Annotated in this window: 194 protein-coding genes (1 of these 194 cut by a window edge); 121 read left to right on the top strand and 73 right to left on the bottom strand. The window is 44.7% G+C overall.

Annotated features, from left to right (window positions below; all coding sequences use genetic code 11):
- Nucleotides 1–173: the 3' end of an AraC family transcriptional regulator gene (locus CW749_RS08980; protein ID WP_101111688.1), read on the top strand. The gene continues 670 nt to the left of window position 1, outside the view; 173 of the gene's 843 nt are visible here — the last part of the coding sequence; its start codon lies off the left edge, out of view; its stop codon occupies nucleotides 171–173.
- The gene (gene rbsK / locus CW749_RS08975; protein ID WP_101111687.1) at nucleotides 170–1,093 is read left to right on the top strand and encodes a ribokinase; all 924 of its coding nucleotides are present in this window, start codon (nucleotides 170–172) and stop codon (nucleotides 1,091–1,093) included. The genes CW749_RS08980 and rbsK overlap by 4 nt, the downstream gene beginning before the upstream one ends.
- A 28-nt stretch (nucleotides 1,094–1,121) precedes the next feature.
- Here the strand turns inward: rbsK and CW749_RS08970 are convergent, their stop codons facing one another.
- The 8 genes from CW749_RS08970 to CW749_RS08935 form a co-directional block, all read right to left on the bottom strand.
- The gene (locus CW749_RS08970; RefSeq protein WP_101111686.1) at nucleotides 1,122–1,880 is read right to left on the bottom strand and encodes a DeoR/GlpR family transcriptional regulator; all 759 of its coding nucleotides are present in this window, start codon (nucleotides 1,878–1,880) and stop codon (nucleotides 1,122–1,124) included.
- Nucleotides 1,881–1,961: 81 nt separating this feature from the next.
- Nucleotides 1,962–2,381: a GNAT family N-acetyltransferase gene (locus CW749_RS08965; protein WP_101111685.1), complete on the bottom strand. Its 420-nt coding sequence runs from the start codon at nucleotides 2,379–2,381 to the stop codon at nucleotides 1,962–1,964.
- Nucleotides 2,382–2,591: 210 nt separating this feature from the next.
- Nucleotides 2,592–3,254 (bottom strand): HAD family phosphatase, encoded by a 663-nt coding sequence (locus CW749_RS08960; RefSeq protein ID WP_101111684.1) that lies wholly within the window; start codon nucleotides 3,252–3,254, stop codon nucleotides 2,592–2,594.
- A 222-nt stretch (nucleotides 3,255–3,476) separates the two neighbouring features.
- Complete coding sequence (locus CW749_RS08955) at nucleotides 3,477–5,066, bottom strand: FGGY family carbohydrate kinase (protein ID WP_101111683.1); 1,590 nt, start codon at nucleotides 5,064–5,066, stop codon at nucleotides 3,477–3,479.
- Nucleotides 5,067–5,180: 114 nt separating this feature from the next.
- Entirely contained in the window at nucleotides 5,181–6,272 is a 1,092-nt protein-coding gene (gene ugpC / locus CW749_RS08950) for a sn-glycerol-3-phosphate ABC transporter ATP-binding protein UgpC (protein WP_101111682.1), read from the bottom strand.
- 75 nt (nucleotides 6,273–6,347) lie between these two features.
- Entirely contained in the window at nucleotides 6,348–7,817 is a 1,470-nt protein-coding gene (locus tag CW749_RS08945) for an extracellular solute-binding protein (RefSeq protein WP_101111681.1), read from the bottom strand.
- 121 nt (nucleotides 7,818–7,938) lie between these two features.
- Entirely contained in the window at nucleotides 7,939–9,075 is a 1,137-nt protein-coding gene (locus tag CW749_RS08940) for a carbohydrate ABC transporter permease (RefSeq protein ID WP_101111680.1), read from the bottom strand.
- Nucleotides 9,072–9,968: a sugar ABC transporter permease gene (locus tag CW749_RS08935; protein WP_101111679.1), complete on the bottom strand. Its 897-nt coding sequence runs from the start codon at nucleotides 9,966–9,968 to the stop codon at nucleotides 9,072–9,074. Before CW749_RS08935 ends, CW749_RS08940 begins: the two co-directional genes overlap by 4 nt.
- Before the next feature lie 318 nt (nucleotides 9,969–10,286).
- On the opposite strand from CW749_RS08935, the gene CW749_RS08930 reads away from it, so the two are divergent.
- The 6 genes from CW749_RS08930 to CW749_RS08905 all read left to right on the top strand — a co-directional run bounded on the left by CW749_RS08930 (nucleotide 10,287) and on the right by CW749_RS08905 (nucleotide 16,921).
- Nucleotides 10,287–10,916 carry a glucose-6-phosphate isomerase gene (locus tag CW749_RS08930; protein ID WP_101111678.1) on the top strand — a complete coding sequence of 210 codons (630 nt, stop codon included), beginning with the start codon at nucleotides 10,287–10,289 and terminating at the stop codon, nucleotides 10,914–10,916.
- Entirely contained in the window at nucleotides 10,913–11,878 is a 966-nt protein-coding gene (locus CW749_RS08925) for a shikimate dehydrogenase (protein WP_101111677.1), read from the top strand. Before CW749_RS08930 ends, CW749_RS08925 begins: the two co-directional genes overlap by 4 nt.
- Nucleotides 11,879–11,882: 4 nt before the next feature.
- A complete protein-coding gene (locus tag CW749_RS08920; RefSeq protein ID WP_101111992.1) occupies nucleotides 11,883–12,824 on the top strand; it encodes a phosphoglycerate dehydrogenase in 942 nt (313 codons plus the stop codon).
- Nucleotides 12,824–13,786 carry an MBL fold metallo-hydrolase gene (locus tag CW749_RS08915; protein WP_101111676.1) on the top strand — a complete coding sequence of 321 codons (963 nt, stop codon included), beginning with the start codon at nucleotides 12,824–12,826 and terminating at the stop codon, nucleotides 13,784–13,786. Before CW749_RS08920 ends, CW749_RS08915 begins: the two co-directional genes overlap by 1 nt.
- A gap of 2 nt (nucleotides 13,787–13,788) precedes the next feature.
- A complete protein-coding gene (locus CW749_RS08910) occupies nucleotides 13,789–14,661 on the top strand; it encodes a MurR/RpiR family transcriptional regulator (RefSeq protein ID WP_101111675.1) in 873 nt (290 codons plus the stop codon).
- 196 nt (nucleotides 14,662–14,857) lie between these two features.
- Nucleotides 14,858–16,921, top strand: coding sequence for a prolyl oligopeptidase family serine peptidase (locus CW749_RS08905; RefSeq protein ID WP_101111674.1), 2,064 nt, complete (start codon nucleotides 14,858–14,860; stop codon nucleotides 16,919–16,921).
- 40 nt (nucleotides 16,922–16,961) lie between these two features.
- Here CW749_RS08905 and CW749_RS08900 read toward each other — a convergent pair whose 3' ends face one another.
- The 3 genes from CW749_RS08900 to CW749_RS08890 are packed head-to-tail and all read right to left on the bottom strand — an operon-like array spanning nucleotide 16,962 to nucleotide 18,947.
- Entirely contained in the window at nucleotides 16,962–17,717 is a 756-nt protein-coding gene (locus CW749_RS08900) for a hypothetical protein (RefSeq protein ID WP_101111673.1), read from the bottom strand.
- Nucleotides 17,702–18,223 carry an RNA polymerase sigma factor gene (locus tag CW749_RS08895; RefSeq protein ID WP_101111672.1) on the bottom strand — a complete coding sequence of 174 codons (522 nt, stop codon included), beginning with the start codon at nucleotides 18,221–18,223 and terminating at the stop codon, nucleotides 17,702–17,704. Before CW749_RS08895 ends, CW749_RS08900 begins: the two co-directional genes overlap by 16 nt.
- Nucleotides 18,224–18,230: 7 nt before the next feature.
- Nucleotides 18,231–18,947: a hypothetical protein gene (locus CW749_RS08890; RefSeq protein ID WP_101111671.1), complete on the bottom strand. Its 717-nt coding sequence runs from the start codon at nucleotides 18,945–18,947 to the stop codon at nucleotides 18,231–18,233.
- Nucleotides 18,948–19,440: 493 nt separating this feature from the next.
- On the opposite strand from CW749_RS08890, the gene CW749_RS08885 reads away from it, so the two are divergent.
- The 3 genes from CW749_RS08885 (at nucleotide 19,441) to CW749_RS28380 (ending at nucleotide 24,412) form a co-directional block, all read left to right on the top strand.
- The gene (locus CW749_RS08885) at nucleotides 19,441–21,453 is read left to right on the top strand and encodes a methyl-accepting chemotaxis protein (RefSeq protein WP_101111670.1); all 2,013 of its coding nucleotides are present in this window, start codon (nucleotides 19,441–19,443) and stop codon (nucleotides 21,451–21,453) included.
- A gap of 174 nt (nucleotides 21,454–21,627) precedes the next feature.
- Complete coding sequence (locus CW749_RS08880) at nucleotides 21,628–23,403, top strand: NAD(P)-binding protein (protein WP_101111669.1); 1,776 nt, start codon at nucleotides 21,628–21,630, stop codon at nucleotides 23,401–23,403.
- 307 nt (nucleotides 23,404–23,710) lie between these two features.
- Nucleotides 23,711–24,412 (top strand): hypothetical protein, encoded by a 702-nt coding sequence (locus tag CW749_RS28380; RefSeq protein WP_237322383.1) that lies wholly within the window; start codon nucleotides 23,711–23,713, stop codon nucleotides 24,410–24,412.
- A gap of 84 nt (nucleotides 24,413–24,496) precedes the next feature.
- On the opposite strand, the gene CW749_RS08870 is transcribed toward CW749_RS28380, so the two are convergent.
- The 5 genes from CW749_RS08870 to CW749_RS08850 all read right to left on the bottom strand — a co-directional run bounded on the left by CW749_RS08870 (nucleotide 24,497) and on the right by CW749_RS08850 (nucleotide 34,023).
- Entirely contained in the window at nucleotides 24,497–27,658 is a 3,162-nt protein-coding gene (locus tag CW749_RS08870; protein WP_101111668.1) for an AAA family ATPase, read from the bottom strand.
- A gap of 446 nt (nucleotides 27,659–28,104) precedes the next feature.
- Nucleotides 28,105–29,472: a YjiH family protein gene (locus CW749_RS08865; protein WP_101111667.1), complete on the bottom strand. Its 1,368-nt coding sequence runs from the start codon at nucleotides 29,470–29,472 to the stop codon at nucleotides 28,105–28,107.
- Nucleotides 29,473–29,721: 249 nt separating this feature from the next.
- Complete coding sequence (locus CW749_RS08860) at nucleotides 29,722–30,111, bottom strand: DUF393 domain-containing protein (RefSeq protein WP_180958361.1); 390 nt, start codon at nucleotides 30,109–30,111, stop codon at nucleotides 29,722–29,724.
- A 152-nt stretch (nucleotides 30,112–30,263) separates the two neighbouring features.
- Nucleotides 30,264–31,562, bottom strand: coding sequence for a phosphatase PAP2 family protein (locus CW749_RS08855; RefSeq protein WP_201796999.1), 1,299 nt, complete (start codon nucleotides 31,560–31,562; stop codon nucleotides 30,264–30,266).
- Nucleotides 31,563–31,863: 301 nt separating this feature from the next.
- Nucleotides 31,864–34,023: a prolyl oligopeptidase family serine peptidase gene (locus tag CW749_RS08850; RefSeq protein WP_101111665.1), complete on the bottom strand. Its 2,160-nt coding sequence runs from the start codon at nucleotides 34,021–34,023 to the stop codon at nucleotides 31,864–31,866.
- Nucleotides 34,024–34,261: 238 nt separating this feature from the next.
- On the opposite strand from CW749_RS08850, the gene CW749_RS08845 reads away from it, so the two are divergent.
- Nucleotides 34,262–35,179: a cation transporter gene (locus tag CW749_RS08845; RefSeq protein ID WP_101111664.1), complete on the top strand. Its 918-nt coding sequence runs from the start codon at nucleotides 34,262–34,264 to the stop codon at nucleotides 35,177–35,179.
- A gap of 67 nt (nucleotides 35,180–35,246) precedes the next feature.
- Here the strand turns inward: CW749_RS08845 and CW749_RS08840 are convergent, their stop codons facing one another.
- From CW749_RS08840 to CW749_RS08800, 8 genes are all read right to left on the bottom strand, one after another.
- On the bottom strand, nucleotides 35,247–36,164 hold the full coding sequence (locus CW749_RS08840) for a nickel/cobalt transporter (RefSeq protein ID WP_101111663.1): 918 nt from the start codon (nucleotides 36,162–36,164) through the stop codon (nucleotides 35,247–35,249).
- Nucleotides 36,165–36,171: 7 nt separating this feature from the next.
- The gene (locus CW749_RS08835) at nucleotides 36,172–36,819 is read right to left on the bottom strand and encodes a DUF1007 family protein (protein WP_101111990.1); all 648 of its coding nucleotides are present in this window, start codon (nucleotides 36,817–36,819) and stop codon (nucleotides 36,172–36,174) included.
- A gap of 86 nt (nucleotides 36,820–36,905) precedes the next feature.
- Nucleotides 36,906–37,214 carry a ribbon-helix-helix domain-containing protein gene (locus tag CW749_RS08830; RefSeq protein ID WP_101111662.1) on the bottom strand — a complete coding sequence of 103 codons (309 nt, stop codon included), beginning with the start codon at nucleotides 37,212–37,214 and terminating at the stop codon, nucleotides 36,906–36,908.
- A 372-nt stretch (nucleotides 37,215–37,586) separates the two neighbouring features.
- The gene (locus CW749_RS08820; RefSeq protein WP_101111660.1) at nucleotides 37,587–38,144 is read right to left on the bottom strand and encodes a DJ-1/PfpI family protein; all 558 of its coding nucleotides are present in this window, start codon (nucleotides 38,142–38,144) and stop codon (nucleotides 37,587–37,589) included.
- A 332-nt stretch (nucleotides 38,145–38,476) separates the two neighbouring features.
- Nucleotides 38,477–40,024, bottom strand: a complete 1,548-nt coding sequence (locus tag CW749_RS08815) for a sensor domain-containing diguanylate cyclase (RefSeq protein WP_101111659.1) — start codon at nucleotides 40,022–40,024, stop codon at nucleotides 38,477–38,479.
- Between the two features lie 112 nt (nucleotides 40,025–40,136).
- Nucleotides 40,137–41,663, bottom strand: coding sequence for a sensor domain-containing diguanylate cyclase (locus CW749_RS08810; protein WP_101111658.1), 1,527 nt, complete (start codon nucleotides 41,661–41,663; stop codon nucleotides 40,137–40,139).
- Nucleotides 41,664–42,303: 640 nt separating this feature from the next.
- On the bottom strand, nucleotides 42,304–43,434 hold the full coding sequence (locus tag CW749_RS08805) for an HlyD family secretion protein (protein WP_101111657.1): 1,131 nt from the start codon (nucleotides 43,432–43,434) through the stop codon (nucleotides 42,304–42,306).
- Complete coding sequence (locus tag CW749_RS08800) at nucleotides 43,434–43,811, bottom strand: DUF3302 domain-containing protein (RefSeq protein WP_101111656.1); 378 nt, start codon at nucleotides 43,809–43,811, stop codon at nucleotides 43,434–43,436. Before CW749_RS08800 ends, CW749_RS08805 begins: the two co-directional genes overlap by 1 nt.
- A 213-nt stretch (nucleotides 43,812–44,024) precedes the next feature.
- Here CW749_RS08800 and CW749_RS08795 point away from each other — a divergent pair, with 213 nt between their 5' ends.
- Nucleotides 44,025–44,918 (top strand): DMT family transporter, encoded by an 894-nt coding sequence (locus tag CW749_RS08795; protein ID WP_101111655.1) that lies wholly within the window; start codon nucleotides 44,025–44,027, stop codon nucleotides 44,916–44,918.
- 114 nt (nucleotides 44,919–45,032) lie between these two features.
- Here the strand turns inward: CW749_RS08795 and CW749_RS08790 are convergent, their stop codons facing one another.
- The 4 genes from CW749_RS08790 to deoD all read right to left on the bottom strand — a co-directional run bounded on the left by CW749_RS08790 (nucleotide 45,033) and on the right by deoD (nucleotide 50,500).
- Nucleotides 45,033–46,616 (bottom strand): diguanylate cyclase, encoded by a 1,584-nt coding sequence (locus tag CW749_RS08790; protein ID WP_101111654.1) that lies wholly within the window; start codon nucleotides 46,614–46,616, stop codon nucleotides 45,033–45,035.
- Nucleotides 46,588–48,087: a hypothetical protein gene (locus CW749_RS08785; RefSeq protein ID WP_101111653.1), complete on the bottom strand. Its 1,500-nt coding sequence runs from the start codon at nucleotides 48,085–48,087 to the stop codon at nucleotides 46,588–46,590. The genes CW749_RS08790 and CW749_RS08785 overlap by 29 nt, the downstream gene beginning before the upstream one ends.
- 180 nt (nucleotides 48,088–48,267) lie before the next feature.
- Complete coding sequence (locus CW749_RS08780) at nucleotides 48,268–49,737, bottom strand: lactate dehydrogenase (protein WP_101111652.1); 1,470 nt, start codon at nucleotides 49,735–49,737, stop codon at nucleotides 48,268–48,270.
- A 52-nt stretch (nucleotides 49,738–49,789) separates the two neighbouring features.
- Nucleotides 49,790–50,500 carry a purine-nucleoside phosphorylase gene (gene deoD / locus CW749_RS08775; protein WP_101111651.1) on the bottom strand — a complete coding sequence of 237 codons (711 nt, stop codon included), beginning with the start codon at nucleotides 50,498–50,500 and terminating at the stop codon, nucleotides 49,790–49,792.
- 414 nt (nucleotides 50,501–50,914) lie between these two features.
- Between deoD and CW749_RS08770 the strand changes: the two genes are divergently transcribed.
- The 10 genes from CW749_RS08770 (at nucleotide 50,915) to CW749_RS08725 (ending at nucleotide 62,842) form a co-directional block, all read left to right on the top strand.
- Entirely contained in the window at nucleotides 50,915–51,946 is a 1,032-nt protein-coding gene (locus tag CW749_RS08770; protein WP_101111650.1) for a LacI family DNA-binding transcriptional regulator, read from the top strand.
- A gap of 378 nt (nucleotides 51,947–52,324) precedes the next feature.
- Nucleotides 52,325–53,410, top strand: a complete 1,086-nt coding sequence (locus CW749_RS08765; RefSeq protein ID WP_101111649.1) for a sugar ABC transporter substrate-binding protein — start codon at nucleotides 52,325–52,327, stop codon at nucleotides 53,408–53,410.
- Between the two features lie 243 nt (nucleotides 53,411–53,653).
- A complete protein-coding gene (locus CW749_RS08760) occupies nucleotides 53,654–54,514 on the top strand; it encodes an ATP-binding cassette domain-containing protein (RefSeq protein ID WP_101111648.1) in 861 nt (286 codons plus the stop codon).
- Entirely contained in the window at nucleotides 54,511–55,770 is a 1,260-nt protein-coding gene (locus CW749_RS08755) for an ABC transporter permease (RefSeq protein ID WP_101111647.1), read from the top strand. The genes CW749_RS08760 and CW749_RS08755 overlap by 4 nt, the downstream gene beginning before the upstream one ends.
- Nucleotides 55,771–55,825: 55 nt before the next feature.
- The gene (locus CW749_RS08750) at nucleotides 55,826–56,557 is read left to right on the top strand and encodes an SDR family oxidoreductase (protein WP_101111646.1); all 732 of its coding nucleotides are present in this window, start codon (nucleotides 55,826–55,828) and stop codon (nucleotides 56,555–56,557) included.
- 71 nt (nucleotides 56,558–56,628) lie between these two features.
- Nucleotides 56,629–58,257 carry an FGGY-family carbohydrate kinase gene (locus CW749_RS08745; RefSeq protein WP_201796998.1) on the top strand — a complete coding sequence of 543 codons (1,629 nt, stop codon included), beginning with the start codon at nucleotides 56,629–56,631 and terminating at the stop codon, nucleotides 58,255–58,257.
- Between the two features lie 231 nt (nucleotides 58,258–58,488).
- Entirely contained in the window at nucleotides 58,489–59,442 is a 954-nt protein-coding gene (locus CW749_RS08740; protein ID WP_101111644.1) for a DUF523 and DUF1722 domain-containing protein, read from the top strand.
- 27 nt (nucleotides 59,443–59,469) lie between these two features.
- Nucleotides 59,470–60,288, top strand: a complete 819-nt coding sequence (locus CW749_RS08735; RefSeq protein ID WP_101111643.1) for a MerR family transcriptional regulator — start codon at nucleotides 59,470–59,472, stop codon at nucleotides 60,286–60,288.
- Between the two features lie 7 nt (nucleotides 60,289–60,295).
- Nucleotides 60,296–61,798 carry an FAD-binding domain-containing protein gene (locus tag CW749_RS08730; RefSeq protein ID WP_101111642.1) on the top strand — a complete coding sequence of 501 codons (1,503 nt, stop codon included), beginning with the start codon at nucleotides 60,296–60,298 and terminating at the stop codon, nucleotides 61,796–61,798.
- Nucleotides 61,799–61,942: 144 nt separating this feature from the next.
- On the top strand, nucleotides 61,943–62,842 hold the full coding sequence (locus CW749_RS08725; RefSeq protein WP_101111641.1) for a L,D-transpeptidase family protein: 900 nt from the start codon (nucleotides 61,943–61,945) through the stop codon (nucleotides 62,840–62,842).
- 114 nt (nucleotides 62,843–62,956) lie between these two features.
- Here CW749_RS08725 and CW749_RS08720 read toward each other — a convergent pair whose 3' ends face one another.
- Nucleotides 62,957–63,247: an Lpp/OprI family alanine-zipper lipoprotein gene (locus CW749_RS08720; RefSeq protein WP_101111640.1), complete on the bottom strand. Its 291-nt coding sequence runs from the start codon at nucleotides 63,245–63,247 to the stop codon at nucleotides 62,957–62,959.
- A 359-nt stretch (nucleotides 63,248–63,606) separates the two neighbouring features.
- On the opposite strand from CW749_RS08720, the gene CW749_RS08715 reads away from it, so the two are divergent.
- Nucleotides 63,607–64,953: a DEAD/DEAH box helicase gene (locus tag CW749_RS08715; RefSeq protein ID WP_101111639.1), complete on the top strand. Its 1,347-nt coding sequence runs from the start codon at nucleotides 63,607–63,609 to the stop codon at nucleotides 64,951–64,953.
- 136 nt (nucleotides 64,954–65,089) lie between these two features.
- Here CW749_RS08715 and CW749_RS08710 read toward each other — a convergent pair whose 3' ends face one another.
- The 8 genes from CW749_RS08710 to CW749_RS08675 all read right to left on the bottom strand — a co-directional run bounded on the left by CW749_RS08710 (nucleotide 65,090) and on the right by CW749_RS08675 (nucleotide 73,304).
- The gene (locus CW749_RS08710) at nucleotides 65,090–65,575 is read right to left on the bottom strand and encodes a YbaK/EbsC family protein (RefSeq protein WP_101111638.1); all 486 of its coding nucleotides are present in this window, start codon (nucleotides 65,573–65,575) and stop codon (nucleotides 65,090–65,092) included.
- 18 nt (nucleotides 65,576–65,593) lie between these two features.
- The gene (locus CW749_RS08705; RefSeq protein WP_101111637.1) at nucleotides 65,594–66,532 is read right to left on the bottom strand and encodes a prolyl oligopeptidase family serine peptidase; all 939 of its coding nucleotides are present in this window, start codon (nucleotides 66,530–66,532) and stop codon (nucleotides 65,594–65,596) included.
- A 93-nt stretch (nucleotides 66,533–66,625) separates the two neighbouring features.
- Nucleotides 66,626–67,639: a substrate-binding domain-containing protein gene (locus CW749_RS08700; protein WP_101111636.1), complete on the bottom strand. Its 1,014-nt coding sequence runs from the start codon at nucleotides 67,637–67,639 to the stop codon at nucleotides 66,626–66,628.
- A 22-nt stretch (nucleotides 67,640–67,661) separates the two neighbouring features.
- A complete protein-coding gene (ugpC, locus tag CW749_RS08695) occupies nucleotides 67,662–68,753 on the bottom strand; it encodes a sn-glycerol-3-phosphate ABC transporter ATP-binding protein UgpC (RefSeq protein ID WP_101111635.1) in 1,092 nt (363 codons plus the stop codon).
- Nucleotides 68,753–70,102 carry a GH1 family beta-glucosidase gene (locus CW749_RS08690; protein ID WP_101111634.1) on the bottom strand — a complete coding sequence of 450 codons (1,350 nt, stop codon included), beginning with the start codon at nucleotides 70,100–70,102 and terminating at the stop codon, nucleotides 68,753–68,755. The genes ugpC (CW749_RS08695) and CW749_RS08690 overlap by 1 nt, the downstream gene beginning before the upstream one ends.
- 6 nt (nucleotides 70,103–70,108) lie before the next feature.
- Nucleotides 70,109–70,975 carry a carbohydrate ABC transporter permease gene (locus CW749_RS08685; protein WP_101111633.1) on the bottom strand — a complete coding sequence of 289 codons (867 nt, stop codon included), beginning with the start codon at nucleotides 70,973–70,975 and terminating at the stop codon, nucleotides 70,109–70,111.
- A 1-nt stretch (nucleotide 70,976) separates the two neighbouring features.
- Complete coding sequence (locus CW749_RS08680) at nucleotides 70,977–71,900, bottom strand: sugar ABC transporter permease (protein ID WP_237322405.1); 924 nt, start codon at nucleotides 71,898–71,900, stop codon at nucleotides 70,977–70,979.
- Between the two features lie 159 nt (nucleotides 71,901–72,059).
- Nucleotides 72,060–73,304: an extracellular solute-binding protein gene (locus CW749_RS08675; protein ID WP_101111631.1), complete on the bottom strand. Its 1,245-nt coding sequence runs from the start codon at nucleotides 73,302–73,304 to the stop codon at nucleotides 72,060–72,062.
- Nucleotides 73,305–73,860: 556 nt separating this feature from the next.
- Here CW749_RS08675 and CW749_RS08670 point away from each other — a divergent pair.
- The 10 genes from CW749_RS08670 (at nucleotide 73,861) to CW749_RS08630 (ending at nucleotide 88,386) form a co-directional block, all read left to right on the top strand.
- Complete coding sequence (locus tag CW749_RS08670) at nucleotides 73,861–75,867, top strand: prolyl oligopeptidase family serine peptidase (RefSeq protein WP_101111630.1); 2,007 nt, start codon at nucleotides 73,861–73,863, stop codon at nucleotides 75,865–75,867.
- Between the two features lie 3 nt (nucleotides 75,868–75,870).
- A complete protein-coding gene (locus tag CW749_RS08665) occupies nucleotides 75,871–78,024 on the top strand; it encodes a TonB-dependent hemoglobin/transferrin/lactoferrin family receptor (protein ID WP_101111629.1) in 2,154 nt (717 codons plus the stop codon).
- Between the two features lie 9 nt (nucleotides 78,025–78,033).
- Nucleotides 78,034–80,292, top strand: a complete 2,259-nt coding sequence (locus CW749_RS08660; protein ID WP_180958360.1) for a proprotein convertase P-domain-containing protein — start codon at nucleotides 78,034–78,036, stop codon at nucleotides 80,290–80,292.
- A gap of 9 nt (nucleotides 80,293–80,301) precedes the next feature.
- Nucleotides 80,302–81,843: a DUF1566 domain-containing protein gene (locus CW749_RS08655; RefSeq protein ID WP_101111627.1), complete on the top strand. Its 1,542-nt coding sequence runs from the start codon at nucleotides 80,302–80,304 to the stop codon at nucleotides 81,841–81,843.
- Nucleotides 81,843–82,406, top strand: coding sequence for a DUF1566 domain-containing protein (locus CW749_RS08650; RefSeq protein WP_101111626.1), 564 nt, complete (start codon nucleotides 81,843–81,845; stop codon nucleotides 82,404–82,406). Before CW749_RS08655 ends, CW749_RS08650 begins: the two co-directional genes overlap by 1 nt.
- Nucleotides 82,403–83,203, top strand: coding sequence for a hypothetical protein (locus CW749_RS08645; protein ID WP_145997841.1), 801 nt, complete (start codon nucleotides 82,403–82,405; stop codon nucleotides 83,201–83,203). The genes CW749_RS08650 and CW749_RS08645 overlap by 4 nt, the downstream gene beginning before the upstream one ends.
- A gap of 446 nt (nucleotides 83,204–83,649) precedes the next feature.
- On the top strand, nucleotides 83,650–84,810 hold the full coding sequence (locus CW749_RS08640) for a DUF3369 domain-containing protein (protein WP_237322381.1): 1,161 nt from the start codon (nucleotides 83,650–83,652) through the stop codon (nucleotides 84,808–84,810).
- A gap of 6 nt (nucleotides 84,811–84,816) precedes the next feature.
- Entirely contained in the window at nucleotides 84,817–85,164 is a 348-nt protein-coding gene (locus CW749_RS28375) for an HD domain-containing phosphohydrolase (RefSeq protein WP_237322379.1), read from the top strand.
- Between the two features lie 11 nt (nucleotides 85,165–85,175).
- Nucleotides 85,176–86,882: an ABC transporter substrate-binding protein gene (locus CW749_RS08635; protein ID WP_101111989.1), complete on the top strand. Its 1,707-nt coding sequence runs from the start codon at nucleotides 85,176–85,178 to the stop codon at nucleotides 86,880–86,882.
- 1 nt (nucleotide 86,883) lies between these two features.
- On the top strand, nucleotides 86,884–88,386 hold the full coding sequence (locus tag CW749_RS08630; RefSeq protein WP_101111624.1) for an ATP-binding protein: 1,503 nt from the start codon (nucleotides 86,884–86,886) through the stop codon (nucleotides 88,384–88,386).
- On the opposite strand, the gene CW749_RS08625 is transcribed toward CW749_RS08630, so the two are convergent.
- A complete protein-coding gene (locus tag CW749_RS08625; RefSeq protein WP_237322377.1) occupies nucleotides 88,372–88,740 on the bottom strand; it encodes a hypothetical protein in 369 nt (122 codons plus the stop codon). The genes CW749_RS08630 and CW749_RS08625 overlap by 15 nt on opposite strands.
- Before the next feature lie 468 nt (nucleotides 88,741–89,208).
- Here CW749_RS08625 and CW749_RS08620 point away from each other — a divergent pair, with 468 nt between their 5' ends.
- Nucleotides 89,209–90,915, top strand: coding sequence for a glutamate decarboxylase (locus tag CW749_RS08620; RefSeq protein ID WP_101111622.1), 1,707 nt, complete (start codon nucleotides 89,209–89,211; stop codon nucleotides 90,913–90,915).
- Nucleotides 90,916–91,101: 186 nt separating this feature from the next.
- A complete protein-coding gene (locus tag CW749_RS08615; RefSeq protein ID WP_101111621.1) occupies nucleotides 91,102–91,569 on the top strand; it encodes a hypothetical protein in 468 nt (155 codons plus the stop codon).
- A gap of 65 nt (nucleotides 91,570–91,634) precedes the next feature.
- Here CW749_RS08615 and CW749_RS08610 read toward each other — a convergent pair whose 3' ends face one another.
- Together CW749_RS08610 and CW749_RS08605 are read right to left on the bottom strand one after the other, a co-directional pair.
- Nucleotides 91,635–91,958, bottom strand: coding sequence for a hypothetical protein (locus tag CW749_RS08610; RefSeq protein WP_101111620.1), 324 nt, complete (start codon nucleotides 91,956–91,958; stop codon nucleotides 91,635–91,637).
- A 42-nt stretch (nucleotides 91,959–92,000) separates the two neighbouring features.
- Nucleotides 92,001–92,348 (bottom strand): hypothetical protein, encoded by a 348-nt coding sequence (locus CW749_RS08605; protein WP_101111619.1) that lies wholly within the window; start codon nucleotides 92,346–92,348, stop codon nucleotides 92,001–92,003.
- Between the two features lie 403 nt (nucleotides 92,349–92,751).
- On the opposite strand from CW749_RS08605, the gene CW749_RS08600 reads away from it, so the two are divergent.
- The 10 genes from CW749_RS08600 to CW749_RS08555 all read left to right on the top strand — a co-directional run bounded on the left by CW749_RS08600 (nucleotide 92,752) and on the right by CW749_RS08555 (nucleotide 103,630).
- Nucleotides 92,752–93,591: a hypothetical protein gene (locus tag CW749_RS08600; protein ID WP_101111618.1), complete on the top strand. Its 840-nt coding sequence runs from the start codon at nucleotides 92,752–92,754 to the stop codon at nucleotides 93,589–93,591.
- A 159-nt stretch (nucleotides 93,592–93,750) separates the two neighbouring features.
- Nucleotides 93,751–93,945 carry a hypothetical protein gene (locus CW749_RS08595; RefSeq protein ID WP_101111617.1) on the top strand — a complete coding sequence of 65 codons (195 nt, stop codon included), beginning with the start codon at nucleotides 93,751–93,753 and terminating at the stop codon, nucleotides 93,943–93,945.
- 65 nt (nucleotides 93,946–94,010) lie between these two features.
- Complete coding sequence (locus tag CW749_RS08590) at nucleotides 94,011–94,217, top strand: hypothetical protein (protein WP_101111616.1); 207 nt, start codon at nucleotides 94,011–94,013, stop codon at nucleotides 94,215–94,217.
- A 286-nt stretch (nucleotides 94,218–94,503) separates the two neighbouring features.
- Nucleotides 94,504–95,829 carry a TcdA/TcdB catalytic glycosyltransferase domain-containing protein gene (locus tag CW749_RS08585; RefSeq protein WP_101111615.1) on the top strand — a complete coding sequence of 442 codons (1,326 nt, stop codon included), beginning with the start codon at nucleotides 94,504–94,506 and terminating at the stop codon, nucleotides 95,827–95,829.
- Nucleotides 95,820–97,478 (top strand): peptidase domain-containing ABC transporter, encoded by a 1,659-nt coding sequence (locus CW749_RS08580; protein ID WP_101111614.1) that lies wholly within the window; start codon nucleotides 95,820–95,822, stop codon nucleotides 97,476–97,478. Before CW749_RS08585 ends, CW749_RS08580 begins: the two co-directional genes overlap by 10 nt.
- Nucleotides 97,479–97,483: 5 nt before the next feature.
- Nucleotides 97,484–98,785 carry an HlyD family efflux transporter periplasmic adaptor subunit gene (locus CW749_RS08575; protein WP_180958359.1) on the top strand — a complete coding sequence of 434 codons (1,302 nt, stop codon included), beginning with the start codon at nucleotides 97,484–97,486 and terminating at the stop codon, nucleotides 98,783–98,785.
- A 15-nt stretch (nucleotides 98,786–98,800) separates the two neighbouring features.
- A complete protein-coding gene (locus CW749_RS08570; protein ID WP_101111612.1) occupies nucleotides 98,801–99,970 on the top strand; it encodes a glycosyltransferase family 2 protein in 1,170 nt (389 codons plus the stop codon).
- 13 nt (nucleotides 99,971–99,983) lie between these two features.
- Complete coding sequence (locus CW749_RS08565) at nucleotides 99,984–101,429, top strand: protein adenylyltransferase SelO family protein (protein ID WP_145997840.1); 1,446 nt, start codon at nucleotides 99,984–99,986, stop codon at nucleotides 101,427–101,429.
- Entirely contained in the window at nucleotides 101,422–101,898 is a 477-nt protein-coding gene (locus tag CW749_RS08560) for a toxin-activating lysine-acyltransferase (RefSeq protein WP_180958358.1), read from the top strand. The genes CW749_RS08565 and CW749_RS08560 overlap by 8 nt, the downstream gene beginning before the upstream one ends.
- Complete coding sequence (locus tag CW749_RS08555) at nucleotides 101,888–103,630, top strand: toxin-activating lysine-acyltransferase (protein ID WP_101111609.1); 1,743 nt, start codon at nucleotides 101,888–101,890, stop codon at nucleotides 103,628–103,630. The genes CW749_RS08560 and CW749_RS08555 overlap by 11 nt, the downstream gene beginning before the upstream one ends.
- Nucleotides 103,631–103,750: 120 nt before the next feature.
- On the opposite strand, the gene CW749_RS08550 is transcribed toward CW749_RS08555, so the two are convergent.
- From CW749_RS08550 to CW749_RS08525, 6 genes are all read right to left on the bottom strand, one after another.
- A complete protein-coding gene (locus CW749_RS08550) occupies nucleotides 103,751–105,472 on the bottom strand; it encodes an ABC transporter substrate-binding protein (protein ID WP_101111608.1) in 1,722 nt (573 codons plus the stop codon).
- Between the two features lie 80 nt (nucleotides 105,473–105,552).
- Nucleotides 105,553–105,825 carry a DUF2160 domain-containing protein gene (locus tag CW749_RS08545; RefSeq protein ID WP_101111607.1) on the bottom strand — a complete coding sequence of 91 codons (273 nt, stop codon included), beginning with the start codon at nucleotides 105,823–105,825 and terminating at the stop codon, nucleotides 105,553–105,555.
- 11 nt (nucleotides 105,826–105,836) lie between these two features.
- Nucleotides 105,837–106,637 (bottom strand): carbohydrate ABC transporter permease, encoded by an 801-nt coding sequence (locus CW749_RS08540; protein ID WP_101111606.1) that lies wholly within the window; start codon nucleotides 106,635–106,637, stop codon nucleotides 105,837–105,839.
- 11 nt (nucleotides 106,638–106,648) lie between these two features.
- Nucleotides 106,649–107,512 (bottom strand): sugar ABC transporter permease, encoded by an 864-nt coding sequence (locus CW749_RS08535; RefSeq protein WP_101111605.1) that lies wholly within the window; start codon nucleotides 107,510–107,512, stop codon nucleotides 106,649–106,651.
- On the bottom strand, nucleotides 107,509–108,612 hold the full coding sequence (locus CW749_RS08530) for an ABC transporter ATP-binding protein (RefSeq protein ID WP_101111604.1): 1,104 nt from the start codon (nucleotides 108,610–108,612) through the stop codon (nucleotides 107,509–107,511). Before CW749_RS08530 ends, CW749_RS08535 begins: the two co-directional genes overlap by 4 nt.
- Nucleotides 108,613–108,617: 5 nt before the next feature.
- Nucleotides 108,618–109,706 carry an ABC transporter ATP-binding protein gene (locus CW749_RS08525; protein ID WP_101111603.1) on the bottom strand — a complete coding sequence of 363 codons (1,089 nt, stop codon included), beginning with the start codon at nucleotides 109,704–109,706 and terminating at the stop codon, nucleotides 108,618–108,620.
- A gap of 346 nt (nucleotides 109,707–110,052) precedes the next feature.
- On the opposite strand from CW749_RS08525, the gene CW749_RS08520 reads away from it, so the two are divergent.
- From CW749_RS08520 to CW749_RS08510, 3 genes are all read left to right on the top strand, one after another.
- Complete coding sequence (locus CW749_RS08520; protein WP_101111602.1) at nucleotides 110,053–111,948, top strand: sigma-54-dependent Fis family transcriptional regulator; 1,896 nt, start codon at nucleotides 110,053–110,055, stop codon at nucleotides 111,946–111,948.
- A gap of 415 nt (nucleotides 111,949–112,363) precedes the next feature.
- On the top strand, nucleotides 112,364–114,181 hold the full coding sequence (locus CW749_RS08515; RefSeq protein ID WP_237322401.1) for a S8 family serine peptidase: 1,818 nt from the start codon (nucleotides 112,364–112,366) through the stop codon (nucleotides 114,179–114,181).
- 66 nt (nucleotides 114,182–114,247) lie between these two features.
- The gene (locus tag CW749_RS08510) at nucleotides 114,248–114,613 is read left to right on the top strand and encodes a hypothetical protein (RefSeq protein WP_145997839.1); all 366 of its coding nucleotides are present in this window, start codon (nucleotides 114,248–114,250) and stop codon (nucleotides 114,611–114,613) included.
- 96 nt (nucleotides 114,614–114,709) lie between these two features.
- Here the strand turns inward: CW749_RS08510 and CW749_RS08505 are convergent, their stop codons facing one another.
- From CW749_RS08505 to tssI, 3 genes are read right to left on the bottom strand one after another with little or no spacing between them, the layout of a single operon-like run.
- Complete coding sequence (locus tag CW749_RS08505; protein ID WP_101111599.1) at nucleotides 114,710–115,006, bottom strand: PAAR domain-containing protein; 297 nt, start codon at nucleotides 115,004–115,006, stop codon at nucleotides 114,710–114,712.
- A gap of 11 nt (nucleotides 115,007–115,017) precedes the next feature.
- Nucleotides 115,018–115,581: a Twin-arginine translocation pathway signal gene (locus CW749_RS08500; protein WP_101111598.1), complete on the bottom strand. Its 564-nt coding sequence runs from the start codon at nucleotides 115,579–115,581 to the stop codon at nucleotides 115,018–115,020.
- The gene (gene tssI, locus CW749_RS08495; RefSeq protein WP_180958357.1) at nucleotides 115,581–117,572 is read right to left on the bottom strand and encodes a type VI secretion system tip protein TssI/VgrG; all 1,992 of its coding nucleotides are present in this window, start codon (nucleotides 117,570–117,572) and stop codon (nucleotides 115,581–115,583) included. The genes CW749_RS08500 and tssI overlap by 1 nt, the downstream gene beginning before the upstream one ends.
- A 668-nt stretch (nucleotides 117,573–118,240) precedes the next feature.
- Between tssI and CW749_RS08490 the strand changes: the two genes are divergently transcribed.
- The 20 genes from CW749_RS08490 to CW749_RS08395 all read left to right on the top strand — a co-directional run bounded on the left by CW749_RS08490 (nucleotide 118,241) and on the right by CW749_RS08395 (nucleotide 144,756).
- Nucleotides 118,241–119,632: a type VI secretion system ImpA family N-terminal domain-containing protein gene (locus CW749_RS08490; RefSeq protein WP_101111596.1), complete on the top strand. Its 1,392-nt coding sequence runs from the start codon at nucleotides 118,241–118,243 to the stop codon at nucleotides 119,630–119,632.
- A gap of 26 nt (nucleotides 119,633–119,658) precedes the next feature.
- Complete coding sequence (locus CW749_RS08485) at nucleotides 119,659–120,192, top strand: type VI secretion system tube protein Hcp (protein ID WP_101111595.1); 534 nt, start codon at nucleotides 119,659–119,661, stop codon at nucleotides 120,190–120,192.
- A 74-nt stretch (nucleotides 120,193–120,266) separates the two neighbouring features.
- A complete protein-coding gene (tssB, locus tag CW749_RS08480) occupies nucleotides 120,267–120,776 on the top strand; it encodes a type VI secretion system contractile sheath small subunit (protein ID WP_101111594.1) in 510 nt (169 codons plus the stop codon).
- Nucleotides 120,776–122,254: a type VI secretion system contractile sheath large subunit gene (gene tssC / locus CW749_RS08475; protein ID WP_101111593.1), complete on the top strand. Its 1,479-nt coding sequence runs from the start codon at nucleotides 120,776–120,778 to the stop codon at nucleotides 122,252–122,254. Before tssB ends, tssC begins: the two co-directional genes overlap by 1 nt.
- Before the next feature lie 46 nt (nucleotides 122,255–122,300).
- Entirely contained in the window at nucleotides 122,301–123,656 is a 1,356-nt protein-coding gene (locus tag CW749_RS08470) for a type VI secretion system contractile sheath large subunit (RefSeq protein ID WP_101111592.1), read from the top strand.
- On the top strand, nucleotides 123,653–124,069 hold the full coding sequence (gene tssE / locus CW749_RS08465; protein WP_101111591.1) for a type VI secretion system baseplate subunit TssE: 417 nt from the start codon (nucleotides 123,653–123,655) through the stop codon (nucleotides 124,067–124,069). The genes CW749_RS08470 and tssE overlap by 4 nt, the downstream gene beginning before the upstream one ends.
- Entirely contained in the window at nucleotides 124,062–125,843 is a 1,782-nt protein-coding gene (tssF, locus tag CW749_RS08460; RefSeq protein WP_101111590.1) for a type VI secretion system baseplate subunit TssF, read from the top strand. Before tssE ends, tssF begins: the two co-directional genes overlap by 8 nt.
- Entirely contained in the window at nucleotides 125,825–126,808 is a 984-nt protein-coding gene (gene tssG / locus CW749_RS08455) for a type VI secretion system baseplate subunit TssG (RefSeq protein WP_101111589.1), read from the top strand. Before tssF ends, tssG begins: the two co-directional genes overlap by 19 nt.
- 8 nt (nucleotides 126,809–126,816) lie before the next feature.
- The gene (tssH, locus tag CW749_RS08450) at nucleotides 126,817–129,423 is read left to right on the top strand and encodes a type VI secretion system ATPase TssH (protein WP_101111588.1); all 2,607 of its coding nucleotides are present in this window, start codon (nucleotides 126,817–126,819) and stop codon (nucleotides 129,421–129,423) included.
- 165 nt (nucleotides 129,424–129,588) lie between these two features.
- Nucleotides 129,589–130,743, top strand: a complete 1,155-nt coding sequence (locus CW749_RS08445) for an ATP-grasp domain-containing protein (RefSeq protein WP_101111587.1) — start codon at nucleotides 129,589–129,591, stop codon at nucleotides 130,741–130,743.
- Nucleotides 130,744–130,752: 9 nt separating this feature from the next.
- The gene (locus CW749_RS08440) at nucleotides 130,753–132,951 is read left to right on the top strand and encodes an MFS transporter (RefSeq protein WP_101111586.1); all 2,199 of its coding nucleotides are present in this window, start codon (nucleotides 130,753–130,755) and stop codon (nucleotides 132,949–132,951) included.
- Nucleotides 132,948–134,087, top strand: a complete 1,140-nt coding sequence (locus CW749_RS08435) for an ABC transporter substrate binding protein (RefSeq protein ID WP_101111585.1) — start codon at nucleotides 132,948–132,950, stop codon at nucleotides 134,085–134,087. Before CW749_RS08440 ends, CW749_RS08435 begins: the two co-directional genes overlap by 4 nt.
- A complete protein-coding gene (locus CW749_RS08430) occupies nucleotides 134,084–134,779 on the top strand; it encodes a transporter substrate-binding domain-containing protein (protein WP_101111584.1) in 696 nt (231 codons plus the stop codon). Before CW749_RS08435 ends, CW749_RS08430 begins: the two co-directional genes overlap by 4 nt.
- Before the next feature lie 33 nt (nucleotides 134,780–134,812).
- Nucleotides 134,813–135,766 (top strand): FHA domain-containing protein, encoded by a 954-nt coding sequence (locus CW749_RS08425; RefSeq protein ID WP_101111583.1) that lies wholly within the window; start codon nucleotides 134,813–134,815, stop codon nucleotides 135,764–135,766.
- On the top strand, nucleotides 135,766–136,236 hold the full coding sequence (tssJ, locus tag CW749_RS08420; protein WP_101111582.1) for a type VI secretion system lipoprotein TssJ: 471 nt from the start codon (nucleotides 135,766–135,768) through the stop codon (nucleotides 136,234–136,236). The genes CW749_RS08425 and tssJ overlap by 1 nt, the downstream gene beginning before the upstream one ends.
- On the top strand, nucleotides 136,236–137,552 hold the full coding sequence (tssK, locus tag CW749_RS08415; protein ID WP_101111581.1) for a type VI secretion system baseplate subunit TssK: 1,317 nt from the start codon (nucleotides 136,236–136,238) through the stop codon (nucleotides 137,550–137,552). The genes tssJ and tssK overlap by 1 nt, the downstream gene beginning before the upstream one ends.
- A 7-nt stretch (nucleotides 137,553–137,559) precedes the next feature.
- Nucleotides 137,560–138,702: a type IVB secretion system protein IcmH/DotU gene (icmH, locus tag CW749_RS08410; protein WP_101111580.1), complete on the top strand. Its 1,143-nt coding sequence runs from the start codon at nucleotides 137,560–137,562 to the stop codon at nucleotides 138,700–138,702.
- 1 nt (nucleotide 138,703) lies between these two features.
- Nucleotides 138,704–142,162: a type VI secretion system membrane subunit TssM gene (gene tssM / locus CW749_RS08405; protein ID WP_101111579.1), complete on the top strand. Its 3,459-nt coding sequence runs from the start codon at nucleotides 138,704–138,706 to the stop codon at nucleotides 142,160–142,162.
- Between the two features lie 8 nt (nucleotides 142,163–142,170).
- Entirely contained in the window at nucleotides 142,171–142,812 is a 642-nt protein-coding gene (locus CW749_RS08400) for a protein kinase (protein WP_237322375.1), read from the top strand.
- 15 nt (nucleotides 142,813–142,827) lie between these two features.
- Nucleotides 142,828–144,756: a hypothetical protein gene (locus CW749_RS08395; RefSeq protein WP_237322373.1), complete on the top strand. Its 1,929-nt coding sequence runs from the start codon at nucleotides 142,828–142,830 to the stop codon at nucleotides 144,754–144,756.
- A 33-nt stretch (nucleotides 144,757–144,789) separates the two neighbouring features.
- Here the strand turns inward: CW749_RS08395 and CW749_RS08390 are convergent, their stop codons facing one another.
- Both CW749_RS08390 and glpD read right to left on the bottom strand, forming a co-directional pair.
- Complete coding sequence (locus CW749_RS08390; RefSeq protein ID WP_101111578.1) at nucleotides 144,790–145,755, bottom strand: helix-turn-helix domain-containing protein; 966 nt, start codon at nucleotides 145,753–145,755, stop codon at nucleotides 144,790–144,792.
- Between the two features lie 347 nt (nucleotides 145,756–146,102).
- Complete coding sequence (gene glpD / locus CW749_RS08385) at nucleotides 146,103–147,659, bottom strand: glycerol-3-phosphate dehydrogenase (RefSeq protein ID WP_101111577.1); 1,557 nt, start codon at nucleotides 147,657–147,659, stop codon at nucleotides 146,103–146,105.
- A gap of 293 nt (nucleotides 147,660–147,952) precedes the next feature.
- Between glpD and glpK the strand changes: the two genes are divergently transcribed.
- Nucleotides 147,953–149,443: a glycerol kinase GlpK gene (gene glpK, locus CW749_RS08380; protein ID WP_101111576.1), complete on the top strand. Its 1,491-nt coding sequence runs from the start codon at nucleotides 147,953–147,955 to the stop codon at nucleotides 149,441–149,443.
- Between the two features lie 113 nt (nucleotides 149,444–149,556).
- On the opposite strand, the gene CW749_RS08375 is transcribed toward glpK, so the two are convergent.
- The gene (locus CW749_RS08375; RefSeq protein ID WP_101111575.1) at nucleotides 149,557–150,789 is read right to left on the bottom strand and encodes an aspartyl protease family protein; all 1,233 of its coding nucleotides are present in this window, start codon (nucleotides 150,787–150,789) and stop codon (nucleotides 149,557–149,559) included.
- Nucleotides 150,790–151,161: 372 nt separating this feature from the next.
- Between CW749_RS08375 and CW749_RS08370 the strand changes: the two genes are divergently transcribed.
- The 4 genes from CW749_RS08370 (at nucleotide 151,162) to kdgR (ending at nucleotide 156,484) form a co-directional block, all read left to right on the top strand.
- Entirely contained in the window at nucleotides 151,162–152,169 is a 1,008-nt protein-coding gene (locus CW749_RS08370; RefSeq protein ID WP_101111574.1) for an ABC transporter permease, read from the top strand.
- Nucleotides 152,170–152,171: 2 nt separating this feature from the next.
- Nucleotides 152,172–153,335 (top strand): ABC transporter permease, encoded by a 1,164-nt coding sequence (locus CW749_RS08365; protein WP_101111573.1) that lies wholly within the window; start codon nucleotides 152,172–152,174, stop codon nucleotides 153,333–153,335.
- On the top strand, nucleotides 153,335–155,029 hold the full coding sequence (locus CW749_RS08360) for an ABC transporter ATP-binding protein (protein WP_101111572.1): 1,695 nt from the start codon (nucleotides 153,335–153,337) through the stop codon (nucleotides 155,027–155,029). Before CW749_RS08365 ends, CW749_RS08360 begins: the two co-directional genes overlap by 1 nt.
- A 666-nt stretch (nucleotides 155,030–155,695) precedes the next feature.
- The gene (kdgR, locus tag CW749_RS08355) at nucleotides 155,696–156,484 is read left to right on the top strand and encodes a DNA-binding transcriptional regulator KdgR (RefSeq protein ID WP_101111571.1); all 789 of its coding nucleotides are present in this window, start codon (nucleotides 155,696–155,698) and stop codon (nucleotides 156,482–156,484) included.
- Between the two features lie 174 nt (nucleotides 156,485–156,658).
- On the opposite strand, the gene CW749_RS08350 is transcribed toward kdgR, so the two are convergent.
- The gene (locus CW749_RS08350) at nucleotides 156,659–157,573 is read right to left on the bottom strand and encodes a LysR substrate-binding domain-containing protein (RefSeq protein ID WP_101111570.1); all 915 of its coding nucleotides are present in this window, start codon (nucleotides 157,571–157,573) and stop codon (nucleotides 156,659–156,661) included.
- 91 nt (nucleotides 157,574–157,664) lie between these two features.
- Here CW749_RS08350 and CW749_RS08345 point away from each other — a divergent pair, with 91 nt between their 5' ends.
- A complete protein-coding gene (locus CW749_RS08345; protein ID WP_101111569.1) occupies nucleotides 157,665–158,807 on the top strand; it encodes an alanine racemase in 1,143 nt (380 codons plus the stop codon).
- Nucleotides 158,808–159,737, top strand: a complete 930-nt coding sequence (locus tag CW749_RS08340; RefSeq protein WP_101111568.1) for an ornithine cyclodeaminase family protein — start codon at nucleotides 158,808–158,810, stop codon at nucleotides 159,735–159,737. It abuts the gene before it with no gap.
- Between the two features lie 674 nt (nucleotides 159,738–160,411).
- Here the strand turns inward: CW749_RS08340 and CW749_RS08335 are convergent.
- Nucleotides 160,412–161,308, bottom strand: coding sequence for a LysR substrate-binding domain-containing protein (locus CW749_RS08335; protein ID WP_101111567.1), 897 nt, complete (start codon nucleotides 161,306–161,308; stop codon nucleotides 160,412–160,414).
- A gap of 584 nt (nucleotides 161,309–161,892) precedes the next feature.
- On the opposite strand from CW749_RS08335, the gene CW749_RS08330 reads away from it, so the two are divergent.
- Nucleotides 161,893–162,972: an AraC family transcriptional regulator gene (locus CW749_RS08330; RefSeq protein WP_180958356.1), complete on the top strand. Its 1,080-nt coding sequence runs from the start codon at nucleotides 161,893–161,895 to the stop codon at nucleotides 162,970–162,972.
- Between the two features lie 49 nt (nucleotides 162,973–163,021).
- Here the strand turns inward: CW749_RS08330 and CW749_RS08325 are convergent, their stop codons facing one another.
- The 6 genes from CW749_RS08325 to CW749_RS08300 form a co-directional block, all read right to left on the bottom strand.
- Nucleotides 163,022–164,044, bottom strand: a complete 1,023-nt coding sequence (locus CW749_RS08325) for an alpha/beta hydrolase (protein ID WP_101111565.1) — start codon at nucleotides 164,042–164,044, stop codon at nucleotides 163,022–163,024.
- Nucleotides 164,045–164,156: 112 nt separating this feature from the next.
- On the bottom strand, nucleotides 164,157–164,741 hold the full coding sequence (locus CW749_RS08320) for an NAD(P)H-dependent oxidoreductase (RefSeq protein ID WP_101111564.1): 585 nt from the start codon (nucleotides 164,739–164,741) through the stop codon (nucleotides 164,157–164,159).
- Nucleotides 164,742–164,792: 51 nt separating this feature from the next.
- On the bottom strand, nucleotides 164,793–165,326 hold the full coding sequence (locus CW749_RS08315; RefSeq protein ID WP_101111563.1) for a cysteine hydrolase family protein: 534 nt from the start codon (nucleotides 165,324–165,326) through the stop codon (nucleotides 164,793–164,795).
- A gap of 14 nt (nucleotides 165,327–165,340) precedes the next feature.
- Nucleotides 165,341–165,754 (bottom strand): GFA family protein, encoded by a 414-nt coding sequence (locus tag CW749_RS08310; RefSeq protein ID WP_101111562.1) that lies wholly within the window; start codon nucleotides 165,752–165,754, stop codon nucleotides 165,341–165,343.
- Between the two features lie 17 nt (nucleotides 165,755–165,771).
- Nucleotides 165,772–166,374, bottom strand: a complete 603-nt coding sequence (locus CW749_RS08305; RefSeq protein ID WP_101111561.1) for a LysE/ArgO family amino acid transporter — start codon at nucleotides 166,372–166,374, stop codon at nucleotides 165,772–165,774.
- Nucleotides 166,375–166,576: 202 nt separating this feature from the next.
- Nucleotides 166,577–167,764: an MFS transporter gene (locus CW749_RS08300; RefSeq protein ID WP_101111560.1), complete on the bottom strand. Its 1,188-nt coding sequence runs from the start codon at nucleotides 167,762–167,764 to the stop codon at nucleotides 166,577–166,579.
- Nucleotides 167,765–167,967: 203 nt separating this feature from the next.
- Between CW749_RS08300 and CW749_RS08295 the strand changes: the two genes are divergently transcribed.
- A complete protein-coding gene (locus CW749_RS08295) occupies nucleotides 167,968–168,849 on the top strand; it encodes a LysR family transcriptional regulator (RefSeq protein WP_101111559.1) in 882 nt (293 codons plus the stop codon).
- 30 nt (nucleotides 168,850–168,879) lie between these two features.
- On the opposite strand, the gene CW749_RS08290 is transcribed toward CW749_RS08295, so the two are convergent.
- A complete protein-coding gene (locus tag CW749_RS08290; RefSeq protein WP_101111558.1) occupies nucleotides 168,880–169,575 on the bottom strand; it encodes a YafY family protein in 696 nt (231 codons plus the stop codon).
- Nucleotides 169,576–170,012: 437 nt separating this feature from the next.
- Between CW749_RS08290 and CW749_RS08285 the strand changes: the two genes are divergently transcribed.
- From CW749_RS08285 to CW749_RS08240, 10 genes are all read left to right on the top strand, one after another.
- Nucleotides 170,013–170,408, top strand: a complete 396-nt coding sequence (locus CW749_RS08285) for a RidA family protein (protein ID WP_101111557.1) — start codon at nucleotides 170,013–170,015, stop codon at nucleotides 170,406–170,408.
- 145 nt (nucleotides 170,409–170,553) lie between these two features.
- Nucleotides 170,554–170,688 carry an entericidin EcnAB gene (locus CW749_RS08280; RefSeq protein WP_101111556.1) on the top strand — a complete coding sequence of 45 codons (135 nt, stop codon included), beginning with the start codon at nucleotides 170,554–170,556 and terminating at the stop codon, nucleotides 170,686–170,688.
- A gap of 176 nt (nucleotides 170,689–170,864) precedes the next feature.
- Complete coding sequence (locus CW749_RS08275; RefSeq protein WP_101111555.1) at nucleotides 170,865–171,869, top strand: Gfo/Idh/MocA family oxidoreductase; 1,005 nt, start codon at nucleotides 170,865–170,867, stop codon at nucleotides 171,867–171,869.
- Between the two features lie 27 nt (nucleotides 171,870–171,896).
- Nucleotides 171,897–173,396, top strand: coding sequence for an SgrR family transcriptional regulator (locus CW749_RS08270; protein ID WP_101111554.1), 1,500 nt, complete (start codon nucleotides 171,897–171,899; stop codon nucleotides 173,394–173,396).
- A gap of 64 nt (nucleotides 173,397–173,460) precedes the next feature.
- Nucleotides 173,461–174,048, top strand: coding sequence for a Crp/Fnr family transcriptional regulator (locus CW749_RS08265; RefSeq protein WP_101111553.1), 588 nt, complete (start codon nucleotides 173,461–173,463; stop codon nucleotides 174,046–174,048).
- A gap of 65 nt (nucleotides 174,049–174,113) precedes the next feature.
- Nucleotides 174,114–174,560, top strand: coding sequence for an isoprenylcysteine carboxylmethyltransferase family protein (locus CW749_RS08260; protein WP_101111552.1), 447 nt, complete (start codon nucleotides 174,114–174,116; stop codon nucleotides 174,558–174,560).
- A gap of 176 nt (nucleotides 174,561–174,736) precedes the next feature.
- A complete protein-coding gene (locus CW749_RS08255; RefSeq protein ID WP_101111551.1) occupies nucleotides 174,737–175,246 on the top strand; it encodes a GNAT family N-acetyltransferase in 510 nt (169 codons plus the stop codon).
- Nucleotides 175,247–175,356: 110 nt separating this feature from the next.
- Complete coding sequence (locus tag CW749_RS08250) at nucleotides 175,357–175,629, top strand: helix-turn-helix transcriptional regulator (RefSeq protein WP_101111550.1); 273 nt, start codon at nucleotides 175,357–175,359, stop codon at nucleotides 175,627–175,629.
- Nucleotides 175,630–175,690: 61 nt separating this feature from the next.
- Complete coding sequence (locus tag CW749_RS08245) at nucleotides 175,691–176,074, top strand: hypothetical protein (protein ID WP_145997837.1); 384 nt, start codon at nucleotides 175,691–175,693, stop codon at nucleotides 176,072–176,074.
- Between the two features lie 377 nt (nucleotides 176,075–176,451).
- The gene (locus CW749_RS08240) at nucleotides 176,452–177,462 is read left to right on the top strand and encodes an acyltransferase (RefSeq protein ID WP_101111548.1); all 1,011 of its coding nucleotides are present in this window, start codon (nucleotides 176,452–176,454) and stop codon (nucleotides 177,460–177,462) included.
- Nucleotides 177,463–177,579: 117 nt separating this feature from the next.
- Here CW749_RS08240 and CW749_RS08235 read toward each other — a convergent pair whose 3' ends face one another.
- Nucleotides 177,580–178,212 carry an SDR family NAD(P)-dependent oxidoreductase gene (locus CW749_RS08235; protein WP_101111547.1) on the bottom strand — a complete coding sequence of 211 codons (633 nt, stop codon included), beginning with the start codon at nucleotides 178,210–178,212 and terminating at the stop codon, nucleotides 177,580–177,582.
- Nucleotides 178,213–178,483: 271 nt separating this feature from the next.
- On the opposite strand from CW749_RS08235, the gene CW749_RS08230 reads away from it, so the two are divergent.
- The 19 genes from CW749_RS08230 to CW749_RS08140 all read left to right on the top strand — a co-directional run bounded on the left by CW749_RS08230 (nucleotide 178,484) and on the right by CW749_RS08140 (nucleotide 199,505).
- A complete protein-coding gene (locus CW749_RS08230; RefSeq protein ID WP_101111987.1) occupies nucleotides 178,484–178,918 on the top strand; it encodes a hypothetical protein in 435 nt (144 codons plus the stop codon).
- Between the two features lie 123 nt (nucleotides 178,919–179,041).
- Nucleotides 179,042–179,785: a sporulation protein gene (locus CW749_RS08225; protein ID WP_101111546.1), complete on the top strand. Its 744-nt coding sequence runs from the start codon at nucleotides 179,042–179,044 to the stop codon at nucleotides 179,783–179,785.
- 114 nt (nucleotides 179,786–179,899) lie between these two features.
- Nucleotides 179,900–180,289, top strand: a complete 390-nt coding sequence (locus CW749_RS08220) for a VOC family protein (protein ID WP_101111545.1) — start codon at nucleotides 179,900–179,902, stop codon at nucleotides 180,287–180,289.
- Between the two features lie 102 nt (nucleotides 180,290–180,391).
- Nucleotides 180,392–180,961: a hypothetical protein gene (locus CW749_RS08215; RefSeq protein WP_145997836.1), complete on the top strand. Its 570-nt coding sequence runs from the start codon at nucleotides 180,392–180,394 to the stop codon at nucleotides 180,959–180,961.
- A gap of 35 nt (nucleotides 180,962–180,996) precedes the next feature.
- Entirely contained in the window at nucleotides 180,997–181,461 is a 465-nt protein-coding gene (locus CW749_RS08210) for a GNAT family N-acetyltransferase (protein ID WP_101111543.1), read from the top strand.
- Between the two features lie 451 nt (nucleotides 181,462–181,912).
- The gene (locus CW749_RS08205; RefSeq protein WP_101111542.1) at nucleotides 181,913–183,037 is read left to right on the top strand and encodes a transporter substrate-binding protein; all 1,125 of its coding nucleotides are present in this window, start codon (nucleotides 181,913–181,915) and stop codon (nucleotides 183,035–183,037) included.
- Nucleotides 183,034–183,615, top strand: a complete 582-nt coding sequence (locus tag CW749_RS08200) for an ANTAR domain-containing protein (protein ID WP_101111541.1) — start codon at nucleotides 183,034–183,036, stop codon at nucleotides 183,613–183,615. Before CW749_RS08205 ends, CW749_RS08200 begins: the two co-directional genes overlap by 4 nt.
- Nucleotides 183,615–184,463: an ABC transporter permease gene (locus tag CW749_RS08195; protein ID WP_101111540.1), complete on the top strand. Its 849-nt coding sequence runs from the start codon at nucleotides 183,615–183,617 to the stop codon at nucleotides 184,461–184,463. The genes CW749_RS08200 and CW749_RS08195 overlap by 1 nt, the downstream gene beginning before the upstream one ends.
- Nucleotides 184,460–185,386 carry an ABC transporter permease gene (locus tag CW749_RS08190; RefSeq protein WP_101111539.1) on the top strand — a complete coding sequence of 309 codons (927 nt, stop codon included), beginning with the start codon at nucleotides 184,460–184,462 and terminating at the stop codon, nucleotides 185,384–185,386. Before CW749_RS08195 ends, CW749_RS08190 begins: the two co-directional genes overlap by 4 nt.
- 14 nt (nucleotides 185,387–185,400) lie before the next feature.
- Nucleotides 185,401–187,014, top strand: a complete 1,614-nt coding sequence (locus CW749_RS08185) for an ABC transporter substrate-binding protein (protein ID WP_101111538.1) — start codon at nucleotides 185,401–185,403, stop codon at nucleotides 187,012–187,014.
- Nucleotides 187,004–187,951 (top strand): acetamidase/formamidase family protein, encoded by a 948-nt coding sequence (locus CW749_RS08180; RefSeq protein ID WP_101111537.1) that lies wholly within the window; start codon nucleotides 187,004–187,006, stop codon nucleotides 187,949–187,951. Before CW749_RS08185 ends, CW749_RS08180 begins: the two co-directional genes overlap by 11 nt.
- A gap of 10 nt (nucleotides 187,952–187,961) precedes the next feature.
- Entirely contained in the window at nucleotides 187,962–189,701 is a 1,740-nt protein-coding gene (locus tag CW749_RS08175) for an ABC transporter ATP-binding protein (protein WP_101111536.1), read from the top strand.
- Between the two features lie 247 nt (nucleotides 189,702–189,948).
- Nucleotides 189,949–190,968, top strand: a complete 1,020-nt coding sequence (locus CW749_RS08170; RefSeq protein ID WP_101111535.1) for an amino acid ABC transporter substrate-binding protein — start codon at nucleotides 189,949–189,951, stop codon at nucleotides 190,966–190,968.
- 59 nt (nucleotides 190,969–191,027) lie between these two features.
- Entirely contained in the window at nucleotides 191,028–192,197 is a 1,170-nt protein-coding gene (locus tag CW749_RS08165; protein WP_101111534.1) for an ABC transporter permease subunit, read from the top strand.
- Between the two features lie 12 nt (nucleotides 192,198–192,209).
- Nucleotides 192,210–193,340 (top strand): amino acid ABC transporter permease, encoded by a 1,131-nt coding sequence (locus tag CW749_RS08160; RefSeq protein ID WP_101111533.1) that lies wholly within the window; start codon nucleotides 192,210–192,212, stop codon nucleotides 193,338–193,340.
- Between the two features lie 11 nt (nucleotides 193,341–193,351).
- Nucleotides 193,352–194,092, top strand: a complete 741-nt coding sequence (locus CW749_RS08155) for an amino acid ABC transporter ATP-binding protein (protein WP_101111532.1) — start codon at nucleotides 193,352–193,354, stop codon at nucleotides 194,090–194,092.
- 18 nt (nucleotides 194,093–194,110) lie between these two features.
- Nucleotides 194,111–195,745 carry a Na/Pi cotransporter family protein gene (locus CW749_RS08150; RefSeq protein WP_101111531.1) on the top strand — a complete coding sequence of 545 codons (1,635 nt, stop codon included), beginning with the start codon at nucleotides 194,111–194,113 and terminating at the stop codon, nucleotides 195,743–195,745.
- Nucleotides 195,746–195,791: 46 nt separating this feature from the next.
- Nucleotides 195,792–196,826 carry an amino acid ABC transporter substrate-binding protein gene (locus CW749_RS08145; protein ID WP_180958355.1) on the top strand — a complete coding sequence of 345 codons (1,035 nt, stop codon included), beginning with the start codon at nucleotides 195,792–195,794 and terminating at the stop codon, nucleotides 196,824–196,826.
- Between the two features lie 6 nt (nucleotides 196,827–196,832).
- On the top strand, nucleotides 196,833–199,505 hold the full coding sequence (locus CW749_RS08140) for an ATP-binding protein (RefSeq protein WP_101111529.1): 2,673 nt from the start codon (nucleotides 196,833–196,835) through the stop codon (nucleotides 199,503–199,505).
- A 160-nt stretch (nucleotides 199,506–199,665) separates the two neighbouring features.
- On the opposite strand, the gene CW749_RS08135 is transcribed toward CW749_RS08140, so the two are convergent.
- A complete protein-coding gene (locus tag CW749_RS08135) occupies nucleotides 199,666–200,013 on the bottom strand; it encodes a hypothetical protein (RefSeq protein WP_101111528.1) in 348 nt (115 codons plus the stop codon).
- 13 nt (nucleotides 200,014–200,026) lie between these two features.
- Complete coding sequence (locus tag CW749_RS08130; RefSeq protein ID WP_180958354.1) at nucleotides 200,027–202,309, bottom strand: lipoxygenase family protein; 2,283 nt, start codon at nucleotides 202,307–202,309, stop codon at nucleotides 200,027–200,029.
- A gap of 602 nt (nucleotides 202,310–202,911) precedes the next feature.
- Between CW749_RS08130 and CW749_RS08125 the strand changes: the two genes are divergently transcribed.
- Nucleotides 202,912–204,027: an AraC family transcriptional regulator gene (locus tag CW749_RS08125; protein ID WP_101111986.1), complete on the top strand. Its 1,116-nt coding sequence runs from the start codon at nucleotides 202,912–202,914 to the stop codon at nucleotides 204,025–204,027.
- 224 nt (nucleotides 204,028–204,251) lie between these two features.
- Here the strand turns inward: CW749_RS08125 and CW749_RS08120 are convergent, their stop codons facing one another.
- The 3 genes from CW749_RS08120 to CW749_RS08110 all read right to left on the bottom strand — a co-directional run bounded on the left by CW749_RS08120 (nucleotide 204,252) and on the right by CW749_RS08110 (nucleotide 208,233).
- Nucleotides 204,252–205,778, bottom strand: coding sequence for an AMP-binding protein (locus tag CW749_RS08120; RefSeq protein WP_101111526.1), 1,527 nt, complete (start codon nucleotides 205,776–205,778; stop codon nucleotides 204,252–204,254).
- A 23-nt stretch (nucleotides 205,779–205,801) separates the two neighbouring features.
- Nucleotides 205,802–207,220, bottom strand: coding sequence for a coniferyl aldehyde dehydrogenase (locus CW749_RS08115; RefSeq protein ID WP_101111525.1), 1,419 nt, complete (start codon nucleotides 207,218–207,220; stop codon nucleotides 205,802–205,804).
- Nucleotides 207,221–207,594: 374 nt separating this feature from the next.
- A complete protein-coding gene (locus tag CW749_RS08110; protein WP_180958353.1) occupies nucleotides 207,595–208,233 on the bottom strand; it encodes a response regulator transcription factor in 639 nt (212 codons plus the stop codon).
- A 351-nt stretch (nucleotides 208,234–208,584) separates the two neighbouring features.
- Here CW749_RS08110 and serB point away from each other — a divergent pair, with 351 nt between their 5' ends.
- Nucleotides 208,585–209,493: a phosphoserine phosphatase SerB gene (gene serB / locus CW749_RS08105; RefSeq protein ID WP_101111523.1), complete on the top strand. Its 909-nt coding sequence runs from the start codon at nucleotides 208,585–208,587 to the stop codon at nucleotides 209,491–209,493.
- Nucleotides 209,494–209,532: 39 nt separating this feature from the next.
- Here serB and CW749_RS08100 read toward each other — a convergent pair whose 3' ends face one another.
- Both CW749_RS08100 and CW749_RS08095 read right to left on the bottom strand, forming a co-directional pair.
- On the bottom strand, nucleotides 209,533–210,279 hold the full coding sequence (locus CW749_RS08100) for a transporter substrate-binding domain-containing protein (RefSeq protein ID WP_101111522.1): 747 nt from the start codon (nucleotides 210,277–210,279) through the stop codon (nucleotides 209,533–209,535).
- Between the two features lie 236 nt (nucleotides 210,280–210,515).
- The gene (locus CW749_RS08095; protein ID WP_101111521.1) at nucleotides 210,516–212,228 is read right to left on the bottom strand and encodes a phospho-sugar mutase; all 1,713 of its coding nucleotides are present in this window, start codon (nucleotides 212,226–212,228) and stop codon (nucleotides 210,516–210,518) included.
- A 502-nt stretch (nucleotides 212,229–212,730) separates the two neighbouring features.
- Between CW749_RS08095 and coxB the strand changes: the two genes are divergently transcribed.
- From coxB to CW749_RS08075, 4 genes are read left to right on the top strand one after another with little or no spacing between them, the layout of a single operon-like run.
- Nucleotides 212,731–213,846, top strand: a complete 1,116-nt coding sequence (gene coxB / locus CW749_RS08090; protein ID WP_237322399.1) for a cytochrome c oxidase subunit II — start codon at nucleotides 212,731–212,733, stop codon at nucleotides 213,844–213,846.
- Complete coding sequence (gene ctaD, locus CW749_RS08085) at nucleotides 213,843–215,438, top strand: cytochrome c oxidase subunit I (protein WP_101111520.1); 1,596 nt, start codon at nucleotides 213,843–213,845, stop codon at nucleotides 215,436–215,438. Before coxB ends, ctaD begins: the two co-directional genes overlap by 4 nt.
- Nucleotides 215,439–215,452: 14 nt before the next feature.
- Complete coding sequence (locus tag CW749_RS08080; RefSeq protein ID WP_101111519.1) at nucleotides 215,453–216,046, top strand: cytochrome c oxidase assembly protein; 594 nt, start codon at nucleotides 215,453–215,455, stop codon at nucleotides 216,044–216,046.
- Nucleotides 216,043–216,918 carry a cytochrome c oxidase subunit 3 gene (locus CW749_RS08075; RefSeq protein ID WP_101111518.1) on the top strand — a complete coding sequence of 292 codons (876 nt, stop codon included), beginning with the start codon at nucleotides 216,043–216,045 and terminating at the stop codon, nucleotides 216,916–216,918. The genes CW749_RS08080 and CW749_RS08075 overlap by 4 nt, the downstream gene beginning before the upstream one ends.
- Nucleotides 216,919–216,948: 30 nt before the next feature.
- Here the strand turns inward: CW749_RS08075 and CW749_RS08070 are convergent, their stop codons facing one another.
- Nucleotides 216,949–217,164 carry a DUF2909 domain-containing protein gene (locus tag CW749_RS08070; protein WP_101111517.1) on the bottom strand — a complete coding sequence of 72 codons (216 nt, stop codon included), beginning with the start codon at nucleotides 217,162–217,164 and terminating at the stop codon, nucleotides 216,949–216,951.
- Here CW749_RS08070 and CW749_RS08065 point away from each other — a divergent pair.
- From CW749_RS08065 to CW749_RS08045, 5 genes are all read left to right on the top strand, one after another.
- Complete coding sequence (locus CW749_RS08065; protein ID WP_101111516.1) at nucleotides 217,163–217,993, top strand: SURF1 family protein; 831 nt, start codon at nucleotides 217,163–217,165, stop codon at nucleotides 217,991–217,993. The genes CW749_RS08070 and CW749_RS08065 overlap by 2 nt on opposite strands.
- Nucleotides 217,971–218,543 carry a hypothetical protein gene (locus CW749_RS08060; protein ID WP_101111515.1) on the top strand — a complete coding sequence of 191 codons (573 nt, stop codon included), beginning with the start codon at nucleotides 217,971–217,973 and terminating at the stop codon, nucleotides 218,541–218,543. Before CW749_RS08065 ends, CW749_RS08060 begins: the two co-directional genes overlap by 23 nt.
- 20 nt (nucleotides 218,544–218,563) lie before the next feature.
- Nucleotides 218,564–219,646, top strand: coding sequence for a COX15/CtaA family protein (locus CW749_RS08055; RefSeq protein ID WP_101111514.1), 1,083 nt, complete (start codon nucleotides 218,564–218,566; stop codon nucleotides 219,644–219,646).
- 2 nt (nucleotides 219,647–219,648) lie between these two features.
- Nucleotides 219,649–220,542, top strand: coding sequence for a heme o synthase (gene cyoE, locus CW749_RS08050; RefSeq protein WP_101111513.1), 894 nt, complete (start codon nucleotides 219,649–219,651; stop codon nucleotides 220,540–220,542).
- Between the two features lie 269 nt (nucleotides 220,543–220,811).
- The gene (locus tag CW749_RS08045) at nucleotides 220,812–222,698 is read left to right on the top strand and encodes a methyl-accepting chemotaxis protein (protein WP_101111512.1); all 1,887 of its coding nucleotides are present in this window, start codon (nucleotides 220,812–220,814) and stop codon (nucleotides 222,696–222,698) included.
- 300 nt (nucleotides 222,699–222,998) lie between these two features.
- On the opposite strand, the gene CW749_RS08040 is transcribed toward CW749_RS08045, so the two are convergent.
- Together CW749_RS08040 and CW749_RS08035 are read right to left on the bottom strand one after the other, a co-directional pair.
- Nucleotides 222,999–224,003: an adenosine deaminase gene (locus tag CW749_RS08040; protein WP_101111511.1), complete on the bottom strand. Its 1,005-nt coding sequence runs from the start codon at nucleotides 224,001–224,003 to the stop codon at nucleotides 222,999–223,001.
- A 189-nt stretch (nucleotides 224,004–224,192) separates the two neighbouring features.
- Complete coding sequence (locus CW749_RS08035) at nucleotides 224,193–225,713, bottom strand: HD domain-containing phosphohydrolase (protein ID WP_237322371.1); 1,521 nt, start codon at nucleotides 225,711–225,713, stop codon at nucleotides 224,193–224,195.
- 392 nt (nucleotides 225,714–226,105) lie between these two features.
- On the opposite strand from CW749_RS08035, the gene CW749_RS08030 reads away from it, so the two are divergent.
- From CW749_RS08030 to CW749_RS08020, 3 genes are all read left to right on the top strand, one after another.
- Nucleotides 226,106–228,130 carry an ATP-binding protein gene (locus CW749_RS08030; protein WP_101111510.1) on the top strand — a complete coding sequence of 675 codons (2,025 nt, stop codon included), beginning with the start codon at nucleotides 226,106–226,108 and terminating at the stop codon, nucleotides 228,128–228,130.
- A gap of 315 nt (nucleotides 228,131–228,445) precedes the next feature.
- A complete protein-coding gene (locus tag CW749_RS08025) occupies nucleotides 228,446–229,117 on the top strand; it encodes a response regulator transcription factor (protein ID WP_101111509.1) in 672 nt (223 codons plus the stop codon).
- Nucleotides 229,114–230,373: a HAMP domain-containing sensor histidine kinase gene (locus CW749_RS08020; RefSeq protein WP_101111508.1), complete on the top strand. Its 1,260-nt coding sequence runs from the start codon at nucleotides 229,114–229,116 to the stop codon at nucleotides 230,371–230,373. Before CW749_RS08025 ends, CW749_RS08020 begins: the two co-directional genes overlap by 4 nt.
- 106 nt (nucleotides 230,374–230,479) lie before the next feature.
- Here the strand turns inward: CW749_RS08020 and CW749_RS28370 are convergent.
- The coding region (locus CW749_RS28370; protein ID WP_237322369.1) for a hypothetical protein at nucleotides 230,480–230,686 on the bottom strand (207 nt) is incomplete at its 5' end.

Raw genomic sequence — 230,686 nt, 5'->3', positions numbered from 1 at the left:
GTATTGGGGCTGCGCAATCGCTCATTTTACAAGGAAAGCCGATGCATTGGGTGCTGGATCACGTGGGGTACGAGAGTTACTCCGGTTTCAGTAAGGTGTTTCGGAAAATTACAGGTGTGTCTCCACGCCAATGGATGGCATTAAAAAAAGAGGCTGACGAAAGAGAGTTATGAACGGAATTGTCGTGTTAGGGAGCATCAACGCTGATCACGTATTGCAAGTTCCTGAGTTTCCGCGCCCCGGTGAAACCTTAAAAGGTCGGAATTATCGGATAATTGCTGGTGGAAAAGGGGCGAATCAAGCGGTGGCGTCTACACGGCTGGGTGCTGAGACCCATTTTATTGGGTGTGTTGGGGACGACCCTTTTGGATTAGGCATTCGAAAGCAGTATGAGTCGGATGGGATTGATGTCTCAGGAATCAAGGTGGAGCCCGATTGCGCAACGGGTATTGCGATGATTCAAGTGGCGGAAAGCGGCGAAAACAACATTTGCATTTCAGCGGAGGCAAATGATCGTCTCACGGCGAAAGTGGTCTCGGGTTTTGCGGAAATTATAGAGCAGGGCGACTACTTGCTTGTTCAGCTAGAAACGCCCATTTCAGGGGTTGAGAAGGCGATTGATATTGCGTACAGCGCTAACAAAAAAGTTGTGCTCAACCCTGCGCCAGCCATTGTACTTCCAGATAGCCTACTTTCAAAAGTTGACATACTCACCCCCAATGAAACTGAAGCGCAGATTCTAACGGGAATCGAAGTGACGGATCATTTATCTGCCTCGAAAGCAGCCCAATATCTTCATCAGAAAGGCGTGCTTATGGTGCTTATTACTTTGGGTTCAAAAGGGGTATGGGTCAGTCAGGATGGGATCGGCTATTTGATTCCTGCTTTTACAGTCGAAGCCGTAGACACGACAGCCGCTGGCGATACGTTTAATGGGGCGTTAATTGCGGGACTGACTAAAGGAAAATCTCTTGAAGAGGCGGTGGTGTTTGCACACGCTGCTGCCGCCATTTCAGTGACACGCTTTGGCGCGCAAACGTCCATTCCATTCATTGCTGAAGTAGAAGCCTTCCTAAAGAATCAGGGAAAATAAGTGAGGGCTAAGGCTTCCCTCAAGGTGATCAGCACACCACCAATTCAACGTCGTGTTGCTTGATAACATCAACTAAGTTCGATGCTGGGACTTCATCGGTAAACAGTGAATCTACCTGAGAAATATGACCAAGATTCACCATGGCGCCGCGGTTGAATTTACTGCTGTCGGCAGCCAATAGTGTTTGGCGTGAACTGGCAATAATGGCTTGCGCTATCTTCACTTCAGAATAATCAAAATCGAGCATGCTGCCATCGGAATCAATGCCCGAGATGCCTATGATGCCGAAATCCATTCGAAACTGTTCGATAAACTCTCGTGTGGCTTCCCCAATAATACCGCCGTCTTTGTTGCGGATCTGACCGCCCGCGATGATGACGGTAAAATCCTCTTTCGGCATCAAAATACTGGCAACATTGATGTTATTGGTGACAACCTTAAGATCTTTATGATTCAACAACGCGGTGGCTACGGCTTCAGTCGTTGTCCCAATATCAATAAACATGGATGCGCCATTAGGAATTTTCTTGACCAGCTCGGTCGCGATTCGAGCCTTTTCTTCCTGATGGCTGATTTTTCGGGTGGAATAGGCTTCATTTTCCGTACTGGAGTAGAGCGATGCCCCACCATGATGGCGGCTGATAAGCCCTTGCTGGGCGAGTTCGTTCAGATCGCGTCGAATCGTTTGGGGGCTGACGTTAAACGTATCAACAAAAGCTTCAGTGGAAAGGAATCCTTGCTCGTCCAGTAAAGCGAGTATTTCATGATGACGTTGCGTTTGTTTCACGGTTAACTCCAGATGGTCATAGAGGTTACTTCAGGCGATCTCCTCAGGATATTAGGGTAGATCACCTTGGGTTTCCGTCCATCATATCAAAGTCTTCCGATAAAATATTTTATCTGTGCCATCTTGAGGGTAACCCTCATAGCGACCCACTTCGTGAAAGCCATGTCTTTGGTAAAAATCTGGAGCCTGAAAATTGTAAGTGTCCAAAAATACTTTCTTAACTTGCATTTTCCGAGCTTCTTTTTCAGCCGTTTTTAGCAATTTAGTGCCTACCCCTTTTCGACGATAGACTTCGTTAACCCAAATACGATGAATGTGGAGAGAATCATAGAATAGGTGTGCCGCAATACCACCAATGATTTGATGGTGTTGGTCCCGAATAAATAGAGCCAATACTTTTTCATCCAACCCAGGGAAAAAGGGTTCATTAAATTCTCTTAAAGCCTGATAAATCGACTCCAAATCGTGTTTGCTAGGATGATAAGTCACTTCGATGATCATGTAGCCTACCTGAATATAAAAACGGTGATCTCAAGGTGAGGTTACTTGGGTATAACGGTATCAACTTGAGTTATTAGGGTTTTTAAAAAGTATATACCAGCTCAAAGAAGATGCTGTGTTCGAAACCAAATTTTTTGATGCATATTGAAAGAGTTAAATAAACTTATCGCCACTAGCGTGTACTCTGATTGAAGCAGCAAGGCTTACCCATTAGCTTTTTGAAAGGGCGTCAATCAGCGAATGTGCGTCTTTAACAAGGGTGACGTCGCTAGAGAATTTGTGACGATTTTCCTCTATAGGAACACCGATCACTTGCATTCCGGCAAGCAGACCTGCTTTTGCGCCTAATACGCTGTCTTCAATCACCGCAAGCTTACTCGGCTCAACATCAATAAGGTAAGCGGCGCGCAAGTATCCTTCCGGTGAAGGTTTTCCTAGTCTAAGGTCGTTTCGGGCAACAACCGCCAAACCCGGTATTTCAAGTTGGAGAGCGGCGAGGCTGGCATTGACTAATATGCGGTCGGAATTCGTGACAATAGCTTGCGGTACACCGAGTGCACGGAGTGATTTGAAAACCTCACACCCATAGAGTGGGGTCACTTCGTTACTGTGGGCACAAAAGTACTGGTAATTGGAGGCTTGATAATCTTCAAACGATACGGTGAGATCGTACGTTGTTTGAAAGTATTCAAAGGTTTTGCTCCCTTCTGTTCCTAGTACGTTTTGCATGTCGTCGTGTGTTGGGTCTACCCCATATTTGTTAAGCGTATGGCGAATGGCTCGTTCGTGAATCGGTTCGCTATCGGCAATGGTGCCGTCCATGTCCCAGAGCACACCATCAAACTTGAGCTGTTCTTTATCTATTTTTAACATGAATATACCTTTCTGAGCCGACCGAATATTTGAAGACTTGAACCTTGGTTGGAATAGGATCACCTTTCCCGTTTTAAACGAAAAAGGGGCAAATGAACCAAGATCTAAATGAGTAAGTGTTGTTCAATATATACACAAATATGTTTCAATTTTAGGGCTCAGCGTCTTAACTTTGCTTATGATCAAATAAAAGACAGGCCGGAGATCACTGAATTAGAAGCGCTAGGTGTTCGGTAAAATAGTTTCTTCTAGCTTATCGAGTTCGCTGTAGAGATCGCTTGTTGCAGCCTTGATTTTATTGAACATTGGGTACATGCGATCGTACGTGTCTTTCCATTCTGGGTTCGGTTGAATCTCTTTTTCGTACTGAACAAGATGTCGCGTAGCATCAGACAATGAATTGAAATGACCCGTTGCAGTTGCAGCTATGGCTGTCGCACCAATCACACCGCATTCCGCTTCTTTAGGAACCAGTATGGGTGTGTTGTACATGCTGGCTTTGATTTGCAGCCAGAGTAGAGATTTCGCCCCTCCACTGGCCGCAATGATGCGTTCTACTTTAGCACCGGTATCGGTCTTGGTATCAAAAGCACTATTGGTATCAAAAGCACTATTGGTATCAGAAGTGCTCTTGATATCTGAGCCGCTCATCTGTTCTATTTGTCTGCGAACAGCAAACGCGACCCCCTCTAATACACTTCGGTGCAGATCGGCAAGGCTATGACTACTATTTAACCCAAAGAATTGCGCTCGCGAGTTGCGGGTTGCTCCTAGCCGCTCTCCGGTCAGGTAGGGCAAGAAGAAAAGGTGTCGGCTGCCTGCGGGAGATTCGGCGGCTTTTGTTGTCGCGGCTTCGTATGAAAGCGTATTTTCGTTCATTGCTCGCCTAGCCCAACGCACCGCATCGCCTCCGGCATCCAACAATGAAAATGCACCCCAATGATTGCCGGGAATCAATACATTGCAGACTTCTTCGTGCCTCACTGGCTCGCGATTTGCGATAGTGATTATTGAAGATGTACCCGTCACATCGGAACCCATTCCGGGCTCGGTAACGCCCGAACCAACCAAAGTTACGGGGAAATCACCCCCACCGACCACGACAGGAAGCCCCTCTGGCAATCCGGTTTCTTGTGCGGCTTTGAATGAAATGGAGCCAAGTACATCTAACGCGTCACGCAATGGAGGCAGTAAACGACGAGGCACTCCCAATTGTGACAGCATGGTTTGCGACCATTCTTTGGTGTCTGCGTCCATTAAAAAGCTGGCGGACGCTTCTGTTGTATCAAAGGCAAATTTGCCGGTTAGCCGAAAGTTAATGAAATCTTTCGGCATCAGTACTTTCCAGCTTTTTTCCAATAGTTCTGGTTCGTTGTCTGCAAACCATTGAAGTTTGAAGCCTGGCCAAGCAGGTGTTGGTGGGTTAGCGGTATGGGTTAAACAGCTTTCCAGCCCGAAGTTATCTTGGTATTGATTTACATGGTTTATGGTGCGTTTATCATTCCATAACGGTACGTATTCACGAGTGGGTTGCCCTGACTCATCAATAAGAACGGTGCCATGCATTTGGCCGCAGCACGATACGGCAACGATATCCGATTTTCGCTGCCCAATTTGACGGACAACTGCGTTAATGGACTCACATGCACCTTGCCACCAGTCTATCGGGCGTTGTTCGCACCAGCCATATTTGGGAACATGCTGATCGTGCTCCTTGGCAGAAAAAGCGAGCATTTCCCCGTTTTTGTTCACGGCAGCCGCTCTCACCGAGCCTGTTCCTACATCAATAACCAAAAATATGGGGGTTGCCATAATGACCTCTCTGCTTTGTTTTTAAGAGCCTTGTTTGTAACAGCCTTGCTTATCAGAGCATTGTTTATCAGGAGCTTGCTTATCCGCGCCTAATTAATCAGTACTTAGAACAACTTAGTTTTCTATTCGTAATTCACTGTTGATATCAAAATAGTGCGCTTTAGACATGTCAATTTGAATGCAGCACAACTGGTCTAGCCCTGCTGGAAAGTGACTGTCTATTTGAGCCGTAAATGGCGAGCCTCCTAAGTCGGAAATCACCAGCGTATGCGAGCCAAGTGGTTCTATCGCCCGTGGGTGAATGTTGACGATGTTACTTACATTTTGAGTGTCGGAATCCTGAGTGTGTTCTGGGCGGATACCCAATACCACTTTAGATCCACGGTATGGGGTAAGTGCAGCTTGGTGAGCAGCCGAAATTTCAAGAATTTCGCCCGTTTCTAAGGTAACAAACGTTGCATCAGATCCGACCGTTACTTTCGTGAAATTCATACTCGGGGTGCCGATGAATTCTGCCACAAAGCGGTTCGCGGGTTTTTCGTAGATCTCTATTGGTGATGCAAATTGTTCAATGTGCCCATTTTGCATCACGACAACACGGTCGGCCATGGTCATGGCTTCTACTTGGTCATGCGTAACATACACCGCAGTTGTACCAAGTTTGCGTTGCAATTGTTTGATTTCGGTACGCATTTCCACACGCAGTTTTGCGTCTAAATTGGATAGTGGTTCATCGAATAAAAAGAGATCGGGGTGCCTAACGATGGCGCGCCCTATGGCGACTCGCTGGCGTTGACCACCTGAAAGATGGCGCGGCTTTCTCTCTAACAGAGCATTAATGCCAAGCAATTCGCTTGCATCGGAGACTCTTTTTTTGATGACATCTTGAGGTTCTTTTCTCACTTTCATGCCATACGCGATGTTGTCGTACACCGTCATGTGTGGGTATAACGCGTAGTTTTGAAACACCATTGCACAGTTGCGTGTGCCGGGTTGTTCGTAGGTTACGTCTCGCTCTGAAATGGCGATCTGCCCATCTGTGACAGACTCTAAACCTGCGATCATTCGCAATGTGGTGGTTTTCCCACATCCTGATGGACCCACAAGAACGACAAACTCGCCTTGTTCAATGTCGAGATTCAGATCGGGTAGCACACTGATCTCGCCATAAGATTTACTGATGTTGGTTAAGCTAACGTGTGTCACGGTGACGACTCCCTGTCTGTTTGGGAACACGCTGCCAGCGATTAAGCTGGCAGCTTGTAAAGCGTTATTTGGCCTCTATTTTTTCTCAGGTAACCCCATTGCACTGCGATAGGCTTTAAGCTGAGATTCACGTCCGAAATCATCCGTTAATTGGTTCCATTGTTTAGCAATGCTGTCCAATGCTTCTTGTTCTGTCACTTTCCCTGCCAAGGCGCGAGAAAGCTCTATTTCAAGAATTTCGGTGTAAGCGAAGAAACCCGGAATACGTAAATCCAGAGCCACATTGGGTGCGTCTAGAGATGCGCGTTGCGCTGCTAGGTAAGACTCCGCCTCGGGTTTGGAGAAAATTGCCAACCAGTTATCGATGTTGTCGTAGTGGCTTAATCGATATGGGTTTACCCCAGTATTTGCCGTAACAATGGCTTTCGATGAATGTTCCTGACTGGTAACAGTTTGAACAAAGTTCCACGCAGCTGCCTTGTTTCTGGAAGACTGAGGAACCGCAAGCTGCCAGCCACCAAAGGCTAGAAAAGGTGACGCGACCACTTCATTGTATTCATTCCATTTGCCTTCTTTAGCGTTCCACATGGATTTAGACCCAGGTAGCATCGCAGTACGAACATTGCCTACAATGCGCGATTCTTTCGGGTTCGCCCCTAATACGCCGGAGTCTGCCCAGTCGATATTCATCGCGACTTTACCCCCTGCGTATAAAGGCCTTACGTCACCGGAACCGTTGTTCAACGCGCCCGGTGGGTTGTAGTCCAAGCCTCGTTTGTAGTCTTTCAGTGCTTTTAACCAGCCTGCGTTGTCAATTTGTGCATTCATGGTGTCGGGGTCAAAGAACATTGAGCCCGGGTTTTTCGGATCGTTGGTGTAGCTGGCTGCGTGCGAGAAGAAGTACCAGAATTGCTGTCCACCACGCTTATAGGCTTCAGCCGTTCCGTATAACCCTTGGTCTGGGCGGTGGAAGAATTCGGCAATATCGTAGTACTGATCCCATGTAACAGGAGCTGCCAATGCATAGCCATACTTCGCTTTGAACGCCGCTTGCTCTTTCGGGTCATTGAAGAGGTCGGCACGGTAATTCAGCATATGCATGTCGCCATCCATGGTGGCGGACTTCACTTTACCATCCCAAAGCATCAAGCGTTCACGGTATACGGGGTGAATGTCGTTCCAGTATTCTCCTTCCTGCATGCTTTGAGGCATTTCAGACAAGAAGATATTAAAGTCGGGTAACCAAGCAGGGATGTAAGAAATAACATCGATCTCACTTGATCCTGTTTGCATCCCCGTCAAAAACTTAGGGAAAAGTTCACCAAAAGGGAATTCCACAATCTTTACTTTACCGCAAGTCTGGGCTTCCCAAGCGGTGCCTGCAGTGCGAAGCGCCGAGGCAATAAAAGGGCCGTTTTGCGAGCCGACGGTCACGGTGACACCGGAGTAATCGGGTTCGCATACTGCCAGTGCATTGGTCGATATCGCGGTTGCGCCTAAACAAAGTGCGACAGCCAGCGCGGAGGTGCGTATTTTCCTTTCCATGTTTAATTCCTTCTAATTTTGCCCTAGCACAAAGGCTGGGCATCCATGGGTAGAGTCAAAAGGTCTTAAGTGTCGTTAAAAGACCCAAAGAGTCGTCAACAGATCTTAAGTCTCATTGGTACTATTTAATCGATCCAGAGAGCAGTCCGGATCTCATCAGCCGACCGAGCAGGGTGACAACGATGATCATTGGTATAATGGATATCAATGTCGCGACGGATATCGCCCACCATTCATCGCCTCGGCTTGAATTTTGTCCTGCTAATACAACAGGCAAGGTTTGCCAACGTGAAGACGTAAGTAAAAGTGCAAAAAGAAATTCGTTCCATATGAACGACAATGTGATCATCGATGTCGCGATAAGCCCTGGTTTGGACATAGGCAGAACGATGTCGAAAAAGATGCGAAGTCTCGGCACATTATCAACCATTGCGGCTTCTTCAACTTCGACAGGAATGGTCCGGAAGAAATCGCGCATCAGCCATACGGCGAGTGGTAGCCCAAATGCGGTATAGGCGACAACCATGCCAGAAAAGCTATCGAGCAATTGTACGCCTTGTTTTCCAAGCTCTGCGTAAAACAGGTATAGGGCAAACGCAGATACGATAGGTGGAAACATGCGCTGAGAAACAAACCAAAAAGTGACGTCGTCGTTCCCAAGTACGGGACCGGGTAGAGGCAGTTTGTTAATAAAGAATGACGAGGTAAATGCGCATACCAGTGAGATAATAATGGCTTGAGGAATCGCAAACCCCATGACCTCATTCAGCAATAAGAACCCACCAATTCCGACAATAGCAAACGTGAATCCAGAGAGTAATCGGATACGAAACTCAAACCGAGCAATGCCATAGGCAGCCATTGACCCAAGCAACACCGATAATGCGGTGGAAACCAATGCGATCAAAGATGAGTGCCAGAAGGGACCGACGAAATCGCCGCGAATGCCAGACATAACCTCTCTAAATGCATCCAACGTAGGCGCAAAGTCGATAAAGGGTAAATAAGTAGCCCCGCCATTTACCGCTTGAGGCGGTTTGAATGCGGTTACTGTTACCCAATAAAAAGGGGCGAGCAAAAACAACAACCAAACGAAACACCCAATAATAGCTATCCATTGACCAGTCGACAGTGAACGGCGCTGTTTGGCTAGATGCTGTTTGCCTGATTGCGTATTACTGTTGATGCTTGGCTTTTGCATGGTACGGCTCGCTTGCGTAGTGGATGCGGATAATTTATCGGTAGCAAAATCGCTCATGATCGCTTCTCCACTACAGGCTTAACAGCAGCAAGGTAAACGCTACCAAGAACAACAATCACGATTAGGAATAAAAAGCTCAGTGCGGACGCTTCCCCTAAGTTAAAAGTTTTAAAACCTTGGTTGTAGGCAAACAGGGTGAGGGTTTCGGTAGAGGTACCGGGGCCTCCTCCCGTTAAAATGTAGACGGTATCAATGATTTTGAAACCTTCAACGATGCGGATGAACACCACGACAACGGAGAGTGGTAATAGCATTGGAAAAGTGATGTCCCAAAATTGTCGCCATGGTGGCACATTTTCAAGAGACGCCGCTTCGTACACGTCTCTAGGCAAGCCCTGCAACCCTGCTAGCATCAAAAGCGTGACGAAAGGTGTCCATTGCCAAACTTCTACAGTGACTAATACGCCCAGCGCCCAAGAGGTTTCTGTTAGAAAGGGCAGATTTTCAAATCCGAGCATACTAAAGAAATCATTCACAGGGCCGAGTGCTGAGTGAAACATCATTCGTGCAACGAGAGCGACCGCAATTGGAGCCATAAACATCGGCAGTAGAAAGATAACCCGAAACAGTTTCTCGCCAGGTACTTTTATGTACAGCGCCATTGCAAGCAAAAAGCCCACAACGTATTGAATTAACACCGAAGTAAAGACAATAAAAATAGTCGTAAAGACAGACTGCCAAAAGCGAGACGACTCCAGCAGGGTTTGGTAGTTGTCGAAGCCAACAAATTTTACCGGCAAAGGCGGTATTAAACGCACGGATTGAAAGCTGACCGTTAGCGCATAAATCAGTGGAAACAGCGTCACCAGCAGTACTACGAATAATGCAGGCCAGACAAATAAATATTTGATGGAATCTGTCTGTTTTGGATTCAGTGTCCCTATCGACATTCACAACTCCTTTGTATGAAACTGCCATTTGGTAGTTTTACTTTCCAATTCTTCTTCATGAAGTCGGCATAAATGTATTTTTAATACATAAAACCGCAATGTCAATCTAAAATCTCACAGTTCTTCAACTTAATTTGATTAAATTAGCGTCTATTTTCGGATTAAAACCATTTGATCTTTTATTTTTCTGTAGTATTAATACTAAAAGCGTCGATTCTTTAAGTCACACACTGCCGTTTAAGTCACATTCGACAGGCTAAAAACTGGAGTGCTCTGAACAAAGAGTAGGCAATCTAAATGGATAGTGAGGGAACAACTATGTCACTTATGGATCCAGTGAGCTGCGAGATTGATGTGTTATCAGGCAGCCTGGCAGGGACAAGCCGACATTACGAAAAACGCTTTCATGATTTGAATGGGCTGTACTTGGACACGGAAGCATTTGAAGCGCTAAACAAAGAAATGGGAGAAGAAGTCGTTTATGAAGTAACGGACTATCACCCGGGGAATCGGGTTCAGGATATGATTTTTGGTGTGACCAAAATGCAGCCCGGTAAGGTTGGTAGCGAGTATTTCATGACTCGAGGGCATATCCACGCGATTGCTGACCGGCCAGAAGTTTACATCGGAAAGAAAGGAAAAGGGTTGATGTTGCTTGAGTCACCTGAGGGGGAAACCAAAGTGGTGGAAATCACTCCTAACACGGTATGTTATGTCCCTCCTTTTTGGATCCACCGAAGCGTAAACACGGGGAATAAAGAGTTTGTTATGTTCTTTTGCTACCCCGGAGACAGTGGGCAAGTTTACGACATCATTGAGCGTTCTGGTGGTATGCGTCATCGCGTTCTGGCTGAAGGAGATAGTGGCTGGAAACTCGAAGAAAATGCGCATTATCAACCTCGCAGCCAAGCGGACGTTAATCGTCTATATAAAGGGGAGTCGGAATGAACCTTGTACCAGCCCAAAAGCCGACATTTTACTTTATAGGGGTGTCTACGTTGCAAAGCTCTATCATGAAAGTTTTCCCTGCTTGGGCTGAGTTTCTTGGTTTGGGTGACGTTCAAATTCGTGGAATCGATTTACCGCTCAATGCGCCAAATGAACAGTATCGACAGGTAACGTCATTTATCAAACACGATTCCCTATCGCTTGGTGCACTTGTCACCACGCACAAAATCAATCTTTACCAAGCGTGTATTGATATGTTTGATGAGATTGATCCACATGCGACAAAAATGAACGAAACCAGCTGTCTTTATAAAAGGCAATCCACATTCTGTTGCAGTGCGAAAGATCCGATTACCTCTGGATTTGCTTTGGAATACATATTACCTCCTCATTTTTTTGCGACGCATCGAGGTAATGTGTTTGTTATGGGAGCGGGTGGTAGCGCGACAGCCATTGTTTGGTATCTAACTCAAGCGGCAAAACAAAACGATCGCCCAACTAAGATTGTGGTTTCAGATGTTTCTCAGCATCGGCTGGATGAGTTGGACCAAGTACTCAAAATATACGGGATAAATGTCGACTGCGAGTATGTATTGGTTGAATCGGATACAACCAATGATGAAGTATTGGCCACACTGCCTCCTTATTCGCTGGTAATAAATGCAACAGGGTTAGGAAAAGATGGCCCCGGTTCGCCATTATCGAACAACGCTCAATTTCCAGTGCATGGCATCGTGTGGGAACTCAATTATCGAGGGGAGCTGGAATTTTACCGACAAGCAAAGGCGCAAGAGTCGTCCGCTCATCTATCGATTCATGATGGCTGGGTGTATTTCATCTACGGCTGGACAAGAGTGATTGCGGACGTATTCGATGTAGACATTCCGGTGAATGGCGAACGCTTTGAAGAGATTTCACGTATTGCCGCCCGTTCTGGCAAGCAGTTAAGCCATGAGAGTTAATGCTATGAATAAAGGTAAGATTTTAGTGACGCCTCGTTCCTTGTCTTTAAATGGGCACCCTGCTTTTGAATCTCTTAAAAAGCTGGGGTATGAAATGGTGTTTTGTCAGCCCGGTAAGTCACCTACAGAAGAGGAGCTGCTTGCTGTTATACCCGAATGCGTAGGGTGGATTGCTGGCGTTGAACCCGTATCTGAAAAGGTGATTGCTTCTGCCAAGCAGCTTAAAGTGATCAGCCGAAATGGCACGGGGGTCGACAACTTGCCATTAGCCTGCATTGAGAAGTCGGGCATCGAGGTGTGTCGGGCGGAAGGGGCGAACGCTCGAGGTGTCGCTGAATTGGCCATTGCCATGATGCTGTCTGGGCTGCGTCATATACCAGAAACAGCAGAAGGGCTTAAATCTGGTCAGTGGACTCGTGCTTTAGGCCAAGAAATTCAAGGGAAGTTAGTGGGCGTTATTGGTATGGGCGCAATCGGTAGGCAAGTGGCGCAAATGGCATTGGGGTTGGGCACTCAGGTGATCGCGTTTGACCCGATACTAAAAGGTCAATTGGTCCTGAACGACGATTTTAAATTTACCGAAGTCAGCCAACTACTCAAGCTGGCAGATATTATTACGTTTCATTGTCCGGCTCCGTTGGATGGCCGACCGATAATCAGCGCAAGTACACTCGAATCAATGAAAGACGGTGTTGTTATCATCAATACAGCCCGAGCGTCGCTGGTGGATCACGATGTAATCTACGATGGTTTGTGCAGTGGAAAAGTCTCGGTGTATGCGGTGGATGTGTATGACACAGAACCTCCAGCTAGCCACCCGCTTTGGCAACATGAACGATGCATAGCGACCAGCCACATTGGCGGATACACCCAAGAAAGTGTTGATAAAGCAACCATTGCCGCCGTCAGTAACTTGCTGTCGGTGCTAGAGGACGACAAAGCCTAATGAACGGTTCTTCATCACGCCAAATATTGCCAAGATCTTGCGTAACCAGTGCCGTATTCAACGGACAGTTGGCTCAGCGGATTTCATCGCTGCCACCGCCAACTGATGAAGTGTTGCTTTACTGGCTGGGGCAGGCTGGCTTTTTGATTCGAACAAAACAGGCAAGTTGGCTCATCGACCCTTATTTGTCGGATTCACTTGCCGAGAAGTATAAAGGTAAGCACTACCCACATATTCGTATGATGCCAGCGCCAATTAGGGTTCAAGATCTCACGAATGTGGATGGTGTTCTTTGTACTCATAAGCACACTGATCATATGGATGCTGGAACACTGATTCCTCTTTTCCAACACCATTTAGGCAACCGAGCTTTCATGCTGGCTCCACGCGCTGAAAAAAAAGAAGCGCTGACTCGAAGCGGATTGCCTTCAGATCGAATTCGTTGGATTTCAGATGGTGAAGAGCTTGTACTGTCTGAATCGCTTTCTGTTCACGCGACACTCGCAGCACACGAGAGTATTGAACGTGATAATCAAGGAAACAGCCGCTTTCTGGGGTATATTCTTAAAATAAGCGTGAATGAAAATACTCAAGTAAAGCACGAGAGCACCGATGAAAAGAAGGATACGCTCACCATTTGGCATTCTGGCGATTGCGTTCCTTATGAAGGGCTAATTGATACTCTGAAATTGCACCAGCCTGATGTGGCATTGTTGCCAGTCAATGGACGGGATGAACGACGATCCAGTCGGGGTATTCCGGGGAATTTTCATTTAGAAGAAGCGTTGTCTTTGTGTAAGCAGGTCGGAATTAAGAACCTGATCGCACACCATTTTGATTTATTTGAGTTTAATACCATCGATCCGCAAAAAATTCTTCTAGCGGCTCAGCAAAACGCTGATAGTATTTCTATCTTCCCGGCACAGTTAAATGTCGAATATCGTTTGAGGTTAAGGAGTTAGCATTGCAACAGAAGCAACCTAATGTCATTGAGATGATCACCCGTTCACTGGATAAGCTCCGTAAGTCTGATCGAAAGGTCGCGGAATGGGTATTATCCGACCCTCAAAAAGCAATCAACAGTACATTGGTGGAAACGGCGAAAGCCGCAGGAGTCAGTGAACCGACCGTTATGCGTTTCTCGACAGCGGTGGGTTGCAGTGGCTTTCAAGACTTAAAAATTCGTTTGGCGCAAAGTATTGCGTTAGGGGTTACGCCGACCCACGCAGCTCTTCAAGATGGTGATAGCACTCAGGTAATTTCTCGTAAGCTGTTTGATTTTACATTAACCAGTTTGGATTGGGCTCGTCAGCATGCCGATATTGAAAAGATGGATGCGGCAGTAGATGTACTTTCCCACGCCCGACAAATCGATTTTTATGGGTTTGGTGCCTCTGGCATTGTGGCGCTGGATGCGCAGCAGAAATTCCCTCTGTTTGGTGTGCCCTGTAATGCACACACAGACGCGCATCAACAATTTATTGCGTCGTCCATGATGAGTGAGGGCAATGTGGTTGTGGCGATTTCTAACAATGGTGAAACCATCGACCTCATTGAAACGGTCAGAGAAGCCAAAAGCCACGGCGCGACTGTGATAGCGATAACGGGTCGGCGCGGCTGTTCACTCAGCAAAGAGTGCGATTTAAGCCTTGTTGTCGAGACCTTGGAAAACACTGATCGCTACACCCCTACGATTTCTAGAATCGCAGCGCTAGTAGTCGTGGATATTCTTGCTACGAGCGTGTCGTTGAAAAAGGAAGAAACGCACCGAGATCGGATAACCTCAATGAAGGAACGTTTGTCTCGCTTCCGTTCTAACCATTTTGATAATGGCTAATTGAACACGCTGGATCCTCTGCTCTAAACCAGATTGCCTTTTAAAGTATCAAGATCTGGTAGAGGTAGGTCTATAAGATGAGCATTGTGTAACTATACTCCTTACTTAATGAATTTGTGCGATGATACCTGTGCCCAATTGGCTTCAAACCGAAGCCAATTGTGGGCAGACGTAAAATTTAAGTAAGGAGTGCAAAGTGCATAAATACCCAGAAACAAAACAATCGGATGTTGTTGATACCTACTTTTCTACGGAAGTGTCCGATCCGTATCGCTGGTTAGAAGACGATCGCAGCGAAGAAACCGCTGACTGGGTAACTCGCCAGAACGACGTAACCTTTGCACACCTCAATCAAATCGCTTTTCGTGACGCCATTCGAAAGAAACTCGAAACCGCCAATAATTTCGAAAAAGTCTCTCTGCCTTTTAAGCATGGCGATTATACCTATTTCTACAAAAATGATGGTATTCAAAACCAAGCGGTTCTTTATCGTCAGAAAGAAAACGACCAAAAAGAACTAGGCGAAGCGCAAATTTTCCTTGATCCGAATACGTTTAGCGAAGAAGGCACTACCTCGCTAGACAGCGTGTCTTTCTCTAAATCAGATACGGTTATTGCGTATTCTGTATCGGAAGGAGGCAGCGACTGGCGCACCATTTATGTGATTGATGCTGAAACTGGTGAAGAGCTTGAAGCCCCAATTCTAAACGCCAAATTTACCGGGATTTCGTGGTTTGGCGACGAAGGCTTCTATTACGCCAGTTACGACAAACCTGAAGGCAGCGAGCTATCGGCTCGTACTGAACAACACAAGTTGTACTTCCACCGCTTGAACACACCACAAAGCGAAGACGTATTGGTATTTGGTGGTTCAGATTCGGAAAAATACCGATATGTATCAGGTTATACAACGGAAGACGATGCTTTCCTTGTCGTATCTGGTGCTCAGTCCACATCGGGTAACGAGCTTTATGTGCGTGATTTACGCCAACAATACGCGCCGTTAACGCTTGTAACGGATAAAAGCCAAGCCGACAGCTACGTTGTCGAGCACAGCGAAGGCGATTTGCTGATTTACACCAACTTGGATGCGCCATTAGGTCGTGTAGTAAAAGTGAATGCACAGCAGCCGTCGGATGATAATTGGGTCGATCTGATTCCAGAGCAAGAGCAGCAGTTAGACATTGAAACAGGTGCAGGCTATTTGTTTGCCTCTTACCTAGTAGATGTGAATACCAAAGTGGTTCAGTACCGCTATAACGGTGAAAAAGTGCGTGACGTTGAGCTTCCGGGGTTAGGTTGTGTGTCTGGTTTTGGCGGGCGTTTCGACTCAAAAGAACTTTATTACAGCTTCACTAACCTTATCGTGGCATCTTCAGGGTATCGATTCGATCCAGAGACGGGTGTAACGGAATTGCATCACCGCTCTCAATGCCAGATCGACAGCGATCTATTGGAATCTAAGCAGGTGTTTTATACCTCCAAAGATGGCACGCGCGTTCCTGTAACGATCTGCTACCGCAAGGGCTTGGAGTTGAATGGGAACAACCCCACTATGCTGTATGGCTACGGTGGTTTTAACGTTAGCCTAGAACCAAGATTCAGCCCACTTGTTGCTACGTGGATTGAAATGGGGGGTGTTTATGCCGTTGCGAACCTACGTGGTGGTGGTGAATACGGTAAAGCGTGGCACATTGCCGGAACCAAACTGCAAAAGCAAAATGTGTTCGATGACTTTATTTCAGCGGCAGAATACCTGATTGAAGAAGGGTACACATCACCAGAAAAGCTCGCGATTCATGGTGGCTCAAACGGTGGCTTGTTGGTTGGCGCTTGTATGACACAACGTCCAGAACTGTTTAAAGTGGCGATTCCTGCAGTTGGCGTATTGGATATGTTGCGTTACCACACGTTTACCTCTGGTGAAGGTTGGGCTTACGACTACGGCACGTCTGAGCAAAATGAAGAAATGTTCAGCTACTTGAAACAATACTCTCCTGTTCATAACGTTACAGAAGGGACGCACTACCCAGCGACACTTGTGACTACGGCGGACCACGATGACCGTGTTGTGCCAGCGCACTCGTTTAAGTTTATTGCCGAGCTTCAAGCGAAACATGAAGGTGAGAACCCTGTATTGATCCGAGTGGATACTAATGCAGGTCATGGTGCTGGTATGCCTATGAGCAAGGTATTGGATTTGTATGCCGATATGTATGCATTTAGCTTCCACCATATGGCATTTGAACCAAAACTGTAGCCACAGACTGTTTTTGAAAGACCTCCTAGGAGGTCTTTTTTTACATCAAAATATTATGACCAAGCTCTATGCAATCGCCTCGATACAATAGTGTGCTGTTTGGGTCTAGATTTGCAGTAACCAATAACTCGGAGCTGTTTTTTAACAACTTCCACTCTGTTGGTGACATATAGCGAATGTTACTGATGTTTTGTAGGCTATCTATTAATGCTAATTCTCCCGTCGTTTTGTCTCTCATCCAAACCACTGCTTTACCAAACTCTACCTCTTCCATGCCTAGATTAAGTTGCAATCGAATACTGGATTGACCCGGTTTTTTGCCTTGATATGCAACAAGAGCGAAATGGTTCTGCTGTGACTCGGATGACATCATGGCCAGGTAATTAACTGGGCGAATTTGAGAAACACTTAAGGGCTGATGAATGGGGACAAGCACAGGCTGTATAAGAACACCTACCACGAGAGACATCGCCATTCCCATTGGCAACCACCACCAACGCAGACCTTTTCTTTGTTGAGTGAGATTAAACGTGCCGTTGGCTATTTGCCGCCAAACGCGTTTGGGTGGCTGTCTTAAATGCGTCGTATCCATAGACAGATCGCTGGTGGGGTTTAGACCTGAAAGATGGTTTTGCCACTGCTCGATATGTTCCCACCAACTTGGATCCGATTGAATCAGGGTTTCCAATCGACGCCGAACACGAAGTGTTTGTGTTCCCAGAACGTATTCGCTTGCCAGCTTATTGCGCAGATCGGAGTTTTGGTAGCGGCGACCTTTTGTTACTCGATTAGGCATCGTTTTAACTCCTGCAATCCGCGACGAATTTGGGATTTCACTGTCCCTAAGGGGGCTTTCATGTGTCGCATTATTTCTTGATGGCTCAATCCGTGTTGATACGCGAGGACGATGGCACTTCGTTTATCTTCGTTGAGCTGCTTTAAGCATTGGGATAGGCCGTGATTGATATCGAATCCCACGCCAGCGCCTAAATCATCATACGATGTGTCTAACGGTTCTTCCTTTCGCCTTCCACGTTTTCGAACTTCATCAATCGCGAGGTTTCTCATGCTTTGGCAGAGCCATGCCCACGGGTAGTCGACAGGGTAACGATTGTCGCTATACCACAACTTAACGAAGCCCTCTTGAAGAAGATCCGCGGCAATTTGCTCGTCTTTAACGACGGAATAAATGACAGCAAAGAGCCGAACGCTGGCTAATTGATAGAGCGCTTCGAACGCTTTTTGATCCCGAAGCGCTATCTTAGAGAGCAGTAAACCTACCTGTTGTTTATCAATACTCACTGTTTCCTCATTGAATGATCAAGTGCCAGACTTTTTTCACGCCATCGCCACTGGCGTCACCGGGCTGTTGGTCTTTAAACCAGCGATATAGTGGCTTATCTTTAAATGTCCATTGATAGCTGTTGTCTTTACGTTGTGTCACCCCAAACCCGCCAGACAAAGTGAGATTTCCTATCCCCTCTTTTAGCAGCATAGGATCTACATACGCGGGTGGCCATTTAGTTTGGCATTCGTTGTAGCACACAGACTGATTGGGCTTATCTTTGTCAAAAGTATACAAAGCAAGGTTGTTACTATCGACCAAATAACGACGACTGCCATCGTTGTATAGCTTTACCGAGACTTGGTCTGCTCTTGCCAAAGGCCAAACACCTTTTATTCCAGCACCCTTAATATCACCCGGCTTACTGTCTTTAAACCAACGATATAGAGGCTTCCCATTTAAAGCCCACTGCTTTTTGCCATCATTTCGTGCAATGGTGCTAAACCCTTCTTGACCATAGAAGAGCGGCTTTTCACTTCCCTCAGCCAATAATGGTGGCCATTTTCCAGCGCATCCACCATTACATACCGACTGACCTTCTGGATCCTTGGAAAAGGTGTACAAACTCATGCCCGTGCTATCGACGTATACGTTTCCTAATTCGGTGTTCATTGTCGTTTTTGATGCAGTAGCACAGCCAATAGGAACGAACGCAAGTGCAGTAAGCAGTAATGTTTTCATCATAGTAATCCTTATTAGGGTCTGTTGACCTTTCGAGATGATTTTTTCAGCTATTTGTGGGTACTTTATTCAAGGCTGTGCTTATTCGGTGTAGTGCTCTACACCAGTAAACGATAACCCAGTAAAAAGGAGCCACAAACGTTGCCCAAACAGTTTTAAATAGATTGTTTGTAGATAGGAGACGATAGAAAAATGGATTTGGATGCACAGTTGCGAAAAATTTTTCAGGAAACAGTGCGAGGGACTATGAGAATGAAAGGAGGAATAGGAATGACATGAGTCGTTTACAAGCTGTGTATTGAGGTTGTACAAAAGCATTTTCATATTGGAGATAGTATGCAAATTTCTCATTATTTTGGGATGTTTGTTCATTCTTAAATTTTTGTTCATTGAAACCCTTCAATCCGAGTCCATACTCGCCTGCGGTTTACCGTTTCTTTTATCAACAACCCAAGATTTATCACCATCCCAAAAGAAGTGCTTTGGTATCAACATGAACTTAAAACTCACTCAAATGCTGTATGCGGGGTTCTCCTTCATACTTCTCACTACGCTTGTACTTACCTATATCGTATGGTCGGCAGTCCAAGACTCAGCAAAACTCGCAGAAAAAATCGAGTCAGACAATGTGCCGGGAGTACTTGCGTATTTGAACGTAAACGACAAAGTGGCAGATTTACAAACCTATGCGTTGGAATACCTAGGCGGAGAGCAAAGTGAAGCCGGTCATTTTAGAAAGACCGTAACGCAATTTGAAAACTATTACAGAATACTCTACTCACTGGAATCAACCACTCAGGCTGAAAGAGACAAAATGGCTAACATCAGAAAATTAGCCGATCAATATATTCGTTCAATTGAAAATGAGGTATTTGCCAAATATTCCCCAGCGACAGAGATGGAAGCTAGGCTTTGGGTTCAAAATCTAATACGCGAAGTTGGTAACCCGCTTGAAGATCTTCTCGATAAAATGAAAGAAGAAGAGTTTGCTGATGCCTACACAACAACGAACCTGAGTGAATCTCTTAATGACGATCTACCTGGTGTTCGGTACTACCTTGAAATGATTGATGAAGCTGGAGATATGATTGCTTCTCTTAACGCATACATGATGGGTGATCTTACTGCACGAGAGTCATTTGAAGGGGATTCAAAATCGTTTAAGAGCTACCTTGATAAGCTGAAGCCTTTAGAGAGACGAGCTGAAGAGGTGAAAGCCATATCGCAAATTGAAACCTACTACGCTGAAATTCTAAACACAGCTAATAAAGTGTTTTCAAGCTATGATCCTGCCGCTAAAGAGGCTGCTATTACGCTCGTCGATGAACTTGAAGATATCGTGGTATTGCCGTTAGAAGAAATATTGGACCGCTCTTCGAAGGAAGAAAAAAGTGATGTGACCCAAGATATTGCGTCGGTGAATGACAAAATGAACCAGATTGTCATGTGGCTCTCTGTTAATGCGTTAGTTGTGGTCACTGTTGGCACCGCGGTTGCGGTTATGATTACCCGTGTGATTAACCGACGTATTCACGCTATATCGGAAAAGGCGAATCAAATTGCTGAAGGCAATCTCACCTCTCCTGCGATCAACGAAACCATAGAAGATGAAATCGGCTTACTCGCAAAATCGATTGATGGTATGCAGGCCTCGCTAAAGGATTTGGTTTCAGGCATTTCGGGTGTGGCAAGCGAAGTAACATCCAACACCAAACAAGTGGATAGTATCAGTAACCAGGTAGCCAGCGATATCCAATTGCAAGCGGATAAAGCGGCATTAATTGCCAGCGCCGTTGAGGAAATGAGTGGCACCGTACGTGAAGTCGCCATGCAATCGTCTGATGCAGCGCAAAGCTCCCAAGAGGCTGGTAATGTTGCTAGTGAAGGGGGCAAGCTCATGCAAGAGACGGTGCATGGAATGCAAAGAATCGCAGATGTGGTTAACGAATCCGCTGCTACGGTTGATAGCCTAGGTAGGAAAGGGGAAGAGATTGGTGATGTGATTAAAGTCATTAATGATATTGCTGAACAAACTAACCTCCTTGCTCTGAATGCGGCGATAGAAGCGGCGCGCGCTGGAGAGCTTGGTAGAGGATTTGCCGTTGTTGCGGATGAAGTTCGAGGCTTGGCAGAGCGAACCTCTAAAGCAACAGAGGAAGTAAGTAGCCTCATCACCTCAATTCAAAGTGAAACTCGTACTGCGGTAGAAAGAATGGGCGAGGGCACTCAACTGGTTACGGAAGGGGTGCAATTGTCGAATTCCGCCGGTGATGCGTTAGAACAAATTGTTGAACGTGCCAATGATGTGAACAACATGATTCATTCAATTGCCACCGCAGGAGAAGAGCAATCGACAGCGACCCAAGAGATGGCACATGACATCGCACAAGTTAGCCAAATCGCATACTCTTCAGTGGAGAAAACGCAACAAAGCTCTGAATCAACAAGAAATCTTTACAATAAAGTGAAAGAGCTAGAAGGCATGGTCGCCCAATTCCGGGTGTAACCCGTCATACTTAAGCCACCTCAAATACGAGGTGGCTTTTTTGTATTTAGAACGGTGTATAAGTATTCATCTGAGACTAAACTGACACTGTTTACACCAAACTGAACCGATACCCTATAGATTGAACGCTAACAGCGAAAATTGGCTTCGAATCGATAATAGGGAAAGTTAATCATGCAACACGAATGCGGAAACGTTACAAATATTGCCGTGGTCGGTGGCGGGACATCCGGTCTTGCGACATGTTATTACCTGCTTCAAAAATTAAATCAAAAGAACTCAGACAACCATCAAGGTCAGTACCACATTCATTTGATTGAAAAAGCCGCTGAGTTGGGTGGTAATGCGCACACGGTCGTGTTGGATCTTGGTGAGACAAGCAGTATAGACAGCGACGGGAATAAAATAGAACCAAGAACGTTAGCTCGCTGGGCAGACATGGGCGTGAACGACATCAACTTAAGTAAGTACGATACGCTAAAAGAAGTGATGGAAAAAACCGGTTATTACAGTGATGAACACTTAAAGCCGATTGAAGATACGGCGTGTTTTTTCTCAGAAGACAATCGCTACGTTTATACTGACGATGAGCACTTACCTATCACCCGTCCTATGGAGCGGCGGTTCAGCTTGTCTGGCACTGATCTTGGTACTGTTTTCACTGCACTAGTGGCGTACGGCACTGAAATGAGTGAAGATGACGACAAGCAAAGTACGGCTTGGAATATCGAATTACATACCTTCTTTACGGCGCTGATTGCGTTGGCTGAAGGGTATCCTGAGGCTTTAAAAGCCTCGCCTGAGTTTGAAATATGTGTCGAGGCTTACAACGCCATTCGTCAACAGCCCTCGTTGGCTGATTTATCGGGTGCCGAGTTGGCCAAGCTTATTGTTGAAATGCGTGACAATCTCTTTTATCCAAGAGTGGCAGCGATGTTCTTTACGACAGACAAAGGACCGCAGCACCTTCCATTAGCGTCACCTTTTGGCTATTTCCGCTATCAAGAAGGTAAGAAAAAGGGCGAGAAATTCCCAGACAGACGCTACTTTGTTGGTGGAACAAAGAAATGGATTGAGTACCTAACGGCTTATTTGATTAGTGGTTACAACGATTCTGAAAACCTTAAGTTGTCTATTCATACTAATGTCGATGCAAAATTCCGCACGACTGACAATGGATTTACTATTGAAAGCATAGTATCGCCACTCGTGGATAAGAAAGAAGAGCACAACAAACTTTCACAAATTAACTTCGACGCCATGGTGAGTACCATTCACGCTAACCACGCGCTTATGCAGGTTGCGTTTAACGCCAAGCATTCTGAACAAGGCAACACGCTTGAACCTATCCTAGGCCGGGTGAAATACACGCAAAGCATTGGTATTGTGCATACCGACAATAGCGTAATTTCTTCGAATGTGAACAGTTGGCGAACGTTCAACGTGTCCATTAGACATGGTGAAACGATGCTGCCATACAGCATTACCTTCCAAGAGAATAGACATCAAAATGACTGGTGTAACCCGAAAATCAAACACGCACCAGAATTGAGCTATTTCGTTACTCTGAACCCAACTCACCCAGTCAATGACAAGTTTGTATTGCGTACTGTTGATTCTAATAAGAATTTGGAATTCTTATGTGGCACTGAGCTCACCGAGTTGCCTAAATCGACTCAGGATCACCTTGCTCAAACAAACACAAAGAACCTCCTTGGGCGTGAAGATAACAAAGCGATTTTCTATTTTTCGCATAACGTCTACGATCGCGATGCTCATACAAGTCAGACTGAAATCAATAAGTATCATGAAAATCTTCCAACTAATGTTCGTGAACATGGGTTTGCCCCCATTGTTTACGCGGGATCATGGTGTGCTGAAGTGGGCTTGCAGGAAACGTGTTGGAAACAAGCTCACAATGCCGTAGATAGCTTGCTTAAGACAATTTAAATCAAAGTGAGCTAAGTGAGATATGTCTATACCTTTTAACGCATATTCCCGTTAAGCGTATAGGTCCATTAACTCAATACAACGCATTGGTTTTCCATTACCACCCTTTGTTCTTTGTTGGAGCAGTGGGTGGTTTTTTTATTAAGTGATACCAAAGTGAACCAGACCAGATTCACTATTTTCCTTAACCTGTTGTTGTTGGTTGAGTTCATGCAACGCGTTAAGGAAAACATGAGTGCACCAATTAAAAAACTGCGAAAGGTCAACAGACCCTACGTTCAATCAATCCATGTAAAAGGAAATACTCATGTCTCTGCTTGGTTCTACGCTTGGTGGCTGGTCCAATTTTCGTAAGCTCAACTTAGAAGATAAAGCGGTTTTTAATTCTGCTCTTGAAGGTTTTGTCGGGGTGAATTACGAACCGATGGAAGTGCAATCACAAGTTGTAGCTGGTGTAAATTATCGCTATCTATGTAAAGCAAACTTGATCGATGAGCCAACACTTCACTACTTTTCTTGGGTTTCGATGTTTGCACCTTTAGATGGAAAGCCTTACATCACTAACATCCAGCGTATTGAAGAGCCAAAAATGGTTGAAAGTCAAAAGGTGGATCAATTTGAATTAGTCAGCCTAAAAGCAAGCCTTCGTAATAACGCAGGGGAATCAGCTGAGGATGTATTAGGGTTTGAGCGATTAGTACGTGATGGAAATGAGTGTTACCAATACTATCAAGCAGAAAGAGGCGTAGGGCTTACGCACGCCACTCAAGTTATCTGCCCGCTCGGTCTTGCGATTATTGAAGGGTATAAATTTGATTACAAGCAAGCGATAGAAGTTTTTTACACAGGGAATTGGGGAAGCAAGTTCATCAAGCTATCACTGAGTAAAGTGCTATCACCGGAAGTAAAAGAACCTGTTTGGACCTTTGTTTCCGATTTAGGTACTCAAGTACAAATTGGCGCAGACACCGGTGAGATCCTAAAAGCCGTATTGTTGGAAAAGGTTTAGTGTATTTCTCCCGGTTCTTTGAGTGCGATGGGGGATGCTCAAAGAATCGGGAGACCTTATTGCGAATTTGAGTCTGTTACCTTTCTAAAATGAAGGTATCGCATCATATTCAGTTAGAGATATTTGTGCTTGGAGCAAATGTAATTCTTTTGCTTTGGAATTAAACGCCTCGAGCTCTGCGTTAGAGCTTTCTTGTGTTAACACTCTAAGCATGACGTCTGCCTGTTCAATATACAGCTCTCGCCATGGTGAAGGTTCACAGCACTGAAATAGCTGGTCTCGATATTTTTCAAGGAGTACGCGATCCTTCAAATTCCAAGCAGTGCGTATGCCTTGTTGGTAAAAGCGTAAATAGTTGTGACCTAAGCAGGGCTGCTCAAGCCACTTTTCACCTTGCTCCAACGCATTTCTACTCTCTTGCCAGAATGTGCTGACCATAGCTTTTGTTGCACTTAGCCAAGGGCCAATAAAGGCATGTAAGTTGTTTTCTTCAACCAAATTAAGCCCAACTTCTATGTACTCACGAGCTTTAATTGCATCATTCTGATACCACTTCAGGCGTGCCTTAGCTTCCATTAAACATGCTATGAAACGGACAGCATTGAATTCTTTTGCGATGGCCAGTGCCATATTGATTTCATTCTCTGCCTGATCCAGTGCATTGTAATCAAGCAGCACCCAAGCGGCTGTCAGTCGAGAAACAATCTCTGCACGACGATTCCCTGTTAAGTAGGCAAGCGTGGCAGATTGCTGTGATTGCGCAAGCGCTTGTGATGTGTCCAGTTGGTAAATCAGGGTTGTCGCAAGCATGTATCGGTTGGATGCTTCGATTTCCAAATATTGGTTTTCTTCACATATCTTCAAGCTTTCTTTGAAGTTGTTGTGGGCGTTAATCATGTTACCTTTTAGGTATTCACAATCTCCCAACCCACTCAAGGCCTTTGCTTTTGCTTTAGGACTATTTGCTTTAATGCTGTAGTGGAGTGCTTTCTGATGCTCTTGCTCACAGGATTCAATATTTCCTGTTGGGAATAGAATATTCCCTCTCATTGAATGCACTTCGGACAATTGAGCGTATTGCTGTGTTGGCTCCGAAATGTTCTGAGCGGTTTGCAGTATGGACAAAGCTTTGTCGATGGCATCAACCACCTGATATGGGTTAGCTAAATCAATGAAATATTGGCTGGAGGCGTTGGAATCGGTGTTTTGATTAACGGCCAGTTCCAGAAAATGAATACACTCTTTCACTTTACCCATTGAATACAGGCAATTTCCTTTTAAGTTTAGCGCATACGCTGTTTCACTTTTTGGAACAATTTCAATGGCTTCTTCGATCAATTCCAACGCTTGCTCAAACTGAAAGCTGCCGATGTATTCTTTGGCACTTTTAATGAGGATCGTAAAGGCATCTTTGCACTGTGCTCTTTTTGAATGGAGTGCAAACTGCTTCTTGTCCCTTTCTTCAAACCACTTAGCGCAGTGCTCGTTCAGCAGTCGTCTTTCACTATCGGAAAGTTGGCTTTGTACCGCTGAGCAAATGAGATCGTGATGGAACATAAAGCCTTGGTCAGAATGCTTAATTAAACCGTGCTCTAACAAGGTTCTTGGGTAGTAATGCTCATCATTTAAAACAAACTGAAGTTGTTCTAAGTTGAAGCACTGTCCGAATACAGAAGCTGCTTTTATCGCAGAAAGGTTATTTGCATCGAGTTTGTATAGTTGAACTACAACAAGGTGCTCTAGAGATTCAGGTACATCGTTACCCAAACGCGAGCAGAGTAAGGATTGTCTTAGGAAGAGTGGGTGCCCGCTTGCCTTCTCGACGCAGCGTTGGACGGCTTCTTGATTTCCTGGTGCCATCCAGTTTGCCAACTGTATCGATTCATCCATGTTGAGTGGCTTGAGTGCAATTGTTGTCGCTGATTGGAACCAATCTGGAGCGTTAACCAAATGATGCTCAGAACGAAATGTTAGGACGAGCATTAACGGGAACCTGTCCGTTAATGAGGATAAAATTTGAATAATGGACAGAAGAAGATCATTTGCCCAATGTAAATCCTCAACGGTAATCACGAGTTGGGTAAGATGAGCTGGTCGGTGTGAAAGGAGCTGATTAATGCTTTCTGTGATTGCTCTGTTACGAGCTGAATGTTCCATTACATCCAAAAGACGTTGTTCCGACTCATACAGTTTTAGGCCCATTAGCCAGTAAATGAAAAGGTGATGAGAAGATGCAATCGGTGAAATAGCGATGGATTGTCTTATGTGGTTGCCGTCATCTTCTGGTGTGAAACCAAATAATGAACGAATCAAATTAACCGTAGGAATAAGGGAGTTCACCACGCCAAAATTTAGTATTTGAACCCTTACCGGAGCACAGTTTTTATGTTCAAGTATTTCGATGAATTTGTGAAGGAGTCTCGTCTTACCGATTCCAGCCATGCCCGTTAAACAGACTGTACTGCCTGTGTTGTTATCGTATAAATCGGAAAGGGTAGAGCTTAGCTGAGTTAGTTCATATTGACGTCCAACAAAATAGTCTGTTTGTACCTGGCACATCGACACAATACGCCAATCTTTAAATTCAGGCTGTTCAGGTAAGAATACATTCCTTGGCCTTGCACAATTGGACGACACAAAGCATGGGCACGCAACGATATCTCCCCAAGTGATTTGAGAAAGCAATTGCTTAGTACGTTGGCTGAGCTGAGTGCTCTGGGCAGTGAACTGTTCATCGGTTGGGCTACTTTCAACAAACATACGAACGTGACTTTTGAGCGTAAATTGCAGCATCGCACATAGCCGACGAATACGTTCGAATACAAATTCATCACTAGAACGTGAATACCAACCAAACTCAAGAAGCCCTTCCTCTGCTGTGTAATAGCAATTGGATCGATCATTTAGCTTTTCTACTTCGGATTTTAGAGACTCATCATCAACCTCTATCGAAAGCCGCAAAACTTGATGAGTATGTTCCGGTATTGTCGACAATTCTTTTTGTAATATCGGGGTAGAGTTTGGGATGAGATCTTCTACTTCCACCGAGTAAAACGTAGCGAGTTCTTTGGCTGTTCGATACAAAATACTGCTGCCAGACTCTGCGCGTTTTATTGAAGATAGAGAAACATACAATCGGCTTTCTGCACATTGCTCGGCTAGCCTTTCTTGGCTCAGCCCTTTTTGCTTCCTTAATTGCTTAAGCAAGTCACCATTTAATGGCAAACGACCATCTTTTGAACCCATTATTTAATTCCATTTTGTTAACAGGAAGCGTACGTCGTACATTCTGAATAGTACTAGACTTATTATCTTACTTATTGATAAGTAAGATAATAAGGATAAGCCTACATACTTAAGAGATAACTAATAGCAAAAATAAAGTGACATTCAATTGGTTGATACGTTTATATCAATTCGTTGTCACAGTTTATGTTTGAACGCATTTTAATTTGAGCTTTTTAAAAAACAAACAAGAGAAGGCAATAGAGCGGGGTGCGGTAAAACTAATGATAATGAAATCATTAATATTGATGTGTAACTAAATGAATAATAGTGATTTTATGCAATTTTCCAGAAGTCGTATTGAAGACAAGAAAAAGTGTAAGAGAGTATTGGATATTACAAAAATGCCCCCTGAAATATCAGGGGGCATTAGGTGTGTTTTACTCTTTATACTTAGAAATCTGTACTTAAAAAATCAGATGCGCGATACCCGCAATAACTGGAAGCGTAATGAGCGTGCGCAGAATAAAGATGATGAACAATTCTGCGATGTTAACTGGGATACGGCTTCCCAATAGCAACGCGCCCACTTCAGACATGTATATAAGCTGAGTAACAGACATAGCAGCGATAACGAAGCGAGTTAGGTCGCTTTCAATAGAAGCCGCCAAAATGGCTGGAATAAACATGTCTGCAAACCCGACCACAATAGTTTCAGATGCTTTAGCCGCTTCAGGGATGTTCAGCAGTTCTAAAAATGGCACGAATGGTTGGCCAAGAATAGAAAATACTGGTGTATACTCAGCGATAACCAGTGCAATTGTACCTAACGCCATTACAACAGGCAGTACACCAAATACCATGTCGGCAGCATTTTTTAGCCCTTCAACACATACTTCTTTCGCCGACTTCACTTTGCTTGCTTTTGTTAGAGCAAGGTTTAGACCCCAAGACCAGCTATTGTGACCTTCTGGAATGGCGTTGTCGGATGCTTCTGGTGCGCTGCCATCGATGTACAGATCTTTCTTGTAGCTCAAAGGAGGTAGGCGCGGAATGATTACTGCTGCAACTAAGCCAGCTAAACAAATGGCACCGTAAAAAGGTAGGAACATATGCTCTAGGTTAACCTGAGCCAGTACCACGAGGCTGAACGTGATAGAAACGGCTGAGAAAGTCGTACCAACTACTGCGGCTTCGCGCTGTGTGTAGAATTTTTTCTCGTACTGTTTGCTGGTTAGAAGGATACCCACACTGCCATCACCAAGCCACGAAGCCATACAGTCGATCGCGCTACGACCCGGAAGGTTAAATAGTGGGCGCATGATTTTGCTCAGCAATGTACCAAACAGCTCTAGCAGGCCAAAATTCAGAAGTAACGGAAGCAATAAGCCAGCAAAAATGAAGACAGCAAAAAGCGTTGGCATTAAGCCTTCCAGTACAAGACCACCCGTATTTTCTTCCCAAATGGATTTTGGACCAAATTGGAAGTACGTCATCAAGACCGCGATACCACCAATAGTGCGCACAGCAAACCAAAGGAGGGAAGGATCAAATAGCCCAGTTAAAAAGGCGTTGTTCGCGACAAATGCAGGCTTAGCAACTTTATTCAAAATAGTTGCTACAGACATAAAGCCAATCACAAAGGTAATGATAGGAACAATCAAGTCACCCAGTAAGTCCTTTAGTGCGCCAGCCAAAATAGCGACGGGAATGGTGAGTTCACCTTGAAAACTGACAGGTGCCATGAAAAGGAAAAGACCAAGCAAGGAAGGGATCAAGAAGACCCAAAAGTTCTTTTTGCTCTTAGAAGAGCTAACCGTGTTTACGTTATCCATCTTTTTATACTCTTGTTACCGCTAGTAAATAATTATTCACTAAACATTAGTATTCATTCATTGCTGCGAAGAATAACTGCTTTCACCTATTACTGCAATACTATTCAATGTTTATTCTTAATTATTCAGTTTAAATGGCGGTAAATAGGTTTCAGGGTGGAGTATTGTAACAATAATGTTGCATGTAAGTAGCGAGATATACAAAATTGATAACTAGGTCAAAGTTTATTTGATTACGGTGTACTCAGATCAGGGAAGCCGACACTGATCGCAATCGTTGCGTCGCTTACCTGTAAGCAACCACGAAATGGTGTACCGATGCTTGGCAAACCTAAGGTAAACCCAATCGGCAACTGGACGGATATACGGTTTTCTTAACCAATTCACCCATGGCTTTTCGCCTACGGCGTTCCATGCGGCTTGAGTGACATCAAGCCCCAATAGCAGTTGGTTATTATCGTCTAGTGCGTGAAGAATCCGATTTGCATCCGTGACACTGATATTTGGGTATTTATGTGAAAAGTCGGGTTGATAAAGATCTTCTAAAACGAGACGTTGATGGGTATCAAAACGCTTGAGCTGATCCATTTCAGCTTTGCATAAAGGGCATGTTCCATCATAGAAAATAGTGAGTGCCATAATATTCTCATTGCCAATTTTTTATAATTGTACGAAAGAATTTGGCGGATGATCAATTGTATCCAAGTATCATGAGATTACTTGGGTATAAAAAAGCTCCGAGAATATCGGAGCTTTGGGTGTCAGGCTTAAACCTCGGTGAATGAGAGGTTCTAGAAGCGGTTTGAAAATAGAAGTTCTACCGAGCTGTTGTCGTAACCCACTTCGTCAAATTCTACACTTGTTGGAAGGTTGGTGGATGAAGCTAAGTAGTTCAGACCCACATCCCATGCACGATTGATTTGATAGTTAACCCCCAGTTTTGCCGTGTTGTGGCTGTTCTTTTCCCAGCTTTGGAAGCGATATTCACCTGTTACAGCAACACTTTCCCATAGTGTGTAGGTTGCTCTGGCAGTCATCGCTGGGAGAATACGAAGGTACTCACGCTTTGCGTGTTGCCCTAGGCTATCTGCGTTGGCGACTTGGTATCCAAATTGGTGAGCATAAACGCCTAAACCAAATTTTACATCAAGGTTTTCTAAGGGCGTGTACCCTTTGTATACATTGCCACCAAGCATGTAGTGTCGGTATTCACTCACCAAAGACTCGCCTTTCGCATAGTCTTTATCTTGATAACTGAAGTCTTGTTTCGCTTTGCCTGTAACACGCAGTTCTGTTGGAATGAATTCGAAATCCAGCGCGTTGCTATTAGCCAATTCGCGAGAATAGGTAATGCGGGTATAAGGTTGAAGCTTATCGACTTGAGTCGCATCGCTAAAGTTCTGGTTCATGACCAGGTCTTCAGTGAAGAAATTCAGATGAGAACCCAACCCGACTTCAATTTTGTTCTTGAGTGGAGTCGCAACGGTTTGAATGCGATCTTTTGAACTGCGCTCTTGATTAAATGCTGCTTCTGTAACCGTAACGTTCAGTGACATGCCATCTTCGGTTTGCTGAGCATTCAGGTAAACCCCGTCATTGGCATATGGGGAAACAAAGTATTGGTTAACTAAGAAGGAGATCCCCGCGCTTGCCGTTACATCACTCACGAAATGACGTTTACCGTGAACTCGGCTGTATGCAACATAAGAAGCAGCTGCGTAAGCAGGTACCCCCCATTCTGCACCGTATCGCATTTGCAAGAAGTGCGCACCAGAGAAACCTGCAGCAGCGTGACCAGAAGGATAAGAACGAGGGCTAGTACCACTTGGACGCTGTCTGCCAACGATTTTCTTCGTGGTGTCTACAATGATTTGCGACGCCAAAACGGAATAGGTCAATTGTTTTGCCCCTTCCCAATCGTCGTGCATCCATGCAGCCATATAGCCGCTGAGAGGGATCACGAGTTGCAGCATATCGCCGGTTTCCACTGTGGAATCTGAACGAATATCCGTTATTTCGGACGCTGCGATAGCAGGTGTCGCTGTACCTAGTGCACCAATTACAAACGCGGCGCAAGCACGTAACTTCATTGTGTATCCTTCTATTGGTTTTCTTATGGGGCTAAAAATTTAGCCGCGCATTATAAGGGGTAAAATCAGTTCTTTAAATATTTTACAGCGTTAATGTTTAAAAGAAGAATCAATCGTTAAACCCGAACGCGAGTCTATTTAACCTCCTGTCTCGATAACAGGTTGTTTAACCTCACCTTGGGATAACCGGTTACGTGATGGATTGGTGATTGAAATGTGCTGAGAATTTAGGGGTAAAGTAGGGAAAGTTAGGCCGCCGAAGGTAAGCCGCCAAAGCTATGACGGCTTACCAATAACATGCTTATAGTGCGCTTACACCCATGTTAAACAACGTAAAGCTGTAAACATCGGCGTATTGCTCGATGACTTTACTCGTAGGTGTGCCTGCACCATGACCTGCGTTTGTCTCTACTCGGATTAACGTAGGATTGTTACCTGCTTGCTTAGACTGAAGTTCCGCAGCGAACTTATAGGAATGCGCAGGTACTACGCGGTCGTCGTGATCACCTGTTGTTACCATTGTTGCTGGGTACTCAGTACCGGGTTTCACATTGTGAACAGGGGAGTATGCTTCCAAGTACTGGAACATTTCTTCACTTTGGTCTGCTGTGCCGTAGTCGTATGCCCAGCCAGCTCCTGCGGTGAAGGTGTGGTAACGCAACATATCTAAAACCCCAACGGCAGGCAGTGCGACTTGGAACAGCTCTGGACGTTGTGTCATCACCGCACCCACTAACAGGCCGCCATTTGAGCCACCGTTTACCGCCAGTTTGTTGCTTGAAGTGTAGTCTTCATCAATGAGGTACTCGGCTGCTGCAATAAAGTCATCAAATACATTTTGCTTTTGCAATTGCGTTCCGGCTTTGTGCCACTCTTTCCCGTATTCGCCGCCGCCACGAATATTAGCGACTGCGTACACGCCTCCCATCTCTAGCCATGCGGCACGAGCAGGGCTGAACCTAGGCGTTAAACTCACGTTAAAACCACCATAGCCATAAAGGATAGTCGGAGCCGTGCCATCCATTGGCGTGTCTTTTTTGTAAGTGATGATCATTGGAACCTGAGTTCCGTCTTTCGATGAATAAAAAACCTGACGCGATTCATATTCTTCCGATTTGAACGGAGCGGTAGAGCGGCGATAAAGTGTGCTTTCGCCGGATTCAATGTTCAACGAGTAAATGGATCCGGGTGTTTTGTAGTTGGTAAAGGTGTAGTACACCTCAGTCGCATCTTTGTCACCAGAAAACCCGCTTGCGCTACCGACGCCCGGTAGCTCTATCTCGCGGATGAGTTTACCTTGCATATCGTATTGCTTCACCTTAGACACGGCATCTGCAATGTAGCTCGCGAATAAAGCATCACCAGCGGTTGAAACACGAAGGACATGCTCTGTTTCTGGGATCACATCCTGCCAATTCTGTGGTTGAGGGGCTTCGGCATTGACGGTAACAACGCGCTTGTTAGGTGCACTGAGGTTTGTGACCAAATACAGCTTGTTGCCTTTGCTGTGAATCACGTAGGTATCCGATTCCGCTGTCTCTGTGATAGCCGTCAGAGGGGCATTTGGTTTAGACAGATCCTTTAGGAACAACTTATTGCCAGAGGTGGAGACACTGGCCGAAACAACAAGATAACGATCATCTTGCGTTGTGTAGCCGTACACATAGCGATGCTTTTCAGCGTCGGTGCCACCAAAGATCAGAGAGTCTTCACTCTGTTTGGTGCCAAGCTTATGGAAATAAAGCTTATGTTGGTCAGTCTTAGCAGAAAGCTCACTGCCTTTTGGTTTGTCGTAGCTAGAGTAATAAAACCCTTCATTGCCCAACCAAGATACACCACTGAATTTCACATCAATGAGTGTGTCACCCACTTTCTCTTTGGTTTCGGTATTCAGTACGATCACTTTGCGCCAGTCGCTGCCACCCTCTGAAATTTGGTAGGCGACAAGGGAGCCATCTTCAGAGAAGCTGATACCTGCCATTGATGTGGTGCCGTCGTCACTGAATGTGTTCGGGTCAATGAAGACTTCTGGTTCGTTATCGTCTACCTGTCGATAGAGAACAAATTGATTTTGCAGACCGTCGTTTTTATAGAAATACGTGTATTTCCCTTCTTTAAATGGCTTGCCGACTTTCTCATAGTCCATCAGCTCTGTGAGACGGTCTTCAATTTTTTGTCGATATGGAATTTGCTTTAGATAGTCGAACGTTAACTCATTTTGAGATTTTACCCATTCAGCGGTGTCATTGCTTTGGTCATCTTCCAGCCAGCGGTATGGGTCGCTTATCTTTACGCCAAAATACTCATCTACCACGTTCACTTTCTTGGTGACAGGGTATTCTATAGCGATGTTTTTGATGTGTTGAGCAAACTGTTTTGGAGTGTCATTCTCTGGTTCAGTAGGCAAACTACAGCCGGTGATAGCGACAGCTGCCGCAATTGCGAACGCCTTATTTTTCATGGGATTCCTTGAAGAAAATCTCTGAGGGAAAGACGGAATGTACTACAAAATTCAGACCGTACGGCGTTTGAATTTGTGTGGGTTCATTTTATTTGCAACAGGGCTCGCTGATTGATACTGAGCTTAGTGCTGGCTTTGTGTGGAGATATCTCTTTGATTGAGTAAACGAAGGAGAGCGTTTGCATGTTGGGTTGGTGTGATAGTATCTCACCCGTGAAACTCATAAGCGTAAGGTACTATGAAAGACTCAATTTCTAAGCGCGAGCAACAGTCTATTAAAGTGGGAATAGCGGCGAATCTCGTGATGGCGTTCAGCGGTTGGTGGACTTACTATTTATCAGGATCCGAAGCACTTTTACTTGATGGAAATATGTCTTTTATTTTGTTTGTTTCGTCCATTTTCGCACTCAAAATATCTCGGATAAAAAGCGTTCGTTCAGAGGTTTTCCCATTTGGTTTGTACGTTACCGAAGCGCTGTATTCCATGATGAAAGGCTTACTTCTCATTGGCGTAATCATATCGGCCATTTCTGGCAATGGGACAAAAATTATCGCTTACCTCCAGGGGGCTGATATTGCACCCATAAAAACGGGTCCCATTGTTTACTACGCAATTGCAATGGTATGTATTTGCTGGGGTTTATCCTTGCTTTACCATGTGCAAAATAAGCGGATTGGCAATGCCAGTTCCATGCTTAAAGTGGATAAGAAAGCATCGTTTATTGATGGTGTTTTATCGGCATCGACTGGCGCGGTCTTGATTGTTATTGGCTATATCCCCGCGGGCAGCGATTGGGATTTCTTACTCTATATTGGTGATGCATTGTTGGTCGTCGTATTGGCGACACTGATGATTAAGCAGCCCATCGGTATCATTAAGGAGGCCTTTATCGAGTTAGCCGGAGGAAAGCTACAAGATCAGGTTCAACATGAACGAATCGAATCATTGGTTAACGAAAAATTGACCTCGCAGGGAATATCAGCAAAGAGTCTGAATATTAGCAAAACAGGTAGCAGTTACTTAGTTATTATCGGTTTAGCGTTAGAAGAGCTTACAGGGCAGCCATCGGGTTCTGTAACGGATACTAAGATGCAGTTGAAAAGGACACTGGATGCCGAATTTAATTTCGTTGATGTTGAAATGGTACTGGTTTAAAACGCTGTTCGGGGCGTGGTGATCATTCGACAAAAAGGGAAATCTGATGATTTCCCTTTTTTATGCCTTAAATGACTCGACTGAACGCAACATCCCCAGATTGGAGTAATAAAAGCCCAAACAAACCGAGGATGATGCCACCTGCTAAGGCTAGGTAATGAGGGGATTTGGAATGGCTATGGTGATGGTGTTTATCACCAAATATGTGCCCACTTAGCTTCTTCCCGCCCAAAGTCATCATTGCTATCGTTGAGGTGGTTAAGCAAGTACCGAATGCCATCAAAAGGGCACTTAGCACTCCAACCCAATAAACACCCACCATATTAGCAAATAATAAAATCATGATAGCCCCAGTGCAGGGGCGAATACCTATTGTAAAGATTAAGCTGATGATCTCTTTCCAGTTTTCTGCAAATTTTGGGGCGTGGTGGTGACAGCACTGATGAGGCTTTCTTAGCTTCTTGACTGAACGATAAATCATAACAACGCCGAACAATAATACGCAGAAGTAGCTCACCATCATCGCAGATTCAGCTTTGGTATGAACATCACGCATAGAGGCTTTGTATAACCAAAGCAAGACTGAAACCATCGCAATCGCCACCAAAGCTTGCAGTAACGAAGACAATATAGTGATGATTAAGCTTGTTTTTGCTTGTGTGGGTTTAGCGACAAGGTACGTTGTTACAATGACTTTTCCGTGTCCCGGACCTAAAGAGTGAAGAATGCCATACACCAAACTGACGACAGAAAAAGTCCACAAAGCGCCTTCTCGTTTTTCTTGAATATCATAAAGAAGATCGCTGAGTTGACCGTTGAAATCTCTTTGAATTTGGATGCTTTTGAGTACTAGGGTTGGCCAGCTTAACCACAGTTGATAACTCGCGATAAGTATCAAGCCAAGTACAGCCCACTTCGAATACGGCTTTATGGCGAGCGCGTAAGGTTTGAGAGAAGATAGAGAAGACTTAAAAGGAGAATGCATTATCGAATTAGCCCTCGCAACGAATGTAAGTGTGCTGGGTAAACAGTTGTCCAAGCGTGTTATCGGGGTCTGCATCTGCGGGGAGCGAAAGTGCATACGCCATTTGTTCCGATGTTGGGGAGGGCTCAACGAGTTCAACCGAGCATTGTTGTTCTAAATTTGCACTCAGCTGAATAGCGCTCTTTTTCTTCCAACTCATGTCAACGTAATAACTGGGCTCAAAAATCATGAGCTTTAATGACTTACCTAACGTGTCTTTTACCCGAGTTAATGGCAGCTTAAAGTGAAGAGTTAGCTTGCCTCTATGATGAGTGAAATGTGCGTCTAATACTTCTTTGTAGCGAATGGGCTCGTCGGCTTCAAAGAAGTAGGTGAAGTAATGTTCATAGAGCATGTTATCGATAACAGACATGGCTAATTGCTTAAGTGTCTGTTCACGAACCGGATCAGACATGTCCTCACCATCTAACATATAAGCGGTTGTCATAGCATCAAAAGTCCACTCCATGGAGAACCCGGAGATTTTAGTGCCCTCGCCAAGTACGGTCGTTTTCATATCGACCCAAGAATGAGGATGAGCGTGCGAGAGTGACGTGGAGAGAAAAATCAGGAATAGGCAGCAAGCATATTTACACGCTTGCTGCGCGATGTTCATCATTAGCATGAGACTTGGTTTTATATTAAATTTCAGCCAAGACTATGACAATTGTTATAAAATAACAATAGAGGAGTATAGATGAGCTACACCAACTCTTTTTTTGCTACGATATTTGAGAAAAGTGTCATTCTTTCACCGTTGTTTAGGTGAGTGGTACAGGCTACACGGAGCAAAGACGCAAAATTCTTGATTTCGCCGCGCTTTTCTAACACTTCTTTGTAAATCTGCGTAACAAAAGCACCGATAGATAATTCGGATTTTTTGGCAATATCTTCAATGATTTGCCAAAAAATGGCTTCAAGTCTAATACTGGTTACTACGCCATCAATTCGGATTGAGCGAGTTTTTAATTCAAAAAGTTCTTCTTCCGCTCCGGAGTATATTTCACACATGATCGTCTCCCGTCTGTGAGATGGTTATCTAGCTAGAATCTTTAAGATTCCCAAAGCAAACCGGTTCCTAAGCTTCCTGCAAAGGTGACCTTCTGCCAATTTCTGTCGTTGTGTGTCCGATGATAAAGCAAAAACAGCCAGAAAAAAGCCTGGCTGTAGTTTTGAAGTGTTAAGTACGCCGCGTAATCAACGCGTAGACGACCTTTTTGATGGTTATTTTTGTGATATAACAATGATTTATAAATCGCAATGCTTGTTTGCACGCTAATTATATCTGTGATCAATTGGTTTTATATTGTCTACTAGAGCTCAACAGACCCTAATCAGTCACAACCATCAAAGGTCAGTAGCTCCCAGTTACAGAGCTACTAACTACAGAAGTTGGTTTAACTGCGCTAGCCATGCTGGGTGCGCTGGCCATGCTGGTGCAGTGACCAATTTGCCGTCTGTGTAAGCTTCGTCCATACCGATATCTTGGTATTGACCGCCCGCAGCCGTTACTTCAGGTGCGCATGCTGGGTAAGCTGATACGCCTTTACCTTCAATAACATTAGCGGCAGTAAGAAGCTGTGCACCGTGGCAGATTGCGGCAATCGGCTTGTCTTGCTGGTGGAAAGCTTGAATGAGAGAGAGCACTGCTGGGTTCAGTCTTAAGTATTCAGGCGCTCTACCACCTGGAATAACAAGGGCGTCGTAATCGGCAGCATCGGAAGCGGCAAAAGACGCGTTTAGCGCAAAGTTGTGCCCTGGTTTTTCAGTGTATGTTTGGTCGCCTTCAAAATCGTGAATGGCGGTTTTGATGGTTTCGCCTGCTTCTTTATCAGGGCAAACGGCATCCACGGTGTGACCAACCATTTGTAGAGCTTGAAAAGGAACCATGATTTCATAGTCTTCAACGAAATCACCTGCAAGTAGAAGTATCTTAGCCATGTTATTTTCCTCTTAATTGGTAGGAGCTATTCTCACAAAATCTATGCTGAAAAAAGACGGATCGATTAAACGCACGAGGTCTTTAGTTCAGGTCGTGTATTCAGGATTGCTGATGAAAGAGATTGATGGGTAATAGCTGGATACTACAGGCGAGATGTCACTCACAATGTCGTTTTCTTGTTGCGGATTTGTTATTTCAAAAGGATGGATTTTAAACTAAGTCACCCACCAAGGTTCATAAGATAAGCACTACAGGTGAGTATGCTTGGTTAGCAATTTTCTCGCATATATAGCCACCCTTCTCTGAGCTCGCTCTTCACTCGTCTTCGCAGTTACTCATTTTCGTTGTTGCAATGAATGGTTGCTTGGTCTTTTCCTTGATGCTTTGAGGCATAAAGTGAGCGATCTGCATGGCGAACCATCGTATTGAAATTAGATTGAGTTTGCCCGAAGTAGCCGCCAATACTAACGGTAATAGGAAGTGAAAGGTCACTGTGTGGCATGGCTTTAATTTGATGGCGTATTTTTTCTGCCAGTTCTTCGAGTTCTTCCACCGAGCACGACGGATGAAAAATCATAAACTCCTCTCCCCCCCATCGACAAAGGGATGAGATATTAGGAAGAACATTGCTGATCCGGTTCACTATGGAGATCAACACATCATCGCCAACTAAGTGTCCATAGGTATCATTAACCGGCTTAAAATTATCTATGTCTAAGATCAGTAATCCAACGTCACATTTACTGTTCACATATCCTGGATAGGCACTGTTCAACTCATCGAAAAAGCCGCGACGGTTCTGGATTTTTGTGAGTGGATCAATTCGCATGAGTCGTTGATTTCTGCGAAAGGCAACATAAAGGAAATAAGCACTAAAACTGAGAACCATCCCCATGAATAAAAGCGTCCACACCGTCATAGAGTATTTGATGCCCTTGTCTCGAAGCTGCTCTCTACTGACGAAATGCACGAGGTCAAGTTCATTTGGAACCACTGTGCGCCACAAATAAAATCCATTTTTATCTTCGATCCAATTCATGCCATCAGAAGGGGAGGGAAAGTCGATCTTATCGCCCACGGAAAAGTCCGTCACCGATGAAACAATGTGGCGATTTTCGTCAATCAAGAAGGATTGCCCCACCGAACTGCTGACTTGAAGTAAATCAACCAAGCTACTTATCCCAACATCTATGGCGACGACGCCAATAAATTCATCGTGTACCCAGATTGGATCGGTGATGGTCACCATGAGCCCCTGACCGCCTCCATCAATGTACAAATCAGACACAAACTGCTTACCATATGGGTTCACAGAAGGCAGTGCTTGTAACCAAAAGGGGCGTTCAAAATCGGCCTCGCTTACTTGGAATTCTGCTACTGGAAGCTCTGGAGAAAGGAACAGGTATTTGTTTGCAGAAATGTAGTAAGACCAAATAGCGACACCAAGTTCACGGACCAACGTGCTAATTTGTTCATTCAAAGACAATACTGCCGTCATTTCAAAGCGTTGTTTGTCGTTATTTGGATTGAAAGGCTCCAACATTGTCAGCGTCCCTTTGAGTTTTGACGCTTGGTTGGGATGATCAAAAGCTGACAGACCATAGATGTCGAATTCGGGGAAATACTCAATACTGTTTATCCACTGAGGCAGGTTAATTTTCCCTTCTTCCGCAAAATGGTAAGAATGGATCATGGTGTTTCTAAGACCAGTATTGTGAGCGGAAATAAGCTTAAAGTATTGTTCGAAAAGCCCCGCGCGAACATTTACCGTGTTAACCGAGTCGCGTCTAAGCTCATCTATTTCAGATTCGTAGTAAATGAAACCGACTACAGCGAGCAGTGCTGAAAAAAGAGCAGGAATGTATAAGCTTTTCTTCATTAAACTGATGTCCGCTGATGGTTCAAAATTGGGTGTAGGATTCTTCTAAATTTAGCTGAAACAAGCAACCTTCTCCATCTTAGTCTCTGATTTCTGACAAAATGACTCAGCTTTACGCGATAACCGTTTGGTTACGGCCCATTTTCTTCGCTTCATAAAGTGCCATGTCGGCATTTTTCATAATATCGTCGACTTGAACATCAGGGGAACTAACAGTTAAACCAATACTGACCGTTACCGTGAGTGATTTCGTGCTGTGTTGATTTTTTGCGATGGCAAGGTGAATTTTTTCCGCAACCCAGTGTGCACGGTCAAGGCTAGTGTCTTGTAAAAGCACTACAAACTCTTCACCACCCCAGCGACAGGTCACAGACGATTGGCTTGCGACTTTTTTAATAGCAGAGGCAATGGAGCGGAGTACTTCATCGCCGACACTGTGGCCGAAGTTATCATTGATCTTCTTGAAATGGTCAATGTCGATCACCAATAAACCGCATTTCTGTTGGTTGCGCAGAGATTGCTGGAAAATAGGCTGAATGAAAGAGTAAAAGCCACGTCGGTTATAGAGCCCTGTTAAAGGGTCAACCAACATAAGTTGCTTGTTTTTCTTCGCGGAGACATAGGTAAAGAAAGACAAAATACTCAGTACACAACCCACCATCAATAAAGACCAAACTGTCGATGATGCTTTCATTGCTTCTAGTAGCAACGTGGTCTTTTTCAAACGATGAACTAAAAAGAGTTCTTTACTAATGGTTGGTGTGCAGTAAAACCAACCTTCGTTCGATTCTTTCCAACCTTGTCCTGTATCTGAAACCAAAATGGGCAGTTTGTCTCCCAGAGAAAATTCGCTCAAGCTTGCGGTCAATTGCAGGTTTTCATCAACTAAATAGGATTCACCCGGTGCTTGGCCGACTTTTAGCAAGGAAGTCATGAGATCCATTCCAATATCTATCGCAACAATGCCAAGGAACTCGTCTCCGCGATACACAGGATCGGAAATGGTGATCATCAATCCTTGCCCAGCGGCATCATCATACAACTCAGTAACAACTTGTTTTCGTTCCGGATTGCTTTTGGGCAATAAGCTGGTCCAAAAAGGCTTTTCATACAAAAGATCACTGAACTGGAAGGTTTCGACGGGGAGTTTTGGTGAAAGGAACAGAAAACGATTCTTTGATAAGTAATACGCCCAAACCGTCATTTTTAGGTCATCAATAACGGTACCCGCTTGCTCATTAATAGACAAAACGGCAGCAATCTCTTCAGCAATGGGGTCTGTAGACGATTGGATCGGGACATCCATCGTTAAAGTACCTTTAAGCCAATCCCCTAATCTTGGCTGATCAAACGCCGAGAGAGCATAAGTATTGTATTCAGGGTAGTAGGTGATTTCTTTAATCAGATCCGCTCGAGCTTTTAGAATCGATTTTTGTTGAACATCTAATTCAATCGAGTTTTTCATGGCTGTGTTTTTCGCAGACATCAATCGAACATACAGGCGTAGCAAATTCGAGCGTACTTCCAAAGTAGACAGCGTTGATTGACGGATATTTTCAGCCTGATAGTGAAAGTGAGACAGGCCAAGGGCCAGAAATACTACTATGAGAGCAATTGGATAAAGGGTAAGTTTCGACATCAGAGTTTCTTGTTATATTGCCCTTAGGTTTGATAGGGGAATTAGGATGGATAGCGATCTGGATTCAAGCATTTAGGCTGAACTTAAGTCATTCACTAAATTACTGATAGATCATACCGAACCTAAGTACTATACGAGTTTGATTTTTAACTGATAGTTTTGCTATTACATGGAAGAGTTGAGCCACAAATACAAATGTTTAGGGTTTGGTTAAGCAGTAGTACTTAAGGTTGCTTGGATTTTTGTATTGTTAACTTCTACTTTGTTGATATTTAGAGCTGAATTTTTATGCTTTATCGGATGTATCGATCTGTAGTACTTATTGTATATGTCTTTAGGTTATATGTGTTCTGATTCACTTGGCTAGACCTGACTCAGACCTGAGACGAAATTGTTGTGCTTTGCAATAAAAGAGGAAATGAATCTCATGGTTTATTGCTGTTTTTACATTCTAGCTATTGCTGTAACTTGTAAATAAACCTGACCAATTCCTGTTTGGTTTAATTTCAAATTAAAGGCAGTGAGGATTGGTTCCCCCTCTTAGGTTAACCCCATATCAAGCTTCGATATGGGGTCTATTTTCTTTTCGTATTTTCGTATTTTCGTATTTTCTTTGTGCTTTGTTTTGATGGCAGTTCGATTAGTGATCCAGATATAGGTAATTCTGCCAGCTCTTCATTCGGATAAGAACTTTGCGCATTACTGAAACGTGAGTAAAGCTGTCTGAGTAAACGGCTATCTCTGCATTGCTTCCCATTGGGAGGTGATAGGCAGAAAGATCGTCTGTGATTTTGAGTTTCACTAACGCGCGTCCGTTGTTTTTCAGTGCGCTTGAATTAAGCAGCGAACCAGAGGCTTGTACCTGCCCTTCACCAATCGCAGGGATAACTTCGACTACCTCACCTCGAAAAACTTTTCCTGGTAATGCTCGGAATAAAAACTCTGCCTCGAAGCCAGCTTGTAAGCGTTGCAAGGAATTTTGTCTGAACGCACCCACGTAAAACTCATCTTCAGTGTGAACAAATGTCATGACAGGTCGCAAGGGCAGCGGTACCGCCATCATGCCAGGGCGAAGAGCTAACTGCGTGACATAGCCATCTGTCGGGGCTCGGACAATGGTTTCATCCAAATTGAACTGTGCTTGAGCTAACTCAGCTTTCACACGAGCAATGAGAGTGTTCTCGCCATCTATCTCCGATTTGTAAGCTAATTCTGCCTGTTTTACTTTTGCAAGAGAGGCTTCATAACTGGCCGTTGCTGCTTTAAAGGACTGGCGACGCGTGTCGAGTTGTTGCTCAGTAAATGCGCCTTTTTTGAACCCTTTGTTGTATCTTTGGAATTCTCTTTCTGCTTTATCTTTGTCAGCCAGCGCTTTTATGGAAGTGGCTTGAGACTCTTTGAAAACAGAGGCTAATTGCAAAACGGTTTGTTCTGCTTCCGCAAGAGCAGACTGCCGCCGCACGACTTCTGCTTCGAACAATGTCGGGTCAATCTTAAACAGTGGGTCACCCTTTTTCAGTGGTGTATTTGCCTTGGCAGACACTTCCACTACTTTTCCCTGAACACTAGGAACGACCGGTGTAGTGGTGTAGTACTGGCCACCGTATTGAGTGAATGGGTGATTGTAATTCATGAGAAGAATCAAGGTGCCAATGAGTAAAACGCCACCGAGAACAGCTGTTGGAACCGTCCACTTGTTTAATGGAATCTTGAAAATTTTAAAGATGGCGATACACAGAGCGGCGTAGGTCATTATCAGTAGTAAATCCATTACGCGTCTCCTTTTTGTACTTCTTGATTTTGGGGAGCAGCCTTCGTCACCTTGAGCTCTGCGAGTTCTTTTTGCAGTTCCGCTACCTGATCGATAAGAACATCGACTCTGTGGTGGATATCCTGCTGCTCCTCCTCAAGTTTATGGAATCCCCAACCACGTTCTTTACGCCAAAGCGTTGCCCAGATCCATAAGAAAGGCCAAATCGCATGTAATGTAAATAAACTGACCCAACCAGAAACATGAATGGCGTCTTGGTGAGGGTGGTCTCGCTCTTTGGCGATTTCGTACGGAATGTCGTGAATGACAATGATCCCGTAAAAAATGACTAGGGCGACAAATATAAGCAGTCCTAAGGCGAAGTAATCGAGAAACATAAAACCTTGTCCTTCTGGTTTCTTTAATAAGAGAGAAGTGAATAGTGATGTGAGCGCAGCATAATGATATGACGTAACAGGCTCTAATATATCGCTAGATTCATATACAGACCAAGTTTTATTCGAAGTACATCAAGAGAGGTGTGAGCCAAATGGCGTTAACATGTGGAATGTGCGACCATTTTGTTTGAACGTCACAAATAAGGATGTGAAGTGGACTACATTGGTGAGGCTTCAGCGATTGGGGCTGCAATTGTTTGGGCAATAGCAACATGGATATATGGCCAGTTCAGCCACCAGTTTTCTGCCATGCAATTGAATATTGTTAAAGGCGTGATTGCGTCTGCCATGATGTTGGTGGTGATCCCGTTTATGCCGATGCCTGCTGATGGATGGGCAATGGAAACAGGGCATTTTATCATCTTAGCTATATCAGGCGTTGTGGGCATTGCGATAGGTGACAGTGCTTATTTTGCTGCACTTAAACGCATCGGGGCAAACAAGACTCTGCTATTAGAATCGCTTGCTCCGCCATTATCGGGTGTTCTTGCATTAGTGGCTCTCGGATCAGAGCTGAGTATGCAAAGTTGGCTAGGCGTGGTTGTGACCACGGCGGCGGTCACTTTTGTTGTCATTAACCCTTCTAGTGCAGACCAAAAAGCATCAATGACCGGGATTGGCTTTGGGCTTTTGGCGAGCGTGTGCCAAGCAAGTGGCGTGGTTATTTCCCACTACGCCTTAGTCGCAGGGGATATACCACCACTATGGGGAGCCCTTATCCGATTGAGCATTGGTGTTGCTGCCGTCGCTATGGTGATTCGACTATTGGAACCTCAACCTTTCTCTGGCATTAAACGTCATTGGAAAGGGATGAATGGTAAGCAGCACACAAAATTACTCCTTGCCATTTTTGTTGGAACATTCTTAGCACTTTGGCTTCAACAAATCGCGCTGAAGAACGCTAACCCAGCCATTGCCCAAACACTGATTGCAACCAGCCCGCTGTTTATATTGTTTATCTATGCATGGAATGGCGAGCGTGTATCTTCTACCAGCGTGATAGGTACGTTGGCAGCCGTCGGCGGGATTTCATTGTTTTTCCTATAATTTTTAAATGGCTCAATGAATTACGGTAAACGACGTTGCGCTGACAGAGTCATGTAAAAAAGCCATCCTACACAATGGAGGATGGCTTTTAAGTAACAGAGATTGATTAGGAAATTAAACCTCGTAGCAGACTTGGTTTCGGCCTTTCGCTTTGGCTCGATACAGTGCTTTATCCGCGCGATAGAAGGTACGTTGTGTGTTTTCACCTTCCCTGTGATTGGTGACGCCTACACTCACTGTTAGCCCACGTTCACCCAATATATCGTGCCAGCCGAACTGGAAAATACGCTCTCGATAGTGCTCAGCATGCAACACCGCTTGGTCAACATTGGTATTTTCAAGAATCACCAAGAATTCTTCGCCACCAAATCGCACACAAGATGCGCCGCGGAATCTGAAGTGCGCCGCCAGCTCATGTGACACATTCACAATGGCTTTGTCGCCCACTAAGTGGCTGAGCTCATCATTGATTGATTTGAAATGGTCAATATCGATGACCATCAAAGTGAAAGGGGTTTCATGCAGCAGGAGATCTTTGAGTTTCACATCGAGCCAGCGTCGGTTGTGCAAGCTGGTTAATGGATCGGTAAAGACGTCTTGCTGCAATTGCGCCACTTTGTCTTTCTGAGTTTCAGTGGTCTCTTTTAACTCTTTGTTTTCTTGCTCTGAAAGAATCAACTTAAGCTGGAGTTCAAAGCGAGATAAGCGACGAAGCTGGAAACCTGCCAAGTCACTGATTGGGATGTTTTTGACCAAATCCGTACCAATTCTGAACGCTTTCTTTTCGAAGGCGAGGGCTTGCTTGAAATCTTTTTGCGACGCAAACACATCGCTGAGTGATTCATACAAGCTTTTCAGCAATACGGGGGAGTTATTCAGTTTGATGCGCTTGACCGCGGAATTGAGTGTGTATTCCGCAAGATCGGTCCTCCCGATAGCGTTCAAGCTTCTGGCCAGCTCCAGACGCATCATATTTGAAAGCCAGTAAGCACTAACGTTGTTTAACGAATAACGCGCCTTGGCCAAAACTTCTAACGCTTCGTGGTACAGCTTCTGCTTACGAAGAATTCGTGCTTGGTAAAGAATGATTTGCCCGGCCAGTACCTTGTCAGAAACCAGAATACTGAGTTCTTCACATTCTTTAAGCAGTTCGTTGGCATTCGCAACACGACCTAGTGAGATTAGGCAAGATACCGTATACAGCTTGCATCTTAAACGCAGCGATCGGCTACTGATGGCGTGGTCTATACCATTGATTTTTTGGTAATACTTGAGCGCCCGAGCATGGTCGCCGTAGGCGTCACACAAATTACCCATGCCGAGTACAGCAATTACGTAGTAATCAATATGACCAAACTCGACGGAAATATTCGATAATTCTACACACTCTTTCAAAGAGAGGGCGTAGTCCCCATTTTCATAAAGGCGATCAGACAAGGCGGCTTTAATGGTGAGAATGTCTTCGACATCTCGAGGAAGTGAAAGTAAGGCAACTGCCTCACGGAGTTCATCTAAACTGGCTTTGGGTTGGTTTAGCTTCGCTCTATACTCGGAGCTGATCAAAAAGCAATGCGAGCGTTCAAGGTTTGTTGTCGCGATGTGCTGACGAACGTGATCCCAAAAAATGATGGCATCTTCACCCGTAACGGAAGCCGGATCCAACCCAGCCTCAGAGACTTTGCTTAGTAACGCTTCCATTAGCATGCTCCGTTTCAGTGGATTTTTCGACCAGTTGATCGAGCGTGAATGGGAACGTCAAAATATCATGCAGTGACGTTTTTGGTGCTTCGCCTTTTAAGCCTCGACGATCCCATGGGTACATAGAAATCATCTGGCTGACGACATCGAACAGCTTATTGGCTTCATCACCTTTCTCAGAAATTAGCATGCCAACACGAGATTCATCGAGTTGAGAAATCAAATCACTCCTTCCACATAAACAGTGGGCAAGCTCGATACAGATTTCTAAGTAATTGCTGTCTTCATGCTGAATCATGATGACCGCGTGATTGGACTTTTTCAGCTCTGACTTAAACAGAACCATTTGTTCCCACCAGTAGGTTTCAGACACGACATTAGAAAAGCGTTTTTCGCGGTTAAATTCGATTTGCCCACGAATGCGATTAATTAATTTACGTGCACGTTGTTCGAGCTGTCGTTTCGAACCTCGTGCTTTATCCATACCCAGTCGATTCGTTTGCTCTTTCAGCATATGAATGGAATAGCGACGGTACTTTTTAAATGCTTGAAGTGCTTGCTCATAATCGGCGCTTTCTTCAGCGACGACCGATTGCTGAAAACATATTTGAGACAGCAATTCGCCATTATCGAACGGTTTCGCGGCTTCTTCGGCTTGCTGTAAAAGCTCGCCTGCAATTTTGAAGTCTTTACGTATCAGCTCTAACCTTGCTCGGCTAATAAATGAGTGCGCTTTCATCCAAGTTAAGTCGTGCTTCACGGCAAGCGTGTGTGCTTCCATTGTGGAGCTTTCAGCATCTTCTAAACGTTCTAAACCAATCAGCGCCAATCCACGGAAATCGCATATTTCTGCACGCCAAGTTGGGTCTTGGTGGTACTTTAGGGCTTCTTCTGCGCCGTCCAATACTGAGAGCATTTCAACGTAATTGTTCAGCAGGTAGTAATCCCACGCCAGCAAGATTCTCGCTTTGCCTTCCAGCCAGTCAATACGAGCGTTGTTCGCCACTTTAACGGCCAGTTCATGGGTTGATTTTGCAAGATGAATGTCTTCGGTAATTCGCCAGACATTGCCCAACCCGATAAGGGATTCAATTTCAATTGCGGATTCGCCTACCAATGCAGATTGTTCTAAGGCATTGATCCAATATTGTTGGGCGGAATAGTATTTGGCTTGACCCCAAAATTGAAGGGCATGAATGTGAAGAATTTCAGGGAGATAGTTATCGTTGTCTAATCGGTTTTGACCCGTTAGCGCTTCTTTGATTGCCTTCATGCCTTTCTGGTAGCTCATTAAACTCCAGTGGCAACGTGAAATCACGATGTACGCTTGGATAACCCCTTCGTGGTAGAGGATTTGCTCGGCACGAGCTAAACATTGCTTCGCTTGGAGCAATACCCCTTCGGGTTCACTTTCAATTCGAGCACGTAGTTGCTCTAGCTCATTCTCAATTAATATCTGGGCTTTATCCAATGTTTAGTCCAAGCAGTTACGTATCTTAGTTTCAACTTTGTTATTATATTGTGCGCTCAATAAGAATGGCACTACCAATACAATGATAATAGCCACATTTTCTCAATGAAGTACAACATTTGTGGCAGTTTACCGTTTATCTCACTGATAAATGTGTCAGATTTTCACTGATTATCCAAATCAGGACAACAAAGTTCGTAATGTAAGAGGTTTGTCTGCCAGTCTAAGAAGCTGTGCTGGCGTCATACCGTTCTTATCTTGGTAGCACAAATTGTGCCAAGCTCGGAAAATGTCCAACAAAGGAAGCAAACCACCTGGGCGTAATTTGCGGCGAGGTTCGTTAATGAAGCTTTCAAATAATAGTTGAAAACGTTGCTGGTAATATTGCGTTTGCGTAGTGGTAGCAAGGTTTAGCCAGTGTTGGTGATCGGCATTATCGCCGGCCAGATAACAAATGCCTTTTGCGCGACTGTCGTTATTTTGAATTGCCCACCGATCGCGCCACCATCCCATATGGACGATGTCAATTTTTTGAGCAATCGTGCCTTCTTGTTCGCTGCTGTCTTCTTCTACGTACATCAAGTCAATATTATGGCGCTGTATTCTCGGTAGACAAACCGACAATGCAGCTGAACGCAAAATTGGGTCTTGCGGCATAAATATCGACACGCGTTTTTCATCCTCACACATATTTAAAACGTGGAGGTAGTGCGCATACGAGGTGTAAGGAGGGCGAATCAATGCGCCTTTCGACGGATAATTGAATTTCAGCAGATTTCCCATCGGGTCTTCTACGTTACCGCGCGCTAAAATTTCTTGGTACTTGTTGTCGATTTTCTCACGTAGTGAGCTTGCGGGGCGAGTAACAGCCTCAAAAGACTCTGGTTGGTATTCTTTAGAAACAAACCTAGCAGGGACTTGATAGGGGTTGTGATCAACATTGCCTTGCGGCTCTTCATCAAACGAGTAGTTGACGTGTTGTGACAACACATAGCCTGAGTCAGCATCGGTGGTGACTATCCAAAATACACCATTTTGGCTGTGCGGCTGCAGTACTGTGTAATGCGAAGAGAGATGGTATTGCTCGGCATGATTCATCCAGCGAGCATCAAACATCGCTAACTTACGTCGGCATCGGCTTGCGATTTGATCAACGTGATCGTAGAACGTTTTAGGATTGATTTCGAGCTTACGGCAGATTTCACGTACCGAATAGCCAGTGAACAAATACCCGAGTAAATGTTCTTGGAATTCTATTTTGGCGTTACTGCCAGACCATTTATCCACGAATGTCGATTGGCAACATTTGCAACGATAGCGTTGCCTATCACCACTGTAACCAAAGGCATGGTAAAGATGTTTGTGGGTATGGACGGTTTTGCCGGCATTTTCACAATTGGGGTTACGACACGCCGGCAAACCGTCACTATGCACGGCTCTAAGCCTGCTCAGTTCGTTAAGAACCTCGCGATTATTAAGTAAGGGGGGGAAAGCACCACACTCACGGCACACCATCGCTGGACGTTTAGGGTTTGCATGCTGCAAAACATACCGATTTGCATCACTCAATCCAAAGTTGTCACACGCCAATGTTTTACAAAAGTTGAGTTGCAACCCATCTGCATCCTTTGGCAGTTTGCCGTCTGACACGATCGCCCCCTCGGGAATAAACTGGGCTGCCAGCAAAACTGGCAGCAATAAATTACAGGTTAATTGCGGTTTCTAGCGCAACAGTCATCATGTCATTGAACGACTTCTGACGATCTTCTGCTGAAAGCTTCTCACCGCGAATGATGTGGTCAGATACGGTTAAAATAGTTAGCGCTTTAGCACCAAGCTCCGCTGCGACACCATAAATTCCTGCCGCTTCCATATCCACGCCTAAGATGCCTAGTTTTTCCATCTTTTCGAAAATATCGGCTTCTGGTGTGTAGAAAAGGTCGGCAGAAAATACGTTACCCACTTTTACTGGAACATTGTTCGCGCGCGCTTGTTTAACCGCTTCTTCCAATAGCCCGTAGTCAGCAACGGCTGCAAAGTCGTGGTTGGCAAAACGAATGCGGTTTACTTTTGAGTCGGTAGAAGCACCCATACCAATAACCACATCCATTAGGTTCACATCATCTTTTACTGCACCGCAGCTACCGATACGGATAATGTTTTTCACACCGTATTCAGAAATCAACTCGTGGGTGTAGATACAAGCAGAAGGAATACCCATTCCATGGCCCATTACCGATACTTTTTTACCTTTGTAAGTACCTGTAAAACCAAACATGTTTCTTACATCACAAACTTGCTTTGCATCTTCTAGGAAGTTTTCTGCAATGTACTTAGCGCGTAACGGGTCGCCTGGCATTAGAACCGTTTCTGCGAAATCGCCTGCTTGTGCGTTGATGTGTGGGGTTGCCATAGTGATACTCTCCAAAGTGAGTTTTGATAATTCGCAGGAATTGATGCGACAACAATTACCAAATCTGTTGAACAGGGGTTACTTCTCGACAGCAATACTAGCCCTGTGAGTGGTCATCCCTTGAGAGCTTTGTCACAAAAAATCTTAATTTTTTTTGAAAATGGAATGTTGATAACGAAATCTGTTGAAAGCGGGAATGCAATCGATTTGCTGGTGGACAAAGTAAGTGTTTTCTTTCTTTTGAGCTCAATACTTGAGTGTGTCATGTCTCTTTTAACAATCCCTTAATTCTTACTGAACAAATTATCAACAACGTGCTTGATTATTGGCCGTTTATTCAGTAACGTAATTTGAGTTAAACGTTTTACAGTAGATAAATAAAGGCTTCGGTTAGTAAATAAGGGCTGTGGTTGCATGAAGAAACCTTCAATTCGAGAAGTGGCAAAACTGGCGGGAGTCTCTACAGCGACAGTATCTAACGTGTTTTCTGGAAAGAAACCCGTTAATACGGATCTTAAAGAGCGTGTTCAAAATGCTGCGGAGTCGCTGGGGTATCAAGTAAACCGAGTGGCATCTCAGTTGCGCTCTCAGCACAACAAAGTGGTCACTGTGCTGGTTCCTAATATTACTGATACATTTTTTGCCACCATAGTGACGTTATTGGAAAGTTTCGCTTACGAGCAAGGCTACGATGTGATTGTAGCAAGTGCTCATGACCAAACGGATATTGAACAATCGCGTATTCGGACATTATTGAGCTGGCATCCTGCGGGGATGATTGTGGTCCCATGCTCGGGGAACCTTCCACAAATATTGGTCGATAAAGCCGATGCTTGCCCCGTTGTACTAGTAGACCGTGTCGCAGTCGATGAATCGGCGCTCGATTCCATCACCATTAATAATCGAGACTCTGGTGAAATGGCGTGTCGTTACTTAATTGAGGCAGGGCATGAGAAAATTCTGACCATCGCATCCGATCTGTCTTTTCCTCCAATAAATGAACGTGTTGAAGGTGGAAAACAAGCAGTTACGGCTCTGCTAGAAAATACAAATAGCGCGACTCATGATGTGATTGAAATTGGTGCCGACCTTGATGCCGGAGCAGTAAAAGTTGGGGAGTGGTTAGACACAAACCCTCACCCAACTGCGATTTTTTCTCTTACCAACGTGACTACCCTCAGTACGCTCACTGCCTTAGCTGAACGCAACATCAAGGTAGGAGAGGATATTTCGCTGCTGGTATTCGATGATTATGCTTGGATGTCGGCAAGAAGCGTGAGTTTAACGGCGGTGCGCCAGCCTGTTGAAGCAATCGCCAAACACGCGTGGGATAGGTTGATGTTGAGAATCAACGGAGATGCCGAGCAAAACGTGAAGCTATCGACGGTATTGGAAGCTGAATTGATCGAGCGAGCATCGGTTTTGAATTTTGCGACAAAAAAATGATCGGATATGCCACCTAAATACACTGGTATTTAAAGTGAATCTCGGTGATTTAACGCAAATCTCGGGTATTTAAAGCGAATCTGAGTCGTTTAAATTAAGTAGTAATGATCAAATAAAAGCAGAAAGAAGGAACGAAAATGTAGAACAAACTTACATGGAAATAGACTTTACCAAAGAAAATCGACCCTACACTTTCGCTGGTTGTTAGAACTTAGGACAGTTCTAAAGTCTTTGTTTGTTGCAGCAAACAGAAGACTTTTGCACTTTAGTATACCCAAGTTTTAAAAGCAATACGGTGGAGGGATAAAGGAACAGCGGCTGTCGGACGGCTGCTGAGGGTACAGCTGTACCTGACATATCTTAAATGGAGTATTAACTATGAAATCCTTAGCCACGAAACTGTTAGCGAGCAAGCTGAAATCGGCAAGCAAACTGAGTGTTTCTGCCGCGTTGCTTGTCTCTTTGGGCGCGGTATCTGCGCAAAGTATTGCTGCCCCTCTGGTTGCATTTCTTATGCCCGACCAAGCCTCAACTCGCTATGAAGAACATGATTATCCCGGCTTTAAGGCGGCGATGAGCGAGCTCTGTTCGGATTGTAAAGTGATCTACCAAAATGCGAATGCGGATGTTGCGTTGCAACAGCAGCAGTTCAACTCCGTGATTACTCAAGGTGCAAAAGTGATTGTATTGGATCCGGTGGACTCAAGCGCCGCTGCATCATTAGTTGGGTTGGCGCAAAGCCAAGGAATAAAGGTCATTGCGTATGACAGACCAATCCCAGATAGAGCCGCGGACTACTATGTTTCGTTCGACAACCAAGGCATAGGTAAAGCCATTGCCGATAGCTTGGTTGAGCATTTACGAATCAATAAAGTGTCGAAAGATTCAGGCGGCATATTGCAAATTAATGGCTCACCGACGGACGCTGCAGCGGGTCTTATCCGAGATGGGATCGATCAAGGGCTAGACGGCAGTGAATACAGCACGTTAGCTGAATACGCGACACCAAATTGGGCACCACCAAAAGCGCAGTCTTGGGCAAGTGGTCAAATTAACCGTTTTGGTTCGAAAATCATTGGTGTTGTTGCGGCGAATGACGGCACCGGAGGCGGTGCGATAGCCGCGTTTAAAGCAGCGGGAGTCGATCCTGTACCGCCTGTTACGGGGAACGACGCGACATTGGCTGCGCTTCAATTGATCATTTCTGGCGATCAATACAACACTATCTCCAAACCTTCTGAAATTGTGGCGGCAGCGGCAGCAAAAGTCGCGGTATCCATGTTGAACGGCGAAACACCGAAAGCCAAAACAACACTCTACAACACGCCATCTGAGTTATTTATCCCTGAAGTGGTCACACGCGGCAACATTAAAAAGATCATTTTTGATTCCGGTATTGCCTCTGCTGATGACGTTTGTACTGGTCGCTACCTAGCGGGCTGTAAAGAATTGGGAATTAAGTAACGCTTTGTCCTCAAACTGGTCTCTTTAACCAGTTTGAGCATGAGTGCCACCAGCCTTTTGGTGGCGTGGCACTCTTTTATCAGACTTTTCATTATGTTTTAAGGTCTGAACTCAAAGCGTTAATGGCGAGCGCTTTACTGCCTAATACTCGAGATAAGAATCTGCGTATAGGTGGAAAGCGATAAACGAACAGCGTTAAACGAAAAGTGTTGAATAAAAAACGCTTTGACTGGAGTGAGTTTTATGGCGTCGGATGGTTCATCTCAAGAACAAGCCCAAAAGCAATCAAGCCAAACAGAATTGGATTCCAAAGAAGGCATTCAGCCTATTTTAAGTCTGCGTAATGTGTCCAAGAATTTTGGTGCGGTCGCCGCACTAACCAACATCGACCTTGATGTTTACCCTGGTGAAGTGGTGGCGCTGGTTGGGGATAACGGGGCGGGAAAATCGACTTTGATTAAGATCCTTGCCGGTGCGCATGCACTAAGCTTAGGCGCGATTGCGTTTGAAGGTAAAGAAGTGGAATTCAAGAAACCAAGTGATGCGCTAGAGCTTGGAATTGCGACTGTTTTCCAAGATTTAGCCTTGTGTGAAAACCTCGATGTGGTTGCCAATATATTTTTGGGACAAGAGAGAAACAGCCTGAATCTTGATGAGACGGAAATGGAAGTCAGATCTTGGCAATTGCTCAATGAATTAGCCGCTCGAATACCCAGCGTGAGAGACGTGGTTGCCTCTCTGTCTGGCGGACAGCGTCAAACTGTGGCGATTGCTCGTTCGTTACTTCTCGACCCTAAAATTGTGATGTTGGATGAGCCCACCGCGGCATTGGGAGTGGCGCAAACGGCTGAGGTTTTGAACTTGGTCGAGCGGATAAAAGCCAAAGGGCTAGGAGTGATCATGATTTCCCACAACATGCAGGATGTGCGTGCCGTAGCCGATAGAGTTGTGGTGCTACGGTTAGGGCAGAACAATGGGGTATTTAGAGCAGATGCATCCAATGAAGAGTTGATAGGAGCAATAACGGGCGCGACCGATAACGCAGCAATGGAGCGTGCGAACCGAATGGATAATGCGTCAACCGCGGTGGAGGAAAAGGCATGAATCATTCCTCTAATGTTACGCCGACTCCAAACCAATTACTGGATAGAAGCGATACCCGCGTTACTCACGCGGCTGGCTTGAGCGGATACATTCGCAAATTCATCGACCAGATAAAATCTGGAGATTTAGGCTCGTTACCCGTGGTGGTGGGGTTAATCCTTATTTGGGGGATCTTTACCTTCATCAATCCGATATTTTTATCGCCCAATAACCTCGTTAACTTACTTTTCGACAGTTCGACGGTCGGAATTATCGCCCTTGGTATTGTTTGCGTTTTGATGCTCGGTGAAATCGACCTATCTGTTGGCTCCATGAGTGGTGTCGGATCAGCGATTTTGGGTGTGCTTTGGGTAAACCAAGGTGTGCCTTTGGGCATCGCGATCGGAATAAGCTTATGTTTTGGTGCCATGGTGGGCTTTGCATACGCATCTTTAAGAAACAGTTTCGGTATGCCGAGTTTTGTTTCAACCCTTGCAGGATTGCTCGCGTTGCTTGGTTTACAACTCTATTTGCTGGGTTCCACTGGCTCTATCAACTTGCCTTACGGTTCTTCAATGGTGAATTTTGGGCAATTAATGGTGATGCCAGATTGGGTTTCCTACTCACTTTCTGTATTCGCTGGTGGCGTTATTGCTTTTTCTGAATGGACGCTTAGGCGCAAACGCAAGTCGGCAAACCTTTCAGCAAAAAGTGCCAAGTTCATTTGGATGAAAGCGTTGGTGGTCACGGCATTGTTACTCGCAGTCAGTGCCTATTTGAATCAGGGGCGCGGCATTCCTTGGATGTTTGGTTTGTTTATTTTTCTCGTGGTCGCACTTAACTACGCGCTAACTCGCACCAAATGGGGGCGATACATGCTGGCGGTTGGCGGAAACGCAGAAGCAGCTCGCCGTGCCGGTATCAACGTGAAAGCCATCTACATTAGCGCTTTTGTAACGTGTTCTACGTTGGCGACATTAGGGGGGGGACTTGCGGCTGCACGTTTGGCCTCTTCAAGCCAACAGGCAGGAACGGGCGATGTGAATCTCAATGCCATTGCTGCGGCTGTGATTGGCGGAACCAGCCTATTTGGTGGCCGTGGTTCGGCGTGGTCGGCGCTGCTTGGCATTATCGTCATTCAATCTATCGCGAGCGGTTTAACGCTGCTTAATCTCTCATCGGCGCATCGCTACATGATCACCGGTGCCGTTCTCGCTATCGCAGTGATTATCGATAGCCTTGCCCGCCGAAGCCGTGTTTCTCACGGTAAAGCGTAACGCCTCCAAACCGGTATTCATGAAAACCGGTAACGATGAATAAGGAATAGAACCTATGAAAATGAACATTGAAGGAAAGGTTTACGCGATTACAGGTGCGGCATCAGGAATTGGATTAGCTTGCGCAAAAGCGTTGATTGACGAGGGAGCAACCGTTGTTCTGATTGATAGAAGCAAAGATGGTTTAGAAAAAGCCTGCGAAGATTTGGGTACGTTGGCTCTGCCATTGGAGGTGGATCTGATGGATTCGCATCAAGTTTCGGGCATGCTCGACGGCATTTTAGCGCAGACCAATGGAAAGCTCGATGGGTTTCATGCCAATGCGGGTTCGTATGTTGGGGGAATCTTTGCCGAAGGGGATCCGGATGAATGGGATCGCATGTTGAATCTCAATATCAACGCAGTATTTCGATCTGTTAAAGCGGTGCTGCCGCATTTAATCGAGCAAAAATGTGGTGATATTGTTGTGACCAGTTCGATAGCTGGGTTTATTCCTGTGGTTTACGAACCTATTTACACCGCGTCGAAACACGCCATTCAGGCTTTTGTACATTCGCTACGACGCCAACTGATCCCTCACTCTATACGTGTAGGAGCGGTGGCTCCAGGGCCCGTTGTAACTGCCCTTCTGGATGACTGGCCAAAAGACAAGATGGAAGAAGCGTTAGCAAACGGCAGTTTAATGCAAGCTGAGGAGGTGGCGGACTCCATTGTCTTTATGCTGACGCGGTCGTCTGGGGTGACGGTTCGAGATTTGGTCATTCTACCCAATAGCGTAGAGCTCTAAGCGGATCGTACCGAGCGGTGAGCGATAAACGGTGATCGATAAACGGAGAGTGGTAAATAGGAGCAAGCAAAGTGCAAAGTACCGATAAATACGTGATTGGCGTGGACGTAGGAACAGGAAGCGCTCGTGCAGGTGTGTATGATCTCCAAGGAAAAGAGATCAGTACAGCAAAGTGCGATGTGCTGATGTTCAGCGATGAAAACGCAAGATACGAGCAATCATCCGATCAAATTTGGGACGCCGTGGGCAATTGTGTTCGCGCAGCGGTGAGTAAGGCGTGCATTGATAAACACCATGTGATTGGTATTTCATTTGATGCGACATGTTCTTTGGTTGTGATTGGCGATTACGACCAGCCCCTGCCTGTTGGTGCCCACAATCAATCAGATCGAAACGTGATTGTTTGGATGGATCAACGCGCCACGCCACAAGCCAAGCGCATCAATGAAGAAGGGCACTCGGTTCTTGACTATGTCGGCAATCGAATTTCGCCAGAAATGGAAACGCCAAAGTTGTTGTGGCTGAAAGAAAACCTGCCAGATACGTATTTAAACGCAAAGCACTTCTTTGACCTGACGGACTTTCTGACATGGAAGTCTAGCGGGTCGCTCTCACGCTCAATATGCACCACAGTATGCAAATGGACTTACCTAGCACACGAAAACCGCTGGGACGAGACGTATTTCAACCAATTCGGGTTAAATGAACTAACCAGTGACAACTTCGCCAAAATAGGGACCACTGTTGTTGCTCCGGGGACTTCGCTTGCACAAGGTTTAACGCAAGATGCTGCTGCACACCTGGGGTTACCCGTTGGGGTTTCCGTTGCGGCAGGGTTGATTGATGCCCACGCTGGTGGCGTTGGTTCGGTTGGTGCGGTTAATGAACACGGTATTTCTGATCCAACGGCTAGCCTTGCGTATGTTTTTGGCACATCGGCTTGCACCATGACCACGTCTACAACCAAAACCTTGGTGTCAGGTGTTTGGGGACCGTATTTTTCTGCGATGATGCCCGGAATGTGGCTGAATGAGGCAGGGCAGTCTGCTGCAGGTGCCGCGATGGATCATTTGATTCAGTCGCATCCTGCGTTCACAGAACTTAAAGCCATGGCGCAAATACAAAGTTGTACGCCAGTTCAATATTTATCCTTGCAGGCGAAAGCGCTTTGCCCATCACTCAGCGATGCTGTTTTTCTCGCCAAAGGGCTGCATGTTCTTCCTGAATTTCTTGGGAATAGAGCGCCTCACGCTGACCCAGATGCTCGCGGGGCGATATTAGGGCTTGATATGGACGATTCGATCGAGAGCTTAGTTAAATTGTATGTAGCGGGGCTATGTGGTTTAGCGTATGGGTTGAAACAGATCATTGATGCACAGTCGGCAGAAGGCATCCAAATTAGGCAGGTAGTGGTGAGCGGCGGTGCGGGGCAAGATCCACTTATTCGCCAAATTTTGGCCGACGCAACAGAGCTGCCAGTTGTTGCACCTGTCGCAAGTGAGCCTGTGATACTTGGTAGTGCCATTATGGCCGCGGTTGCGGCTGGCGCATTTAATGATGTGTTTGAAGCAATGAAAACCATGTCGCACTTCGGCGAGCAATATTCCACTGCGGCAGAAGAAGTGGTGAATATACACCGTCAGCGTTATGCGGCTTTCATTGAAATTCAAGAAGTGAACAAAAAATTTAGAGAAATTTAAAGCGTTATAAACACATCATGTTCATACCATTTATATTATTAATATCAATGAATTAAGTCGAAGTATTTAGAGTGGTTTTACAGTTAAGCAATAAACGATACAAAATTATTTTTTGTATCGATGTGATCGAAATGCTATAGATTCTTGTACAAGAAAAATAATTGTACAAAACATCCACCCAACCTGGTTAACCAACTCAGTCTTACAACTGATGTGGTTAGGGAGAAAACTATGGCAGCGAATGAAATTAAAATTGGTGTAAGTTCGTGTGTAATCGGAGAGAAAGTACGTTTCGACTCTGGACACAAAATTAATAACTTTTTAACGAAAGACTTTTCGGAGTACGTCAGTTTTGTTCCCGTCTGCCCTGAGGTTGGAATAGGGCTCCCAGTGCCGCGCCCTACCATTCGTCTCATTAGTAATGAAGAACGAGTTGCTCTTGTCGAAACAAAGAACCCCGACCAAGAGTACACGGATCGCATGATGGATTTTTCAAAAAGCAAAGTTGAAGAATTGATCCCAGAGAACCTATGCGGCTATGTCGTTTGTGCAAAATCTCCAACTTGTGGGATGGAGCGAGTTAAGGTGTACAAGAAAAACAGCGCCGACAAAAATGGCATTGGGCTTTACACCAAAGTACTAATGGAAAAAATGCCGTGGCTCCCTGTTGAAGAAGATGGGCGCTTGCACGATCAGTTTTTAAAAGAAAATTTCATTGCGCGAGTTTACGCTCTGCATGATTTTTACCAATCTATGGATGGAAAACCGACGCCTGGGAAAATCGTTAAGTTTCATTCACGCTACAAACTCAGCTTAATGGCGCATCACCCTGAATCTTATCGCTCCATTGGTCGTCTGGTTGCTAACATTAAGCATTACGATTCCGAAGCGTTTTATATTCAATATCGTAACGAATTCATGAATGCGCTTAAGCACCGCGCAAGTCGCAAAAACACCACCAATGTTTTGATGCACCTTCAGGGCTATTTCAAACGTGATCTGAATGGAAACCAAAAGAAAGAATTGGCGGATACTATTCATGAATATCGCCAAGGTTTGTTACCTTTGCTGGCTCCGTTAACACTGATCAAACACTACCTGAATTCGTACCCAGACCAATACTTAGAAACTCAACGATTTTTAGACCCATATCCACAAGAACTGAGATTAAGATATGGGCTGTGAGAACCTTAATTATGAAAACCTTTAACTATGAAAGATCTTAATCAGGAAAACCCTCGATTTGCTATTCGAGAGGTCTCTGAGATGACTGGAATCAAACCCGTTACGCTGCGCGCATGGCAAAGGCGTTACGGTTTGATTCAACCCAAACGAACTCAAAAAGGTCACCGTCTTTTTTCCGAAAAGGACATCGATGACATCCGTGAAATTCAGGGGTGGCTTAATAAAGGTGTCCCTATTGGGAAAGTAAAAGAGTTAATCCGCGGCGGTTCGAAATCGGATCTTGCTGAACCGAGTAAAGAATCATTGAAAGAAGTAGATTCTCTGCTCGAATCCATTGCCAAAATGGATGCTCAGAAGGGCGATAAAATTCTCTCCGCTTTGTTTAAGGAGTACCCTACTCAGCACATTGTGAACAAGGTGATTTACCCTGTTCAAGAAGCCTTGGATTCAGTAAAAGGGACGCAGCGTTCCCTTCAAATCTCTCTGTTTCGCTCTCTAGTTATGGTGGTATCTAACCGGATCATTGAATCGGAAAATAAAGTATCTCAAAACAAAAAAGCGTTACTTGTGAGCTTTGATACCCCCGGAAGTGTGGACACTCGAATTCATGCACTTTTGCTTTCAGACAGCGGAAACCGCGTCACTATGCTGGAAGGCGTTGAAGACGTGAGTGGGTTACCTGAAATGGTGAACTCAGAATCTGTTTCTCAAGTTTACTTTCATTGCAGTAAAAACATCAGCAGTAAGACGGCTGGAGACATTAAGTCCTTCGCAGCATTAGATGCGTATGAAGTGGGGTATTCTCCGCTTATCCAGCAAGTGTATTTCAATCAGATAGAAGAATAACAATAGTATGCAATTGGTTTGGTTTCGTCGTGATTTAAGAACATTGGATAACACCGCACTCTCACAAGCAATAGCAACCGGACAGCCTGTCATTGCACTGTATATCGCGACACCGCAGCAATGGGAATCCCACCATATGGCGCCCATTCAAGCGGATCTGATTTATCGGCGTTTGTATGAATTGCAGCGAGAATTACACGAGTTAAATGTCCCCTTGGTTTATGCCGAGGTGTCGACCTTTGCAGAGCAAGGCGATTTAATATCTAAGCTACTTACTTACGACAAAATTCAAGGCTTACACGCCAATATTGAATATGAATGGAACGAAAAGCAGCGAGATTCGTCCATTGAAAGCCGGTGTCCACCATCAAAAAACGTTCATCTCTATCACGATAAATGTGTCCTACCTCCGCGAAGTGTTCTCAACAAAAAAGGTGAGTATTTCAAAGTCTTCACGCCGTTTAAGCGAGCGTGGCTAAATCAGGTTTCTCTGGCTGGTGTTTCTGTCTTTCCACGTTTAAAGAAGGGCAACGATGAGGTGCCGGAAGTGACGTTTCTTCAGCCACTGGTTAGCCAATTCAATTCTAAGTGCCATTTCAGTTATCCTCGGACGGACAGCAATCAATATGATGTTTGTACGGAAGCACTGATTCATCAGCTTCGTGAATTTTGCGCAGAAAGCCCTCTTAGTTCTCACAATGCCTTCAGTTCACAAAATGCTCTCAGTTCAGAAAAAAACGCGTTTCGTCATACAAAAAGCGTTGATCGCTATAAAGAAGATCGAGACTTTCCTTTTATAGAAGGGACAAGCAAGTTGTCACCTTATCTGGCGCTCGGCTTTCTTTCTGTTAGGCAGTGCGTCGCTCGTTTGACTTACCAGCAAAGTATGGACGACCTCAATGAAGGTGAGCAAATTTGGCTGAGTGAATTAGTGTGGCGAGAGTTTTATCAACATTTGCTCGATTTTGAACCAAAATTGAGCAAAGGCTTACCGTTTATTGACTGGGCGATTGATCTTGAATGGCACAATGACAAGGATTGGTTTGAGCGTTGGAAAAATGGCACGACAGGGTATCCGATTGTCGATGCAGCAATGAGGCAGCTCAATTCTACTGGTTGGATGCATAATCGACTAAGAATGATTGTGGCGAGCTTTCTAACCAAAGACTTGTTGATTGATTGGCGCTGGGGTGAAGACTATTTTCTGTCAAAACTTGCAGACGGAGACTACGCGGCAAACAACGGGGGCTGGCAATGGTCGGCTTCAACAGGGTGTGATGGGCAGCCGTACTTTCGAATTTTTAACCCGATATCTCAGGGAGAAAAGTTTGATACTCAAGGCGAATTTGTGCGCCATTGGATTCCGGAATTAAAACAGGTGCCATCGAAATACATACATCAACCTTGGATGTGGTCAGAAAACCACACGCTAAATTATCCGGAGCGTGTTGTTGACCATAAAACTCAGCGTGAGCTGGCATTGAGTATGTATAAGAAAGCAAAAGGGTAAGTATCTTGAACTCGAGTTAAATCATCAGAACCCAAGTTAATGATGTTGACGATGCGTAGGCGTTGCTGACATGATCTTACTTAGCTGAAGAACTAGGCTGATCGAAAGCAGTGTTGAACGAAAGAATTAGAGGCAAAAGTAGGGATGAAGAAAGCGGTCGTTGGTGTTTGGTTGGTATCCTTGGTTGCATCGTCGGTTTCGGCAGCAACATTTCCGTTGCCTATTGAAGGCAGCAATATAGCAGGGACCGTGCAGCGACATGTGGTTCAAGAGGGAGAAACCTTCGCCCTAATCGCTAAACAATACGATGTTGGTTTTCTTTCACTTATGGCTGCCAATAAAGGGTACGACCCCTTCCTTCCTCCTGAAGGCTCCGTGTTAACTATTCCTACTCACTTTATTCTTCCTGACACGCCTAGAAAGGGCATTGTTATCAATTTGCCAGAGCTGCGATTGTACTATTACCCCAAAGGCGAAGACATTGTACACGTGTTCCCTGTAGGCATTGGTCGGGTTGGGCGAGATACGCCTGAGATGGTCACGCGAATTTCAAGCAAAATTCCAAACCCAACATGGACTCCCCCTAAATCCATCCGCAAAGAATACGCAGAAAAAGGCATCAGCTTGCCACGAGTCGTGCCCGCAGGGCCGGAAAACCCTTTGGGTGACTATGCCATGCGTTTGGCGTATGGATCTGGAGAATATCTGATTCACGGAACCAACAAAGACTTTGGCATTGGGTTGCGTGTCAGCGCAGGCTGTATTCGAATGGAGCCTAAAGACATCGAATGGCTGTTTAAACAAGCGAACAAAGGTGAACAGGTAAGGATCATTAATCAACCAATCAAAATGTCGCTAGAACCGGACAGAAGTGTGTTTATTGAAGTGCATGAGCCACTAACCAACAGCAAAGGTGTTCAAGCAAGGTTAGAGTTGCCAATGGAACTTGGCTGGTGGATGGATGAATTTAATATTTCAGATGCAAAAGCGAAGGCCGCGGTTCAAGTACAAAATGGCGTGCCAATCGAAATTGCCACGCCATAAATAACCTAATAACCCAAGTTCAGGTTACATATTTTGATATCAGCCGTTTAAATCCGGCTGCAAGCGAAAATATCTGGGTGACCAATGCACCCATTTCTTACTTAATCTCTGAGCTTACTTGGTATAAGACTGCGCGATGTTATCGATACGGCTGTTTGCACGTGCCGCTTCTTGTTGAGCCGACATCGCAGCGCTCTTAGCACCATTCGCTGCTGAAGCTGCTTCTTCTGCTTTCATGCTCGCTTTTTCTTGAGAAGATTGAAGCGAAGAAACTTGCTGACTGAGCTGCTGAACCTGATTAGTTAGCTCATCCAGTTTGCTGGAAGCTGTGTCTGGCGCGCCAGAACAACCTGCCAAAAACAGAACTGAAGAAATACCCGCTGCTAAAAGTAATTTGCTGTTCATAAGAACTCCTTGTTGGACATTTTTTTATAGCTTGTTTTATTCCCTAAATTCCCGCACATAAAGCTTTTTGTTAAATGGCTTTGATTGTTTAGGTATGAAAGGTTGCTACTCAATCATAGTGCCGCTTGTGAGAAAACGTAAATCAGTACCACTCACATGTGGTCACCAGTCTCTAATATGGCACAAAAATCCGCCATCTGATGACATCGTTCTAAAATCTAACATGAAAATGACAAATTTGTAGATAGCGTGACAAAACGATACACATGAGGGCTAGTAAGAACAGCGACTATTTTTTGTGATCTGGTCCTTAAAAAGAGTTATCATACGGCGCTGATAAAACACCTTGTACCACCTTATTGGAGAATCCTTTGCAATTTAAAGACTTAGGGCTAGATAACCGCTTATTGAAAAACCTGAAGCATTACGACTTCAAGCAAGCAACTGATATTCAACGTCAATCCATTCCCGTTGTTATTGCAGGTAAAGACCTGTTGGCATCGTCTAAAACCGGGTCGGGGAAGACGTTAGCATTCGTATTACCGTTGCTTCATAAAGCGCTTAAAACCAAAGCTTTCTCTGCGAAAGATCCAAGAGGGGTCATTTTGGCGCCGACTCGTGAGCTTGCAAAGCAGGTGTACGGTGAACTTCGCGCCATGTTAGGTGGTTTATCTTACGATGCGACCCTTATTTTGGGTGGTGAAAACTTTAACGATCAGGTTAAAGCACTTCGTAAATACCCTAAATTCATTGTCGCGACGCCAGGACGTTTGGCCGACCACCTTGAGCATCGTTCTATGTTTCTCGATGGCGTGGATACGCTGATTCTTGATGAAGCAGACAGAATGCTGGATTTGGGTTTTGCTCCAGAGCTTCGCCGAATTCACAATGCAGCGAAACATCGCCGTCGTCAGACGCTCATGTTTTCAGCGACGCTGGATCATGCGGAAGTGAACGACATTGCTTCTGAAATGCTGAATGCACCAAAACGCATTTCTGTTGGCAGCGCGAACGAAGAACACAAAGACATTACGCAAACTTTCTATCTTTGTGATCACCTTGATCACAAAGAAGCGATCATGAATCGCATCTTGGAAGAGTCTGAGTACCGCCAGGTCATTATCTTCACAGCAACTCGCGCGGATACTGAGCGATTAACCAAAGAGTTGAACGAAAAGAGCCTGAAGGCCATGGCGTTGAGCGGCAATTTAAACCAGACGCAGCGCAACAACATTATGAGCCAATTTGAGCGCCATGTGTTTAAAATATTGGTGACCACCGATGTTGCTTCTCGCGGGCTCGACATTGCGAGCGTGACTCACGTGATTAACTTCGATATGCCAAAGCATACGGAAGAATACGTGCACCGTGTGGGCCGTACTGGACGTGCAGGTAACAAAGGAAATGCCGTGTCGCTTGTTGGTCCTAAAGATTGGGATAGCTTTAAGCGAGTCGAGAATTTCTTACAACAAGACCTTTCTTTCTCTGTGTTGGAAGGCCTTGAAGGTAAATTCAAAGGCATCAAACCACGTAAGCCTGATTATCGCAAAAACGCAGGTGATGAGAAGAAGAAGCGCAAGCCACAAGCGAAGAAAGGCACTAAGAAGCCAGCCAAGCGTGATAAAACTTTCCTCACAAATGTGGCGGTTGGTGATCAGGTATTTATGCCGAAGAAGAAAAAGCCACAGCCGCCTAGCGACGATTAAAATGGCGAGTTAATGAAAAGAATGCTCCGTCAATGAATACGAAAGCCCAGCTAACTAAGCTGGGCTTTTTGCCAAAATAAAACGTTTGTCTCAAATAAAACTATTGCCACAAATAACTCTATCGCCACAAATAAAACTATTGGCAAAGGCTTAGCCAACTGCCTTGCGTTAAAGACTGAAGCTGTTCAGATTGGAGCTTGAATACGGAATTTGGTGAACCCGCTGCTGCCCATATTTCAGAGTATTGTTTTAAGTCTTCGTCCAACACAGTAATGATGGGTTGAATATGGGCGATGGGGGAAACGCCACCAATAGAAAAGCCAGTAAAGGTCTTAACCTGTTTTGCTGTGGCTTTGCCAAGAACAAATCCAGTTGCTTCTTCCACTTTGTCTAAGCTGACAGTATTTGTACCCGATGCGATGATCATTATGGGTTGTTCTGAAAGCTTATCGACAAACACCAAAGACTTGGCTATTTGTTCAACGTTGCAGCCAATGGCATTGGCTGCATCTTTTGCCGTGTGGGTAGAATCGGGGAGGGTTAGCACATCGAAATGCCCTCCGTGGTTTTCCAAATGCTGTTTGACTCTTTCTACGCCTGAGCTTATCGGCTTGTTTTCCATCTGTGTTTTCTCGCTGGGTTATTTTGGTTTATCAGACTCCAACCACTGTTGAACATCTTTAATGACCGTTGGCACTTGGCTTTGCCCATTCTTATCATTAAAAGCGTGGTCCAGCCCTGCAAGCGAAAGGTATTCAATATTAGATTTCCCTTCCTTTTTAAGAAGGTTAAATTGTTCCAATGCCGATTTCACAGAGACGCTGCTGTCTTTTTCGGCTTGAACAAGCAAAACAGGCACCTGCGCTTTTCTTAATACGTCTGTTTGGTTTAGCTCTAATATTTCCCGCCACCATGCAAAGCCATGACCACTTACATTAAACTCAACAGGTTCGCTGTTAAGTACGTATTGAGTGAACTCTTGGACTTCTTGCATTACTTCAGTATAGGTTTTTTTATCCGTTATCTCCGACTTTATTGCATGTTCAAGATCGTCGATAAAACGCGCGCCACCGCCATTAAAAGCCACTACTTTGGAAACGGTTTCTGGGTATTGAGCAAGGAAGTTTGCGACAAGCGCTCCTTCACTGCCACCGACGGCATAAACGTTTTTATAGCGATGTTGAGATCGGACGTGAGAGATAACTTTGAGGTGGTCATCAACCCTCTGACTAATGCTGTCTTTTTGAACAAAACTTTCTGGGCAATCTGTTCGTTCAGGATCTTCGTCGTAGGAAAGCGTCTGAGTAATACCGTATTTCTCGACCGTTAAAAGATCGGCATCGGGTGCAACTGTTGGTAGACCCTCTTTAATCATTTCAACTTTGGTAACACTATTACAATCAGAACCTTGAATAAGAACCAGCAAGGTGTCGGAGGGTTTTTCATTTTCAATGGATAAATAGTAATGAATATTACTGCTATCGGAACGAGGCAAAGTTTGGGCTTGTTCCGCTTGCGCAGTCATTGAAAACATGACTGTTAACAGGCTAAGAAAAACGGGTTTAAGTTCACTCATCATTATGCTCCACGCGTCAGACTCATTATGGACGAAGATAGTTATGGACGAAGATCGTTAAGGACGACGATGAGTGTAGGATGAGAATGGTTAATTTTATCGAAATGGAGATTTGGTGGATTGGCGAACAATCAATTCAATAGGGGGCATTCGCGTTTGGTGGTTTTCACCAGACATCAACTTAAGTAACGCGTCGGCGCATACGGCACCCAGCTCTTCGATGGGCTGACGAAGCGTGGTTAATGCTGGCGTGAAAAAAAGTGATGTTGGAAGATCGTCAAAACCTATAACAGAGACATCTTCTGGCACTTTCATGTTTCGATCATGCAGCGCTTTTATTGCACCGTATGCAGTTTGGTCATTGGCTGCAAACAGCGCAGTAAAGTGTGTATTTGAGTCGATCAATTCCAGTGTTTTTTCATACCCTGACTCAGAACTGAAGTCGCCTTGTTTTACCAATGATTTCCCTGCCTTGATACCGGCTTCATCCAGAGCCTTTTTATACCCTAAAAAGCGCGAACGAGAGTCTGGTTGATTGGAATGCCCCTTGATGTGCGCTATTGCGACATGTCCTTGTTGCAGAAGATGTAACGTTGCCATGTATCCGCCAAGCTCATTGTCGATCGATAAAGAAAGGACGTTGTTCCCGTTGACGTGATAGCCCACCGCAACGACAGGCGTAGCATCGCTGAACTCAAGAATCTGCATTTCGGTTAAGCTACCCGTAAATATGATGACGCCATCAACATGGCTTTGAGCGAGGTAATCCAGCGCGTGCAGTTCTTGGCTGTTATTCCAATGACCGGAAGCAATGACCAATGAATAGCCATGTGCCATCAACGTGCTTTCCATGTTGATCAACATTCGATTGGTATGGGGGCTTTCTGGGTTTTGGACCAGGACCCCAATGGTCATTGAGCGCTTTCCAGAACCAAGCGTCATCTGAACGTTAGGCTTGTAGCCCGTCGCTTTCAGAGCGGCTTCGATGTTGGCACTTTTTTGTTCTGAAACATAACTGCTTCGGTTTAAAAAACGCGACACGGTACTAACTGAAACCCCAGCGTGGCGGGCGACATCATATACGGTGGATTCTTTTTTCTTTCTCGTCATGATTCCTCAGAAGATGGAGAACTCAGTCAGCCAACGACTGTTCACTTTCAATATCAAAAAGGTGGATAGCATCCATATCTAAGTATACTGATAAGATGTCAACGTCAACTTCTGCCGCTTGAGTTTCAATTGTGAGCGATTGTCCATCCAACATGCCTTTCACTAATATGCTCGCACCAAGTAGCTCTTTATCGATGACTTTAATCGGTAAAGGGTAGTAGCGTGAATGACTTATTTGCTCGGCGCGCAAATAGAGATCGGTGGGGCGAATACCAAAATGTACAGAGGCTTCATTTCTGGCTTTTGCAATGAAGCGTTCAGGCATAGGGATAAGAAGCGATCCCAATCTAATACTCCAGTTGCCTTCGTGTTGTACCTGCTGTGCATCCAGCATATTCATTGAAGGATTACCAATAAACTGCGCGACAAACTTGTTGGCAGGACGCTGGAATACGTCTGTTGGCGTTCCGACCTGTGCAACATAACCGTCTTTTAGAATCACTATTCTGTCGGCCAGCGTCATGGCTTCGATTTGGTCGTGGGTAACGTAAATGGTCGTGGTCTTTAATTCTCTATGCAGGTGCTTTATCTCTTCACGCATGGTTCCGCGAAGTTTTGCGTCTAGATTGGATAGAGGTTCATCAAACAAAAAGACTTTTGGGGTTCGAACCATGGCTCGTCCCATTGCAACGCGCTGCCTTTGCCCGCCAGATAATGCCTTTGGTTTTCGATCTAAAAGTGGTGCCAATTCCAACATTTCAGCGGCCTTTCGAACTTCTGTGTCGATGTCACTTTTAGACATGCCTTTCAATTTAAGCGCAAAGGCGATGTTTTCATAAACCGTCATATGTGGATAAAGGGCGTAACTCTGAAACACCATCGCCAGATCTCGGTCTTTGGCATCGACAGAATTCATCAATTTGTCGCCTACGTAGATTTCCCCTGAAGATATCGATTCCAGCCCCGCTAACATCCTTAAAGTCGTCGATTTCCCGCAGCCTGATGGTCCGAGAAAAACCACAAACTCGCCGTCGTCTACCGTGAAATCAAACTGTTTTACAACCGCCACGTCACCGTAGGATTTTTTCAAATTTTTAAATTCAACTTTGGCCATTAGTTGCCTCCTTTAGAGCGGTCTTCCAACATGTTTCGATACGCAATGGCACTGTGTTTTAGAGTGCGCTTTTGCGTGGCATAATCGACATAGACCAAGCCGAACCTTTGTTGATACCCAAATGCCCACTCAAAGTTGTCCATTAGGCTCCATGCAAAGTAACCACTTACTTTAACGCCTGATTTAATCGCTTTGTCTACCGCATTGAGGTGAGCTTGAAAGTAACGGACACGCTGCTCGTCGTGGACTTCTCCATCCACGAGTTTGTCGTTCACTGCTGCGCCATTTTCAGTAATAAATATTGGTGGCAGCTCCTTGTAGTAATCATGGATACGCAGAAGCACATCAGTCAGTGCTTGAGGGTAAACTTCCCAACCAATATGGGTGTGCTCGGCGTCGTTTTGGCTGACGCTTTGAATCTGACGGTTGGAACCGTATCGCACTACGGAACGGGTATAAAAATTGATGCCCAGATAATCGATGGGTGCACTGATTATTTGCAGGTCTTTTTCCAAAATAACGGGCAGATTTTCCTTTTGTTTCTCCAGTACCAAATCAGGGTAGTTGCCGTGCAAGATGGGCTCCATAAACCAATGGCAGCTTTCTGCATCTTCGTATTTTGCGGCATTTTCATCCGCTTTAGTTTCTGGATAAGCAGGAGTCACATTGAGCACAATGCCGTGTTTCGAAGCCGGTGCATTTTGACGCAGAAGTGGCATCGCTAAACCATGTGCTAGCAGAAGGTGATGCGATGCCTGAAAACCTTCTTTCTCTCCCTTTATCCCAGGTGCGTGAATGCCCCAGCGATAGCCAAGAAAAGCGGACACAAAGGGTTCGTTCAGCGTGGTATAACAATCAATTTTATTTCCGAAGTATTGGCTAACAATATTGGCGTATTCGGCAAATTTGTAGGCCGTTTCGCGGTTCAGCCAACCACCACGATCTTCCAAATACTGAGGTAAATCCCAATGGTATAAGGTGACGTAAACTTTGAGCCCTTGCTGGCGGCATTCATCAATAATACGTTCATAAAATGCCAAGCCAGCGGTGTTTACGATGCCGTCTTTGTCGACAATACGTGGCCACGCTATCGAGAATCTGTAGGCATCGACGCCCAGCTCTTTGATCATGGTGATGTCTTGTTTCCATAAATGGTAATGATCACAAGCAATATCGCCATTGTCGTTATTATCGACAGTATTCGGTCGAAGGCAGAACGTATCCCAAATGGAAGGGCATCGACCGTCTGCTGTGACTCCTCCTTCGATTTGGTAAGAAGAGGTCGCGACCCCAAATACAAAGTCTTTTGAGAGCATGGATGAGTCGTGTGGAAGCTGGTATTTGTTCATAAAACGTTATCCTTTTACGGCTCCAGAGGTTAAGCCGCTTATCATTTGCCGCGAAGCAAATAGGTAGGCTGTTACCAAAGGAAGAATGGAAATTGTGGTGCCAAGCATGACGGCTCCCCAAGGTGTGTTTGGAATACCTTGTACGCTGCGTAATGCTTGAGTAATGACATAGTTTTCTGGCGAAGTGAGTACCACGAGTGGGTTCATAAAACTGTTCCAGAAAAACACAAATTGAACGATGGCTAATGTGGCGAGTGCCGGTTTCATAAGAGGAAGAACCACACTCCAGTACGTGCGAAATTCTCCAGCACCGTCTAGCTTGGCTGCTTCGAGCAATTCTTTTGGGATAGAGGCAACCACATGTTGGCGCATTAGGAATATGCCAAACGGCGTTGTCGTAAAGGGTAACCACACTGCCATATGGTTATCGATAAGCCCTAAAAACTTCACGATCATGAAATAGGGGATTAGGCTCAAAACTGGCGGTATCATCATGGATCCAACCAACATACCAAATAGGACATTTTTCCCTCTGAATTGATATACCGCGAAGGCATACCCTCCCATCGAGCAAAACAAAAGCGAAATTGTGGTACCCAAAAAGGCCACGTAAATGGAGTTAAACATCGCTTGCCAAAAAGGCATGATTTCAAGCAACTTGGCGTAATTAATCGCGAGGCTATCACCAATGGCAAAGCTGATGCCTGAACCGAATATTTCCGTTCGATCACGAGTTGAAAGCAGTGCAGACCAAATAAATGGAAATACAGTCATCAAGGCGGAGATGATTAATACACTTGCCAGAGCAACCAGTGCGACCTTAACGATGACTTCCGTCACACGTGTGTTTTGAGGGGCGATAGAATGATTCATATTATTGTTCCCCTAATCCTTTCTTCCCGAAGAAGAAAAATTGAATGCAGGTGAAAAAGGCGATAAGCGCAAAGAGCAGCCATGAAATAGCGGAAGCCGTCCCCATCTCTAGCCATTCCCAGCCGACTTTGTATAAGTACATAGAGATGGTTAACGCAGATTGACCGGTTCCCCCTGTCCCCCTTGTCAACACGAATGGTTCTTCAAACAACTGTAGGTTACCGATGATGGTCATGGTGACAGCAAAGAACACAAACGGTCGAATCATTGGAAGTGAGATACTCCAAAACCGACGAAACGCGTTGGCTCCATCCATTCTGGCGGCTTCTAAAATGTCTTTTGGAATGGTCATTAAGCCAGTAGTGTAGAGGACGATGTTAAAACCGGTGTATTTCCAAAATACCATGATTGCGATTGCGGGTTTTACCATGGTTGAATCGTCGAGCCATCGTATGGGCTGATAGTCGTTTACCCAGCTAAATGCCCACCCAAATAACGTGCTGTCGGATAGCATGATGAGCGTTTGGTTGATGATTCCGCTGTTAGGGGAATACATGTTGAAAAAGATAAGAGACGCCGCGACAGTCGATGTAATGAACGGCAAAAAATAAGCCGATGTGAGCCAATGCCTAAGCCGATCGCTTAATGAAACCAAAATATAAGCGACAGGTATGGCGACTAAGTGCTGAGCTACGCCTGACGTGATGGCCAACCACAGGGTATTCTTAAGCGAACGCCATAACCAAGGGTCGGTGAGCGCAATTTCGTAGTTCTCCACTCCCACATATTTCATTGCGGCTAACCCTTCAACAGGGTTCCACGCATGAAATGACAGGTAGACCGAAAACAGCAGGGGAAAGACACCGAAAACGGAAAAAATAATTATGAATGGCAACAAAAATCCATAAGGTGTTAGCGCATTCATCTGAAAGCGCTTTTCCTGTGTATTCGTTGGAATTTCGGTTGCTTTACTGTTTGCAGTATCCATATCCTGCTGGCTCCGTATTGCTTCAAATCTGAGTGACGCCTTAAATCCAAGTGATGTCTTAGATTCAAGTTACGTTCTCAATTCCAGTAACTTTTATTACAGGTTACGTGTTCTGCGTTTTATAAGACGCTCTGCTTCTTTGAGCGCAGTTTCGATGTCTTTGCCTTCATCGAGCACTTCCATTAATGCATTTTCTAGAATGATGGCTCGGGCAACGTGATCGCCTTTACTCGGCTGTACGGGTTTTATATTTTTCGCCACATCTGCAAACAGTAATCGCGCTTTCTGCCCACCTAAGAATTCAACTTCTTGTTCGAACAAAGGATCGTCGTAGGTTGTTGTGTTGGCTGGGAACGCCGCGATAGTTTCAAAGTGCTTAAGTTGAACTGCACGGTTTGTTGTCATGTATTCAATCAGCTTCCACGCTTCATCTGGATGGTCAGATTGTTTTGGAATAGAGAGGAAAGACCCACCCCAGCTGCCATAAATACCATCAGGTAAGTGAGAAACGGCCCATTTCCCTTTGGTATCTGGGGCAATCCAATTGTTTAGGTGACCCAAAAGCCAAGCGCCAGAAAGTTGGGTTGCAAATGTGCCTTTGCGGAAACCTTCATACCACTCATTCGACCAAGCTAAGATTCGAGCGTCTAATCCGTTGTCTCGGATCTTTTTCGCTACTTCAAACGCGTGGACAAAGCGTTGCGAAGTGACAACGGAATTACCCTGTTTATCAAAATACAGGCCTTCACCTTCTGGGACTGTCGTGAAAATAATGGCTTGCGCGACATCTGCAGCTGACGCAATAAGCTGGACATTCTGTTGCTTTAATTTGACCCCAGCAGCGATGTAAGCATCCCAATCTTTAATGGCTTCTTTTACATCAATACCCGCTTTTTCAAAGATGTCGGTTCGGTAATACATTACGCCAGGTCCCAAATCGACGGGTATGCCGTACATGCTTCCATCGCCTCCTTTGCCTTGCGCCCATGCATAAGGCGCAAATTGCGCTTGATACTTATCCGCACCGTATTGTTTTGAAAGGTTAACTAAGCCGCCTGATGCGACAAAGGGACCAATTTTTTCAACATCGACAACGATCACGTCACCTGCGCCAGATCCGGTCGCCAGGTTAGTAGTGAGCTTGGTGTGGTGGTCGCCATGATTGTTCATCAGGTAATCAACGTTGATTCCAGACTCTTTCGTAAACTCCGGCAATATGACCTTTAAACTGCTGTCAAAATCGGGGAAACCATCAAATCGGATTTTGTTTTCTTCGGCATGAACGGTGGAAGCGACGCCTAATGCAAGCGCGCAACATGCGGCAATTTGAAACACTTTCATATCATATCCTTATGGGTTTTATTGGGTGCAGGCAACAGAGTGCGTGGGCAGTATCAATAAACTCTGGTCGATATAGTGTGAACTTCGTCTCATCAGGCTAGAGAGGAGAAATAGGAATTTCAGGAAAATTGAAAGGCTGGGCAAATTCAATACATGCCATGAAACTGTTTCATGGCATCAAAAAAAAGCAATAAATCATGAATGGAACGATATGTGTTTTTATTGTGATTATTGTCACAATAACTCTCTGCTATTTTGAATTATGAAAATACATTTCAAATTGTTAAATAATAGGGTTTTAGTTGATATTTGGGCTTGCGGGAGGGTTTTTCATCGCTTTGTATTCAATTTGTGAATTATTATTCGAGTTTATTCCTGATTAATGGTTGAGCTCGCTATCGTGAGGATTGTTTACCTTGGGTCGTTTTATGAGCGTTTGGGTGTTAAATGCGTGATTTGTGTCAAATATCAATGTAAATGATAATTGATATCATTATTGTTTGGGTGCACCATGCGCGACCTTTTATAAGTTCTCTCTATATTTCTAAGGTTGCTCATGCTTTGGCGTTCTTCACTGATTTTATTCACTAGTCTCACATGCTTTCATGTTCAGGCTCAGGATGAGTTCCAATGGCTCAGAGATGACAGCCGAAGCGACGCGAGCGTTAAGCAGTTTTTGGTTGAACAAAATACCAAAACCGACAAAACCTTATCAAACATAAAGCCGCTTAAGGACTTGCTACTCGATAAATGGCAACGTGATGATGTCGAAAAGGCCCCTCAACCTTGGTTGGTGATAAAAGGGGAGCAGTACAAACTTAGCGTTCAAGATGGTCGACAAGTTTTACTGCGAAAAAATCGCTCAAACGCGATGGCTGAAGTTGTATTGGATATCAGTGCTCGGCAAGAGAAGCACGCTTATTACCGCCTAGCTAATTGGACGCTAAGCCACGATTTAAGCGCGATAGCGTTGGCGGAAGATGTTTCTGGGACTGGACAGCACCAGATTTCGGTGATTGAACTTGAAACCGGTTCAGAAACATGGGTTACCAGTGGTTCTGAATCCACAGTGCTGTGGTCGAGAGACGATCGTTCTCTGTATGCAGTCGGTCAAGAAAACACGACTCAGCGCCCCTACCAATTGGTTCGATTTGACCTCAATTCAAAAAGTAAGATAACCGTATTTAATGAAGCCGATCCAGCGTGGCTGGTGTCTGTTTATCCGGCTAGCGATGACAATTGGGCGATTGTTCAATCTAATAATGAATCCAGCGTAGAACAACTTCTTCTTAACCTAAACACTGGGGCATTGTCGAAAACCATTTTCCCTAGAAAGGATGGGCTGGAGTATTTTGCAGATATCGCCAACAAGCAGTTGTTTGTGAATTCTAACCATCAAGGAGAATTTGCTATTTGGCAAAAGCCCCTTAAAGCCGACATTTCTGAACTTAGCCTTGCGTTCCAACCTACTGAAAATGAATCCATCGATAATTTTTATCTTTTCGAATCTGCGTTAGTCGTTTCGACGGTGGCTCATCAAAACCGCAAGCTAACGGCTGTAAGAGATGGAAAAACCGTGTGGCAGAACTCATTGAATGAGAATGGTGCTGTCACTTGGGTGAAGAGAAATGGCGACTATGGCAGTAATCGAATTCGTTTGCGCAGCATGTCATTGATTCAACCGCCTAAATGGTCGGAATTGGATGTGAATACTGGGCAGGTTTCTGCCCTTTCTCAAGATGTCTATCCAAGCCACGATACCGAAAATTATGTCTCAAAACAGGTTTGGGTTAAGCAAGACGGAGTGCGTGTTCCTGTCACCTTGGCTTATCGCAAGGACAAGCTAACCAAGCAATCACCGGTTATTTTGTATGGTTACGGTGCCTATGGTGTCGCCATGCGCCCTTACTTTATGCCTCAAATAGTTAGCTTGTTAAATCAAGGCGCAATTTACGCTATCGCGCATGTTCGCGGTGGCGGTTTCCTTGGAAATGACTGGCATGTATCAGGTCGAGGCATCAACAAGCAAAACGGCATTGACGACTTTCATGTTGCCAGCCAGTTTATGAAAACTTTCCAGCATGGTCAGCGCCCTATTCTCGCAATAGGAGGCAGTGCTGGCGGTACGTTAGTCGCAGCAGCGATCAATCAAAAGCCAGAACTGTATCAAGGCGCGGTATTACAAGTGCCATTTTTAGATGTTGTAAACAGCATGTCCGACAGCTCTATCCCATTGAGCGATCAACAGCATTTGGAATGGGGTAACCCAAGTGATGCCAAACAGCGTGAAGTGATGCTGAACTTCGACCCGTATCAAAACCTTAAAAAGCAAAGCTACCCGCCTGTGCTAGTGCGCGTGGGTTATCAGGATCGTCGAGTACCTTTTTGGGAAGGTGCTAAGTATGTCGCTCGCCTAAATATGCTGAGTACCGCAGACCACTCTTACTTGTTGCGCACCGATTTCGTATCTGGTCACAGACCGGATCGCCGACACGCTCTGAATTTTCAGGCGGAAGAGTACGCTTTTCTCCTTTCACTTGTTCAACACTCATCAGCGGAGTAATTGATGAAACTTTCTCCTTTATCTGTCGCAGTATCGGCTGCGTTGTTTTCTCATATCTGCTTCGCTGAAAGCGGCACAGTTTCTAATCAAAATGAACAGGAATTTGTCGAAACCGTCGTTGTAACGGCAAACAAAATTGACACTCCTCTGTTTGAAGTACCGGGATCCATCTCCGTAGTAGATATGGACAAGGTGGAAAAGGAAGGGGCAACAGAACTCTATGACGCGCTGGACACCGAACCGGGTGTTTCTGTTACTGGCGGAGCGGGTCGGTCTCAGAACATCGTAATCCGAGGGATGACAGGAAACCGAGTTGCCATTGTGAAAGATGGCGTAAAAATGTCGGACGGTTACGGTGCTCTGGATCTCAATGATGGTGCAGGTCGCGACACTTTTGATATCAACAGCCTAAAGCAAATCGAAGTGGTGAAAGGGGCGAGCTCCAACATTCACGGCTCTGGTGCTATTGGTGGTGTTGTGGTACTGGTTTCCAAGAAGCCAGAGGACTATTTGCAAGGTAAAGATTTCCATTCCGAGGTAGGCACCACCTACACCCAGATCAGTAACAAAACCAAAAGCTATGCTCTTTCCGCATTTCGTTTTCAAGATACTGAAGCCTTAATTCGCGCCAGCTACTGGTTGGGGGAGGAGACCCGAAACTACAAGCAGGATCTCTATAATCGTGATATCGACGGCTACAATCTGGATGCGGTGGTTGACCATTATCTGCACGACGATTTTATTATTAAAGCCAAAGCAAATTACTACCTTAACCGTGTTAATCGCGATGAAGGCACGCATATTGTTCAGCCGGATGGAAAATGGGACGTTAGCCACTACAACGACAAAGTTTTTACCCGGACGATCGGCGTTGAACTTGGGACACAGCATACCGTCTCAAATGCATTTTACGATGAGCTGAATACCAAGGGCTATCTGCGTGATTCCACTTCGCAGCGCGATCGCAATTACTCGATATATCGTGATAACAGAGGCATCACGGAGTACCGCAATGAAGATGATCATCGTGAGTTTAACGACAGTGCGATGGGCATCAATCTGGACGCCAATAAACTAACTGACTTCGCCGATATGCAGCATCAGATCGTTTACGGTGTAGAAGTAGACCGTCGTTCGTACAACCGCCCGGTTAGCCGAAAGACATTCGACACAAATGGTTTGGACGAGCAAGATAAGTCGCCATTTGCCGGAGTGGTTACTCACAGATTCAGTTCGTACATAAAAGACAGAGCAACCCATGGCAACTGGATATTCGATCTTGGCGCACGCTTTGATTTTCACCACCTCGAGCCTGAAACAAGAAGCGAAATTGGTGGCTACGAAATCAGCAATACCCGCAGTTCAGAATGGTCACCAAGTCTGTCCGTCACCCACAAGTTCACGCCTTCTCTGAATGGTTATATCAGCTACAACCATGGCTATCGTGCGCCGAGCTACGACAAGGTATATGGCTTTGTCCCTCACCTGTTTAACCTATTCGACCCGTTTTACATTATTCCGAATTTAGAGTTGGAAAAAGAGACCAGCGATTCCTACGAACTGGGTGCTAAATATCAGGACGGTCAATGGTCTTGGTCGACGGCGGTTTTCCACACCCAATACAAAAACTTCATCGATGTTAAGCGAATAGGTCGGGATCCAAACGGCAATTCGCTGTACCAGTATGTAAACAAGAAAAATGTGTTTACGCAGGGGATGGAATTCTCTGTGGCATACCAGATTGATGAACAATGGGCAGTGTCGACCAAAGCAGGCGTCGTTGATGGAAAAGATGGCGATGGCAATTACATCCGTTCTCTGACTCCATGGGAAGGCAATGTTCAGCTCGACTACGAACAAAATGCGTTGAGTGGTTACCTTCGAATGAACTGGGCTGCAGAGATGACCAGAACCCCTGTCTGCAACAATCAACTCCAAGTGGAAGTGCCGTGTGACCAGACTCAGGCTTGGCAGTCACTGGATGCAGGTGCAAGCGTCGTGCTTTGGGATGACCTGACTTTGAGTGCTAACGTGATCAACCTGCTGGACAATCAATTTACGCGTTATCAGGACATCGCCGGATTGGGTAAGCATCAGACCTCTTTCTCAACGGAACCTGGTCGGTATTTCACACTTAACGCGAAATACGAGTTCTAGGGAGGCATGATGAAAAAGTACCTGTTGCCGACCCTGCTTTGTGCCTCTATCTCTTCTGCAATGGCAGGCGAGTGGGACTACCCGAGCGATGTAGCCACAGTGACCAGCGATGGCGAAGCACTAAATTACGTGAGCCAGCGCTATGCTGATGTCGGTTCATTCCGTTTGCGTTACGTTACCGAAAGTAAGCTTGGTAAGCATTATAACTTCGATGTGCTGGTAGGCGGTGAATACAAACATCAGAGAACAGTCGTTCTGAGTGTGGATAACGACCAGCGCGTTGCCCGTATTTTCAAAAGCTTAGAAGATACGGTGATTCGAAACGGGTTGGCCACCACTACTGTTGAACTAGAAAATCCGAGGCGTCTTGAGGCGCTAGAGCCGCCAGAGTTGGCAACCGGTTCTATCAAGTCTGTGAACGTCAATGTGTTCGACCCAGATCTTCGTACCATGGATAAGGTTCCGCAACCCGATGCCTTGTGGAAAAACCTGGAAGACTACCCGCATTCTATTCGTTACGTGAGCAAGCCTGTATCTGTTCTTGAATCTGGTGGCAAGCTGTATCTGGCTAACGAGCGTGTGCGTCAGGTGGACGCGAAGGAGCTGCAACAGAAAAATGCGGATACCGGAGTTTGGGAAACCAGCCCGACCAGCTCGTTTCTGGCTCAGGAAGGTATTGTTGAATTCGCTTCTGAAGCCGCACTAAGTTCAGTCACTTATGACATGCCAGAATTTGCGCAGGTTATGGCGTTTTACCACCTAGATCATTCGCTGCAATACTTGTCTTCACTGGGTTCTGACTTGTTTTCTGAACCTGTTCGCTTTGACGGAAGGGGACTGTCGCAAGATAACTCTACATATTACTTCGGTCCTAAAGCCGCCATGTTCGGCATTACAGGCTCGCCAGATGCACTCGATGCCGATGTGGTTATCCATGAGCTGGGGCACGGGATCCACTATCAGATTGTGCCGGACTGGGGCTATGGTCATACAGGTGCTATCGGAGAAGGTTTTGGCGACTACTGGGCAGGTTCTTACAGCTATCGTATTCAGTATGCTCAGGGTGAATCTTTTGAGCTGGATACCTTTGCTAACTGGGATGGATTATTTGGCTTCAAGAAAAATACCCGAAGCCTGTGGAATCAGCGTGCTCGCTACTTTGAAAGAAGTGAATACCGACCACACGAATATGTGGGCGGAGAGCTGGGCGACGAGCTTTGGTCAACGCCTTTGTTCCAGTCACTGAAACAATCGGTCGCCAAATACGGACAGGTCGCTTTCTCGGAGTTTGACACCATTGTGCTGCAATCCATGTATGGTTTAGGTCGCGGTATGAAAATGCACGATCTGGCAGAAAGCATGATTTTTGTTGCCAACAAACTGTATTCGGGCAAGGAATACGCTCAGATCCTAAAAGCGAATTTTGATATTCACGGGCTGATTAAAGAGCCATTTCGTGTGGTCAATACGCCCAAATTTATCGATCCTGAGCATGGCATTGATCTGCAGATCCAGCGTACCTTATCACTAAGCAGTATCGATGGTGTAGCCCGTACCGATTTGGCGAAAGAGGTCGGCTTTTCTGATACCAGTTCGGTTCTCCAGAAGGTTCATATTTCAGGTCTGTCGAATGGTGTTTGTGCCAAGCCTTTTGATTTGACATTAGACATTCAATATCAGGTTACGAGCAACCAGTCTGTTCGCCACTGGCAGCATACAGAGCAGCTTATTTACGGACAGCCGAACTTTGTCACTCCAGTCACTTCAGTCAACGCATCCATTCCTGATGCGGACCAGAACAATAATTTGGGCGTTAAGTCGTTCAGCTATGATGTATACGCTCAAAAATCCATTTCAGACAATCTTGGGATTTATTTCGAGTTGGAGCACGCAAAGCTTACCGACCTAGAACTCAAGCTAACCAGCCCAGATAACGTTGTTATCCGAATTAAGCCGCATGAATACAGCAGTGGCAATACGTTCAAACGCTATTTTGCTGCGGGCAACTCAAAGGAATTAGATGCCCTGAAAGGAACCAGTATGTATGGCATCTGGCGACTGGAAATCACCGACTTTGCACACCAGGACACAGGCACCTTATTGAAATGGGGTGTCAGCGAACTGAGTGGATATCAATGTGAGAATACGACGACAGATAACAATAAAAAGCCGTCGACGACGCAATCTTCAGGCGGGGCGTCCATTGCCTGGCTAAGTTTGCTCATTCTATTTACCGGAGCCTGGCTTCGGAACCGCAAGTACTACTAAGAGTTCATTATGAAAACAAAACTGACCCTGCTTTCGGCAGCTCTCCTGCTCGCTGGTTGTGGTGGTTCGGGCGGCGATTCTGCCAGCTCAACCAGCCTTCCGACTTATGACTTATCTGGCAACATTACGACAGCCAATGTTCCGGCAAGCGCAAAAGTATGTGTGGATGCAAACCAAAACTACCGTTGTGATGCATCTGAGGCGAGCACAACTGCACGCAACGGCGCTTTTACCATCACCAGTACCAGCCTGAGTATTTATGATTTTCCCATTTTGGCGGTGATGGACACAGGTGTGGCGCAAGCTTCTGCATTAAGCATTGTTAGCCCTGCCTCAGCGGGAAGCCAGACTGTTTTGGCTGCGCCGAATCGTCGATTGAAAAGCGACAATGTTATCAATGGCATCACGACGCTGATCTCGGGTGCAATGGATAATGGTTTAACACTGACTCAGGCAGTTTCTCAGGTAGAAACCGAAATTAAGCGTGCAAACATCACTCTTTCAGGTTCTTTGCTGGATAACCTGAACGCCAACGATCTAAGCATACTTGAAGCGAATGTAGTAAAACTGTCTCAAGCAGCAGGTGATGAGAACCGTTCCAGCGTTCTGGCATCCGCTGGGCTTTCGCTAGCAGACTATAAAGCGTTGACGGAAGCCAACGCATCGGCTGAAGAGCTGGCTAAAGCAGTAACTGAACTGTCAAAAGCCAAATTCACGTTACAGCCATTGAATGATACGGGTCTGACTAAGTTCTTCTCGGACGCTTCAAACACTGAAAACCAGACCGAGAGCCCGTCGGATTACCCAGGTCAGGATGCTATGTATGGTCTTGATGTCACGGATAAGCAGGCTAACACTGGCAACGGTTTTAAATTCAAAAAGCTCGATGCTCAGGGCAACGAGCTGGCAGATGACGCCACTGAATGGTCATGCGTATCCGATGAACGCACCGGATTGATTTGGGAAGTGAAATCTAATGATACTTCCTCTATCCAGCACTTAGATCGCCTGTTTGCTTTGGAAATCAAAGACAGGTTTAAACCACATTCTTATGATGTGTCTTTAGTAAATTGTCAGGCTTCTGGCGATGGTATTTGTACCACACAGCAGTATGTGGATGAGATAAACAAACAAAAAATTTGTGGACTATCGACATGGCGCTTGCCAACGGGTCATGAGCTTTACGATATCGTAGATTTTGGTGAAGAAGGTAAACTACCAGATGGTTCAATTGCTGGGCTTTCACTGAAGTATTTCCCAAACCAAACGATCGGTACTGAAGATGATTATCCATACATAAACAAAGGTATTGTTTGGACGGATCACTTCCTTCATGGAAACTTTTACTCTGAGGCCAAAGGTAAGCTGTATTTTTATGCCGTTCACCTCAATGGAACAGATCCATCTGATTTAGGTAGCGGTGCAGTTACATTGACGCGTGGTCAATCAGCACAATACGAAATCTGGACCAATGAATACGCACAGCTTGAATGGGAAACTGAGTCTTATTCTTTTCCAGCTCGTTTAGTAGCGACTAAGGAGACCAAGTAATGAAAAAGTTTATGCTAACCATGTTGCTCACTTTAACTTCGTCTGGAGCGATGGCTCAAATATGTGCTGCAGATATTACTAAATCAGCACCAAATTCTCGTTTTGTCGCTGAAGACAATGGCACGGTGAAAGATCTGAAAACAGGACTGGTATGGATGCGTTGTCCACTTGGTAAAACATGGAACAATGCAAGTGGTTCATGTTTAGGAGAAAACCTTGGAACTCAATGGCAAACAATTTTGAATGAAGTTGCTGACATTAACTCAAAACCACTTCACAAGTTGCACAAGTTTGCTGGCTACGAAGACTGGAGATTACCAAACGCCAAAGAGCTATTTTCCCTAATTGAAAAAAGTTGCATTAAACCTGCTTTGAATACAAAGGCTTTCCCAAACTTCATGCCTACAGATAGTTTCTCGACTACTTCATCTTTATGGAGTTCAACAGCGGCAGGTTCCGGTGATGCTGCGCTAGTGATGGATGCGCGGTTTGGAGATGTTTTAACCCAGTTACCTAATAAGACTGGTGGTAATTACGGTGCATTGCTGGTTACAGATCAATGAAGCAATTAACCTTAATGTTGTGCTTTGCTAAGTTTCTGTTTGTTTTTTTACCAGCCACTGTATCTGCACCATCATTGGCTTCAAGTGGATTGGTCACTGAAAAGCTGTGTAATAGACTTAAACGAAATTGGAATGATAGCAACAACATGATCGTAGCGGGTTATGAATATTGTCTTCTCGGAAGCTACGGGCACATTGTTAATCTGACATCAAGCCCTCTATATATCCATAACCCAAGGGATCCTAGTAAAATCTATGAAGTGGATGCAAGCAGTAGACTTAGCTTAAAGCCACGTGCTATTCCGTCTTTAAACCTTCTGTCTAGATTAAATAGTCACGTATATTTTGTAGGTGATAAGTTGGTTGTCTCCACTTATGCTACAGCTAATGAAACCAAAGGTTATTACCGTAGTGTTATAAATACTCTTCGAGGATCGAGGATTAAATATGTGAGTAAGTTTAGTGTTCGTGAAATGAGCTACGATAGTCAAGTTTTTTTCGATAGTCCAACCCCCGGGTTTCAGCAGGCTCAAAGGGCTGCCCTTCCAATAGTCGTCGCTGTGGGTATCGGTGGTGCTGGAGCTGGTGCAATTAATGCTTGGGACCCTGACAATCCTTGTTTTGGAAATATTGTCAGGGGAGCTATTGAAGGAGGAGTATCTTCAGTTTTTGGTGCTTTGTTAGCGATTCCTGGTGGAATGGGAACAATTGTTGGTATGGTTGCCGGGGGGTCAGCAAGTAAAGTAGTTCAGGCTACTTGCTCTCAGTGTCACAAAAGCTACTGTGGGAAACACTGATAACTAAATTTCATTGGTTCAACTATTAGGAAATGCCTAAGTTCTTCACAATAATAAAAAGCCAGTCTTTGTTTCAAAGGCTGGCTTTTTTGTTTCTGATAAATGAAAAAGGATTCGCTACGAAAAGGGTGATATCGATGTAGAGCGACTATACCGAACAAGCGCTGCCTTGTGTAAATCCCCCACAAATTGCGGCAAAAATTAGCTCGAAAGGTCAACAGACCCTAGCAATGCCTTTAAGAACAAATCTTTCGAGATCTTCCTACTCTATTAAGCTCACCACATTAGTCTGAAAGGCTCAATTAATTATCTCTAATACAGTTCTCTGTGTTGAACTTTGGTCGGTCTTATTCTAAACCTAGATAATAAGTTAATAAATAATAAGAATAATATGTTTAACGTGGAATTATGTTGGTTTTCATACAAAATTTAACCTTGTGGCTGTTATGAGTGATGATAATTATTGTTTTGCCCAACCTGAAGTTGTAGAACAACCCAGCAATACAGACTATTGGGACATTCTTGTTGTTGATGATGAACAGGATATCCATGATGTGACTAAAATGGTTTTTAACGACAGTGAGTTTTTAGATCATAAATTCAGGTTCTCTCACGCCTACTCCGCTAAGGAGGCGAAAGAGCAATTATTGGATAATGAGAACTTTGCTGTGCTGCTGCTTGATGTTGTCATGGAAACCAGGCAGGCAGGGTTGGATCTTGCTAAATGGGTGCGTGAGGATCTTGGGAATAGGCATAGCCGTATTATTCTAAGAACTGGGCAACCAGGCGATGCGCCGGAAGAGTCAGTAATCCATAACTACGATATTAACGATTATAAAAATAAGACGGAGCTAAGTTCGACTCGCCTAACGACAACGGTTTTTTCTGCTGTACGCTCCTACAACGATATCCTGACGATTGAACATTCAGAGAAAGCGTTAAAAGTTATATCAAATTTAACATCAAATGTTTTTGAAGAAAACACTGCTGAAACATGGCTGGAAGGCATACTTTCACAGCTGGTTTCTGTCCTTAGGTTGGAGAGCGCTAACGGCTTTGGATTTTGCGCGTCTCCTGTTAGTGGAGAGTGGACGGTAGTTTCATCTACGGATAAAAAGAGTGCTGAAATTGGTGATCCACTTACTCGCTATTTGGATAACCGGGATGTGGACAGTTTCCAATTCAATGGTCAAATAGTAGAGGTTTCACCTTCTCAGTTCGTCATACCGTTGGGTGTTCGAAATTCGCTAGGCATTATTTCAATCAACTTGCCGCGACATAATATCGAGATCCATAGAGAGCTAATAGAAATATTAATTAGAAGTGCGTCAATAGCGTACGATAAATTCTTTTTATTAGAGGAAATGATAGCGACACAAAGAGAGGCTGCTTACCGGTTTGGCGAAGTGATTGCCGACCGCTGCAAAGACCCCAAAAATCACATACAACGGCTTTCTTTGGTGTCTTATATTTTGGCACTTCACTCCGGCTTAACAGAAGAACACGCCCATAGAATCAAAACAGCTATACCTCTGTACCATACCGGTACTATTGCCATCCCTGATGAGGTTCTCTTTAAGTCCGATACGTTGACGGATGAAGAATGAGAAGTAATGAAATCTCATACGTCTATAGGCGAAGAAATCTTATCGGGTTCTCATCTTGAAGTGCTGCAAACCGCTTCTGTCATTGCTTCAACGCACCACGAAAAATGGGACGGTTCAGGATATCCCTCCGGATTGAAAGGGAGTGATATTCCAATTGAGGGACGAATCATTGCCATCGCGGCTGCTTTCGAATCCATGATGATGGAACGGTCTGCCGCCCACCCTAAATCAAAAGACGATATTACCCACTATTTTCATCAAGAAAAATCTAAGCACTTCGATCCAACGTTATGTGACGTTTTTATTGGAATTTATGATGAATGCGTTTCGCTAATGAACAAATATCCGAGATGAAAGGCTGTTATATGAATTTTATTAGATGCTTAACCAAGTTATCGACCGTGACATTATGCGCTGTGATTTCTATAACCTCGCCAACGACTGAGGCAAAACAGCAGTTTAGAAAAGACACCAGCGTAGACTCTATTACAAACAGCTTCCGAGCCGGCTCGCACGCCAAAGTTTATTTACCCAACCTTCCCTATATTGCCAGCTCACACTCGATTAACGCCGGTTTGGTGAGGCCGGCCAATAACCAGCAAGGCTGGGAATATGACATGGCCGTAAGCCATAACATTTTGTCGCCACGTCTTTATGAGTTCGAACTAAGAAAAGGGGTTAAGTTTCAGGATGGAACGCCTTTTGATGCTGACTCAGTTCTGATGAACATCGACTATTTTATGAAGAAGCCTTATACGTTCACCAAACTCCATAAAATATTAGAAAAAGTTGAAAAGGTTTCGCAGCATAAGATTCGTTTCCATCTAAGCGAGGATTACGGTCTGCTAATGTACGACGCCATATGGCTTCATTTTTATACCGAGCCATATCTTAAGAAATTTGGTTGGAACGGTAAGCCTTTTTGTCCCAACTTGGCGGAAGCCGGTCCTTATGGTTTAGGCCCTTATATTTTGAAAGAAGGGTATATAGAAGGGGACAGAAGAACCGATACCGCAACGCTGGTTGCAAACCCACATTACTGGGATGAAAACTCACCTAAAGTGGAAAAAATCACACTCTTTATGGGCATGTCTCTGGAAGAAGCGAAACAAAAAACACTGCAATCTGAAGGTGAAATCGACATTACTCCCGTCTTGTTTTCAGATGAAGTAGAAACCATTTTCGCTCCATATTCTAAGTTGAGCCGCCTCCAATCCACCAACACCTATATTTCGAGATTTAACCTCTTCAATGGGCACCCTATATTCCGCGAAAGAGAAATTCGCGAGGTGATCAATGAAATTATTGATCAAGAATCACTGGTTTCTCTCTCTATGAATGGTGAAGGAGTAAGCACTTACGTATCCGTTGCAGAACAGCTCTTTGGAATGGAAGAGGCGCTCGATAAAATAGAAAATGAAAACCGCCTGATGAGAAGCAAAAAAGATCTGCAGAACATCATCAGCCAATACAAAAAGAAACATGGGTTTAAAGAAGATCAAAAGATCCCAATTCGCTTCTTAGCTCAGCGAAGCATGCAATACATCTTGAAGGATATGAAATTCTTTATTGAAAAGTATGACTTTGAAGTGACGTTCATCATCGCCAAGTCTGAATCGGAAATGTTCGGCAATGCCATCGGTGCGCATAACAATACCAACTCCATTCAATTCGACATTGTTTTGTGGCCCAATTTTGATTGGTTCAGAAGCCCTTGGGTTTCTTTCTTTATTTTTGATACGGCTTCAAGTTGGTCTACGACCCCGCCCGAGAAAGATCTGGAAGCGCATGTCTCTAAGTTTATTTCCACGCCTTATAGCTCAACAGAGTACACGACGGTTTTATCCAATCTTCTGCAATACATAAGGCACATGAACTATCAGCTCAGCTTGCCGAGTCCATACAACACCATTGCGATCAACAAGGAAGTGGTATTTAAACCAAGAACCTCCGCTATTTTCCCCTTGTGGGAGATACAGGTGAGCGATTTTCATTGGTCGGTTCGAGGTGATACCCCGTATCCGGAAGAACTCAAAACCCCGATAGAGATTACGACGACAGAGGGCAAGTAATATGAGCGCGTTTGCGGGAGACAGCTTATCAAAGAAAATTCTAGTGTTGTTTCTGGCAACAACCGGTGTCTTGATTTTGCAAGGGATATATAACGTCTACAGTATGAATGGCGTAAATAACTCCATCAAACAAGTTCATGATTCTGTTGCTCAGGTGAGCCGAAACAACGAGGAATTGACTCAGCCTTTAGCCGAGCTTAGGCAGCTAACCATGAACCTTGTAATGGCCCCCAATCGTAATGCGAAATCAGAGATCATTGAGACAATTAAAGTAGAGACAAAAGCGATAAACGTGACGATAGAAAACTATCGAGCGGAGCAAAATTCACATCAAGAATTACTGGCTGTCACTGAAGAAATACGTGCGTCTTGGGCGGAGTACAAAGAAGCGGTGTTACTGACTATCAACTATTCCGACGACAACATTCGTATTGCGGAATTTATGCATATTACGACGGATGCAAAAGACGCTTACGACAAGCTAATCGCGGACGTAGCCGCCTACAATAACCACCTCGTGGATATCAGTGAGGTGATCTACGACAAAGCCGGGGAGGACTCGAAATGGGCATTTTGGGCGGTGATTCTCACCACGGTCACCGAGGCCGTCATTCTAAAAGTTATCCTGTTCTATGTATTGAATTTAGTGAAGAAAAGGCTTGATGAACGGAAAGCACACATTCAGGAGGTCACAGAGAAAAACAGTGAGTTGGAAGATAACATTTCCAAGTTAAAAACGGTGCAAGGGAAGCTGATTGAAGCAGAGAAGCAGGCCTCATTGAGTAAGCTAGTGGCCGGTGTAGCGCATGAAATTAACACGCCTATTGGAATAGGTATTACGTCATCTACGCTCATAGAAAATAGTACAAGTAAGCTAGGAGAGCGTGTTGAAAGTGGTCAACTGACCAAAAATCATCTGACTGACTTTGTCTCCTCTTCAATTGAAACAACACAAGTTCTTATCAAAAATCTCCATCGCGCCGCCGAAATTATTCAACGCTTTAAACGACTTTCATCCGACAATATACAACCATTGATAGAGAGCTTGAATATCGGAGACAAAACCAAAGATACCATTTTGGCAATTAGCCCAAATATGAAGGGCGTGGATGTTAATTTGGAAAATATTCAAAATATTGAAGTGGAAACAGACTCTGGCGCGATATATCACACAATTTCGAACTTAGTGCTTAACGCTAAAAACCATGCTTTTGAAAACATTGAAAGCCCAAAAGTTGTGATACGTATGGGCGATTATCAAGAAGATAAAGTGACCATCATGGTTCAAGACAATGGGAACGGTATAGATGAAGAGACGTTGCCTAAGATTTTCGACCCATTTTTCAGTACCGCCAAAAACAACGGTGGGACAGGGCTAGGACTTTCCATTGTGTTCAATGTGTTGGCAAGGATAAACGGTTCGATAAGGTGTGAGAGTGAAAAAGGGCAAGGGACGACTTTTTTCATTGAAATCCCAGGCCCAGCAAGATTAGTTTCTCAATAAAGGGTTGGGAACGTGAAGAGGGTTGGGAATGTGGCAAAAAGTTGCATCGAATACTTTTCTATCACCTTCTGTTAACTCTGCTTGGATCTTAAGAGCCTTACTGTAAAACTCTTCGGCTTGTTCGAACTGTTTGTTTACCTGAAGCGCATGGCTCATTACAGCATTGGTAAAAGCTTGAATCCAAGCTGCACCTGTCCCATCAAAGAAATCAAACGACTCCCGAGCATAGGTCAGGCTTATCTCTGTTTCGTTAAGTGCCAGTGCACGAGCAACCGCTAAGTTGGCCAGTTGAATGTTCTCTTGCGTTCCGACTTTGGTCCAGTGATAAAGGGAAGAGAAGGCAGTGACCAGCACTCGTTGTTTTTCTGCATCGGTTGTCGACTGCTCTGAAAGTGTCCAAAATTCATTATTCGCTTCAATCGCAAAGTAGCGGCTGAGGCGAGAGATATCTGCTTCATTTGGCTTTGCTATAATTTTCCTTTTTAACGTCTGTAATCTGCATTGCTCATCTATTGGTTTTTTATGAATTGGTTTTTTATGAATTGGTTTTTATGAATGGGTTTCTCATGAATATCCTAACAAAGCAGCAACATCCTGTGAGGGAGGAAAACGTGAAATCATTTGCATACCTATTATCTCAGTATGCTTCTTTGTTCTGTCTTTCTGATGGTTTTGGAGGAAGTGTCATACTGGATCCTTTACATCATTTTGAGATCACTTCTATGACTTGAATAAATACACAAGTATGAGCTTGAGTTCATACATTTCCTTTCCTACGCTCAGTTGAAATCCAATGTAAACAACGCAATCAGAGAGCTAGTGATGGGAAATCAAAAAGACATAAAATTCCAAACTGCGAATACTCCAACGTATGGTCGCAGACTTTTCCGTGAAGAGACCCCCAATAACAAAATGCCCGAGATGGAGCATGATCCTCAAGCGGTGTATCGCTTTATCCGAGATGAACTTCAATTGGATGGAAACCCAACATTGAACATGGCTTCTTTCGTGACAACAGTGATGGATGAAGAAGCCAACCAGCTCATTAAAGACAACTTGGGTAAGAACTATATTGATGGTGAGGTGTACAACCGAACGTTGGAAATTGAACAGCGCTGTGTGCGCATGTTGCTTGATTTATTTAACGCACCCAACGACATGAAAACAGCGGAAGAATTGGCACACAACAAAGACATTCCAAGTGGGTGGGGAACGGTGGCAATTGGCTCTTCAGAAGCCCTAATGTTGTGCGCACTTTCCCATAAAGAGCAATGGAAGAAGAACCGCAAAGCGAAAGGGCTTTCCTACGATAGACCCAATATTGTAATAGGCTCGGATGTACATATTACGTGGGTTAAATACGCACAATACTTCGATGTGGACATCAAGTGGATTCCGATCAAGGAAGAAACCAACTACGTTATTACCGCAGAAGAAGTCAGAAAGGCAGTGGATGAAAACACCACCTGCGTAGTTGCGGTGATGGGCACTTCCTACACTGGGCAAAATGACCCCGTTGAAGCCATCAATAACGTGTTGGTCGAGCTTAAAAATCACTCTGATCCGGATTGTCGTCTGGATGTTCCTTTACACGTTGACGGAGCCAGTGGCGGTTTTATCGAACCTTTCCGTGATCACAGCGAAACGCCCGAATTAAAATGGGACTTCAAACTAGAGCAGGTAAAAACCATTAATGTTTCTGGGCATAAGTTTGGTTTAGTTTACCCAGGGGTAGGGTGGGCGCTTTGGAAAGACTTCCATGAGATCCCAGAAAAACTGTTCGTAACAACGAATGTGCTTGGATTTGATGAATCCACCTACAGCCTAAACTTTTCTCGTGGCAGTTCGATGGTGCTGGCTCAATACTATAACTTCTTACGTTTAGGTAAGCATGGTTACAGCGCTGTGGTTCAAAATTTAATGTCTCTTGCTCAGGATTTATCAGCAGGGTTGGGATCTTTGAGGTTAACGGTTACAGAGCAAGATAAAGAAGCTGGTGACGACGCACCAGTGACGACAATATTCGAAAACAAACCGATATTTGAAGTGGTTAATCACGCAGAATATTTCCCAGCATCAGCTGTTAGATTGAATCTAACTTATGATGATCAGCCATTAACAAATGACGATACCAAAAACTATATTTACTCCGTCCATGATGTTTCAGACAAGCTGAAACAGTTTGGGTGGGTGGTACCTGCATTTTCAATGCCCCTTGAAAAGCGTCCACCAACGCAAGAGCAAATAGTAGAAACACCGCAAATTGCTGTTATGCGTATGGTTGTGAAGGAGGGGATCAGCCGCGATATGGTCAGCATCCTAATCCAAAACTATATCGATTCGGTGATTAAGCTTGAAGAACAGGTAAGAGCTATTAAGGATTCGACTAAGACGTACAAAGCTACTGTTACATTCGATACTGAAAGTGCCAAGTCGGCTGCCGATTTGGTAGAGAAAGCCTGCGTTAAAGTCACCTACTTACATCTCTCAGAATCTCGCGAGCGTGGTGTGGTTGTCGGTGCTAAGTAGTATTTAATTAGTAAGAAACTCAGCAGTGCTAAAAAACTTAAGCCCCAAAGCATGTATTTGGGGCTTTGTTATGTCCACTAAATTTTTGAGTATCACTCAAAACGACCAATTCTACCTATATATTTGAAGCCACCACTTTGCCACTATCAGCGTTTAAACTTTACGGGAATAAAAGTGGTCTTCAATATGAGTATTAAAGGGTTTAGTTTAGCGTTGTTTGTTATTTTGACATTCCAATCGGTCGCTTCAGCAGCAACATTCAAGGAAGTGCATGATTGCCAAGCTCATCTTCACCTCCTTGTTAATGACAAGCTAAAACCCGCTCCGCCTCAATATCCTGCTGGAGAGATTGAGAGCATTCGTCAGGAGCTAAAAAAGTACGATGATTTTATTGAGCAAACCATAATTGCTCCCGCATTAGCAGAAGCAAGTAGTGGTGATGCATCGAAGTATCAGGAAATAGGCGAGAAAATATCGAAAAACAAAGTGATACTGACCACCAACTTAAAAAAGAGATTTCCAGAAAATCGAATATACATGGAACAAGTCTTAGCCATTGATACTTGTTCAAAAGCGATACGCCTAAAAGGGGATGCAAAAAAATCACTGGATAATGCTGTTAATAGCATGCTCCGGCTTGGAATGCAGAAATAGGGAATATCAACCAACGTCTAGCCCGAATTAAATGAGGGCTAGGCGTCGTTACTTTTGGATTTAAGTTAGTTTAGATACAGATCTTTTATTTTGAACCACCCACCCTCACAGCCTTGTATTGTCACGGTCAGTTTATGCCCAGATGCTTTTGCAGTAAGAATCATAGATTTAATGACATCGTCAGACTTAGCGACACCTGCCCATCCATTATTTCCAGGGCATTGATTGGAGCGAATTGCGTTGGGAAACCCTCCATTTAGTTGCAGCGCAATCGCGCCATTGGGGTTAGCGAAGACCTTTCCCACCGTGTTGGTGTCTTGTGAATAAGGTGTTGCGTTCGCACCTCCAAAAAACAATAGTGTGGAAATACATAAAGCCTTTTTAAACATAGATCCTTCCGTAATTGATTGATTCACGAGTTTTTGAATTGTTTACCGTGAGTAAACGACGCTATACAGCTCGCATACTGAGTTGCCAGAGCCCGCCCATTTCTTTTCAGGGTTGGCGTAAAGCGTGACAGGAGTGTTTGCCTGATATGCTGCTAGAAGCATGCTCAATGTTGATTCATATCCCGCGCTCGATTTGTCAATGAAGTAACCGTGCGAACAAGATGTACTGTTTGTGTTTAGTTGAACGTATACATCCCCATTACCAAATTTGGTATAAGCAATGAGCCTTTTTATAGAACCAGTAGGCGATGCTTCCGGCGTAAATGCGTGAGCGATATTAGTTAAACTCATGGATATAAAGAGCGCGGATAGAGTCAAAATCCGTTTCATAGGGTTACCTTAAAGATTTATATTACTTGTTTAAATTATTGATAATATTGAAATTATCATGATTGTGTTTGAGTGCCTTCGAGTATGCCACGGTAGATAGGTGGGTTATGGTTCTTGTTCAAGAAATTCAGCCTAACTCTCAGTTATTTATGATAAAAATCAGATTTTTCCGGCTGAATGTGTATTGCGACCAGTCGATAGGCTTTAATTACAGGTCTCCTTTTCTTCCTAAGATAAACAGTGCTACTTCGCCGTCATAAATTAGCTAAGCTCAATTAAACCTATTAGATATGATAGCTATCAATAATAAGACTATAAGAATTGATAGTTTTATTTATTTATAGATTTAATAGAATGGCAACACTTCAAGAGAGCAGCAAACTGGAACATAAGACTACTAAATATGAATATTAAAAAAGTAGGATTAATCATTGGAGCTATAATTATAGTTCTGCTAACAATATATAGAATAGTCAATACTGACCGCTCGGGATTAGCGCTGGTTGAATGTAACCAAGATAAATATGTTGATACATACATAAACTTCTATGTCGATGCAGATGTTTTGGTGAGTACAGAAGAGGCGATTATTAAGAATCGACTGGATAAGTTTGTTATTACATCAAATGAGATATTACGAAAATCTTGTGTTCCACTAAAACGCCACGTTGGAGAAATAAAATTTATTGATACTAGTATGGTGGATTTAAACGAAATACGTTTTAGTGATCCGGTAGCTATGGCAAAGAATATACTTGAATCTGCAGGGTACGAAGGCGTTATAGAGCAGCATGATCAACAGCCTGGTGTTTATTTAGCTATTATTTATGGTAATAGATATAAATCGAGAACAGAAAATTTTGATGGAATGGTTAATTTCAACCTAAGTAAGAGTGCATTTATATTGTCGTATAGCACAGCTAGCCATATATTGGAGCACGAGCTTGGTCATTTAGCAGGAGCGCTGCATCAAAACTCCGATATTGATTATCTAAAAAAACACTATATCCATGTTGATAGTTTTATTAAGTCGTACACTGGTGGATATAAATGTTCAGGAAAAACAACGTTAATGTATACAGGCGTTGGGGGAAGCGGAACTTTCCTCGATAACCTGAAATTATATTCAAGCCCTGATATCAAATTTAATGGAAAACCTTGTGGTGATGAAGCTAATGGGGATAACAGAAGAATAATGATTGAGCATTCGATTGAAATAGATAATGCCAGGAAAGGGTTATAAATAATAATTTAAATGTGCTTTATGATATTTGGCTCTAGATCGTCAAGCATAATGATAACACCATAATAAATAGGTGTGATATTTAGAGCTAATCTAAGACTTTATTGCTTAATAATTGTATGAGGCGATAAATTAATTACTAAAACCAGGAGTTTTAAAATGATCAAAGTAACTTGTAAGCAACACAAAGCAAACGAATCTACCTTTAACGAAGCAAAGTTAGAGCAAATGGTAAATGAAACAGCCTTTGGACGTAGCAGTGGTGGAACAGCTGGCGCTATTGCTGGCGGAAACGGTGGTACATCTACAGGTGGTGGTAGCGGCAGCTGTGCAGGTGGAGCTGCTGGCGTTTAATGACTGTTACAAACTGACAGCAATCAACAATCTTTAAATTATTTTATTAAAAATAGGAACTTAACATGATTAAAGTAACTTGTAAGCAACACAAAGCGGACGATTCTACGTTTAACGAAGAAAAACTTGAGAAAATGGTTAGCGACACAGCGTTTGGTCGCAGCAGCGGAGGGACAGCAAAATCTCTTTCGAAAGCATTCAGCTCTTCTAACACTTCAACAAGTACTGGTACTGGTAGTGGCAGCTGCGCTGGTGGAGCGGCTGGCGTTTAAATTGTGTTATCGCTGGTAAATTATCAGCTATAACCTAAGTAACCTCAAGATGCTTATATAATGAGCCCCTCGTAGTGGTAGGAATAACCGACTTTCTGAAAAGACAGCGATATGAAAACCTCATCGTTCTAACTCAGAAGTCGGTAACGCAATAAGACAGCTTCCATAGCAGTTCGTACTTTGTTCCATGTCATTATCAGCGCACTGGAACAGAATATGTTGTACTTCCCTATTCTAGGGGCTTTTAAAATATATCTTATTTAATTCGAAGTGATTTAATAATTCTATGGAAATATCCAGCAATTTATCTAAAGAGTTTTTGGAAAAATACAAATCAATTTCAATAAAAAATATAAGCTATGTTGATATTCAACGTATTAAAATTAATGAGGGGGTTGATTTAAAAAAAAGTCAATCAGATAATATTTTGCACTTTGTTTGGTTAGGTATTCCGAGCGAAGCTATGGATATGTATTTAAGGGTTTGGAAGCATCATTACCCTAGTTATAAAATAATTCTGTGGTACGACAGTGATTTTATTTTTTCAGGTGTATACCGTGAGCAACTCAATCTCAAAGATCGTTTAAATAAAAAAGTAAAATTTTTACTCGAATGGCAAGATTCACTTTACGAAGAATTCTTGACTATAAAAGGAGTAAATCCGCTCGAAGAGCTTTTAGAATCTCATGATATCAAAGAATTTGATAGAAATAATGAAATTTGTAAAATTAAAAGTAATTACTCATTTGTTGATGTGAGAGATATAAGGGAAGAAGGGGTTCTTTATAGTAATGAAGTAGAAAAATGTTATACAAAGGAAGTTATTCTTAGAGCTAACCTTGCATGTGCAAGTGATATTTTAAGACTCTGCATATTGAAAAAATTTGGTGGGGTGTATTTAGATGTCGATACGCTTCCTTGCTTAGACCATATTTTTAAAACCGCAAAAAATAGCTTACCTCATGATGTTTTTTACTGTAAAGAAATAGAAGAATACAAAAGTTCACTATATCTGGAAAAGTTTTCAAAAAAACAAAAAGAAGAAAATAGTGTACTAGCAAAAAATAGTTGTAATCTTGAACATTTTTCGCATGAACACATAAAACTTCTGCAACAAGATATTAGACAACACAATATAGAAGATATCATAGAGAAGCCCTTTATGATGCATGAAAAGTTCCTAATGCTAGGAGTGGATAAAGTGGAAAAAAATGCATTTTATAATAATGTGATAGTGGCTAAGAAAGAATCTAGGACACTTTCAATTTTAATTAGAGAGATTTTAAAAAGATATCGAGAAATAGAAAATAAAAATTATGATAATTATGAAACAGCCAAGCAATACAATGAAATCTACAATAGCGGTTATTTAGGGCGCTTAGTCGGATATCGATTAGATGGATTAGTTGACGTCCCTAACACCACTATCTCCCTCACAGGACCAAACGTTATTTTGGAAGTACTACTGGGATTGGCATACAAGGTGTTGAAACTTAGTAAACAGCATGATCCCATAAAAGTTGCCGCAATACTGCAGTCGGAAAAGTATGGAATTGTTTGCGGAAACTTAATTACTCACACAAATGAACAAAGTAAATCATCATGGATGTAGCACGAGTTGATAATCAATTTTTACTCATAAACACAATTAAGAAATACTCAAAGACAATATTTGTAATTATCGCGATGGCGTGCGTTTGTAACGTACTCTCGTTAGCGATTCCTTTATCGTTTATGGCGATAATCGATCGGGTATTGATCTCTTCTGGGTACTCGACACTGCTGGTTATTTCTTTTTTCTTAGTAATCAATGCATTGGTTGAGTCTGTAATTAGCTATTACAGATCATACGTTTACAATTGGTTTAGTAGCTGCGTTATCTCCGAGTTCTCCGGTGGGTTCTTTAAAAAATTAATGACGCTAAACATGTCATTTTTTAGAGAGAGATCAACAGCAGAGCACATCACTAGAGTTGGAGAACTTTATCGAATTAAAGATTATATAAGTAATTGGCTCCTTTCATATCTAGTTGATTTTCTTTTTCTTTTTGTTTACGCACTGGTTATGTTCTTGGTTAGTCCATTGCTGACAGTCATCATTCTGGCATCAGTACCTTTTCATATCATGCAGTACTTTTATCTTGGTCCCAAGATAAGAAAAAACAATGAACGTTTTTTTGGAGAAAACATTGGTCTAAACAATTCAATGCTAGACGGTATTAATAATATCGAAATGATAAAGATCTCGAATAAAGAGAAAAAGTATACGGAAAAGATATCGTCTTCATTGAGTCAATCACTTACAGCCGGTTTCAAGTTATCAAACACAGAAGCACTTTCGACAGAAGCGTCACTCTTAATCTCTAAGATTTTTGAAACCCTGATTATATTTTCAGGTGCCTATTTAGTTTTGAATGGCAACTTGTCACTAGGAGAGTTAGTTGCATTTACCCTTATCAAGGATAGAGTGACCCAACCATTAATAAGGCTAGCATCGCTTTGGGAGGAATACTGCCAGTTCAAATTATCAAAAGATAGAGTAGATGTTGTATTCAAAGAAACCAGTGAAGTCGAAACTGGGAAAAAAGTAGAGCAAATACATAATATTAAGTTTGATTCCGTTTCTACTTATATCAATAAAAAAGTGATCGTGAATAACATAAGCTTCGAATGTAAGAAAGGCAGCATTACCAGTATTATAGGAGAATCAGGATCTGGAAAGTCTACGCTATTAAAAATTGTTCCGAAGATCGTTGATGTTGATGACGGAAAGGTATTCATCAATGAAGAAAACTTAAATGAAATAAACGTAAAAAGTCTTCGAGACAATATCGCATACGTTGGTCAGGAGTGTCATATTGTGAATGGCACTGTAAAAGATAATATCCTTATTAATTCTTCGAGAAAAGATGATGAGTGGCTCAGCTATGTTTGTCGGTTGTCTTATTGCCATGATTTTATTCTTGATCTAGAAGAGGGTTTTGACACCTTAATTGGGGAAGGCGGCAATAACCTTTCTGGAGGACAAAAACAAAGAATTGCTATTGCTAGGTGTATTGCGTCAGACCGAGACGTTTTATTGTTGGATGAACCCACCAGTGCACTGGATTCTGAAACAGAGAAAAGAATTGTAAGTAACCTGAAGAAATATTCCCAAGATAGAATCGTGTTAGTGGCGACTCATAGAAAAGAGATACTCAGTATTTCTGACAATGTTATTGAATTTACACCCAGCAATAATTTTGGATGCGACCACGAGTAGATAATATGATAGATGAATTTGAATATAACCGACTGTCTAAAGAAAAGAGCCCAAAATTTCCAAGATTAAAATATGTACCATTTATAATTACTCTAATCGCGCTACTCTCGTTATTTGTGTCATTCATTTATGAAATCGAGGTTATTGCGATTTCAAAAGGAAAGATCATTCCTGAAAATGACGTCATGCACGTAAATTCCACCTTGGGTGGAAAGGTGATGGATGTCTTTGTTAGTAATGGCAGTAAAGTCAAAGCCGGGGATAACTTAGTCAGGTACGATTTATCGAACGAAGAAAATCACCTAAAGATATTCCTGGAAGAACGAGAGGACTTAGAAGAGCAACTCTCTGTATTGAATGGATTTTATGTTGATGAATACATTGATGATGAAAGGCTACTATCCGGCTACGATGGGTATATCGATAAAGACTACGTAAGGAAGGTTCTGAATAAGACGATCGTTATCATTTCGAAAATTAAAGAGTTTAGAAATGAAATGGAATCGATTGGTGTGCAGATGAATATTGCCGAAATTGAGAAAAAGGTAAGTCTATCAAAGTTAAAAAGAATTGAACTATACATAGACTCAGATTCCCAACTTGTTTCAAAAGGATTAATTAAATCTCGAGAATACGAAGCGATAGTACATGACAGGGATATACATAAACTAAAGCTGGATGAGCAAATAGAGAGAATATCCTTACTTGAAAAAGATCATAATTCCATTGAGTTTGACATTAATTCAATTCGGTATGAGCTTAAATATTATGTCGGAAATATAAAATTTGAGATTGAAGAACGAATAGAAAGACTCGACGAGAAAATATTGCTTTTAGAAAACACCTTAGAGAGGGAGTTCCTTACTGCAAGTGTATCTGGTGAAATATCTGAACTCCCTCAAAATATTGTTGGAAATTTTATTCCTCAAGGTTTCATAATTTTAAAGCTCGTTCCATCGAATGGACGTTTAAGAGTAAGGGCATTTATTCCATCAAGCGAGATTGGCTTCTTAAAATCGGGACTTCCCGTCAGAATTAGAATAGATGCTTATAACTACAATAAATATGGATACGTAAACGGAGAAATAGAATATATATCAAAGGACAGTACTGATGTCCAAGGAGAGATGCTGTATGAAATATCGATATCGATGGATAAAGCATTCTTAGATAGTAGTGAAGAACGAATAATTTTAGGAAGTGGCATGTCTGTTAAAGCGGATCTAGTTATAGGAAAACGCACAGTCGCAAGTTACTTTTTGTACCCCATAATGGATAGTCTCAATTATTCACTTATTGAGCGATAAATAGGTTGGTTTTAGATGATGGAAAATATAGTTAATTTTCTTTTGGTACCCTTATATATAAACGTTTTTTTTCTTATTGCCATGATCCCTTGGCTACTTATTGTTAAGAGGAAAAATGATAATATTATTAGCGAAAAGCACGTCAGTGTCATTATTCCTACTTATAACGATGGTCAAAATCTGATTAAGACATTGGATTGTATTGAGTCATTAAATACGGTTCATAGAGTGAGTGTATTGATTGTTGATGATTCTTCAACAGATGGCACTTCGTACAATGTTGAGCAGTGGGTGGGTGATGGTCAACGACGATTTGACTATAGCTACATTAAAACACCTGAAAATACCGGATTAAAATCAAAAGCAATCTCCTACGCGGAACCGCATATCAGAGACGAGCATGACGCTATTTTGATCATCGACGGTGATACCATCTTAGATCATCATGCATTAGATACTGCCATGGTGAAGCTCTACTCTGATGAATCTATCGGTGCGGTTTGTGGGGCTGTACTGCCTTTGAACAGAAAAGAAAACTCGTTGGTTAATAGGCTGCAATATTTCGAGTTATGTGGTGCATTTCATGGCATTAAACTCGCGCAAAGCAACATTAACAGTACTGGGTCGCTGGCGGGTGCGTTTACGATTCACAAGAGAGAAGCAATGGTGGACGTTGGTTGGTTTGACGAATGGCTGGTTGAGGATATTTGTTGGACTTGGAAGGCAAGATCTAAGGGATGGCAGCTTATCTATTCTCCTGAGTCGATTGCCTACACAGATTGCCCAAATACGCTTAACAAGCTTTGGATGCAAAGAACACGCTGGTCGCGAGGTCGAGTTGAGGCATTAAGAGTTGCCTATAACGAGAAAAAATTCCAATTCTTATCCGTTGTTCCGTGGTTCATTTATTCCATTGTACAAGCGATTTGGGTCCCAGCGTTCATTCTTGCGTTATTTGCTAACCCAATTCTTTCGCTTAGCGTGTACGGCGTATTCCTTTTGCTGCATTGGGTCTATGCGTTTGTCAATATCAGCCGAAATAACCTCAACAAACCGATCAAGATCGAGTCATTTTTGAGCGCAATTTGGACATCCTTCATCGTCGACTTTGTCTTAACTGTCCCTAATATCAAAGGTTTCCTATTAGAGGTCATGGGTAGCAGAAAGCAGTGGCTAACAAGGTAGTAGGGGACAGAATATGATAGAGAAGATGTCTAACTTACCGACTACGAGCCTTGTTCCTTTTGTGACATCGAAAGTAAATGGTGCAAGCGTCGCATGGAAAAATTTAGACTTGATTAGAGACTACGGTCTAGACCATATAGATGACATAGATACGTGGCTTTTAGACAACTATTCTTTTTCCACGTTGCCAGTCGATGAAAGTAACCTTCAGGCGGATCAATCAACATTTTACGCTGAACGATACGGCGGTCAGCTCTTAGCTGGCAATGGCGGTGGTGGTCGTGCTGGGCTCAAGGGCGATTTTCAATGCAAAGGTATCGGACCCACCCCTTTGATCGGTTCTATAACACCAGATCACTATCGAACTGGTATGGCAAGCTTAACGGAAATGCTCAATGAAGTATTATGGGGTGAGGTATGCCACGCTATGCTTCCACATGGCGCGGTGAGGTGCTTAGCCATCATCGATATAGGAAACATTCTAGAAGGTGAAGAGCGATACGCGATAGCAGTAAGAGAAAATGAAGTGCGCATGGGGCATTTTGAGCTGTCACCGTATTTTGAGCCCCGAGGAAACGAGCCGCTCTTATCGGAATCACTGAGAGTAAAAGCAGCACTCGATCAGTTCGAAGACATATGTTCATCCATTTATGCTGATAGTAGTACGCCAGAGGCTATTTTGGACAGCATTGTAAAACGATTCGCGGAACAACTGGCTTGTGCTCGTCTATTTCGTATTTGTCATGGTTCTATTACCTCTTCAAATATAGGCATCAGCGGGAAATATTTAGATTTTGGTACGATATCTTCCTTAGGAAGTTACGAAAATATATCAACTTCAATGGGTAACCCTGGTTTTCTTTACGAGTATCGGAATATAGTGAGTTCCATTAGTGGTTTTATAGATACGATTAATTGGTACAGAAGAGACATTAATATTTCTTCATCTGACTATGTGGAAAAATTCATTTACCACTTCGAAAAACAATGCCACATGAGGTTTTGTTCTATCTTTGGATTCGAATATACAGAGCAATCGCCGTTGGGCAGTACTTACGAGAGGTTGTCAAAAAAGATCTATCGCTACCTAACTATGGGAGGGGCGAAAGAGAAATATGGCGTGACTTATCATAACGAAGGGGATGGATTTCATACAGTTGATACACTGTTTGGAAAGCTTGCCGATCGTGACTTTGACAGTAGCTCCTTAGAGCATTCCATGTTCCTTGACATCAAAGATATTCTAGCGGAGAGCGGTGGAGATTACGATGAGTACATTCGCCAAAGATTTTGCTTTTACAACGAGTCTAATCTGAATATGGATTATTTACACTATGACTTAATCAGGCAGGACATCTCCGAAATGATAAAAGGCGATAATATTTATGCCGTTTTCTCTGAATATGTTGATGACAAGATCAAACGTTCTAATAAAATAAAGGAGTATTACATTGTCTAGTCAAAAAGAATTATCTAGTCGAGGAACAACGTCTAGCCAGAATACAGTGTCGAATAGCATTAATGATATTTATTATAAGCTTGGTTGTGTGATTGCGATACTCTCCCATAATAACAAAGAAATTGATATCACTCAGTTTGACGTATTAAATAAGATACTTCCTGCTATTCGAATGGATAATATCTTTGTTTGTTTTAATAAGAATAATCACCCAGTTGCCTTTTTTATCTGGAAAAAAGTGGACTTGGATACGCCAGAAACTGTCGTCAGCGCCTTAACCAACTGGCACCATTACCTCGGTTGGAAAGAAGGCGAGCATTATTTGGTGACTCACTTTGTATCAAACAGTGAATGCAAGATAGATTCAGTAAAAAAATTCATGGCTTCTGCTTTTTTTCCTGGAGATATCATCAGCTACCTTGGAAAGAAAGGAAACATTAAGGTTCGCGAGGTAAGCCATGTTAGTTAGCATCCCTCCAGTCCTGAATGAACCGTTGTCTTACCAAAGAACTCTTGGTGTCTGCGCGCTCATTTTTACACTTGACGGCAGTTCCGATTATTCTTTGGGTAAACTCTACGAAATATTGTCTCGCGCTACCGAGAAAGATGAGGTTGAAATAACCTATTCCAATGAGGGGAGACCGCAATCGTTTAAGGTCTTTACTGATAGCGTAGTGCTTGAACATTTTGAAGTCAGCCCATCTTCAAATTGGAGTAAGTTAGTCAGCCCATTGAGTGTGCATATTGATAATGACTTTTATCGAGCACTAGGCAACTTTTTTGAGCTTATGGCTTGCTCTGATCTTCACCATAACTATTTAGCGGCCGAGTACATTTCCACTTGTGTAATCCCTCCAGTTTGTAACGCGTATTTTCATATTTTCTATGACTCCAATGACTTCCCCTTTGGCGTCGTAAGTTGGGCACGATTGAGTGAAAAACGCCATAACGCCATCAGTAATGAGTTCCAACAGCTAGAGCAAGCGGATTGGTGTTCAGGTGAGCGATTGTTTGTTTTTGATATGATCGCGCCATGGGGAGGGGTCAGCCAAATGTGTAAGTACCTTTTGAATGAAGTGTTTCTACTCGATTCGGTAGCTTTGGCAGACAGAGTGAAGGTTGGTGGAAATGAAAGAAAAGCCGCTTTTCGAGGAAGCAATTTTCAAAAGAGGAAAATGCTAAGAAAAATAGAAAAATTGAACTCGATGAGCGAACTCAGCCTTCACCAAGCTCGGGAAATACATTCTGACTTAAGCGACATCCTCAGAAAGTACGAGTTGAGATTACTCCTAGATAGAAACGATACGCAGACAAGAGAGATGTATAGTCTTATGGCAACCCAGTCTGAACAGGTTATGTCGAGATGTTCGTCTCTCTTAAGTTCTCACGCTCAAATACTGAGCAAGCACCAACAACAATCTATTGATATGAATTTGTTACTCGGGCTTTCTCGCTTGGCAAAGGACTATTCAGTTGATTACGTGGATTATGAATTAGAGCAGGTCTTCTTACCTTTTAGCTATTTCGAAGTGATCGACATGATGAACGATGCGTGGACAAAGATTTTGGTCGGTGGTGACCAACCTTCATCGAACAGTTTTGATTTGTCTTCACTGAATAAACGAGTTTATGTCGATCCCAGAGCCCTGTCAGACAGTATCGATAGACCGTTTTGTAAGTACATGGGGAGAAAGCAGCCAATCTACGTGTACTCGCCATACAATGCTTCTGTTCCAACGGCACTCACGCTAGCACACGAGTATTCCCATGCCATTCATTTTGAATTGAATTCGCTGGAAAGTGATGAGCTCATTGAAGATAGACCGATAATCAAAGAGTTCTTAGCGCTGACGGGGGAGCTGCTGTTGACTCAGTACCTTATTGAGAATAATTACGTTAAAGGCAGTCGTGCTGACAGTATCGTCGAATCTTGCTCCAAATATCTCTCCGATTACAAAGAGCAACTCGCGCAATATGCTGATGCAAGAAAGGTAAGCTACAGTACAAACTATCCACTGGCACTGTATCTAGCCAACGTGTTTCTGTCCGATAAAGTGACAAACGAACAAAGAAGGGTGTTCGTTTCCTCGTTGTTTAAAGAAGGTAAGAATTACGATTTTAATCAGTTTGTTAACTTTTTCCTTAACATCGAAAGAGAATTAAAGCGCGCCCATCAGTTCGAATCTCAGTGTGTGGTTTAGAAGCCCCATAAGAATTCTAAAAAAAGCCAGCAATGCCCTACACATTGCTGGCTGGTTTGCTTCTAGATTCCCTAAGCCAGAAGCAAATAAGGTGATCTGAACTTCTTATTCAGAAGCCACTTACTTAGAAGCGATCAGATCTTTGTATGCCATGGTTTTACCCTGTGGTTTCTCGTTGGCCAATTTGGCTTTTGGAGAACCCGGTTGAGCCAACCAGTATTCCGCGCCTTTTTCAGGGTTGAGTTTAGGACCACAATCACCTTGAGCTTTACTACGCTCTAGGCGACGAAGTACTTTGTCTTGCGCTTTCGCCAAGCCATTCAGTGCTTCTTGTGGTGTTTTCTCGCCGCTTGCTGCTTCCGAAACGTATTGCCACCAAAGCTGCGCCAGTTTTGGATAATCTGGCACGTTTGTACCTGTTGGTGTCCATTGCTTACGTGCATCACTGCGGTAGAATTCGACCAAGCCACCTAAGTTAGGTGCTGCGTCTGTCATCGCCTGAGAGTTGATGTCCGACTCACGAATTGGCGTTAGACCAACCAATGTCTTCTTCAAGCTTACAGATTTAGACACAACAAACTGCGCGTACAGCCATGCTGCCTTACGGCGATCAAGTGGCGTACTGTTCAAGAAGGTCCAAGAACCTGCATCTTGGTAACCCAGCTTCATGCCGTCTTCCCAGTATGGACCGCGTGGCGAAGGTGCCATGCGCCATTTTGGAGTGCCGTCTTCGTTTACCACTGGCAAGCCCGGTTTGGTCATATCCGCAGTAAAGGCGGTGTACCAGAAGATTTGCTGTGCGATAGAACCTTGTGCCGGAACTGGACCTGCTTCACCAAAGGTCATACCTTGAGCTTCTGGTGGCGCGTACTTCTTCAACCAATCTACGTATTTAGTCGTTGCGTAAACGGCTGCCGGACCATTCGTGGCACCACCGCGAGACACATCAGAACCAACTGGCTGACAGCCTTCAATACGAATACCCCACTCATCGACAGGTAATCCATTTGGAATCCCTTTGTCGCCAGCACCCGCCATGGAGAACCATGAATCGGTAAAACGCCAACCCAAAGATGGGTCTTTTTTACCGTAATCCATATGGCCGTATACAGGCTCGCCATCGATAGTTTTTACTTTGTCCGTAAAGAACTCAGCGATGTCTTCGTATGCAGACCAGTTTAGCGGAACACCCAACTCATAACCGTAAGCGTCTTTAAATTTGGCTTTCAAATCAGCGCGCTCAAACCAGTCGGCACGGAACCAGTAAAGGTTGGCAAACTGTTGGTCTGGAAGTTGGTATATTTTACCGTCTGGTCCTGTGGTAAAGCTCAGACCGATAAAGTCTTTCAGATCCAGCATTGGGTTGGTCACCACAGCGCCTTCACCCGCAATGAAATCACTGATAGGCACCACTTTACCGTAGCGGAAGTGTGTACCAATCAAGTCGGAGTCGTTGACGTACGCATCGTAAATGTTACGACCTGTTTGCATTTGGGTTTGCAGCTTTTCTACAACATCACCTTCTTGGATCAAGTCATGGTTAACTTTGATTCCTGTGATTTCGTAGAACGCTTTCGCCAAGACTTTCGCTTCGTACTCGTGAGTGGTAATGGTTTCGGAAGCAACATTGATCTCCATGCCCTTAAAAGGCTGAGCGGCATCAATGAACCATTGCATTTCTTCCTGTTGCTTATCAACAGAAAGGGTCGATGGCGTAAATTCAGACTCCAGCCACTTCTTTGCCGCTGCCATATCGGCAGACGCCATTGGTGACACGGCTGTCATCAGCAGAGCCAGAGACATACAACGTCCTAAGTAGGTTTTCTTCATATCCTTTTGCATTACTAATAACTCCTGTTATTTATATATTTCACGTTATAACGTTATGTTTCTACATACCTTTACGTATGCTTATCGCGTCATCATCCCCATTTCAGTACGGTACATAGCCAAATTACAGAGACAGTAAAAGGCACCCAAATATTGATTTCACTAAGCCCAACGAACCCCAAATGAATGAAAGCTCCGCTCAGTAACCCAATAAAAAGTCTGTCGCCACGTGTAGTTGAAATAGGCAAAAAGCCTTTGCGCTCTACACACGGGTATTTGATTTCCAAAATTGTCATAGTGATAAGGATCAAAGCGATCCCTGTAAAAAACAGTGCTGATGGAGTAGTCCATGCCATCCAATTCATGATGTGTCTCCTTAAACTCGTCCGAGGGCGAAGCCTTTCGCCACGTGGTTACGCACAAACCAAATTACTAAGATGCCCGGTAGAATGGTGAGCACACCCGCAGCCGCTAATACGCCCCAATCAATACCCGAGGCGCTCACGGTTCGGGTCATCACAGCAGAGATCGGTTTAGCGTCGACCGAGGTGAGCGTTCTTGCTAAGAGCAACTCGACCCAACTGAACATGAAGCAGAAGAAGGCGGAAACCCCAATTCCCGAGCGAATCATAGGTAAGAAAATCTTGACGAAGAATTTCGGGAAGGTGTAACCGTCGATGTAGGCGGTTTCATCGATTTCACGAGGTACGCTCGACATAAACCCTTCAAGAATCCAAACCGCTAACGGCACGTTAAATAGACAGTGTGCGAGTGCGACGGCAATATGGGTGTCAAATAGCCCAACTGATGAATACAGCTGGAAAAATGGCAACAAGAAAACCGCAGGTGGTGCCATTCTGTTGGTCAGCAACCAGAAAAACAGGTGTTTATCGCCAACAAAGCGATAGCGTGAAAACGCATACGCAGCAGGTAAGGCGACGGCAAGCGTGATACACATATTCATCACCACGTAGATGATGGAGTTGATGTATCCCATGTACCAGCTTGGGTCTTCGAAGATCACCTGATAATTACGAAACGTCCAAGTTTCAGGGAAGAAGCTCAAACCGCTCAGAATCTCCTGATTCTCTTTGAACGACATGTTGAGCAACCAATAAATCGGCAGTAGCAGAAATATCACGTATGCGATGAGGCCGAATAGTTTTGATTTAGTCATGATTCAATCCTCTACTTGTTCTCTGTGTGCGTCATTGCGGTGTAGAACAACCAACTCACCAGCAAGATAATTAGGAAATAGATAATGGAGAACGCCGCAGCTGGACCAATATCGAACTGGCCAATGGCCATTTTAGTGAGTGCTTGGCTAAGGAACGTTGTAGAGTTACCTGGACCACCACCTGTTAGAACAAACGGTTCGGTGTAGATCATGAAGCTGTCCATGAAGCGGATCAGAACCCCAATCAACAGAACGCTTTTGAGCTTCGGAAGCTGAATGAATCGGAAAATAGCCCAATTAGAAGCGCGGTCGATACGCGCAGCTTGGTAGTACGCATCTGGAATGGCGCGCAAGCCCGAATAACAAAGCAGTGCAATCAGCGATGTCCAATGCCATACATCCATAAGGAGTACAGTGAACCAAGCATCAACTGGATTACCTGCGTAGTTATAGTCGACGCCTAGACTGGTGAGCGCCCATCCAAACAAGCCGATATCGGCACGGCCAAATATCTGCCAAATGGTGCCCACAACATTAAGCGGAATGAGGAGGGGTAGCGCTAGTACGATCAAGCAAAAAACTGAGCCTCTGCCTTTTGCTGGCATCGCTAGCGCCACCATGATTCCAAGCGGTACTTCAATCATTAAAATGGCGAATGAAAATCCAAACTGACGAAACAAAGCCCCTTGAAGACGCTCGTCGTTCAGCATTTCTTTGTACCATTCTGTCCCTACAAAGTAGGCGGTATTGGCATCAAAAATATCCTGCAATGAATAGTTCACGACCGTCATTAAAGGTACGACCGCACTAAAAGCAACCAGAAGGAATACTGGCAACACTAAAAACCAGGCTTTGTTGTTGTTCACCTTGTTCATGAGTTTTCCCTCTCGCCAATTAAAAATTCATCCAAATACACCATGGTCCATTGCTCAGGAAAGCTGATATAAGCGACATTCACAGGAACAGGTTGGTCTTCCTGTAAGCGCGCTTTCACTTCTTGATTACCGACTTTGAGCGTAAGAATTTTGTAAGTACCAAGGTCTTCCACATGGGAAACCTCACTTCTAATGGCGGAGCTGTTTTCTTTCTCCCACACGTGCACAAACTCAGGGCGAATACCGATCTTGATGTTATGAGTGTTGGCACTTTGAACCTGTTCGTGAAGGGAAGCCGAAAGCGGCAGGTCAATGTCGTCGAAACGCACACCATGCTCTGTTGGGATCACTTCAATAAGATTCATGCCGGGGCTGCCAATGAAGTAGCCCACAAACGTATGGTTGGGTTTTTCAAACAGTTCCCGTGGCGTACCAAATTGCACAATTTGCCCTTCGTACATCACTGCAATTTTGTCGGCAAAGGTCGAGGCTTCGAGCTGATCATGGGTAACGTAAACCATGGTAATGTTGAATTGCTGGTGGATCTGCTTGAGCTTACGGCGAAGTTTCCACTTCAATTGTGGGTCGATAACCGTGAGCGGCTCATCGAACAAAATGGCAGAAACATCATCCCGAACCAGTCCGCGACCCATGGATACTTTTTGCTTTTCATCCGCTGTAAGGTGCTCTGCTCGTTTTTTCAGAACAGGGGTGAGTTCTAGGATCTCGGCTATTTCGGTCACTTTAGAGTGAATTTTGGCGCTATTCACCTTCATATTACGAAGAGGGAACGCCAAGTTGTCGTACACCGACATGGTGTCGTAAATCACCGGAAACTGGAAAACCTGTGCGATGTTTCTGTCTTGCGGTGGAATGTCGTTCACCTTTACACCATCAAACAGCACTTCGCCGTCGGATGGACTCATCAAGCCAGAGATAATGTTCAACAACGTAGATTTACCGCAACCCGACGGACCAAGTAAGGCAAATGCTCCACCTTGGTGCCAAGTGTGCGTCATTTCTTGGATCGCGTACGTTGAATCCGGTCCTTTCTTTTTGTCGTATGTATGCGCTAACGCATTTAGAGTTATCTGAACCATTTCAATTACCCCAGAAGATGATGACTAGGGGCATGGATCAATTCTTCATCCATGCCGAACACGTAAAACTTATGAATAGGGATGTAAATCTTGATGGATTCATCAACGTCATAACTGTGTACGCCGGGTAAATGCAGCACCATTTCAAAATGGTTATTGCACACGTGAAGGAACGTTTCCGATCCGCTGATCTCGGCGACTTCTACCTGAACAGATAGCTCGATATCGTCATCATTTTTAGGCAGTAAGCTGAGGTGGCTTGGGCGAATACCAAAAATGTACTCCCCTTGTCCAAGGTGTTTTAAAGACTGGTTAAGTGGGAAGTGGGCTTTCTCATCAAAACACACTTCGCTGTCGGTGACTTTGCCAGGCATAAGGTTAATAGGTGGTTCGCTGAACAAGGTTGCGGATTCTACCGAGCTAGGCTTGTGATAAACCTCCGCTGTGTTACCCGATTGCACCACACTGCCTTCATGCAAAATGGTGGTGGTTCCACCTAGCGCAAGCGCTTCGTTTGGTTCTGTCGTGGCATAAATTGCAATGGTATGGCGAGTTTGGAAAAGTTCTCGCATCTCTTGGCGCAATTCTTCGCGCAACTTGTAGTCGAGGTTGACTAAGGGTTCATCAAATAAAATGATTTCAGCGTCTTTCACTAGAGCCCTTGCCATAGCGGTACGCTGTTGTTGACCCCCTGAAAGTTCTAAAGGCACTCGCTTTAAGAAATCGGTAATGCGCAGCATATCGGCGGTGGCGTGAACACGTTCCTGAATTTCCTTCTCCGCCATGCCAGCCAAACGTAAAGGTGAAGCGATGTTCTCAAATACGGTTAGATTGGGGTAGTTAATGAATTGCTGGTAGACCATAGAAATATTGCGCTCACGTACAGGCATGCCTGTTACGTCGACACCATTGACCAGAATTCTTCCGGATGTGGGCTTATCCAACCCAGCGATTAATCGCATCAATGAAGTTTTACCTGCGAGCGTTCTCCCCAACAGGACGTTAAACGACCCCGGTTCAAACGTGAGGCTGGCTTCATTGATGTGGACTTCGTTGTCCACAATTTTGCTTACCTGCTCAAGTGTTAATGACACTAAGTTCTCCTTAACTTCGAAATTATGTCTAATTCTTGGATATAAAAAATTTTCGATAATGTTCGTTATTGCTAGAAATGTGCCAATTTGTTGTTAAACGAAAATATTGACCGTTTTAAACACTTTAACTCTTGAATAAACAATGAATTAATAAAATTATCACTTTAACTTTATGAGATTTAGCGGATTTTAGTGTTAACAGCGCAAGATCACATTTGTTAACGAAATGTGTTCAAAGTGTTCAGTTTGTGCTAATTTGAGTTGAACACTGATTGAACATTACTTTCGTTTTCGAACATTTTTGCTCGCACTTTCGAGCTTTTGCTTAGCTGTATATGTGGATTTCATGGACGAATATAAAAACAATGATCGTTCCCATCAGTCGATCATAGAGAGCTCGTGGCGACGTTGCCACGATGCTGGGCTGGCGCATACCAGCACCCCACAAATAGAAATGAGCAGCGAATCAGACTTTGGTCTTTCGCTGGATAAACACCATGGGCTGCTGCAAACAACGCAGCAAAAAGTGCTGCCTTTTTATGACAACCTTCTGTCCAATAGTAATTGCCTAGTGATGCTTGCAGACACGACGGGGCAAGTACTCAGTAGTTGGGGGGAGCAGCGCTTCTTCCAAGAGAACCAGCCTCATGTGTTTGATCATGGTGTTCATTGGCAAGAAGGGCTTATTGGGACGAATGCGATAGGCACGGCACTGGAAACAGGTTCTATTGTTCAAGTCTTCCATGATGAACACTTCCTCGCATCAAATCGTTTTATGACAGGGTCGGCTGCGCCTCTGTTTGATGCTGAAAGACGCATGACTGGAGTGCTGTCGATTTCCAGTGATACCTACATGCCCACAGCCCATACGCTTGGCATGGTAAAGCTGATGTCACAAGCTATCGAAAACCAGTTGATTGTGTCTCGCTTTAACTCTGATCATTTTTTGTTTTGGTTCAACACCAGTGAAGAGAACATTGATAGTCAATGGTCTTCACTCCTCGTATTCAATGAGCAGGGGACAATCGTGTCGGCAAACCGACGTGCAGAAGTGGTGCTCGGTTGTGACTTAGCGCTGCAAAATCTCGATCAATTATTCGATGTTCGAATGGACCAATTGCTTGCTCACCCTGCTTATACTCCACTGGTTTTGCGCTCAAAGCACAATTTCAATTTTCATGGCATCGTGATGCCACCCAAGATCCCCAAAGGTCGTTCGTTGGATTTTCGCAATGTACCTAAACCCTCCTCCGTTAAAGGCGTCGCGAAAGACGATGTATTGGATTTGGATCGTTTAAACATGGGCGACCCAAGGTTGTCGAAGGCAATCACACAATCCAGCAAGATCCTGAACACCGACATTCCTATTTTGATTAATGGTGAAACAGGTGTGGGTAAAGAAGTGTTTGTAAACGCGCTTCATCTTTCTAGTGAGAGGGCGAGCGCCCCGTTAATTGCAGTAAACTGCGCGGCGATCCCTTCTGAATTGGTTGAATCCGAATTGTTCGGTTACGAAAAAGGCGCGTTTACGGGGGCGCACACAAAAGGGTATATCGGGTTGATTCGAAAAGCCGATAAAGGCACGTTATTCCTAGACGAACTCGGAGATATGCCGCTCAATGTGCAAGCTCGCTTGTTACGCGTTCTCCAAGAAAGAAAAGTGACTCCTCTTGGTTCAACCACATCTTATCCTGTCGATTTCAAGCTGGTGTCTGCCACCAACCGACACCTCAAGCAAGATGTGGAAGCTGGGAAATTTCGCCAAGACTTATACTACCGAGTGTCGGGGCTAAACATTACTTTGCCACCGCTGCGTGAGCGAACAGATAAAGATGCGTTAGTCCAATACCTACTGAGTAAATTCTCTTCCAATGAACAACCGGGACAGATTTCAATGGAAGTGCTGTCTTTGTTCAAATCTCACCCTTGGCCAGGCAATATTCGTCAAATGGTGAGTGTGATTCAGATCGCCCTTGCTATGGCAGAGCCCGACGCCATACAAGTTGATGACCTGCCCGATGACTTCTTGTCCGATGTTCATATCAATACACCACAAGAGTCGAATATTCGCCCCTTTATTGCGCCTCACAATGAGTTAATCGCCGAAAACGAACTCAAAGAAAAAGAAGACTGGCTTGAAGCCTATGAGCGGATGAATCGCAATATTTCTAAAACCGCGAAAGAACTGAATATTAGCCGAAATACGTTATACAAACGCCTAAGGGAAAGTGGCTTAAAGTAAACCTTTGGTTGTGTTGTGATCGATTTGTGGTTTGTTTGATTGTTTTTTGGTTTTTATTTGGTCGTTTTGGCTTCTGTTAACTCGCTAAAATAATGTGGTTTTATGTGGTCAAATTGAATGTGTAAGCATAATTTCCTTATTAACATATTGATTTATAAGGTATTCTGTTTAATTTCCAGATGTTAACTAAATATGTTTAAAGTGAGAATGCAAACCATTGCACAGAATTTAAATTTATAAATTATTTGCTCAAATTGTAAGCGTTGACTTATAGCGGGTCAGCTTTTGGAAAGCATCTTAACAGAAGCATTCAAGAGCGATTTGCATAAATGCTTATTATTAAGGAAATGAGTAAATGATGAAGTTACACAAGAAAAATATTGGGATTTTCAAACCCACAGTGTTGGCTTTGGCGATGTTCACTTCCAGCTATGTTGTAGCCGATGAATTTAGTGGTAATTCAGAGGCAGAGCTGCCAGTAAAATATTTAGTCAAATTTAAGGATGACCTATCAAGCACCCCTGAAAAATACGGGTTAAGCCCTTTTTCAGGTGCACGAATGATTCAAGAGTCTGTATTGGATCGCGTTAACGCACAACAGGTCGATAAACTCGGCAACCGTTCAATCTACAGTGTTGAATTAAACGATACTGCTCTTAATTCCCTTCAGCAAAATCTAGATGTTGAGTATGTGGAAATTGACGAGCCTAGATTCCTGCTCAGTGAAGTTACGCCATGGGGGCAAGATTCCGTAGGTGCTACTTTGCTTGCTGATACCAATGCAGGTAATCGTACGGTTTGTATTATCGATTCCGGGTACGATGTTGCGCACAATGATTTGGCGACTAACCAAGTAACAGGTACCAACGATACAGGGACTGGCGACTGGAGTATTCCCGGTGCAGGTAATGCGCATGGTACACACGTTGCGGGCACGATCGCAGCCATTGCAAATAATGCAGGTGTGGTGGGCGTGATGCCGAACCAAAATGTGAATTTGCACAGTGTTAAAGTCTTTAAAGATGGCAAGTGGGCGTATTCTTCCGATCTTGTAAAAGCCGTTGATACCTGTGCAAGTAACGGGGCGAACGTTGTGAACATGAGCTTGGGGGGTAAGCGCTCAAACGCAACAGAAAAAGCCGCATTTAGCCGTCATCAGAAAAGCGGTGTTCTGCTCATTGCTGCCGCGGGTAACGCAGGTAATACAGCACACAGCTACCCAGCTTCTTACGACTCGGTTGTCTCCGTAGCCGCAGTGGATACAGCACTTGACCATGCCGATTTCTCACAAGCAACCAATCAAGTGGAAGTGTCTGCACCGGGTGTATCCGTATTGTCTACAGTGACCATGGGTGAAGGTATCTTGGCGGATATTCAGCTTAACGGGCAAAGTTTTTATGCTCGCGGTATTGTTCCACACAACCGCTATATCAAAAATGCACAGTCTAAATTTGTGCCAACCCCAATCGATGGTTCTCAGACGCTTGCTTTAGCGGCGTGTGATGTCAGCACTGGTAAATACGTTTGTGGTGATATGAAAAACAAGGTGTGTTTGGTTGAGCGAATCGAAAACCAAAAAGGCACCTATCGCCCTGAAATTAATGCTGTAAAAGCGTGTAACACTGCAGGTGCATCAGCTGCGATTGTCTACAGTAATACTGAACTGACAGGGCTTCAAAACCCATTCTTGGTGGATGAGAAAAACGAAGCGCCTATTGTTTCAGTTTCTGTAGACCGTACGCTTGGTCAAGAGCTTGCAGGATCGGTGGGTCAGCCTATTACGGTTAGCGTAACTAAAGGTGAGGACTACCAATACTACAACGGTACATCGATGGCGACGCCACATGTTGCCGGTGTCGCGGCACTTGTTTGGAGTTACCACCCGCAATGTACCGCAGCAGATATTCGTAAAGCACTTGCCAAAACAGCAACGGATATTGACGTAGCAGGTAAAGACAACCGCACTGGTCACGGTTTGGTCAATGCTGTAGCGGCAAAAGAGTACTTAGATCTTGGTTGTAATGGCGGTGAGCCAATTCCTGATCCGACTGCTTGTGATGCGACGGGTGTGAATGTTTACCCTGATTGGCCGCAAGTAGATTGGGCAGGTAATCCCAACCATGCAGCTGGTGGCGACAAGCTTGTTCACAATGGTGCGGTTTACCAAGCAATTTGGTGGACACGTTCAGTACCAGGAAGTGACAACAGCTGGTCACACGTATGTAATTTGTAAATAGCTTCAGTGCCTCTTCGGAGGCACTTTATTTTTTTACCCAAACCTAATTAGGTGGAAAACATATTGAGTCAGTATCTTAAGCTAGGAATGATTACTATCGGGTTGTTGATGAACGTCGTAACCGCGAGCGCTCATAATTCGATAAATAATGACAAAGAAAACAGTCATCAAGACAGCGGTAACAAAGACAGCAGTAAACAGCTAAAGAAATACTACGTTAAGTTCTCAACTCACTGTAAAGGGGATGTCTTTTCAAAACTGCAATCCAAAGAGATTGACGTGATCAGTGAGCTGATTCACGACAACGTGTTCATAGTGAAGATGAGATCAGAACAAGTGAATAATGTTGCTGGTGAACCTTGTGTCGATTACATAGAACCCGTGCCGAAACGAGAAATGCATGAAGATGCCGACCCGTTTCAGCAATGAACAAACAGCTCACTTGGCACGGTTGGATTCACTTTACATTGAGGTATGACCTAGAAGATACTCGGCGCCAACCAAGTTTTCACGACTGGCTATCTCTTAACCTCCAATGAGGACCGTTGGCATACCCATTATAATTGCCCCACCATGCGCGGTTGTATCCCCCATTCGAGCTGCAGGTTTGTTGTTAATCAACACCGTGGCGCTGCCTTTAACAACGCTGTCTGGTGGTCCTACACAAACGCATACCTGTCCCATTGTTGCCGCGGGTAAATTCCCTATCAAAACCGTTGTTGGTAAAGGAAGTAATGGTCCACCAACATGAGGGATGGGTACAGGGGCAGGCGTTTGCATTGGGCATAAGTGCATGTCTGTGGCTCTTGCTGCTGGCAACATGGTATTTCCTCCTAAACTTGTCCGTTTCCACCGGATGCGATGTTTAATCCCATCTCAACAAAAATGTGGTAGCGCTCCTTTGCTTGTTCTCCATCAGGTAGAACCGCAGAAAGATTGATGCTGCCCGCTACCGCTTGTGCATACAAATACGGTGGTGGCGGGACCATTGGATCTTCCGGTTTAATCATACTGCCACCACTCCAAAATGCAGCTTGCGCTGCCCAGCCAGCACCGTTTTCCAAACTCGCTTTGTTCGCCATCTGTTCGGCGAATCGGCGACTGGTTTCATCAGGGGTGTGTACCCAAGCTTTGGCAGCACGAACGGCATTGGCTTCGTCTTCATTCCAGTGAGAGAGTGAAGAAGCGCAAGTGACCGACCACCATATAGATTCGCGAACGGGCAGGGCATGGGCCAGAAAAGCGACTGCATCAGCGAATAACTCTTGCTCCATAGCGCGAGAAATCAGTTTTATTGGTGTCGTGTGTTCATTTGCCAGTTCAGCGAATGCGTCGTTGGGTTCATACAGATCCAGAATGTCTTTTACATCTTGGTGCGGAATTTTTATTAGCGTCATTAGTTTACCTTCGCAATCGCACCTTGAATCTGAACCATAGCGCCTGCTTTAATCTGCGTCATTGCACTGCCGTTTACTGAAACCAGTGCCGCTTTGATATCAGCTTTGCCCTGACCTTCTACGTTGACCATTGCCGCCTTCATTTCAGCTTTCGCCTTTCCGCAAACGGAAACTTGAGGTGCTTCAATCTTGATACCACTCGCGCTGATTTCGATCTTGCTTGCTCCAACTTTCAATTCAATCTTGCTTTTTCCTGTGATTGAAACTTGGCTGCCGTCGACACTCACTGTGGATTTAGCGGACACGTTCACGTTTGAACCAGCATTCAGGCTCAGATCTTTGCTGCTGTCACCTGTCCAGTTGTCTTTACTTTTGGCAGTAAGCTTTTTCTCGCTTTCTATCGTGATGTCTTCTTTGGCAGACACCGACACGCTTTTTTCGACTTTGGTTGTTTTCATACCCTTGATGGTGGACTGGCTGTCATTGTTAATGTCCAGTACCCAGTCTTTTTCGGCATGTAGGAAGACCTGTTCTTTGTCTTTTTTATCTTCAAAGCGAAGCTCGTTCCCTTGTTTACTGCCTCCTTTCGGAGTAGAGCGGGTTTTGATGCCACTTTGGGAACCTGAACTGTAAGGCGCGGCATTGTTTTTGTTGTAAAGGGAGCCAGTGATGACAGGGCGATCTGGGTCGCCATCAATGTATTGGACCAAGACTTCATCACCCACGCGAGGTGTAAACTGCGTGCCAAACCCTTTGCTTGCCAACTCTTGAGAAACGGGGAGCCAACACGAACTATTTTCATCGTTCTTTCCGTTTCTATCCCAGTGAAACTGTACCTTCACACGGCCGATTTTATCGCAATAAATTTCTTCGCCTTTAGGACCGGTTACGACCGCGGTATGCAGGCTATGAACTCGTGGTTTTTCACGACGCTCTGGACGAAACACCAAAGAATCAGGGATGCAAGTAAACTGATTGCTGTAGCTGATGTCACCATGCGACTCTTCGCTCGAAATTTGATGAGAGATACGGGAAATCACGTATTCCTGATTCATCGACTTCAGCGGGTGGTTTTCTAGTTTGAATTTATATCCACACGCCAGTTCTGCGATGTTCGATGCTGAATGCGAGGCAGATTTTTGGAGGTCTAAGGCTTCCATTTGTCTTTTTGCTGCATCGCGAGCTTCATTTTTGTTTTCTAATCCATAAGCGAAAAGCTCCTGAGAAAGGGCTGTGGAAGCGTAGCTTTCGGCACTTTTTCTTTCACCACTTTCAAACTTTTCCGCTAGTGCTTGTGTGTGGTCTGCTAACGACACTTTCCCCGTACCAATTTGGTAGGACTGGCTCCACGTAGATAAAGTGGGCAGTGCCTTGTTGCCCCCTTCTTGATAGCTTAGGGCTGAATGAGTCAACTTCTCGAAACGTTGGTTAGAATCACCGATGACGACCAATGGCTTACTGGATTGATGACGTACATAAAAGAGCCAACCTTCATTCGCCAGTAATCTAAGGATAAAGGCTTGGTCGGTTTCGTCGAGCTGCACGCAATATTCGTGTTTCTTCCCACTTCCTGATACTGAGAATTGAACAAAGCTTTTCAGTTCAGATTCGCCGAGCAATTTTTCGATAATTTGCTTAGTCGTCATGTTTTGAAAGACTTGGCGACTGCGTCGATAATTCAATAGCTTGAATGGATCAACCATTTCTACTTGATAGTAAAACTGTTGTTTTTCTCGGCTGTGACCTGTGAATTGAAGGGAGCTGCACAGGCCAGTAAAGTAGCGCTTGCCAGACGGTTGGTTGAAAGTAACGCTGACCGATTTACCCAAAACTTTCACATCAATTTCTGAGTTCGCAGCGATAGACAATGAGAACAGGTACCCCTCAGAAACACGCTCCTCGCCAATTAATTGAGTGACGATGTAATTTTTGTTGTCTGATAGTTTTGCTATTAGGGAACGACTTTGGTGCTTTAATTCGCTGTTGCTCATATTCACTTAAATCACTATTAAATAAACAAAATTCTTGAATTGTTTAAAGGGTGGGCGCTTAAAATGATTAAATAAAATTGACATCTATACTAATAGGTGTTTTAGACATTTTTATTTTTATATATTTTCTAATTTATTGTGAGTTCATGATTAATTCAATAGGAATTAACTTTTAATTTAATAGGTAATTCCTATGTAATCGATTAACCCCCTTATATTTAAAGGGTGGTTGAAAAAAATAAACATTAATCCCTTGTTGAATGTAAGACTTTTAGGGCTGTGTTTAAGATATATTTTATTTAGGGTTTTCTTAATGTTTTTCTGTTATAAGTCCTTTATAAACAGTTGTTTAATTGGTATTTGTATTATTTTTAATTTGGCTTTTAATATGATTGTGACCTAAACCCCGTCTAAATGTGACGTAAATAGGTCTTTTTAAAATCTAGCTCAAATATATACTCTTCACTCAGTTTATAAAAATATCACTTATCGAATTCTATATTAGCGAAATGTTATTTACCCCAATTAAATGAACAGCTAAACAAACTCGTTCGGTTGTTTACTGTCATTGAATGCGATAGCGAAGGGTGAGCAATATTATAACGTTTCGTCCCTATGTTTTTTAAGTAAACAGAACTATTGATTGAGCAATAATAAAGCAGGAAAACATGCCATTTTTAAAGCATCAAATTGAGCAACTTTCTACTCCGATTAGCGACGATTTAGCATGCGGTGTGTTCCTGAAACTCAACAAAAGTGCATTTCGTCCTTTGAGAAATGAATTTAACGTGGCTCAAACATCGCTGCGTAAACTTAGCCAAAACCCAAGTGCTGAGGAGAAAGAAGCCTTAGAGGAAGCATGTGTGGCGAGCTGGCAAGCTCTGTCAAATACTCTGCTAGAACAATTTTCCCATACAACCAGGGATATAGAGCTAATTTCTTGGTTTGTTGCTGCGCAATTTCTTCTTGATGAAACGATAGAGAGCGCAGCAAACAGCCTAGAATGGTTGGCAGACTTGGTTGAAAATCATTGGGCAGCGCTAAACCCCGTACTTCCGATAGAAAAGCTGAAATCGGAAGGTGAGAAAGCGCAAGCCATTGAACAGGCAGAAGCCAAGGTGAAGGCGTTTTTCCAATTGGTGGGAGATAGCGAAGAAAGCTCGATTCTTTATGCACCTATGTTGCAACTTCCATTGGTTGGAAGTGTGACATTCTTTGACTTTCAAAGTGCAGAACGCAAAGGTGAAATAAGCCAACTTAAGTCTTCATTATCGACCACCGTTGCCCAAGAGCGCTCGGCAATTCAATCCAAATTGGAGAACGTTGCTCGATGTATCGCTCAGTTGGATCGTCTGTCTGCATCGGTTGCAACCTATGCGCAAAGCGTGAGTACACAAGGAGCGAACTTCAAGTTCGCCAAATCACTGCTCACACGTGTTGAAAACGCTCTTGTGCATTTAAGCGGCATCAAGCTTACGGCAAAAACAGAGCCCAAAGTGGCAGCGTTAGAGATAGAAGAATCCGTAGCACAGGAAAACACCGCTTCTGTGGCTCAAAAAACACCTTCATCCAGCAACGCTCATACGTCAACTGAACCTGTTCATATTGCCCCTCAGCAGTTACGCGCGGATAACCTTTCCGAATTAGGCAACGTGAACAACATGAATCGAGATCTGGCATTTCATTTATTGCGAGAGATTTCAGATTATTTTCGCCAGAGCGAGCCACACAGCCCAATTTCTTTCTTGCTAGAAAAAGCGATTCGATGGGGATACCTATCTCTGCCGGAACTGCTGCAAGAAATGATGTCGGAGCAAAACAGCGACTCCTTGAGCACAATTTTTAATTCCGCCGGGCTAAATCATCTCGATCAGATCTTGTTGCCGGAGGTGAGTACCCCGACGGATGACATTAAAAACACACCGGCACCTCAAGCTGCTCCTCCCGTTTCTGAGCAGCCAGATGTCGAAGAGCATGTATCACAGACTTCCCCTGTTGATACCCCATCTAAACAAGATAACGAACCTAAAGCATCCGCTTCGTCGGCTCTGAGTTGGTAATCGTTTTTTATAAATAAGGAAAAATCATGGCAAGTATTTACATGCGTGTTGCTGGGCTTCAAGTTGAAGGTGCGGCAACAATGAAAGATCTAAAGACCGCTGAAGGAACTAATGAGGGTTGGTTTGCAATTAACTCTTACTCTTGGGGCGGTGCTCGTAACGTGTCCATGGATATTGGTAATGCAACGAATGCTGATTCTGGCATGGTTGGCGTTAGTGAAGTAAGCGTAACAAAAGAAGTTGATGGTGCATCTGAAGATCTACTTTGCTACCTATTCAACCCAGGTAAAGAAGGAAAAACCGTTGAGGTTGCATTCACTAAGCCGTCTAACGATGGTCAAGGTGTGGATGTCTATTTTCAGGTGAAACTCGAGAAAGCACGTCTTGTGACTTACAACGTAAGCGGTACTGACGGTTCTCAACCATACGAGAGCTTATCTCTTTCTTACACATCAATTTCTCAGAAGCACAACTACGAAACTGAAGGTGGTGATATTAGTACGAGTGGTGGTGTTGTAACTTACGATATTCCAGCCGGAAAAATGACATCTGGTAAGTAATCCTCCCATCCCTAAGACATGCCACACTTTGTGGCGTGTCTTTTTTATGAAATATCTCATTTTAGGACACCGTTATGGCATTGAATTCACAACATAAACGCGTTAGCAAAAACCGCGTTAGTATCACTTACGATGTTGAAACGAATGGCGCTGTAGAGACTAAAGAACTGCCGTTTGTTGTTGGTGTAATTGGTGACTTCTCCGGTCACAAACCAGAATCTGAAAAAGTGGATCTTGAAGAGCGTGAATTTACAGGTATCGATAAAGACAACTTCGATACGGTAATGGGGCAAATTCATCCGCGCCTTTCTTACAAAGTGGACAACAAGCTTGCAAACGACGACAGCCAGTTTGAAGTGAATCTGAGCTTCCGCTCGATGAAAGATTTCCACCCAGAGAACTTGGTTGAACAGATCGACCCACTCAAGCAGCTTGTGAAAACCCGTGAGCAGCTGAAAGTCTTATTAAGCAAAGCTGATCGTTCAAGAGATCTCGAGCGTCTGTTGAAAGAAGTTCTGCAAAGTGCGGACGCCATCAATGGTTTGGCTGAAGAACTGGGTCTGAACAAAGAGGGAGCGGAATAATGTCTGTAGAACAACAAGCAGCACAAGGTGCAGGCGAAGCGGAAACGGCACAAAGCTTTTTAGATCGCGCGATCAGTGCAACGGCGCAAACGCCTGTTGATACCACCAAAGAGCTATTGAGCATCATGACTTCTCAGGCGCTTGAAGGCACGGTGACTTGGGATAAAAACCTAACCTTAACTATTGAAAAAGCGATCAGCGCATTAGACAGCAAAATCTCTGAGCAGCTTTCATCCGTTATGCAAAACAACGAGTTTCAGAAAATAGAAGGCTCGTGGTTGGGGCTTCAGAAGCTGGTTAAAAACAGTGAATTAGGTCCTGATCTAAAAATCAAACTGGTTGATTACACCAAAGACGAATTGCTAGAACAATTTGAAGATGCACCAGCGATCGATCGCAGTCGTTTCTTCAACATGGTGTATCAAGAAGAATTTGGTACAGCAGGCGGTCAACCATACGGTGCACTGCTTGGTGACTACGAATTTGGTTACGGCGATGAAGACATCGCGTTATTGCGTTACATGGGTGAAGTGGCTTCTGCCTCTCACGCGCCATTTGTTGCGGCTGCCAACGCAGGCATGTTCGACTTTAACTCGTTTGGTAGCTTTGCTGAAGGTAAGCCTGTTGCGGCTGGTTTCGATTCTCCTGCTTACGCGAGCTGGAACGCATTCCGTGAAAGCGACGACGCTCGTTACGTGGCTCTAACGCTGCCAAAAACCATGGCTCGTTTGCCATACGGTTCAGAAACGGTGCCAGTTAAGTCATTCGCATTTGAAGAGCTTCAAACTCGTGACAACGGTCAGCAGATCGTTTCTTCAGACAACGATTTTGTATGGAGCAACGCGGCATACGAATTCGGTCTTCTTATGACTCAAGCCTACACGAAATACGGTTGGTGCACGGCAATTCGTGGTACAGAGAATGGCGGTAAAGTAGAGAACCTACCAAACTTCACGCACTTCTCTGATGCGGGCGACCTTCTGCAGCAATGCCCAACCGAGGTAAACCTAACGGATGAGCGTGAGAAAGAGCTGAGCGACCTTGGTTTCTTACCATTAGTGCACTACAAGAACACAAATTACGCTGTGTTCATGGGTGCTCAAACAGCTCACAAACCAAAGACTTACACTGATCCAGACGCGACAGCTAACGCGGCTATTTCAGCGCGCTTGCCATACACCATGGCGAGTAGCCGTATCGCACAATACCTGAAAGTTATGGGTCGTGATCGCATTGGTTCAAACCTTGATCCAAACGATGTTGAGAAAGAGCTGAGCTCTTGGATCAACCAGTACGTCAATCCGAATGCCATCGGCAATGACGCAAAAGCCACACATCCGCTTGTGGAAGCAAAAGTTACGGTAGAAGAGCAAGCTGGTCGCCCAGGTTCTTACTCAGCTGTCGCCTACTTGCGCCCATGGTTGCAAATGGAAGAACTGACGACCTCGCTTCGCATGGTCGCCAACATTCCTGGTTAATCCTATTCGGGGACATTGTCCCCGAATGTTTTGAATTGAGTCGTTAATGAATCCAAACACTGACATCAACCGTACGCTTTTCGACAACCCTGCTTGGCAGGAGCTGCTCGGGTACGCCAAAGCTCAGTCGACGGTTCAATTTAAAGCTTTGCTTACCCGTTTAATGGCTGAACTGGATAACCGCATCAGCGATCAGCTTTCTGAAGTGGTTCAGCACAACCAATTCAAGCAATTGGAATCGTCTTGGACAGGGCTTAAGTCGTTGACTGAAATCCAGATTTCGCAGCGGCGAGTCAAAATCAAATTGCTAGATCTGAGCTGGAGTATGGTCTCTGCCGACCTCAACTACTCGTTCGACCTAAAGCAGTCTTCCATATACAGGAAACTGTACTCAAAAGAGTTCGATACCGCTGGTGGTACGCCTTTTGGGCTTGTGATGGTTGATCACAAAGCCTCGGCTGATTATAGCGATGATCTGGATTACGACGATCTTTACACCCTTCAACTGCTTTCTGAGCTAGGGGAAATGTCATTTTGCCCGATGGTTTTAGGTGTTGATGAATTCTTTTTCGGCGACGAACCTCGCAGGCAACTCCACGATTGCGCACGTATCGATCGTATCCTAAGTAGCCGCGATTTTTTGTCATGGCAGTTATTGAGAGAAAAAAGCGCCTCTCGCTTTCTTCACTTGGTGATGCCTGAATATCTTATGCGTCAGCCGTATCATCAATACCCTGCGGGGTTTGTGTTCAGTGAGAAGAAACAAGAAAAAAATGCGCTATGGGGAAACAGTGCGTACCTCATGGTCGGTAATGTGATGCGCGAATTCGATCGCATTAGCTGGTTTGGTTTTCTTCGTTCTTATGATGAATCAGGGGCGTATGGCGCAGTTGTTCAAAACTCTATTGATATTCGCACCAAAGTCGACTTATTCAGTGAAGATGATGGCTTTTGGTCATCACAAGGCTTCATGCCATTAACTAGCCTTTACCTTAGCAATCACAAAGGTTTTTTCAGTAACCAGTCGGTTTGGCAAGCGCCGGATGAATCTCGTCGTCAGCTTGGCATGCTACAAACCAACTTAATGGCGTGCCGCTTTGGTCACTACATCAAAGCGCAGATTCGCGATCAGGTCGGTCGATACGACAGCGCGGAAAGTTGCCGTCGCAGCTTAGAGCGTTGGTTAGACCAATTCATCAGTAACGTGAGTTACGGCGAAGATACTGTTCTTGCACGTTACCCTTTACGTTCGTGTTATGTGCGCATTGAAGAAGCGCCGCACGATAACACACGTTACCTGTGCGAAATCATGCTACAGCCTCAATATCAGTACGAAATGATGGACGCCAAAGTAGTACTCACGACCTCTGTATTAGGCACCGATATCGGAGAAACCCAATGAGCTTAATGTCGAAATTGACACAAAGTTGGAGCGACGATATCGACAGTGTGCGTGATGCCATTATCGATAACGTTTGTGGCTTAATTTCAAGCCGTGCCCCGTTGTGGTCCAACAGTGTTTCGATCAGTGAAGGCACCATTGTTGAACTGGGTATGCACAACATCGCGAGAGCTCAAAGCAAGAGCAATACTGACGAGATCGTCGCCGAGGTAGAAAACCTAATCCGTTACTACGAGCCACGTCTAACCCAAGTTGAGATTGAGGTGCAAGAAGGCAAAGTGGGCGATAACCAACTGAGCTTTCGTCTTTCTGCCGTTGTGCATTCAGATCTGGGCGATGAAGCCATTGTGCTGGATTCTTTTCTGGATCTCAGCAGTAACAAACTTGATGTAAGGAAGTCGAATTTTGTCTGATTCTTTGCTTTCCTATTTTGAACAGGAACTGCGTTTTATACGCTCCGAAGCCTCTCAATTCACGGAGCGTCATCCGGGCGCGGCGCATGCTTTGGGGATTCGAAAAGACAGCATCGACGACCCGCAAGTTGCGCGTTTGATTGAAAGCGTCGCCTTAATGAACGGTAAGCTCCAGCAGCGCTTGGATGAATCCTACCCAGAGCTGACGGAAAGCTTGGTTAACTTGTTGTTCCCGCATTACCTCAAACCGGTTCCATCCTACAGTATGCTGGATTTTGATATCGCAGAGGATGCCAACGCAAAGCACTGCATTCCAAAAGGCACTGAATTCGATATTTCTGACGGTTCAGATGAACCTGTCGTATTTCGTACCACGGAAGACTTAGATCTGTTCCCAATCACGGTCACGTCTGCCGAGGTGCTGTTTGCTCCTTTTGATATGGCCAAACCCGCTGGCGCTGAAAGCGCAAAAGCGATGTTAGAATTGACGATTGATGCTTCAGACGAAAGCATCGAATTAAGCGAGCTGGGCATCGATCGCTTGAAATTACACCTCAAAGGCGAAAGCCACTTTGCGTTGCGTTTGTATGACGTGATAGCGCAAGGAATTGCTCAGGTGTGTGTTTCCAACAACGACACCTGTTTCACGCTGGGTAAATCTGCGATGCAGCCCATAGGGTTTGACGCAGAAGACACCATATTGCCCTATCAAGCAGCGAGTTTTGGCGGCTTTAAATTGCTGACGGAGTTCTTTATGTTCTCTGAGCGCTTCCAAGGATTCACCTTGGATCTGGGTAACGTGATTGGCAGAACTACGGGGTCTCAATTTCGCATTCAGATTTTCTTGAATGAGGTGAGTGTTGATATGGCGCGTAGCCTGCAAGTTCATCATTTTTCTTTGTTTTGTACACCTTTAGTCAACTTACAAAGCAAGGTGTCGGAGCCGATCCAAATTGATTTCAGTCAGAAGCAGTACCCGATCCATCTGGATTCCGGGCAAGTCAGTGACCTTGAAGTCTTTTCCGTTGATGACGTCTTGGATGTCACGGAAGGTGAACCCTTCTCGGTGTCGCAGATCTACGGTGAAAAATACAATGATGCAGAGTGCGCGCTTCGCTGGCAGTTGGTACAAAATACGCATGAAAGAGGCGTATTGAGCAGCAGTCTGAAAGTGGCGGATTTAGATCATTTGAGTGCGACCTCCGAGCCTCGTATTTGGTCTGTTACAACGACCGCGAGCGATGGCGTCCGTGCTGGTTCATTACCCGTTACTAGCCAAATCAGTTGTCGTGATTCTCTGACTATCCCTGCATCTATGACGCTATTACGTCGACCAACGCTGCCGGTGCGCAGCCGCGACACCAATAAAAATGTGTGGGCGCTGCTATGCCACTTACATTTCAATTATCACGCTATTTTGGGGACAGATAACCCAATAGCAACGCTTAAGAACGTATTCGAGCTCTACAACCACAATCAAGCGGTGCAGAACCATGTGTACATCGAGTCATTGCACAAGATTGAGCAAGAGCAAGTCGTGGCTCCGATCCGCGTTTCAGGCAAAACGTGTTTTGCCTATGGCACCAAAATATCCATCACTCTCGATGCCGCAAACGTCAATGGCGGTATCTCAATGTTTGGGTATTTGCTGGATTACTTCTTTGCCTATTTCGCTGGCTTCAACAGCTTTACGCAAGTGGATATTTATCTTGAAGGGCAGGATGGGGTCTACCTCTCTTTCCCAAGGAGAACTGGGTGCAAGAGTCTGCTGTAATCCGCTTGTCTCAGGGGACGTTTGAAGGGCAATTAGAAAAAGCGTGGCAAATCTTCAAGCATCAAGCTCACACGAATGGTCAACGACCTGCGGTGAATTTTAGCGCAGAGATTCTTCCTGCCTACTATAAATCGGAAGTTTCGCAAGTGTCCTCAGAGAGAAATGGCGCGTACACCTTGAAAACCTCGGTGGCGTCTTTGTCTGGCAATGCGGGAACCATGCCTCGCGCAATGTATAACCAAGCATTAAAGGCGCGATTTGAACAAGGCGATGAAGCGCCACTCGATTTCTTCGATACGTTCAATAACCGCTACTACCGACTGTACTGCGAAACCAAACAAAAACATGAGCTGACCTACCAGATGGAAGAAGAAACATTCCACTGGAATCGTCACCGTCAGTCCATCACCGAGATGCTATCGAGCCTTGCGGGGCAATCGGGTGAAGTCGCGCCGATGCCCGAATCTCACTTGGTGCAGTACACAGGATTATTGGGGCTTAAGTTGACTTGCCCTTTAGCACTTAAAGCCATGCTGGAAGATTACTTCGAAGCTCAATTTGAAGTCGAGCGTAGTGGTTTGGAATATCTGCCATTAACGCCATGTTCACTGACTCAGCTTGGGCAATCTGGGAAGAATCAACAATTAGGGATGGGCGCATTAGCAGGCAAATCAACGCCAATGATCGGTCAAAAACTGAATATCAAAATCTGTCCGAAAGATTACTCGCACTACCTGAGGATCCGTAGCGACAAAAAAATGATTCATGCTGTGGACCACATGGTTCGCAGTTACATGGGGGTAAACACCAAGTATGCCCTTTACATGAAGGTAAACAGCCAATATTTGCCGAGATTAAAGCTCTCTGGTAGCCATAAAAGTGGGCTAAGAATTGGGCAGTCCGCATGGATGAACAACCAATCCAATAGCCAACAGTTTGTAGAAATGCCACTGACGAAAAGTTAGGAAAAAGAATGATTAATATTGAATTGCAAAGCTTGGTCAAAAGGCTGACCCCTTCGCTGAAAAGTGCTCTGGAATCTGCTGCTGGGGAATGCGTCAACCGAGTTCATTTCTCTATTGAGCCTGAACACTGGTTTTTTCAGTTGCTGCAACAATCGAAAGGTTGGGATGCTGCAATGCAACAAGCGTCTTTAGCCAAAGAGACGTTGATCGAGCGTTGCAATAACCACCTAGCAAGCTTGCCTCGTGGTACCGACGTGTCGCCTTCATTGTCGCCTGAGTTAGTCGAATTACTCAAAGATGCTTGGATGATCGCGTCACTGAACCATCAGCAATCGGTGGTCAATGAATTTCACGTATTAATGGTGCTGAAACAGCGTGTTGGTCAGAGTGCTTACAATGGCGTACTTAGTCAGTGGGTGTCCGTATTGTCTTCTGAATGGTTGCGCAGTCAGTCTTTGGCGGTCAATACACCCAGCCAAACAACGCAACCTGCCGAGAGCATGGTCGCAGCCAGTGGTGATTCCGCCACGCCAGCTTTGGACAAGTACTCGCAAAACTTAACGGAAGCCGCACGCAGCGGCAAGCTCGACCCAATTACTGGGAGAGGTGAGGAGATTCGTAAATCCATCGACATTTTATGTCGACGTCGCCAAAACAGCCCGATCTTAGTGGGCGACCCTGGTGTGGGCAAAACTGCGATAGTAGAGGGATTGGCTCAAGAGATCGTGAACGGTAATGTACCGCCGGCTTTGATGAAAGTTGAGCTTCGCAGTTTGGATCTCTCTCTTCTGCAAGCGGGGGCGAGCATTAAAGGCGAATTTGAAAATCGCTTGAAAGATGTGATCAACGAGATCAAACAATCATCGACACCCATCATCATGTTTATTGATGAAGCACACACGTTGATCGGTGCGGGTGGTACCGCCGGTCAAAACGATGCGGCAAATATCCTAAAACCAGCGTTGGCGCGAGGTGAGTTTCGGTCTCTTGCCGCAACTACATGGGCGGAATACAAGCAATACTTTGAATCAGATGCAGCGTTGACTCGTCGTTTCCAAGTGGTGTCGGTGGATGAGCCCAACGAAGAAGACGCGATCCACATGCTTCGTGGTGTTAAGCGTAGCTTGGAAAAGCATCACAACGTAAAAGTGATGCAAGAAGCGATTGATGCAGCGGTCTCTCTTTCCATTCGTTATCTACCAGAACGCAAGCTACCTGATAAGGCGATTAGCCTGTTGGACACGGCATGTTCTCGCATTGGTTTGAGCCAAAGCGCAGCGCCTCGCCAAATGGAAGCGATCGCAGAGCAGATTCGCTACGCCAATAACGAAATAGATACCTTGATTCACGAATCGGCGTTGTGGTCGGTTGAAAACGAACGTTTGGAAGAAGCGAAACAGCGTTTGGCGTCTCTTGAAGCAGAACATCAGTCGATTGAACTGCGTTGGAACGAAGAACGCATGCTAGTGGATGAGATCATTGCACTGCAAATTCAGTTGGATGAAGAGCTTACAGAAAAAGGTTCAATCACCTCCCTTGAAGCCAAAGCACAGCTTGCAGAGAAAATGCAGGTACTGCGCGACAAGCAGGGTGAGCAACCATTGGTACTGGCTCAGGTGACAGAGCAAACCATCGCTGACGTAGTAGCACTTTGGACGGGTATTCCGGTTGGCAATATGTTGAGCCAAGAAGTGGAAAGACTGATGCACCTAGAGTCTCATATCGGTGAGCGAGTGATTGGGCAAGTCACACCGATTGCGGAACTTTCTCAAGCGATTCGTCTTTCTCGCGCTGGTTTAACAGACCCACGTAAACCTGTCGGTGTTTTCCTCATGTGTGGACCAAGTGGTGTGGGTAAAACCGAAACAGCGCTGGCGCTAACGGATCTGCTTTACGGCGGTGAACGCAATATTACCACCATCAACATGACGGAATTCAAAGAAGAGCACAAAGTCTCGATGTTACTGGGCTCACCAGCGGGCTATGTCGGATTTGGAAAAGGTGGCGTGCTGACCGAAGCGGTGCGCAAAAACCCATATTCGGTGCTGCTTTTGGACGAAATGGAAAAAGCGCACCCGGGCGTGCACGACATCTTTTATCAGATCTTTGATAAAGGCTCGATTTCTGACAGTGAGGGGCGAAACATCGATTTTCGCAACACTATCATCATCATGACGTCGAACGCCGCTGATGGTGCGGTGGTGAATGCTTGTGCAAACGGTCGACCTGATGTTCCTGCGCTCACACAAACCATTTTCCCAGAGCTTCAGAATCACTTTAAACCTGCTTTTCTCGGGCGGGCGACTATCGTGCCGTATTTCCCATTGAACGATGAAGAATTGGGCAAAATTGCCGAGCTGTCACTGAATCGCATTCGTAAGCGCGTTCAGTCGCACTATGGGGCAAGCTTTGACTATCACCCAGATGTCATTGAACTGCTGGTAAATATGAATGATTCACCTGAAACCGGTGCCCGTGCCGTTGAGCAGTTGATCAATCGTCAACTAATGCCAGAACTGGCAAACCAGTGCATTGTTCGCATGAGTGAAAGTAAACCTGTAGAAGCGGTCAAGGTACACACTGAAAACGGCCGTTTTGTGATTAAAATTCAATAAAAACAAATGATAACGAGACGTGAGATCTCGGTGCTAATGGGCAGTATGTCTGCCCACTTATAACAATAACGATTACTTTAATTATTTACTTTTTTAAACATTGATTGCTGTCGGGTTGCCACTTTATGCGCCTTTTTAGCAACACAACACCATGAGTATAAATAGATGACGCATTCAGTTTTTTCTAAGCCGCAATTGGAATGGATTCGCCAGAACTTAAAAGTCGCCGTGATTCACGGTGGGGATAAAGGTCAGGAGGGCAGTTATATTTTTGAAAACTTGAGCCCTCGCTCGACTAAAACGTACGCGCCTGTTGCGCATGATATTGCGAACGCCCTGCGTGAGTCGGGGTTCCAAGATGTGGAAGTGTTTGCCGAAGACCTTAATTTGGCACAGCAACTTAGAGAAAAAGGGACCGAATTAGTCATCACCAACAGCGGCGGGCTGCAAGGGTTTGACTCCATGTGTCACCTTCCGTCCACCCTTGAAATGTTAGGTGTGCCGTACGTCGGTCACTCCCCAATGACAGCAGGTATTCTGGATAACAAACACCTGTTTAAACATGAAATTAAAGCCGCAGGTCTGCCTACGGCTCCATTTGTGACGATTGGTATCGATGAGTGTTTCGATGATGCGGTGAAGCAAGATGCGATCGATGAAATTGAAACAATATTCAATGAAGGATTCATAGTGAAACCAGTGTCCGGTCGCGCGTCTATACACGTTTATCCAGTTTTTGATCGCAACGATCTTGCTGCGATTGTAGAAAAAGTGCGCCAAGCGACGGGCAATACCGTGATGATCGAACCATTCTTAGGCGGGCGCGAGTTTGTCGTGGCTGTCGCCGGTGAATACGTCTTTAAAGAAGGAAAGCTCACTCAGTCTGAAACGCCAATGGCGTTCTCCATTACGGAGCGTGTTCTTGACGAAGATGAACCCATTTTTACGTCGATGGATGTAAAGCCCATCACTCAAGATCGCCTAGTGGCGGTAAACGACGAAAAGCTGCGTGGCGAACTGGCCGACATTGGGCAGAAGATTTACCGCCAACTGGGTTTGCAAACCTTGGTTCGTGTGGATCTTCGCATGGACAAAGAGGGCAATTTGTATGTACTCGAAACCAACCCTAAGCCAGACCTGAAGCGACCAGAAGGCGAGAAAATCAGCTTAGTGTGCCATGACTTGGCGCGTGAAGGCATGGATTACACCGATTTGGTGCAATCTTTGGTGTTTAACCGATTGTCTTTCCTTAAACAAAAGCGACCAATGGCTGTCGCTCATTGCTTGAACGAACAATTCGACGCACTGAGTACGAGCTAGGAGTTTTCGTTGAATACGTTTAAGCAATATAGTCGCCTGTTACTTGGCGCATTACTGGTTATTTTGTCGCTAACGCTGATCTTCGTCGTGGGTTACGCGCAAGCGCTGAAAAGTTACCAACAACAGAGCCGCGATGCGGTTCTGGCTCAGACGGAGGCCGCGCGAATTGGTATCGAACAGGTACTGAGTTCGGGGGTACCGTTGCAAGACATCGCCGGTCTGGAAAAGGTGCTTTCACCCATTGCTAAAGCCGATTCCTCGGTGGTCGATATTCGGGTTATTTCCGGTCAACAGGAGCTATATCGCTACACCGACGAGCGTTTTGTGGGCAGCTTAGTGACCATTCCTCTAAGTAACAAGTTTACTCAGGTCGGGGCACTGGAAGTACTGCTCAGCGATCACGAGATTGAAAAAACCATAAATGCACGCTTTCAGCCCATGATGGTATTGGTGATCGTACTGACCGCGGTGTTCGTGTTCTTTGTCCTGCGCAGCGAAAATCCGAAAACCTACTTCACCGCGTTCGGTGGGGTGTTCCTTGCGATGTCGGCAAGTGTTTTTTTGATGGTTGGAGCGTTGTACAAATCTGGTTTGGAAAACAAAGCCAGTTCAATGGCAAACATTGTGACTCAGCGCTTGGCTCCTGTTTTGAACGCCGGTATCAGCCACCATCAGGTGAGTGGTATAAGCGAAATGCTGGGCAGTTTTCGCCAATCTAACCCGGAAGTGTCTTCTATTTCGGTTTCTCAAGGTACAGAGGAGATCGCTAAAAGCAGCGCGAATGGTAAAGGTATGTCGGTTGAGAACATGGCGGAATTTCTCGTCGGGGATGCCAAAGGCAATCAAGTCACCGTGGCCTTTTACCCTAAGGCGTTGCTGGCGCAGTTGGTACGCACCTTAAAGAATTTTGCGATTTTGTTCGCTGGGTGCGCCTTTATTTGCTTCGCCTTTATCCGACTGCTTAGCCATTCGGGGCAGCAACCTAAGAACGATACGGTGCTCGCGCAAATTAAACCGTTGCTGCTGGTGACCGTACTGATGGAGTCTTTGATGGCGCCTGTGTTGCCACAATACCTGACTCAGGTCGCGATAGAGAGCGGTGCAAGCGAAAGCTGGTCGTCTTACTTCTTTACGCTGTATTTCGTGGGTTTTGCCGCGACCTTATTACCAGTGTCTCGATTGGTGGAAGTCTACGACATTCGCAAGGTACTGGGTGTGGGGGTCTTACTCTCTGCTGCAGGGTGTTTATTACTCGCCTACGACTCTCAACTAATTACTGTATTGGTGGCGCGTTTCATCTCGGGTGTTGGGCAAGCGACGATCTTCATCGCGGTGCAAGGCTATATTCTGCGTTGCAGTGACCAATCGAATAAAACCCAGGCTGCTGGAATCATTGTCTTCTGCTTCAATGCGGGCTTTATTTCCGGTGCCGCGATTGGCGCACTTTTGGCTGATACGGTTGGTGTACAGGGCATCTTTATGCTGTCTGTATTAGTGGGTGGTCTTATGTATCTCTTCAGTCTTTCTCTGCCTTCGATGGTGCCTCAAGGCAGTAACTCTGGATCATTGAAAGAGAATTTAACCATGATGTTAAAAGACTCCGCTGCATTGATGCGTGTGCCTGCTTTTATGCGCACCATGTTACTGGTTGGTATTCCCACCAAGATGATGCTCACGGGCGTGGTCTTTTTTGCTGTGCCCATCTTGCTTTCCAATGCTGGTGTTGAGCGTGAAAGTATTGGTCAGGTGCTAATGGCTTATGCGTTCTCTGTTTTGTTCATCAGTGGAAAAGTGTCCCCAATGATCGACCGAATCGGTTCAGCCAAATGGGCACTTTGTCTTGGGAGCTTAGTGGCAGCAATGTCTTTGGGCGTGCTGTCTGTCGCCTTCTTATTTGAGGATGTCACTTATTTAGTGTTGACCGCGACGGCGGCGATGCTGGTTATGGGTGTTTCCCATGGTCTCATTAACGCGCCTGTAGTGACACACGTTGTGACCACAACACAAGGTGCGAATGCCAATTCTGTAGCATCGACCTATCGTTTTCTGGAGCGATTAGGGCATGTTTTAGGCTCGATAGTCGTTGGGATTTTGCTTACTCGTCTGGGTAATGAATACGCGTTCTTTGCGCTTTCTGCCTTCTTTACCGCAGCTGGTTTCCTCATGTGGATATTTGATCGTGAACCAAAACAGGAAGCCGTCGCATGATTCGTATAATTTTGCTTTTGGTCAATGTACTGCTATCGCCAATGAGCCATGCAGAATGGCCTGAATGGTTAGGCGAGCATCTAAAAAAGGAAAAGCGTGCTCAATGGGAAATTAACGCCAATGACTCGGACGTTTTGTTTTCGCCGCGTGGTGAACATCCCATGGTTTGGGTACTGGTCTCTCGAAAAGCCGATTCTTATGATGTGGCACTGTCGACGATTCTTAAGGTGTACCGCCGCGAAATGCCTAGCGTGTCATTTCGTGTTTTCCTTCTGCCTAACACAATGGCCGGTCTAAGAGACTGGTCCCTACGAGCAGAAAAAGAAGCCAGCCTTATTTACACCGTGGGATCTCGTGCCACAGTGTTACTCCATAAAGCCTATTCTGGGGGTAAGCTGCCAGTTGTGTCTGTGAACGCCAAAGATCCGGTGTTGATGGGGTTGACGGACAATTATAAAACGAGTGGCAACAACTTCGCTTACACATCGCTGAATTTGCCAGCGGGCGTAACCTTGAGCTTCTTGCGCCGATTCCGCCCCGACTTGACGCAAATTGGTGTGCTGTATGCCAAGTCAAACACCAGTGCCTATCTGACTCAGTATCTCCCTTTAAAAAACGAAGCGGAAAAACAAGGTATTCGCATTTTTCCAATTGAAGTGGATGAACGCGAACCAGAGCGTTCGCTTGGTCGTGTTATGCGAGAACAAGTAAACGCCATGAAGGTCGATGATCAATCTCTGAGCAACTCTCTGCTTTGGTTGACGGGGAGCTCTAGTCTACTGAATCGTATTGATGAAATTAATATTTACTCGGAATTTTTACCTCTACTGACGGCGGTTCCAGACGCGGTTAACGGCACTGCGCAAAGTGCTTTGATGTCGGTGGGGGTTGGGTTTGATAACAACGCTCACCAAGCCGCGTTATACGGTCTCGACATTCTAAAAACAGGCATTGCGCCAGCTTCCTTACCTGTTGGGGTTCTCTCGCCTCCCGATATTTCCATTAGCTTCAAACAAGCTGAGCGAGTGAACACACAAGTGCCTTTTGTTTTGATTGAAATGGCCAGTGATATTTACGCACGAGATGGCAGCGTTGTGCGTTCTTCTGGCATGAGCATGGAGCATAACGAGCCATGATTCGAATTCTTTTTATAGCCCTGATTAGTGCTGGGTTCAGTCAGTCGGCATTGGCGTTTAATCGCCCAGAGAGACTGCTATTGGCGACGCAAGAGTGGTTCCCTTATCAATACCAAGAAAAGGGTGAAATGAAAGGCCCGGGTATCGACAAAGTGAAATGCGTGATGCGGGTAATGGACCAACCTTACCAGCTCACCATGACCAAATGGGATCGCGCTCAGCTTATGACAGAGGTGGGTTCTCAACACGGGTTTTTCCTCGCATCTCATAACAGCAAACGCGATGAGTATGCGGAATATTCTGCTCCGCTAGATGAGCAAAACTGGAGTTGGTTCTCCCTATCGGACTCAGCGGAAATGAACAACATCACGTTCAAATCACAGGTCGAAGTCGCGGCACTGTTTGGTTCGAACAAATGGTTTTGGCTACATAAAAATGGTTACCGCGTGAGTAAAAAGCCAAGAACACCAAAAGCCCTGATTGAATTGATGCTCGGCGGAGAAGTTGGCGCAATTTTGGGTAACGACGCGGTGATCGACGAAACCATTAAGAAAATGGGTATCAGCTACCGGGCGATATCTCGTACTAGGGTGAAATCTCAACCCTTGGGCGTGTATTTCTCGAAAGCGTTTACGAAGAAGTATCCCAATTTTCTTAACGAGTTTAATGACGCTATTTCTCAGTGCCGTTAATTCCAACTATCGAATTTATTGAAGGTCAGTCAAATGCCTCTATCAATTAGAATTATTAGCTCTCCAGATGGTGAAAGCATTGCCCAGTGGAATCAGGCATTTCCTGAAGAAGGTGGGGACATTGGTCGTGCCTTTGGTGCGACATTGCAATTGAGCGACGCAAGCCGAGAAATTTCAGGTACGCACGCCATCGTTCGTAAGACTTCACGCGGATATCAAATCGCAGACAACAGCACCAATGGCTTATTTATCAATGGTTCTGATGTGCCTTTAGGCAACGGTAATCAATCGACATTGAGCGATGGTGACGTGTTAGACATCGGTCGTTACCGATTGCTTGTTTCGTGTTTTGTACCGGATCAAGCGAAAGCACAAAGCGGTTCGGAAAACCTTGTCGCCTCGCCGTTTGGTGATGACCCATTCAGCAATGAAATTACGCCATTTATTCAGGATGTTCCTGAGGTATCCGACCAGCCCGATTTCACTATTTCGACGCTGGATGTGGTGGATGATGATCCGTTTTTGCACACGGATAACACAAAGCAAACGCAGCAAACGTATTTGAATCTCGAATTCCAAACAGACGATGAAGATCCACTGAAAGACAGTGACCTTCATGCGTCGTTTCCATTGCGAGAAGTGGCAGCGACTCAACCAACATCAAACAACGATATCAACACGGTGGCTCAGTCCACAGCGTTCGCCATGGCGGAACGACAAAGCCAAGAGCAGCGTTTGCAGGATCGCACAGACAAAGCACTGGAAATGGCGTTAACCCGTTTATTTTCTGATATTTCGCCAAAAACGATGGAGTCGATGTTCGATGACTTGTCTGGAAGTGGATTTTGGTCTCGTAAACCGAAGTACTGGGATATGTACAAGCGCTATTTCACTAGACAGGTTGAAAACCGAGATTGGCAGGTGAAGTTTCAAGCGTACTTCCGCGACGCGATGCGCTTGCAGCGTAATTTAGAAGGGGAGAAGTGATGTTTCGACGTATCTGCGTATTGAGCTTATTACTGTTGCTTTCTGGGTGCAGTTTATGGAGTGACGAGTTGGTGGAACCAAAGCTGATCATCAACATCACTGCTGCTTCCAACATCAATCCCAATGTAGAGGGGAAACCCTCCCCAGTTGAGCTGCGTATTTATCAGCTGACCAACAGCAATGCGTTTGAGCAAGCCGACTTTATTCAAATTTTCAACGATGAGCAGGGCGTATTGAAAGCGGAATTGGCTCTGGCTCGTCAGTTACCAAGCTTGTTACCCGGAGAAACACGTCAAGAAGTGATCCCGCTAGGAACTGGTGTGAAGTTCATTGGGGTAATAGCCGGATTTGCCGATTACCGAGAAGCTAAGAATAAAGTGATCTACGAACCTGTGGTTTTCAATTCAGTAGCAATCAATATTGATGTGGATGGCATCAACCTGTCCGTGTCGGGAGAAGAAGAAAAATAATGGATAATAATAAAGTGGTTTGGAGCGAAGGTATGTTCCTTTCCCCACAACATTTTCAACAACAAGAACGCTACGTTGAGCATTTTACTCGCGAATTTGTCGGACAGATCAGCCCAAACTCTTACGGTTTAACTCATCTTGAGTTGGATCGAACCATGCTAAGCATTGGTAAGGTGTCAGTACGTCGAGCGAAAGGCATTTTCCCTGACGGGACACCGTTTGAAATCGAACAGGCACTTGTTATCGATGTGCCTAAAAACACCAGCCATAAAAAAGTGTATCTCGCTTTACCAGTTTCAAGACCGGGGACCATTGACGTTGGTGAAGATGTACGTTTAAGACACAGTGCCAATGAACACCCCGTTTACGACACCAGCCGCGAGCACAGTGACCCAGTGCAACTTGAGCTGGCGCAAATGAACATTCAGCTAAAACTCGAAGGCGATGAACTGAAAGACTTTATTCTGATTGCCGTGGCGGAAATCAGTGAACACAAATCTGAAGGTGCAGTTATCCTCAATCAGGCTTTTATCCCTCAGAGTCTGCATTTTGGTGTGTCTAGCTATCTTACCGATTCGGTGGCGGATGTGTTTGCGCAAGTGCAGTATCGATCGCGTGCGATCCATGCACGACTGCAAGCCGAAACCAGCAGCAAAAGTTATCAGTCTTTAATGCGAGATTACCTATGGCTACAAGTCATGGGTGCATGGATGCCGAAATTAGAGCAATGGAACCTCGATAATACCTTTCTGACGCGTCATTTATACCTCGAATGTGTTTCGATGGCGGGTCAAATGCAAGGCTTAGAAGGCAAAATGCCGAAGTCTTTCCCTGCTTGGAACCAAAACGATCTCTACAGCATTTTCTCGTCAGTGTTTGCAGAGTTACTGGTGTTGTTGCGTGAAGTTCAAATCGATAACGTTTCCACTCTCAAGTGGGACCGACAGTTGTTTGCGAGCCGTCGTTTGCTCCGCACTTTGGTCGATGACCGTAGTTTGTACAACCAAGGCCGTTTTGTGTTGGTGGTGTCTTCGTCGATGGGTGCAACACGCCTAAGCGAAGAGTTCCCACGTGCAGCGAAACTTGCTGGCAACGGTGATATAGCAGGACTAGTGCGTAACGCCTTATCTGGCGTACCACTACGCCATTTGCCTTATGCACCTTCAGAGCTGAAATCGCTGAATGATGCAGCGTATTTCGAAATCGATACTAAGTCCGACTTATGGCAAGCCTTGGTGAAACGAGACGAAGCGATTGCCCTTCATATCGATGAAAGAATCGACGATATCCACGTTGATTTTCATGTGATCAGGTAGGTAGGCAATGGCAGGACTATTTAACGAAGAACCCACGGTTCAAATTCATCGCCAAGCAGCGAATACGCAAAGTAAAGAGCGGAGCCATCTGAGCCCGAAAGCGGACACGTCGGGCACCGAGCAGTTAATTGAAAACCTAACGGTATACGGCAGTCCGCTGATGAATGCGGCAACGGAACTGTTGGGTATTTTGGTTACGATCAAGCGTCAAGGTGCGCCACGCGATATTAACCGCTTTCGCCAACAATTGCTGGATGCGATTGAAGCCTTCCGTTTACGCGGTTTGCACTTGGATTATCACCCCAATGTTATCGAAAAAAGTTGTTTCGTGTTGTGTGCCGCCTTTGATGAAGCGGTTCTATACACCTCATGGGGAGAGCTTGCTCGCTGGGAAAATCATTCGCTTTTGAGCAAGGTTTTTTTACAACGCAACGGCGGCGAAGCCTTTTTCATATTGCTTGAAAAAGCTTGCCAGCAGCCAAACAAACTTTCGGACTTCATTGAGCTTCAGTACGTGTTGCTGACCCTTGGCTTCAAAGGGCGTTATCGCCATGAAGATGAAAGTCAATTGCATGACATTACTTCCCGCGCTTACGGGCTGATTCGTCGCTATCGTAATGAAAGCGCTTTGCCAGTCCCGCAAACCCCTAAATTGATTGAAGGGAAACAACCTTGGCTGATGATCAGCATGGGAAAAACGTTGGGACTGACGTTTTTGATTCTCGCCACTGGATATGGTTTTACCGAGTATTGGTATCACAGCCGATCTCAGCCGCTATTGGCACAATTCGGCGCTATTGATATGTCTGGTGTGAGCTTAAAGAAAACCAGCGGAGAACTGCTTTACCTAAGTACGGATGAAGATCTGGGGCGAGAGCAAGAAAACCTTGAAGAGATAACGGGGATGCAGGGCAAAGTGGTTGCTCAGCAATGGGAAATTGTTCTGGCCGTTTTCTCTCGTTCTAGAGATGCTACACGCTTGTCTTCGGAGCTGAATCAAGCCGGTTACGAGTCGTTCACTCGTGAGTCGGATCATGGTGTTGAGTTATACATTCATGCGGGCGATGACTTGAGCGAAATTCGAAAACTGAAAAACGAACTGAATGTACGTTTTGGACTAAACGCCACGATAAGAAGAGCGCAGAAGTAAGATGTTTAAAAAGATTTTTTCCTTTGTCTTAGCCGTCGCTGCCATTGTAGGAAGCATAACACTTTGGGTGTATTTACCCGAAGGGAAACCCACTTGGTTGAAGTGGGTAGCAACCGGACTAACGAGCATTATCCTAATCTTCACCGCACTTTGGTGGTGGAAACAACGCAACCTTAGCCAAGCGGAATCGGAAGAGCACGATCTTGAGGTTCTACTTAAGCAAGATACGCGAGTTATTCAACAATTGTTCCGTGTCGCGACCAAGAAAATTCTGGGTCAGGGGCGCAACAAACTAGAGAGCTTATACAACTTACCTTGGTATTTGGTTGTTGGTGGTGAAAAAGACGCTAAAAGCGCTATTTTGCTACAAAACGGGTTTGAACCTGTTAACGATCGCTACCTAGACGAAAGTGATACCGAACAGTACTTGCGTTTCTGGAGCAATGATAATGCTGTTGTGGTGGAGGTCGGTCATCGGATATTTGACAGCGAGGGTATCGACGAAGCACTTTGGAAAGTACTGGCAAAGCAATTTCTTAAGTACCGTCCAAGACAAGGCTTAAACGGTATTGTTGCTGTGATCGGTTGTGATCGACTCATGACCGGTGACAAAAAAGAACGAGCCAAGCTTTCCGGTATTTATCAGGAAGCTGTGTTGTCAATGGGGGGAGAACTGGATCTCAATTTACCTGTATATGCTGCATTTTCCAAAGCAGACTCCATTGCGGACTTTACTGGCTTCTTTGAAAGTTTCACGGCATGTGACTCTGAGAATCCATTCGGTATTACCTTCGAATGCGATCAATTGCGTCGCTACGACAAGCATCAATTCGAAGTAGAAAGCCATAAATTGATTCAGTCTATCGCGGAGCAGCAATTCGAGTTGCTTCGAAACGTGAACAGCGAAAAATCAGGTTCGATCATCGCATGGCCTTATCAGCTTCGAATTTTTTTAGAGCGAGTCAACGAATTACTGACCGATATCGGTCGCGAGAATCGCGTTCGAGAAGCGGTATGGATTCGTGGCGCTTATATGATGTCCTCCGGGCAAAAAGGCGTTGAACACGATTTACTGACGCAAGTAGTTGCGCAGCGCGCAGAATTTAACTCGGTTAGGCAAGAAGACCAACAGCCAAACCGCCGAGGTTACTTTACTCAACGCTTGTTCAACAAAGTCATTCTTCCTGAGAAGAACATTGTGGGCGTTAATGAGTGGCGTCATGCTGGTTACTTTGCGTTTCGCTCTGCGGTATTAGTCTCTATTGTGGCGCTGATTTCCATTGCTGGACTCAAGTTAAAAGATAACTGGAACGTTGATGAAGATTGGCGTACAGCTGCGTTGGCGCAGATTCGCTTCTACAAAAGTGGCATCAATGAGCTGAGTAATGATTACTCTATGTCCGAGATGATCGCGGTGCTATCCGAGTTGGAAAGTGTTGTTGTTGAAGGGGTACAGCCTAGACCTTGGCATGAAATGGTCAGTGTGAAACAGACGAATACCGCAGAGAGCGTCTACCTCGCCTACGAAAGGCAGTTGCATCAAATCTTACTGCCCAAACTTGAAGAACTGATCAGCAGTGAATTGTACGTTTACGTGAATTTGGGAAATCCAAGCAGAATTTTTGAAATTCTTCGCTACTACCAGATGTTGTTTGATAGGGAACAGCTTAACTTTGAGGAGTTGCAAACCTACTTATTAGACAACTTAAAGGATCAGGGGGAGCTTTCTCCGGACGAGTTGTCCGTTCTGTCGCTGCTGATTGAAGATGTATTCAACGGTAATTATGACAACCAACTTCAACCCAACCTAGATCTGATTGCGGTGGCGACCAATAACCTAGAAGGCTTATCGCCAGAGCGCTTGATCTACGCGCGTATCAAAGCCATGCCTGAATACCGCACTCAAGTGGATTTGCGCAGTCAACTGGGTGAAAAATTTGACAGCCTATTTGAATTTTCCAGTGATTTTCACGGTTATTTGATCCCTGAAGTCTTCACTAAGCAAGGCTACGCGCAGATTGATTTGAGCGCTAAATCTGAGCTCTTGAATACCCTAATGAGCGAGTTTAAGGCGATTCAGGGTGATATGTCTGGTGCATCGGTGGTTGAGCTTACGGAATTGAGTAAGCAAGTGCAGCGCCTGTACTTCGCGGATTACATTTATCAGTGGAAGGATCTGGTCAATAACATTCAGGTTAAGCAGTTCAATAATGCATCTGATCTAAGCTTTGCTCTCAGAAATGCTCGTGCGCCTGCAACCAGTCCGCTGTTGGACGTGTTAGACGCTGTGGTGGTTAACACCACATTGGCTGTCGCTGAGCAGCCTGACACAAAAGGACAAAAACGCGTCGCTGGTCAACTTGGTCTCAAAAAAGCCAAAAAGGTGCTTAATAAAGCTAACAAAGTAAACCGAGCTGTGGGTGATAAGCTGCTGAGGTTACAACCTTCTTTCGTCGTGAATGAAGCGTTTCTGCCTTTCTCTCGCTTTGTAAATGGCAGCGGTAAAGATAAAGGAAATGACAAGCCGATCGACGCTTTGATTGCTCAGGTGGATGAGCTGAACTCGTTCTTTGACGCCGCACTGTCTAGCACCAATCCAGGGAAATCCTTCCACGCTTATGCTATTGCGCATGCTCAGGGTAGTGCAGACCCAATTGTTAATTTTCGAAAAGCGGGCAGCAAAGCGCCAAGCAAAGTGGCCTCTTGGACGAAAGATCTGAGTAAGCAAGCGTGGGGGCAAGTCGTCCGTGGTAGCGTGTCTTATCTGAATATTCAGTGGGATGAGCGTGTCTACCAGTTCTATGTGTCTGCCATTGAGGGCCGTTTCCCATTTGCTCAACATGGGCGTGGTGAAGTGAGTTTGGATGACTTTACTCAATTCTTTAAAACCAGTGGTCGTCTTGAACTTTATGTCGATGAGTATCTAAAACCGTTTGTTTATTGGGATAACGACCGCTTGAAATTCAACGAAGTGGGTGGTCTTACCCTTCCTATCAGCGTAAATACGCGTAAGCAACTCGAACGTGCAAGGAAGCTTAGTAAGATCTTCTTCGGTTCCTCTGGAGAAGAGCTCGCACTGAGAATTGGCTTCAAAGCGAGCTCAATGAGCACCAATGTGACGGAATTCCAGTTAAGAGAAGCAGAAAGCCTGTTTAGTTATAAACATGGTCCGCGAGTATGGCGTGACGTGATATGGCCAACCTCTGATGTGGACGGTTACCTCAGCACGGAATTCTATAACGGTAAAAACCGAGTGGTGTCGCAGTCCTTTACTGGCCAGTGGGCGCTGTTCCGAGCCATTTTTTCGAACCGTAGCAGCTCGACAGCCAGCCGCTTGATTCGCAAACTGGATTACAAAATAAACCAGAGCAACATTGTATTGGACTACACACTGCGCGACTCCAACCAACCGTTGGATAAGTCTCTGTTTGTTCAATTTACTTTGCCTAGGCAGTTATAGGAAAAGGCATGTTAGACGGTGTAGTGAATCCGATGAATACATCACGTAGTCGAGAATTAGTCACGCGAGTTAAAGCTCACCAGTTAATGACAATCGGTGAGTCACCGGATCGCTACATCAAGCAATTTGAGACAAAAGAGCCACTTGAGCGTGAATGGGCTGCTCTTCAGGAATGCAGAGGCAGTCAAATTCAAAAGGTACTGGATGTGGATTGGTCGAACCTGCAGCTTACGCTGGAATTTGATCAAAGCGCTATACCTCTGAGTGACTTTAACCCGCAGGATGTAGCGCTGTTTACGTCGTTACTATCACACGTAATTCAGGCAATCAAACACTGCCATAAAAACGGCTGGGTGCATGGTGACATTAAGCCTTCCAACATACTTTATGTCCCTAATTTAAGAACAATTCGATTGATTGATTTCGGGGCCAGTCATCGCATTGGAACTTCTCGGGAAGCACTTACTGATTGGCAGGCAACCCCAATGTTTGCATCGCCCAATCAATTGAGTGGAGAAGGGCTGGTGGATACGGGAGATGACTGGTTTCCGTTACTTCAAATCATCGATCAGGTCATGTCTGTAGCACGTGACGACTCAATACGCTCAACGCTTTTTACATGGCGAGATGCCTTAAGCATTGAGGTTTAAACAACAGGAAAGCCTATGAATAAAAAACAGCTTGCCGCCGCCAATCTCGATTTTGATGTGTCATCAATCAAAGGAGACGGTGGAAAATTAATCAATAATTTAGGGTGTGCAATAGAAATTGAGCAGTGGTTAAAAAAACTGTCTCTCGCATGCGGCAGAAGGCACTCCAATAGAGCCTTACCTTATTTAGAGAAGGCGATAGATATTATCTATTCCGAGGTTGAGGCTGATTTGTATCGTCAGTCAGGTAACAGCAATAGTGCAGCGGTTACTAAGCATCCTGTATGGCAGTTTTTTGTAGAACGAGTGACGAAAAAGTTTGGCAGTGTCGTGAAGGTTATCCAGCCACACCGATCACCTACAGAGTCGGTCCGTTCCAAACTGATAAACCGTGCGTTCTTTCAAATGCTGCATAACAAACAAGAAGTGTTAAAACGCTCACACAGCAGTATTGTCGTTTCAGGTGAGTTGGGTCAGTTGAAAGTTGAGATCTTGGAGGCGCAAGTTCACGCGCTTCGGGAAGCTTACCAAAACCACTTGAAGTGTAATGCGGATCTTTGGCCTACGTTGAATGAGCTGTTTCAGAAATCTTGCAAAAAAGGCGCTGAGTCTTCTTCTGAAGGAAAGCTCAGTGCCGAAGATTTTTCGGCAAGTTATGAAGCATCTCAATCTCTATTTGCTGAAGCGAAAATAGCATTTGAGAAAACCTGGGACTTCGGAAAAATGAAGAACCAGATTAACGCGTCGGCTGAAGTGTTTGGCCGTGAAAACAGTAAGTTCAGCGCACATACAAAAATAGGTCAGGGTGGTGCTGCTGGATTTCGAGAAAAGAAGCTGGGTGAAGAAGCGGGCAAAAAGACAAGCTCCAAATTCAGTTTCGATAAGTCGCCAAGTAAAGCATGGGAAACGGACAAAAAAGAAGACGAAGATGACTCTTTTGCTTCCATGCAGCTCATTCCGGGTATTGACCTAGAAATTGATGCACAGCTAGCAGCGCAAGCGGGTATGAAACTGACCATATCTCATGAACTTTCAGTCGCAGACTTTATGTCTCTGAAAAATGAAGGAGAGCTATTTGTTGGTGCTAGCGCAAAAGTTCAGTTTACTGGTACGTTGAACACAGCAAATATCTTTGCTGGCGATGAAGTGATCAAAACTAAAATTGGTGCGAGCGTTTTTGCGGGAGCAAAAGCTCAGGGAACCAGTACGTTTACGTTGAAAGCTCGTGGACTCAACATGTTGTCTGGCAGTGTGACCGGTTCTGTAAATGCAGGCATAGGAGCATCCGCGGGTTTAGAAGCCATAGTTAAAGGCTCTGGTGATTTTACGTTCAAAGGTTCAGCAGGGGCAACAGTAGGGGTAGGGACAAACGTAGAGTTTGGTACAATGGTAAATCCTATGTTGTTAAAAGTTCTGCTTTGGGACTCGTTTGGCAAGCACCTTAGAAGCAAACAAACTAAGTGGAAGAATGACATTAAATACAATAGAAATGTCAACGAAATAGCGTTGGGTCGTTGTGCAGATTCTATTGCCATGGCACTGAATTTACTTGAAGCGGATTACCGTAAACTGGCTGAAGAAATTTGGCGAATTCCAACATTCAGTAACGTTTCAGTTCAAGATGGCGTACAAACCTTGCACGATCGTATTTCAAGTCCAGAGCGCCATGTATTAGACAAATACATGGAAACATTGGGTATTGACGATTCTTTTCATATGTCGCCAGAAGAGGTTAATCAGGCCGCTGTTGATATCGATAATCAAGCAAGAATGAACCAGACGAAAAATAACTTGGCTAAGCAATCTGGGACCAAGTCATTATCTGGTGCATTGGCTATGGTGGGAATGAGTGCGATGAATCCTAATCCTCTGACTTCTAATGACTACTCAAATGTATCACGGGGGTTAGTTAGTGCCGGGCTGCTTGCAGTAAAACCTCAGTAGCATAAAAAATGGCGGGTTATACCCGCCATTTGTTTAATGCTGATAACGCTTTCGATATTCCAAGGGCGTCATGTCATTTGATTTCTTGAACAATTCCCGGAAGTATCGCACGTCTTCATAACCCACTGCTCGACTAATTTCTTCTACAGTCTGCTTAGTTTTCTCCAATCTGTCTTTAGCTGTGGAAAGCCGAATCTGCTGAATGTATTGAATCGGTGTTTGTCCGGTTGCCAGTTTGAATCGACGCTTCATCTGTCTCTCACTCAAGTGGATGCGTTTGCTCAATTCAGATACCGAAAACTGATAATTGTGGCTACTGTGCATCCAGTCTTGAAGCTGATGGATTAATGAATCGTTATGCTGGCGATAAGGGATAAATTTAGCCAGCGATTTTTGCTGCACTTGGTCGGTGTCACCAAAGATAAATTGATGGCAATTTTCGCGTACAGTTAAACCAAAGAGTTGCTCTACGATCAACATCATGACATCGCTATAACCGCTGATACCTGAGGTGCAGTAACGGTTATTATCACATGTGACGCGACGTTCAACGCGAAGTTTGATTTCCGGAAACATATCACGGTACATGTTGGCGAAGTGCCAGTGCGTTGTTGCGTTACACTTCGACAACAAATCTGCTTTGGCGAGCGCAAACGCACCTGTACAGATGGAAATGATGGGGATGTTTTTGCTTTCAAAGCTTTTTAGCCATTGAAGTGCAGCTTCTGAACATGCTTTGAGTTCTTTATCTGGAAAACCGACAGAGCCGACTAGCAGTATGTCGGTTTCTCTGACATCTTCCATTGCGATGGTAGGGGACAGTGATACTCCCCCCAAACCGTTAACGGGCACGTTGTCCTGAGTTACGATGTTAATTATGGGTTGCGGTGCGCCAGCAAGAAAGGCGGCAATAGTCAAAACTTCGATTGGTCCAGAGATTGAAGTGACAGGAGCGTCAGCAAATGCAAGTGCAGTTAATGTTATGGGTCTTTTTTCCACAAAACGCCTATATATGATGGAATTTATTATTAAGGTTCAACCGACCAGTTTCACCATTCCTTGGCGTTCTTTCTTATTATGTTTTCCTTCGTGACTTTATAATTTTATGAGCTTTAACATGAAAAAATCAGAGTGAGAATACTCTGAAATTGGGTGTCACGTATCCCGTGTTATAAATAGGCATTATATTTAGAAAGAAAAACATTGCGAGTAAAAATGACACTTTATTGGCAGAGGGTTGGATTTATAAAGAGCCTACCACGGCTATTTTTGAGCCGGGTAGGCAATAAGAGGTAAGTGTTGCAGGAGCTGATAAGTAAAATACTGTATTGATCTAAAAGACTTTTTTAAACGGCGATTCCTAACCTTGCTTCAGGTTTGTTTAAATAGAGCTCAAGTTTTTCCACATCCAATTCACTAAACTCTATACCAAGCTTGGATCGTCGCCATAAGATATCGTCCGTTGTGGTTGCCCATTCATGCTGAACTAAGTAATCCACTTCGGCTTGATATAATCCGTGACCGAAATCGGTGCCCATGTCTTCTATGCTGGTTCTTTGCCCAATGATTCGATGGCTTAGTGTTCCATAAGCCCGCACCCAGCGACGGATGATGTCTTGGTTGAGCCATGGGTAACTATGCTGGAGTGCAGTAGAAAGCTGTTCGCGATTGGAAAAATCGCCACCTGGAAGTATGGCTGACTTTGTCCACTCCTCTTTCATTTTAGGGAAGAATGGCGCGAGCTTGTTCACTGCGGCTTGCCCTAACTTACGGTAAGTGGTGAGCTTACCGCCGAAGATAGACAATAATGGGGCATCATCAAACATATCATCCAGCTCGATGGTGTAATCACGCGTTACTGCTTGTGCGTCTGAAGATTCGTCATCACAAAGTGGACGTACACCTGACCACGTATTAATCACATCGCCTGGAGAGACTTTTTCCACAAAATGCTGGTTCACAATGTCACACAGATAAGTGATTTCATCTTGGCTGATTTCTACTTTTGAAGGATCGCCTTGATATTCCACATCGGTCGTACCAATGCAGGAGTATTTGTCTTGGTATGGGATAACAAACACAATGCGATTGTCTTCGTTTTGCAAGATAAAGGCATGGTTTTCAGGGTACAAACGCGGAACAACGATGTGGCTGCCTTTTACTAGACGAATACCACGAGGAGAACGCATCTTAAGCTGGCTATCAAAAAAGCGGTCCACCCAAGGTCCAGCAGCGTTAACAAGTGCCTTTGCAGTTACGGTTTTCACTGAATGATCTTGTGTGTTTTCAATCTCGATTTCCCAACCTTCTGCGCTGCGAGTGGCATCGATGCATCGAGAACGAGTTTCCACAGTCGCACCAAATTGCGTCGCCATTTGAGCGTTTGCAACCACTAAACGAGCATCATCGACCGCGCAATCTGAATACTCAAACCCTACTTTCATTTCTGGCAGTAATGGGCTGGATTGGGCAAAGTGAACGCCGTGGCTTGCGGGTAGAGAGACGCGTTTGCCAATGTGATCGTAAAGAAACAAACCAGCACGGATCATCCATGCAGGGCGAAGGTGTGGACGATGAGGCAACTGAAAGCGCATAGGGGCAACAAGGTGAGGCGCATTTTTTAATAGCACTTCACGTTCTGCGAGTGCTTCACTCACTAAGCGAAATTCGTAATGTTCAAGGTAGCGTAAACCACCGTGAATGAGCTTGCTGCTTGCAGACGATGTCGCTGAAGCGAGATCCGACATCTCGTACAGCCCGACTTTTAACCCGCGACCTGCCGCATCCGCAGCGACTGCTACACCATTGATTCCGCCACCAATGACCACGACATCATATTCTTCACTCTTGCTTGAGTGATGTTTAGCAGAAGTCGTTTTATCGAATTCAGCTTGCGTTGACATAGTTCTCTACCTTCGTAAATGTTCGTTTGTTTTCGTTATTGAGCAGTATATACACAAACTAATAAGTAGGTCGAGTAAAAAACCAACAAAATATTTTAGTAAAGCCCTTGTAACCTATCGAATACTGACCTTGAATTGTAATGTTACGTCAATACAAACGTTATAATGTTTAGGCTTAACCGAGCTCACAGTTATGCGTTTACATCGAATTAACCTTTGAGTGTTTTGTTGCGAAAACGAACATTTGATGGAAGAATGCAGTTAATTTAATCAAAAAGGGTCACGGAGCATTCATGGAAGTACGCAACAAAGTCATCGTTGCCTTGGATCAGGGAACAACCAGCTCTCGCGCTATCATCTTCGATCAGAGTGCTAACATTTTGAGCACGACACAGCGTGAATTTAGCCAGATCTATCCGAAAGGTGGATGGGTTGAACACGATCCAATGGAAATTTGGGGGACGCAGCGTTCTTCCTTAACTGAAGTTTTAGCTCAATCGGACATTGATAACGAGCAAGTCGCCGCAATCGGTATTACCAACCAACGTGAAACCACCATTGTTTGGGACAAAAACACGGGACACCCTGTTTACAATGCGATTGTTTGGCAATGCCGCCGCACAGCTGAAACTTGTGATGCAATTAAAGCGCAAGGCTGGGGAGACTACATTCAACAAACCACGGGTTTAGTGGTTGATGCGTACTTCTCTGGTTCTAAAATTCAATGGATTCTGGATAACGTAGAAGGCGTGCGAGAGAGAGCTGAAAAAGGGGAGCTCTTGTTCGGAACGGTCGATACTTGGTTGATCTGGAAACTCACCAATGGCAAATCCCATGTGACTGATGTATCGAATGCATCCCGCTCTATGCTATTCAACATTCATACATTGGAATGGGATAACAAGCTGTTGGAGCTGTTTAATATTCCGCGCAGCATGATGCCAGAAGTGAAGTCGAGCAGTGAAGTGTACGGCTATGCCAACATAGGTGGTGGGACAGAAATCCCTATCTCCGGCATTGCAGGTGACCAGCAAGCCGCGATGATTGGTCAGCAGTGCTTTACTAAGGGCATGGTGAAAAATACCTATGGAACGGGTTGCTTCTTGTTGATGAACACGGGCGATCAAGCCATTCAGTCTAAGCATGGGTTGCTAACCACCATCGCGTATAAAATAGGCGATGAAATAGCGTATGCCTTGGAAGGCAGTGTCTTTATGGGCGGAGCAACTGTGCAGTGGCTACGCGATGAATTAGGCTTGATCCGCGATGCCTCCGATACGCAATATTTTGCCGAGAAAGTCGAGGATTCGAATGGTGTTTATCTGGTGCCTGCATTTGTAGGGCTTGGTGCTCCTTATTGGGACCCTCATGCCAGAGGCACGCTCACTGGGATCACGCGAGGCACTAATCGAAACCACATCATACGCGCCACATTGGAGTCTATTGCCTACCAAAGCCGTGATGTTCTTGAAGCTATGGAAGAAGATGCGGGTATTAAGCTAAATCAGGTTCGTGTAGATGGTGGTGCGGTTGCGAATGATTTCCTCATGCAATTTCAATCCGACATTATGCACACTAAAGTGGTGCGCCCTTCGGTAACCGAATCAACAGCATTAGGTGCCGCTATACTCGCGGGGTTAGCTGTCGGGTTTTGGCAAGATAAGAAAGAGTTAGATGATAAGCGACAAGTGGACAAAGTGTTCTCACCACAGATGAAGCGAGAAGAGCAATCACGTCTCTATGAAGGGTGGAAGCAAGCGATACGTCAAACTCAAGCGAAGTAAGTTCAAGAATAAATAAGTTCAAGAATAAAGTAGCTAGAACCATCCGTTGTCTTCATAGTGAAAACGGATGGTTCTATTGGTTTTCCATTGCTTCTCTATTGAATTTTTACTGCTTATCGCTCCATTCGAATGATTTTATGATCATCACCACGCAGTACTTTTAGCTCAAGATCTTGACCATCATATGCTCTGGGTAGCCAGCGAAGTATTTCGCAATGCTTTTCCGGTGCGATATAGGTGGTATCTCGGTAGCTCACTTTTAGAACTCGGTCGCCCAATTGGAGCCCAGCATTTTCTGCAATTGAAGGAGACTCGAGAAAACTCACGTTAAGAGCGTTTAATTCGCCGATACTGGTTCGAAATCCCCAATTGAAGGGCTCCTTAGCACTTTCTTTGTCTTTTTTTCTTTCGTGAAGTGAATAGAAATAGGCATTTCTATTTGGGTAGTCCAGCGTGACTATATGGTCTTCCAGCAGTTTTGCACCAATCAGTGTTGGTGTGGTTGTGCGGCTCCAAGCGTAGAAATTTTCCAGCTCCAATCCACCGATACTCATACTTTCAATGGAAGCTTGATAATACGTGGTTGGTTCTGCTTCTCCACCTGCTGATTCGCCAAATGAACCATGCCCTTCAACTTTGGGGTTAGGGATCACTCCGTCAGTGATCATTTGTTGCAGCGCCAGTGGGTTAAGGTTCAGTAACTCAGTGTTGCCTGTATCAAACAGCGCATTGTCTTTAAATTTCCCGTTTATGCGATGTTCAAAAATCGGCGCGTGTGGGTAGCCGCCCTGTTTAAGCGATGCGCGTGAGGCGTTGTTAATGTAGTCCAGTTTTCGCCTGTCACTGGTTATGACAATCTCACTATCATAAAAATTGAGCTGCCAGGTTGCTAGTGGAAGAATTTCAGAGCCTATGACCCCACCTTCTAAGTAGCATGACGCCCCTGTAAGGTGCGAAGGATCGAATATAAAGACAGGGACATTGCGAAAATTGACATCACCTATTGATATTGAATCTGCAATCGACAAATCCATGGAAACGAGGTTTCCATTTGCGTCTTTTCCTTTGTTGGTGCCCATGATTTCTAACCCAAGATCGGTGGCAACCTGCTTGGTCAGAATCGTGGGTGAGCCTGTGTCAAAGATAAAGCTATATCGTTTTCCATTGATACTGGCGTAGAGATACATCTTGTTCTCAATAGTAAGCACGGGAACGACGGTATGGAAACGGCTAGTTTCCGTGTATGGCTTAGTCAGTAAAACCTCATGTAAACCGTTTTGTGGTGTGTTGCTTGTGCAGCCAAGCAAAAGTACGACGCTGATAAATATTATATTAAGTTTTTTCATAGTAGTTCCTGATGATTCCGTATCGGGAAGGTACGTAACTTGTTTTACAGCAATCGAAGGGGAACTGTTGTCGCAAAATTGATACTGCTAATATAATTGACTTTCCTCTTACAAAACTTCCCTCCTGTAAATCATTACTGATACAAATATTTGGCGTTGATCACGCTTCATAGTATTTTTGCTGACTGGATTGGCAAAAATATGAAAAAGCGTTTCAAAAATATTATTCAATGCGTTCTAATAAAAATGCACCAGGGGAAAGGACGCTTTTCAATGTGCATTTAGAGACACGTATCTCTTTGCTCAGTCTTCTGTTTATGAGTAATAGAATGATCAACAGCCACAATGGGTTTCGAAGTTAAGGAACAATGAATGAACAGTTTTTTTCTGTTTGCTGGTAAGCGGCTGGTGTCGATTCTCGTCACCATCTTTGCCGTTTCCATTGTCGTGTTTGCGGTGATCGATTTACCGCCCGGCGACTTTGCCTCATCTAAAATTGCAGAACTTCAAGCGATGGGTCAAACCGTCGATCCGCAGATGATTTACACACTCCGTGAAATGTATGGGCTCGATAAGCCACTGCTTGAGCGGTACGCCAACTGGATGATGGGGTTAATGACCGGTGATTTGGGTATTTCACTCACCAATAGTCAGCCAGTATGGGACACAATAGAGCCTCGAGTTTGGCCGACAGTATGCCTTGCGCTTGCCGTTTTCTTTTTTCAATTTTTAGTCGCTATTCCTATCGGGATGTATTCTGCCCTTCGTCAGTATTCTTTTGGTGACTACATCGCCACTGTATTTGGCTTTATTGGTATGGCGACACCAAATTTCGTTATCGCGATCGTTGCGTTGCTGATTGGCTACTACAGTTTCGATACGGTCGTATCTGGGCTGTATTCCGAAGCGTACCTTGATCAACCTATGTCGTGGGCGAAGTTCATGGACGCTGCTTCTCGCAGTTGGATCTACATATTGGTAGTGGGTACAGCAGGTCTTGCAGGCATCATCCGAATCATGCGAGCGAACCTTCTTGATGAATTGAAAAAGCCTTATGTGAAAACGGCGCGTGCGAAGGGGCAGTCCGAAGCTCGTCTTATTATGAAGTACCCAGTTCGAATCGCCATTTTGCCTATTGTTTCTACGATTGGATGGATGCTCCCTGCGTTGTTGGGTGCCGATATTATCGTCAGCCAAGTCATGAACATCCCTACTTTAGGTCCGCTAATGCTGTCGGCACTGCGTTCTCAGGATATGTATGTCGCTGGTGACGTACTTCTTATTATGTCCATTCTTACCATTATCGGTACCCTGATTTCTGACCTGCTGCTGTACTGGGTAGATCCCCGTGTACGCGTTGGCGTGTCTAAGGAGTTTTAATCATGACAACGTCTACAATGAATTGGTTCGGTCGCCTACTTGGCAGAAAGAAAAAGCAGCCACTTGATTTGAGCACCGCAACACAGTGGCAACTTATTGGTATTAAGTTACGTCAGCACAAATTGGCTTGGTACAGCATTTGGTTTTTAGCTCTGATTTACTTTGTGGCGATTTTCGCCGAGTTTTTTGCCCCTTTTGACCCAAGCGACAACTGGCGCCGCTACACCTATGCACCACCTCAGTCCGTTAGCTTATTTGAAAGCACTGATGATGGCTGGCGTTGGGCACCGCATTTGGAGTTTTACAAGAGTAAAACGGACCTACGAACGTTGAAGCGCCATTACACGCTTGATGAAAACAAGAAAGTGTATTTCGAGTTTTTCGGTAAGACGGATCGCTACGAACTGATGGGATTCATACCGATGAGTTACAAATTCATCGTGCCTGAAAACAAGAGACAGCCATTCTTCATTTTTGGCTCCGATAGAATGGGACGCGACATGCTTTCCCGTCTTATTTATGGCGCAAGAATCTCGTTGTCTGTTGGTCTGATGGGGGTGTTTACGACTTTTGTTCTCGGGATTCTGATTGGTGGTATTTCCGGATACTTTGGTGGAACTATTGATAACTTCATTCAACGAAGTATTGAATTCATGAAGTCGATTCCCACTTTGCCATTGTGGATGGCTCTGTCTGCTTCATTGCCTTCAGAGTGGAGTTCGCTCACGAAATACTTTTTGATCACCATAATCCTCGGGCTAGTTTCTTGGCCAGATATGGCGCGAGTGGTGCGCAGCCGATTTATGTCTCTGCGAAGTGAAGAGTATGTTGCGGCTGCTTGGTTGGATGGGAATACTCCCTTTGAGATCATTCGCCGGTACATGGTGCCTAACTTCTTAAGCCACATTATTGCGGTGGTGACATTGGCGATTCCTGCCATGATTTTGGGCGAAACTGCGTTGAGTTTCCTTGGGTTGGGTTTGCAAGCGCCAATGGTTAGCTGGGGTGTGTTGCTGCAAGAAGCTCAAAACATTCGAGCACTAGCCGAAGCGTCTTGGCTACTTATTCCGGCAGCAGCAGTGGTAGTTGTGATTCTGGCAATGAACTTCGTCGGCGATGGTCTGCGTGATGCATGCGACCCATACCATGATCAGGGAGCAAAATAATGGCTGAGAAAATTCTACAGGTTAAAGATTTAAACGTAAGCTTCCCGACCAGCACGGAGCACTTTCATGCGGTAAAAGGGGTGTCGTTTGACCTCTACAGAGGCGAAACACTTTCGGTTATCGGTGAATCAGGCTCAGGGAAATCGGTCACATCGAGTGCCATCATGCAGTTGTTGGATCGCCCCGGTCGAATCGATTCAGGTGAAATACTACTCACCACCGACTCTGGGCAAATCATCGATATTACTCAGATTGATCCTCGCAGCAAAGAGATGCGCGCCTTGAGGTGTTTTAACTTCTCTTTAGTTTCACAAGAGCCGATGGCTGCGCTAAGTCCGGTACATACCGTTGGCGACCAAATTAAAGAGGTGTTGTGTTTAGTAGACCCAAGCATTAGCAAGAAGTCTGCTCACGAAAGAACGGTTGAACTGCTGACTCAAGTACAAATGCCAGAGCCAGAAAGCTTGATCAACAAATACTCATTTGAGTTATCTGGTGGGCAACGTCAGCGTGTCGTTATTGCTATGGCCATTGCGAGCCGCCCCGACATATTGATTGCCGATGAGCCAACCACGGCTTTGGATGTAACGACTCAGGCCGAAATATTGGCGCTGTTTTCGCAGCTTCAAAAAGAGATCGGAATGGCGATTCTGTTCATCACTCATGACCTAGGCGTTGTGGCGCAAATTTCCGACCGTGTGGCGGTAATGGAAAAGGGTGTACTCGTGGAGTGTGGCAGTGTCCGCCAGATATTTGAGCAACCAGAGCACCCATATACCAATAAGTTGATGCATGCTACCCGAGCGCTAGAGAAGCCATCAAAAGTTAAAAAACCATTTTCATTGATTGAAGGTGAGAACGATCAACCAATATTGGACGTTGTATCGGTAACAAAGCAATTTGAAAAACCAGCCAAAATGTTCCAGAAAAAGCAGATCATGACTGCTGTAGACGATGCAAACCTAGTGCTTCATCCTGGGGAGTCGCTGGGTATTGTTGGAGAATCTGGATCAGGGAAAAGCACTTTAGGACGAGCGATTCTAGGGATGGCACCTGCCACTTCCGGCTCAATTCAGTATGTTGATAAACAAGGCAAAGTCGAATTGGAGCTGTCGGATTACAAACGGATTAAGCGAGACCCGTTGTTCGCTGATTTGCGTTTGATCTTTCAAGACCCTTGGTCGTCGCTTAACCCAAGAATGACGGTATTCGATATCATAGAAGAGCCGCTAAAACTGCTGCGATCTGAAATGAGTGGTAAGCAGAGGGAAGAGCGCGTTAGGAATATGATGAAGTGGGTGGGTTTACCTCCGGAATTCTCCAGCCGTTTTCCGCATGCTTTTTCGGGTGGTCAGCGCCAGCGGATTGTTATCGCTCGTGCTCTGGTTACTCTGCCAAAAGTGGTGATTGCCGATGAAGCCACTGCGGCGTTAGATGTGTCTCTGCGCTCACAGGTGTTGGATTTATTGATCGAGTTCCAAAATACCTATGGGACGGCGTTTATTCTGATAACACACGATATTGCGACGGTGAAATACTTTTGTGACCGGGTGATTGTGCTTCAACACGGAAAAATTGTGGAGCAAGGAAGCGTAAATGAAGTTATTCATGATCCTCAGCAGCCTTACACGCGTGAATTGATCTCAGCTGTTCCGGTTGCGGAGTTACCACCTGAAACCCTAGCAACGGCTTAGCGGATGTATGAACGAAACTATTGAACGTAACTAGGGAAATATTTCATTTTGTTTAAGGCGGTTTGAGCATCTGCGATAAAAAATGCCTCCTTCTTGGAGGCTTTTTTGTCTACAAAGCATTGGCTAGAGGCTACTTAGGCATATACATATAAAAATCAGTAAGTTGCATGAAATATATTCTGAGTTTTCATTCAATGTGAAGAAATGAATATTCATATTTTTATGAGTTAATCGATTTCATAATGAATGCTTATTTTCTCAGTAGCTTTATAACAAAGATTAAATATCAATTAGTTTATAAAATTAATACTATTTATTTCTGAGCTTTCAATAAACTGAGCTGGATATGTAGGTTTAATATTCGTTGCAGCTGCGAAACAAGACGACTAAAATCGATATGCGGTAGTAACTAATTTCAGATAATTCATTTGTTTATAGAAAAAGTTTGAACACTAACCTAGGCTGAGTTCAAAAAAAAAGTTTAACGCTCTTTTTTTTTATAGAACATTATTTTAAATTGGTTACAGACTTTGGGAATAGTGGCAAATCTATCGTTTTTGTCTGCTTTGATTCGATTAAAACGCAACGGAATGGCAATTTTGCCACTGGCTTTGGCAGGGGACGCTAGAGCTTTTTACCCATAACCAAGCTATTTGTGGAGTAATAATGACAACAACAAAGCAACCTGAATCCGTATCTTCGGTTCTGAAAACATTTGGTATTTTACAAGCACTGAGTACACAAAAGGATATTGGTATCAGTGAATTAGCTCAGCGTCTTATGATGTCTAAGAGCACCGTTTATCGCTTTCTACAAACTATGAAAACGTTGGGCTATGTATCTCAGGAAGGCGAAAGTGAAAACTATTCATTAACGCTTAAGCTGTTTGAACTTGGTGCAAGTGCATTGGAGTATGTGGATCTGGTGGATCTTGCGGATATCGAAATGCGCCGAATTTCCGATCTAACTAACGAGGCGTTGCACTTAGGTGCGCTCGATGGCGATGGTATTATCTACATCCACAAGATCGATTCGAAATACAACCTGCGTATGCAATCACGTATTGGGCGTCGCAATCCGCTTCACACCACCGCTATCGGTAAAGTGTTGTTGGCTGAGCGAGACGAGCAAGACATTCGACATATCCTTTCAGTTGTAGAGTTCACCAAGTCGACCGACAAGACCCACGAAAATGTGGAATCCTTACTTGGCGAATTACCAACTGTGAAAGAGCAAGGCTTTGGTGAAGATAACGAAGAGCAGGAAGTTGGGCTACGCTGCCTCGCTGTACCAGTGTACGACCGCTTTAATCAAGTCGTTGCGGGTATGAGTGTTTCCTTGCCTACAATTCGTTTCACTGAAGAGAAGAAAACAGAGTATATCGCGGAGCTCCATGCCGCTGCGGCTCGAATTTCGCTAAAACTTGGCTGTAAAGCGTACCCTCACGGGAAATAACGATTTTGCATCGAGAAAAGACTCACACTCTTTGGCTTCATTAAAAGAATGCGGCTATTGGAGATGGTGTGATTTGAAAGGAAGGTGATTTCACCTTCCTTTTTTGATCTCTACAGTTTTTGATTGTAATGATTTAGCTTTTGATGACTAAGCTTTTAATGAACGAGCTTTTAATTACTGAGCTTTCCACGGTGCGGGCAATAAATGCTCTTTTAATAGAGCTAAGAAGCCACTGACCCTTTTCGAGCGTTCCTGTTCAGTGGTATTCAAAAGCGCAATGATGTCGGCGCTCGGCAATTCATAGTCGCACATTATCTGGGTTAGCTCGCCGCTGTTGATTTGGGGCTGAACGTCCCATTGCGATCGCATGATGATGCCCATTCCTGAGATTCCCCAATCTTTCACAACCCGACCTTCATTGCTCGCCATCGAAGGTTCTACCCTAATCAATTGTTCGCTTTTGCTTTTTTTATGAGTCAGCGACCACAGTGTGACATCTTCATTGTTTTCTCTCAGCGAAATGCATTGGTGTTGGTGGAGATCTTCAGGCTTTTTAGGTTCACCGTATTGGCGGAGGTAATCAGGAGACGCGCACAGAAAGCGCTGGTTTTTCGCTAAGGTTACCATTCGCAAAGAGGAGTCTTGCAGCTTACCTATGTAAATAATGATGTCCCACTTGTGGTGATGTGACCATGTTGGGTTGTCTGATAGCTCAAGTTCTACTTCTAGCTGTGGGTGTTGTTTCTTGTATTCCGCTAATAAAGGCGTGACATAGTCATTGCCGAACCCTAGTGGTGCAAGTACTCGCAGTTTTCCGCTGACGGTTTGTTTGTTGTTATCGATCACGTGTTGAAGCTCTTCAAGCTCTCGAATGATGGATGCGCCTCTGTCTAACAACAACCGACCTTCTTCCGTTAAGCATACGGTCCGAGAGGGCCTTTGAATCAGAGAGATCGACAGCTTTTTTTCGATATGTTGAAGCCGCAACGTCACCGATGGCGGTGTGATGTTCAGCGTGCGAGCAACGTCCGATAGAGTTCTATGACTTGCGACTACTTGAATGAACTTTAAATCTTCTGTGGTAATCATTTAGTTCAAACCTAATCAGTGTATTGGTATTGATTAATTTTAACTCAAACATATTTGAGTGACACTAAAGAAAACACGTTAGGAGTTTGTGATGAACCAAGATAGAAACGAACAGCCAACGCAGCTTGATACGCCCTACTTAAGACTCGATAAAGCGCAATTCTTACACAATATCTTGCGTTTAAGGCAGAGGATGGAAAGCCATGGTGTCGCACTGCGCCCGCATTTGAAAACGGTGCGTTCTGTTGAAGCAACTCATCATGTATTACCAGAGAAGCACTCTCCAGCGACGGTCTCGACGCTCAAGGAAGCCGAAGTATTGGCGGCATCAGGGTATCGTGAGTTCATTTATGCCGTCGGTATTACGGCAAGCAAACTCCCAAGAATACAGTCGTTGCTTCTTGGTGGTGTGGACATTGCCGTTATTTTAGACAGCGTTGAGCAAGCAAAATTGGTTGCTGCTTTTTGCCAAAAATCTGGGTGTGCTATTCCAGCTTTGATCGAATTGGACTGCGATGGGCACCGAGGCGGGATTCGATCAGATTCTCTACTTTTGGTCGAAATCGCTCACATTCTTCAATATGGTGGGGCGGAGTTTAGAGGTGTTCTGACGCATGCGGGAGAGTCGTATTTCTGCCAGTCTGAGCAAGAACTTGCAGCGGCAGCGAAACAAGAAGTTGAGTGTGCTCGCCGCGCCGCAAAAATGCTTGCTGATAATCGTATTGAATGCAAAGTGGTGAGTGTGGGTTCGACGCCGACCGCATTTTCTGGTGAAGAGTATGACGGCATAACGGAGGTTCGTGCTGGTGTGTACTGCTTTTTTGATTTGGTCATGGCGAAAGTGGGTGTTTGCGAACCCAGCGACATTGCTTTGTCCGTTGTAACCAGTGTTATCGGTCATAACGTTGAAAAAGGGTGGTTGATTGTTGATGCGGGTTGGATGGCGTTATCCAGTGATCCTGGCCTTAGCCTTGCCGATGAAAAAGATTCATTTGGTCTAGTGACCGATGTGAATGGAAATCTGGTTGAAGGGTTGAGGGTATCCCAGCTCAATCAAGAGCATGGAATCATAGAGCACGAAAAAGGTCAGTTTGATCTCTCGTTGTTGCCCGTAGGCACGCAACTGCGAATTTTACCTAATCATGCGTGTGCTACGGCGTCTATGCATCAAACCTATCATGTCGTTGATGTCGATAATTCAACAGAGACTTGGCAAAGAATTCAGGGGTGGTAAATGATTTATCTTAACGAAGAAACAACACGACAACTGATCACTCACGAGCTGGCTTACGCCGCGGTAAAGGATGCTTATCTAGCGGTTGGGGAGAGTGCAACACTGTTTCCTGTCGTCAATGCAGCAGGTGATCAGCCTGGAAGCATGTTTTCGCTAAAGTCTGCCAGTACCCCCAATGTTGTGGGCTGGAAAACAGGTTCCTATTGGCCCGAAAATTCGCAAAAAGGTATGCCTTGCCATAACACTGCGATCTTTTTACTGGATCCAGAAACGGGTGGGCTAATGGCAACCATTGAGGCAGGGGAAGTGAATGCTTATCGCACGGCAGCGGCTGATGCTGTCGCAACGGATGCGTTGGCACTCAAAGAAGCCTCGATACTCACCGTTTTTGGTACTGGGCATCAAGCGTATTACGAGGTCAGTGCGGTCTGTGCCATTCGAGATATCGAACAGATATGGGTTGTTGGGCGTAATGAAGCGCGATCAGTCACTTTAGTAGAGAAGCTCAGAAATGATGGTTTGGCCGCTGATGCGTGTGGCTTCGGAAAAAATGTGACAGCGAAACAAGCCTGCGAGTGTTCCGATATTGTTGTCACGGTGACGACGGCTCAATCTCCTTTGTTTGATGCCGATTGGATACAACCTGGAACACATGTGTCTGCAATGGGGGCCGATAAGGTGGGTAAAAAGGAGATCCCTACAAAGCTGTTTGAGCGTGCCTCGTTATTCTGTGATTACGAAAAGCAGTCAAGAGTGATCGGAGAATTCCAACACGCGAATTCCGACATAGAAATAACTGAAATGCACAGAGTACTTGTTCAATCGAATCGGGGAAGAAACTCCGACAAACAGATCACGATTTTTGATAGCTCTGGGATTGCATTGCAAGATCTATTTGTGGCGAAGCGGTTACTTAATAAGGAGGAATAAGGGGCATTGATGGAAAATTAAATTTGCATTTCTTTGATGAATTGTTTAAGTGGCTAATATATTTATAGTTAGAAAAGTTTGAATTTTGAGGGCGGCAAATGAAATTAATTGAATATATTATCAACTATAAGACATGAGAACTTTTGATTTACATTTTTACGACATAAATTTTACGACTGATTTAAAGTTTTTTAAAAGTAATCGTTTGCTTTTTTTATTTGTTTAATTAAGAAATACCTTAAATAATAATCATATTACTTAAAACAGATTTCAGTTTTTATCTATTATCTAATTCCTCCTTATTCGATATTATGATTTTGCTAGGTCGAGGGTGACATATCTATTGATTGTGAATGAGTCCACAATTAAATGGGTATTCACTATTCATCCTCATCGTTCATAAGAAACAATTCGTCAGGAGGTACTTTATGGTATTTAAGGTACTGCACAAAAGCAGTACACAATTGCTAAACATAATAAGAAATACAATTGCGTTGTGCCTAAAAACCATTAATAGGTTTTTGTATATAAAGTAAGCAATTATGCTTATCCATTTTCCACCGTGACAGGAAGAGTGGATGTAAACTTTCAACTATCGCGCCACTACTAAAACAGGTTCCCGCAAAGGCTTTGTTCTTCGTTCAGGTCCTTGAATCATCAACCTTGCTGGTGATTTAATGCAAAGCCTTTGCTTTTTTCTCTTCCGGTTTAAAAAAGTGTTTTAACGCGTCAAGCATCACATCGACTTTTTTAGGTACACTTCGGCTAATGGTTAGAGCTTGTATTTTAATGTCGGGCCATGACATATGATTTAAAACGCTGGTTAGCTCTCCACGTCTTAAATGATCTTCTACAAAAGGTAGGGGTAAAAGAACTAATCCGTGTCCAGATATGGCAAATGAACGTGCCGTCATTTCATTATTGACTTTACATCGAACATTTAAGTTGGATTTCTCTTCGAACTCTGCAGTTTTGCAGACGACTTCTATGGTGTCGCTGTCGGAATTGACTATCCAGTGATGATTTACCAAATCCGAACCCAACTGCGGTATGCCAAAGGTTGAAAGATAGTTTTCAGAAGCACACAACACACGTGGAATGCTGCCTAAAGGGCGATAAACCAAGTTGCAGTCTTTTGTTTCCCCGAGCGTAATCGCGATATCGATGTTCTCTTGAACGATATCTCTCATTTTGTCGTCTGCGACGAGATTTAGCCGAATATCTGGGTAACTAGAAAGGCAAGGGGAAAGAGCGTTAGCAATCGTCGCTTGTGCAAGACCAGTGCTGCATGTAATACGCACATCGCCTTTTACACCCTCACGGCAATCGGACAATTTTTGCTCTAAACTTTCAAAGTGCGATCGCATTTGACCGTAACCTTGCAATAATATTTGCCCAGCCTCGCTTACGGATAATCCACGGGTTGAACGGTGTAATAATGTCACCCCAAGGGCGTTTTCAAGTTGAGATATATTTTGACTGATTGCAGACGGTGACATTCCCAATCTTTTAGACGCTGCTGTCATACTTCCAGCACTGGCAACAACAGAAAAAATACAGTATCGCTTCATATTTTCCAAAGCACTTCTCCATATATGAAAGTTTATCAACGAAATAATAAAAAATATTAATCGAAGTTTTTTAAGATAATTTTATTAAATCAATGGCTATGAAAAATTTCATAAAGGTATATATGAGTAAGTAGGAAATGAGTATGGAAAGTGAACGGTCACCATGGTTAGCTTTTCCTAGAAAGATATTGTGTTTCTTATTTTTAGTACATACATCTTATAGATTTTATAGAATTATTATCAAGTCAATTTTCTGAAAGAAAGTTGTATTTTTCAGTTATTTATTTGCATAAAGAATACAGTCCGTTTCATTACATAAAATAACTGGAATGGGAGTCACTTTTTGTGTTGAAATTGTGTGTATTTTATTCAGGCTAAGTGCTTTCATCTTCCCCAATCACATGGTCACAATATGTAACAATGTATTAATGTGTATGCAGTTCGAGACAGTTTGCATCATGACTATTCAATGTCATGTTAATTTATACAGAATGGCTTTTGGACGGTTAATGTCTGGCATCTTGCGGTGACATGGGTATATGCTTGATGCTTCTTCACGGTTCTCTAAAGGACATTTCTCCAACATGCCATCCATTCCGCTCCCCTTTGTTGTCGTTATACTCCTATTAGTGTTGTTTACTGTGTTACTTAAACGGCACGACAAATCTTATTATCCAGCACTGGCTTTTATTTTATGTAGCGCATTGACCATCAGTTTAGTTGGAGCAAGATGGACAACGGAATGGTCATGGGTGAGGAGTATTCAGCCTATTGTCGCTTCACTCGTCCCTCCTTTGACGTGGTGGTGTTATTCCCATGCCTTGAATAATAAAAGTCACTGGAAGCTGCTTCACGTCGCTGTTGTAGCTTTAGTCGGCATTGGCATCAGCCAGTTCAATGAAATGCGTGATGTTATCGACTTTTTCATTATTGGCACTTATGTTGGCTACGCAATTGCTTTGTTTAAGCTGACTCAACTCTCTCCAGATGAATGGAAAGGAGTGAAATTTTCTCAAGTCGATGAGTTTAAAACGTCGCTCTATTTCACATCGGGTTTATTGTTATTTTCTGCGGTTGTTGATGTGGGAATCGTACTGGATTTTGCTTTATCTGAAGGCCAAAATATCACGACCATATTGTCGGTAGGACATGTCTTAATTCTTCCTATTCTCGCTTATGCGGTAAGCATTGCAGGCGGTACCATTTCGTTGGAAGTGAATGCAGAATCCGTTGAGAAAAAAGAAGCGGTCACGCTGGAGGCTTTGGCTGCAGATAGTGAAGAGGCTACAAATAGTGAAGAGGCTACAGATAGCGAAGAAGATACGCATGCTCTGGTGTTGGACACTGTCGAGAATTTACTGCTCGCCTCTCAATTGCACCTTGACCCTAACCTAAATTTAAACCGATTGGCACGAAAGTCCGGTATCCCTGCAAGAAACATATCTATTGCCGTAAACACCCTGAAAGGGAAGAACGTTTCTCAGTTTATCAATGAATACCGAATCCAGAATGCCATGAACTTACTGGAAACCTCCAATCACTCCATTACTGAAATTTATGAAATGGTTGGCTTTCACAGTAAGTCCAATTTCAACCGTGAATTCAGCCGAATTACAGACTCTACGCCAAGTAAATACCGCCAGATAAACCGATCCAAAGAGTAAATAAATCAAACCAAGGAGTTATCCGGCGGCTGAATCAGCGGTGTCTTGCTCAGTGGGTGAGTGACACTTCAAGAAAGCCCATAATTGATTTTGCCATTGCTGCGTGCAGTTCTTGGCGAGTTCGTTTCATCCCATCATCACAAACCATGCCGTCGCCTTTGTGCTCTTCTTCGATAATCGCTCGACCACCAGGCTTACAAAGCTGCATAAAGCTGAAATGTGTTGCGTCTTGAATTAACTCATAGCGCGTTGTTTTTTCGGGGAGTATTGAAGCAAGATATCCCGACTCCAATTCATAGGGTAAATACGCCGTGTTGGTGCCTGCTGCTTGGATCAAAACCGGTATGGCTACTTGTTGCAAACTAGCAGGCGTGAAGCCTCTCGCCAGCCCGAGATCGAGCGATACTACCGCTTTAATACGCTCATCGATTAAATGGCTGTGTTGCTTTGTTGGCTTATCCAACCCCATCTCAGGGAGCAGTTTGCAAACTTGTGGGTTAGGGTGAGCCAAACATTCTTGTTTAATTTGAGTCGAGTCTGTTTTACCCCCCGCAAGGTTTATCATCGTCCAGCCGCCCATAGAGTGTCCAATGGCAGCGATATTTTTCCTATCAATGACTGAGTGAAATTCAGAGTCTGTCAGCATCCAATCGATCGCTCGGCTGATGTCTCTTGGGCGTTCCCACCACATCGCTGCTTGTTCCTGAGAAGGATTAAATGTGGTGGTTCCTGGGTGATCGGGTGCAGCCACGATGTAGCCGGAATCCACCAAATATTCTGCTAACCAATTCAGGTTACGCCAACTGCCTCGATAGCCGTGAGAGAGCATGACGAGCGGACGCTTTTCATGGTGAATCTGAGCATTTTTTCTTACCGAGATACCTTCAAAAGCGATATTGTCAGCCACTTTTACTTTCAGTGCCGTGTTATCACGTGTTGGATACCAAATGGTCAGGTTGAGAGGGCGAGTGTCTGACTCGATGGATGTTTGTAGAAAGCCGATGTCTTGGCTATTCGACAGTGAAGGGAACAAAAGACAGGCGAACAAAAAGAGTGAATAAGGCTTTTTCATGGCGATTTCTCATTGAGTGGATAGAGATGCCATTTTGCGAAAAAGCTAGGCTAGATGCGTCCTAGAACACGATCGAGGACGCCCTAAAACCTAATTTGCTACATTTCGTCTGCTACAGAATATTGCTTTTTACCTTTTTTAAGAACTTGGTCACTTGGTTTTGTTTGGCAACTTCACTTTGGTAAAGAGAAAACATTTGGAACGAGCAGTTTTTAGCACAAGCCCCAAGCAAGGCAAATTTAAGAATTTTGTATACGGGGCGACGCAGTACAAAGCGATCAACCCACCATGGTGATCCCAGTGTAGTGATTGCGGTAACTTTCTTTAATTTACCCAAATTAGGGGTAATGGCTTTCATATCTTCAGAGTGGTTGTACGCTCGGCCCGGCACCCAAACTCGGTCAAACCAACCTTTCAATATGGCCGGAAAGTTAAACCACCAAGTAGGAAACACTAAGACTAAGTGTTCTGTGTTTTCGAGTTGCTCAATATCAGATTGCGTTTTAGAAGCATCGAAATGATCGGCGTAATAGCTTTGGCGTTCGTTTTCACTCAATACTGGGTCGAATTGTTCTTTGTACAAATCTTTAACCGTAACCGAATGCCCTTTCGATTCGAGGTGTTCAATGACTTCTTTAGCCAGATGTTGGCAGAGGCTCGATTGAATAGGGTGCGTTACAACAACCAATGTATTCACAGTGTCTCCTTAGGGGGAATTTAGTAAGGGTCAATAGAGTCAGGGGATACCTTAAGAAACTAACTCAGCCGTAGGAATAGCCGCTAACTTAACACCAAAGCTTTGAATAGCGGGAAGTGTGCAGTTGTGATGTTCGCGAATGATACTTCCGCTCGCGTGAGGCTTATCATGCGTGGTATGAGCATCTGAAATCAGTGTTACTGGATAGCCCAAACCTGCAGCGCGTCGAGTGGTTGTGTCTACGCAAAACTCTGTGGCGTAACCGCATACGTAGAGATGTTGGATTTGGTGTTCGTCGAGTAAGGTTTGAAGATGGGTGTTGTGGAATGAATCGGGTGTAGTTTTGTTGATGTAAGAATCCGATTCAACCTGCTCCAAATCTTGGTGTACTTGCCAGCCCTCACTGCCCATTTCAACGATGGAGTTTGGGGCTTCATGGCGCACAAATATGACGGGAATATCTTTCGCTCTCGCCCAGTTTGTTGCTTGGTTGATTCGGTTTATGACTTTTTCTGTTTCATACGGTTGCGGTTTGGGTTCCATTAAACCTTGTTGTACGTCTATCACAAGGAGCGCTGATTTCATTCTATTGTGTCCTTTCATTCACTCGCATCAGTAGAGTGTTTTAGCCGAGAATCATTGATTGATAGCCAATGGGCTTTGGATTCCAAATGTATGTGCTTCTGCTTTTCTCTTTCAAATGGAGTATCAAGTAACGCCAGAGCAAAGGTTGTCCATTCACTGCTAAATGTTCCTGAATCCTGCCAGAGTACATTCGCCCCGCAGTGTGTACAAAAAGATCGTGTCACGTCCTCAGAAGATCGAAAGCGAGCGAGATGCTCTTTTCCTATCAGAGAAAAATGTTCTTTGCGAGTGGCAGCGTATGTAGCGAAAGCCGCCCCGTGAGACTTTTGGCACATCTTGCAATGACAGTGCGTAACCGCCTTGATATCACCCACAATTTCAAAAGAGACCTTTTTGCAAAGGCAGGATCCTGTATGTTTTTGCCACATTTACTTAGTCCAGTTGATTATCCCAAGAGTAAACTAACCGAGATAAATAACATCATAACGCCAACGAGAAACTCCAGTATTTTCCATGATGAAGGTTTTTGAAACAAGGGCTTAAGTAACCGAGCGCCATACCCTAAGCTAAAAAAGAAGACAAACGATGCACTGACAGCGCCGAGTCCAAAGTAAAATTTGGTGGCTTCATACTGAGTAGAGATAGAACCTAGTAGCACCACCGTATCCAAATAAACATGAGGGTTGAGCCACGTAAACGCTAGGCATATCAGCACCGTTTTCTTCCATGATGATTCGGATTCACCTACAAGGTTCATGGCATGAGATTCTTTAAATGCGGATTTGAAACTCAAAAAAGAATACACCAGCAAAAACGCAGCCCCACCGAAGCGGGCGAATTGCTCTATTGAGGGGAATTCCTGAACCAGCGCACCAAAGCCGGATACTCCCATAGAAATCAGGATGGCATCGGATGTGCCGCACACTAAGCACACCAGAAAGACATGCTGTTTCTTTATTCCTTGCTTGATCACAAACGCATTTTGCGAACCAATAGCCAGAATAAGCGAAAGGCTAAGACTAAAACCGGCTATGTAAGTTGATAACATTCAAATTCCTTTTACATCATTAATGAGCAATCCTTAAATAAGCATGCCTGAAAAGTGACTCTTTACTCAAATAGTTATTCTGATGAGGCATAAGTAAAGCTAAAGGGAAGGAATGGAAGTTGTAGGATACGCGAACCGACACGCCATGACTGATCGTGTCGGTTGGGTTTAAAGCTAGGTAGGTGTATAAAACTGAGTAGGGCTAAGCCGTCTGCTTGGTGAGCTCGAATTTTTTATTCTTATCGAGCTTTCCACTGAGCCGAGTGAGAGCAATAGCTATAACAACGATAACGGCACCCACCCAAGGGGTATGCATTAATCCCGCTTCTGCCACGATAAGCCCGCCACCCCAGGCACCTAAAGCAATGCCGACATTAAATGCAGCGATGTTCAACCCAGATGCGACATCGACCGCGTCAGGTGTGTGTTTCTCTGCCAAGTTGACCACATAGACTTGCAACCCAGGTACGTTACCGAATGCAAATGCGCCCCAAATTAAAATGGTTGCCGTCGCGGCAATTGGGTTAACTGCCGTAAAGTTAAAGAGAACCAAAATAGTCGCGAGACCTGAAAAGATAATAGTGAGGGCTTTGATTGGTCCCATTTTGTCGGCCATTTTTCCACCCCATATATTCCCCACAGCCACTGAAACGCCGTAAACCAACATAATCAAACCAATGGCGCTAGAGCTAAACCCAGAGACTTGCTCAAGAATAGGCGCTAGGAAAGTGAACGCGGTAAAGGTGCCGCCATATCCCAAAGCGGTAATGGCGTAGACAAGCAATAAGCGAGGGTGAGTGAGCACTCGAAGTTGTGAAGACAGCTTGGTGGCTGGTGGTTGCTTTAAATTGTTTGGTACAAGGAGCAAACTGAAAATCAATGCAATTAAGCCAAGCACGGCGACAGTTAAGAAAGTGGCTTGCCAGCCAAAAGTTTGGCCAATATAGGTACCCAAAGGTACGCCTGTTACTAGAGCTACGGTTAAACCTGTAAACATAATCGCTATCGCGCTGGCGGCTTTTTCTTTAGGCACTAACCCCGTGGCAATGGTAGAACCTATCGAGAAAAACACCCCATGAGCCAGCCCCGTCAATATGCGAGCAACGATCAACGTATCGTAGTTTGGCGCTTGCCAAGCCACCAAGTTTCCGACCACAAACAAGCTCATCACGAAAAGAAGCACGTGTTTGCGATTCCATTTTCCAGTAAGTGCGGTTAAAACGGGCGCGCCGATCGCGACACCGAGCGCATATAGGCTAACTAACAATCCAGCAGAGGGTAAGGACACCTGTAAATCGGCCGCCATTGTAGGAATGAGCCCCACAATGACAAATTCGGTGGTCCCGATAGCAAAAGCGCTGAGCGTTAATGCGAGAAGGGCTAAAGGCATAATGTTGTTCTCTCCATGACAGTCCTGAGAATGATAGTTCTGAGAAGCACGTATCGTTCAATAGTGGTGTGTTTCGTACTTGTCCCAATGAATAGAGGCGAATTATGCGGAATCTAATAATTGTTAAAAATAGAGGTTTTAACAAATGACTTTTGTGGAATATGCAATAAAATTGTTTCAGCTAATGAATGTAGAGAGTAGACATGCTAACCCGATCGGATGATTTAGAAATGTTATTGGCAGTGGTGGATTCAGGGGGATTTTCTGCCGCAGCCGAAGCATTAAACATACAGGTAGCGCGCGTGTCGCGTGCGGTAAGTAAGGTTGAGCGTCAGCTTAATGTCTCCATTTTTAATCGCACGACACGTCGGGTAGAGCTTACAGAAGAAGGGCGTCAGTTTGTCGATACGGTTCGTCTTGGTTTGATGCAAATCCAACAAGCAGAAGAAGAGGTTATCTCCCGTGGCGATCTACCCAAAGGTCGGTTGCGCGTGGACGCAGCAAGCCCATTTATTTTTCATCAGTTAGTGCCATTAGTGAAGCCATTTAATGACGCTTTTCCTAACATCCAATTGGAACTGACGTCGAATGAAGGGTTTGTGGATTTATTAGAGAAGAAAACCGATTTGGCGATTCGGATTGGGCGACTGAACGACTCTACACTCCACGCCAGCCCCCTTGGTAAAAGCACACTATACATTGTTGCTTCGCCTGCCTATCTAGCGTGTCGCGGCATTCCTCAAAAAACCAGCGACCTCTCAGTTCATGACACCATCGGCTTCTCAGGGGCTAGAGTGTTGAACCAATGGCCGTTAAAAGGGGTTGATGTATTAGAGCCGAAATTTGTATCCAGTAATGGCGAGACCGTTCGTCAACTGGCATTAGCAGGTAATGGCATAGCGTGTTTGTCTGGCTTTATGGTGAAAAAAGACATCGAGGAAGGTCGGCTAATTCCATTACTTGAAACAGAAAAATTCTCAAGTGCCGATAGAGAACAGATCAATGCGGTGTATTACCGATCGTCGTCCGTCGCTAAGCGTATTTCGGTATTCATAGATTTTATTCAGCCAAAATTGTTGTTGTAACTTTTGTGCTCGCTAAGGAAAGGGAAAGAATCACCCTATCCCCTCACATTGTTCATCTTGGGCTTTATACGCTTTAAGATTTTTATCCTCTTCATCTTCAAAATAGTCGTCACTTAACACCATCGATTGAATGCGATCGAGGCGAAAATGGCGGAAGTCTTTCCTTTTTTCGCACCAGCTAACCAGCAGCCAAACGGGGCTGAAAAATATCAGTGCAAGTGGGCGCAGCGTTCGGGAAGTCGTTTTCTTGTTGTCGTCACAGTAATGAATGTCGATTTTTCGTTTTTCGCGTATGCATTCTCGGAGGTCGGAGAAACTGATGCTCCAAGGGAGAATCGCTTCACTTGGCATGGAGTAGGTGGTGATTTGTTGATATTCGCCTTGAAGCTGGGCTGGTAAGATTGCTTGAATTTTTTCAAGAGCGCTCGTCGCTTTCAAAGCAAAGGGATCATCGGTCCATTGGCGTACCATGCTGATGCCAAGACCAATCGCTTCCAGCTCATCAATATCAAAGGTGACAGGGGGAAGGTAGTATTTCTTGTCGATGATGTAACCTACACCCGCTTCGCCATAAATTGGAGCACCTGAAGTGACCAAATCTTGAATGTCTCGATAAACGGTGCGGCTGCATATCTGGAACTCTTCAGCAATCTGCTGCGCAGTGACGGCGCGATGGCGGCTTCTAAGATAATGAGCCATTTTTAGTAGCCTATCTGCTCGTCTCATTCTTTTGCTCCTGCATAGAAATTTATTGTCATCACTGAATTTTGTACTTGTGGCATTAGCTCAGTGATACGCCCTTGATTAGGTGAGTATATACCCAAGTGACCTCAAGGTGCAGGATTCAGAGCCTCATATTCTGTTTCAATTCAAGGAAAAGAACGCTGTGGAATGACGAGTCCTTTCCAAGTTCTTTGACGAGGAAGTGTGGCAGAATATGGGCTCCCAAGGGCGAGTTTAACTGGCTTTCATACTGCGTTACCGATTCTTGATTTAGAATGACTAGATCTTCAAATCGATGCCTTGCCTAAAAGCCAGTTAATTCTCGCTGAACCAAGCATCTTGAGGTTACTTGGGTATATTGAATTAACCCTACTGACACCATGCTGTCAGTAGGGTGTCGTTATGCTCTATTCCACTCACCCAACATAGGAATAGAAGTGATGAAAAGAACAGCCGTTAACCCATGGAATTGGTCTCTAAATCTTGGCTACAGCCAAGCTGAAATTATTGAAGGCGCAGGTCGTCAGTTAAATTGCGCAGGGCAAACAGCGGTGGATACAGAAGGTGCGCCGCAACACATTGGGGACATGCGGAGTCAAATCGCATTGGCAATGGATAACCTTGAAACTGTGCTAAAAGCAGCAGATATGGGGCTCGCCAATCTTACTCAATTGCGTATTTACACCACGGATGTGGACGAAGCGATGAAACATTTCGATATTCTTGGAATGCGAATGGGACCAGTCAACGCAGCACCCCCAATGACATTACTCGGTGTTACCCGACTTGCGCTTCCAGAGCTACTATTTGAAATAGAAGCAATAGCCGCAGACTAATGGTTCTAGCAGTAGGCTTTTGAATTGCCAATTGTGACTTTCTCATTGCTAAGCAAACCTATATCAATTAAATCGCAGAGTAGGCATTGCTTTTCCTTCTTTGTTAGAATCCACAATAAGATATTAACGAGCAAGGATTTACACTATGAGAATGTCTTTTTTGATTGTCGCAATGAGTTTTGTACTTGGTGGCTGCGCAAAAACTTGGGAAGGCGTTAAAGACGATTCGTCCGAGATTTGGAAAGAGACAAAAGAGACTATCCACGAGGCGACTGAGTAATAGGCTCATTTCTAATTGGATTATCAAAAAGCAGCGTATTTTGAATGCGCTGCTTTTTTGTTGACAAAACACTTCTGAGAGAAAAACACAGAACAACTCAGCGGCTTTGTTCCATATTAAATAGAGTAGTCTCTCGCTACACTGCTGCGTATTATGCTAAATCGCAGAGTTAAACAATGAACGCATCAAACAACAAGATAAAATGGGGCATCGCAGGGTTAGGAAACATTGCGACGCGCTTTGCTACCGCCTTAACACAGCATTGCGACAACGCAGAGCTGTATGCAGTGGCAGCCAGAGACCAAAACCGAGCTCAATGTTTTGGAGAGAAATATGGCTGCGATACCTTTTATGGCAGCTACGAAGCGTTAGCGAAAGATCCGAACGTACAAGCCATTTATGTGGCGACGGTCCACCCTTTCCATCAACCTTTGACAGAATTGTTCCTTAAACATAAAAAACATGTCCTAGTGGAAAAGCCTGCTTTTACGAACGTGGCAGATTGGCTTGCCATGAGCGCATTAGCAAAACAACAGGGCGTTTTGCTATTAGAAGCCATGAAAACGGTGGCGTTTCCCGCATACCAAGAGTTGAAGAGTTACCTGGTAGATCACCAAATTCAACTTACTTCGATAGAAGCGGGCTTTGGCAATGAGCACGATTTTGATCCTGACTTGTTCATTTTCAACCACGAGCTGGCAGGCGGGACGACATTGGATGTAGGCGTATACGGTTTATGGCTGTTCTGCGATTTGTGTGACACACTCAATGTTAAGGTTTCCACGCCGACCGTTAAAATGTTTACCTCTTTCGAACAGTCCAAAGTGGATGAAGATGCACTCTTCCAATTTGATGGAGCGATAAGCGGAACAATCTCTGCTTCCATCGTAAAAAACCTACCTCGCGAGGCACTATTAAAAGGCAAGGGTGTGACCATTACCATTCATGATAAGTGGTGGAACCCGAGCCATATCAGCATTGAAACTCAAAATGGGTCTTTTTCTATTATCCACCCCATAAAAGGGAATGGGTTTGAATACGAGATAGAGCATTTTTCGCAGCTTCTGCTTGATGAAAAGCGCCTATCTGCTGTTTTAAAACCTCACGTGACCGAGCAGGTATTGTCGATTATGGAGCAAAGCTTAGTAGACGCGGGTTACGCACATTTAACCCAGAGATAAAGCCCGTAGCACAAAGAAAAGGATGGAATGGAAAACCTTAAACGCAAACTCGATATCTACGAACGGCTGTTTAGCACTTATGGTCCCGGGACGTCGGAATGTCAGATAAGTGAACTGGCGGCGCTCTTGCACGTTAGTGAGCGGCACGTTCAAACGCTATTGAAAAAAATGGTCGCAGTTGGGTGGATCGATTGGGTTGCCCAGTCTGGGCGAAACAAAAAAGCACGGTTGTCTTGTCGTATTGAGCCGATAGAAGCGTGTTATGAAATTGCGAACCCTTTGGCTGATTCTGGCAGCGTAGAGCAGCTGCTTAATGTGCTGTCTTTCGGGGGGAGGGATCCCAAAAAAGAACTGGAAGCTTACCTATCGCAATCGCGAGAAGCCATTCAACGCATCGCGTATATCCCATTTCATCGAGAGCTAGAAAGATTACACCCGTTCAGTTCTTTGCGCCGTACGGAACGTTTTTTGGTGACTCAGATCTGCCAACGACTAACGCTTATCCATAACGGCAAGTTAGAAGGTGACCTTGCTTATCAATGGCGTAGCAATTCCAGCGCGACATGCTGGCATTTTCAAGTTCGCAGTGGCGTACATTTTCACGATGGAAGTTTGCTGAGTGCTCAAGATGTAGTGAGATGCTTGCAAGCTCTCGCCTCAACTCAATATTGGTCGCGTTTGTATCGGCACATAGCGAGTGTGAGGGCGACGTCGAACGAGCTAATAGAAATTAGGCTGAGTGAGGCAGATTGGCATTTACCTCGGTTGCTTTCACGAGCGGAAACATCAATCTTTAAGCTGCCTTCCAGTGAACGTTTGATAGGGTCTGGCGCTTTTTCCCTTGATGTTTTTTCTTCAAAAATGCTTAGGCTCAGTCGGAATGACCGATACAGTCACAGCACAGCAATATTGAAGCGTGTTGAATTGTGGGTTTACCCAGAATGGGCGAAAAGCAAAAGCTGCGCGCTTAACCAAGTGTGCCTGCAAATGCCCGATCAAACGCAATCCATTGAAAGCCAAAAACCGTCTACATTTTTAAAAATCCTGAACCAGGAAGATGGTACTGAAATTGGAATTTGCAGCGACAACTCGAAGATAAGCAGTGAAGACACATCGGAATGCCAAGCGCTAAGTTTTGCTGTTTTAAACACAAACGGTGAAAATCACACAGTTCAAGTTGTTCCATATGGGCACTACCACCAAGATTTCGAACAAGCTTTTTGCAGCATTATTGATGAGAACGATGCGTTTACTTCGTGGTTGTCTTTCTTCTGTTTATACCCATTTCGTTCAGATTGTTTTCAGAGCGATATCAAGGGCATTCGATCGCGCCCAGATTATGCCGATGCACAGGAAGGGTTAGATGCACTAAAAACCAAAGCAAAAGTACTTGGCGTGGTGATACCACTGAAACAAGAAACGTTCAGCCTCGCGGTTTCCAAAAATATCGAAAATGCGCAAGTAAACGGTTTTGGCTGGTGTGAGTTAGGCGATATCTGGATTTCGGATCTGCCGTTAGAATTGTAGTTAGACATTTTCTCTTCGTTAGACGTAATCTATCCGTTAGACGGAATTTGAAACAGTAGGGAAAATGAGCGAATCATCTAAACAGCGATTAAAACACTTTCTGGAGCGAGTCGTGCCGAACATTCAGTACGACACTCATGATCTTCAGCAGTTTTCCTTTGCTGATTACCAAGAGAAACAATCGATTTTTTCAGAGGGAGATATCGTTGCGGATGTGCATTTCTTACTTCAAGGTGTTGGGCGATATTACTACCTTGATTCTGAAGGGGTAGAGCGAAATAAATCCCTAGTGAAAGCGGGCGGTGCATTTACTAGCGTAAGCTCGCTGGTCGCGACTGCTCCAAGCCCTTTTTATGCTGAAACCATCACATCATGCAGCCTAGCCTCCATCCCTTATTCCTCCCTTATAGCTTTGACGGAAAAACATCCCTATTGGAACGCTTTCGTAAGAAAAATCTATGAGCAATTGGTTCTGAAGAAAGAACGTCGAGAGGCGGAGTTTTTGCTATTGGATGCTAAAACACGTTACCAAAACTTCTTAAGCGAGTTTTCGGAAGAAAGCCATCTTATTCCATTACGTCATGTTGCTATGTACCTAGGTATTACGGACGTGACGCTTTCACGGATCCGCAGAGAATTGGGCTTAACATAAGTTAAGGCTTGCCACTTTTCTAACAAGTAGACTGCAACTCCTCATTGAATTTTTAGGATACGCAGATGAAAAAGTTACTTCCCCCCTATTTATTTGTGCTGACGGTTTTCGCGATGGGTGCTGTTTGTTGGTACACAAACTCTCCACATTTAATTGCCATGCCTTATTCATTTCTAGGTTTATTGTTTGTTGCTTTTGGTATTGCCCTCGCAGGTAGAAGTAGCGCTTTATTTCGCAAAGTTGGAACCAACATAATGACGTTTGATGAACCGGGAAAGCTGGTAACAACGGGCGCATTCAAATTCACCCGAAACCCTATGTACCTTGGGCTCTCCATTGCGTTATTTGGATTTGCTGTTTTATTTGGCGCGGCCATCTCATCTTTTGTATTGGTTGTGTTCTATGTGGTTGTTTCGGATCGGTGGTATATCGCTTATGAAGAGCGAGAAATGATCAAGAAATTTGGCGAAGAATACAGCCTGTATCGAAATTCTGTGAGGCGTTGGATCTAACCCGAGGTCAGGTTAACCCAAAAGGTCGCTGATTTAGGGGGTAAGAAATAAGGGGGAATTGCGTGCCACTTCATGCTATTCCCATCAGTTTGCATGATGAATTCTGTTAAGGTTTGCCAGCTTATTTGGTGAGTAAACAGGTAAGTTTTTAGAAAAAGAAGTACTGAGAAAACACAATGACTGTAGAGATTAGATCCGCATTATTAGAAGATATAAACCAAATTGCCCAGATACATGTGGATTCTTGGGGCGTGGCGTTTGAAGGCTTAATGCCTCAAGGATACATATCAGGTTATAACCTAGATGTAAGAAGAAAAGAATGGAACAGCATCATTCAAACGGAAAGTGAATGCGTTATTGTTGCTGAGCGCGACCAGCAAGTAGTCGGCTTTTTATCCTACTACATCAATCCCACCCATTCGGACGTTATCGAATTAAGCAAGCTCTACCTTTCCCCTTATCTATACCGACAAGGTGTCGGAACACAATTGATGAATGCGTTTAATCAAGTGGTAAAAGCAGAGGCAATCAAACGTATCTCTCTTTACGTTCTAGACAATAACCAATCGGCAATGAAGTTCTATCAAAAGCTTGGTTTTGTTGAGACTGGTGAATTCGAAAAAACGGAATACGACGGTGAAACCATCATTGATATTCGGCTTATGAAAGAAGTCGGCAAACAATGACTTCCTACTTAATGTATTGATATTCATGGTTATTAATGGATATTCCTCTTCTCATTTCTATATGAATACCTGAGAATCATAAGCCTTTGACATGGTATTGGAGACCATACATGAAACTAGGCGATAAAATTAAGAACATGCGCAATGATTTGGGGTTAAGCCAGCCAGAGATGGCTGAACAAGCAGGGATTGAACAATCTTATCTTTCCAAACTTGAGAACAATAAATGCATTCCGTCCAACGACGTTTTCCTTAGGTTACTGTCGGCACTAGGTACAAAAACAGATGATTTCATTCGTTCATTTGAATCAGAATACATTGAGTCAGAACTTTTAAAAATTCCAGATGTTAAAGCTTGGGTCCAAAGCAAGCAAGCAGGCTAATAGCGATAACCTTCAGAAACGTATATTAACCATCTCATGCATTCTTTTAATTGCAGGTTTTGTGTTGTTTTACGCGGGGAAGAGTGCGGTCATTTTTGATGAAGCTTACTATCGTTATGAATCTAGTGGGATCCTTTACGAAGGGGAATCGAAACATTTATTGACGTCTTGGCGATCAACGCTTCCATCAGGCAGCCAAAACCGAGAACAGAGAGAGAAGTTGATTAAATCATTCGAAGAACGAATGAAGACGGAAGTGGTTCTGAAGAAGGAGCGTTTAGGAAGCGAATTCGAGATAGATGTCGACGATGGGTATAGAGTCTTTAAGCTAAAAGGAAAAGTGGAGAAGGCAAGATTAGTCAACGGCTGGATAGAATTGCTTGGTGTATTTTGCTTTGTTTCAGGAATTGTTGGGCTATACGTTGAGCGAAGGAGAGCTAATTAATTACTTGGGTATAAAATCTAAATTGAAATAGTAACCCCTGTCTGTATTGAGTTTGGTAAACATACCTCCCCCCAAATTAAAAGCCAGCTGAGCCCTTCAAGTATCCAATATAACGTGAATACCGAAACTTGAGGCTGTGAAGCTGGTTCAAATCCTGTTGAGCTAATACTGTAACAATAATAAGCGCCTCATATTTAACTGATTGAAATTGTTAGGTTTTGTTTTATTTTTGTGGTTTTTATGGCTTGAGCTGTAAGGAAAAGGTCAAGTCGTCTCAAATAAGAGTCATGCGTTTAAGGCATTATTTGAGGGATTTTGGCGAGCTTTAACAGATCGTCGTAACTCAGCCAATAAGCAAAAATAAAATAGGGTAGGACGTGGAAAATAGAACGGATTGGGTCGATTACGCAAAAGGTATAGGTATTCTACTTGTAGTGTATGGGCATGTGGCGAGAGGGTTGTTCAACGCCAATATAGACATGCCTAATGCGTTTTACCATATGGCAGACAGCGTGGTTTATAGCTTTCATATGCCGCTATTTTTCTTTTTGTCAGGGTTGTTTTTTTACCGTTCGTTTTCCAAGCGAGGTGCTAAGAAACTGATGTTCAGCAAGGTGGACACCATTTTCTACCCGTACGTTTTGTGGTCTTTATTGCAAGGCAGTATTGAAGCCGTTTTATCGAACTACACTAACGGGAATGTGTCTTTCAGCGATGTATTTGCGTTGCTTTGGGAGCCAAGAGCCCAGTTTTGGTTCTTGTATGCGCTTTTCTTTGTGTTTCTAGTCAGCTCTGTCGTGTATTCCATCGGTTCTAAAGCGTTGGGGATGGGGCTTTTTGTCGTCACGGTATTGCTGTATGTATTTTCTTCATTTTTGCCAAATGTCACTCTGATTAACTTCTTAACTCAAAATCTAGTGTTCTTCTTTTTAGGAATAATCTTCACTCAGTACGCTTTAGAACGCTTCTTTAAATCTGGTGCGGCACTGGGCGTTACGATAATGTTATTTGCCTTTATTCAGTGGGTATATCACGGCTTATTGGGTATGGACTACAGCCAGAGAGGGGCAGAATCACTGATTGTTGCTATTTGCTCGATAGCGTTTGTCACGTCACTATCCGTCACGATATCTAAAGGATCCTTTGGGTTTTTGAAAACGCTAGGAGTAGCGTCGATGTCGATTTATGTTATGCATATATTGGCCGGCAGTGGCGTGAGAGTGGTGTTAACAAAAGGGATGGGTATTGAGTCTGCACCGGTGCATTTGATTGTTGGAATGGCAGTGGCCACACTGGCACCTTTAGTGGCGTACAAAATCATTGAGGCGTTTCGTATTCCTTATATCTTGTCTGCACCTATTTCTCGCTTTTTCCTGCCACGTAACTAATAAGATTTAGCTGTAGCTGCAACTTCGTTAAACGATAACCCAGCAAAACAGTTCACTTTCTGCTGGGTTCTTTCGAAATAGGATACTAAAGGCTACTTGAGTATATATCTTGGGGTGTTACCAAGTGAGTGTTGGGTCAATGCACTGATAAACTTGACCAAGTGCACTGTCATCAGTAAGCAATTTTTGCGCTAAACGCGCGACTTCACTGCGGTGGATCAGCCCATGCACTTCATCGTTCTGAGACAGCTCACCTTTCTCTGTGATTTCACCATCTTTCAGACCGCCCGGTCTTAAAATAGTGAAAGGAACGTTGCTGCTTTGAAGCCAAGATTCCGCCAAAGATTTTTCACGTACCGCCGCACCAAACCCTTGTTTTGAGCGCTCTGATAAGTACTGCCACGAATCTCCGCACCCCAGTGAGGTGACCAGCAAAAAGCGCTTAACGTCGTGTCCTTCTAGTGCATTAATTAAGTTGCGATGACCAATGTAATCTACGGGGACTTCAGCGCGGAAACTTCCCATGGTCGAAATAACCAGTGCTCCTTTAGGAATGTGACCGACGGTCTCCTTTACCTGCGTTTCAACGGTGGCATCACAGATCAACGCTTTAACACCAAGCTCTGCAAGGCGAGGGTTTTTCTCTGGTGTGCGAGCAACAGCTATAACTTGATAATCGTGCTGATGAAAGTACTCAACCATAGCAGCACCTAAACCGCTGGCTGCTCCCCAAATAACGACAGTATTCATAGTAAATCTCCAAATGTGAATAAGAATAATTTACATGTCTAACTATAAGATTACCAATAGATTAAACACGGAATCGTTTTCGTACAGACTGGTCCGATCTAGATGGGACAAAGGTTGAATACAAGTGGCTCGCATTCCTTGTGGGAAAATGAAAATTTTAGTGGGTCAATTTCTACTGAGAAGCGAATCGCAGGGTTTACATCGAATCACCCGATTTTGATTTTTATTTCATATAATTCATTTGGTTACTACTTCTTGGTTGCACTGAATGATGAAAAAAATAGCGGCGTATACACTGACTTTTGCCTTTGTGGCTTTTCTGCTGGTGGGGAGCAAACTTGATTGGTTTGCATCAAGTAACCCAGATTCGTTCCCTAAATTGCCTGAAGCGCCTGATTTTAATGTATCGAGTGAATTTGATGGGAAATGGGTAGGGCGTCGGATCAACGAATCGAACAGCAGCTTATGCGAGCCAACAACAATAGAAGGCGACGTGGTTGATGGGCTGGTCACCTTTATTCTCACATACAACGGAACACCGCTCAAAGGCTGGGTATCAGAGAACAAAGATCTGACATTGTATGCAAGCCATAGCCAATGGGATTATCGATTTGCTGGCAAGGTCACGAGCGATAAAATTCATGGGAAGTGGAACCTAAACAACGGACCGTGTCACGGGACTTGGTACCTCGAAAAACTCAGTTGAGTGTTTAAGCTTGCTTTTGTAACTCGAAGCCAGCTTTTCGAGTAATGTATCTATATTGATGCTTGAATCTACGTGCTACAACCCATATCTAATCTTTGTCTCAACACATAATAAGGAATACAGATGTTTGGAAAGTTAAAGGCGTCATTAGGTATTGGTGCAGCGAAAGTGGATACGGTGTTGCACAACATGAGCCTTTCTCAAGGTGAAACGTTAGAAGGGACCGTTCATATTCAAGGCGGTAATGTTGAGCAACAAATTGATGCGATAAAACTGAAACTTTGTACTCAAGTAAAAGTTGAGTCAGACAGCGGCACGAGCTACCCATCTTTTGTGTTGGGGCATCTCCAAGCGGTGGAGCCTTTTGTTATTGGTCCTGGTGAAGAAAAACAAGTCAATTTTGAACTCAAGCTTCACGACGAAACGCCAGTGACTGCGTTGAATGCACTAAACAACCTATGTCATGTTTGGGTTGAAACAACCTTGGATATTGATTTTGCTATCGATCCTAAAGACCGAGATCTTGTAGAGGTGAAACCTCTTCCTGTCGTGTCTAGCGTGATATCTGCTATTGAGTCAGCAGGGTTTACGATGGTAAAAGCAGACGTTGAAAAAGGTCATTTACGCGCGAACACATTCCAGTCGCACTCCGGTTGTTATCAGGAAATTGAGTTTCGCAACAATGGGTTTGTGACCAGTAAAGAGATCGAACTTTCATTTATCCTTGAAGGCGACGTAGTTCATTGTTTAGCGGAAGTGGACCGAACAATGAGTCTTCGTGGGGATCAATATGTGTCCTTCACACTAAACCGAAACGCTTCTGCACAAGACGTGCAAGATGCTGTATCACGCGTTCTTTCTGTTTAAAGTCTTTAAACGGGCGACTTCAGGTTGCATGCACGCTAAGAAAAGCTAAAAATAATCTCGGCGCTTTACGTGGAAAACGAAAAGCCTCGGGATTTTTTGATTAGAAGGGCAAATATGCTAAAAGGAATTCATCATACTGCGATCATATGTTCCGATTATTCTGTCTCTAAGGCATTTTATTGTGACATTTTGGGACTGAAAATTATTGCCGAGATCTACCGAGAAGATCGTGCATCTTACAAACTTGATTTGGTGCTTCCAAATGGCAACCAGATCGAATTGTTTTCCTTTCCCAACCCACCTAAAAGACCGACTCAACCCGAAGCGAGAGGGCTAAGACATTTAGCATTTTCAGTTACTTGTATCGAAGATGTTGTTGAACACCTAGAAAAGAATAATGTTGAGGTTGAACCCATTCGAATCGATGAGTTTACTCAAAGTCGTTATACTTTTTTTCAAGATCCTGATGGGCTTCCACTCGAACTTTACGAAGTTTCTACTTAATTTTCTGTTCAGAATGGCTGGTTTGTTTAGCACAAATTAACTTCAACATTAGGTGTTTCGATTTACTATCGCATTTCATTTTTTGCTAGTTGGTACGAGCCATTGAAAATTGTTTTGATGCGGCATGGGCAACCAGAACTCGATCTGCACAGTTTGAAAAGCCAAAGGTTTTCTTCCCATGATCTTGGTTCACTTGTGCTTGAATACGAATCGTCGGATTTAAATTTCTCTACGCTTCCTAGTGAGCAAGCGATTAAGGCAGCGCAAGGCTGCAACATAGCCGTGAGCAGCCAGTTACCGCGGGCGATTTCGTCCGTGAGAATGCTCGGGGTAGAAGAGGTACATCACGTACAAAAATGCTTTCGAGAATCTGACTTACCCTATCTCAACTGGCAAACTCCCAAGCTAAACTTTCTCTGCTGGGCTGTGATTTTTCGACTTTGTTGGTTGTTTGGCTTTGCTAAAAATGGAGAGCCTATTCATGAAGCAAAAGAGCGAGCGAGGTTAGGGGCGAATTATTTAAGTGCGTTAGCTAACCAACATGAGAGCGTATTTTTGCTCGGACATGGCATAATGAATCGACTCATTGCTAAACAGCTCAAATCCCAAGGATGGAAACAAACGGAATCCACAGGCGAAAGCTACTGGTCGTATTCCGTGTTTGAATACTAGTTAAAGCACCTTGAAGGCAAATCAAAGGAGGTGATATGGCTGTAAACTACAAAATAGTGCCTTTTAAAGAATGTCATGCAGAAGAAATAACCACATTCTGGCGTGAAAACATGCGTCAGAGCTTGGGAATTAACCCCGTGCATTCTTTTGAATCTCAGATGCATTTCCTCTCCCATATCCTCCCCTTGTCTTATCGTATTTTTGTTGCCGTGAACGATTCTGAACAAGCCGTTGGGTTCATCGCAATAAAACCCAACGAGATTAACCAATTGTATATTCACCCCGATTATCAAGGGAAAGGTATTGGTAGTGAATTCATACAAATGGCAAAGTCTCAAGCAGACTCTTTCCTAGAGTTAAGAACATTTGAAGTCAACAAACGTGCGCAATCCTTTTATATAAAGCACGGCTTTTTAGCGAGTATAGGAGACTGCGACAATGAAGAAGGGTTGCAGGATATCCTGTTTCGTTGGGATGAAACCTTGCCTGAAAAGGGATGATGCGCCTGTCTTAAATAAGAGATAATTATTTGTCTATTGGAATGTTGTAACATTTTTCAAAAATCCACTTCTTGTTCAAGATATTGAAAAATAGTGAGTAATTGTTATCTGTAATATGCTTTTGAGTGAGTATGTGGTTTTGAATTTATTGTTTCATTTTTGAGATGAAGGGGATGTGAAAATTATTTAACATATTGACCACAAATTATGTGGGGTGTAAAACTAAACGGCACTCAGGGCTTAATTAAGTACTGAAGCACTTTTTCTTGTCGAGCCAAATTCAAGAAAAAGGATGAGCACGAAGCATGCTTCGACTAAGACTCATAAAAATGCGTAGCAAGGTAACGAAGCCTAAATGAATTCGGTAATTCGAATTCATTTAGGCTTTTTTATTTTCAAAAATCAGCTGCTTGGAAGCAGAGCTTAGAACAATTAGCCGTGGAAGTTAGGTATGGATACGTTTCACATAGGTTTACTTTATTCAACAGAGGGTACTTATCGAAAGATAGGTTACAACGCCTTACTTGGTGCTCGTTATGCGATTGAAAAAGTGAACGCAGATGATCGTTTTCAATTCCAGCTTAAAGGGCATCATATTGATCCAAAAGGCAATATGGATGAGTACATCAACGGCGCGCAGTCTTTGCTGAAGCAAGGGATAAAACACATTGTTGGCACCATCACGTCGAGTGCTCGCAAGGAAGTGATCCCAGATGTTCATGAGTATCAGGCACTGCTTTGGTATGGCTCACCTTATGAAGGATACGAATGCGATGAGCATGTCGTATACCACGGAGCTTGCCCTAACCAAAACTTATTGCCAATGCTTCGATATGCGGTGCCGCGATTTGGTAAGCGAGTTGCACTGCTTGGCTCCAATTATGTTTGGGGGTGGGAAAGTAACCGTATCGCCAGAGATGCTATCGCTAGCATAGGCGGAGAGATAGTAGAAGACAGCTACTACCGCTTCGATACCAAAGATTTCCGATTGTCGATAGAGAACCTGAAATCTCATCAGCCTGATTTTGTCATTAATAATTTAGTTGGAGAATCCAGCTATGCGTTTTTGCATCAACTTAATGATGCATGGAGCGCCGACTCCCTCCCAGTCTTGAGCAGCAACCTCAGTGAATGTGAACTGGCAAGCATTCGCGCCTTGCCAAATTTACGTTTGTTCACTGCGCTGACTTTTTTGCAATCGATAGACCCCCAATTTACCGATGCTGCAAAAATGGCTATATCAGACAGTGAACCCGTCTCAAGCAACTTTGTCGGCGCTTATCTTTCTATTCTTAGTCTCGCCAATGCTATTTCATTAGAAGGAAGTGATGACGTAACGTCTGTGCGTTCGGTTCTGCATAAAGTACAAACAGAAACTCCGATGGGGCACACGTTAACCATCTCCAATAATCAGCACGCGGTTTTGCCCTGCTTTATAGGGGAGCGAGATGGTGCGGATTTTCGTATGGTGAAATCTTACGCCCCAATCGAACCCAACCCCTATCTTATTGCTCAAGGGTTCCTTACCGATGTAGATACGCTAGAAATGCCTGCTCGGCTTAGGGTGGTCAAATGAGTATCTCGACGTTATCCATCAGTAAGATCTCGGTTATTTCTGCGGATGAGCGGACATGCAGCCAAATCCAAAAAGCGACCGAGCGAATGGGGATTTGTTGCCATATCAGCGACCATATCGACGATAAACCGACGGACCTTTTACTCATTGACGTGCAACACTATTTTGCTGATATTGCTGTGCAAAAACCGATTCGGCAATCCATGCCCGTTGTTGGGTTGTTGGCTCATGGCTCTCCCACTGAAATAGAACGTGCTATCTCTATGGGGGCGATGTCGGTTGTTGGCAAACCCATTCACCAGGTGGGGTTGTATTCTGCATTTCACATGGCATTAAAACTCTCTCAGCAACATTCGGCGCTACACCAAGAGTTAGATACTTTAAGAACACGTCATAAGCTTCGCCCTATTGTAATAGAAGCGGTGATCAAAGTGATGGAAACACACAAGCTCACCGAGCAAAAAGCGTATGAGGTTTTGCGACAATATTCGATGCACAGAAACCTACCTGTGGAGCAAATTTGCCTAGAGCTATCGCAAGGCAACATGAGCTATGAAAGGCTTAGGAGTCAAGGCTAATGTGGAATCAGTTATTGTCGCGCCCCTCGGTCGTTGTCTCGATGGTGGTCATATGCGCTATTGTCTGCCTAGCGGTGGGTGCACACCTTTTCGCACCTTATGATCCAACTGAGCAGTTCTTTGAAGGGCTAACGTTAGAAGGCGCGCCTCTCCCTCCTAACGAAACCTTTTGGTTAGGAACAGACTTACTGGGGCGCGACCTTTTATCGCGCATTATTTACGGCTCTCAAACCTCTTTGCTTATTGGGCTTGTTGCCAATGGCATCGCCATTATTATTGGCACGGCAGTAGGTGTTACCGCCGCGTATTTTAAAGGTTGGGTTGGCACGGTATTGATGCGGTTCACCGATCTTATGATGGCTTTTCCAGCGCTACTTTTGGCGATAGCGCTTGCGGCCATTTTTACCCCCAGCTTGTGGATCGTCGCCATGGTCATCGCCATGGTTAATTGGGTGCAAATCGCCAGGGTCGTGTATTCAGAAACGCTGGCGATCAGTGAAAAAGATTTCATCGCTGCGGAAAAAGCGATTGGGGTTTCAGAGGCAAAAATATTGCTCAGCCATGTCTTTCCACATTTGGTACCGACGATGCTGGTATGGGGGACGCTTGGCATTTCAACCACCGTTTTGCTTGAAGCGATGCTCTCTTACTTGGGGATTGGTGTACAGCCTCCTATTCCTAGTTGGGGCAATATTATCTTCGAAAATCAAACCTATTTCAGTGTCGCTCCTTGGCTGGTATTTATTCCCGGTAGCGTGATTATTTTGCTTTCGCTGTGCTTCAACATTTTGGGGGATGCACTGCGCGACGCACTCGACCCAACTCTGAATGGGAGAGAAGCAGGATGAGTTACTACCTATTGAAGCGCTTACTGCATGCGGCTTTTATTCTGCTAGGCGTTACCTTCATTACTTACTTGCTGCTTTATTTGTTACCTGCCGATCCTGCAAGGCAAATCGCAGGGCGCAGCGCGACAGCTGAAACCGTCAACAATATTCGCGAACAGTTGGGGCTGAATTTGCCTTTTTATGAGCAATATTGGCGCTATTTAACCAACTTGCTTCAAGGAGACATGGGGCGCTCGTGGTTACAAAAAACGGAAGTATCAGAGTTGATTGCTTCTCGCCTCCCTGCTTCTTTACAGCTAATGATAGCCGGAATTGGCGTCGAACTCGTGATAGGGCTTTCACTGGGCATTATTGCTGCTCTCAAACGCAATAGCTTGATTGATCGTGGGTTGATGATTTTTTCATTTGTGGGGGTATCGTCTCCACATTTCGTTGCAGCAATGATGTTTTTATATTTATTCGCAGTGCAATGGTCTTGGTTCCCGATTGGGGGATATGGCGAATGGAAACACTTGGTGCTTCCTGCCATTACGCTAGGAATATTGGGCAGTGGGTGGTACGCGCGGATGATGCGTTCTTCGATGATCGAAGTGCTGCATCAAGACTACATACGAACGGCCAAAGCCAAAGGGCTCAGCCACACAAGGATTATATGCCGACACATGATCCCTAACGCGATTTTGCCGATCATTTCCATGATAGCAATCGACATAGGTATTTTCATTGGCGGCATGGTGGTGGTGGAGTCTGTATTCGGTTGGCCGGGCATAGGGCAGCTAGCATGGCAAGCAATTCAACGTGTCGATATACCCATTATTGTGGGCGTCACCTTGGTTTCTGCAGTAGCTATTGTATTGGGGAATTTGCTGGCTGATCTGATCTCACCGTTTGTTGATCCAAGGATTGACTTAAAAAAACTGTAACAAGGAAAAGTGTGATGAAAAAGTTAGCTATTACCGCGGCTTTATCTTTGATGGCGGTGTCTTTTTTGACATCGGCAGAAGTGAAGCAAGGCGGCTCCATGATTGTGACTTACAAGGATGATGTTTCAACGCTAGACCCTGCGATAGGTTACGACTGGCAAAACTGGTCGATGATCAAAGCACTGTTTGATGGGTTGATGGATTACAAGCCGGGTACCACCGAGTTGGAACCGGATCTCGCTGAAAGCTACACCATATCTGACGACGGCAAAACTTATACTTTCAAGCTTAAACAAGGTATTCGCTTCCACAACGGTCGTGAAGTCAAAGCGCAAGACGTGAAGTATTCCATTGAACGTACCATTAACCCAGCGACTCAAAGTCCAGGTGCTGGATTTTTCGGCTCGCTAGAAGGGTTTGAAGCGTTTAACAATGGCCAGTCCAAAGGGCTAGAAAGTGTTAAAGCGGTCGATGATTACACCGTTAGCTTCCAACTGTCTCGCCCTGATGCCACTTTCCTTCATGTGTTGGCGATCAACTTTGCCTTTGTGGTGCCACAGGAGTCGGTCGAAAAATGGGGAGCAGACTTTGGTAAGCACCCTGTAGGAACAGGGGCATTTAAGTTAGGCGAATGGAAACTGGGGCAATACCTCACCTTCCAACGCAATGAAGCTTACAACAAATCGGGTTTACCTTATTTGGATGAGATTCGATTTGAAGTTGGGCAAGAGCCTGTGGTCGCACTGCTTCGTCTAGAAAAAGGAGAAGTGGATATTGCGGGTGATGGCATCCCACCAGCGAAGTTTCTTCAAATGAAAAACAGCCCGCAATACAAACCATTAATTATTGCAGGCGACCAATTGCACACCGGCTACATCACCATGAACGTGAAGATGAAGCCATTCGATAACGTGAAGGTACGCCAAGCTGTGAATATGGCAATCAATAAACGTCGCATTGTTCAGATCATCAATGGGCGCGGCACACCAGCGAACCAACCATTACCTCCTGCTATGCCCGGATATTCCAAGTCTTACAAAGGCTACGCGTACGACCCAGAAATGGCCAAAAACAAGCTAGCAGAAGCAGGTTTTAAAGACGGTTTCAGTACTGAAATCTACGTCGCGAATACCGATCCTCAGCCACGTATTGCACAGGCCATTCAACAAGATTTAGCCAAAATTGGTGTGAAAGCCGAAATTAAAGCCCTTGCGCAAGCCAATGTGATCGCCGCTGGGGGCGACGCCAGCCAGGCACCCATGATTTGGTCTGGCGGCATGGCTTGGATTGCAGACTTCCCTGATCCTTCAAACTTTTACGGACCGATTCTTGGTTGTGGTGGTGCGGTTGATGGCGGCTGGAACTGGGCTTGGTATTGCAACGAAGCACTGGATGACCGAGCAGCAAAAGCCGATGCCATGGTGGCAGAATCACAGCAAGCACAACGAATGAAAGAATGGGAAAGCATTTACGTCGACTTGATGGCGGATGCGCCTTGGGTGCCTGTATTTAACGAACGTCGTTTTACCATTCGTTCTGAACGCTTAGGCGGAGACACCAGTATCTTCGTTGATCCGGTTCATATTCCTGTTAACTATGAAAATGTGTGGGCTAAAGATGTGCAATAACTCATTTGTGAAAACCATCCATAGCGTCCACCATCATCATGGTTGGAATAACGCTATTCCCCCCGCGTACCATGTGGCGCGGGGAACCACGCTGGAATTTGAATGCTTAGACAGTTCTGGCGGGCAACTCACCACGGCTTCTACCGCTGAAGACATTGCGGCGCTAGACTTTGGCAAAATCAATCCAGTAACTGGACCTATATTCGTTGAAGGTGCGAGACCGGGCGATGTGTTGAAAATGACCATTCACGAATTCAAGCCCAGCGGGTTTGGCTGGACTGCCAATATTCCAGGTTTTGGATTGCTGGCGGACCAATTTCAAACCCCAGTATTGAACCTTTGGTCGTACGACACGCAAACCCTAGCCCCAGCGGCTTTTGGACAGTGCGCCAACGTGCCACTTAAACCGTTTGCTGGCACCATTGGCGTTGCTCCAGCACAAAACGGTGACCATTCTGTTGTGCCCCCTAGGCGAGTGGGGGGCAATATGGATATCCGAGATTTGTCGGCTGGTACCACGCTTTATCTGCCTATTGAAGTGGAAGGGGCGCTGTTGTCTATCGGTGATACTCATGCAGCTCAAGGTGATGGGGAAGTATGCGGAACCGCGATAGAAAGCCCGATGAATGTAGTGGTCGAACTGGATGTTGTAGATAACCTCAAAATCGATACGCCCTATTTCACCACAACCGGTCCTGTGACTAACCACCTAGACAGTAAAGGGTATCAAGTCACTACGGGGGTAGAGCCAGATTTGATGGCTGGCGCACGGAGCGCTGTGAGCCAAATGGTGGATTTGCTTTGCGCTCAACATCACATGGCACCAGAGCAAGCTTACATGCTGTGCTCAGTGTGTGGCGATTTAAGGATCAGTGAAATTGTCGATGCGCCAAATTGGCTCGTCACATTCTACATGCCTAACGTAGTGTTCGAGTAGGAGTCACCGAATGGAGAAGGCGATGTTGTCGGTGGAGCATCTTTCCATCGACATTGCGGCAGGGAAGCAATATCACAGGGTGGTCGATGATTTATCGTTTACTCTGAATTCGGGTGAAACCGTTTGCATTGCTGGCGAATCTGGTAGCGGGAAATCGCTATCCAGCACCGCAATTATGGGGTTACTGCCGCCCGTTGCGAAAGTGGCAAGTGGTCATATCTGGTTTGAGGGGAAAGACCTATTAACCACACCGGAAAAAAGCATGCGTGCGATGCGTGGGGACGACATCGCCATGATTTTTCAGGAGCCGATGACATCGCTGAATCCTCTAATGACTGCTGGTCAGCAACTGTGCGAAGCCATTCAAGCGCATCGTAGTGTCGATTACGGCAGCGCTAAACTGATGGCAATCAGTATGCTAGACGCGGTGAAAGTCCCTCATGCACAGAAGCGTTATCATCAGTACCCTCATGAAATGTCTGGTGGAATGTTGCAGCGCATCATGATTGCCATGTCTCTGGTGTGCCGCCCTAAAATTTTGATTGCGGATGAGCCAACAACCGCTTTAGACGTCACCATTCAAGCGCAGATTTTATCACTGCTCAATGAACTCAAAAGCGACTTCGATACCGGAGTTTTGATGATCACTCACGATATGGGGGTGGTCGCAGAAATGGCGGATAAAGTTGTGGTGATGAATCAAGGTATCGTTGAGGAGCAATCGGATGTGCGCAGCTTGTTTCTGTCTCCCACCGCGAACTACACCAAAGACTTATTGGCTGCGGTACCCAAATTGGGGCATGCCAAGCCTGTTGAAGACGTACCTCAGAGCGAACCTTTACTGGACGTAAACAATCTTTGCGTGCGGTTTCCGGTTCAACATGTTTGGTGGCAAAAAGAAAAGCTGGAAGTGAGGGCGGTAGAAAATGTGTCCTTCACGATAAAACCGGGTGAAACGTTAGGGCTAGTGGGCGAGAGCGGCTGTGGTAAATCCACCATCGGAAAAGCGTTGATGAACATGTTGCCGTTTTGTGGCAGCGCTAACCTTAATGGCGTTGAGCTAAACGGGCTACGTGGTCAGGGTTTACGCGCCATTCGCAAAGACATTCAAATGGTGTTTCAAGACCCCTACAGCTCGTTAAATCCTCGGAAAACCATATTCCAACTGCTTAAAGAGCCATTGTTGATTCATGGAATATGCCCTGCTTCAGATGTACGCGATCATGTCGCGTTGTTGCTTGAACAAGTCGACATGTTACCGAATCACATGAATCGATACCCTCACCAGTTTTCAGGTGGGCAACGTCAACGGATCAGCATCGCCCGAGCAATTGCGTCTCAGCCCAAACTGGTGGTGGCAGATGAATCCGTGTCGGCACTGGATGTGTCTGTTCAGGCGCAAGTTCTTGAGCTTTTGGAACGTTTGCAGAAGAAACTGGGTGTGAGCTACTTGTTCATTTCGCATGATATGGCTGTCGTGGAGCAAGTATCCCACCGAGTGGCGGTGATGCATGGTGGGCGGATCGTCGAAATGGGACCAAGAGACGAGGTACTCAGTTCACCTCGTCACAGCTATACGCAGCGTTTAATGCAGGCGGTCCCCATAGCGGACGTGGATGTAAAACGCGATCTCTCTATGGTGCTCTCGGAACACAAAATGCCAGATCCCATTCGCAATGTTTCTGTTATCGAAGACGTGCTCAAGTACGAAGACGTTGGGCATGAACATATCGTTGCAGTGAACTACTAGGTGTTCGTTGTCGATCACCTTCTTTTGAAATATTTTTAGTTATTACAGTTACTTGTCACAAGTAGTCAGTTAACCCTATTTCAGTTTGTATCAAAAGTCGTATTCCTTTCGGATTAATCGGAAGAGGTTCTATAACCAATGCCTTTCCGATTTTCTACTTCTGCTCAATATTTCTTCTTCATAAGACTCCATACACTGGATTAACAGGGTAAGTCCCCTGTATGCCATGAACACGAATGGAGGATTTATGGTGACAAGGAAGGTATGGAGTGCATTAGCCGCTCTAGCAGTATTCGGATCGGGTTTTGTTCAAGCTGGAACAATTGACGATATTAGGAAGAAAGGTGAGCTGGCATGCGGAGTCAGTGAAGGTACACCCGGGTTTTCCAACCCCGATAGTAGTGGACGATGGGTGGGGCTGGATGTGGATATTTGCCGTGCAGTCGCCGCCGCGGTACTCGGTGATGCGGAAAAAGTGAAATTTGTTCCGCTGGCGTCGAAGCAGAAAATTGTCGCATTGGCTTCTGGTCAGGTCGACATGACCTCAAGAACCACCACATGGACAATGAAACGCGACACCAAAGAGGGCGTCGATTTTACTAAAGTTGTGTATTACGACGGCCAAGGCTTTATGGTGAATAAACAGCTTGGCATCAAGCACGCCTTGCAACTTAATGGGGCGTCAGTGTGTGTGACGACTGGCACAACCACAGAACTCAACCTGACCGACTTTGCGCGAGCCAATAGCATCAAGCTAGAAGCGGTGGTTTTTGAGGGAAAAAAGGAAGCCTTCAATGCGTACAAGTCAGGCCGGTGTGATGCCTTTACGACCGATGTGAGCCAACTGGCGTCGTGGCGTTCAACGCTACCAGACTCCTCTAAGCACGTGATTCTCAATCACCTTATTTCCAAAGAGCCACTCGCGCCTTTGGTTCGCCATGGTGATAACCAATGGAAAGATCTCGTCACTTGGGTCATCAATGGGTTAATGCAAGCCGAGGAAAAAGGCATCACTCAAAGTAACGTGAGCGAGCAGGCCAAAATATCCAAGGATCCTAGCGTGCAAAGAATGTTAGGGGCTTCGGGGAATATGGGTAAAGCACTCAGCCTCGATCCTGAATGGTTGAAACGTTCGCTGCTGGCGGTCGGAAACTACGAAGAAATCTTTGAACGTAACTTAGGAAAGAACACGCCGCTAGGGTTAGAGCGAGGCGTCAATTCAATGTGGGTCAATGGCGGTCTTATGTACGCTTACCCGATCCGTTAACACTGACATGGCTTGGTTTATGTCGATGTTAAACCAAGCCACCTATTGAGGGAAAATGTGTGGCTATTTCAACAATAAGTCGGTTAAAAGCCAGTGAATCTCATTTTGTGAAGCTGAGCGCTCAGGTGTTGGTGCTCGGAACACTTTTCTGGCTCGCTTTTTTAATTTTTCAAAATACTCAATCAAACCTTCAAGCAAGGGGGATTGAGTCTGGTTTCGAATTTTTGAATCAAGAAGCTGGGTTGCCTATTGGCGATTCGCTATTGGTTTATTTTCCTACCGATAGCTATGGGTGGGCATTTGTGAATGGTGTGGTGAATACGGTGTACGTGTCGTTCATTGCCATTGTGTTATCCACAATATTGGGCGTATTCGTTGGGGTATGTCGGGTGAGCAAAAACTACATCGTTAAAAAGCTTGCTTCTGTTTATGTGGAATCACTTCGGAATGTGCCACTGCTTCTGATACTCATTTTTGTGTATACCGTCGTGCTAGCGAGCTTACCGCATGTGCGAGAAAGCATTGAAATTTCTGAACATATACGCCTGAACGTGCGTGGGCTTTATCTCCCCAAACCTCTGGCTGGCGATGGCTTCTCGGTTCTGGTTTTCTCTTTGATTGTGTCATTGGCTTTGTTTGGGATTTTGCTGAAATGGGGAAAAAACTACAGTGAAAGAACGGGACATTCGTTACCAACAGGTCGGTTGGCATTAAGTATTGTCATCGTGTTGCCTACGCTAACGTACCTGATGCTAGGTAACCCCATCACGTGGGATATTCCCGTCGAGCAAGGGTTCAACTTTGCAGGGGGCATTTCTCTACGGCCCGAGTTTCTTGCTCTGCTTGTCGGGCTTGTACTGTACACCGCAGCCTTTATTGGAGAAAACGTGCGCAGTGGATTGCAGTCGGTTGATAAAGGGCAGATAGAAGCGGCACAAGCGCTTGGGCTTAAATCTTCTTACATCACCACTCGGATCCTCCTTCCTCAGGCGCTTAGGGTCACGATCCCTGCGACAACTAACGACTACGCCAGTTTGGTTAAGAACAGCTCATTGGCCGTTGCTATTGGGTATCCAGACATGGTGTCCATTGGCGGAACCATCATTGGTCAAAACGGGCAAGCGATTGAGATCATCGCGATGTGGATGGCGGTTTATATGGCAATCAACCTTGTGATTTCTTGGTTAATGAATGTATTGAACGCGAAAGTTCAACTGGTCGAGCGTTAGAAGGAGCGAGCAATGACGACGGTAATAGAAAGATCCATTGTGAACAGCGAGCCGATAGAGTTCATCCCTCAGCCGCCAATGACACCGCCCGTTCAAGTGACAGGGATTGTTCATTGGATACATAAAAATTTGTTTGATGGATGGTACAACAGTTTGCTGACCTTATTATCCATTACCTTGCTGATGTGGGTGCTTCCTCCATTCATTAGCTGGGCGTTCATCGACAGCGTATGGCAGGGCAGTGCGCAAGAGTGCCGTGTAGAAGGTGCGGGAGCGTGCTGGGCATTTGTGGCTGCGAATTTTCGCATACTAATGGTTGGGATTTATCCGCCCGAAGAGGTGTGGCGACCTGCGCTGTCTCTGCTTCTGTTGTTTGGGGTGATAGGACTGACCATTGCGCAAAAAGTGAAAGGATTGCGAATGGTGTCGCTGTGGCTGGTACTGCCATTCATCGCCTACTGGTTAATTGGTGGGGGATCGTTAGGGCTGCCGGAAGTGGATCAATCTCGCTGGGGAGGATTGATGCTCAGCCTTCTACTGGCGTGTGTGGGCATCATTATCTCAGTACCTCTAGGCATTCTGTTAGCACTTGGTCGTTTCTCGGACGTTCCTCTACTCAGAATTTGGTGTGTCACCTCAATAGAGATGATTCGCGGTGTGCCACTGATCACCATCCTGTTTATGGCATCCGTTATGTTGCCTCTCTTTTTACCAGAAGGCATGGACATCAATAACCTGCTTAGGATTCAAGTAGGCATTATTTTGTTTTCATCCGCTTATATAGCAGAAGTTATTCGGGGTGGGCTTCAAGCGATACCTAATGGGCAGTTTGATGCGGCAAAAGCACTGGGGCTGAATTATCGATGGACCATGTTTTACATCGTGATCCCACAAGCGTTACGCCATGTTTTACCCCCTCTCATTGGTCGTTGTATTGCGCTTTTTAAAGACACCTCTTTGGTTCTTATTGTGGGTCTACTGGACTTACTGGGGATGCTGAAATCAACAACGCAAGACGCAGATTGGCTTGGCTTTGAAGCAGAGTCTTACGTGTTTGGGGCGTTCGTGTATTGGGTAATTTGCTACTCCATGAGTCGCTATGGCAAGCATTTAGAAGAACAGGGTGCGAAATCTCATCATTAAAAGGAAAGAAAATGAGTGAAGTCATGATTGAAGTGAAAGGGTTGAATAAATGGTACGACCAATTTCACGTACTAAGAAACATCGATTTTGAAGTGAGAAAAGGCGAGAAAATCGTTTTATGCGGACCTTCTGGGTCAGGTAAATCGACGCTAATACGCTGCTTAAACCGTTTGGAGGAGCACCAAGAAGGGGAAATACACGTTGAAGGGGTAGAGCTGAATCATTCACTCAAAAATATAGAGAATGTGCGCAGCGATGTTGGAATGGTCTTCCAGCATTTCAATTTGTTCCCTCATATGACCATTTTAGAAAACTTAACGCTCGCTCCGATGCTTGTACGCAGCATGCCAAAAGCAGAAGCGGAGGTGATGGCGTTGAACCTCCTTAAGCGAGTCAACATCGCAGAGCATAGCCACAAATACCCAGGTCAGTTATCGGGCGGTCAGCAACAGCGCGTGGCGATTGCTCGCTCGTTATGCATGAACCCCAAAGTTATGCTGTTCGATGAGCCCACCTCTGCGCTTGATCCAGAGATGATCAAAGAGGTGCTGGATGTGATGGTCGAGCTCGCAGAAGAAGGCATGACAATGGTGTGCGTAACGCATGAAATGGGGTTTGCCAAAGAAGTGGCTGACCGAGTGATTTTTATGGACGGAGGGGAGATCGTGGAAGAGAACGATCCTGAGAATTTCTTTAACCATCCGAGAGTCGACAGAACACGATCGTTTTTGAGTCAAATACTCTCTCACTAATTCCAAGTAAAGGTCATTATGCAAACTTTATTATCTCTGTTCGGGGCGATAGTCCTGCTTTTATGGGGGATGAATATGGTACGAAAAGGCATCACTCAGGCGTTTGGTCATGACTTGAAAGTCGCCATAGGCATGAGTGTTGCCAATCGATTTTCCGCTTTGCTTGTAGGGGCAGGGGTCACCACTTTGTTGCAAAGCAGTACAGCAACAGGGTTAATGGTGGCCTCCTTTTCTGCTCGCGGGTTGATCAGCACCGCACCGGCATTAGCCGTTATGCTAGGGGCAGATGTCGGCACGACATTGGTGGCACAGGTGCTCACTTTTGATGCCAGTTGGATATCCCCTTTCCTGATGATTTTGGGGCATTTACTTCGTAAGCACGGCAAGGCATTTGTCGTACAAAGCTGCGGCTACGCGCTGTTTGGGTTGGGGCTCATGCTCCTATCGCTGAAAATCTTGGTGGAGTTGTCCGCGTTTTTAAATGAATCCTCTTTATTAGTTCATCTTATTGGCGCACTTGAAAGTGAAATTGGGTTGGGCATTATTTTGGCGGCACTGCTGACTTGGCTGCTGCATTCCAGTTTAGCGGTTGTTCTATTGATTGTTTCAATGGTCTCCAACCAAGTATTACCCTTGGAATTAGCCTTTGCCATGATTTTAGGGGCGAATCTTGGCAGTGCGTTACCTCCTATCATGGCGACATTAAATGACGCACCTATCGCTCGGCGTGTCCCTATTGGAAATGGATTGTTTAAGCTTTCAGGCGTGTTAGTCGTCAGCCCCTTTTTGGCGTACCTACCTGAGTTAATGCGCTACATAGACAGTTCGGATTCACGTCAGCTGGTCCATTTCCACATGATGTTTAACATTGCTATCGCTTTGTTCTTTATCGGCTTTATTCATCCTGTCGCCGATTTCATGTCCACTATTTTAGGCTCCAACTCGAAACAGCCTGCTTCTGACGATGCACGACACTTAGACAGCGATTATATTGGCGACCCGAAAACGGCGCTTGCTGCTGCGTTAAGGGAAACCATGAGAATGGGCGATGTGGTCGACAAAATGTTACTCCTCACTCGCGATGCGATTGTGAACAATGACTTGAAAACGGCAGAACGAATAGGTGCGCTCGATAATAATATTGACGAATTGCATGAAAAAATTCGCCATTTCCTTTCAGCCGTAAGTAGGACGGAGTTGGATAAATTTGAAAGTAAACGTGTTACGGAAATTCTCGTGTTCTCAACGAAATTGGAGCATATCGGTGATCTTACTGAGAGCATGGCAACAATATTAGCCACCAAAGCAAATCAAAATCGGCATTTTTCATCAGGAGGTGAACAGGAATTGTTGACGATACACAAACACGTTCATCGGCGAGTAAAGCTAATGCTTGGTACGTTTATCACCAATGATCAGGCGATGGCGAAGCAAATTTACCACGAACGCAAGCAAATTAGTGAAATGGAAGAAGAGGGCGTTCGAGAACATATTCGGCGTATTAAAGCCGGCAAAATAGAAAGCTTAGAGACCAGTGCGTATCACATGGATTTGATTCGCGATCTTTGTTACATCGATGCTCAAATTTTGTCCGTTGTGAAGCCAATGTTGCTATCCTTTGAAGAGAAAAAGCCTCTTGAGGGAGTGGTCTAGCGCAACACATCCGAACCAAGAAGTATCATTGCAGAAAGGAATGTGCATGAAAAAAATCGTATTGGGCATTTTGATTGTTGTCCTATTTCAAGCGGAGCGGGTGTGGGGAGGAGAGACGCTAAAAGCCGTTCAAGAGAGGGGCTATTTACGTTGCGGAGTCGGGATTGACGATTTCGGTTTTGCAACGCGAAGTCGAGATGGGAAATGGAAAGGGTTTGATGTCGATTTCTGTCGAGCCATTGCTGCTGCCGTTCTTAAGGATGTTGAAGCTGTTCAATACATCCCCTTGGATAGCCAAGGTCGATTTAAGGCGTTAGCAAACAAAGAAGTGGATGTGATTATTCGCACAGCGACGTGGACATTTCAGCGAGATGTGAGTTTGGGGTTGAGTTTTACAGGAGTGACCTTGTACGACGAACAAAGGCTGCTTATCAATAAATACGTTAAAGGGAAAAAAACAGTAGCAATCGAGCATGCGGCAGAATTGGATAAAGCGACCGTGTGTGTAACCAAAGGAACCACATCACTAGAAAACATAAAAGACTACATCCAGCAGAATAATTTATCCTTCGAAATCCTTGAAACCGAGAGCCAAGCAGGGCGATGGCATGCGTTCTTACGTGGTCGTTGTCAGTTAATGACCTCTGAAGTCACCGATTTGCTCGGTGGTCTAACGGGGTTACTTGATGACCCGAATGGCTATCATTTACTGAGCGACGTGATTTCCCGTGAGCCATTAGGACCTTATGTAAGAGACGATGATCCAAACTGGTTCGATGTGGTGCGTTGGAGTAGCCAAGTGCCTATTCTTGCTGAGTATTTGGGGCTGAGTAGCCAAAATGTGACGGATACAAATACCCGACTCAGCCCAGAGGCTAAGCGGCTCCTGAATACGCCAGAAGCGTGGCTAGATAGCCTAGGTTTGGATGCCAAATGGGCATTCAGAATTATACGAGACGTCGGTAATTATGAAGAATTGTACCGTCAGAATCTGAAAGAAGTATCTATAGAAGGAGCGGAAAGGGGAGTTAATGAGCTCTGGACTAATGGCGGTTTGCATCAGCCAGCCCCTTTTCGGTAGTTAATTATGGATCTTGTACGTTCGCGTTACGGAATATCGGTACGTATGTTCCTGTCACTTGGGGTGCTGGTGTTGCTGGCGGTGCTGGTGAGCATAATGGCGATTAACGCTTACAATGGATTTCAAAAGCGCTTTAATGATGTCGCGGTGGACGGCGTTAAAGCGATCATAGCGGCATCGGACTTAAGGCAATTTAATGCGTCACTGATGTCTTTTGCACCCTCGATGATGACGGCACGTTCACAACAGGCAAATGAGTCAGTGATGTTTCAAATCAGGGATCAGGATTCATTGTTGGGTAATGCCATCGCACAGCTATCAAACAACGCTGTAGACAGTGAACAAGCAGAACGTTTGAACGATTATCGCTTGGATCTATCCGATAGCTTTAGTGAATTGAGTCGTTTGGTTTCAAAGCGAATAGAATGGGACAACAGCTGGCGAAGTACTCTATATAAAATCAATCAGTTACAGTCTGATTTTACTCAACAACACCATGTGGTAGCGGCAGAGTCTAGACAAACATTTCATTCAAACTGGTATCTTACGTTCGCGAATATGTCTATCTTGCTCAATCAATTAAGTGGGGTTGAGCACCCAGTACTGCTACGACGATATCAGAAAGAATTTGATGTGTTAGAACAGACTCTAGAGTCTGAAATAGAGCTTTTTGGAAAAGGGGAAAGGTCAAAACACAGGCAAGCGCTCACCAAAATGATTGAACTTGCTGAAGGACCCAGTGGCTTGTTTGCACTGAATCAAAAGAAGTTTCAAGTACAGTCTGAGTTGGATGGTGTGTTTTCCCAGCACAGACAAAGTGTGAGCCGATTTTTGTCTGTTACTACGGTCATCATTGACCAAATAGAACAAAAGGTCATGCGTCAAAACCAAGATATTGTTGAAGAGACAAAACAGAGAACCATTCAGTTAGTTCTTGCCGCCATTATATGTGTGGTCGCCGGTGTGGGTATTTTCCTTTATATCGACCGCTCGGTTATCAGCCGAATACAAACCCTTAAAACCAGTATGGAAGCGCACGCAAAAGGAACGCTTGTCCGCATACCATTGGAAGGCAACGACGAAATCACGGATATGGCGGGTACATTGAAGTTTTTTGTCGATACAATCCAAGACAGAGAACATCAATTAAAACAAGCAAGAAATGCAGCCAGTCAGGCTCAAGTTCAGTTGCTGGATGCGATAGAGAGTATTACAGAAGGTTTTGTTTTATATGATGAAAAAGACAAACTCGTCTTATGTAACGCTCGATATCGGGAACTGTATGGATTCCCCGAAACGTGGGATATGGAGGGGCGAGACTTTTCCGATTTGTTGCTGTGGTTAGCTCGTCACAATAAGGTTATTCAACCGGAAGATTACCTAGAAAAAAGATTGGCACTGAGAGACAACCAAATCCAAAACTTGGATTTGGAGTTAAGCAGCGGTAAATGGGTTTCTATCATTGAGCGCCGAACAGAACAAGGTGGGACCGTTGGTGTGCATACGAACATCACCAACCGAAAATCGGCGGAAAATGCGATGATAGGTGCCATGGAAAAAGCCGAATCTGCTGATCGAGCGAAATCCCAATTCTTAGCGTCAGCAAGCCACGATCTCCGGCAACCATTACACGCGATGGGGCTATTATTGGAGCCACTTTTAGAAGACGCTCGACATGCTCCGTATTATGAGCGGTTGGAAGACGTGTACTTTGCGCATCAAAGCATGAATCAGCTCTTTACAGACATTCTTGATTTCTCACGATTAGAAGCCGGAGCGATCACTCCAAGATTAGAACACTTAGCGTTGGATGGAATGCTCGCTCGCCTTGCTCAAGAGTATCGGCATGGTATGGATAAAGCAGAATCGATGCTCCGTTATGTGCCCACTTCCGCGCATGTATTTGCGGATCTCGCGATGGTGGAGCGAATCGTGCGCAACTTACTGTCCAATGCTGTGCGTTATTCTGAACAAGGAAAGATCCTGCTAGGAGTAAGAAATAGAGCCGAGCAGATTCAGATACAAGTTTGGGATAACGGCCCGGGTATTCCATTGCATGAGCAACAGAAAATATTCAAAGAGTTTTACCAAGGCAAAAAAACGCAGACAGAGGGCAAGTCAGGTCTTGGTTTAGGGCTTGCCATCACGATGCAGCTCGTAAAACTGATGGAAGGGGACATACACGTCTATTCGTCTGAGCGCGGAACGGGTTTTTCTGTCGCATTACCAAGAGGCAAACGCGATGCCCCAAGAATTCAACCCAACCAGGAAAGCTATCCAACCAGAAAAATGGACGGTTTACCCGTTTTACTTGTGGAGAACGACCCTCAAGTATTGGATACCACTAGGCAACTACTGGAGCGCTGGGGGTGTAAAGTTCATGAATTTAAATACTATTCAGATGTTGAACGTTTTGAGTTCTCGAATACCGATCCTTTTATCCTGATATCCGATTTTCACTTAGACGATGGGTACTCTGCTCTGGATGTGGTGGCGGAATTGGAGCGTAAAGCCAATCGACCTGAATTTTCCAGTGTGGTGATTTCTGGAGATTCTAGCCCAGAAGTTCGAGTGAATGCCGAATCTACTGGCGCTCACTTTCTTACCAAGCCAGTCAGTGCTGGGAAGTTAGGTGCTCTATTACGGCATATGTGGCGAGAGTTAAATACTGTGAGTTAAATACAGAGGACCAAATACAGAGAGCTAACAGACTCTCATATCTGCTTCATTTCTTTGGCTCACGAGAGTCGAGCCATATGTTTTATATGAGTAAAGCAATCGCCCTCAGTGCAGACAAACACGGAGGGCGATTGGCAAAGCTCAGTAAAGTAAGCGCTGTTTACGCGATTGGTCGATACTTAACACTTTGTACAAACTCCTTCATTAACATGAGCTCATCAATAGGGGATTCCAACTGTTTCTTGTAATTGAAATCTTCACCATGGAACGCCACATATTGCTTTGCGAAAAACGTGATTTCTTCCTCAGTTACTTCATCAAGCTTCCCTAGTTTCTTTCTGAGAATCGATTGAATGAACGCTTCTGGAGAACTTGCTTCGTCTGCACCTTTTACGGATATAAGATTGGTGGAAGCATTGAGGCTGATAGACGTTAAGGCATAACCCGCCACAGATGTTTTGCCTACAAGTTTCATCATTTGTCGGCGATTCACGTTGTTTTTAAACATATTGATTCTCCAATTAATTCCATGGGCTTACTGTTAACGTGGAGGGGAGTTTTAACTCATATGCCCAACGTCTGTTTCGGTTTTTCGCTCTTAGCGTGCCATCGATGTTTTTACATTCACTTTGGAACTGGTGTAAATGTGTGTAAACACGAGGATCATGCATAAAGTTACCTTGTGGGTATTTACCAAAACTTCGGTGCCAAGGGACTGGTACATCGAGGAAGTTTCTAGCAAATTCAAAAAGGCCCATCCCGACATTTAATCGAGGACACGCGTGTAACCAGTCGGTTTTTGTTCTGTAACCAGCTGGGTCCAACGCGAGATGTGAATAGTACCCAAGGGCGCCTAATGGCTGGAATCCAGATAAATTCCCTAACCCATGGTTAATTGACATCCAGTAAATAAGGTGGCTGATGGTATCGATCAGCTCTTGTCGAGTAGAGGCGGAAGCCGGGAATCCATTCACACCCGCGCCATACGCATCGCTGAAGAAGTCCTGCACTTCAGTATCGTTAGCAACATCGCTATCGCTGTTGTAGTAGAGATGGATATACCCTTCAACCCAGTCACGTATGGCTTGCCATTGTCCAATGTCATCATCGTGTTGTGGGTAATCTCCAATAGCATCAAATTCTCCATTTTCTCTACGATCAAATGGCTGACCATGTTGGGTAAAGTGATAGTGTTTAGAACGTCTTATCGTGCCATCAACAAACGACTTGTTGCTGATGCCTGAAATGGTTTTCACCACACCTGTTAACGTTCCGCCGTAGCCATCACCATAGACCGCTGTTCCATCAGGGTTGGACGTTTTAGTGGAAGGGTCAAAAAATACGCCTAAGTAATTGTTAAAAGAAAGCGATGTTAAATGTGGCAGTACCAAGGCTGAAAGTGGGTGGCTTTCCGGTATGGTTCGATAAAAACTGGTGGATACCGGCCAGAGAAACACATGGGTAGATAAGTGATCAATCACATTGGACATGGAATACATGGTGGTAAACGTATTCTTCGCCATTCTCCAAGTCCACTTATCATCGGCTGGTGTGATGATTTTTGATGGTGGATGAGGGACGTTACCAAATCCAAAGTTGTACCACCACCACCATTCCCAGTCGTTCAAAGGTGGGCGTTGAGTGGGTTGTATTGCGATGGTTTTCAGTTTGTCGCTTCCTTTCGGAACCGCAAACATCGCGATAGCGGGGTACAGCCTTCCCCCAGTTTGTGGGATGTCGTCTGCCGTTCTATTGGGCTGGAATTGCGCCATGACTTCGTCATGAAAATCGCCAAAGTCGGTCACAAACACTCGCCCTTCACTCATGGCATCGGCAAGATTGTCGTCTTGAAACCCTTCGATTTTTTTGAACATTGCATCCGTAAACGGGAAGTTACTCATTGGCTCCTTGAGAGGCTGAAAGTAATCAAAAACTGGGGTTTCAGGTGCAATTTGAAGGTGTGCGATGATATCGTCATTAAAGAAGTCTTCGTGCCACGGTGGGCGAGGATATTGAGGGTCGTATTTACGAGCACTGGTGTCGCTATCAATGTCGTAAGGGTAGAACAGTAAATCGTCCGCAGACCAGACGGCTACAGGGGGTACCGTTAGAACAATTGGGTCGACGGTTTCGAATTTTGCCTGCCCTGTAATGACCAACTCAACCAGTTTTCCGAGCAAAAGTATGAGACCGCTAATGACCGCTGGACCACCTATTAAGGCAATTCGTACGAGGTTTTTGCTGATGTGGCGTACGCTCGCGTCAAATAGCGCCCAATCATCGGCACGTGCAAGGCAGGCATCGCTTACCCCAAAGTCCCATTCCTGTGCGCGGGCATTTCGCTCTTCTTCTGTTCCCCTCACTGTCCATGGCGTGTTGTTTCGCACTTCTATTGAATCTACGTTTCCGTGAACAGGGACATTAAGAAGACGTTTGTAATCATGCCAGTTGTTTTTCTTAGCTTGCTCAATTTGCTTTTTACGCGCGGCTTTCTGTTCTTCAGTTGCATGCTGTGGAATAACGGGAAATGGAAATTCAGGTAATTCGTTAATGCGGGAACCTGTTACTGCTTGAGGTCGCCAGTTTGGATCGGCGTCTTTGGGGCAAATTCGCTCCCAATCTTCCCAGTTTGGAAGCACGATGGGATCTAACTTTTCTTGGGTGTCATATTGCAAACTTCTTTGCATCGCATCTTGTTCAGGCAACCCCGATTGCCTAAGTCGTTCATAGGTTGCAATCTGTTGTTGTAGTTGATGAAATTCAGGCGAATCCAGAAACGCCTTGTTGTTTTCGATGTCACTCATAAACATACCTGCATTCATGTCGTGTAGTTACCGCAACACAGCTCAGCATAGGCTGATGATGTGGGGCTATAGTTAAATGTCGACGAACGATAATGTGATCCGTTTGCCGTGTTTCTCTCCGGTTTTTCCGGGCTTCACTCATTTATTCCATAGCTCAATCTGATGTTGAGAATACCTAGTCAACAAGTACGTTTCTTGTACAAACGGTATGATCTTAGGCGGAAAGTATCAACGCTAAATGATGAACCCATGATGTCATGTTAATCGTATTCTTATTGTTTCAATTGTCATTACCTGCCACATGATTGTCTTTGTGCGCACGCCTTGCTGTTGAAGGGAAAAAGGCGGGTTGGTGTGATTGAATAAGTCGCTAATATTCTGAAAAATAAGCGATAGAATTAGGAGAGAACGAAGGATAACAGTGAAATGATTCTTCGTTTTTTAGGTTCTGTTGGCACTCGGGAATGGGCAGATGAGCGGCGTGAAGTCTTAATGTTGAAACATAAAGAATAATACCCATAATCTCATTATTGGTATCATTACGATTACTTACGGTTTATGTTAAATTTGTGTTAATTGACTGGTTTGGGTGGTTTAGCTTTATGAACGAGTATTATTCAACACTGAGCGGATGGCTCATACCCATCACCAAGGCAATGAATGATGCCAATTTACAAACAAGTACCATTCTAGATAAATTTGACATAGACCCTGCCTGCATTAATAACCCTGAAGCAAGAATAGGCATTGAACGACTTTCAGACTTGTTGATTCACTGCAACAAACAAGCGCTCGGGTTTTATTTCCCTACACAAGTCGCCAAAAACTTTCATCCCAGTACTTTTCATGCTCTGGGCTACGCGATGATATCTTCCGATAGTTTGCTTGATGCGTTCGAGCGAATTGCGCATTACAAACGTGTCATTTCAAACTGTTGCAGTATGCAAGTTCATACTGACGACAACAAAATGGTCACGGAGCTTATCGTTCATAAATACCCCGATAGCGGCAGGAACGTGTTGTCCCGAATATCCACTGAAACATTCATGGCAACCTTGGTTCAGTTTTCACGCGAGATCGCCAGTCACGAACCCGATGTTAAATTGGTGACGTTTGCTTACGATCGCCCTGACAATACTCAGTATTTGGAAGAGTATTTTGGCTGTGAAGTGGAGTTTGGAGCTGAAAAAAATACGATTGTTTATGATCTTGAGGAAGCTAAAAAACGCGCGTTGGGCTGCAACCCTATGATCAATCAAGTTCACAAGAAAGTACTTGATCAGTTCTTATCTCGCGTTGATAAAGAAAACCTAACCTATACCATCATCAACAGCATTACCGATCACCTCTCTTTAGGTGCGCCATCTCAATCTGACATCGCGAAACAACTGGGCATTAGCCTTCGAAACCTCCAGCGCAAGCTCAATGAACAAGGCACGAGCTACAAAGAAATCTTAGAGAACACGCGTAAGCGAATAGCAATGGAGTATATTAAGCAACCCCACCTCAGTTTAGGAGAAATTGGTTATCTAGTCGGTTTTTCTAGTGTGGCAAATTTCAATCGAGCCTTTAAGCGTTGGACGAATTGTACCCCAGGTGAATACCGTGCTCGTTACCTAAGCGCTAGTGATATAGAAAGTTCAAATGGCACGGAAAATTCGCGAGATATCGAAAACTCAAGCGATGTCAGCCAATCTCATGTCAGCTTGCAAGGTTAATCAACTCGCCAACTTGCCCCATTCTTTACTGGTGAAATGCGCCTCGGGTTAAGTTGTAATCGAGTCTGTGTGAATTGTTCTTGGTAGAAAACAAAGCGATAAAAATAGAAAGCGGTAGGAAAAAAACGATAGAAAAAAGCAGGCATCCCGAGAGAGTGGAATGTCCTGCTTAATGATGATGTCGGCTTTGTTAGGTTGAGCGCTTTACAGCGACAACGGCAGATTTAACTGCGAAGCTCTCTTCTTAGAATTTTCCCAACGGTCGACTTTGGTAGCTCTGGCAGAATTTGTATCATCTTAGGGACTTTGTAGGCGGTCAAATTCTCGCGACAATGCGCGACAACTTCATCAATGGTGAGGGGGTTAGACACGGTAATATAGGCGAGAACCGCCTCACCTGTTTTCAAATCCTCTCCTCCGACAACGGCGGCTTCCATAATGTATGGGTGGTCACACAATACTTGTTCAATTTCGGTCGGGTAGACGTTAAAACCAGACACTAAAATCATGTCTTTGAGTCGGTCGACAATTTTGATTGCCCCAGAAGGCATAATGAGCCCAAGATCCCCCGTTTTAAAAAAGCCGCTTGAGGTAATGACTTCTTCAGTCTCCTGAGAACGATTCCAATACCCTGCCATAACTTGCGGGCCGCTGATCACTATTTCACCGACTTCTCCCGATTCTAAGGGCTTTTCGTTGTGATCCCAGATTTCCACTTTCGTATCGACAAGCGGCAAACCTACGGTGCCATATTCTTCATTTCCAGGTTCATTGAGGGCGATGACGGGCGAAGTTTCCGACATCCCATAACCTTCTGATATGGTTTTCCCTGTCGTGTCTAACCACATTTTTCGAGCATTTTCCGTCAGCGCAGCCCCACCAGAAAGCGTTAATTTTAAACTATCAAAATTCAGTGACTTAAATTTTGGGTGGTGGCATAAGGCAACGAAAAGCGTGTTGATCCCAGAGAACATGGTGAATGAGTGAGGTTCGATTGCTGTGATCATTGAATCAATATCGCGAGGGTTAGGTATGAGTACATTTCTACCCCCGTATGAGAAAATTAGAAGCATATTCACTGCAAAAGCGTAAATGTGATACAGAGGTAATGGGCAAATGGAAATCTCTCCATTATCGTTCAGCTGCTTATTCAGTCTATGACTTAACTGAAGGATGTTTTGGATTAATCCATGGTGAGTTAGACACGCCCCTTTTGCCAGGCCCGTCGTGCCGCCAGTATATTGCAATACGCAAATATCAGAGTAGGAAGGATCGTAGGGGGTCAGTTCTCCAGAAGCCATTTCTATGGCGCTATCTATGGGAGTGACTTGCGCATTCTCGCTCAAAACGGGACTGGCTTGTAGAAAAATGCTGACATTCGTATCGAACTTGATTTGTTCAATATCGATGTTGTTTGCATCGAGCACAACCAAAGCTTTCGCTCCTGAATCCGCCAATTGGTGGCTTAATTCTCGGTAGGTGTAGAGTGGGTTGGTGTTTACAACGACCAACCCCGCACGCAAAGCGGCATAAGCCACGATGGGATAATGCAGAACATTAGGCAGTTGGATAGCAATACGGTCACCTCGTATTAATTCTGGGTGTTGCTGAAACCATATGGCGAGCTGCCTAGACTGATGTTCAACTTGATTGAAGGTGATTTCCTTTCCTTGGCATTCAAATGCGACCCTGTCGCCGAAACGAGCACACGTAAGCTCGATCATTTTCCCTAAATTCGCATTACTATTCATAGTATCTCACCTTATTTTTCGCGTTAGCGGACAAAAAGCTTGTAAAAAAGTGCGTGCATTTTGTTGCCGTAGGGCGGAAACAAAAATGACATCGGGTAAAGATGCCCGCCTCTTTTTAAAATGGCTTTTGCATTCGAAAAGGTAAGAAAACCTTCCCGTCCATGGTATTTCCCAAATCCTGATTGACCCACACCACCAAATGGAAGCTCTTCCACCGTGACATGGAAGGCGGCATCATTAATACACACCCCGCCGGAGTGGGTGTGGGTGAGTATGTATTCTTGGAAGTCTTTATCGTCACCGATGAGGTACAGGGCGAGAGGGCGATCGCCAGCGCAAATACTCTGCGCGACTTCTTCTTTTTGTTCGTACCCGACAATGGGCAGAATGGGACCAAATATCTCCTCTTGCATCACACGCATATCCGGTTGGCAATCAGTAATCAGCGTGAGTGGGAAAAAGGTATTTTGGTCTCCTGTGGAAAGCGGAGAAATGGTGTGAGCTTTTGCGCCTTTTGCTACTGCGTCTGCCACCAGTTCGGAAAGGCGGTCAAATTGATTTTGATTGATGACATGGGTGGAATCGATGGTTTCAGATTCTTCCGTGTACATCTCTTTATATTGGTTCGAAACCGCTTCAACCAGTTGTTTAATTTTGCTGGTGGGGCAAAACACATAATCGGGAGCCACACACGTTTGCCCTGCGTTGAATGTCTTTCCAAAAATGAAGCGAGTTACCGCTTTTGGAATATCCACATTCTGGTCGATGATTACTGGCGACTTCCCCCCTAATTCCAATGTGCATGGAACCAAGTTGTCGGCGGCGGCACGCATAACTTCTCTGCCTACGGCCGTTGAACCCGTGAAAAAAATATGATCAAACTTTAGCTTAGTAAACTCGATGGCTGTTTCTGCACCGCCTTGAATGAAGGTGACTTGGTCTGCCTCGAAGACTTCCGACAAGATTCGTTTTAGTTGCTGGTTTGTTTTTGGCGTATGTTCAGAGGCTTTTAACATCACTCGGTTACCTGCGGCGATAGCGGCGGTTAGAGGGGTCAGTGCCAAATTGATTGGGTAATTCCAAGGGGCGATTATGCCCACCACTCCGAGAGGCTGGTACACCACACTTGAGTGAGCAGGTTGATGTTGTATACCGATTTTAAGGCGGTTAGGTTTCATCCAGCTTTTCAGGTGTTTTAGTGTGTAGTTAATGGCTGAAACGGTCGTATAAATATCACCAACAATACTTTCATAATCACTTCTGTAGCCAAAATCCTGACTTAATGCTTTTAGCAGGCAGTCTTGGTTGCGCAAAATGGTGTGCTTGAGCGATTTCAGCTTTTCAATACGAGCGTCGTAGCTGGGAAAAGGGTTAGCGTTGAAAGCGCTCGTTAACCTTACATAGTGCACGTTTAGCTGTAAGTCGATTGGCTCGTTTTTCATCTCATTGCTCCTAATGCCTTAGCGAGAGCCGCTGTACAAAAAGCCAATACAGTTCTCACCTAGTTGAATGTCCTGAATCCTTGGAGCGCATAATGAATAGGCTGAAATACATGCCTAAAAATGAATGGTTTACCCAACCGGCGATCATTAACCTTACGGTTTGCATCGGTGTGTTCGCTTGAAAACCGAAATAAAAACAACGTAATGACAGCGGTAAATTGGCGCTCGTTAATGATGAACAGTATCTCTTACTGCCCGATAGGGAGCGTTATGAATTCGTGCCAAAAGATTATCTCTTAAGGTCTAGGGGATATGAGGCTAAGGGTATAAGGGTATGGAGAGGTCGCCTTGTGTTTGACCCCTCGCGAGCGGAGTTACTCTTGAATGGCTTTGGCTGCAATCACAGCTTTGACTCGGCTGTTCACACCAAGCAGTTTAAAAATGGCAGTGACGTGTGCTTTTACTGTCCCTTCAGTGCAGAAAATTTCGCGGGCAATTTCTTTGTTTGAGTATCCCTTCTCAATAAGTTGAAGTACTTCTTGCTGTCTTTTTGTGAGGCCGGAAGCTGAGCGCGCATTCGATGAACTGTTCGCCAATCCATCGGTTTGAGATTGTGTTGCTTGGAGGAGCAATGAAGGGAGATAGACTTCCCCCTCTAAAATTAACTGAATAGCACTCAACATGACCTGAGTTGAACTGGCTTTGGGTATATATCCGTCAGCCCCTGCATCCAATGCACCCCGAACGGATTGCTCGTCGTCTCTAGCAGAAAGTATGGCGACAGGAACAGAAGGGTAGGAAGATTTAATGGATCTCAGCCCTGAAAATCCGTCGGCATCTGGAAGGCAAATATCCAGTAAAACCAAATCTGCATCACCACCGGAGAGCTTTGTCATTACGTCGGCAATACACGTGCACTCTTCGCAGTTAACTGAGCTCACATGCTCTGAAAGTGCTGCGATAACTCCCTTTCGAACTAACGCATGATCATCCGCAATCAGTATGTTTAACATGCTACTTCCTTGAATTGGGTGAATAGAAAGGATGCACAGAAGCCCTATGTTACGCAATGACCAACTTGGCAAAACGAAAGGCTTATAACTAAGTATATATTGCTTGGCTATAACTAAAGTCGTAGCTCTCGTGAGAGGTAATGCTTGCGACATACTTAGTATGGTGTGGGGTTGTTACTTCTGTACATATTTTTCCCAATAATATTGAAAGTGGTGCTAAAAGTTATGAGCAAAAATTATGTCTTTAGGTGAATGGTAGAGCGCCTGTTTTTTCGTCAATCTATATGAGTGTTGTGGGCCAATGGTTGTTTTATCCGCAGTACAACAATATAGATAACGTCGAGATAAATTATGCATATACTGACTGTCGTCACCAAGGCAAACAATGGTCACCAATGGTCATCCATTTTTATGGTTATTTTAACCCTGTGTTCCCAATATCGAATTCGCTTCAAACACGTTACGTGGCTCTCCTATGAAACAGCGGCGGATTTTCATGTAGACATCAATGATCAAAATGCCTCTTTTCTTGTTGAGCAGTTGAGAGCGAAGGCAGAATCGAAAGGGTTGGAATTTGATTGTGTGATTCAGCATAAAGACGCACGACAAAAAAAGTTGCTGGTTGCCGATATGGAAGCGACGATCATTGTTCAGGAAATGATGGACGAGCTTGCGAGCTTAAATGGTGTTTGGTCTGAAGTAAAAACCATCACCGAAAACGCAATGAATGGCGCGCTGGATTTTCAGGAATCCTTTAAGAGTCGGGTTCAATTGCTTGAGGGAATACCGGTAGAGACGATGTTTTCACTTTGTGGTGAAATCAGGTTAAGCCAAGGTGCCAAAACACTAGTGAGAACACTAGAAGCGAACGCGTGTAGAACCGTTTTGATTACCAGTGGCCTGTCTGTATTTGCCCAATACGTAGCGGAAATGTGCGGGTTCAGTGCGTATTATGCCAATCATGTCAATGTTCGTAATGGAATGTTAAGCGGGCAAGTGGAAGGAACAATTATCGATGGACGAAAGAAAGCGTCCATTGCGGCAAAATGTGCGTCAACATTCCAGATTGAGAGCGTGGATGTGTGTGCAGTTGGGGATGGCGCGAACGATAAGTACATGCTGAAGGAAAGTGGGCTAGGCGTTGGTCACCACCCTAAACCGACGCTAATGTCGGATTGCGATTTGGTTATACAACACACTGACCTAACCACCATACTGTACGCAATGGGCTTGAAAGAAACACGGTTTGTAACGGCATAAACTTGTAACGGTATAAATTTATAACGGCACAAAAACTGGTTACATGTATTTTTCTTTTATTTTGTCAATTACACCCTTGTGTTTCATGTCTAAAAAAGTTTGATTAAACAGGATCTTCAAGGTTTCAGAGTCGTTTGTCTTCTTACTAAAAATTACGTGGTACGCCTTGGATTTTTTGTCTGGGAAAGGGACGTAATCCAGCGATGTGATATCGACCTTATTCTGTTTAGCTAAATAGTTGAGTACCTCTACTTGCAGCAAAGCGAAGTCAACCCGTTCCGCGATGAGTTTTTTTACTAAATGCTCGCGCGATTTAGCGCCTACATCAATATTCACGTCGGGATGAACAAAGCTGTAATTGAACCCAGAGATCCCACCCACTTTATAGCTGGTTAGGTCTACTTGAGACAAAAACTGAGGTGGTGAATCAAATCGCTTCGATTTATAGAACAAAGCGATATTGGTTTCATAGACAGGGTAAGAGTAGCGCGAAAATTCCGTGCGTTGCAGCTTGTACGAGGCATTGGGAACCAAATCAACCTTTCCATTCTTAATGGAGTGCAGGCAACGCTTCCATGGTTGAATAATATGTTCCAGCGTGTAGCCATTCTCTTTGAACACAGTACCTACTACATCCACCATAATGCCATAAGGTTCAGTTTTGCTACTGAACATCAGAAAAGGCGGTTTGGCTTCGTTTTCCCAGCATACTTTAAGTGTTCGAGTGACATCTGCCTGAACAGGCAAGACGAAAGCAAAAATGCAAAGACCCAATATTTTATACATCGCGAATTTCCGAAAAAAGCCAATTGTGTTTTTAGTAAGTTTAGCCAGAATTCTGAACTCGCCTATAAAATTCTCACTATTAAAATGATCTCACTGCTTGTGATGGCGTAGTCCTAGATGAAATAAATGAAATAAATGAAATAAATGAAATAGATGAAATAGACGCAAAAGCCCTCCAGAAGAGGGCTCGATGTCTGAGATTCCGTTCTCTAGACGATTGGATTGAAATGCAGGGGTTATTGAAGAGAGTGCTGATGCTCGCTGATCAACATGTCGATCTTCTCTTCAGCACGATTGTGCGCGTCAACGTAGCTTTCATCTGCACTAAATGGTTCAACCACTTCGTAGTAGCACTTCAGCTTAGGCTCGGTTCCAGAAGGGCGAACCACAACACGTGAACCGTTATTAAGGTGATAAATCAACACGTCACTGATTGGGAATTCTAAGGCTTTCTCACTGCCATCTTCGAACGTTTGCTTGGACAGTTTGAAATCCTCAATACTCGCGATTGTCTGACCTGCAATTGTAGAAGGTGGGTTAGCACGAAGCGTGTCACCAATTGGTGGCGCAGAAGGGTCAAGAGCGATGCTGTGTTGAGCATTGATCACCATGCCATGCTGTCGGTAAATCTCTTCAAGCTGATCCCAAACGGTTTTGCCTTGCGCTTTTAAGCGTGCAGCTAGTTGAGCAAAGGCAACCAAAGCGGTTAGGCCGTCTTTATCCCAAACCAATGTACCTACGGTATAGCCCAGCGCTTCTTCGTAAGCGAAAAGGAATTGCTTATCTTCCGTTTGTTCTTGCATAGCGACGTTAGTCAGCCATTTAAAACCCGTTAGCGTTTTGTAGAACGTGCCGCCCGCAGCTTCCGCCACTTTGGCTAGAAGGCTAGAGGAAACAATCGTTGCACCTACTAACTTTTGGTTATCTTGCGCTTGATTAAGCAGGTAGTGACCAAACAACACACCAACCTGATCGCCCGTTAACATTTGGTATTCGCCATCCGCTTTTCTTGCAGCTGCTGCAAAGCGGTCTGCATCGGGGTCATTCGCACAGGCTAATTCTGCGTTGTGCTTCTTCGCTTCTGCTATCACTAGATCCATCGCCCCTTTTTCTTCAGGGTTAGGGAAATTAACGGTTGGGAAGCTGCCGTCAGGTTCGCGTTGTGCAGCTACGCTGTGTACTTGTGTAAATCCAGCATCGGCAAGCAGCGTTTCAGCCATATTTGCGCCAACACCGTGCATAGCTGTGTAGGCAAGAGAAAGACTCTCGGCTTGTTGCGATGGATCGCTTTGCAGTAATGGGCTGGCGTTTGCGGTGTCGCGGTAGGTTTGGTAGTAGTCGTCTTTCAGCCAAACGAGCAAGCCTTTTTCTTCAGCTTCTTCTAGTGGCATAAGGTTAAGAGGTTTTTGAGCCGCATCGTCGATTTCCGCAGCAATACCTGAATCGTGTGGTGGAATGATTTGAGCGCCATTATCCCAGTACACTTTGAAGCCATTGTATTCTGGTGGGTTATGGCTGGCTGTGACAACAACGGCGGCAGCTGTACCAAGGTGTAGGACACCAAAAGCAACAATCGGAGTGGCAGCAACATCGTGAGTTAAGTAAACCTTGATGCCTTGCGCGGTAAGAGCGGAAGCGGTGTCGTGAGCGAATTGTTTCGAATCAGGGCGACCATCGTAGCCAATGACAACGCCTTTTTCTGCTGCACCTTGTTGTGCTTTTAACAGGTACTGGCCAAGACCCGTCGCGGTTTCTTGAATAACCAGTCGGTTCATGCGGTTAGGACCAGCACCGACAACGCCGCGTAAACCCGCGGTACCAAATTCTAAACGTCCTTTGAATCGGTCTGCAATTTCTTCAGAGCGGTTTTCTTTTTGAAGTGTATTCAGCTCTTCACGTGTACGAGGATCTGGGTCTCTTTCCAGCCAGCTTTTCATCAAATCGTTCATCGTTTTTTCCTGTCAAAGGGTACTTAAATAGTATGTCTCTAAATTAATTGAAATCCATCAATGATTACACCATTTTTTGTGGTTTAGGTCTCACGATGTGGTCGCAATCGATTAAATCGCGATGAATTTTTTTTGAAATTTTTTACACAAGATATTTCAGCAAATCATAAGCAACAACAGGAGTAATAAAAGACAAATTGGGGATCAAAGTCTAATTCCAAAATGGAGAGGGTCGTTTAATTCTTGAACAATTGCCGCCAAGAATCTAGGGTTATTAACAAAGCCATAACAAATAGTTAGCACTTTGGAAATAATCCCAAAGTCGCATGGCATGCGTTCCATCACATTACTGTGTGGAAATGCGAAGTAGATCACCGTCTATAAAAACACAAACGGATTTGGACGGCGATCTGATGCTTATGAGGTATTCACGCTGCGCTACCAAGCGTGTCTAGCCTGTAAGCGGAAACAGAGGAGAGATCTTTTGAAAAGATTAACGTCTTTGTGTTTATGGGGTGCGCTAATCCCAACGGTGGCATGGTCTGGAAGCCAATACAATATGACAAGGGGTGTAACCCGAATCAGTGAGCAGGTCTATGACCTTCATATGCTGATTTTTTACATCTGCTGTGCCATAGCGGTTGTCGTTTTTGGAGTCATGTTTTACGCCATTTTCAAGCATCGTAAATCTCAGGGCGCTGTAGCGGCGAACTTTCATGAGAGTACGAAAGTGGAAATCATATGGACTGTGATTCCGATTCTAATATTGGTTGCGATGGCAGTACCTGCCACCACAACGCTTATCGATATGGAAGATACCAGTCAATCCGATATCACGGTGAAAATTACCGGCTCTCAATGGAAGTGGCATTACAGCTATTTCGGTGAGGATGTCGAATTTTTTAGCTTGTTAACTACATCCTCCAAGCAGATTGAGGGTGATGAACTGAAAGGGGCTAATTACCTCCTTGAAGTCGACAATCCGCTTGTGCTTCCCATCAACCGGAAAGTCCGCTTTCTCTTAACGTCCGACGATGTTATCCACTCATGGTGGGTGCCAGATTTCGCCGTAAAGAAAGATACGATTCCAGGGTTTATCAATGAAGCGTGGACCAAAATCGATGAACCGGGTGTTTATCGTGGTCAATGTGCTGAGTTGTGTGGTCGGAACCACGGCTTTATGCCGATAGTGGTGCATGCCATGGAAGAGAAAGAGTTCGATGAATGGTTGGTCGCTCAAAAATTGGTGGCGAAGCAAGCAGCTGAAGCGGCAAAAGCCGCACTTTCTAAAGAGCTTTCTATGGATGAACTCATGGCAATGGGCGAGCAAGTGTACAACGACCGATGCGCGGTATGTCACCAGGTTAATGGGCTGGGTGTTCCGGGCGTTTTCCCTGCAATGAAAGACAGCCCTGTGACATTAGGTGATGTAAACAATCACATTGATGTTGTACTTAATGGGGTGGCAGGAACAGCCATGCAAGCATTTGGAAATCAGTTAACCGATGAGCAAATTGCCGCAGTAGTAACGTACGAGCGAAATGCTTGGGGTAATGACAAAGGCGATATGGCGCAAGCGTCAGACGTGAATACTTTGCGCAGCGAGGAGGGACAATGAACAGTTCAACCGATGTAAATTCTCATGAAAATGATCATGACGATCATCATGCAGCGCCTTCAGGGCTGGCTCGCTGGGTATATTCGACTAATCATAAGGACATAGGCACGCTGTATTTGTGGTTCAGCTTTGCGATGTTTTTAACCGGTGGGTTCATGGCGATGATCATTCGCGCCGAATTGTTCCAGCCTGGCTTACAGTTAGTTGACCCGCATTTTTTCAATCAGATGACGACGGTTCACGGATTGGTGATGGTATTTGGTGCGGTGATGCCAGCCTTTACCGGACTGGCAAACTGGATGATTCCGCTCATGATTGGTGCGCCAGATATGGCTCTGCCACGCATGAATAACTTGAGCTTCTGGATATTGCCTTTTGCGTTTCTCATTTTAATCAGTTCGCTCTTTATGGAAGGTGGCGGTCCGGACTTTGGTTGGACGTTCTACGCGCCATTGTCGACGACGTATGGACCAGATAGCACCGCATTGTTCGTGTTCTCTGTTCATATTATGGGTATCAGTTCCATAATGGGGGCGATCAACGTGATCGTGACCATTGTAAACATGCGTGCACCGGGTATGACTTGGTTCAAGCTTCCAATGTTTGTTTGGACATGGCTAATCACGGCGTTTTTGTTGATAGCCGTAATGCCCGTGCTGGCCGGCGCCGTTACTATGGTTTTGACAGACAAGTACTTTGGCACCAGTTTCTTTGATGCAGCAGGCGGGGGTGACCCTGTGATGTTCCAGCACATTTTCTGGTTCTTTGGGCACCCCGAAGTGTACATCATGATTTTACCTTCCTTCGGGATCGTATCGGCCATCATTCCTGCTTTCAGCGGTAAGAAGCTGTTTGGCTATCATTCCATGGTGTACGCGACGTGCAGTATCGCGCTGCTTTCGTTTTTGGTTTGGGCGCACCACATGTTCACCACGGGGATGCCGGTATTTGCCGAACTCTTCTTCATGTATTGCACTATGTTGATTGCGGTGCCGACAGGGGTAAAAGTCTTCAACTGGGTGGCGACGATGTGGCGGGGAGCCATGACCTTTGAAACGCCCATGTTGTTTGCTATCGCATTTATTGTGCTGTTTACAATTGGTGGGTTCTCGGGATTGATGTTGGCGATTGTGCCCGCTGACTTCCAATATCACGATACCTATTTCGTGGTGGCGCACTTCCATTATGTTTTAGTTTCCGGAGCCGTCTTCTCGATCATGGCGGCTGCCTACTACTGGCTGCCTAAATGGACAGGTCACATGTACGATCATCGGTTGAGCTTATGGCATTTCTGGTGCTCGGTGATTTCGGTGAACGTTCTGTTCTTCCCAATGCACTTTTTGGGATTGGCGGGCATGCCTAGGCGGATTCCCGACTATGCCATTCAGTTTGCAGACGTGAACCAAATAGTGTCGATTGGCGGATTTGCGTTTGGCCTGTCTCAGCTTATTTTCCTCTGGTTGGTGATTAAATGCATCAAAGGAGGCGAGAAAGCCGAGGCTCGGTCTTGGGAAAGAGCGGAAGGTTTGGAATGGACAGTACCAAGCCCAGCACCTCATCACACATTCAGTCAGCCGCCTAAAGTTGATTGATCGGAGAGGCAGCGATGGATACGGAAAAACCTTCAAATCGCAAACTGACAGGCTGGCTTTTGCTTGGTGTACTAGGCATGTTCGGCTTTGGGTTTGCCTTGATACCACTGTACGACATTATGTGCGAACAGCTTGGTATTAACGGTAAACCCAACAATGAAGCCGTGAGCAGCCCAGTAGGCATGCAGGTGGATACCTCACGTGTGATTCGTGTTGAGTTCATGGCACATGTAAAACCTGATATGCCGTGGACGTTCATACCCGCTAAAAAGGTCATGGATGTACACCCCGGGCAGGTGATTCAAACACGGTATATGGCGACGAATCTCAATGGTTCATCATTGATCGGTCAAGCTGTTCCTTCGATTGCTCCAGGAAATGGCGCGGCGTACTTCAATAAAATTGAGTGCTTTTGTTTTAATCGCCAGCCATTGGAAGGGAATAAAAGCGCTGAACTGCCCGTGATTTTCTATATTGAGCCGACGATTCCCGACTCTATCCATACGCTGACACTTTCCTACACGCTATTCAATATCACAGAGCCAGAAGAGAAGAAAACCGTGGCTCTAATTTCACGCTCAGAAACGGATCAAGGAGCGGTGCAATGACAACACAACACCAAACTTATTATGTCCCCTCACACAGTATTTGGCCGATAGTCGGCGCGGTTGCCTTGTTTTTTATTGCAGTCGGCGCTGGCGTTACTGTACAAAATTTAGAAACCGGCAGTGTGTTTGGGAAAGTCTTTCTAATAGGCGGATTTGTCGTTTTTCTGGTGATGTTCATCGGATGGATGCGAAACGTGATTGGTGAATCTTTGTCGGGTTTTTATTCCCAGCAAATTGATATTTCCTTCCGGCAGGGCATGAGCTGGTTTATTTTCTCGGAAATCATGTTTTTCTGCGCCTTCTTTGGTGCGCTCTTTTATGCCCGAATGATATCCGTTCCGTGGCTCGCGGGTGCAGATAACAACCAAATGACTCATGAAGTGCTTTGGCCTGCCTTTGAAGCTATGTGGCCACTCACTCTAACTCCCGCAGGACAAACAACAGAAGCGATGGGATGGCAGGGCTTACCTTTGCTCAACACCATCATTCTTCTTACTTCCTCCATCACGCTCCATATGGCGCACACCAGCTTAGAGAAAAACCACCGAATGGCGCTGGTGGTGTGGTTGGAAATCACCATTATTTTGGCGATTGCGTTCTTGTTTTATCAGGTGGAAGAGTATGTTCACGCCTATCAAGAAATGGGGCTGACGCTTCAATCTGGCGTGTATGGCAACACCTTCTTCCTGTTAACAGGTTTCCACGGCATGCATGTGTTGATGGGCACTATTTTCTTGGCGGTGTTACTGGCGAGGATTGCGCACGACCACTTTACACCTGAAAACCATTTCGCGTTTCAAGCGGGGAGCTGGTACTGGCACTTTGTGGACGTGGTTTGGCTGTGTCTATTTATCTTTGTGTATGTGCTTTAGACGCTCTACCCCGAATGAGTAGAGCTGGCGTTAGTAAGGTCTAGGGTTGGGTTCAATCCAGCCCGCCTGAAGCGCAATGAGCAAAAATACGATAACCAAAGCGGAGAAAATTAAACGGCGACCCAAGAAGTGACTGGCAGGCTTATCGCTTTTGCCTTTTACCATCACCACTAAAGCGCGACCAAGGTTGAAGATAATGAAACAGAGTGTCAAGACCAGAACGAGTTTAAACAGTGAGGCTGCCATGTTGTCTCCCTGGGTTGCGTTGACGTTAAAACCAAAATTTTGGTTCGCCCTAATTCTCACTTTGGTGGTATTTACTCTGCTGATCAAGTTGGGCTTTTGGCAAATGGGACGTGGTGAGCAAAAGTTAGACTACGAAAAGGCATTAGCCCAGCGCGCGACGATGGCACCGGAGCCTCTAGATACCTTGCTTAAAAGGGCAAACGATATTAGTCCCAATCTCGGTCAGGAATATTTAAGTGATGCTCAGCAAAGCCTAACCGGAGCAAAAGTGAAAATGGATGTTATGCCTGTTTCGCATCGTACGTTTTTGCTTGATAACCAAGTGTGGAACGGACAAGTGGGGTATTTGATGCTTCAACCAGTGAAAGTGACATCGGGTTATCAGGGCAACGGACGCTATGTGCTGCTAGAGCTCGGGTTTGTGAAGGCGGGGCATGATCGCCGTATATTACCCAGTTTTACAGAGCTAACCCAACCTGTGTCGCTGGAGGGGAGGGTGTATCAAAAACAAAGCAACCCTGTTAGTGACAAGCTTCATGCAGAAAGTGGATGGCCAAAACGAATTCAAAACCTGAATTTGGAGGCATTGGAAGGAGAGCTTGGGCTTCCTTTACTGCCTTTTGTTATTCAGCCCAGCAACTTAAACCTTGAATACCCTCAGCCTTGGCACCCAGTTCCAATGTCTTCTCAAAAACACTTTGGGTATGCGTTGCAGTGGTTTTCGATGGCATTAGTTTTTGCGCTCATTATGGCGTTGGTGCTGCTTAGAGCACTCAATATTCGCCTGATACCCAAGGGAGAAAACGATGACAGTTCAAAACATGGATAGAGATTCTGCACCCAATGTAAAGCGTGGGCGCATCATTTTACTTGCGCTGGTGGGGTTGTTTGCGATGCCAGCCATTGTTGCCAAAGTTATTTTGGAAATGAATTGGTATCAACCCGGGGTGACAAATCAGGGGGTTTTGGTTGAGCCAGTTAGTTACTTAACCGATTATTCCATGGGATCAGAAACTGAAAAACAATGGCAGCTTGGCTATGTTCTACCGAAAGAATGCAATGCATTGTGCCGTCAGCAGTTGCACTTACTGCAACAAAGCTATGTATCCCTAGGAAAGTACCAAGAGCGCGTTAAACCAACGGTATACATTCACCCAAATAGCGATACGTCGGTACTGCAGGATTACAGCTTTAATCGCGTTAAATCTAACGACAAATTTCTTTCTGATTTCAACACTAATGAATACATCATTGTAGACCCGCGAGGTCAATTGGTTATGCATTACCCGAAGCAGCTTAACCCTGAATTACTAGTACAGCAGAGTAAGGGGTTAATTGCCGACTTTAAGAAACTATTGAAGTTATCTCGCGTGGGGTAAATCAAGGATAGGGGGCGCATATGAATATCATCAGACTGATTCAAGTAAGCCTGATTCTGACATTTTTGGTTATCTTAATGGGCGCGTACACGCGGCTAGCTGACGCGGGGTTGGGTTGCCCAGATTGGCCGGGTTGTTACGGTCATCTTAGTGTGCCTTCGACAGATAAAGCACTTTCCACCGCCAAACTCCTCTACCCAGAAAACGAAGTCGAGCCTTATAAAGCTTGGTTAGAGATGATTCACCGTTATTTGGCGGGAACGCTTGGACTGGTTGTTTTTGCCATTAGTTATTTGACGCTTCAATCTCGCCATGGCGGGCGGGTGATTCCGGTTTCACTGTCGCTGCTCATCGTCTTTCAGGCGGCGCTAGGGATGTGGACAGTAACGCTCAAATTGATGCCCGTGATTGTCATGTTGCACTTAATGGGTGGGTTTACCTTATTTAGCTTGTTGTTTTTGCTCTACTGTCGCCTTAAACAAGAAGTGGGCTACGAACTTAATGACATTGCACACTTTACGGTGAGCGATGGAAACCCCTCTTCAATAACTTCTCCGCATGAACCTATCGTCGTCAACACACCAATGCTGAAACTTTTGGCTTCTTTCTCTCTTGCAGTGGTCGTTCTTCAAATCTTTCTAGGGGGGTGGACCTCTTCCAATTACGCCGCATTAATGTGTACGGAGTTACCCATTTGTGAAGGGGATTGGGTTGGCTACTTGAATTTTTCTGAAGCCTTTGATTTCCGCCAAGAAGGACACACAAATTATGAGTTTGGGGTCTTGGATTATGGGGCAAGAATGACCATTCACGTTACGCATAGAATCGGAGCGGTAGTGACATCTGTCGTGTTGATGGGGTTGGCGTTTCAGTTGTTTCAGCAAACGCATATTCAGCTTCGCAAGGGAGCGTTTATGTTAATGGTGTTACTCGTCGCCCAAATTGGACTTGGTATGAGTAATGTTTTATTGAATCTCCCATTACCTGTAGCGGTGGCGCATAACCTTGGTGCGGCACTTTTACTGTTGTGTACGATTTACATCAATTTCCATGTGTGGCGCAGTGTGTCACAGCCTCTTATGGAACAAGAGCGAGGGCTTTGAGTATGGATAAATCTCTTTCTAGAGCAGGAATAGAAGGCGCGTCGTGGCAAGATTATTACAAGCTCACGAAACCTAAAGTCGTTGCTTTAATGCTACTGACGGCAGTGGTAGGAATGATTTTGGCAATAAAAGGGCAGTTTCCCGTTGTGACGGCATTGATCGCATTAGCTGGGATCGGATTAATGGCGTCGAGTGCAGCGGCATTTAATCACCTAATTGATCGCAGAATTGATGCCATAATGGCGAGAACTTATCAGCGCCCTTTGCCCTCTGGGCACGTTAAAGCCGTCAACGCGTTTATATTTGCGATTGCGCTCGGTATCGCTGGGTTTATCGCATTGTACTGGTGGGTGAATGAGTTAACGGCTTGGCTGACTCTAGCAAGCTTGGTGGGTTATGCGCTGGTGTACACCTTGTATTTAAAGCGAGCAACGCCTCAAAATATCGTGATAGCCGGAATTGCTGGTGCTATGCCTCCTTTACTTGGATGGACGGCGGTCACCAATGAATTGCATTCCCATGCTTGGCTACTTGTGATGATCATCTTTATCTGGACACCTCCTCATTTTTGGGCGTTAGCCATACACAGGAAGGACGATTATTCACGTGCTGATATTCCCATGCTGCCAGTGACACATGGTGTGGAATACACTAAAACCAGTATTTTGTTGTACACCGTCCTGTTAGCTATTGCATGCCTATTCCCAGTTTTGGTTGGCATGAGCGGCCTTATTTACTTAGTCGTATCAAGTCTCTTAAGTGCTGGATTCATCTATAAAGCGTGGAAACTGAAATATCATGAGGAAGAGGGTGATGCCATGAGTACCTTCATCTTCTCTATCTATCAATTGATGTTCTTATTCGTGGCTCTACTGGTGGATCATTTTCTACGTTAGTGAAATTAATGATTTTCCAAAAAGCTCAATTCTGATGCTGCTTTCATTGATTCTTTAGTTCTTCTTTGAGCTTGAAACTTTAAGCTCAAAGAAGAAATTTCCAATAATTAGGGTGGTTATGTAAAGAATTTACACCGTTCTCTTGTTGTGTTACTCCTAAAGAAAGCGATAATTTTGTTTAATTATTAGTGCAAAATGTGTTTCCACGTCACCCACCCTTACTGATAGATTTCACACGAAGCCAACGAAACTATCGGACAATAATTTAAATGAGTGTGAAATCTAAGCTGGTAACCGCAATCGGTTGCTTGATCACGTTTACAATTCTTGTGACTTCCGTCATTGGATATTTTGAATTCAAAACGGCCACAACCGACGACTATCGTAAGAACCTTTCAGACAAGTCATTTTTAGTTGCGAAAGCCGTCGAAAGTAAAATGAATAAATACTTCACGGCATTGGAAACGACAGGCGCAGGTATAACGCTTGATAGTGCCGGTGTACCTGTTATCAGCGACCGTATTCTCGACGCCCTTAAACACGGTAAGCAAAGCTTAAAAGTGTTGAACATGTATGTCGGTTTACCCGATGGCACAACGTATGACGTTGATGGTCTTATTCCTAATTTCAATGCTAAACAAAAGCAGCGCGAATGGTTTATTAAAGGTTTTAGTGGTGCGGAACGTTCGGTAACTAACCCTTATCTGTCAACGACAGGGGACTTAACCATGTCGGCTGTGATCCCTTACCGCCGAAATGGTGAGATTAAGGCTGTAATTGGTCTGAGTTTAAAGATGAGCGATATCACCGACTACATTAATGAACTCTCGTTTGAGCCAAACCTATTTGTGTCACGCGCTGATGGTTTCTTAATGGCCGCCAGTTACCCTGATTTTGTTGGTAAGAACATCTATGAGTTACGTCCAAGCTATCGTGAATACGGCACTCATAAAAGCAGTGAGCACTCATACAATGTTCCTGATAAAGGTGACTTTTACGTTGTGTCTTCCCGAATTGATTCATTGGGATGGTCTGTTTGGGCTTGGGCCTCGTGGGACGATATTAACGAACCTTCGAATACCATGGTGAAGATCAACGGGATTGCTGGTCTTGTCTTTGCTGTTATTGGTATCGTTGTCGTGTATGTCGCGGTCGAAAAGTTGATGTATGGTCCAATTGGTGGTGAACCTAAAGAGATTGAAGAGTTCGTTAACCGAATTGCTAGTGGCGATTTAACGATGATTCGCCCACTTCAAGGAAGCGAAACGGGGGTGTATCGCTCGACATTGCTCATGGGGGAAAGCATTAAGCAGATCATTGGAAACATTAATACCTCGTCTGCCGCCCTTACCGATTTATCTGGTCAGCTGGAATCTTCTTCAAATCAGGTAAACCGCTCATCCGAGTCTCAAATGATGCAGCTAGAACAAGTGGCAACCGCAATGAACGAAATGACAGCAACCGTTGCTGAAGTAGCCCAAAATGCAATGCAAGCATCGACTTCTTCCAACGATGCAAGTGAGTCTTCCACTCAGGGGCTTGGTGTCGTTAGCCAAATGAACACAGACATCAACTTGCTGGTTAATAATATCGAAAGTGTTCAATCTTCGATCTTGGAAGTTGAAAAGGAAACAATGAATGTTGGTGGGATTCTAGACGTTATTCGCGGTATTGCTGAACAAACCAACCTGCTCGCTTTGAATGCCGCTATTGAGGCTGCCCGTGCTGGCGAACAAGGTCGTGGTTTTGCTGTGGTGGCAGATGAAGTTCGTAACCTTGCCAACAAAACTCAGGAAAGCACCAATGAAATCCAATCGATGATTTCAGTGCTTCAAGAGCAAGCGAAACAGTCTGTGAGTTTAATGGAAGAAAACGCTGAAAACGCTAAGAAGACCTTAGTAAAATCGGACGAAGCAAGTCAATCACTGCAAGTGATACAAGAAGAAATTAGCAAAATTCAAGACATGAATAATCAGATAGCCACGGCAGCGGAAGAGCAGTCTCATGTTGCGACGGATATTAATGAAAACGTGGTGAATGTGAACGATCTGGCTCGCAGCACTGTTCAAGATGTTCAGGGGAATGTCCAGACAGCGTTGGAATTGAATTCCGTTTCCAGCGAATTACAACGCTCGGTGAATCGCTTTAAAGTTTAAAGCCAACTAACCTGAACTCGGGATAACAGATTGCTTTCTAATGGCTCTTTTTACTTATTACTTCGTTGAACCCCCTCCCAATAACCCGTTATTGGTTCGTGGCTTCGCCTTGTCTAAAGCAAAAATGGCTCATTAGAATTCATCTGTTGGAAATCCGCCTGTATTTGAATAGATTAGCTAACCCCTTATCCTGAGTTCAGGTTAACTAGTTCAGCAGACTCTACCGCATTAACGTTTAAAAGCCCCAAATCTGGGGCTTTTTGTCTATCTGTATCTAAGCGTTAGGCTTCAATTATCACCCTAATTGTTTGCCAGATACTTGATGACCGTATCGCGCAATGTTTCTTTGTATGGCGGTGAAATAAAGCTGGCTTCAATAGCATTTAGAGAAAACTGCGCTAACTCCTGCCGCGATGGATTGAGAGCCTCTGAGACGGCAAGGAAGTTATCCGTCATATAGCCACCGAAGTAGGCTGGATCATCCGAATTGATGGTAACGCACACGCCTTTTCTGAGTAGGTCGACGATGTTGTGCTGACTCATATGCTCGAATACTTTTAATTTGGTGTTGGAAAGCGGGCAGACAGTCAATGGAATTTGGTTTTCGACGAGTCGCTGAACCAGTGCCTCGTCGTCAACACAGCGAACGCCATGGTCGATTCTTGATGTCTTTAGCATATCCAAGGCATCAATGATGTTTTGTGCGGGTCCTTCCTCTCCAGCGTGCGCTACCGTTAAGAAACCCTCAGAGCGTGCTTTTGCAAATACTCGCTCGAACTTTTCTGGTGGATGCCCAACTTCGGACGAATCCAGACCGACACCGATGATTTTTTCTTTGTAGGGTAACGCTTCTTCTAAGGTGTTCAATGCAGCTTCTTCATCGAGGTGACGCAAAAAACACATGATGATTTGACTGCTGATTCCAAGCTCTGATTCCGCTTTATCCAGTGCTTTTGAGATACCGCTGATAACAGTGTGAAATGAAATGCCTCGGTCGGTGTGGGTTTGAGGATCGAAAAAGATCTCTGTATGCACCACATTGTCTTGCTTGCATCTCAGCAAATATGCCCACGTAAGGTCATAAAAATCTTCCTCTTTAACCAGTACATTGGCTCCCTGGTAATAGATATCTAAAAAGGATTGCAGATTATGGAAGTGATACGCGTCTCTTACCTCTTGAATACTGCTAAATGGAATGGAAACCTTGTTGCGTTTAGCCAGTTCAAACATTAGTTCTGGCTCAAGAGACCCTTCAATATGCAGATGGAGCTCTACTTTTGGGAGGTGCTGGATAAATGCTTTCATAGAATCTCCTTATGTTGTGCTTACTGATTATTGCAAGGTATTTACTTTGAAGCCTCAGCTTAGTTTAGATTCAATATGATGAGAAAAGTTGAGAGTCACTTTGGTGTTGGAGATCTCATTTACGTTTTTAAAAGAGTATTAAAAAAAAACCAGCGATATCCGCTGGCTAAGGAAATAGAAATGAAATTGCTAGTCAGGAAATGACCCCCGTATCCCTTGCAATTCGTCGAAGTTTTCAAGAAATATTTCGGTCAGTTTAGGATCAAAATGTTTCCCTGCTTCTTGTTGGAATAATTCGAAAATTTTGTCACTTGGCCATGCATCTTTGTAGCAACGCTTGGATGCTAGAGCGTCAAAAACGTCGGCTAGTGCTGTAATACGAGCTTCGATTGGAATCGATTCGGCTGATATTTTATTCGGGTATCCTGAACCGTCCCACTTTTCGTGATGGTGACCAGCAATGTTTGCTGCGATATTCAAGATCTCTAGGTTAGAACCACGTAGGATCTCTGCACCAACACTGGCATGAGACATCATGGTAACCCACTCATCAGCATCGAGTTTCCCAGGCTTATTGAGTACCGCATCGGGAATGGCAATTTTGCCAATGTCGTGCAGCGGAGAGGCGAGCTTAATCTTTTCACATTGCTCTGGTGGTAAGCCATATTTTGAGGCAAGAAAACGCGATATTTCGGCTACCCGCTTAACGTGGCTCCCCGATTCTTTTGAACGCGTCTCCACCACTTCCCCAAGGCGATATGCAATTTCTTTTTGGGTATCACGAACCTCATTAAGCAAAATGACTTTTTCGTAAGCGATAGTGATGTTTCGGATGAATATATCGAGTATTTCAATGTTTTCTTCAATGCTGCTTCTTGGGCAGTGTACGATCAGTAGACCAACGCTTTTATTCACTTTGACTGGAATGAGAAATTCTTCGTCTTTAACTTGAATAAAGCGATCTTTGGTGCTGGTGACATCATCAACGGAGCAGGATATAAACTCATCCAGTTCTTTACCAATGATCCCTTCGCCACCCTCGGAAGAAGCGACAACTTGCCATTTCCCTTCCACTTCCTGTGCAGCAAAATTAAACGCGTGAACTTCGCCAAGATGCAGCAAAGCAGAAAGTTGAGAAAGGATCCCGTCTAGCCAATGCCCGCCATCTCCTTCAACCAAAATAGATGCTGAAGAATTGATGATCGTATTCAGCCCTTTCTTGGTGTTTTCGATCACCATAATGTCGCGATAAGAACGCAACGCTGCACAAAGGGTGGTGTTTAGTTTTGTCGCCGTTAGCTCTGTTTTGTTTTTATAGTCATTAATTTCATACTTTTTAATGACTTCGGATTCAGGAGCATCACCAGGCTGACCTGTACGCAGAATGATTCTGCTGGTTTTGTTCCCTTGTTCTACACGTAACCAGTCGACAAGATCAAGCCCGGCATGGTTCGATTCCATAACAACATCGAGAAATACAACGGCGATATCGTCGTGTTCTACAAATACCTCTTTGGCTTCTGCTGCGGAGTATGCGTTTACAAAGTTAAGTTTTCTTCCCAGATACTCGAAGTCGTTGAGAACAAACTGGGTGACTTTATGAATGTCAGCATCGTCATCGACGATTAAGACCTTCCATGTCTCACGTTCTTCAATTTCCGATTCTTCTTCATGATCTGAAAAGAGGAATTGATCATCATTTCCCATCATTGACCCCATAACTCAATCTATTTCCATTTCACGCCCCCTTTTTGCAATCCAAAATGCTGTATACAAGTTGGAGAGAAAAGGCAGCGCAAAAAATCATCCGTCTGAAACAAGTGTAGACAAAGTTTTCATTTAAAGCACAAATTCTAATTCGGAGTGAATTGACGAGGCAGAAAGCAGGAGCATAGCTCTGATCGTACAAGGAAATTTACTCACGATATCAAGAAAATCTGATTTCACTGTCTATACTATTTAGAGCGTTAGGTATTGAGCATATAGCTCATAGGTTGGGTGTAATTTGAACATGGGGTTGGCGTGGCTATATTCAATAGTTTGAACTTTAAATATGTTTACGTTAATCAACTAGATGCATCATGTATGGATGAGGAAAGTCGATGAGTTCAGGTGTTCCTAATAATAGTTCGGACACTTCTAGCACGAGTAAGTCTGATGGGATCATTTCAACGTTAAAGACAATGAATAGGCACAGCTTCGCTGTTCGATTACTGATCTATATTGTTTTGTGTACGTCTGTACTTGCGGTCACTATTACGGCTGTACAACTTTACTGGGACTATAAAAAAGAAGTTCAACTTCTTCAAGATTCCATCAGCTCGTTAGAGCAAAGCTTAACTTCCTCGATTTCAAATAGCTTGTGGAATTTGGATGAAGAGCAGATGTTGATTCAAGCAAACGGTATTTTGAACGTTTCTAGTGTTGAGTACGTCGGAATCTTTTCATTTCACAACGGCACGCTTAACTCCGTGGTAGAAATTGGAGAGCAAAGCCCCCTCAATGAGTTAAGCCATCTTTACGATTTGGTCCACAAAGAGGAAAAAATTGGTGGGCTAAGAATTGAGGCATCTTATCAGCTGATATATGGAAAGCTTTGGGAAAAATCCATCGTTATTCTTCAAACTCAATTAGTGAAGATTTTTCTTGTCGCGATGTGCGTTCTTTATGTGGTTTATCATGTCGTGATCAAGCACATCAATCGTATTTCCTCTTTCGTGCAAGGGCACAAACTGGACAGCAACGAATCGGGCGATTTGTTGAGTTTAGATAGAAGTAATCATCAAGATGAGCTGGATACGTTAGTCGAATCTATTAATGCTTTATACCATCGTATTGATTCGGAGCTCGGCAAACGTAAAAAGATGAATAACCAGCTTGAATATGAGCGTGATTTTACCCGTGTAATTATTCAATCCTCTCCTTCTTTGATCTGTTCTTTAAATGACCAATTTGAAATTCAACTGGTTAATTCTGAAGTGGAATCTCTTCTTGGGGTGGAAGAACGTGAGCTGATAGGGAAAAACTGGTTTGGGTATTTTGTGGATGAAGATGTAGAGAAGGAAAGCGAGCAGGAATTGATCGAAAATATTCCCGAATTCGATTTGGTTTTTACAATGCGAGACCAAGAAGGGAAGCAACGGTTTCTACAATGGCGCGTTGTTGAAAATAAAGAGCAAAAGCGAGTCATGTGCTTTGGTATAGACGTTACCGACTTAACGAATGCGGAAAACCAATTGATTTCGTTAAACCGAGAGCTTGAGCAAAAAGTGAAAGACAGAACACACTCTCTAGAAGAAGCGAACCATGAACTTTCCGATACCCTTAGCAAGCTTGAAGAAACGCAAGAATCGTTAATTGAAGCGGAAAAAATGGCCTCTCTCGGTAGCTTGGTTGGAGGGGTTGCTCACGAAATCAATACGCCACTTGGTATAAGCGTTACAGCGACAAGCTTTATAGATGAAAAAGTAAACGTACTGCAAACGGGATTTGAAACAGGGAAGCTGTCTAAAACACAGTTTTCTGGTGCGATAGAGTCGCTAAAAGAGTCTGCTCAAATTCTTACTGCAAACCTTTCTAGGGCGGAGCAACTGGTATCAAGCTTCAAACAAGTTGCTGTTGATCAGAGTAGTGAATCTGTCTATCCGTTTAATGTGAAAGAAAACTTAGAGAAAGTGTTGCTCTCACTGTCTCATGAGCTAAAAGTTGCCAAGGTGAGTGTTGAAGTGGATTGCCCCGATAACATTCATATCGAGAGTTACCCTAGCTGTTACATTCAGATTTATACCAATCTTATTGCCAATAGTATCCGACATGGATTTGATGAATGGAACGGGGATAAGAATATCTTCATACATGTTTCTACTAACGAAGAAGATTTGATTATTCGCTACAAGGACACAGGACAAGGTGTTGATGAACAAATACTTAAGCGCATATTTGAACCATTTGTCACTACCAAGCGAGGAAAAGGTGGAAGTGGATTAGGTGCGAATATTATCTACAACATGGTTAACCAGCTGTTGAAAGGGAAAATAGAGTGTTCTTCAGAGCTTGGACATGGGGCTGAGTTTGTTATTACCGTACCGCTACAACTAGATCTTCAAGATAAGCAAGAATCGGCATAGCTCCAATTCTAGGGACCTAATTCTAGAGACCTGATTCTAGAGATCTAATTGTAGAGCTCTCTTTCTATAGTTCTATTGCGATCATCTTTTGACTGAATGGATGCCATTTTGTTCGAAACTTAATCGAAGATTCAATCTCTGATCGCGCTTTGTCGCATTCCAAACATTTGGTGGCTTCCCTTCGTCGCGAACCCTGTAAACTTAAGGTCATATTAACCGATTACATGCTAGTTTTTCGGCTAAATCTGGGACCAGAATTGGCTCAGAAAGACAGAGCACGAGTAACGTGTCGGAAGAAAGGGACGAGGAAAAAACATGCAAGTCTTAATCATTGATGACGATAACCAATTTGCTGGCGCACTTGCAGATTATTTAGAGTTGAAAGGTGTTGAGTGTGATTTCGCCTACAACGGACAAAGTGGGCTCTCGCTCGCGCTACAAGGCGATACAGATGTCATCATATTGGATGTAAACATGCCCAAAATGGATGGATATGAGGTATGTAGGATGCTGCGAGAAGCGCGTATTCAAACTCCTGTATTAATGATGACCGCGTACGACACGGTTGAAGATGAGCTGGAAGGCTTCCGTAGTGGTGTCGATGATTTTGTTGTAAAGCCTTGCCCGATGCCTGTTGTTTGGGCGAGATTGCAGGCGCTGTCTAAACGCACGAAGCCGAATGTCTCGAGTAACCTATCTATTGGCGATTTAGAACTCGACTTGAATACGCAAGAAGCCTACCGATCAGGGAAAAAATTGAAAATGACGCCCATCGGGTGGCGTATTCTTCATTATTTGGTTATTCAAAGTCCTAGGGTGGTCCCTAGACCTGAATTGGAAAATGCCGTTTGGCCAGATGATCCCGTTGAGCCGGGGAACCTGAATGTACAGCTGAGTAATTTGAGAAAGGTTCTAGACAAACCCTTTGGTTCTCCTCTACTACACACACGCATTAATGCTGGTATTCAGGTGAAGGTATTGGAATGAAAGCGTACTCCATATCCTTGAAAAAGGACCTGATGCAAAAGCTGGTTCTTTTTGGTTTTTTCCTTGTGATCGATATGATCATTATCGCAATGGTTCAATATTCTCTGAGTCTTGAAAAAGTATCGAATACGGCTGCTTGGATGGATGTCCGAGCCATGGTTCGCCACTTAGAGAAGGATCCAGACTCTAGCGTAACAACGCTGTCTTCCACAAAAGTGTATCGAAGCTGGGAAATCCTTCCCGACCACATTAAAAAAACGTTTGGGTCGGCCGAGAATGTTCATGCGGAAGATGAAACCGCGATAATGAAAGAGATAAACGGTGAGGAATACCATATTTCTATTATGTCTCACCTTCTCAGCAATGGGGAATATGTCTATCTTCTCAGTCAATATCCCGTGGAAGACATTGAATGGCTTATTGAAGAATTTGCCAACACAGTTATTGAGCAAAGTATTTGGTCGTTGATCTGTTTTTCTGCCATTTTAGTGCTTGTTGCACTTTGGTGGATGAGAAGTATCGGCGCGCCATTTGTGCACCTTAATCGGTGGGCTTCGACATTAGGTACGCCGAAAGAAGAGCCTCGGCCTAAATATCGATTTACCGAGCTCAACGAATTGGCTAAACAGCTGGAAGATGCCATTGATCGCGTTAGCCGATTCAATGAACGTGAAACCCAGTTTTTAAGACACGCAAGCCACGAACTCCGTACACCTTTGGCAATAATGCAGGCATCTCTCGATACTATAGATGAGCAAATACCTCCTTCCAGACCTTTAAAGCGCGCTCGCTATGCCTTGGATAATATGCAGTCATTAACACAATCTTTGTTGTGGCTTGCAAGAGAATCAGGACAACCGTTAGACAAAACCGATCAGAATTTGCGGCATTGTTGTGAACAGCTGGTGGAAGATTTAAGTTACCTCAGGCAACAAAAATCACTCACAGTTAATGTGAAAGGAGAGAGCCAGCTATCAGCCAACCCCGATTTACTTAATATTGTGCTGAGTAACCTGATTCGAAATGCCTTTCAGTATGCCGAACACGGTGAAGTTGAAATATCAGTGGGTGATGAGGCGGTGCGCATTTCAAACTCTGCGAATTACCAAGGGCGCCAATCCAGTGGCTTTGGCTTGGGGTTAGAGTTGGTGAAAAGGATATGTCAAACGCAGCTGTGGCATTTCGATTTTGCTGCCAAAGACGGGATGGTGCACGTTACCGTTAAGTTCGAGAAAAAAGACATGCTATCGGCATAGATTTAATAGACTCAAGAAAATGGGCTCTCTCACTCGTTACTCAGAAGTATCTTGTGTGGATGTAGGTCACCTGGGTATATACTCAAACCACCTCAAAGTGCAGGATTCAGAGCTCCATCTTCTGTGTCAGTTCAAGGAAAAGAACGCAGTGGAATGACGAGTCCTTTCCAAGTTCTTTGACGATGAAATGGGACAGAAGATGAGCTCCCAAGGGCGAGTTTGCTTGGTTTTCATGCTGCGTAACCAATTCTTGATTTAGAGCCACTAGATCTGCAAATTGGTACCTTGCCTGAAAACCAAGCAATTCTCGCTG

Source organism: Vibrio sp. vnigr-6D03, from assembly GCF_002835515.1.
GTDB lineage: Bacteria > Pseudomonadota > Gammaproteobacteria > Enterobacterales > Vibrionaceae > Vibrio > Vibrio penaeicida.
The sequence above is the reverse complement of the archived record's forward strand: the minus strand, read 5'-3'. Positions and strand labels throughout refer to the sequence as shown.

Bases quoted from the DNA above. Each gene is read 5' to 3' on its own strand.
- rbsK (WP_101111687.1), top strand. From the start codon at position 170: ATGAACGGAATTGTCGTGTTAGGGAGCATCAACGCTGATCACGTATTG.
- CW749_RS08965 (WP_101111685.1), bottom strand. From the start codon at position 2,381: ATGATCATCGAAGTGACTTATCATCCTAGCAAACACGATTTGGAGTCG.
- CW749_RS08960 (WP_101111684.1), bottom strand. From the start codon at position 3,254: ATGTTAAAAATAGATAAAGAACAGCTCAAGTTTGATGGTGTGCTCTGG.
- CW749_RS08955 (WP_101111683.1), bottom strand. From the start codon at position 5,066: ATGGCAACCCCCATATTTTTGGTTATTGATGTAGGAACAGGCTCGGTG.
- CW749_RS08945 (WP_101111681.1), bottom strand. From the start codon at position 7,817: ATGGAAAGGAAAATACGCACCTCCGCGCTGGCTGTCGCACTTTGTTTA.
- CW749_RS08940 (WP_101111680.1), bottom strand. From the start codon at position 9,075: ATGAGCGATTTTGCTACCGATAAATTATCCGCATCCACTACGCAAGCG.
- CW749_RS08935 (WP_101111679.1), bottom strand. From the start codon at position 9,968: ATGTCGATAGGGACACTGAATCCAAAACAGACAGATTCCATCAAATAT.
- CW749_RS08930 (WP_101111678.1), top strand. From the start codon at position 10,287: ATGTCACTTATGGATCCAGTGAGCTGCGAGATTGATGTGTTATCAGGC.
- CW749_RS08925 (WP_101111677.1), top strand. From the start codon at position 10,913: ATGAACCTTGTACCAGCCCAAAAGCCGACATTTTACTTTATAGGGGTG.
- CW749_RS08920 (WP_101111992.1), top strand. From the start codon at position 11,883: ATGAATAAAGGTAAGATTTTAGTGACGCCTCGTTCCTTGTCTTTAAAT.
- CW749_RS08915 (WP_101111676.1), top strand. From the start codon at position 12,824: ATGAACGGTTCTTCATCACGCCAAATATTGCCAAGATCTTGCGTAACC.
- CW749_RS08900 (WP_101111673.1), bottom strand. From the start codon at position 17,717: ATGCCTAATCGAGTAACAAAAGGTCGCCGCTACCAAAACTCCGATCTG.
- CW749_RS08890 (WP_101111671.1), bottom strand. From the start codon at position 18,947: ATGAAAACATTACTGCTTACTGCACTTGCGTTCGTTCCTATTGGCTGT.
- CW749_RS08885 (WP_101111670.1), top strand. From the start codon at position 19,441: ATGAACTTAAAACTCACTCAAATGCTGTATGCGGGGTTCTCCTTCATA.
- CW749_RS08880 (WP_101111669.1), top strand. From the start codon at position 21,628: ATGCAACACGAATGCGGAAACGTTACAAATATTGCCGTGGTCGGTGGC.
- CW749_RS28380 (WP_237322383.1), top strand. From the start codon at position 23,711: ATGTCTCTGCTTGGTTCTACGCTTGGTGGCTGGTCCAATTTTCGTAAG.
- CW749_RS08870 (WP_101111668.1), bottom strand. From the start codon at position 27,658: ATGGGTTCAAAAGATGGTCGTTTGCCATTAAATGGTGACTTGCTTAAG.
- CW749_RS08865 (WP_101111667.1), bottom strand. From the start codon at position 29,472: ATGGATAACGTAAACACGGTTAGCTCTTCTAAGAGCAAAAAGAACTTT.
- CW749_RS08860 (WP_180958361.1), bottom strand. From the start codon at position 30,111: ATGGCACTCACTATTTTCTATGATGGAACATGCCCTTTATGCAAAGCT.
- CW749_RS08855 (WP_201796999.1), bottom strand. From the start codon at position 31,562: ATGAAGTTACGTGCTTGCGCCGCGTTTGTAATTGGTGCACTAGGTACA.
- CW749_RS08850 (WP_101111665.1), bottom strand. From the start codon at position 34,023: ATGAAAAATAAGGCGTTCGCAATTGCGGCAGCTGTCGCTATCACCGGC.
- CW749_RS08845 (WP_101111664.1), top strand. From the start codon at position 34,262: ATGAAAGACTCAATTTCTAAGCGCGAGCAACAGTCTATTAAAGTGGGA.
- CW749_RS08840 (WP_101111663.1), bottom strand. From the start codon at position 36,164: ATGCATTCTCCTTTTAAGTCTTCTCTATCTTCTCTCAAACCTTACGCG.
- CW749_RS08835 (WP_101111990.1), bottom strand. From the start codon at position 36,819: ATGAACATCGCGCAGCAAGCGTGTAAATATGCTTGCTGCCTATTCCTG.
- CW749_RS08830 (WP_101111662.1), bottom strand. From the start codon at position 37,214: ATGTGTGAAATATACTCCGGAGCGGAAGAAGAACTTTTTGAATTAAAA.
- CW749_RS08820 (WP_101111660.1), bottom strand. From the start codon at position 38,144: ATGGCTAAGATACTTCTACTTGCAGGTGATTTCGTTGAAGACTATGAA.
- CW749_RS08815 (WP_101111659.1), bottom strand. From the start codon at position 40,024: ATGAAGAAAAGCTTATACATTCCTGCTCTTTTTTCAGCACTGCTCGCT.
- CW749_RS08810 (WP_101111658.1), bottom strand. From the start codon at position 41,663: ATGTCGAAACTTACCCTTTATCCAATTGCTCTCATAGTAGTATTTCTG.
- CW749_RS08805 (WP_101111657.1), bottom strand. From the start codon at position 43,434: ATGGATTTACTACTGATAATGACCTACGCCGCTCTGTGTATCGCCATC.
- CW749_RS08800 (WP_101111656.1), bottom strand. From the start codon at position 43,811: ATGTTTCTCGATTACTTCGCCTTAGGACTGCTTATATTTGTCGCCCTA.
- CW749_RS08790 (WP_101111654.1), bottom strand. From the start codon at position 46,616: ATGGAAGCGTTACTAAGCAAAGTCTCTGAGGCTGGGTTGGATCCGGCT.
- deoD (WP_101111651.1), bottom strand. From the start codon at position 50,500: ATGGCAACCCCACACATCAACGCACAAGCAGGCGATTTCGCAGAAACG.
- CW749_RS08770 (WP_101111650.1), top strand. From the start codon at position 50,915: ATGAAGAAACCTTCAATTCGAGAAGTGGCAAAACTGGCGGGAGTCTCT.
- CW749_RS08765 (WP_101111649.1), top strand. From the start codon at position 52,325: ATGAAATCCTTAGCCACGAAACTGTTAGCGAGCAAGCTGAAATCGGCA.
- CW749_RS08760 (WP_101111648.1), top strand. From the start codon at position 53,654: ATGGCGTCGGATGGTTCATCTCAAGAACAAGCCCAAAAGCAATCAAGC.
- CW749_RS08755 (WP_101111647.1), top strand. From the start codon at position 54,511: ATGAATCATTCCTCTAATGTTACGCCGACTCCAAACCAATTACTGGAT.
- CW749_RS08750 (WP_101111646.1), top strand. From the start codon at position 55,826: ATGAAAATGAACATTGAAGGAAAGGTTTACGCGATTACAGGTGCGGCA.
- CW749_RS08740 (WP_101111644.1), top strand. From the start codon at position 58,489: ATGGCAGCGAATGAAATTAAAATTGGTGTAAGTTCGTGTGTAATCGGA.
- CW749_RS08735 (WP_101111643.1), top strand. From the start codon at position 59,470: ATGAAAGATCTTAATCAGGAAAACCCTCGATTTGCTATTCGAGAGGTC.
- CW749_RS08730 (WP_101111642.1), top strand. From the start codon at position 60,296: ATGCAATTGGTTTGGTTTCGTCGTGATTTAAGAACATTGGATAACACC.
- CW749_RS08725 (WP_101111641.1), top strand. From the start codon at position 61,943: ATGAAGAAAGCGGTCGTTGGTGTTTGGTTGGTATCCTTGGTTGCATCG.
- CW749_RS08720 (WP_101111640.1), bottom strand. From the start codon at position 63,247: ATGAACAGCAAATTACTTTTAGCAGCGGGTATTTCTTCAGTTCTGTTT.
- CW749_RS08710 (WP_101111638.1), bottom strand. From the start codon at position 65,575: ATGGAAAACAAGCCGATAAGCTCAGGCGTAGAAAGAGTCAAACAGCAT.
- CW749_RS08705 (WP_101111637.1), bottom strand. From the start codon at position 66,532: ATGATGAGTGAACTTAAACCCGTTTTTCTTAGCCTGTTAACAGTCATG.
- CW749_RS08700 (WP_101111636.1), bottom strand. From the start codon at position 67,639: ATGACGAGAAAGAAAAAAGAATCCACCGTATATGATGTCGCCCGCCAC.
- ugpC (WP_101111635.1), bottom strand. From the start codon at position 68,753: ATGGCCAAAGTTGAATTTAAAAATTTGAAAAAATCCTACGGTGACGTG.
- CW749_RS08690 (WP_101111634.1), bottom strand. From the start codon at position 70,102: ATGAACAAATACCAGCTTCCACACGACTCATCCATGCTCTCAAAAGAC.
- CW749_RS08685 (WP_101111633.1), bottom strand. From the start codon at position 70,975: ATGAATCATTCTATCGCCCCTCAAAACACACGTGTGACGGAAGTCATC.
- CW749_RS08680 (WP_237322405.1), bottom strand. From the start codon at position 71,900: ATGAATGCGCTAACACCTTATGGATTTTTGTTGCCATTCATAATTATT.
- CW749_RS08675 (WP_101111631.1), bottom strand. From the start codon at position 73,304: ATGAAAGTGTTTCAAATTGCCGCATGTTGCGCGCTTGCATTAGGCGTC.
- CW749_RS08670 (WP_101111630.1), top strand. From the start codon at position 73,861: ATGCTTTGGCGTTCTTCACTGATTTTATTCACTAGTCTCACATGCTTT.
- CW749_RS08665 (WP_101111629.1), top strand. From the start codon at position 75,871: ATGAAACTTTCTCCTTTATCTGTCGCAGTATCGGCTGCGTTGTTTTCT.
- CW749_RS08660 (WP_180958360.1), top strand. From the start codon at position 78,034: ATGAAAAAGTACCTGTTGCCGACCCTGCTTTGTGCCTCTATCTCTTCT.
- CW749_RS08655 (WP_101111627.1), top strand. From the start codon at position 80,302: ATGAAAACAAAACTGACCCTGCTTTCGGCAGCTCTCCTGCTCGCTGGT.
- CW749_RS08650 (WP_101111626.1), top strand. From the start codon at position 81,843: ATGAAAAAGTTTATGCTAACCATGTTGCTCACTTTAACTTCGTCTGGA.
- CW749_RS08645 (WP_145997841.1), top strand. From the start codon at position 82,403: ATGAAGCAATTAACCTTAATGTTGTGCTTTGCTAAGTTTCTGTTTGTT.
- CW749_RS08640 (WP_237322381.1), top strand. From the start codon at position 83,650: ATGAGTGATGATAATTATTGTTTTGCCCAACCTGAAGTTGTAGAACAA.
- CW749_RS28375 (WP_237322379.1), top strand. From the start codon at position 84,817: ATGAAATCTCATACGTCTATAGGCGAAGAAATCTTATCGGGTTCTCAT.
- CW749_RS08635 (WP_101111989.1), top strand. From the start codon at position 85,176: ATGAATTTTATTAGATGCTTAACCAAGTTATCGACCGTGACATTATGC.
- CW749_RS08630 (WP_101111624.1), top strand. From the start codon at position 86,884: ATGAGCGCGTTTGCGGGAGACAGCTTATCAAAGAAAATTCTAGTGTTG.
- CW749_RS08620 (WP_101111622.1), top strand. From the start codon at position 89,209: ATGGGAAATCAAAAAGACATAAAATTCCAAACTGCGAATACTCCAACG.
- CW749_RS08615 (WP_101111621.1), top strand. From the start codon at position 91,102: ATGAGTATTAAAGGGTTTAGTTTAGCGTTGTTTGTTATTTTGACATTC.
- CW749_RS08610 (WP_101111620.1), bottom strand. From the start codon at position 91,958: ATGTTTAAAAAGGCTTTATGTATTTCCACACTATTGTTTTTTGGAGGT.
- CW749_RS08605 (WP_101111619.1), bottom strand. From the start codon at position 92,348: ATGAAACGGATTTTGACTCTATCCGCGCTCTTTATATCCATGAGTTTA.
- CW749_RS08600 (WP_101111618.1), top strand. From the start codon at position 92,752: ATGAATATTAAAAAAGTAGGATTAATCATTGGAGCTATAATTATAGTT.
- CW749_RS08595 (WP_101111617.1), top strand. From the start codon at position 93,751: ATGATCAAAGTAACTTGTAAGCAACACAAAGCAAACGAATCTACCTTT.
- CW749_RS08590 (WP_101111616.1), top strand. From the start codon at position 94,011: ATGATTAAAGTAACTTGTAAGCAACACAAAGCGGACGATTCTACGTTT.
- CW749_RS08585 (WP_101111615.1), top strand. From the start codon at position 94,504: ATGGAAATATCCAGCAATTTATCTAAAGAGTTTTTGGAAAAATACAAA.
- CW749_RS08580 (WP_101111614.1), top strand. From the start codon at position 95,820: ATGGATGTAGCACGAGTTGATAATCAATTTTTACTCATAAACACAATT.
- CW749_RS08575 (WP_180958359.1), top strand. From the start codon at position 97,484: ATGATAGATGAATTTGAATATAACCGACTGTCTAAAGAAAAGAGCCCA.
- CW749_RS08570 (WP_101111612.1), top strand. From the start codon at position 98,801: ATGATGGAAAATATAGTTAATTTTCTTTTGGTACCCTTATATATAAAC.
- CW749_RS08565 (WP_145997840.1), top strand. From the start codon at position 99,984: ATGATAGAGAAGATGTCTAACTTACCGACTACGAGCCTTGTTCCTTTT.
- CW749_RS08555 (WP_101111609.1), top strand. From the start codon at position 101,888: ATGTTAGTTAGCATCCCTCCAGTCCTGAATGAACCGTTGTCTTACCAA.
- CW749_RS08550 (WP_101111608.1), bottom strand. From the start codon at position 105,472: ATGCAAAAGGATATGAAGAAAACCTACTTAGGACGTTGTATGTCTCTG.
- CW749_RS08545 (WP_101111607.1), bottom strand. From the start codon at position 105,825: ATGAATTGGATGGCATGGACTACTCCATCAGCACTGTTTTTTACAGGG.
- CW749_RS08540 (WP_101111606.1), bottom strand. From the start codon at position 106,637: ATGACTAAATCAAAACTATTCGGCCTCATCGCATACGTGATATTTCTG.
- CW749_RS08535 (WP_101111605.1), bottom strand. From the start codon at position 107,512: ATGAACAAGGTGAACAACAACAAAGCCTGGTTTTTAGTGTTGCCAGTA.
- CW749_RS08530 (WP_101111604.1), bottom strand. From the start codon at position 108,612: ATGGTTCAGATAACTCTAAATGCGTTAGCGCATACATACGACAAAAAG.
- CW749_RS08520 (WP_101111602.1), top strand. From the start codon at position 110,053: ATGGACGAATATAAAAACAATGATCGTTCCCATCAGTCGATCATAGAG.
- CW749_RS08515 (WP_237322401.1), top strand. From the start codon at position 112,364: ATGTTCACTTCCAGCTATGTTGTAGCCGATGAATTTAGTGGTAATTCA.
- CW749_RS08505 (WP_101111599.1), bottom strand. From the start codon at position 115,006: ATGTTGCCAGCAGCAAGAGCCACAGACATGCACTTATGCCCAATGCAA.
- CW749_RS08500 (WP_101111598.1), bottom strand. From the start codon at position 115,581: ATGACGCTAATAAAAATTCCGCACCAAGATGTAAAAGACATTCTGGAT.
- tssI (WP_180958357.1), bottom strand. From the start codon at position 117,572: ATGAGCAACAGCGAATTAAAGCACCAAAGTCGTTCCCTAATAGCAAAA.
- CW749_RS08490 (WP_101111596.1), top strand. From the start codon at position 118,241: ATGCCATTTTTAAAGCATCAAATTGAGCAACTTTCTACTCCGATTAGC.
- CW749_RS08485 (WP_101111595.1), top strand. From the start codon at position 119,659: ATGGCAAGTATTTACATGCGTGTTGCTGGGCTTCAAGTTGAAGGTGCG.
- tssB (WP_101111594.1), top strand. From the start codon at position 120,267: ATGGCATTGAATTCACAACATAAACGCGTTAGCAAAAACCGCGTTAGT.
- tssC (WP_101111593.1), top strand. From the start codon at position 120,776: ATGTCTGTAGAACAACAAGCAGCACAAGGTGCAGGCGAAGCGGAAACG.
- CW749_RS08470 (WP_101111592.1), top strand. From the start codon at position 122,301: ATGAATCCAAACACTGACATCAACCGTACGCTTTTCGACAACCCTGCT.
- tssE (WP_101111591.1), top strand. From the start codon at position 123,653: ATGAGCTTAATGTCGAAATTGACACAAAGTTGGAGCGACGATATCGAC.
- tssH (WP_101111588.1), top strand. From the start codon at position 126,817: ATGATTAATATTGAATTGCAAAGCTTGGTCAAAAGGCTGACCCCTTCG.
- CW749_RS08445 (WP_101111587.1), top strand. From the start codon at position 129,589: ATGACGCATTCAGTTTTTTCTAAGCCGCAATTGGAATGGATTCGCCAG.
- CW749_RS08435 (WP_101111585.1), top strand. From the start codon at position 132,948: ATGATTCGTATAATTTTGCTTTTGGTCAATGTACTGCTATCGCCAATG.
- CW749_RS08430 (WP_101111584.1), top strand. From the start codon at position 134,084: ATGATTCGAATTCTTTTTATAGCCCTGATTAGTGCTGGGTTCAGTCAG.
- CW749_RS08425 (WP_101111583.1), top strand. From the start codon at position 134,813: ATGCCTCTATCAATTAGAATTATTAGCTCTCCAGATGGTGAAAGCATT.
- tssJ (WP_101111582.1), top strand. From the start codon at position 135,766: ATGTTTCGACGTATCTGCGTATTGAGCTTATTACTGTTGCTTTCTGGG.
- tssK (WP_101111581.1), top strand. From the start codon at position 136,236: ATGGATAATAATAAAGTGGTTTGGAGCGAAGGTATGTTCCTTTCCCCA.
- icmH (WP_101111580.1), top strand. From the start codon at position 137,560: ATGGCAGGACTATTTAACGAAGAACCCACGGTTCAAATTCATCGCCAA.
- tssM (WP_101111579.1), top strand. From the start codon at position 138,704: ATGTTTAAAAAGATTTTTTCCTTTGTCTTAGCCGTCGCTGCCATTGTA.
- CW749_RS08400 (WP_237322375.1), top strand. From the start codon at position 142,171: ATGTTAGACGGTGTAGTGAATCCGATGAATACATCACGTAGTCGAGAA.
- CW749_RS08395 (WP_237322373.1), top strand. From the start codon at position 142,828: ATGAATAAAAAACAGCTTGCCGCCGCCAATCTCGATTTTGATGTGTCA.
- glpD (WP_101111577.1), bottom strand. From the start codon at position 147,659: ATGTCAACGCAAGCTGAATTCGATAAAACGACTTCTGCTAAACATCAC.
- glpK (WP_101111576.1), top strand. From the start codon at position 147,953: ATGGAAGTACGCAACAAAGTCATCGTTGCCTTGGATCAGGGAACAACC.
- CW749_RS08375 (WP_101111575.1), bottom strand. From the start codon at position 150,789: ATGAAAAAACTTAATATAATATTTATCAGCGTCGTACTTTTGCTTGGC.
- CW749_RS08370 (WP_101111574.1), top strand. From the start codon at position 151,162: ATGAACAGTTTTTTTCTGTTTGCTGGTAAGCGGCTGGTGTCGATTCTC.
- CW749_RS08365 (WP_101111573.1), top strand. From the start codon at position 152,172: ATGACAACGTCTACAATGAATTGGTTCGGTCGCCTACTTGGCAGAAAG.
- CW749_RS08360 (WP_101111572.1), top strand. From the start codon at position 153,335: ATGGCTGAGAAAATTCTACAGGTTAAAGATTTAAACGTAAGCTTCCCG.
- kdgR (WP_101111571.1), top strand. From the start codon at position 155,696: ATGACAACAACAAAGCAACCTGAATCCGTATCTTCGGTTCTGAAAACA.
- CW749_RS08350 (WP_101111570.1), bottom strand. From the start codon at position 157,573: ATGATTACCACAGAAGATTTAAAGTTCATTCAAGTAGTCGCAAGTCAT.
- CW749_RS08345 (WP_101111569.1), top strand. From the start codon at position 157,665: ATGAACCAAGATAGAAACGAACAGCCAACGCAGCTTGATACGCCCTAC.
- CW749_RS08340 (WP_101111568.1), top strand. From the start codon at position 158,808: ATGATTTATCTTAACGAAGAAACAACACGACAACTGATCACTCACGAG.
- CW749_RS08335 (WP_101111567.1), bottom strand. From the start codon at position 161,308: ATGAAGCGATACTGTATTTTTTCTGTTGTTGCCAGTGCTGGAAGTATG.
- CW749_RS08330 (WP_180958356.1), top strand. From the start codon at position 161,893: ATGCCATCCATTCCGCTCCCCTTTGTTGTCGTTATACTCCTATTAGTG.
- CW749_RS08325 (WP_101111565.1), bottom strand. From the start codon at position 164,044: ATGAAAAAGCCTTATTCACTCTTTTTGTTCGCCTGTCTTTTGTTCCCT.
- CW749_RS08315 (WP_101111563.1), bottom strand. From the start codon at position 165,326: ATGAAATCAGCGCTCCTTGTGATAGACGTACAACAAGGTTTAATGGAA.
- CW749_RS08310 (WP_101111562.1), bottom strand. From the start codon at position 165,754: ATGTGGCAAAAACATACAGGATCCTGCCTTTGCAAAAAGGTCTCTTTT.
- CW749_RS08305 (WP_101111561.1), bottom strand. From the start codon at position 166,374: ATGTTATCAACTTACATAGCCGGTTTTAGTCTTAGCCTTTCGCTTATT.
- CW749_RS08300 (WP_101111560.1), bottom strand. From the start codon at position 167,764: ATGCCTTTAGCCCTTCTCGCATTAACGCTCAGCGCTTTTGCTATCGGG.
- CW749_RS08295 (WP_101111559.1), top strand. From the start codon at position 167,968: ATGCTAACCCGATCGGATGATTTAGAAATGTTATTGGCAGTGGTGGAT.
- CW749_RS08290 (WP_101111558.1), bottom strand. From the start codon at position 169,575: ATGAGACGAGCAGATAGGCTACTAAAAATGGCTCATTATCTTAGAAGC.
- CW749_RS08285 (WP_101111557.1), top strand. From the start codon at position 170,013: ATGAAAAGAACAGCCGTTAACCCATGGAATTGGTCTCTAAATCTTGGC.
- CW749_RS08280 (WP_101111556.1), top strand. From the start codon at position 170,554: ATGAGAATGTCTTTTTTGATTGTCGCAATGAGTTTTGTACTTGGTGGC.
- CW749_RS08275 (WP_101111555.1), top strand. From the start codon at position 170,865: ATGAACGCATCAAACAACAAGATAAAATGGGGCATCGCAGGGTTAGGA.
- CW749_RS08270 (WP_101111554.1), top strand. From the start codon at position 171,897: ATGGAAAACCTTAAACGCAAACTCGATATCTACGAACGGCTGTTTAGC.
- CW749_RS08265 (WP_101111553.1), top strand. From the start codon at position 173,461: ATGAGCGAATCATCTAAACAGCGATTAAAACACTTTCTGGAGCGAGTC.
- CW749_RS08260 (WP_101111552.1), top strand. From the start codon at position 174,114: ATGAAAAAGTTACTTCCCCCCTATTTATTTGTGCTGACGGTTTTCGCG.
- CW749_RS08255 (WP_101111551.1), top strand. From the start codon at position 174,737: ATGACTGTAGAGATTAGATCCGCATTATTAGAAGATATAAACCAAATT.
- CW749_RS08250 (WP_101111550.1), top strand. From the start codon at position 175,357: ATGAAACTAGGCGATAAAATTAAGAACATGCGCAATGATTTGGGGTTA.
- CW749_RS08235 (WP_101111547.1), bottom strand. From the start codon at position 178,212: ATGAATACTGTCGTTATTTGGGGAGCAGCCAGCGGTTTAGGTGCTGCT.
- CW749_RS08230 (WP_101111987.1), top strand. From the start codon at position 178,484: ATGAAAAAAATAGCGGCGTATACACTGACTTTTGCCTTTGTGGCTTTT.
- CW749_RS08225 (WP_101111546.1), top strand. From the start codon at position 179,042: ATGTTTGGAAAGTTAAAGGCGTCATTAGGTATTGGTGCAGCGAAAGTG.
- CW749_RS08220 (WP_101111545.1), top strand. From the start codon at position 179,900: ATGCTAAAAGGAATTCATCATACTGCGATCATATGTTCCGATTATTCT.
- CW749_RS08210 (WP_101111543.1), top strand. From the start codon at position 180,997: ATGGCTGTAAACTACAAAATAGTGCCTTTTAAAGAATGTCATGCAGAA.
- CW749_RS08205 (WP_101111542.1), top strand. From the start codon at position 181,913: ATGGATACGTTTCACATAGGTTTACTTTATTCAACAGAGGGTACTTAT.
- CW749_RS08200 (WP_101111541.1), top strand. From the start codon at position 183,034: ATGAGTATCTCGACGTTATCCATCAGTAAGATCTCGGTTATTTCTGCG.
- CW749_RS08195 (WP_101111540.1), top strand. From the start codon at position 183,615: ATGTGGAATCAGTTATTGTCGCGCCCCTCGGTCGTTGTCTCGATGGTG.
- CW749_RS08190 (WP_101111539.1), top strand. From the start codon at position 184,460: ATGAGTTACTACCTATTGAAGCGCTTACTGCATGCGGCTTTTATTCTG.
- CW749_RS08185 (WP_101111538.1), top strand. From the start codon at position 185,401: ATGAAAAAGTTAGCTATTACCGCGGCTTTATCTTTGATGGCGGTGTCT.
- CW749_RS08180 (WP_101111537.1), top strand. From the start codon at position 187,004: ATGTGCAATAACTCATTTGTGAAAACCATCCATAGCGTCCACCATCAT.
- CW749_RS08175 (WP_101111536.1), top strand. From the start codon at position 187,962: ATGGAGAAGGCGATGTTGTCGGTGGAGCATCTTTCCATCGACATTGCG.
- CW749_RS08170 (WP_101111535.1), top strand. From the start codon at position 189,949: ATGGTGACAAGGAAGGTATGGAGTGCATTAGCCGCTCTAGCAGTATTC.
- CW749_RS08160 (WP_101111533.1), top strand. From the start codon at position 192,210: ATGACGACGGTAATAGAAAGATCCATTGTGAACAGCGAGCCGATAGAG.
- CW749_RS08155 (WP_101111532.1), top strand. From the start codon at position 193,352: ATGAGTGAAGTCATGATTGAAGTGAAAGGGTTGAATAAATGGTACGAC.
- CW749_RS08150 (WP_101111531.1), top strand. From the start codon at position 194,111: ATGCAAACTTTATTATCTCTGTTCGGGGCGATAGTCCTGCTTTTATGG.
- CW749_RS08145 (WP_180958355.1), top strand. From the start codon at position 195,792: ATGAAAAAAATCGTATTGGGCATTTTGATTGTTGTCCTATTTCAAGCG.
- CW749_RS08140 (WP_101111529.1), top strand. From the start codon at position 196,833: ATGGATCTTGTACGTTCGCGTTACGGAATATCGGTACGTATGTTCCTG.
- CW749_RS08135 (WP_101111528.1), bottom strand. From the start codon at position 200,013: ATGTTTAAAAACAACGTGAATCGCCGACAAATGATGAAACTTGTAGGC.
- CW749_RS08130 (WP_180958354.1), bottom strand. From the start codon at position 202,309: ATGAGTGACATCGAAAACAACAAGGCGTTTCTGGATTCGCCTGAATTT.
- CW749_RS08125 (WP_101111986.1), top strand. From the start codon at position 202,912: ATGAACGAGTATTATTCAACACTGAGCGGATGGCTCATACCCATCACC.
- CW749_RS08120 (WP_101111526.1), bottom strand. From the start codon at position 205,778: ATGAATAGTAATGCGAATTTAGGGAAAATGATCGAGCTTACGTGTGCT.
- CW749_RS08115 (WP_101111525.1), bottom strand. From the start codon at position 207,220: ATGAAAAACGAGCCAATCGACTTACAGCTAAACGTGCACTATGTAAGG.
- CW749_RS08110 (WP_180958353.1), bottom strand. From the start codon at position 208,233: ATGTTAAACATACTGATTGCGGATGATCATGCGTTAGTTCGAAAGGGA.
- serB (WP_101111523.1), top strand. From the start codon at position 208,585: ATGCATATACTGACTGTCGTCACCAAGGCAAACAATGGTCACCAATGG.
- CW749_RS08100 (WP_101111522.1), bottom strand. From the start codon at position 210,279: ATGTATAAAATATTGGGTCTTTGCATTTTTGCTTTCGTCTTGCCTGTT.
- CW749_RS08095 (WP_101111521.1), bottom strand. From the start codon at position 212,228: ATGAACGATTTGATGAAAAGCTGGCTGGAAAGAGACCCAGATCCTCGT.
- ctaD (WP_101111520.1), top strand. From the start codon at position 213,843: ATGAACAGTTCAACCGATGTAAATTCTCATGAAAATGATCATGACGAT.
- CW749_RS08080 (WP_101111519.1), top strand. From the start codon at position 215,453: ATGGATACGGAAAAACCTTCAAATCGCAAACTGACAGGCTGGCTTTTG.
- CW749_RS08075 (WP_101111518.1), top strand. From the start codon at position 216,043: ATGACAACACAACACCAAACTTATTATGTCCCCTCACACAGTATTTGG.
- CW749_RS08065 (WP_101111516.1), top strand. From the start codon at position 217,163: ATGTTGTCTCCCTGGGTTGCGTTGACGTTAAAACCAAAATTTTGGTTC.
- CW749_RS08070 (WP_101111517.1), bottom strand. From the start codon at position 217,164: ATGGCAGCCTCACTGTTTAAACTCGTTCTGGTCTTGACACTCTGTTTC.
- CW749_RS08060 (WP_101111515.1), top strand. From the start codon at position 217,971: ATGACAGTTCAAAACATGGATAGAGATTCTGCACCCAATGTAAAGCGT.
- CW749_RS08055 (WP_101111514.1), top strand. From the start codon at position 218,564: ATGAATATCATCAGACTGATTCAAGTAAGCCTGATTCTGACATTTTTG.
- cyoE (WP_101111513.1), top strand. From the start codon at position 219,649: ATGGATAAATCTCTTTCTAGAGCAGGAATAGAAGGCGCGTCGTGGCAA.
- CW749_RS08045 (WP_101111512.1), top strand. From the start codon at position 220,812: ATGAGTGTGAAATCTAAGCTGGTAACCGCAATCGGTTGCTTGATCACG.
- CW749_RS08040 (WP_101111511.1), bottom strand. From the start codon at position 224,003: ATGAAAGCATTTATCCAGCACCTCCCAAAAGTAGAGCTCCATCTGCAT.
- CW749_RS08035 (WP_237322371.1), bottom strand. From the start codon at position 225,713: ATGATGGGAAATGATGATCAATTCCTCTTTTCAGATCATGAAGAAGAA.
- CW749_RS08030 (WP_101111510.1), top strand. From the start codon at position 226,106: ATGAGTTCAGGTGTTCCTAATAATAGTTCGGACACTTCTAGCACGAGT.
- CW749_RS08025 (WP_101111509.1), top strand. From the start codon at position 228,446: ATGCAAGTCTTAATCATTGATGACGATAACCAATTTGCTGGCGCACTT.
- CW749_RS08020 (WP_101111508.1), top strand. From the start codon at position 229,114: ATGAAAGCGTACTCCATATCCTTGAAAAAGGACCTGATGCAAAAGCTG.